167 protein-coding genes and 1 pseudogene (1 of these 168 cut by a window edge) are annotated in these 200,994 nt (G+C 66.9%); 91 read left to right on the forward strand and 77 right to left on the reverse strand.

All coding sequences use genetic code 11. The annotated features are described in order from the left end of the window. From tyrS to FHS74_RS06840, 8 genes are all read left to right on the forward strand, one after another. A protein-coding gene (tyrS, locus tag FHS74_RS06805) for a tyrosine--tRNA ligase (RefSeq protein WP_184798787.1) crosses the window boundary here: on the forward strand, positions 1-1,156 show its 3' portion. It extends 89 nt beyond the left edge of the window; the window shows 1,156 of its 1,245 coding nt (coding positions 90-1,245); the start codon falls outside the window, past its left edge; the stop codon is at positions 1,154-1,156. Positions 1,157-1,240: 84 nt separating this feature from the next. Beyond that, a complete protein-coding gene (locus FHS74_RS06810) occupies positions 1,241-2,056 on the forward strand; it encodes a hypothetical protein (RefSeq protein ID WP_184798789.1) in 816 nt (271 codons plus the stop codon). Positions 2,057-2,178: 122 nt separating this feature from the next. Next, positions 2,179-3,675 (forward strand): S10 family peptidase, encoded by a 1,497-nt coding sequence (locus tag FHS74_RS06815; RefSeq protein ID WP_246462950.1) that lies wholly within the window; start codon positions 2,179-2,181, stop codon positions 3,673-3,675. Between the two features lie 331 nt (positions 3,676-4,006). Continuing rightward, on the forward strand, positions 4,007-6,208 hold the full coding sequence (locus FHS74_RS06820; protein ID WP_184798791.1) for a TonB-dependent siderophore receptor: 2,202 nt from the start codon (positions 4,007-4,009) through the stop codon (positions 6,206-6,208). A gap of 400 nt (positions 6,209-6,608) precedes the next feature. Next, positions 6,609-8,831, forward strand: a complete 2,223-nt coding sequence (locus tag FHS74_RS06825; protein ID WP_184798793.1) for a TonB-dependent receptor — start codon at positions 6,609-6,611, stop codon at positions 8,829-8,831. Positions 8,832-8,927: 96 nt separating this feature from the next. Further along, positions 8,928-10,652 (forward strand): M61 family metallopeptidase, encoded by a 1,725-nt coding sequence (locus FHS74_RS06830; RefSeq protein WP_184798794.1) that lies wholly within the window; start codon positions 8,928-8,930, stop codon positions 10,650-10,652. A gap of 197 nt (positions 10,653-10,849) precedes the next feature. After that, positions 10,850-12,046 carry a pyridoxal phosphate-dependent aminotransferase gene (locus tag FHS74_RS06835; protein ID WP_184798795.1) on the forward strand — a complete coding sequence of 399 codons (1,197 nt, stop codon included), beginning with the start codon at positions 10,850-10,852 and terminating at the stop codon, positions 12,044-12,046. A gap of 25 nt (positions 12,047-12,071) precedes the next feature. Next, entirely contained in the window at positions 12,072-13,538 is a 1,467-nt protein-coding gene (locus FHS74_RS06840) for a S10 family serine carboxypeptidase-like protein (RefSeq protein WP_184798796.1), read from the forward strand. A 13-nt stretch (positions 13,539-13,551) separates the two neighbouring features. Here FHS74_RS06840 and FHS74_RS06845 read toward each other — a convergent pair whose 3' ends face one another. The 3 genes from FHS74_RS06845 to FHS74_RS30130 all read right to left on the reverse strand — a co-directional run bounded on the left by FHS74_RS06845 (position 13,552) and on the right by FHS74_RS30130 (position 16,614). Further along, positions 13,552-14,037 carry an Lrp/AsnC family transcriptional regulator gene (locus FHS74_RS06845; RefSeq protein ID WP_184798798.1) on the reverse strand — a complete coding sequence of 162 codons (486 nt, stop codon included), beginning with the start codon at positions 14,035-14,037 and terminating at the stop codon, positions 13,552-13,554. Between the two features lie 136 nt (positions 14,038-14,173). After that, positions 14,174-14,659 (reverse strand): Lrp/AsnC family transcriptional regulator, encoded by a 486-nt coding sequence (locus FHS74_RS06850; protein WP_184798800.1) that lies wholly within the window; start codon positions 14,657-14,659, stop codon positions 14,174-14,176. Positions 14,660-14,664: 5 nt separating this feature from the next. Next, positions 14,665-16,614 (reverse strand): ornithine cyclodeaminase family protein, encoded by a 1,950-nt coding sequence (locus tag FHS74_RS30130; protein WP_211106150.1) that lies wholly within the window; start codon positions 16,612-16,614, stop codon positions 14,665-14,667. A gap of 352 nt (positions 16,615-16,966) precedes the next feature. Between FHS74_RS30130 and FHS74_RS06865 the strand changes: the two genes are divergently transcribed. The 10 genes from FHS74_RS06865 to FHS74_RS06910 all read left to right on the forward strand — a co-directional run bounded on the left by FHS74_RS06865 (position 16,967) and on the right by FHS74_RS06910 (position 32,621). Continuing rightward, on the forward strand, positions 16,967-18,220 hold the full coding sequence (locus FHS74_RS06865; RefSeq protein ID WP_211106151.1) for an aminotransferase class V-fold PLP-dependent enzyme: 1,254 nt from the start codon (positions 16,967-16,969) through the stop codon (positions 18,218-18,220). Between the two features lie 129 nt (positions 18,221-18,349). After that, a complete protein-coding gene (locus tag FHS74_RS06870) occupies positions 18,350-18,832 on the forward strand; it encodes a RidA family protein (RefSeq protein ID WP_184798805.1) in 483 nt (160 codons plus the stop codon). A 13-nt stretch (positions 18,833-18,845) separates the two neighbouring features. Continuing rightward, a complete protein-coding gene (locus FHS74_RS06875; protein WP_184798807.1) occupies positions 18,846-20,363 on the forward strand; it encodes a S10 family peptidase in 1,518 nt (505 codons plus the stop codon). After that, entirely contained in the window at positions 20,341-22,281 is a 1,941-nt protein-coding gene (locus tag FHS74_RS06880) for a S9 family peptidase (protein ID WP_184798809.1), read from the forward strand. Before FHS74_RS06875 ends, FHS74_RS06880 begins: the two co-directional genes overlap by 23 nt. A 217-nt stretch (positions 22,282-22,498) precedes the next feature. Then, positions 22,499-24,652 (forward strand): amidohydrolase family protein, encoded by a 2,154-nt coding sequence (locus FHS74_RS06885; protein WP_246462952.1) that lies wholly within the window; start codon positions 22,499-22,501, stop codon positions 24,650-24,652. Positions 24,653-24,676: 24 nt separating this feature from the next. Continuing rightward, on the forward strand, positions 24,677-26,191 hold the full coding sequence (locus tag FHS74_RS06890; RefSeq protein WP_184798810.1) for a S10 family peptidase: 1,515 nt from the start codon (positions 24,677-24,679) through the stop codon (positions 26,189-26,191). A gap of 145 nt (positions 26,192-26,336) precedes the next feature. After that, the gene (locus FHS74_RS06895) at positions 26,337-27,650 is read left to right on the forward strand and encodes an APC family permease (RefSeq protein WP_184798812.1); all 1,314 of its coding nucleotides are present in this window, start codon (positions 26,337-26,339) and stop codon (positions 27,648-27,650) included. A gap of 168 nt (positions 27,651-27,818) precedes the next feature. Further along, on the forward strand, positions 27,819-29,399 hold the full coding sequence (locus FHS74_RS06900; RefSeq protein ID WP_184798814.1) for an efflux transporter outer membrane subunit: 1,581 nt from the start codon (positions 27,819-27,821) through the stop codon (positions 29,397-29,399). Next, entirely contained in the window at positions 29,399-30,646 is a 1,248-nt protein-coding gene (locus FHS74_RS06905) for an efflux RND transporter periplasmic adaptor subunit (RefSeq protein WP_184798816.1), read from the forward strand. The genes FHS74_RS06900 and FHS74_RS06905 overlap by 1 nt, the downstream gene beginning before the upstream one ends. A 4-nt stretch (positions 30,647-30,650) precedes the next feature. Beyond that, the gene (locus FHS74_RS06910) at positions 30,651-32,621 is read left to right on the forward strand and encodes a MacB family efflux pump subunit (protein WP_184798818.1); all 1,971 of its coding nucleotides are present in this window, start codon (positions 30,651-30,653) and stop codon (positions 32,619-32,621) included. 21 nt (positions 32,622-32,642) lie between these two features. Here FHS74_RS06910 and FHS74_RS06915 read toward each other — a convergent pair whose 3' ends face one another. Together FHS74_RS06915 and adh are read right to left on the reverse strand one after the other, a co-directional pair. Beyond that, a complete protein-coding gene (locus FHS74_RS06915) occupies positions 32,643-33,068 on the reverse strand; it encodes a DUF779 domain-containing protein (protein WP_184798819.1) in 426 nt (141 codons plus the stop codon). Beyond that, entirely contained in the window at positions 33,068-34,588 is a 1,521-nt protein-coding gene (gene adh, locus FHS74_RS06920; RefSeq protein ID WP_184798821.1) for an aldehyde dehydrogenase, read from the reverse strand. Before adh ends, FHS74_RS06915 begins: the two co-directional genes overlap by 1 nt. Before the next feature lie 249 nt (positions 34,589-34,837). On the opposite strand from adh, the gene FHS74_RS06925 reads away from it, so the two are divergent. Both FHS74_RS06925 and FHS74_RS06930 read left to right on the forward strand, forming a co-directional pair. After that, complete coding sequence (locus FHS74_RS06925) at positions 34,838-36,808, forward strand: sigma-54-dependent Fis family transcriptional regulator (RefSeq protein WP_184798823.1); 1,971 nt, start codon at positions 34,838-34,840, stop codon at positions 36,806-36,808. Positions 36,809-36,935: 127 nt separating this feature from the next. Beyond that, entirely contained in the window at positions 36,936-37,310 is a 375-nt protein-coding gene (locus FHS74_RS06930) for a hypothetical protein (protein ID WP_184798825.1), read from the forward strand. A gap of 170 nt (positions 37,311-37,480) precedes the next feature. Here the strand turns inward: FHS74_RS06930 and FHS74_RS06935 are convergent, their stop codons facing one another. The 4 genes from FHS74_RS06935 to FHS74_RS06950 all read right to left on the reverse strand — a co-directional run bounded on the left by FHS74_RS06935 (position 37,481) and on the right by FHS74_RS06950 (position 42,740). Next, complete coding sequence (locus FHS74_RS06935) at positions 37,481-38,731, reverse strand: SGNH/GDSL hydrolase family protein (protein WP_184798827.1); 1,251 nt, start codon at positions 38,729-38,731, stop codon at positions 37,481-37,483. Between the two features lie 193 nt (positions 38,732-38,924). Further along, positions 38,925-41,210 (reverse strand): xanthine dehydrogenase family protein molybdopterin-binding subunit, encoded by a 2,286-nt coding sequence (locus FHS74_RS06940; protein WP_184798829.1) that lies wholly within the window; start codon positions 41,208-41,210, stop codon positions 38,925-38,927. Continuing rightward, a complete protein-coding gene (locus FHS74_RS06945; RefSeq protein ID WP_184798831.1) occupies positions 41,207-41,710 on the reverse strand; it encodes a (2Fe-2S)-binding protein in 504 nt (167 codons plus the stop codon). The genes FHS74_RS06940 and FHS74_RS06945 overlap by 4 nt, the downstream gene beginning before the upstream one ends. 124 nt (positions 41,711-41,834) lie before the next feature. After that, entirely contained in the window at positions 41,835-42,740 is a 906-nt protein-coding gene (locus FHS74_RS06950; RefSeq protein WP_184798833.1) for a LysR family transcriptional regulator ArgP, read from the reverse strand. Between the two features lie 100 nt (positions 42,741-42,840). Here FHS74_RS06950 and FHS74_RS06955 point away from each other — a divergent pair, with 100 nt between their 5' ends. Next, a complete protein-coding gene (locus FHS74_RS06955; RefSeq protein WP_184798835.1) occupies positions 42,841-43,452 on the forward strand; it encodes a LysE/ArgO family amino acid transporter in 612 nt (203 codons plus the stop codon). 2 nt (positions 43,453-43,454) lie between these two features. Here FHS74_RS06955 and FHS74_RS06960 read toward each other — a convergent pair whose 3' ends face one another. Together FHS74_RS06960 and FHS74_RS06965 are read right to left on the reverse strand one after the other, a co-directional pair. After that, positions 43,455-44,477, reverse strand: coding sequence for a threonine aldolase family protein (locus FHS74_RS06960; protein ID WP_425491263.1), 1,023 nt, complete (start codon positions 44,475-44,477; stop codon positions 43,455-43,457). Positions 44,478-44,726: 249 nt separating this feature from the next. Further along, positions 44,727-45,146 carry a hypothetical protein gene (locus FHS74_RS06965; protein ID WP_184798839.1) on the reverse strand — a complete coding sequence of 140 codons (420 nt, stop codon included), beginning with the start codon at positions 45,144-45,146 and terminating at the stop codon, positions 44,727-44,729. 128 nt (positions 45,147-45,274) lie between these two features. On the opposite strand from FHS74_RS06965, the gene FHS74_RS06970 reads away from it, so the two are divergent. The 4 genes from FHS74_RS06970 to FHS74_RS06985 all read left to right on the forward strand — a co-directional run bounded on the left by FHS74_RS06970 (position 45,275) and on the right by FHS74_RS06985 (position 49,250). Further along, entirely contained in the window at positions 45,275-46,285 is a 1,011-nt protein-coding gene (locus FHS74_RS06970) for an RluA family pseudouridine synthase (protein ID WP_184799116.1), read from the forward strand. 143 nt (positions 46,286-46,428) lie between these two features. Next, positions 46,429-47,310 (forward strand): RNA polymerase sigma factor RpoH, encoded by an 882-nt coding sequence (rpoH, locus tag FHS74_RS06975; protein WP_184798841.1) that lies wholly within the window; start codon positions 46,429-46,431, stop codon positions 47,308-47,310. Positions 47,311-47,514: 204 nt separating this feature from the next. Beyond that, the gene (locus FHS74_RS06980) at positions 47,515-48,870 is read left to right on the forward strand and encodes a pentapeptide repeat-containing protein (protein ID WP_184798843.1); all 1,356 of its coding nucleotides are present in this window, start codon (positions 47,515-47,517) and stop codon (positions 48,868-48,870) included. Between the two features lie 32 nt (positions 48,871-48,902). After that, the gene (locus FHS74_RS06985; protein ID WP_184798845.1) at positions 48,903-49,250 is read left to right on the forward strand and encodes a hypothetical protein; all 348 of its coding nucleotides are present in this window, start codon (positions 48,903-48,905) and stop codon (positions 49,248-49,250) included. A 19-nt stretch (positions 49,251-49,269) separates the two neighbouring features. Here the strand turns inward: FHS74_RS06985 and hutI are convergent, their stop codons facing one another. After that, the gene (gene hutI, locus FHS74_RS06990) at positions 49,270-50,538 is read right to left on the reverse strand and encodes an imidazolonepropionase (protein ID WP_184798847.1); all 1,269 of its coding nucleotides are present in this window, start codon (positions 50,536-50,538) and stop codon (positions 49,270-49,272) included. A gap of 179 nt (positions 50,539-50,717) precedes the next feature. On the opposite strand from hutI, the gene FHS74_RS06995 reads away from it, so the two are divergent. From FHS74_RS06995 to FHS74_RS07020, 6 genes are all read left to right on the forward strand, one after another. Then, positions 50,718-52,100 (forward strand): formimidoylglutamate deiminase, encoded by a 1,383-nt coding sequence (locus tag FHS74_RS06995; RefSeq protein WP_184798849.1) that lies wholly within the window; start codon positions 50,718-50,720, stop codon positions 52,098-52,100. 27 nt (positions 52,101-52,127) lie between these two features. Beyond that, the gene (gene hutU / locus FHS74_RS07000) at positions 52,128-53,828 is read left to right on the forward strand and encodes a urocanate hydratase (RefSeq protein ID WP_184798851.1); all 1,701 of its coding nucleotides are present in this window, start codon (positions 52,128-52,130) and stop codon (positions 53,826-53,828) included. Beyond that, entirely contained in the window at positions 53,825-54,634 is an 810-nt protein-coding gene (hutG, locus tag FHS74_RS07005) for an N-formylglutamate deformylase (protein WP_184798852.1), read from the forward strand. Before hutU ends, hutG begins: the two co-directional genes overlap by 4 nt. A 45-nt stretch (positions 54,635-54,679) precedes the next feature. Beyond that, positions 54,680-56,194 carry a histidine ammonia-lyase gene (hutH, locus tag FHS74_RS07010; RefSeq protein WP_184798855.1) on the forward strand — a complete coding sequence of 505 codons (1,515 nt, stop codon included), beginning with the start codon at positions 54,680-54,682 and terminating at the stop codon, positions 56,192-56,194. A gap of 46 nt (positions 56,195-56,240) precedes the next feature. After that, the gene (locus FHS74_RS07015; RefSeq protein WP_184798857.1) at positions 56,241-56,921 is read left to right on the forward strand and encodes a GntR family transcriptional regulator; all 681 of its coding nucleotides are present in this window, start codon (positions 56,241-56,243) and stop codon (positions 56,919-56,921) included. Positions 56,922-57,050: 129 nt separating this feature from the next. Further along, positions 57,051-58,511: an APC family permease gene (locus tag FHS74_RS07020; protein WP_184798858.1), complete on the forward strand. Its 1,461-nt coding sequence runs from the start codon at positions 57,051-57,053 to the stop codon at positions 58,509-58,511. Between the two features lie 267 nt (positions 58,512-58,778). Here FHS74_RS07020 and FHS74_RS07025 read toward each other — a convergent pair whose 3' ends face one another. The 3 genes from FHS74_RS07025 to FHS74_RS07035 all read right to left on the reverse strand — a co-directional run bounded on the left by FHS74_RS07025 (position 58,779) and on the right by FHS74_RS07035 (position 63,328). Then, positions 58,779-60,080: a spinster family MFS transporter gene (locus FHS74_RS07025; RefSeq protein ID WP_184798860.1), complete on the reverse strand. Its 1,302-nt coding sequence runs from the start codon at positions 60,078-60,080 to the stop codon at positions 58,779-58,781. 98 nt (positions 60,081-60,178) lie between these two features. Further along, positions 60,179-62,413: a TonB-dependent receptor gene (locus tag FHS74_RS07030; RefSeq protein WP_184798862.1), complete on the reverse strand. Its 2,235-nt coding sequence runs from the start codon at positions 62,411-62,413 to the stop codon at positions 60,179-60,181. An 18-nt stretch (positions 62,414-62,431) separates the two neighbouring features. Further along, the gene (locus FHS74_RS07035; protein WP_184798864.1) at positions 62,432-63,328 is read right to left on the reverse strand and encodes an alpha/beta fold hydrolase; all 897 of its coding nucleotides are present in this window, start codon (positions 63,326-63,328) and stop codon (positions 62,432-62,434) included. A 131-nt stretch (positions 63,329-63,459) separates the two neighbouring features. On the opposite strand from FHS74_RS07035, the gene FHS74_RS07040 reads away from it, so the two are divergent. The 3 genes from FHS74_RS07040 to FHS74_RS30135 are packed head-to-tail and all read left to right on the forward strand — an operon-like array spanning position 63,460 to position 66,493. Beyond that, on the forward strand, positions 63,460-64,170 hold the full coding sequence (locus FHS74_RS07040; protein WP_184798866.1) for a TetR/AcrR family transcriptional regulator: 711 nt from the start codon (positions 63,460-63,462) through the stop codon (positions 64,168-64,170). Between the two features lie 59 nt (positions 64,171-64,229). Continuing rightward, positions 64,230-65,735, forward strand: a complete 1,506-nt coding sequence (locus FHS74_RS07045; RefSeq protein WP_184798868.1) for an acyl-CoA synthetase — start codon at positions 64,230-64,232, stop codon at positions 65,733-65,735. After that, on the forward strand, positions 65,732-66,493 hold the full coding sequence (locus FHS74_RS30135; protein ID WP_211106152.1) for a MaoC/PaaZ C-terminal domain-containing protein: 762 nt from the start codon (positions 65,732-65,734) through the stop codon (positions 66,491-66,493). The genes FHS74_RS07045 and FHS74_RS30135 overlap by 4 nt, the downstream gene beginning before the upstream one ends. A gap of 34 nt (positions 66,494-66,527) precedes the next feature. On the opposite strand, the gene FHS74_RS07060 is transcribed toward FHS74_RS30135, so the two are convergent. The 4 genes from FHS74_RS07060 to FHS74_RS07075 all read right to left on the reverse strand — a co-directional run bounded on the left by FHS74_RS07060 (position 66,528) and on the right by FHS74_RS07075 (position 70,767). Then, positions 66,528-67,826, reverse strand: a complete 1,299-nt coding sequence (locus FHS74_RS07060) for a TetR/AcrR family transcriptional regulator (protein ID WP_184798870.1) — start codon at positions 67,824-67,826, stop codon at positions 66,528-66,530. A 136-nt stretch (positions 67,827-67,962) separates the two neighbouring features. Beyond that, a complete protein-coding gene (locus FHS74_RS07065; protein WP_211106153.1) occupies positions 67,963-68,604 on the reverse strand; it encodes a cytochrome P460 family protein in 642 nt (213 codons plus the stop codon). 30 nt (positions 68,605-68,634) lie between these two features. Then, complete coding sequence (locus FHS74_RS07070; protein ID WP_184798872.1) at positions 68,635-69,648, reverse strand: GlxA family transcriptional regulator; 1,014 nt, start codon at positions 69,646-69,648, stop codon at positions 68,635-68,637. 171 nt (positions 69,649-69,819) lie between these two features. Beyond that, positions 69,820-70,767: an aldo/keto reductase gene (locus tag FHS74_RS07075; RefSeq protein ID WP_184798874.1), complete on the reverse strand. Its 948-nt coding sequence runs from the start codon at positions 70,765-70,767 to the stop codon at positions 69,820-69,822. A gap of 358 nt (positions 70,768-71,125) precedes the next feature. On the opposite strand from FHS74_RS07075, the gene FHS74_RS07080 reads away from it, so the two are divergent. Both FHS74_RS07080 and FHS74_RS07085 read left to right on the forward strand, forming a co-directional pair. Beyond that, a complete protein-coding gene (locus tag FHS74_RS07080) occupies positions 71,126-72,601 on the forward strand; it encodes a phosphotransferase (protein ID WP_184798876.1) in 1,476 nt (491 codons plus the stop codon). A gap of 17 nt (positions 72,602-72,618) precedes the next feature. Further along, positions 72,619-73,380, forward strand: coding sequence for a glycosyltransferase family 2 protein (locus FHS74_RS07085; protein WP_184798878.1), 762 nt, complete (start codon positions 72,619-72,621; stop codon positions 73,378-73,380). Here FHS74_RS07085 and FHS74_RS07090 read toward each other — a convergent pair. The 3 genes from FHS74_RS07090 to FHS74_RS07100 all read right to left on the reverse strand — a co-directional run bounded on the left by FHS74_RS07090 (position 73,367) and on the right by FHS74_RS07100 (position 76,371). Beyond that, positions 73,367-74,302 (reverse strand): LysR substrate-binding domain-containing protein, encoded by a 936-nt coding sequence (locus FHS74_RS07090; protein ID WP_211106154.1) that lies wholly within the window; start codon positions 74,300-74,302, stop codon positions 73,367-73,369. The genes FHS74_RS07085 and FHS74_RS07090 overlap by 14 nt on opposite strands. 117 nt (positions 74,303-74,419) lie before the next feature. Beyond that, positions 74,420-75,436 (reverse strand): MBL fold metallo-hydrolase, encoded by a 1,017-nt coding sequence (locus FHS74_RS07095; RefSeq protein WP_184798882.1) that lies wholly within the window; start codon positions 75,434-75,436, stop codon positions 74,420-74,422. A 344-nt stretch (positions 75,437-75,780) separates the two neighbouring features. Then, the gene (locus FHS74_RS07100) at positions 75,781-76,371 is read right to left on the reverse strand and encodes a TetR/AcrR family transcriptional regulator (RefSeq protein ID WP_184798884.1); all 591 of its coding nucleotides are present in this window, start codon (positions 76,369-76,371) and stop codon (positions 75,781-75,783) included. Between the two features lie 193 nt (positions 76,372-76,564). Here FHS74_RS07100 and FHS74_RS07105 point away from each other — a divergent pair, with 193 nt between their 5' ends. The 10 genes from FHS74_RS07105 to FHS74_RS07150 all read left to right on the forward strand — a co-directional run bounded on the left by FHS74_RS07105 (position 76,565) and on the right by FHS74_RS07150 (position 90,461). Then, entirely contained in the window at positions 76,565-77,743 is a 1,179-nt protein-coding gene (locus tag FHS74_RS07105) for an isovaleryl-CoA dehydrogenase (protein WP_184798886.1), read from the forward strand. A gap of 48 nt (positions 77,744-77,791) precedes the next feature. Further along, the gene (locus FHS74_RS07110; protein ID WP_184798888.1) at positions 77,792-79,414 is read left to right on the forward strand and encodes a carboxyl transferase domain-containing protein; all 1,623 of its coding nucleotides are present in this window, start codon (positions 77,792-77,794) and stop codon (positions 79,412-79,414) included. A 10-nt stretch (positions 79,415-79,424) separates the two neighbouring features. Next, positions 79,425-80,225 (forward strand): enoyl-CoA hydratase/isomerase family protein, encoded by an 801-nt coding sequence (locus tag FHS74_RS07115; RefSeq protein WP_184798890.1) that lies wholly within the window; start codon positions 79,425-79,427, stop codon positions 80,223-80,225. Positions 80,226-80,227: 2 nt separating this feature from the next. Further along, entirely contained in the window at positions 80,228-82,261 is a 2,034-nt protein-coding gene (locus FHS74_RS07120; RefSeq protein ID WP_184799121.1) for an acetyl/propionyl/methylcrotonyl-CoA carboxylase subunit alpha, read from the forward strand. After that, a complete protein-coding gene (locus FHS74_RS07125; RefSeq protein WP_184798892.1) occupies positions 82,258-83,160 on the forward strand; it encodes a hydroxymethylglutaryl-CoA lyase in 903 nt (300 codons plus the stop codon). The genes FHS74_RS07120 and FHS74_RS07125 overlap by 4 nt, the downstream gene beginning before the upstream one ends. Positions 83,161-83,268: 108 nt before the next feature. Further along, complete coding sequence (locus FHS74_RS07130) at positions 83,269-83,538, forward strand: type II toxin-antitoxin system ParD family antitoxin (RefSeq protein WP_184798895.1); 270 nt, start codon at positions 83,269-83,271, stop codon at positions 83,536-83,538. Next, a complete protein-coding gene (locus FHS74_RS07135; protein ID WP_281384623.1) occupies positions 83,538-83,873 on the forward strand; it encodes a type II toxin-antitoxin system RelE/ParE family toxin in 336 nt (111 codons plus the stop codon). Before FHS74_RS07130 ends, FHS74_RS07135 begins: the two co-directional genes overlap by 1 nt. Before the next feature lie 522 nt (positions 83,874-84,395). Further along, on the forward strand, positions 84,396-86,237 hold the full coding sequence (locus FHS74_RS07140) for a phosphoenolpyruvate carboxykinase (GTP) (protein WP_184798899.1): 1,842 nt from the start codon (positions 84,396-84,398) through the stop codon (positions 86,235-86,237). Positions 86,238-86,553: 316 nt separating this feature from the next. Further along, positions 86,554-87,978: a sensor histidine kinase gene (locus tag FHS74_RS07145; protein WP_184798901.1), complete on the forward strand. Its 1,425-nt coding sequence runs from the start codon at positions 86,554-86,556 to the stop codon at positions 87,976-87,978. Then, the gene (locus tag FHS74_RS07150; protein WP_184798903.1) at positions 87,975-90,461 is read left to right on the forward strand and encodes a two-component system response regulator; all 2,487 of its coding nucleotides are present in this window, start codon (positions 87,975-87,977) and stop codon (positions 90,459-90,461) included. The genes FHS74_RS07145 and FHS74_RS07150 overlap by 4 nt, the downstream gene beginning before the upstream one ends. A 72-nt stretch (positions 90,462-90,533) precedes the next feature. Here the strand turns inward: FHS74_RS07150 and FHS74_RS07155 are convergent, their stop codons facing one another. Then, a complete protein-coding gene (locus tag FHS74_RS07155) occupies positions 90,534-90,959 on the reverse strand; it encodes a hypothetical protein (RefSeq protein ID WP_184798905.1) in 426 nt (141 codons plus the stop codon). A gap of 193 nt (positions 90,960-91,152) precedes the next feature. Here FHS74_RS07155 and rraA point away from each other — a divergent pair, with 193 nt between their 5' ends. Then, positions 91,153-91,629, forward strand: a complete 477-nt coding sequence (gene rraA / locus FHS74_RS07160; RefSeq protein ID WP_184798907.1) for a ribonuclease E activity regulator RraA — start codon at positions 91,153-91,155, stop codon at positions 91,627-91,629. 82 nt (positions 91,630-91,711) lie between these two features. Here rraA and FHS74_RS07165 read toward each other — a convergent pair whose 3' ends face one another. Beyond that, positions 91,712-92,575: a pirin family protein gene (locus tag FHS74_RS07165; RefSeq protein ID WP_184798909.1), complete on the reverse strand. Its 864-nt coding sequence runs from the start codon at positions 92,573-92,575 to the stop codon at positions 91,712-91,714. Positions 92,576-92,806: 231 nt separating this feature from the next. Here FHS74_RS07165 and FHS74_RS07170 point away from each other — a divergent pair, with 231 nt between their 5' ends. From FHS74_RS07170 to FHS74_RS07180, 3 genes are all read left to right on the forward strand, one after another. Next, positions 92,807-93,253, forward strand: coding sequence for a MaoC family dehydratase (locus FHS74_RS07170; protein ID WP_184798912.1), 447 nt, complete (start codon positions 92,807-92,809; stop codon positions 93,251-93,253). Between the two features lie 223 nt (positions 93,254-93,476). After that, positions 93,477-94,088: a hypothetical protein gene (locus FHS74_RS07175; RefSeq protein WP_184798914.1), complete on the forward strand. Its 612-nt coding sequence runs from the start codon at positions 93,477-93,479 to the stop codon at positions 94,086-94,088. Positions 94,089-94,461: 373 nt separating this feature from the next. Further along, complete coding sequence (locus FHS74_RS07180) at positions 94,462-94,674, forward strand: hypothetical protein (RefSeq protein WP_184798916.1); 213 nt, start codon at positions 94,462-94,464, stop codon at positions 94,672-94,674. 64 nt (positions 94,675-94,738) lie between these two features. On the opposite strand, the gene purU is transcribed toward FHS74_RS07180, so the two are convergent. Together purU and FHS74_RS07190 are read right to left on the reverse strand one after the other, a co-directional pair. After that, positions 94,739-95,617 (reverse strand): formyltetrahydrofolate deformylase, encoded by an 879-nt coding sequence (gene purU / locus FHS74_RS07185; protein WP_343066869.1) that lies wholly within the window; start codon positions 95,615-95,617, stop codon positions 94,739-94,741. 114 nt (positions 95,618-95,731) lie between these two features. Beyond that, the gene (locus tag FHS74_RS07190) at positions 95,732-96,580 is read right to left on the reverse strand and encodes an IclR family transcriptional regulator (protein ID WP_184798918.1); all 849 of its coding nucleotides are present in this window, start codon (positions 96,578-96,580) and stop codon (positions 95,732-95,734) included. Positions 96,581-96,777: 197 nt separating this feature from the next. Between FHS74_RS07190 and FHS74_RS07195 the strand changes: the two genes are divergently transcribed. The 5 genes from FHS74_RS07195 (at position 96,778) to FHS74_RS07215 (ending at position 101,559) form a co-directional block, all read left to right on the forward strand. Then, positions 96,778-97,839, forward strand: coding sequence for an aldo/keto reductase (locus tag FHS74_RS07195; protein WP_184798920.1), 1,062 nt, complete (start codon positions 96,778-96,780; stop codon positions 97,837-97,839). Beyond that, on the forward strand, positions 97,836-98,153 hold the full coding sequence (locus FHS74_RS07200) for a UxaA family hydrolase (protein ID WP_184798922.1): 318 nt from the start codon (positions 97,836-97,838) through the stop codon (positions 98,151-98,153). Before FHS74_RS07195 ends, FHS74_RS07200 begins: the two co-directional genes overlap by 4 nt. Position 98,154: 1 nt before the next feature. Next, positions 98,155-99,387 (forward strand): UxaA family hydrolase, encoded by a 1,233-nt coding sequence (locus tag FHS74_RS07205; protein ID WP_211106155.1) that lies wholly within the window; start codon positions 98,155-98,157, stop codon positions 99,385-99,387. A gap of 19 nt (positions 99,388-99,406) precedes the next feature. Beyond that, positions 99,407-100,135, forward strand: coding sequence for an SDR family oxidoreductase (locus FHS74_RS07210; protein ID WP_184798924.1), 729 nt, complete (start codon positions 99,407-99,409; stop codon positions 100,133-100,135). Between the two features lie 92 nt (positions 100,136-100,227). Beyond that, positions 100,228-101,559 (forward strand): phospholipase D-like domain-containing protein, encoded by a 1,332-nt coding sequence (locus tag FHS74_RS07215; protein ID WP_184798926.1) that lies wholly within the window; start codon positions 100,228-100,230, stop codon positions 101,557-101,559. On the opposite strand, the gene FHS74_RS07220 is transcribed toward FHS74_RS07215, so the two are convergent. Together FHS74_RS07220 and fucP are read right to left on the reverse strand one after the other, a co-directional pair. Beyond that, on the reverse strand, positions 101,556-102,365 hold the full coding sequence (locus FHS74_RS07220) for an amidohydrolase family protein (protein ID WP_343066870.1): 810 nt from the start codon (positions 102,363-102,365) through the stop codon (positions 101,556-101,558). The genes FHS74_RS07215 and FHS74_RS07220 overlap by 4 nt on opposite strands. 10 nt (positions 102,366-102,375) lie before the next feature. Next, complete coding sequence (fucP, locus tag FHS74_RS07225) at positions 102,376-103,713, reverse strand: L-fucose:H+ symporter permease (protein ID WP_184798928.1); 1,338 nt, start codon at positions 103,711-103,713, stop codon at positions 102,376-102,378. A 251-nt stretch (positions 103,714-103,964) separates the two neighbouring features. Between fucP and folD the strand changes: the two genes are divergently transcribed. Then, positions 103,965-104,873 carry a bifunctional methylenetetrahydrofolate dehydrogenase/methenyltetrahydrofolate cyclohydrolase FolD gene (gene folD / locus FHS74_RS07230; RefSeq protein WP_184798930.1) on the forward strand — a complete coding sequence of 303 codons (909 nt, stop codon included), beginning with the start codon at positions 103,965-103,967 and terminating at the stop codon, positions 104,871-104,873. 276 nt (positions 104,874-105,149) lie between these two features. Here folD and FHS74_RS30900 read toward each other — a convergent pair whose 3' ends face one another. The 8 genes from FHS74_RS30900 to FHS74_RS07270 all read right to left on the reverse strand — a co-directional run bounded on the left by FHS74_RS30900 (position 105,150) and on the right by FHS74_RS07270 (position 114,315). Continuing rightward, positions 105,150-107,375 (reverse strand): tetratricopeptide repeat protein, encoded by a 2,226-nt coding sequence (locus FHS74_RS30900; RefSeq protein ID WP_184798932.1) that lies wholly within the window; start codon positions 107,373-107,375, stop codon positions 105,150-105,152. Next, positions 107,372-108,877 carry a tetratricopeptide repeat protein gene (locus FHS74_RS07240; protein ID WP_184798934.1) on the reverse strand — a complete coding sequence of 502 codons (1,506 nt, stop codon included), beginning with the start codon at positions 108,875-108,877 and terminating at the stop codon, positions 107,372-107,374. Before FHS74_RS07240 ends, FHS74_RS30900 begins: the two co-directional genes overlap by 4 nt. 148 nt (positions 108,878-109,025) lie before the next feature. Further along, entirely contained in the window at positions 109,026-109,997 is a 972-nt protein-coding gene (locus FHS74_RS07245; RefSeq protein WP_184798936.1) for an efflux RND transporter periplasmic adaptor subunit, read from the reverse strand. A 21-nt stretch (positions 109,998-110,018) separates the two neighbouring features. After that, the gene (locus tag FHS74_RS07250) at positions 110,019-110,234 is read right to left on the reverse strand and encodes a DUF1656 domain-containing protein (RefSeq protein ID WP_184798938.1); all 216 of its coding nucleotides are present in this window, start codon (positions 110,232-110,234) and stop codon (positions 110,019-110,021) included. Further along, on the reverse strand, positions 110,231-112,324 hold the full coding sequence (locus FHS74_RS07255; RefSeq protein WP_184798940.1) for an FUSC family protein: 2,094 nt from the start codon (positions 112,322-112,324) through the stop codon (positions 110,231-110,233). Before FHS74_RS07255 ends, FHS74_RS07250 begins: the two co-directional genes overlap by 4 nt. Beyond that, positions 112,321-112,707 carry a MarR family winged helix-turn-helix transcriptional regulator gene (locus FHS74_RS07260; RefSeq protein ID WP_343066871.1) on the reverse strand — a complete coding sequence of 129 codons (387 nt, stop codon included), beginning with the start codon at positions 112,705-112,707 and terminating at the stop codon, positions 112,321-112,323. Before FHS74_RS07260 ends, FHS74_RS07255 begins: the two co-directional genes overlap by 4 nt. 451 nt (positions 112,708-113,158) lie before the next feature. Continuing rightward, on the reverse strand, positions 113,159-113,455 hold the full coding sequence (locus FHS74_RS07265) for a hypothetical protein (protein ID WP_184798944.1): 297 nt from the start codon (positions 113,453-113,455) through the stop codon (positions 113,159-113,161). 179 nt (positions 113,456-113,634) lie between these two features. After that, positions 113,635-114,315 (reverse strand): LexA family transcriptional regulator, encoded by a 681-nt coding sequence (locus FHS74_RS07270; RefSeq protein WP_184798946.1) that lies wholly within the window; start codon positions 114,313-114,315, stop codon positions 113,635-113,637. A gap of 90 nt (positions 114,316-114,405) precedes the next feature. On the opposite strand from FHS74_RS07270, the gene FHS74_RS07275 reads away from it, so the two are divergent. After that, positions 114,406-114,612, forward strand: a complete 207-nt coding sequence (locus tag FHS74_RS07275) for a helix-turn-helix domain-containing protein (RefSeq protein WP_184798948.1) — start codon at positions 114,406-114,408, stop codon at positions 114,610-114,612. 95 nt (positions 114,613-114,707) lie between these two features. Then, positions 114,708-115,406 carry a hypothetical protein gene (locus tag FHS74_RS07280; protein WP_184798950.1) on the forward strand — a complete coding sequence of 233 codons (699 nt, stop codon included), beginning with the start codon at positions 114,708-114,710 and terminating at the stop codon, positions 115,404-115,406. A 20-nt stretch (positions 115,407-115,426) separates the two neighbouring features. Here the strand turns inward: FHS74_RS07280 and FHS74_RS07285 are convergent, their stop codons facing one another. The 6 genes from FHS74_RS07285 to FHS74_RS07310 all read right to left on the reverse strand — a co-directional run bounded on the left by FHS74_RS07285 (position 115,427) and on the right by FHS74_RS07310 (position 122,097). Continuing rightward, positions 115,427-116,266 (reverse strand): beta-keto acid cleavage family enzyme, encoded by an 840-nt coding sequence (locus tag FHS74_RS07285; RefSeq protein ID WP_184798952.1) that lies wholly within the window; start codon positions 116,264-116,266, stop codon positions 115,427-115,429. After that, on the reverse strand, positions 116,263-117,612 hold the full coding sequence (locus FHS74_RS07290) for a sigma-54-dependent transcriptional regulator (RefSeq protein WP_184798954.1): 1,350 nt from the start codon (positions 117,610-117,612) through the stop codon (positions 116,263-116,265). Before FHS74_RS07290 ends, FHS74_RS07285 begins: the two co-directional genes overlap by 4 nt. Continuing rightward, complete coding sequence (locus FHS74_RS07295; protein WP_184798956.1) at positions 117,596-119,383, reverse strand: sensor histidine kinase; 1,788 nt, start codon at positions 119,381-119,383, stop codon at positions 117,596-117,598. The genes FHS74_RS07290 and FHS74_RS07295 overlap by 17 nt, the downstream gene beginning before the upstream one ends. 9 nt (positions 119,384-119,392) lie before the next feature. Then, on the reverse strand, positions 119,393-120,184 hold the full coding sequence (locus tag FHS74_RS07300) for an ABC transporter ATP-binding protein (protein WP_184798958.1): 792 nt from the start codon (positions 120,182-120,184) through the stop codon (positions 119,393-119,395). Between the two features lie 3 nt (positions 120,185-120,187). Next, the gene (locus tag FHS74_RS07305) at positions 120,188-121,009 is read right to left on the reverse strand and encodes an ABC transporter permease (RefSeq protein ID WP_184798960.1); all 822 of its coding nucleotides are present in this window, start codon (positions 121,007-121,009) and stop codon (positions 120,188-120,190) included. Positions 121,010-121,116: 107 nt separating this feature from the next. Beyond that, positions 121,117-122,097 carry an ABC transporter substrate-binding protein gene (locus FHS74_RS07310; protein ID WP_184798962.1) on the reverse strand — a complete coding sequence of 327 codons (981 nt, stop codon included), beginning with the start codon at positions 122,095-122,097 and terminating at the stop codon, positions 121,117-121,119. A gap of 352 nt (positions 122,098-122,449) precedes the next feature. On the opposite strand from FHS74_RS07310, the gene FHS74_RS07315 reads away from it, so the two are divergent. Then, complete coding sequence (locus FHS74_RS07315; protein WP_184798964.1) at positions 122,450-122,797, forward strand: hypothetical protein; 348 nt, start codon at positions 122,450-122,452, stop codon at positions 122,795-122,797. Positions 122,798-122,912: 115 nt separating this feature from the next. Further along, a complete protein-coding gene (locus tag FHS74_RS07320; RefSeq protein WP_184798966.1) occupies positions 122,913-125,012 on the forward strand; it encodes a S9 family peptidase in 2,100 nt (699 codons plus the stop codon). Positions 125,013-125,093: 81 nt separating this feature from the next. Here the strand turns inward: FHS74_RS07320 and FHS74_RS07325 are convergent, their stop codons facing one another. Further along, positions 125,094-125,564 (reverse strand): hypothetical protein, encoded by a 471-nt coding sequence (locus FHS74_RS07325; protein WP_184798967.1) that lies wholly within the window; start codon positions 125,562-125,564, stop codon positions 125,094-125,096. 137 nt (positions 125,565-125,701) lie between these two features. Beyond that, a complete protein-coding gene (locus FHS74_RS07330; protein ID WP_343066872.1) occupies positions 125,702-126,967 on the reverse strand; it encodes an MFS transporter in 1,266 nt (421 codons plus the stop codon). 183 nt (positions 126,968-127,150) lie between these two features. Between FHS74_RS07330 and FHS74_RS07335 the strand changes: the two genes are divergently transcribed. Beyond that, positions 127,151-127,939, forward strand: coding sequence for an AraC family transcriptional regulator (locus FHS74_RS07335; protein WP_343066873.1), 789 nt, complete (start codon positions 127,151-127,153; stop codon positions 127,937-127,939). A 59-nt stretch (positions 127,940-127,998) separates the two neighbouring features. On the opposite strand, the gene FHS74_RS07340 is transcribed toward FHS74_RS07335, so the two are convergent. After that, a complete protein-coding gene (locus FHS74_RS07340; RefSeq protein ID WP_184798971.1) occupies positions 127,999-128,262 on the reverse strand; it encodes a hypothetical protein in 264 nt (87 codons plus the stop codon). Positions 128,263-128,863: 601 nt separating this feature from the next. Next, complete coding sequence (locus FHS74_RS07345) at positions 128,864-129,640, reverse strand: cyclase family protein (protein WP_184798973.1); 777 nt, start codon at positions 129,638-129,640, stop codon at positions 128,864-128,866. A 282-nt stretch (positions 129,641-129,922) separates the two neighbouring features. On the opposite strand from FHS74_RS07345, the gene FHS74_RS07350 reads away from it, so the two are divergent. Continuing rightward, entirely contained in the window at positions 129,923-130,543 is a 621-nt protein-coding gene (locus FHS74_RS07350) for a TetR/AcrR family transcriptional regulator (protein WP_184798975.1), read from the forward strand. Between the two features lie 9 nt (positions 130,544-130,552). Here the strand turns inward: FHS74_RS07350 and FHS74_RS07355 are convergent, their stop codons facing one another. The 3 genes from FHS74_RS07355 to FHS74_RS07365 are packed head-to-tail and all read right to left on the reverse strand — an operon-like array spanning position 130,553 to position 133,580. Beyond that, entirely contained in the window at positions 130,553-131,443 is an 891-nt protein-coding gene (locus FHS74_RS07355) for a dienelactone hydrolase family protein (RefSeq protein WP_184798977.1), read from the reverse strand. A 2-nt stretch (positions 131,444-131,445) separates the two neighbouring features. Further along, a complete protein-coding gene (gene eutC, locus FHS74_RS07360) occupies positions 131,446-132,267 on the reverse strand; it encodes an ethanolamine ammonia-lyase subunit EutC (RefSeq protein WP_184798979.1) in 822 nt (273 codons plus the stop codon). Beyond that, positions 132,264-133,580 carry an ethanolamine ammonia-lyase subunit EutB gene (locus FHS74_RS07365; protein ID WP_246462983.1) on the reverse strand — a complete coding sequence of 439 codons (1,317 nt, stop codon included), beginning with the start codon at positions 133,578-133,580 and terminating at the stop codon, positions 132,264-132,266. The genes eutC and FHS74_RS07365 overlap by 4 nt, the downstream gene beginning before the upstream one ends. A 224-nt stretch (positions 133,581-133,804) precedes the next feature. On the opposite strand from FHS74_RS07365, the gene FHS74_RS07370 reads away from it, so the two are divergent. Together FHS74_RS07370 and FHS74_RS07375 are read left to right on the forward strand one after the other, a co-directional pair. After that, complete coding sequence (locus FHS74_RS07370) at positions 133,805-134,290, forward strand: TspO/MBR family protein (protein ID WP_184798984.1); 486 nt, start codon at positions 133,805-133,807, stop codon at positions 134,288-134,290. Positions 134,291-134,587: 297 nt separating this feature from the next. After that, positions 134,588-135,646: a DUF5700 domain-containing putative Zn-dependent protease gene (locus FHS74_RS07375; RefSeq protein WP_184798986.1), complete on the forward strand. Its 1,059-nt coding sequence runs from the start codon at positions 134,588-134,590 to the stop codon at positions 135,644-135,646. A 146-nt stretch (positions 135,647-135,792) separates the two neighbouring features. On the opposite strand, the gene FHS74_RS07380 is transcribed toward FHS74_RS07375, so the two are convergent. The 3 genes and pseudogenes from FHS74_RS07380 to FHS74_RS07390 all read right to left on the reverse strand — a co-directional run. Continuing rightward, positions 135,793-137,217: a tail fiber protein gene (locus FHS74_RS07380; RefSeq protein ID WP_184798988.1), complete on the reverse strand. Its 1,425-nt coding sequence runs from the start codon at positions 137,215-137,217 to the stop codon at positions 135,793-135,795. A 12-nt stretch (positions 137,218-137,229) separates the two neighbouring features. Continuing rightward, positions 137,230-137,631 carry a phage tail protein gene (locus tag FHS74_RS07385; protein ID WP_343066879.1) on the reverse strand — a complete coding sequence of 134 codons (402 nt, stop codon included), beginning with the start codon at positions 137,629-137,631 and terminating at the stop codon, positions 137,230-137,232. A 102-nt stretch (positions 137,632-137,733) separates the two neighbouring features. Further along, a pseudogene (locus FHS74_RS07390) lies at positions 137,734-137,907 on the reverse strand (phage tail protein); the annotation flags it as partial. 225 nt (positions 137,908-138,132) lie between these two features. Between FHS74_RS07390 and FHS74_RS07395 the strand changes: the two are divergent. From FHS74_RS07395 to FHS74_RS30355, 3 genes are read left to right on the forward strand one after another with little or no spacing between them, the layout of a single operon-like run. Continuing rightward, positions 138,133-138,627 carry a DUF2231 domain-containing protein gene (locus tag FHS74_RS07395; protein WP_184798990.1) on the forward strand — a complete coding sequence of 165 codons (495 nt, stop codon included), beginning with the start codon at positions 138,133-138,135 and terminating at the stop codon, positions 138,625-138,627. Beyond that, entirely contained in the window at positions 138,624-139,856 is a 1,233-nt protein-coding gene (locus FHS74_RS07400; protein WP_246462953.1) for a PQQ-dependent sugar dehydrogenase, read from the forward strand. The genes FHS74_RS07395 and FHS74_RS07400 overlap by 4 nt, the downstream gene beginning before the upstream one ends. Next, a complete protein-coding gene (locus FHS74_RS30355) occupies positions 139,799-139,981 on the forward strand; it encodes a hypothetical protein (RefSeq protein WP_246462954.1) in 183 nt (60 codons plus the stop codon). The genes FHS74_RS07400 and FHS74_RS30355 overlap by 58 nt, the downstream gene beginning before the upstream one ends. 111 nt (positions 139,982-140,092) lie before the next feature. Here FHS74_RS30355 and FHS74_RS07405 read toward each other — a convergent pair whose 3' ends face one another. Further along, the gene (locus tag FHS74_RS07405) at positions 140,093-142,507 is read right to left on the reverse strand and encodes a TonB-dependent receptor (protein ID WP_184798992.1); all 2,415 of its coding nucleotides are present in this window, start codon (positions 142,505-142,507) and stop codon (positions 140,093-140,095) included. Between the two features lie 216 nt (positions 142,508-142,723). On the opposite strand from FHS74_RS07405, the gene FHS74_RS30905 reads away from it, so the two are divergent. The 3 genes from FHS74_RS30905 to FHS74_RS07420 all read left to right on the forward strand — a co-directional run bounded on the left by FHS74_RS30905 (position 142,724) and on the right by FHS74_RS07420 (position 145,269). Beyond that, positions 142,724-144,103: a histidine kinase gene (locus FHS74_RS30905; protein ID WP_184798994.1), complete on the forward strand. Its 1,380-nt coding sequence runs from the start codon at positions 142,724-142,726 to the stop codon at positions 144,101-144,103. A 17-nt stretch (positions 144,104-144,120) separates the two neighbouring features. Continuing rightward, positions 144,121-144,738 carry a response regulator gene (locus FHS74_RS07415; RefSeq protein ID WP_184798996.1) on the forward strand — a complete coding sequence of 206 codons (618 nt, stop codon included), beginning with the start codon at positions 144,121-144,123 and terminating at the stop codon, positions 144,736-144,738. Between the two features lie 102 nt (positions 144,739-144,840). After that, complete coding sequence (locus FHS74_RS07420; RefSeq protein ID WP_184798998.1) at positions 144,841-145,269, forward strand: hypothetical protein; 429 nt, start codon at positions 144,841-144,843, stop codon at positions 145,267-145,269. On the opposite strand, the gene FHS74_RS31125 is transcribed toward FHS74_RS07420, so the two are convergent. Beyond that, on the reverse strand, positions 145,256-147,328 hold the full coding sequence (locus FHS74_RS31125; protein ID WP_184799000.1) for a methyl-accepting chemotaxis protein: 2,073 nt from the start codon (positions 147,326-147,328) through the stop codon (positions 145,256-145,258). The two genes, FHS74_RS07420 and FHS74_RS31125, sit on opposite strands and share 14 nt — an antisense overlap. Positions 147,329-147,752: 424 nt before the next feature. Between FHS74_RS31125 and FHS74_RS07430 the strand changes: the two genes are divergently transcribed. Continuing rightward, positions 147,753-148,187 (forward strand): VOC family protein, encoded by a 435-nt coding sequence (locus tag FHS74_RS07430; protein WP_184799002.1) that lies wholly within the window; start codon positions 147,753-147,755, stop codon positions 148,185-148,187. Between the two features lie 126 nt (positions 148,188-148,313). Here the strand turns inward: FHS74_RS07430 and FHS74_RS07435 are convergent, their stop codons facing one another. From FHS74_RS07435 to FHS74_RS07445, 3 genes are read right to left on the reverse strand one after another with little or no spacing between them, the layout of a single operon-like run. Next, a complete protein-coding gene (locus tag FHS74_RS07435; RefSeq protein ID WP_184799004.1) occupies positions 148,314-148,541 on the reverse strand; it encodes a hypothetical protein in 228 nt (75 codons plus the stop codon). Positions 148,542-148,544: 3 nt separating this feature from the next. Next, a complete protein-coding gene (locus tag FHS74_RS07440) occupies positions 148,545-150,134 on the reverse strand; it encodes a phytoene desaturase family protein (RefSeq protein ID WP_184799006.1) in 1,590 nt (529 codons plus the stop codon). Positions 150,135-150,168: 34 nt separating this feature from the next. Further along, positions 150,169-150,975 (reverse strand): SDR family NAD(P)-dependent oxidoreductase, encoded by an 807-nt coding sequence (locus FHS74_RS07445; RefSeq protein ID WP_211106156.1) that lies wholly within the window; start codon positions 150,973-150,975, stop codon positions 150,169-150,171. Positions 150,976-151,157: 182 nt separating this feature from the next. Between FHS74_RS07445 and FHS74_RS30910 the strand changes: the two genes are divergently transcribed. Beyond that, entirely contained in the window at positions 151,158-151,682 is a 525-nt protein-coding gene (locus FHS74_RS30910) for a winged helix-turn-helix transcriptional regulator (RefSeq protein ID WP_281384617.1), read from the forward strand. An 18-nt stretch (positions 151,683-151,700) separates the two neighbouring features. Here the strand turns inward: FHS74_RS30910 and FHS74_RS07455 are convergent, their stop codons facing one another. Next, positions 151,701-152,633, reverse strand: a complete 933-nt coding sequence (locus FHS74_RS07455; protein ID WP_184799009.1) for a LysR family transcriptional regulator — start codon at positions 152,631-152,633, stop codon at positions 151,701-151,703. Positions 152,634-153,084: 451 nt separating this feature from the next. Between FHS74_RS07455 and FHS74_RS07460 the strand changes: the two genes are divergently transcribed. Then, on the forward strand, positions 153,085-155,211 hold the full coding sequence (locus tag FHS74_RS07460) for a TonB-dependent receptor domain-containing protein (protein WP_184799011.1): 2,127 nt from the start codon (positions 153,085-153,087) through the stop codon (positions 155,209-155,211). Positions 155,212-155,279: 68 nt separating this feature from the next. Here the strand turns inward: FHS74_RS07460 and FHS74_RS07465 are convergent, their stop codons facing one another. Then, positions 155,280-156,236, reverse strand: coding sequence for a helix-turn-helix domain-containing protein (locus FHS74_RS07465; protein ID WP_211106157.1), 957 nt, complete (start codon positions 156,234-156,236; stop codon positions 155,280-155,282). Positions 156,237-156,512: 276 nt separating this feature from the next. Between FHS74_RS07465 and FHS74_RS07470 the strand changes: the two genes are divergently transcribed. The 5 genes from FHS74_RS07470 (at position 156,513) to FHS74_RS07490 (ending at position 164,000) form a co-directional block, all read left to right on the forward strand. Beyond that, positions 156,513-157,703: a 4-hydroxybenzoate 3-monooxygenase gene (locus FHS74_RS07470; RefSeq protein ID WP_184799013.1), complete on the forward strand. Its 1,191-nt coding sequence runs from the start codon at positions 156,513-156,515 to the stop codon at positions 157,701-157,703. Positions 157,704-157,808: 105 nt separating this feature from the next. Further along, the gene (locus FHS74_RS07475; protein WP_184799015.1) at positions 157,809-158,588 is read left to right on the forward strand and encodes a pentapeptide repeat-containing protein; all 780 of its coding nucleotides are present in this window, start codon (positions 157,809-157,811) and stop codon (positions 158,586-158,588) included. Positions 158,589-158,769: 181 nt separating this feature from the next. Then, a complete protein-coding gene (locus tag FHS74_RS07480) occupies positions 158,770-160,065 on the forward strand; it encodes a hypothetical protein (protein ID WP_184799017.1) in 1,296 nt (431 codons plus the stop codon). A 233-nt stretch (positions 160,066-160,298) separates the two neighbouring features. After that, positions 160,299-163,580, forward strand: coding sequence for an nSTAND1 domain-containing NTPase (locus tag FHS74_RS07485; RefSeq protein WP_184799019.1), 3,282 nt, complete (start codon positions 160,299-160,301; stop codon positions 163,578-163,580). 9 nt (positions 163,581-163,589) lie between these two features. Beyond that, positions 163,590-164,000 (forward strand): DP-EP family protein, encoded by a 411-nt coding sequence (locus FHS74_RS07490; RefSeq protein ID WP_184799021.1) that lies wholly within the window; start codon positions 163,590-163,592, stop codon positions 163,998-164,000. A 383-nt stretch (positions 164,001-164,383) separates the two neighbouring features. Here the strand turns inward: FHS74_RS07490 and FHS74_RS07495 are convergent, their stop codons facing one another. From FHS74_RS07495 to pcaH, 5 genes are all read right to left on the reverse strand, one after another. Next, positions 164,384-165,751 carry a hypothetical protein gene (locus tag FHS74_RS07495; protein ID WP_184799023.1) on the reverse strand — a complete coding sequence of 456 codons (1,368 nt, stop codon included), beginning with the start codon at positions 165,749-165,751 and terminating at the stop codon, positions 164,384-164,386. Positions 165,752-165,983: 232 nt separating this feature from the next. Further along, positions 165,984-166,313: a hypothetical protein gene (locus FHS74_RS07500; protein ID WP_184799025.1), complete on the reverse strand. Its 330-nt coding sequence runs from the start codon at positions 166,311-166,313 to the stop codon at positions 165,984-165,986. Between the two features lie 141 nt (positions 166,314-166,454). Beyond that, positions 166,455-168,497: a Kelch repeat-containing protein gene (locus FHS74_RS07505; RefSeq protein ID WP_184799027.1), complete on the reverse strand. Its 2,043-nt coding sequence runs from the start codon at positions 168,495-168,497 to the stop codon at positions 166,455-166,457. A gap of 224 nt (positions 168,498-168,721) precedes the next feature. Continuing rightward, positions 168,722-169,324 carry a protocatechuate 3,4-dioxygenase subunit alpha gene (pcaG, locus tag FHS74_RS07510; RefSeq protein WP_184799029.1) on the reverse strand — a complete coding sequence of 201 codons (603 nt, stop codon included), beginning with the start codon at positions 169,322-169,324 and terminating at the stop codon, positions 168,722-168,724. A 3-nt stretch (positions 169,325-169,327) separates the two neighbouring features. Next, positions 169,328-170,071, reverse strand: coding sequence for a protocatechuate 3,4-dioxygenase subunit beta (pcaH, locus tag FHS74_RS07515; RefSeq protein ID WP_184799031.1), 744 nt, complete (start codon positions 170,069-170,071; stop codon positions 169,328-169,330). A gap of 156 nt (positions 170,072-170,227) precedes the next feature. Here pcaH and FHS74_RS07520 point away from each other — a divergent pair, with 156 nt between their 5' ends. Continuing rightward, positions 170,228-171,160: a LysR family transcriptional regulator gene (locus tag FHS74_RS07520; RefSeq protein ID WP_184799033.1), complete on the forward strand. Its 933-nt coding sequence runs from the start codon at positions 170,228-170,230 to the stop codon at positions 171,158-171,160. Here FHS74_RS07520 and pcaC read toward each other — a convergent pair. From pcaC to FHS74_RS07555, 7 genes are all read right to left on the reverse strand, one after another. Further along, positions 171,157-171,546, reverse strand: a complete 390-nt coding sequence (gene pcaC, locus FHS74_RS07525) for a 4-carboxymuconolactone decarboxylase (RefSeq protein ID WP_184799035.1) — start codon at positions 171,544-171,546, stop codon at positions 171,157-171,159. The genes FHS74_RS07520 and pcaC overlap by 4 nt on opposite strands. A 153-nt stretch (positions 171,547-171,699) precedes the next feature. Then, a complete protein-coding gene (pcaD, locus tag FHS74_RS07530) occupies positions 171,700-172,479 on the reverse strand; it encodes a 3-oxoadipate enol-lactonase (protein ID WP_184799037.1) in 780 nt (259 codons plus the stop codon). Between the two features lie 12 nt (positions 172,480-172,491). After that, positions 172,492-173,844, reverse strand: coding sequence for a 3-carboxy-cis,cis-muconate cycloisomerase (locus FHS74_RS07535; protein ID WP_184799039.1), 1,353 nt, complete (start codon positions 173,842-173,844; stop codon positions 172,492-172,494). A 126-nt stretch (positions 173,845-173,970) separates the two neighbouring features. Then, positions 173,971-174,276: an antibiotic biosynthesis monooxygenase family protein gene (locus FHS74_RS07540; RefSeq protein WP_184799042.1), complete on the reverse strand. Its 306-nt coding sequence runs from the start codon at positions 174,274-174,276 to the stop codon at positions 173,971-173,973. 270 nt (positions 174,277-174,546) lie between these two features. Then, positions 174,547-174,903 (reverse strand): DUF1428 domain-containing protein, encoded by a 357-nt coding sequence (locus FHS74_RS07545; RefSeq protein ID WP_184799044.1) that lies wholly within the window; start codon positions 174,901-174,903, stop codon positions 174,547-174,549. Between the two features lie 44 nt (positions 174,904-174,947). Beyond that, positions 174,948-175,889 carry a LysR family transcriptional regulator gene (locus FHS74_RS07550; protein WP_184799045.1) on the reverse strand — a complete coding sequence of 314 codons (942 nt, stop codon included), beginning with the start codon at positions 175,887-175,889 and terminating at the stop codon, positions 174,948-174,950. Positions 175,890-175,906: 17 nt separating this feature from the next. Continuing rightward, positions 175,907-176,263 carry a hypothetical protein gene (locus FHS74_RS07555; protein ID WP_184799047.1) on the reverse strand — a complete coding sequence of 119 codons (357 nt, stop codon included), beginning with the start codon at positions 176,261-176,263 and terminating at the stop codon, positions 175,907-175,909. On the opposite strand from FHS74_RS07555, the gene FHS74_RS07560 reads away from it, so the two are divergent. The 5 genes from FHS74_RS07560 to FHS74_RS07580 all read left to right on the forward strand — a co-directional run bounded on the left by FHS74_RS07560 (position 176,238) and on the right by FHS74_RS07580 (position 182,991). Next, entirely contained in the window at positions 176,238-177,260 is a 1,023-nt protein-coding gene (locus FHS74_RS07560; RefSeq protein WP_184799049.1) for a rhamnan synthesis F family protein, read from the forward strand. The two genes, FHS74_RS07555 and FHS74_RS07560, sit on opposite strands and share 26 nt — an antisense overlap. Positions 177,261-177,396: 136 nt before the next feature. After that, a complete protein-coding gene (locus FHS74_RS07565) occupies positions 177,397-178,422 on the forward strand; it encodes a rhamnan synthesis F family protein (RefSeq protein WP_184799051.1) in 1,026 nt (341 codons plus the stop codon). Between the two features lie 114 nt (positions 178,423-178,536). After that, a complete protein-coding gene (locus tag FHS74_RS07570; RefSeq protein ID WP_184799053.1) occupies positions 178,537-178,992 on the forward strand; it encodes a DUF2946 family protein in 456 nt (151 codons plus the stop codon). Positions 178,993-179,098: 106 nt separating this feature from the next. Further along, entirely contained in the window at positions 179,099-181,519 is a 2,421-nt protein-coding gene (locus FHS74_RS07575) for a TonB-dependent receptor domain-containing protein (RefSeq protein WP_211106158.1), read from the forward strand. Positions 181,520-181,569: 50 nt separating this feature from the next. Beyond that, on the forward strand, positions 181,570-182,991 hold the full coding sequence (locus FHS74_RS07580) for a PepSY-associated TM helix domain-containing protein (protein ID WP_211106159.1): 1,422 nt from the start codon (positions 181,570-181,572) through the stop codon (positions 182,989-182,991). Positions 182,992-183,101: 110 nt separating this feature from the next. On the opposite strand, the gene FHS74_RS07585 is transcribed toward FHS74_RS07580, so the two are convergent. Both FHS74_RS07585 and FHS74_RS07590 read right to left on the reverse strand, forming a co-directional pair. Further along, complete coding sequence (locus tag FHS74_RS07585; RefSeq protein WP_184799055.1) at positions 183,102-184,424, reverse strand: MFS transporter; 1,323 nt, start codon at positions 184,422-184,424, stop codon at positions 183,102-183,104. Between the two features lie 82 nt (positions 184,425-184,506). Then, complete coding sequence (locus tag FHS74_RS07590) at positions 184,507-185,658, reverse strand: ROK family transcriptional regulator (protein WP_184799057.1); 1,152 nt, start codon at positions 185,656-185,658, stop codon at positions 184,507-184,509. A 206-nt stretch (positions 185,659-185,864) separates the two neighbouring features. Between FHS74_RS07590 and FHS74_RS07595 the strand changes: the two genes are divergently transcribed. The 5 genes from FHS74_RS07595 (at position 185,865) to FHS74_RS07615 (ending at position 195,633) form a co-directional block, all read left to right on the forward strand. Continuing rightward, entirely contained in the window at positions 185,865-188,612 is a 2,748-nt protein-coding gene (locus FHS74_RS07595; RefSeq protein WP_246462956.1) for a TonB-dependent receptor, read from the forward strand. A gap of 68 nt (positions 188,613-188,680) precedes the next feature. Next, positions 188,681-190,762 carry a phosphocholine-specific phospholipase C gene (locus FHS74_RS07600; RefSeq protein WP_184799061.1) on the forward strand — a complete coding sequence of 694 codons (2,082 nt, stop codon included), beginning with the start codon at positions 188,681-188,683 and terminating at the stop codon, positions 190,760-190,762. Between the two features lie 74 nt (positions 190,763-190,836). Continuing rightward, a complete protein-coding gene (locus FHS74_RS07605; RefSeq protein WP_184799063.1) occupies positions 190,837-191,982 on the forward strand; it encodes an ROK family protein in 1,146 nt (381 codons plus the stop codon). Between the two features lie 121 nt (positions 191,983-192,103). Beyond that, on the forward strand, positions 192,104-194,764 hold the full coding sequence (locus FHS74_RS07610; protein ID WP_184799065.1) for a TonB-dependent receptor: 2,661 nt from the start codon (positions 192,104-192,106) through the stop codon (positions 194,762-194,764). A gap of 44 nt (positions 194,765-194,808) precedes the next feature. After that, the gene (locus tag FHS74_RS07615) at positions 194,809-195,633 is read left to right on the forward strand and encodes a DUF1868 domain-containing protein (protein WP_211106160.1); all 825 of its coding nucleotides are present in this window, start codon (positions 194,809-194,811) and stop codon (positions 195,631-195,633) included. A 78-nt stretch (positions 195,634-195,711) separates the two neighbouring features. Here the strand turns inward: FHS74_RS07615 and FHS74_RS07620 are convergent, their stop codons facing one another. Continuing rightward, complete coding sequence (locus tag FHS74_RS07620) at positions 195,712-196,653, reverse strand: LysR family transcriptional regulator (protein ID WP_184799067.1); 942 nt, start codon at positions 196,651-196,653, stop codon at positions 195,712-195,714. A gap of 138 nt (positions 196,654-196,791) precedes the next feature. Here FHS74_RS07620 and FHS74_RS07625 point away from each other — a divergent pair, with 138 nt between their 5' ends. Further along, positions 196,792-197,337 carry a hypothetical protein gene (locus tag FHS74_RS07625; RefSeq protein WP_184799069.1) on the forward strand — a complete coding sequence of 182 codons (546 nt, stop codon included), beginning with the start codon at positions 196,792-196,794 and terminating at the stop codon, positions 197,335-197,337. A 94-nt stretch (positions 197,338-197,431) separates the two neighbouring features. Here FHS74_RS07625 and FHS74_RS31280 read toward each other — a convergent pair whose 3' ends face one another. Both FHS74_RS31280 and FHS74_RS07635 read right to left on the reverse strand, forming a co-directional pair. Beyond that, the gene (locus FHS74_RS31280; RefSeq protein ID WP_425491267.1) at positions 197,432-197,518 is read right to left on the reverse strand and encodes a hypothetical protein; all 87 of its coding nucleotides are present in this window, start codon (positions 197,516-197,518) and stop codon (positions 197,432-197,434) included. Between the two features lie 51 nt (positions 197,519-197,569). Beyond that, positions 197,570-198,685: an anhydro-N-acetylmuramic acid kinase gene (locus FHS74_RS07635; protein ID WP_211106175.1), complete on the reverse strand. Its 1,116-nt coding sequence runs from the start codon at positions 198,683-198,685 to the stop codon at positions 197,570-197,572. A gap of 389 nt (positions 198,686-199,074) precedes the next feature. On the opposite strand from FHS74_RS07635, the gene FHS74_RS07640 reads away from it, so the two are divergent. Continuing rightward, entirely contained in the window at positions 199,075-199,536 is a 462-nt protein-coding gene (locus FHS74_RS07640; RefSeq protein WP_184799073.1) for a hypothetical protein, read from the forward strand. Positions 199,537-199,665: 129 nt separating this feature from the next. Here FHS74_RS07640 and FHS74_RS07645 read toward each other — a convergent pair. Further along, positions 199,666-200,994 (reverse strand): autotransporter outer membrane beta-barrel domain-containing protein (locus tag FHS74_RS07645; protein WP_281384618.1); only part of this gene is annotated, 1,329 nt, incomplete at its 5' end.

The following is a 200,994-nucleotide window of genomic DNA, read 5'->3' on the forward strand; positions in this document are numbered from 1 at the left end:
TGGCCTCGACGCTGCTTTCGTGGCGGGGGTGGTGCCGGTCTACATCGGGTTCGACGCCACGGCCGACAGCCTGCATGTCGGCCACCTGCTGCCCATCATGACCCTGCGCCGTCTGCAGCGCTTGGGGCACAAGCCCATCGTGCTGATCGGTGGCGGCACCACGCGGGTGGGCGATCCCAGTTTTCGCGCCACCGAGCGGCCGTTGCTGAGCGACGATCAGATCGCCGCCAACATCCAGGGCATCCGCCGGGTGTTCGAACGCTTCCTGACCTTCGGGTCCGGACCCATCGACGCGCTCCTGGTCAACAATGCCGATTGGCTGGACCGCCTGGGCTATATCGACCTGCTGCGCGACATCGGCCGCCACTTCTCCGTCAACCGCATGCTGTCCTTCGACAGCGTGAAGGCGCGGCTGGAGCGGCAGGACCCGATGAGCTTCCTGGAATTCAACTACATGATCCTCCAGGCTTTCGACTTCCTGGAACTGCACCGTCGCGCCGGCTGCCTGGCGCAGATGGGCGGGTCGGACCAGTGGGGCAATATCGTCAACGGCATCGACCTGGTGCGCCGGATCGAGGGGCGGGAAGTGTTCGGCCTGACCACGCCGCTGCTGACCACCGCGTCCGGCACCAAGATGGGCAAGACCGCCGGTGGCGCGGTCTGGCTGAACGCCGACCGGCTGTCGCCCTACGACTACTGGCAGTTCTGGCGCAATACCGAGGATGCGGACGTCGGCCGCTTCCTGCGCCTGTTCACCGACCTGCCCCTGGAGCGCATCGCCGCGCTGGAAGCCTTGGCGGGCGCGGAGATCAACCAGGCCAAGCAGGCGCTGGCCGACGCCGCCACCACACTGGCCCATGGATCCGATGCGGCGCAGGCCGCCGGCGCCACCGCCCGCCAGGCCTTCGCCGGCACGGTGGCCGAGGGACTGCCCGAGGTGGCGCTGACGGATGATGAGACGCGGGACGGCGCCGCGATCGTCGACCTGCTGGTGCGCGGCGGGCTGGCGACCTCGAAAGGGAAGGCAAGGCGGCTCATCGCCGGTGGCGGCGTGCGGGTGGACGGCGAGGTGGTGACGTCCCCGGACGCCCGGCTGTCCGGACCGGTCCGCCTGTCCGTGGGCCGCAAGCGCCACCTGCAGGTGCATAGCACCTGAGAGGGCGGTGGGCGTCAAGGCGATCCCTTGCGCCCACCGTTGCCCTTGGGCACAGTTCAGGCGGGGAATGCAGGCGGGGGCATCATGGGCAAGCGGGCGATCATCATCATCCTGGCGACGTTGATCGGGGCGACGTCCGCCTATGCGGCCGAGACGTCGCCAGTACCCGGTCTTACCGCGGGCGACTGCCAGGATCCGTCCTCGGCGTCGGTGCAGGCGCTATGCGTCGATCCGGGCTTGCACAGCCTGCTGGAGGGGGTGCGTGACGTGCCCTATGTCCGCCTCGGGCGTGATTGGACGATGGACCGGGCCCTGTTCCAGCAATGCGATGCCACCTTGGACGCCCGTGCGTGCCTGGAGCGGGAATACCGGGTCAAGATCAAGGCGGTACATGCGGAATCGGCCAAGCGGGCATCGGCTTACGCGCCTGATGGCAACACGGCCGACGCCAAGGCTCTGCTGGCCCGCATGACCGGCGTCTATAAGCGTAGCGCCAAAGGCCAAGACGCCGACGACGTGTTCGAATTGGTGGCCGTGGCGGATGCGGCAGCCTATCTGCGCATGAGCTTGCCGTCTTCCCATGGACGCAGCTGCGCCATCGCCGGCATCGCGGAATACAAGAAGATCGGTAGTTTCGTCTTTCAGGACCCCGACCATCGGAACCAGTGCCTGCTGACCGTGTCGCTGGTTGGGGACGAGGTGGGGTTCAGCGACCCCAACGGCAATTGCCAGAAGTTCTGTGATGCCGGCGGCAGCCTGACGGAGGAGACCTTCACCCTGAAGCAGAAAAAGAAAATCCGCTATCTGCCCGCCCTGCGGAAATCCACGGAATATCAGCAAGCCATGCAGGACTATGCCGCGCGCCACGGCGGGGTGGCCACGGCGAAGCCCACCCCCTGATCCGCTGTTGCCGCATAAAATTTGCCGACGCGGGAGGTTCTGGCGGTACAACGCAAAAACATTCCGGCCACGCGCGATATCATTATCCCCGATAACAGAGGGCCTGCGGCAGGGGGACTAAAATGACCGGGATTCGAGTTGGGCGGAAACTGGGGGGCCTGGTGGCCGCGCTGATGCTGGCCACGGCGACGCCGGCTCTTACCAATGCGGCGGCGGCCAATGCGGCGGCGGCCGAGGCGCCGGTGGTCACGCGCCATACCACCATTCTGAACGGTCACAAACTAGCCTACACCGCGACGGTCGAGGGCATCGACGTTGCCGACGCCGCCGGCAAGCCGGGCGCCCACCTCGTCAGCTTCGCCTACACCGCCGATGGCATGAAGGACCCGGCCAAGCGGCCGGTGATGTTCGTCTTCAACGGCGGGCCCATCACCGCTTCCCTCTGGCTGCACCTGGGCGTCATGGGGCCGAAGCGCGTCGCCGTGCCGGACGACCTGAAGGCCGACCCCGCGACCTACACGCTGGCCGACAATCCCTATTCGCCGCTGGACGCCACCGACCTGGTGTTCATCGATCCGGCCTCCACCGGCTTCAGCCACGCGCTGCCCGGCGTCGATCCCAAGAGCTATTTCTCCGTGAAGGCGGACGGCCAACAGGTCACCGCCTTCATCGCCGCCTGGCTGGCGCAGCATCACCGCCTGGGTTCCCCCGTCTATTTGCTGGGTGAAAGCTACGGCACCATGCGCGCGGCGGAGGTGGCGGGCCAACTGGCCGAACTGCCCAAGCCCATCCCGCTGGACGGCGTGGCTCTGATGGGGCAGGCGGTCAACATCATCGAATATGTCCAGCGGCCGCAGAACATCATGAGCTACGTGGTGTCGCTGCCCACCCTGGCGGCGTTGGGCTGGTATCACCAGAAGGTGGACCGCCACGGCCTGTCGCTGGAGGCCTTCGTGGAGGAGGCGCGACGCTATGCCCAGAGCGACTACATGCCCGCCCTGTACCAGGGCAGCGAGTTGCCGGCGGCCGATCGTGACCGCGTGGCCCAGCGCCTGGCGGACCTGACGGGCATCCCCGCCGCCTACTACCGCGAACACGGCCTGCGCATATCCAAGGAGCAGTACCGGGGCGAATTGCTGAAGGACCAGGGTTTGCTGCTGGGGCGCGCCGACGGCCGCTACACGGCCCCCATGACCGACAAGGGCATCGCCCCCGACCCGTTCAGCGTCGTCATGGGGCCGTTCTCCCGCCTGTTCAGGGACTATCTCCGCCAGGATCTGAAGGTCGAGTGGACGGAGCCCTATGTGGAAATGGCGGAGGTGGACGGCCTGGACGATTGGGGATGGGGCTTCGCGTCGCCCTTTTCCAACTGGGCGTACAGTGACCGCTTGCTGAAGGCGATGAAGGCCAGTCCCAAGCTTCAGCTGCTGATCGGCAACGGCTATTACGATACCCAGACCACGGTGGGGGCGGCGGAGTTGTTGGCCCGCCAGGGAGGGTGGCCGGAAGGGCGCGTGCATTTGGCCTTCTATGAGGGCGGGCACATGGCCTATTCGGTGGAGAGCGCCGCCCGGAAGTTCGGCGACGATATTCGCGCCTTCGTCCAGCACGTGCCCTGATATCCCCGCCTGACGGTATTCGCGATAACGCCCGCAAGCGCCGTGCTTGCGGGCGTTATCGATTCAGCGCGACGGCCCACACGAGTGGGGCAGGTGGTTGATCCGGCCCCTATCGCGGACCGGATATGCGAATGATTATCATTGACTGAACTAACGCTTTTCGCGAACTCTGGCGCCCTTACCCACATGGGGGAGCAATCCCCCCACACCGGCTATGCCAGGTGTGGGCGGGAGGGGACACTGGGGTCCCGGCATGCCTATAAAACGCGAGTGATACTCATTTGCGTTTGTGGGCCTGCCGGAGGGCTTGCGCATATTGGGGGAAGAAGCAGTGAAGAAGATTGGAAGTCCGGCGCGGTGGTGCGGCGCCTATCTCATGGGAACGGCCGCGTTCTGGGGCGTGTTGCCCGCCCTGGCCGTTCCGGCGGCGGCGTCCGACAGGGCGGCACCTGACGGGATCGGGTCGGACAGCGACGATGCCACCACTACGGTGATCGTGACGGCGGACCGGGAGAAGGACAGGACCGTCACCGCCAAGCTGCCCATGACGCCGCACGAACTGCCGCAGTCGCTGTCCGTCCTGGGGGCGGAGCAGTTGCAGGAGCAGAAGCTGGTCACCCTGGATGACGCGCTGCGCCAGACCCCGGGCGTGATCGTGGAGCCTATCGACGGCAACCGCGTGAATTTCTATTCGCGCGGGTTCGAGATCACCAACCTGCAGTTCGACGGCATCCCCACCACCATGGATGACCGCATCTTCGCGCCGCCCGACCTGGTGGTCTTCGACAAGGTCGAGGTGCTGAAGGGCCCCGCCGGCCTGCTGTCCGGCTTCGGCGGCCCGGGCGGCGCCATCAACCTGGTGCGCAAGGTGCCGCTCAGCACCACGGCGGGCTACGCCAACCTGACCGTCGGGTCGTGGGACGACTATCGCCTGGAAGGGGATTTCACCGGTCCCCTGAATGACAGCGGCACGGTCCGCGGTCGCCTGGTCGGCACCTTCCAGGAACGGGACACCTTCCAGGACTGGACGCACCAGAAGCGCCTGCTGGGCTATGGCACGGTGGGCGCCGACCTGACGCCCGACACCACCGCCACCGTGGGCGTCTACCGGCAGGAGAACGACTACACGGGCGCCTGGAACCTGCCCGGCCGGGTCAATGTCGTGGGCGGCAAGTATGTGCTGAGCCTGCTTGACGTGCCGCGCTCCACCTCTTTGGGGGAGAAGTGGAACGAGGATCAGTTCACCACCACCGGCGCCTTCGCCAATGTGGAGCATCGCTTCGGTAACGGCTGGCACGTCAATCTGGGCACGCAGTACCTGGACAACGTGATGGACCGGGTCATGGCCTATGCCTACGCGCCGGTATACGCGGGCCAGAACACTACCACCCTGTACGCCCAGAAGGTGCGCTACGACCAGTCGCAGGCCGGGACCGACATTTCCGCCTCCGGCCCCTTCACCCTGTTCGGCCAGGTGCATGAGGCGGTGGTTGGCGCCAGCTATGAGCGGACGGAGTTCCGCGCCCGGTCGGCCAACGGCTATGACGCCAACGGCGACATCTGGTCCGCCACCGTCAATGTCAACGCCCCCTTGGCGACGGCGGCGGAGCCGGTGTGGGCCGCCTGGCAGCGCGACAACACCACCCTGACCCAGACCTACAGCACCTATGGGGCGGTGCGGTTGCGTCTGCTGGACCCGTTGCGCCTGATCGCCGGCGCGCGCGCCACCTGGTGGGACACGGCGGTCAGCACCGCGATCCCCGCCAACACGGCGCGCAGCACGGCCTCCATCAATGGCAAGGTCACGCCCAACGCCGGCCTCGTCTACGAGCTTGATCCGGCGGTGGCGCTGTACACCAGCGTCACCCAGGTGTTTCAGCCCCAAGACTACACCGACGCCAGCGGCAAGGTGCTGAAGCCCTTGCAGGGATTGCAGTACGAGGTCGGTACCAAGGTGGATTTCCTCAATGGCCGACTGCATGGCGGCCTGGCCTTGTTCCATGTGGACGAGGAAAACCGCGCCCAGGCCGACGCGCGCTATCCCAACGAGTCCTTCTACCTGGCCCAGGGCAAGGCGCGGAGCCAGGGCCTGGAACTGGACCTGGCCGGCGAGGTGCTGCCCGGCTGGACCGTTTCCGCCGGCTACGCCTACACCTTCGCGGAAAACCTGGACAACAGCGAGACCGACAGCAGCGCCTTCAGCGCCATCGCGCCCAAGCATTCCTTGAAGCTGTGGACCAACTACCGCCTGCCGGAAAGCCTGGACAAGCGCTGGACCATCGGCGGCGGCGCCACGGTGCAGTCGGCCATGTCCAACACCTTCCCCACGCTGGGCAATGCGGTGCTGACCCAGGGCGGTTACGCCGTGTTCGACGCCCGCGTCGGCTTCGACGTGACCGAGAAGGTCAGTGTCGCCGCCAATGTGAAGAACCTGTTCGACCGCACCTACTATCAGCGCATCGGCACGCCGCAGTCCGGCAACATCTATGGTGAGCCCCGATCCGTGCTGGTGACCCTGCAGGCCAAGCTGTGACGGGGCGGCGCGGCGGCGACCGCCGCCGTGCCCCTCATCAAGCCGTGCCCCTGTTCCCGGGAACGGCGACGCGGGCAGGGCGGGGAATATCTTAACCGCGATTGGTCCAATGGCCGCATAGGAATACCGGCTTTCAGCCGTCCCCCCGCACCAGAGTTGCGCGCCGCCCCCTGTGAACGCCCATCGCTACCCCCGTGGCCGACGCCGTATGGCAGAAAATTTCCGCAGCGCACCCAGGGGGGATAAAATTTTCTCCCAAGCCGTTCCCCGGGGCGCAATTTGCAAAGAAAAGCCTGCCACTGAAGATATCATAAATTATCTTTTTTGGTCTCGCCGAATAACAAAACCCTACAAGGGTTGGTGGTGGCGGTGGGCGCTCATAAGAACAGGGGGTCGTAATATGAAGGGCACGATTGGTATCCGGGCGTTGCTCGCCTCGACTATTCTTGCAACTTTCTCTTTCTGGTCGCAGCCGGGCCTGGCTGATGGCGCCGCCGCCGACGATGGCCTGGACGATCTGCAGGAAATCGTCGTCACGGCGCAAAAGAAGTCCGAGCGTCTGATGGACGTGCCGGCATCCATCGCCGTGGTCAACACCCAGTCGCTGCTGCAGACCAACAGCACCCAGCTGCGTGACTTCTATGCCCAGGTCCCGGGCCTGAACGTGACGTCCAGCGGCAACGGCCGCACCACCATCGCCATCCGCGGCATCACCACCGGCGGCGGTAACAACCCCACCGTGGGCCTGACCATCGATGACGTTCCCATCGGTTCGGCCACCAGCTCCGGCTTGGGTGACGCGGTCGTGCCGGAAATCGACCCCTCCAGCCTGCAGCAGATCGAAGTGCTGCGCGGCCCTCAGGGCAGCCTGTACGGCGCCAGCTCCATGGGCGGCCTGATCCGCTATGTGACGGCGGCGCCCAGCCTGACGGAGACCTTCGGCCAGGTGGCCGTCAGCGGTTCCACCGTCGCGCATGGCGGCGAGGGCGGCGGCGGCCGGGCCTACATCAACGTGCCCCTGGTCGAGGACAAGCTGGGGCTGCGGGTCAGCGCCTTCGCCCGCATGGACCCAGGCTACATGACCAACGTCAACAGCGGCCAGACGGAAATCAACGTCAACCGCACCGAGGGCGGTCGCGCCACCCTGCTGTGGCAGATCACGCCCAGCGTCAGCTATCAGGCGTCGGCGACCTACCAGCACATGACGGCCGGTGGTTCCTCCAATGAATATGTGACGGTCAACCGCCAGACCCTGTACGGCGACTACACCCAGGCGCCCATCGCCGGTCTCAACACCGGCTATCTTGACATGGGCATCTACAACGGCAACCTGAAGGCGGACCTGGGCTTCGCCAATCTGGTGGCCGTGACCTCCTACAGCCACACGGTCTTCAACGGCCCGCAGGACACCACCGGTACCTTCGGCCGCTACCTGGGGTTTTTCTTCCCGTCCTCGGCGTTGCCGAGCCTGGGGACCGGCATCTACAACTACTACCAGACGAACAAGATCAGCCAGGAAGTCCGCCTGGAATCCCAGCCGGGTGGCATGATCGACTGGATGGTCGGCGGCTTCGCCACCAATGAAGACAATCTGAATCGCCAGAACGTCTACGTAGCCGATAAGTCCAATGGCCAGAACGTCGGCTTTCCCGACCTTTACACCGTGTTCGGCCCGTCGCATTACCGCGAATATGCCGGCTTCGGTTCTGCCACCTATCACTTCGACGATAAGCTGGACTTCACCTTTGGTGGCCGCTACAGCCGCCAGTTCCAGGAGAACGCCAGCGAGGTTGGCGGCGTGTTGCAGGGCGATACCAGCTACAGCGACCTGCATTCCAACACCAGCGTGTTCACCTACTCGCTCGGGCCGCAGTATCACATCAGCCCGAACATGATGGTCTACGGCCGCGTCTCCACGGGATATCGTCCCGGCGGCCCGAACGACGCGCCGGGTGAGCCCGCCGCCTACAACTCCGATACCACCACCAATTATGAGGTGGGCTTCAAGGGGGTTCTGGTCGACCGCCTGCTGACGGTGGACGCCGCCCTGTTCGACATCGAATGGGACGATATCCAGCTGCAGGCGGCGTCACCCACCGGCTTCTCCTACATCCAGAACGGCGGTACCGCCCGGTCGCGGGGCGCGGAGCTGACCCTGACCCTGACGCCGTCCGAAGGCCTGAGCGTGGTGGCCAACCTGGGGTACACCGACGCGACGCTGACCGAGAACATCAAGACCTCCGGCCTCTATGGCCTGAAGGGCCAGCGCTTGCCGTACTCCGCCAAATTCAGCGGCAGCCTGTCGGCCGACCAGAAGTTCCGCATCATGGACGGCTTCACCGGCTTCGTCGGCGGCACCGTGTCCTATATGGGCGACCGCTACAGCGTGTTCCCCACCAAGTCCACGGGCCAGCGCTTCTTCATGCCGTCCTATGCCACGGTGGACGTGCGGGCTGGCGTGACCCACGACGATTGGAACCTGTCGGTCTATGGCAAGAACCTGGGCAGCGAGATCGCCTTCATCTCGGGTGGCCCGCTGGATACCATCACCCGCACGGGCACGTATTCCGCGGCCATCATCCAGCCGCGGACCTTCGGCGTCACGATCAGCAAGGACTTCTAAGGTCCACGCTGAGGGCAGCGCTTAAAGGGCCGGTCCGGGAGTACCGGGCCGGCCCTCCTTATTCCAGGTGGGCGAAGAACAAACGGGGCGTGGGCGATGCGGCATCTGAAAACACTCGGCCTGGCGGCGATGTTGGCCCTATCGGCCGCGCCGGTGGCCCTGGCAGCCCCGGTGGCGGCCCCGGAATTGACTGTCACCCTGAAACCGGCGGCCAGTGACGCCGACGGCACGGTGCCCTTCGTCGATGTGACGGTGGACATTCCCGCCGTCTCGGCTGGCGCCGGCGCCCCCTTGCTGCGCCTGCCGCTGGTCGCCGACAACGTCAGGACTGTGGCCGAGACGCTGTCCAATCTTTCAGCAAGCGACGACGCCGGTCCGCTTGACCTGGTGGTCCAGGATGATGCCGACAAGCCGACCCGGGCCTATCGCCATTGGACGGCGGCACGCGCTGTCCGGGGTACGCTGACCGTCCGCTACCGGGCGCCCGTCACCACATTGGCCAACCCGCGCGGTGCCGCGCCGCCCCTGGAATTGCGTACCGATGGCGGCGGCTTCTCCGGTGCCGCGGAAACCTTCCTCATTGTGCCGGAGGCCGACACGGCCTACCGCCTGGCGATCCGGTGGGACCTATCGGCGTCCGGGGGTGGGGCCGCCGGCGTGTCCAGCCTGGGCACGGGCGATGTCACCTCGCCCGACGCGCTGACGCCCGAGGAACTGGGCGCCACCTACGTCATGGGCGGGGCCGTCCACCGCTATCCCGAGGTGCCACCGCGCCAGGGCTTCTTCTCCGTCTGGCAAGGCAGCCCGCCCTTCGACGGCACGGCCCTGATGCGGTGGACGGAGACGCTGTACCACCACTATCTGGGCTATTTCAAAGCGGAGGGCACGCCCCCCTATGGCGTCTTCTTGCGGCCCAACCTGGTGAATGCCGGCGGTGGGGTGGAACTGAACGGATCCTTTATCGGCACCTTCGACCAGAAGACCGATGAACGGCAGTTCAAGTTCACCTTGGCGCACGAGATGGTGCACACCTTCATAGAGTCCTTGGACAGCCCCCAGGGTCTGCAGTCCTCCTGGTTCAGCGAGGGCATCGCCGTCTACTACCAGAACCGCCTGCCGTTGCGTGCCGGCATGATCACGGGCGACGAGTTCCTGAAGGACCTCAACACGACGGCGGCGCGCTACTACACCAACGTACTCAACACCACGCCCAACAGCGTCATTCCCGAACGCTTCTGGGCCGACACCCGGGTGCGGGTGTTGCCCTACGACCGGGGCGCCCTCTATTTCGCCCTGGTCGATGGCGAGGTGCGGAAGGCCAGCCACGGCCGGCGCTCACTGGATGATCTGGTTCTGGCCATGCTGGACCGCCGCCGCCACGGCCAGCCCATGGATCATGCGGCCTGGGTGGCGACGGTGACCAAGGAACTGGGCCCGCGCGGCAAGGTGGAGTTGGAGGCCATGCTGGGTGGCGCCCTGGTGCTGCCGGACGATGACGCTTTCGGCCCCTGCTTCACCCGTGTCACGGCGCCGTTGCGCCGCTACCAGCTGGGTTTCGATCCGGAGGTGTTGATTGAACCGAAGCGCATCGTCCATGGCCTTATTCCGGGATCGGCCGCGGCGGTGGCGGGGCTGCGCGATGGCGACGAAATCGTCAGGCCGGTGCCGCAGGACGGGATACAGGCGGACCAGAAGGCGACACTGACCCTGCAAGTGAGGCGGGATGGCCAGGTCTTCCCCATCACCTACCTGCCGCGGGGGGAGATGGTGGACGCCTATCAGTGGGCGCGGCGGCCTGGCGCGCCGGCCAGCTGCAGGTAGGGCCGGCGGCGGTCCGGTCAGCTTATGCGCCGGGATAGCGAGTCAACGCATAAACCAACCGACTCTCTGGCGCCACCCCGGGGCATTCGCAAAAAAACGCCCGGCGACTTGAATAGAATTTAGGCATCGCGGGATCGCGCCCCATGTGAGACGCGGTTGACCGCCCGGATAGGAAGTGCGCCTTGAAATCTGCTGGTATGTCCCTTGGCGTCGCGTCCCCCGCCAGCCATGGTGGCGACTTTTTCGCCACCACCCATTACTCCGATTGGGTGCGGGGCTCCCTGCGCGCGATGGCCAGCCGGCCCAACGCCATCGCCCTGTACGACAGCACCATCAGCGAACCGTCGGAACTGCTGGCCGGCCTCGTGGCGACATCCCTGGTGACACGCGCGGACGACGGGGGGCCGCGCCTGAGTTCCCGCTATGTCAGTGTCTTCGCCAATGGCAACCGCTTCCTGGTCGACGCTCTATGCGCCCGGTATGGCGAGACGCCGGACCGCCTGCAGACCACCACCGGGGTCACCGGCGGCCTGCAACTGATCCTGCGTGCCCTGGTCAAGCCCGGGGAACGGGTGCTGGTCGAGAACCCGGGTTTCACGCTGCTGTCCAACCTGGCGCTTGAGGCCGGCGCCGTCGTGGATGGGCTGGATCGGCCGGCGCCCGATTTCAGCATTGATCCCGCGCACCTGGCCGCCCGCCTGACGCCGGACACCCGCCTGGTCATTCTGACCAATCCACATAACCCCACCGGCGTTTTCCTGGATCACGCCACGCTTAAGGCCGTGGCCAAGGCGGCCGATGCCGCGGGCGCCCTGGTGGTGGTGGATGAGGTCTATGGCGATTTCGCCCGCCGGCCGTCCGCCGGCATGGCGGCCAAGCTGGCCCCCAACATCATCAGCCTGGCCAGCCTGACCAAGGTGTTCGGGCTGTTCGCGCTGAAATGCGGCTGGATGGTCGCGGACCCCCAGGTGCTGGCCCGTATCCGCGCCGGTCAGACGGAAGGGGACGCGGGCGTGTCCAAACTGACCCACGCCGTGGCCGCGCACGTGATGGAGAACGCCGACACCTTTGACCGGCATTGGCAGGCGATCATGACCGCCACCACGCCTGTCCTGCATCGCCATGCCAGCGCCATGCAGGCCGAAGGCCTGATCGACGGCGCGGTGCCGGCCGCCGGCTGCCTCTACTTTCCTCGCGTCATCGGGGTGACGGACACCCGGGCCCTGGCCCGGCACCTGTGGAACCAGGTCGACCTGCTGGTGGCGCCGGGTGAGTATTTCGGCCTGGCCGGCCATGTCCGCGTCGGCTACGCCGGCGATGCCGACACGCTGGACCGGGGGCTGACGCGGCTGCACGCTGGCTTGCGGGCCTGGCGGGCGGTGCAGGGACGCTGACAGGGAAACGGGGGAGATGGGGGACATGCGGGCAGGCATACGATACGGCGTCAGCGTCCTGGTCCTGGCCTTGGCCGGCTGCGCCAGCCGGGATAACGCCCCCGCTGCCGATGCCGGCATCGCCCAGCGGATTGAGGTGGCGGGCAAGGCCCTGGTTTACACGGCCGAGGCCGCGACCTTGGACCTGACGGACGCGCAAGGCCAGGTGCGCGGCCATGTCTTCTACATGGCTTACCGCGTGCCGGGGCGGGGCAAGCGCCCTGTCACCTTCCTATGGAACGGGGGACCCGGCGCCAATTCCACCCTGCTGCATTTCGAGGCCTTCGGGCCCAAGCGGCTGGAGGCCGGCGGCCTGGTCGACAACGCCCAGACCCTGCTGGCTGACAGTGACCTGGTGTTCGTCGATCCCGTGGGCACGGGCTTCAGCCGTCCGGCGACGCCGGCCGACGGCGCCCGCTTTTACAGCACCTTGGGGGACATCGCCGCCGTCGCCGATTTCGTCCAGGCCTGGACCCGGCGGCATGGCGATGCCGGCGCCCTGTACCTGGCCGGCGAAAGCTATGGTGTCTGGCGGGCGGGCGGCGTGGCGGAGACGCTGGAGAGGCGGGGGCAGCCGGTCGCGGGCGTCATCCTCATCTCCGGCGGCATTCCTGTCGGCCCCGTGCTGTCCAAGGAACTGACCACCGCCCTGAAGCTGCCCGGCCGCGCGGCGGCGGCCCAGGTGCACGGTCGCCTGCCGGCCAGCCTGGGGGCCGGTGGCCCGCAAGCGGCGGCCGATGCCACGCGCATTTGGGCGGAACAGATCTATGCGCCGGCATTGGCCCGTCTGGGCGAGCTTGACGCCCCGCGAAAGGTGGAACTGGCCCAGGACGTGGCGCGGCACCTGGGGTTGCCTGTGGACCAGGTGGATGGCGCCAGCCTCACCGTCTCCTCCCGCCAATTCCTGAACGGCCTGCTGCCGGGCCGCCGGCTGGACACCTTCGACATGCGCATCAGCACCCCGGCGGGACAAGCGGGCGGGGAGGAGCAGGCCGGTGGCCCAATCATGGTGCACTATCTGCGCGAGACCCTGGGCTATCGCACCGACCTGCCCTATCTCGGCCTGGAAAAGGATACGGATGCGGCGGCCACGCCGGTGGGTGAACAGTGGGACTACAATTCCGGCGACACCTCTCCGGCCGCCTTCGCCGCCGCCATTGCCGCCGCCCGCGCGGGTGAGGGGCCGCCGGGTGCCGAGCCCTGGATCCGCCGCGCCATGGAACTGGACCCGCACCTTCGCGTTTTCGTCGCCGCCGGCCTGTACGACAGCCTGAACAGCTGTTCCGCGAACGAAATGATCAAGGCCAGGCTGGAACCGGGCTTGTCCGCCCGGTTGTCGGTCAATTGCTATGGCGGGGGCCACATGATGTACCGCGACGCTGAGGCACGGGTGCGGCTGAGTGCCGATCTCGGACGCTTCATCGCCCATCAGGCCGACGGCAATCAGCCCTAAGCGGCAATTTTATTCATTGGAACTGGCGGGGCTTCAGCGGCACGGCGGTGGTGTGCTTGGCTTCCGACAGGGTGACGATGGAGCGGATGTCCTGCACGCCCGGCAGCTTCATCAGGCTGCTGAAGATGAACTCCTGATACCATTTGACGTCCGGCGCCACGACCTTCAGCAGGATGTCCATCTCCCCGAATACGGTATAGCACTCAAGGATTTCCGGGATGTTCTCAACACCCCGGAAGAAGGTTTGCCGTTCCTCGTCGGACAGTCGCGCCATCTTCACCTGGGCGAAGATCTGCATGTGGAAGCCCAGCTTCTCACGGTCGACGATGACGACCTGGCCCTTGATATAGCCATCGTCATGCAGGCGCTGGATGCGACGCCAACACGGCGATTGGGAAATTCCAACCTTTTCAGCCAGTTCCGCCGTGGTCAGCGACGCGTCCCGCTGCATCAGCGTCAGGATTTTCATGTCTATGGCGTCTAGTTCGGCAGCCGGCATATCCTATGTCGTCCCCTGTTCAATTCCGCATCGCCCATGGGGGCTTCGGCCCCAGACCGGCATAAATCTACCCAGTTTGACGCCGCGCCGATAGGGCCGCTTTGCATACGGCTTGTGGTGCCCGCGCCGGCCCCGATCACTGGAACTTGCGGGGCTTGAGCGGGATGGCCGTGGTGTTCTTGGCCTCCGATAGGGTGACGATGGAGCGGATATCCTCCACCCCCGGCAGCTTCATCAAGGTCTGGAAGATGAACTCCTGGTACCACTTCACGTCTGGCGCTACGATCTTCAGCAAGGCGTCCATTTCCCCGAAAACGGTATAGCACTCAAGCACTTCCGGGATATTTTGGATTCCCCGGAAGAAGATTTCGCGCTCTTCCTCCGACAGCCGGGCGATCTTCACCTGGGCGAAGATGTGCATGTCGAAACCCAGCTTTTGGCGGTCGACCAGCACCACCTGGGCTTTGATGTAGCCCTCGTCATGCAGGCGCTGAACCCGCCGCCAGCAGGGCGATTGTGAGATCCCGACCCGTTCCGCCAGTTGCGCCGTCGTCAGCGAGGCGTCGCGCTGCATGTGCGTCAGGATCTTGGCGTCGATGGCGTCCAGTTCCACGGTCGCCATGGTCCTTAACCCTTCACCAGCAGGGGCCAGGCGCTGGCCAGGTCCTGGACCACATGGCCCAACGACTTGTACAGCGTCACCTGTTCTGCCGACTGGCGGCCCTGGGCCCGGCCTGCCAGCACCTCACCGATTTCCGCCACGACATGGGAATCCTCCACCAGGCCGGCAGCCTTGGCCCGCAGGAACTCCGCCCCCTGGCGCAGCACATGCTCGCGGCAGTCGGCGATGAAGCGCGACCGGATGACCAGGTCGTGGTCCACCTCCGCCGGGCCGGCGATGCTGGAACCCACGACGTTCACATGGGTGCCCGGCGCCACCCAGGCCCCGTTCAGGATGGGCTCTCGCGCCGCCGTGACGGTGCAGACGATGTCGGCGTCGACCACGGCTTCCTGCACGCTGGTGGCGACACGCACCGTCAGGCCCAATTCATCCGCCAATCGTTTGGCGAAGGCGGCGGCGCGCTCGGCCGAGCGCCCCCAGACGGTGACGCGCGTGAGCTTGCGGACCTTGGCGATCGCCCGCGCATGGGTCAGTGCCTGCTCGCCATAGCCCAGCAGCGCCAGGGTCTTGGCGTCGGGGCGGGCCAGGGCGTCGGTGGCGACGGCGCTGGCCGCCGCCGTGCGGATAGCGGTGACCTCCCCGCCATCCACCACGCCCAGGGGCCTGCCGCTATCGCGATCGAACAGGACGATGACGCCCTGGTGCGAGGGCAGCCCCTTGTCGAAATTGTCCGGGAACACGGCGACCAGCTTGGCGCCGAACGGTCCGGCATTCAGGCCGCCGGGCATGACACCGAACATATGGCCGCCGTCCAGCGGCAGCACGCCCCGGGGCAATTGCCGCGTCTCGCCATCGGACAGGGCCGTCATGGCCTGACGTACGATGGGGATGCAACTGTCGTAATCCAGGCGCGCCGCCACCGCGTGCCCATCGACGACGGGCAGGGTTGGGGCGGTGGGGCGGGGGGCGTTCTCATACAGCCACGCGGCGGCGGCCAGGTCCTGCACGGCGTGGCCCAGCGACTTGTAAACGGTGATCTGCGACGCCGACTGCCGGCCCGGCGCGTCCCCGGCCAGCACCGCGCCGATCTCCGCCGCGATATGGTCGTCACTGATGGCGCCGGCGGCCTTGGCGCGCAGAAACTCCCCGCCATGGGCCAGCACATGCTCGCGATGGTCGACGATGAAACGGCTGCCTGCCACTAGGTCGGTGTCGATCTCCGCCTGGCCCGGCCCGCTGGAGCCCACCACGTTCACGTGGGTCCCCGGGGCGATCCAGGCGCCGCGCAGGATGGGATCGGCGGCGGCGGTGACGGTGCAGACGATGGCGGCACCAGCCACTGTTTCCATCACGCTGCCATAGGCCCGCGTATCGATGCCGGTGGCCGCCTGGATGTCCTGGGCGAAGGCTTGCGCCTTGGCCGCGTCGCGGCCCCAGAGGCGGATGTGCCGCAATCGCCGGACCTTGAGGATGGCGGCGACATGCGCCAGGGCCTGGCGGCCGATGCCAACCAGGGCCAAGGTGTCGGCCTCGGGGTGGGCCAGTACCTCGGTGGCGACGGCGCTGGCGGCCGCTGTGCGGATGGCCGTCACTTCGGCCGCGTCAGCCAAGCAGACGGGGCGGCCGCTGGCGCCATCGAACAGCACCACCAGGCCTTCGTGCGCCTTGCGTCCGTGGCCATCGTTATAGACGCTGACCAGCTTGGCGCCGAAATAGCCGGGGGCGGCGCCACCGACAAAGGTCGCCGGCATGATGGCGAAGGTGCGGCCGGTGCCCAGGCTGATGAAACTGCGCAACTGCTGGCGCACCCGGCCGGTGCTGAGCGCGATCATGGCCTGGCGCACGGCCGGGATCGCGGCCTCATACCCCAGGCTGGCGCCCACGGCGGCGGCATCGAAGATGGCAAGGTCGGACAGCGCGGTGCCCATGTTCTTTTCCCCGAGATCCTGTTCCATGATCACCTTAGGGCGGGCGGCAGGGTTTTTCTTTCCGGAGTGTCGATCCTAGCCGCCAAAGGGGCGGTGGATTTTCCGGAAAAAGATCATCCTGCTGCATCTTTTATGCGCGCGGCATGACAATGGCGGTGGGAAACTTCGCCGGGCGCGCTGATCGGGATCGCCGCGTCCGTCCCCAACCTCCGGAATATCCATGCGTGACGTCTGCAAGGCGCGACTAAAATTTTCCGCGGTCGGTCCAAACGGGCCCAACTTAGCGAAAAATGCCCCCGGCGTTTTCGCTAAGGTTTCATCAGGTCGCCGGCCGACCGACATGACGGGCGCCTTTTCCAAAGAGTGACACGGGATGAGAATGACGCGCAGGGATGTGATGCTGGCCGCCGGCACCGTCACTATGGCTGAAATCATCCCGGCGGCGGTTGGCGCGCAGTCAGCGGCTGCCCCGGCGCAGAAACCCGGCCTGCCGACGCGTTTCCCCGACAAGTCCTCCTTCCTGCCCAGCGACCTGGTGTATCTGGATTCGGGGTCGCAGCACCCTGTGAGCCTGGGCGCCAAGGCCGCCGTCGACACCTATCTGTCCAAGCGCATGCTGGACCCGGCGGCATCCCACTACGATCTGCCGGACGATGGTGTGCGTGAGAAGTTCGCCCGCCTGGTCAATGCCGACGCCGACGACATCGCCTATGTCCAGAGCACCACGGCGGGGGAGCAGATGGTGCTGCGCGGCTTGGGCCTGCCCCAGTCCGCCGGCCATGTCGTCACCGACACGCTGCACTTCTTCGGCTCCCTGCCGCTGTATGAGGAGATGCAGCGCCACGGGGTGGAGGTCAGCTGGGTGCGGCCCAAGGATGGGCGCATCCTGCTGGCGGACATGAAGCAGGCCATTCGCAAGGATACCAAGCTGGTGGCCCTGTCCCTGGTCTCCACCATCAATGGTTTTGAGCATGACCTGAAGGCGGTCTGCGACCTGGCGCACGCCAACGGCGCGCTGGTCTATGCCGACATCATCCACGCCGCCGGCTGCGTGCCGGTGGACCTGAAGGGCTGCGGCGTCGATTTCGCCGCCTGCGCCAGCTACAAATGGCTGATGGGCGATTTCGGCCTGGGCTTCATCTACGCCAGCAAGGCCGCCCGTGCCCATCTGGCCCGCACCGAATACGGCTATTACGGCATCAGCGCCTTCAAGCCCCATATCTATCCTTTCGACCCGCCGGGCGAGATGATCGCCGACTATGCCTACGCCGACACGGCGGAGGGCACGTTCGCCCATGGGACCCACGCCCACACGGTCATCGCGCAACTGGATCATTCCCTGGACTACATCCTGGGCGTGGGCGTACCCGCCATCCAGGCGCACGCCCAGACGCTGGTCGGCCGGCTGAAGCGGGAACTGCCCCAACTGGGCTATACGCTGATGACCCCGCCGGAGGCCACGACGCCCCTGGTGACATGCGCGTACGAGAACGCGCGGGACAAGCTGGGCCCCAAGCTGGCTGCGGCCAAGATCAAGATGACGGTCAGCGGCAACCGCTTCCGCGTCACCCCTTCGGTGTTCAACGACCACACCGATATCGACCGGCTGCTCGCCGCGCTCGGTCATGCCTAAGGTCGTCAGTTGGTTCAGGTGGCCTGGTTTAAAAAAGAGAGTTTTGGCAGTTGGGTCCATTCATAAAAATGCCGGGCAGGGTGGGGCGGTGACATGCCGTTCCACCCGCCGGAACAGGGGACCATTCCCATGCGCATCGCGTCCTTGAGCCTGGTGATCTGTCTGCTGACCGGGCCGGCGTTGGCCCTGACGGCCGCCCCGCCGGGCGGGCCCGCGGAAGGTGGCGACACCGCGCCGCCGACAGTCCAATTCTATCGTCCCGAAACCACCAAGGTGCCTTATTCCCAGGTGGTGCGCGTGGGCGACATCCTCTACGTTTCCGGCCAACTGGGCGTGAACCAGGATGGCAAGGTGGTGGGCGACATCGCCGCCCAGGCCAAGGCGGCGCTGGACAATGTCGACGCCGCCCTGACCCGGGTGGGCAGCGGTATCGGCGCCGTCTTCAAATGTACCGTCATGCTGACCGACATGGCGCAGTGGGCCGCCTTCAATCAGGTCTATGTCAGCTATTTCAAGCCCGACCGCCTGCCGGCCCGCAGCGCCATGGGCGTCAGCGCCCTGCCGCTGGGCTCGGGTATTGAGATCGAGTGCTGGGCCTACGCGCCCAAGTAAGCTCAGCGGTGGTATGAAAAACGCAGCGGACAGCGGGGTTGGCATGGTGGGGGCATGGGTGCGTGGCCTGGTTCTGGGCCTGATGGCGACAGCGGCGCCGATGGCGGCGCTGGCCCAGGGCATGCCGGTGCCGGAGATCGCGGGGCACCTCCTGGGGCCGGTGGCCACCCCGCACAGCATCACCCTGAACGGCAGGGCCGTCCGCTACACCGCCACCTTCGCGGAGACGGTGCTGAAGGACGACGGCGGCAAGCCGCTGGCGACGCTGTCATCCACCGCCTATGTGGCCAGCCCGGTGCTGAAGGCCCGGCCGGTGCTGTTCGTCTTCAACGGCGGGCCCGGCGCCTCCTCCTCCCCCTTGCATTTCGGCGCCTTCGGCCCGCGCAGCATCGTGAAGGGGGCGGACGGAAACCGTAGCTTGGCCGACAATCCGCACAGCCTGCTGGCCGACGCCGATCTGGTGTTCATCGACCCGGTGGGCACGGGCTTCAGCCGCGTGCTGCCGGGCGGCGACGGCCATCCCTATTGGACCCCCGAAGGCGACGCCCAGGCGGTGCTGGGCCTGATCCGCGATTGGCTGCGCGACAATGGCCGGACGGCGTCGCCCGTCTATCTGGCCGGTGAAAGCTATGGCGGCTTTCGCCTGGCCACCATGATGAAGTTCGCCAGCGACACCCCCATCGCCGGGTTGGTCCTCATCTCCCCCGCGTTGGACTTCTCCGCTACCGCGGACGATCCGGGCAACGACCTGCCCCATATCTTCGAACTGCCGGCCATGGCGGTGACGGCGTGGAAGCACGGCCGCGCCAAGATCGACGCCCAGACGCCGGAACAGGTGTTCCAGGTGGCGGCCGACTACGCCCAGGGCCCCTATGCGCTGGCCTTGCTGAAGGGCGGCCGTCTGCCGGTGGCGGAGCGGGAGGCCGTGGCCGCCCGTCTGGCCGACCTGATCGGCCTGCCGGCCAAGACCATCGCGGATGCCAATTTGCGGGTCGACACCCAAGTCTTCCTGGACACACTGCTGGTTGACCAGGGCCTGGTGGTCGGGCGCCTGGATGGCCGCGTCACCGGCCCGGCGCCCAAGGACGCCCCGGCCGATCGTCCCGCCGCCGCCAAGGACCCGGCGCTGGGGCTGGGCCGCAGCAATGTCATCACCTCCACCGTGGCCACCGACTATTTCAGGCATGAGCTGAACCTGCCGGTGGACCGCGATTATGTGTCCCTGACGCTGGACGTCAATTTCAGCTGGAACTACATGCCCACCCGGCGGGACCAGACCTTCTATGTCAACGCCGCGCCCAACATCGCCACGGTGATGAAGGCCCAGCCCAAGACCCGCCTGCTGCTGGTCGGCGGCTATTATGACATGGCGGTACCGCTGCTTTCAGCCCGCTATGCCATTGACCGAGCCGGCATTCCCCTTGACCGCGTGACCGTTGCCGCCTTCGATGCGGGCCACAGCCCCTTTGAGGGGGAGGCTGGGTTGGCACGGATGCAGGAGATGATGCATGGCTTCTTGGTGGGGCGTTAAACAGGCCGCGACGGCCATCAGCCTGGTGTTGCTGACGGCGACGGGAGCGCGGGCGGCCAGCCTGCACCAGTACACCGGCCTTACCCTGTCGGGCGACGCCAGGCGCCTGGCGGCGGTGGAGGCCGACAAGGCCGAGGGGGCGGGCAGCGCCGGCCATGGCGCCGTGGTGGTGCGTGACACCAACGGAACGGTCACGGCGAGGCTGGATCCCTGCGGCAGCTGTCGCTATGCCGGCCCCGCCTGGTCGCCGGATGACCGCGCCCTGGCCTTTGTCGCCACCGCCGGCGGGCAGGCCAGCCTCTATGTGGCGGAAGGGGCGGCGGTGCGCGTCGTGGCCGTCATCCAGGGCCTGGCCAGCACGCCGCGCTGGTCGCCGGACGGTCGCGAGGTCGCCCTGCTGGTGACCGAGAACGCCCAGAAGGAGGCTGGCGCCACCCATGCCGGCGCCCGCCAGGTGGGGGAGCAGGGGGAGGGCGACGACGTCCAGCGCATCGCCATCGTCACCATCGCCACCGGTGGGGTGCGGCTGGTCAGCCCCGACAAGACCTACGTCTACGAATATGACTGGCTGCCGGACGGCACCGGTTTCGTCGGCACCGCCGCCGAGGGCAACGGTGACAACAACTGGTGGATCGCCAGCCTGCGCGCCTTTGGCCGTGACGGCTCGGCCCGAATCATCGCCGCCCCGCAGACCCAGATCGCCTTTCCGCGCGTTTCGCCGGACGGACGGTCGGTCGCCTATATCGGTGGCCTGATGAGCGACTTCGGCTCCTTCGGCGGCGATGTCTTCACCGTGCCGCTGAAGGGCGGGGAACCCACGGACGTCACCGCCAATTTCACCGGCAGCGTCACCTCCATCGCCTGGCGGGGCAGCCGGCTGATGGCCGGCGTCACCGTGGGCGGGGGCACCGGCAGCGCCGTCATCGACCCGGTCAGGGGCGGCGTCAGTGAGGTCAGGACGGCGGCCGTCACCCGCGCCGCCGGTGACGGCCGGATGGCGCTGGACCGGTCCGGCACCCACGCCGCCTGGGTGGCGGAGGGCTTCGATTTCGGCGCCCGCGTCGAATATGGCCGGCTGGGCAGCTTGGCCGCCATCACCCACGACAACGACGCCCTGACCCCGCTGGTCACCGCCACCAGCCTCAGCTGGAAGAACGAGGGGATGACCGTCCAGGGCTGGCTGATCAGCCCCACGGCGGCGCTGGCGCCGGGGGCCAAGCGACCCATGGTGGTCCACGTCCACGGCGGGCCATCGGCGGCCTTCACCCCGCATTTCGTCTGGGGTGACATCATGGCCGCCTTCGCCAAGGCGGGCTATGCCGTGTTCCAGCCCAACCCGCGTGGCAGCTTCGGCCAGGGGCTGGCCTTCACCCGCGCCAACATCCGCGACTTCGGCGGTGGCGATTTGCGCGACATCCTCACCGGCATCGATGCGGTGGAGTCCCAGGCCGCCGTCGATGACGCCCGGCTGATGATCTACGGTCGCAGCTATGGCGGCTTCATGAGCATGTGGGCCATCACCCAGACCCAGCGGTTCAAGGCGGCCGCGATCGGCGCCGGGCTGTCGGACTGGTATTCCTACTACGGCCAGAACGGCATCGACCGCTGGATGATCCCCTTCTTCGGCAAGTCCGCCTACGAGGACCCGGAGATCTATGATCGGCTCTCCCCCATCCGCTACATCCGCAATGTGAAGACGCCGACCCTGCTGCATGTCGGGGAGCGGGATATCGAGACGCCGGTGATGCAGACGCGCGAATTCTGGCATGGCCTGCGGGCCATGGGCGTGGACACCAGCTTCGTCATCTACGCCGATGAGGGGCACGCCCTGCAAAATGCTGAGAACATTGAAGATTTGAACCGGCGCATCATCGACTGGTTCGATCGCCACATCGGCGGTGGCCAGCCGGTGAACTGAGGCGGGGTGGCGCCGGCACCCTTATGCCGGGATCAGCATCAGGGGGGCATAGTTTATGCGGCGCCGGAGTGTTTTTTCCCGCATCGGCATAATCTATTCCCCCGGCCCGCGATAGGCTTTCCCCAATACAGGGATCCCCTGGCCCGGCGGCCCGAGACAGGCGCCGGCCAGGCCGGGCCGTTCATCGGCCCGTTGGGAAAAAGCAGGAGCATCGGGCATGAAGAAGCGCGTTTCCCCCCGCCATCCGGCATCCAAAGCCCCGCTGTGGGCGGGCGCCCTGCTGGCGCTGGCCGTTGGGATGCAGGGAGAGGCGCTGGCCGCCGCCGTCACCGAGAAGCTGGTCATCGTCCAGAACGGGGAGACTATCGGCACCGTCACCGGCACCACGGACGGCAAATCGGTCACCGTGGACTATTACGTCGATGACAACGGCCGGGGCCCGAAGCACAAGGAAACCCTGACCATCGGGGCGGGCGACATTCCCACCAGCTGGACCGTGGCCGGCACCTCCCTCATGGGGGGCGGCGTCAATGAGAGCTTCAAATGGGAAGCGGGTCAGGCCAGTTGGACCAGCCAGGCGGACAAGGGCGCGGCGCAATCGGCCAAGACGCCGCTATACGTCGTCAACGACGATAGCCCCTGGGCGCTGGGCGTGTATGCCCGCGCCCTGCTGAAGGCGCCGGGCAATACCCTGCCGCTGCTGCCGTCCGGTTCCATGCGGCTGGTCAAGCTCAGCACCCCCACATTGGGCACGGGCAAGGACGCCGTGCCGCTGACCCTCTACCGGATCGAGGGTGTGCAACTGTCCCCCGACTATGTGTTGCTGGATAAAGCCGGCCGCCTGTTCGCCACCTTCGGGGGCCACGACCTAGCCATCCGCCAGGGCTATGAGAAGGAGGTGCCGGTCCTCCAGGCGATGGGGGCTGAGGCGGCGCGCACCCTGGCCCGCGAGCGGCAGAAGGCCCTGGCCCACCGCTACAGCCAGCCGGTGCGCATCCGCAACGTCCATGTCTTCGACCCACGCACGGGTACCGTCGGCGGCCTTTCCACCGTCATCGTCCTGCGTGACCGTGTCACCGCCGTGTTGCCGGCGGACCAGGATCCCGTCAACGGGACCGCGCCGGATGACCAGGTGATCGTGGACGGGCAGGGCGGCACCCTGGTGCCGGGCCTGCACGACATGCATTCGCACACCACCCTGGACAGCGGCCTGTTCTATCTGGCGGCCGGCGTCACCGACGTGCGCGACATGGGCAACGACAACGCCTTCCTGCAGGATCTGATGCCCCGCATCGAGGCCGGCGAATTGGCGGGGCCGCGCATCACCCCCAACGGCTTCCTGGAAGGGCGCAGCCCTTATTCCGCGCGCCTTGGCATCATTCCGGAAACGGTGGCGGACGCGGTCAAGGCGGTGGACTGGTATGCCGACCGCGGCTATTTCCAGATCAAGATCTACAATTCCATGACTCCGGATTGGGTGCGCCCCATTGCGGATGAGGCGCACAAGCGCGGCATGACCGTCACCGGCCACGTGCCGGCCTTCGACACGCCCGATCGCGTCATCAAGGACGGCTATAGCGAGGTCACGCACATCAACCAGCTGATGCTGGGCTGGCTGCTGAAGCCGGGGGAGGACACGCGCACGCCCCTGCGCCTCACGGCGATGGCGCGGGCCGCCGACCTGGACCTGAACTCGGCCCCGGTACAGGCGACGATGAAGCTGATGGTGGACGGTCACATCGCCCACGACCCCACCGCCGTGATCCTGGAGCGCCTGATGCTGAGCCGTGCGGGTGTGACCCCACCGGGCGATGTCGATTATCTCGACAACATGCCCATCGGCTATCAGCGCTACCGCAAGCGTACCTTCGTGCCGCTGAAGTCGGCGGCCGACGACCAGGCCTACGTCCAGGCCTTCGCCAAGGTGCTGGCGACGCTGAAGCTGCTGCACGACAAGGGCATCCGCCTGCTGCCCGGCACCGATGACGTCACCGGTTTCACCGTCCATCGCGAGCTGGAGCTGTACACCCTGGCCGGCATCAGCACCGCCGAAGCCCTGCGTCTGGGCACCCTGTCGCCGGAGGAATATATGGGCCATCCCGACCTGGGCACCATCGGACGCGGCAAGCTGGCCGATCTGTTCCTGATCGCCGGCAACCCCGTGGATGACATCCGCGCCATCAAGAGGCCGCGTCTGGTGATGAAGGGGGGCGCTGTCTACTACCCCAGCGAAATCTACCAGTCGTTGAGCATCAAGCCCTTCGCCGATGCGCCGCCGGTGACGGTGCCGGCCCCGTCCGCGGGTCCGGGCGCCAGCCTGGGCGTGCCCGGCATGTTCGGCGGCGGCCATGATGATGACCTGGGCGACTGATACGGCGGAGATGGGGGAGCGATCATGGGCACGATGAAAACGGCGTTGATGGCAGGGGTGGTGCTGGCGGGCCTGGCGTTGACGGGCGGGGCCCCGGCGGCGGAGGCGGGCGGGGGGCCCATCTCCGCCGCGGCACCGCGCGTGTTCAGCAGCGAGCACACCGGCACCTTCAACGGGCGGACGCTGCGCTACCGGGCGACGGTGGCGGAAACCATCCTGACCGACGCCGCCGGGCAGAAGACGGCCAGCGTCTTCACCACCAGCTATGTCCGCACCGACCTGCCCAAGGGCACGGTGCGGCCGGTGGTCTTCGTCTTCAACGGTGGCCCCGGCTCCGCCAGCCTGTGGCTGCACATGGGCTTCGTCGGTCCCCGGCGGGTGGATTTCGCCGATCCCGTGCATCCGCCCACCACGCCGCCCTTCCACACGGTGGACAACCCGGATAGCCCGCTGGATGTGGCCGACATCGTCCTGATCGACCCGCCCGGCACCGGCTACAGCCGCATCCTGCCCGACGGCAAGCCGGAGCAGTTCTACGGCACGGCCCAGGACGCGCAGATGACGGTGGGGATCATCGAGCGGTGGACGCGGGAGAACGACCGGGGCAACGCGCCCAAGTTCCTGATGTCGGAGAGCTACGGCACCATTCGCGCCGCCGTGGTCGCCCGCCTGCTGGCCGGCGGTCCCATGGCCACCGGCACCATGGATGGCCTGACGCTCAACGGCATCATCCTGCTGGGCCAGGCCATGGACATGTCGGGTTCGGGCGGGGAGGATGCGCGCGCCCTCACGGCCCTGCCCACCCTGGCCGCCACCGCCTGCTATCACCACAAGGGTCCGGCTGGCTGCACGCCGCAGGGCCAGGTGGCCGCCGCCCAGGCGTTCGCGTCCGACCGCTACCTCAAGGCGCTTTACGCCGGCAATACCCTGCCGGAGGCGGAGCGTGAGGCGGTGACCACCCAGTTGGCCACGCTGACCGGCCTGTCGTCGGCCGTCATCCGTGCCAACGATCTGCGCATCACCTCCACCACCTTCGCCCATGAACTGCTGGCGGAAGGTGGGCAGGAGGTCGGCGCCTATGATGGCCGCTACACCCTGCCGCTGGCCGGCAGCGGCAAGGACCCGGTGGCCGACGACCCGGCCATGGGTCAGTACGTGCCGGGCTTCGTCGGCGCTTTCAACGACTACATCCGCCACGATCTGGGCGTCAGTCTGCCCGAGGCGTATGAGCCCATCGCCTTCCGCGCGGTCAACGGCCCCTGGGACTACGGCCAGGGGCCAGGCGTGCCCATCTACGCCAACCATGCGAAGGACCTGGCCACGGCCATGCGCCGCAACCCGCGCCTGCGGGTCATGATCGGCGCCGGCTACTATGATCTGGTGACCACCTTGGGCTCCGCCGCCTATACGGTCGCCCATTCCGGCATTCCCCAGGACCGTACGGAAACGCACCTCTACCCCTCGGGCCACATGCCCTATCTGGGGAACGAGGCGCGGGCGGCCCTGGCGCGCGATGTCCGCGCCTTCCTGAGCAAGTAGTGTTCCCTCAAGCGCCGGGCGCGGCCATTCGGCCGCTTGGCTTCCTCGCTGCGCCCTGCGGTGCTCGCTCCGGCGGACGCGGTCGCATCCTGCAACGGCATGGTTATGCCGTTGGTCGAGCAAATTTAGGATTGGTTTATTGCCCATGAGCGACACCAAAGCCGGCCTGAAGCAGGGCGTCACCCTGATCGACCTGGTGATGCTGGGGGCGGGCACCGCCATTGGCGCCGCCATCTTCTCCGTCCTGGGGCCCGCCACCCAGCTGGGCGGCGCCGGCATCCTGGTGGCGGCGGGCCTGGCCGCCTTGCCCATGGTGCTGTTCGCCCTGGTGTATGCCTACATGGCCTCCGCCGTGCCGCGCACCGCCGCCTCCTACGAATGGCAGCGGCAGTTCAGCCATCCCCTCATCGCCTTCGCCATCGTCTGGCTGCGGGTGCTCAGCAACGCCGTGGTCATGATCGTGCTGGGCCGGGTGCTGATGAACTATCTGGGCATGGTGCTGCCCCTGCCGGCGGCGCCGGTTATCTTGGGCCTGTTCACCCTGATCTTCGCCCTGAACTACCGGGGCGTGGCGGTGGCGGCGCGCGCGCAGACGGTGCTGATGATCATGCTGCTGGCCCTGTTCGCCGTGCTGGTGGTCAGCGGTGTTCCCTATATGAAGCCCCAGCTGTTCGTGGAGGCGGTGACCGGCGGCTGGACGCCCATCCTGGCCGCCCTACCGCTGATGATCCAACTGTTCCTGGGCATAGAGACCGCCACCGAGGTGGGGGAAGAGGTCAAAAACGCCAAGACGGTGGTGCCCTGGGGCATCGCGCTGGGCCTGTTGCTGACCGTGGTGGTCTATGTCGCCGTCAGCTTCACGGCGCTCAGCGTCGTGGGACCGGCGGAACTGGGGGCCGCCAAGGCCCCATTGCTGCTGGTGGCGCAAACCACGCTGGGCCGCTGGGCCACGCCGCTGATCGTCACGGCGGCGGTGGCGGCGCTGATCAAGTCGATGAACGCCATCTTCCTGGTCTATGCCCGCTTCCTCTACGCCATGGGCGCGAGTGGCGTGCTGCCGGCTCCCCTGGGCCGCATCCACCCGCGCTTCGGCACGCCGCACGTGGCGACCTGCGTCGCTTTCCTGGCTTCCTGCGCCGGCCTGCTCCTGCCCGACAGCCTCCTGTTCCTGCTGCTGTCCATCAACGTGCCGACGATGTTGAAGTATTTCGGCTCGTGCCTGGCCGCCTACAACGTCGCCGACCGGCATCCGGAGGTGCGGGCCCAGGCCCGGTTGCGCTTCAGTCCGGCCCTGGTGAAGGCGCTGGCGGCCCTGGGCATGCTGGCCGCCTTGATTATCGCCGGCTTGGGCTTCGGCACGGACTGGCGGCCCTATGCCCTGCTGCTGGTCTGGCTGGCGTTGGGCCTGGCCTACTATTTCCAGACCCAGCGCCGGCCCGTCGCCACCAACGCCGGGTAACCCGCACCGTCCCGACAGCCGGCCCCCTTCGCCCGCGTGCCAACAGCGGGCGGAGCCTTGGCCCCGCGCGGCGGATCGCTGCAGCGACAAATTTTCCACTTGCGGCAACGGAATCCGGACGAGCCGCCGTGTAGCTCCACGGTCTAGTTCACTTCTCCCGATGCCCATATGACATCACGACACCTGGTGCCCGGCTTGGGGCGGGCACGCGCTTACGCCGTCCGCCTTTCGCGCGCGGTGGCGCCCTTCGTTTTCCTCAGCCCTTTGCTTGCGGCCGGCTGCGCCGTCGGGCCGGACTATCGTCCGCCCCAGCAGCCGGTACCGGCCGAATGGGCCAACGGATCGCCCGCCACCACGGGCGCGTTGGCGCTGTCGCGCTGGTGGCAGCGGCTGGATGACCCGCTGCTGGACACCCTGGTGGAGAAGGCGGTGCAGGGCAATCTGGACGTCGCCTCGGCCAAGGCCAAGATCCGTGAGGCGCGGGCCAGCTATCGCCAGGCGGGTGGCGCTCTGCTGCCCACCCTCAGCGGCTCCGGCAGCTATACCCGCAGCAAGAGCGCCAGTGGCACCACGTCCAGCCTGGTCGGGCAGAGCGATGTCGCGAACCAGTTCCAGCTGGGCTTCGACGCCAGTTGGGAACTGGACCTGTTCGGCGCCAACCGCCGCGCGGTGGAGGCGGCGGGCTATGGCCTGGCCGCGACCGAGGAGGATCTGCGCGACACCTTGTTGACCCTGGTGGGCGATGTCGCCGCCTATTACGTGGAGGCACGGGGCTATCAGGCGCGGCTGGACCTGGCCCGGCGGACGGCCGCCGCCCAGCGCGAGACGGCGGATCTGACGCGCGTGAAGTTCGACACCGGCGCGCTCGCCGCCACCGACGCCGCCAGCGCCGAAGGCCAGGCCGCCAGCACCGAGGCGCAGATCCAGGCGTTGGAAAGTTCCTACGCCGAGGCGGTGCACCGCCTGGGAATCCTGCTGGGCCGGGAGCCAGGGGCGCTGACCCAGGTTTTGGCCGGGGCTGGGACGATCCCCAAGGCGCCCACGGCCTTGCCGGCCGGCATACCGGCGGACATCCTGTCCGCCCGTCCCGACGTGCGCGCGGCGGAGCGGCGCCTGGCCCAATATACCGCCAAGATCGGCGAGGCGGAGGCCGCGCGCTATCCCAGTGTCAGCCTGACGGGCAGCGTCACCACCACCGCCGCCCAGGCGGGCAACCTGGCCAAGGGATCAGCCATCGGTTGGTCCTTCGGCCCCACCCTCAACGTGCCCCTGTTCCAGGGCGGCCAACTGGAGGCGGCGGTGGATGTGGCGGTCGCGCAACGCGACCAGTACGCCATCACCCTCCGCAGCACGGTGCTCACCGCCCTGGAGGATGTGGAGAACGCGCTGGTGGCCCTGGCCAAGGAACGGGCGCGCAACGAGCGCCTGGCCGTCTCCGCCACCGCCTATCGCCGGGCGGCCGACTTGGCGCTGGCCTTGTACAAGGTCGGCAACACCAGCTTCCTGGAGGTGCTGGAGGCCCAGCGCTCCCAGTACTCCGCTGAAGACTCCCTGGTCCAGAGCGATGCCGCCATCGCCAGCGACTATATCGCCCTCAACAAGGCGCTGGGCGGCGGCTGGGATGGCGCCATTGACGCCGATCCGCCCGCCGCAACCCCGTCGAACATCGCGCTTGCCTCTGGATCCGCCATGCCCACCACCCCCGTATCCGCCACCGCCCCCGCCACCAAGACGGAAGGGGGGCGGTGATGAAGAAAAGCATCCTGATCGCCGGTGGTGTCCTGGCTTTGGCCGGTGCCGGCTTCGCCGCCAAGTCCTTCCTGTTCCGGCCATCGCCGCCCGCCTTCATGACGGCACCCGTCATGGTGGGGGATGTCGAGGAAAGCATCCTGGCCAATGGCAAGCTGAAGCCCGCGCGCCTGGTGGCCGTGGGGTCCCAGGCCACGGGCCGCGTCACCGCGCTGAAGGTGGCGCTGGGCCAGCGGGTGGCCAAGGGCGATCTTGTCGCGACCATCGACAGCACCACCCAGGAAAACAACCTGAAGACGGAGCAGGCGGCGCTGGCCAGCGTTCGCGCCCAGCGTGATGAGAAGGTGGCCGCGCTGACGTTGGCGCAGCAGACGCTAGCCCGGCAGCAGGCCATGACACCGCTGCGTGCCGTGTCCCAGGCCGACCTGCAATCCGCCGAGTCCGATGTGGCGCAGTACAAGGCCCAGATCAAGTCGCTGGACGCCCAGATCGTGGAGGCCGAGGTGGCGGTCAGCACGGCGGCCATCAACCTGGGCTATACCCAGATCACCGCACCCATCGACGGCACGGTGCTGTCCATCGTGACCCAGGAAGGCCAGACGGTGAACGCCGCCCAATCGGCCCCCACCATCGTCATCCTGGGCCAGCTGGACACCATGACGGTGCGCACGGAGATCTCGGAGGCCGACGTGGTGCGGGTGGCGCCGGGGCGGCCCGTGTACTTCACCATCCTGGGTGACCGGGATCACCGCTACGACACGACGCTGACCTCCATCGAGCCGGCGCCGGAAAGCATCACCAGCGACAGCAGCATCACCTCCAGCTCGTCGACCAGCTCATCCTCCTCATCATCCTCCAGTTCGACGGCCATCTATTACAACGGCCTGTTCAACATCCCCAATCCGGAGGGGCGCCTGCGCACGTACATGACAGCGGAGGTGCACATCGTCCTGGGCCAGGCCAAGGGCGTGCTGACCGTGCCATCCTCCGCCCTGGCCAAGGGACCGGACGGCGCCCACATGGTGCGCGTCATGGACAGCCAAGGCCAGATCACCCCCCGGCGGGTGGAGATCGGCCTGAACAACAAGGTCACGGCCGAGGTGAAGTCCGGCCTGAAACAGGGGGAGCGCGTGGTGACGGGCGAGCTTAGCGGCGACGCCAAGACCAACACCTCCATGATGATGGGGCCGCCTCCGGGCGGTGGGGGCGGTCCGCCCCCCGGTGGCGGCGGCGGGCCGGGGTTCTGATGCCATGACGGTTCCCCTCATCGTCCTGACCGACCTTTGCCGTCAGTTTCCCTCGGGCGACGGCATGATCACGGTGCTGAAGAACGTCAATCTGACGATTGATGCCGGCGAGATGGTGGCCATCGTCGGCGCTTCCGGTTCCGGCAAGTCCACGCTGATGAACATCCTGGGCTGCCTCGACCGGCCCAGCAGCGGCAGCTACCGCTATGCCGGCCGGGAGACGGGCGCGCTGGCGCCCGACGAACTCGCCGCGCTACGCCGCGAGGGCTTCGGCTTCATCTTCCAGCGCTATCAGCTGATGAAGGAACTGACGGCGGTGGGCAACGTGGAGATCCCGGCGATCTACGCCGGGGCGGCCTCGGAACACCGCCAACGCCGGGCCATGGACCTGTTGGATCGGCTGGGCATGCGCGACCGCGCCAGTCATCGGCCGGGCCAGCTGTCGGGTGGACAGCAGCAGCGCGTCTCCATCGCCCGCGCGCTGATGAACGGCGGCAACGTCATCCTGGCGGACGAACCCACCGGCGCCTTGGACAGCCGAAGCGGCGACGAGGTGCTGCGCATCCTGGATGAGCTGCATGCCGAGGGGAAGACGATCATCATCGTCACCCACGACATGGCCATCGCCAACCGCGCCGAACGCATCATCGAGATCCGGGACGGCGCCATCGTCGCCGACCGGCGCACGCCCCGGCCGGCGCCCGTCGCCGCCATGGGGCCGGGCGGCATGACGGCGGAACCGGCGGCCCGTCTCGCCACCCCCTGGCGGGCCTATGTGGATCGTTTCAACGAGGCGTTCCTGATGGCGCTGCACGCCATGCGGGTCCATGGTCTGCGGACCTTCCTGACCATGCTGGGCATCATCATCGGCATCGCCTCGGTCGTGTGCGTCGTGGCCCTGGGCACGGGCACGCAGAAGAAGGTGCTGGAGAACATCGCCAGCCTGGGCACCAACACGCTGGAAATCTTTCCCGGCAAAAGCCTGGGCGACCCCCGCTCCGGCCGGGTGACCACCCTGGTGGTGGCCGACGCGGATGAACTGGCCAAACAGCCCTACGTCGCCGCCGTCACCCCCACCGTTTCCACCAGCCGCACCGTGCGGTATGGGGCGGACGAGGCCACCGCCCAGGTGAATGGCGTGGGTGAGGGCTATTTCGCCACCAAGGGCCTGAAGCTGTCGCAGGGCCGCTTTTTCGACGCTGATAGCCGCCACGCCATGGCGCTGGAGGTCGTGATCGATGACAACACCCGCAAGACCTTCTTCGGCGATGGCGCCGTCAGCCCCCTGGGGCAGGTCGTGTTCATCGGCACGGTGCCCTGCCGCATCGTCGGCGTGACCAAGGCGCAGCAGAACGGTTTCGGTTCCAGCCAGAATCTGTCCGTCTATCTGCCGTACACCACGGTCCAGACGCGCTTCCTGGGGGATCGCACGCTGCGCAGCATCACCGTGCTGGTCGCCGACGAGGTGTCCACCAGCCTGGCGGAACAGGCCGCCACCAGCTTCCTGACGCAGCGCCATGGCAGCAAGGATTTCACGGTGCTCAATACCGACGACATCCGTCAGACCATCACCAGCACGACACAGACCTTGACCTTGCTGGTGGCGTCCATCGCCGTGATTTCGCTGATCGTCGGCGGCATCGGCGTCATGAACATCATGCTGGTGTCGGTGTCGGAGCGGGTGAACGAGATCGGCGTGCGCATGGCCGTTGGCGCCCGCCGGCACGACATCCTGCAGCAGTTCCTGATCGAGGCGGTACTGGTCTGCCTGATCGGCGGCCTGTTGGGGGTGGGCGTGGCCCTGGGCTTCGGTGCCCTGTTCGCCGTGCTGGACACCGGCTTCACCATGGTCTACTCGCCGGCGTCCATGGTCGCGGCTTTCCTCTGCTCCACCCTCATCGGCGTGGTCTTCGGCTATCTGCCCGCGCGCAACGCCTCGCGGCTGGACCCCGTGGTGGCGCTGGCCCGCGACTGAACCGGTGGCGGCGGGTTCCCTTCAGCCCGCCGCTTCCAGCGCCCTGTTCTCCTCATCCGTGAACAGGCGCGACCGGGTGAGGAAGCGCAGGCCCTCCGGCCCTTCCAGGGAGAACATGCCGCCCCGGCCGGGCACCACGTCTATGGTCAGGCGGGTATGCCGCCAATACTCGAACTGCGCCTTGCCCATGTAGAAGGGCTGCCCGCCGATCTCCCCCAGCCGCACGTCGCTGTCGCCCACCATGAACTCGCCGCGGGGGTAGCACATGGGCGCGCTGCCGTCGCAGCAGCCGCCGGACTGGTGAAACAGCAGGGGGCCGTGGCGGGCCTCCAGCCTTTTGATCAGATCCAGCGCCGCCGGGGTCGCGTCGACGCGTACCACGGTGGGCCGGACCACCTTTTCAGATGGTCCGGGGTCCGTGACGGCCTGGCTCTCCAGGCCGGTCATCAGAAGAAGCCCAGGGCGTTGGGGCTGTAGCTGATCAGCTGGTTCTTGGTCTGCTGATAATGCTCCAGCATCATGGCGTGGTTCTCCCGCCCGATGCCGGACTGCTTGTAGCCACCGAAGGCCGCGTGCGCCGGGTACAGGTGGTAGCAGTTGGTCCACACCCGGCCCGCCTGGATTTCCCGCCCGAAGCGGTAGGCGCGGTTGATGTCCCGCGTCCATACCCCGGCGCCCAGGCCATAGAGCGTGTCGTTGGCGACGTGCAGCGCCTCTTCCTCATCCTTGAAGGTGGTGACGGCCACGACGGGGCCGAAAATCTCCTCCTGGAAGATGCGCATGCGGTTGTTGCCCTCGAACACCGTGGGCTGGACGTAGAAGCCGCCGGCCAGATCGCCCGACAGTTCCGTCCGGCCGCCGCCGGCCAGCACCTTGGCCCCTTCCTTTTTGCCGATGTCCAGGTAGGAGAGGATCTTCTCCAATTGTTCGCTGCTGGCCTGGGCGCCGATCATGGTGTCGGGATCCAACGGGTTTCCCTGCTTGATGGCCCGGACGCGGGCCAGCGCCCTATCCATGAAACGGCCGTACAGGCTTTCCTGGATCAGGGCGCGCGAGGGGCAGGTGCAGACCTCCCCCTGGTTCAGCGCGAACATGACGAAGCCCTCGATCGCCTTATCCAGGAAGGCGTCGTCCTGCGCCGCGACGTCATCGAAGAAGATGTTGGGCGACTTGCCACCCAGTTCCAGCGTCACCGGGATCAGGTTCTGCGAGGCGTACTGCATGATCAGGCGGCCGGTGGTGGTCTCACCGGTGAACGCGATCTTGGCGATGCGCGCGCTGCTGGCCAGGGGCTTGCCGGCCTCCACGCCGAAGCCGTTGACCACGTTCAGCACCCCCTTGGGCAACAGGTCCTGGATCAGTTCGACCAGCACCAGGATGCTGAGGGGGGTCTGTTCGGCGGGCTTCAGCACCACGCAGTTGCCGGCGGCCAGCGCTGGGGCGAGCTTCCACACCGCCATCAGGATGGGGAAGTTCCAGGGGATGATCTGGCCCACCACGCCCAGGGGCTCATGATAGTGATAGGCCACGGTGTCGTGGTCGATCTCCGAAATCCCGCCTTCCTGGGCGCGGATGGCGGCGGCGAAATAGCGGAAATGATCGGCGGCCAGGGGGATGTCGGCGGCGCGCGTCTCGCGGATGGGCTTGCCGTTGTCCCAGGTTTCCGCCGTCGCCAGGGTTTCCAGGTTGTCGTCGATGCGTTGGGCGATCCGTTCCAGGACGCGGGCCCGATCGGCGGCGGAGGTGCGGCCCCAGGCGCGCTTGGCGGCGTGCGCCGCGTCCAGCGCGCGCTCGATATCCTCCGCGTTCGACCGGGGCACCTCGCAGAGGGGCTGGCCGGTGATGGGGGTGGTGTTCACAAAATACTGTCCGGACGCCGGCGGTACCCATTCGCCCCCGATGAAGTTGCCGTAGCGGGGTTTGAACGACACCGGGCTGCCGTACTGTCCGGGCGCGATCTTGGCCATGTAACGTGTCCTCCAGCTATTTTGCGCCTCATGCGGGCGGTTTTCGCGAAGGTGGTATTGGCAAGGGGCGTGCCACGGCGGGAACCGTCCCGCCAAATCCAGCATGATCAACCGCTTACGGCATGCCACCAAGGTCCTGTTGCGGGCAGGGGCCATCTGTCCCATGCTTCATCGCGAAGACGGGTGCCGGACCTGTCGCACCATGCGACAGTCGCCGCGACACCTGTCGCGACAAACGGGAGGACCGCGATGGTGAACGCTCCGGTTCCGGCGGCGGTTTTGGCCAGCGCACGCGAACGGCTGATGGACCCCGGTGGCCTGTCGCCGACCTTGGACCCCGGCGGCCTGTGGCCGACCTTGGATGACGCGCCCATTCCGCCAGTGATCGTGCGCTCCTGGCGGCGTTGCGCCGATCGTGGCCTGCGCGCCGACCGCCCCGCCCACCAGGATCCGCTGTCGCGGGCCGACTTGGCGGCGCTGCGCGAGCGGCACAATACCCTGATGCGTCTTGCGACACCTGAGCTGGACACCCTGCACCAGGCCATGCGCGACCTGGGGGGCATGGTGCTGCTGACCAACGACCGGGGCCTGATCCTGGACGCGCGCGGAGAGGGTGGTTTCGTGCGTCGCGCCCGCCGCGTATCCCTGCAACCGGGGGCCGGTTGGGGGGAGGATGACGAGGGTACCAACGCCGTGGGAACGGCGCTGGCGGAGCGTACCCTGATCCAGGTGCGCGGGCCGGAGCATTACCTGACCGACAACGCCTTCCTTATCTGCACCGCCATGCCGGTGATGGACCCTTATGGCACGCTGGCCGGCGTGATCGACCTGTCGGGCGACATGCGCCAGTGGCCGTCAACCACCCAGGGACCCGACGCCCGCGCGCTGGCCAGCCTGGCCGTGGCCCATCTGGAGCATCGCTGGGCGGTCCAGGCGGCGGCTGGGCATGAATTGCTGGTGCGCCTGCATGCCCATCCCGGCTGGCTGGGCACACCTCAGGAAGGGTTGCTGGCGGTGGACGGCGGCGTCATTCGGGCCGCCAGTCCGGCGGCCCTGGCCATGCTGGGCCTGGGGGCGGAGGCCATCGGCGATACCCGGCTGGATGAAGTGCTGGATGGCGCGTTGGCGCCGGGGGAGGGGGTCTTGCGCCCCCGGGACGGTGGGCGGCCCTTGCACGCCCGCGTCACCGCGCCCGCGCGCGGGCGGCCCCTGAAACGGCCACCGGTCCGCCGTCCGGCCCGCACCCCGACGCCGGCCGCCGCCCCTCAGACCATGGGCAGGGATGGCATCCTGTGGGACGCGACCACCCGGCCGCTGCTGGACCGCGCCATCCTGGCGCTGAACGCCGGCATTCCCATCCTGCTGCAGGGGGAAACCGGCACGGGGAAGGAGGTGTTCGTGCGCGCGGCCCACGCGGCCGGTGCCCGCGCGCAGGCGCCTCTGGTGGCGGTCAATTGCGCCGCCATTCCGGAAGGCCTGCTGGAATCGGAACTGTTCGGCTATGAGGACGGCGCCTTCACCGGCGCCCGGCGCGGCGGTCATCGCGGCCAGATCCGCCAGGCCGACGGCGGCCTTCTGTTCCTGGATGAGATCGGCGACATGCCGCCGGCGCTGCAGGCCCGCCTGCTGCGCGTGCTGCAGGATGGCGAGGTGACGCCGGTGGGGGGGCGGCCGGTGAAGGTGGACTTCCGTCTGGTCGCCGCCACCCATCGCGACCTGGCCGCCGCCGTGGCCGCCGGCACCTTCCGCGCCGACCTCTATTACCGGCTGAAGCACCTGGTGGTGACGCTGCCCCCCCTGCGCCAGCGCCCACTGGACAGCATCATCGATGCGCTGATGACGACCTTCGGCGCCGGCGACCGGGGCATCCGCCTGGCCCCAGCCGCCCGCGACCGGCTGCGCCGCCACGACTGGCCGGGCAACCTGCGCGAACTGGCCAACCTGCTGCGGACCTTGGTGGCGTTGTCACCCACAGGCACCTTGATCGCCCCGGCCGACCTGCCGGCGGAGTTGGAGGAGCCTCTTGCGGGAACGGCCGTCTTGGGGGGCGGCGAGGGGCAGGCGGTGCACCCCACCTCCAGCCTCAAGGCGCGGGAGGAAGATGCCATCCGCCAGGCCTTGGCCCGCCACCGGGGTAATGTCAGCGCAGCTGCCCGGGAACTGGGCGTGCACCGCTGCACCCTGCACCGCCGGTTGGCAGAACAGGCGCGAAGCCTTTGATCCACGATTAAATCTGTCGGCAGGGAACTACCGCGCTAGGTGGCAGTCTGAATGTTGGTGGTTTTAGGCCGCGAACAGTGCTGATTGGCTCGAGAATTATTGCGTTTTTCTGTCAAGGGGCAGGAACATGTTCGGAAACATTTTTGTAAAGTCAAAATCAAAAAAAGATCTCCATTTTTTTTCTAAGGAAGTTTTTATCATTCTTGGTGTAATTTCTTACAAATGTAGAGACAGTGAAAGCTATCAAGGGGGAAGATATGTGAGTGGGGAAGCGCTTGGTCTAACTATAAAAATATCTGAGGCTGATGATCCGGATTTTCCGGATTATGACTTTCATATTAATTTTAGACCAATATTTGATTGGGGAAAAACAGATCGGAATTGTCTTGATGGCTTCGCGGATATCGTTGCGAAGCATCTCGCGCGGCACGACATGAAAATAGTTAGGCCCTTGGAGTTCTGGAAATCTGGTGGTGGCTGGGTCGAATATGGAGATTTATAGTTTTATAAAAAATATAAAAACGGTCATAATTCCGTCATCACCATAGAGATGGCGCTGGCTGACCCAGCATCACGGTAACGTCAGCGCCGCCGCCTGGGAACTGGCGTGCACCGCTGCACCCTGCACCGCCGGTTCCAGCCAGACTGTCCTATCCACCAAGGGCGCCGCGCTCAGGGGGCGAGGATGGCCAGCGCCGCCTCCGCCATGGCGCGGTAACCCGCGTCGGATGGATGCAGATGGTCGCCGCAATCGTACTCCGGCCGGATATGATCGGGATGGCCGGGGTCCCGGACGGCGGCATCGAAATCGATCACGTCGTCGAACGCGCCGCTGGTGCGGATCCAGTGGTTGATCTTCTGTCGGATCACCTCCTTCTCCGGTGTCGCATAGCCGGGCAGGGTGGCGCCGAGGGCCGGCGTGAGGGTGGCGCCATGCACAGCCACGTGCCGCGCCCGGGCCCGGGCGATGAGTTGGCTGTATCCGTCGATGATGTCCTCCGCCGTCACGGTGGGATGCGTGGCGCTGGTGCGCAAGGTCGGCAGGCCGCTCAGTCCCAGGTCGTTGATGCCTTCCAGCAGGACGACATCGGTCACGCCGGGCGTCGCCAGCACGTCCCGGTCGAACCGGGCCAGCGCCGACGGCCCCACCTCCCCGCGCAGGATGCGGTTGCCGCCGATGCCGGAGTTGGCGATGCCGATGTTCCGGATACCCCGGGCGCGAAGCAGCGCCGCCAACTGGTCCGGCCAGCCGCGCATCAGCCTATCCTTGGCGCCGAAGCCGTCGGTGATGGAATCGCCGAACGCCACGATGGTCCGGGCCTGTGCGTCGGAGCGGACCAGGATGGCCGAAACGATTTCCCGCGCATCTTCCGCGCGTGCGCCGGGCAGGGTGGGGGCCTCCGTCTGGTCGTCGCCGGGCAGCACGTCGGTGTGGTGGTTGTTGTCCGCTTGCGGCATGGTGACCGGCTGGGGCAGGTGCAGGCTCACCACCAGCACGCCGCCGGCACTGACCGGCATGTCTATCGCTTCGCTCAACAGCGGGGCGCCGGCCAGCACGCGCGCGCTGGCCTGGCCGGCGAAGGTGATGTGGCGGAGGGTCTTTGGCAGCATCTGCCCTTGGTCATCCGCCAGGGCGACGGTCGCATGATCGATGATCAGATCCTGCGGCAGTGTTTCGGCCGACAGCCGGATGCGGATCTGATCGCCGCCGGCGCTGACACGCACCGTGTAGCGCACGGTGCCCTGAAGGTCCGGCGCGGGCTTCCAGAACGGCAGCGGCAATTTCTCAATGGGAAGGGAGGGGCTGGACGCCCAGGTCGTTACCCAGGTGCCAGGGGCATCGGCCCGGGCACCGGCCGATGGGGACAGCGTCATGAAGAAGCCGGCCGTGAGCAGCACGGTGCAGGTCAGGCATCGCCGCATGGATTTTTCCTCCCCGTTGTCTTTCGTTCTTATCGGCGGTCACAGGGCACCGAAGTGCGCGGATAGCCGAAAAATTATCTTCAATAACCTTTATATAAAGAAATCAATATCGGCAAGGGGATTTTGCAATCGATTGTAAAGTCCAGGCCGACAGTATTCGCGCTGTCATCCTGAACTGGCCCCCCGTCATCCCTCACGTCCGCAGCTGGTCCCGGATGGGCAGGCTGCGGATGCGCTTGCCCGTGGCGGCGAACACGGCGTTCAGCAGGGCGGGGGCGATGGGCGGCACGCCGGGTTCGCCCACGCCGCCCAGGGGCGCGTCGTACGTGGCCGCCGGCATCAGGTGGATGCGGATATCCCGGGGTGCGGCGTCGATGCGCGTGACCTCATAGCTGTCGAAGTTGTTCTGCTGCACCTGGCCGGCCTTGAAGCTGATCTCGCCCAGCGTGGCCAGGCTGATGCCCTGGGTCACCGCCCCCTCCAGCTGCGCCCGCACCCGGTCGGGGTTGATGACGGGGCCGCAGTCGAAGGCGATGTCGACGCGGGGGATGGTCAGCTTGCCCTGAGCGCCGACAGTCACCTGGACCACGGCGGCGGCGTAGCTGGCGAAGCTGCGGTGGGCGGCGATGCCCCGGCCCTGGCCCTTGGGCAGGGGCTTGCCCCAGCCCGCCTCCTTGGCCGCCCGTTCCACCACGCCACGCAGGCGGCCGGTGTCATAGGCGTAGGCCACAGGATCCTCATTGTAGTTCCAGCTGTCCGACATGTCGGCCGGGTTGATCTGGCGCGGCGGGCCGATCAGGTCCAGCAGGAAGTCCTTGGGGTCACGGCCGGCGGCGGCGGCCAACTCGGCCACGAAGCTTTGCACCGCGAAGGCGTGCGGGATGTTGGAGACGGAGCGGAACCAGCCGATGCGGGTATGGCTGACGGCCTCCGGATTCTCCACCCGCAGGTTGGGCACCACCCAGGGGGTGTTGACGGCGCCCATGCCCAATTCGGACGCGCCCTCGTGCGTCACCCCGGCGCTGAAGGTGGCGCTGATGGCCGGCGCCACGGTGCGGTGCAGCCAGGCGACCGGTTTGCCCTTGGCGTCCAGCCCGCCCTCCAGCCGCTCCACCGACACGGTGTGCAGGAAGCCGTGATGCAGATCGTCTTGCCGTGTGAAGGTCAGCTTGACCGGCCGGCCGTCCATGGCGCGGGACAGCAGCGCCGCCTCGGCGATGTAATCCGGCTTGGACTTGCGGCCGAAGCCGCCGCCCACCAGGGTCTGGTGGACGGTCACATTCTCCGTTGGCATGCTCAGGACCTTGGCCACCGTCTCCCGCGTGGCCTGGGGCGCCTGGGTGCTGCCCCAAATCTCGCATTTGTTGCCCGTCACCTGGGCGACGGCCGCTGGCGGCTCCATCGGCGCCTGGGCCAGATGGGGGATGTAGTATTCCGCCGTGACGCGCTTGGCCGCCGTCTTCAGCGCGCCGTTCACGTCGCCGGTGTCGCGCACCACCTGGCCCGGCGCCCGCGCCGCCGCCTCCAGTTCCGCCCGATAGGCGGCGCTGTCATAGCTGGCGTTGGGCCCGTCCTCCCAGGTGATCTTGAGCTTCTCGCGCCCTTGCAGGGCGGCCCAGGTGTTTTCCGCCACCACGGCCAAACCGCCCTTGGGCAGGAAGCCCGAGGGCGGCGGCGCGGCGTTCAGCACCACCACCTTCAGCACGCCCGGCACCTTTAAAGCCTCGTCAACATCGTAATGCACCACCCTGCCGCCATAGACCGGCGGGCGGGCGACCACGGCATAGACCATGCCGTCCCGCCGTACATCGATGCCATAGGTGGCGCGGCCGGTGGTGATGTCGAAGCCGTCGACCAGGCCGACATCGCCCCGGCCGATATAGCGGAACCTGGCCGGGTCCTTGAACACCAGGGTCTCCCGCGCCGGCACGGGTAGCGCGGCCGCCGCGGCCGCGACCTCGCCATAGCCCAGGCGCCGGCCGCTGGGGCCGTGCATCAGGGTGTGATGCTCCGCCGTCACCTCGGCCACCGGCACGCCCCATTGGGTGGCCGCGGCCTGGACCAGCATCTGGCGGGCGGCGGCGCCGATGCGGCGCAGGGCCTGGAAGTGGTGGCGCATGCTGCGCGAGCCGTCGGTGTTCTGGTTGCCGTAGCGTCCCTCGTCGCCCAGCGCCTGGTCCACCGTCACCTTCGCCCAATCGGCGTCCATCTCGTCGGCGATGACCATGGCCCAGCTGGTGCGCACGCCCTGGCCCATCTCCGCCCGGTGGCAGAGGATGGTCACGGCGCCGTCGGCGGCCACCGCCACGAACAGGCGCGGGTCGTCCTTCACGCCGCCGGGCATGGCGTCGCCGCCGTACTTCTTGGATGGCTCCTCAGCCCGGGCTCGCGGCGCCAGACCGCCCGCCAGGATGAAGGTGCCGGCGCCCAGGCCCATCAGGACGGCGCGGCGGCTGAGGTTGGCGATGCCGTCGCTCATTTGGTGGCGCTCCCGGCCTTGACCGGCGCCGTGCCGGCGGTTTTGCGCTGAACGGCGCCGGCGGCCTTCTTGATCGCGGCGCGGATGCGGGGGTAGGTGGCGCAGCGGCAGATGTTGCCGCCCATGGCGCTGTCGATGTCCTCATCCGTGGGATGGGGGGTGTCCTTCAGCAGGGCGGCAGCGGACATGATCTGGCCCGCCTGGCAATAGCCGCATTGGGCCACGTTCAGTTCCCGCCAAGCCACCTGCACCGGGTGCATGCCGTCGGGCGACAGGCCCTCGATGGTGGTGACGGCCATGCCGGCCAGGTCACCCAGGGTCGTCTGGCAGGACCGGATGGGCGCGCCGTCGGCGTGCACGGTGCAGGCGCCGCACAGCGCCTCGCCACAGCCGAATTTGGTGCCTGTCAGGCCCTGGATATCGCGCAGGTACCACAACAGGGGCATATCGGGATCGCCCTCGAAACGCTGCTCCCGCCCGTTCACGCTGAACGTGATCATCTCAACCGCCCGTCTGTTCGCATGCGTCCCGGATGCCCGGGCGGGCATCGGGACGCCGGGGCCATTCTGCCACCGGTGCCATGGCGGGTGAACCGTTAAGCGGCGCGCCCTTGGCGGAGTTTCGTTAGCCCTGCTGCAACAATGCGCGCCGGGCGGTTCTCACCACCCCCCGGGTCAGGCCGGGAATCCGGTCGGCGGCCAACCGGCTCACCTGCCAGAACAGGGGGACGTCCAGGTACGCGCCGGGAACCAGGTCGACCAGACGCCGCGCCTCCAGATGCGCGCGCACCAGATGAACCGGGTTCAGGCCCCATCCCATGCCGGCTAGGCACGCGTCGACAAAGCCCTGTGTCGAGGGCAGCCAGTGGGTGGGATGGACGACGCTTCGGCCCAGCGCCCGCCGTATCCATTCCCGCTGCAGGCCATCCTTCTGATTGAAGGTGAGCGCTGGCGCCTGGGCGATCGCCTCTGGCGTCACCCCGGCCGCGAAGTGGCGCTGGACGAAATCCGGACTGGCCGTGGCCTGATAGCGCAGGGCGCCCAGGGCGGTGACCCTGCACCCCGGCACCGGCTTCTCCAGCGAGGTGACCGCCGCCACGACCCGGCCGCGCTGCAGCCAGTCGGCCGTGTGGTCCTGGTCATCGATGACGATGCTCAGCAGATAGCCGGATTCCCGCGTGAAGGGGGCGATCGCGCCCAAGAACCAGGTTCCCAGGCTGTCGGCGTTGGTGGCGATGTTGAGTGTCACCCGATGCTGCGGCCCCGCCGTGTCGACCAATCCCGGCAAGTGCTCCGTCAGTTCCCGTTCCAACATGCCCACATTTTCCATGTGGCGGCAGAGCCACTCGCCCTTTTCCGTCGCGGTGCAGGGCGTGCCCCGCTCTATCAGCACCGCGCCCAGCCGTTCCTCCAGCTGTTTGACCCGTTGGGAGACAGCCGAGGGGGTGACGTTCAAGGCGGTGGCGGCTTTCTCGAAACTGCCGGTCTGAACCACCAGGGCGACGGCGCGCGCGGCGGGATAGTCCATCATGGATTAGAATTTCTAACTTATGATTAGATTGTTTAACTATCCTAAATACGGTGGCGCGGATACCACAAGGCCCGTCAACGTCTGGGGTGATCCTGCGGCCATGAGTTTTCCGGTTTTCATCGCGGGCTTGAGCATGGGCCTCAGCCTCATCGTCGCCATCGGCGCGCAGAACGCCTTCCTGCTGCGCCAGGGCCTGCGCGGACGGCACGTGTTCGCCGTCTGCCTGGCCTGCGCGCTTTCCGATGCGGTCCTGATCGGGGCGGGGGTGGCCGGCTTCGGCACCATGGCGACGCTGTTGCCCTGGCTGGATCCGGTCATGCGGTACGCTGGTGCCGCTTTCCTGGCCTGGTATGGGGCGAAAAGTCTGTGGTCGGCCTGGCGATCCACCGGGGCGCTGACCGTGGGCAACGGGGCGGAGAAGGGGGCCCTGGGGGCGACGCTGCTGGCCTGCCTGGCCATCACCTGGCTGAACCCGCACGTCTACCTGGACACCGTCGTCCTGCTGGGGGCGGTCTCGACCCAGTTCGGCGGCGACAAGCCATCCTTCGCCGCCGGCGCCATCACCGGGTCGTTCCTGTTCTTCTTCTCCCTGGGCTACGGCGCCACCCGCCTGCGGCCGCTGTTCGCCAGGCCCGCCGCCTGGCGGGTGCTGGAGGGCGCCATCGCGCTCATCATGTGGGCGATCGCCTTCAAGCTCGCCTCAGGCGTCTGAGCTCACACGATCCCGGCGAGGCCCCGCGCGGTGGCGATGAAGGCGTCGACGTGGGTGGCGTCGGTGTTCCATGAAGTCACCAGGCGGATGCAGGCGCCGTCCCAGCGATAGAACCGGAAGCCCGCGACCTCCAGGCCCGCGATCATGGGCTCCGGCATGATGGCGAAGACCTCGTTGGCCTGGACGGGGCTGCGCAGGCCCACCCCGGGCAGCGCATCCAGGCCGGCGGCCAGGCGGGCGGCCATGGCGTTGGCGTGGGTGGCCAGACGCAGCCACAGGCCGTCGGTCAGGTAGGCGTCCAACTGCGCCGACAGGAAGCGCATCTTGGAGAACAGGTGGCCGGCCCGCTTGCGGCGATAGGCGAAGCTTTCCGCCAGCGCCTTGTCGAAGAAGATCACCGCCTCCGCCGCCAGGGCGCCGTTCTTGGTGGCACCGAAAGACAGCACGTCCACACCCGCCCGCCAGGTGATGTCGGCCGGGGCGCAGGCCAGGTGGGCGACGGCGTTGGCGAACCGGGCGCCGTCCATGTGGACGCGCAGCTTGTGCGCCCGCGCGACATCGGTCAGGGCCGCCACTTCATCGGGCGTATAGACGGTGCCGGATTCGGTCGCCTGGGTCAGGGTCAGCGCGGCGGGCTGCACATGGTGGACGAAGCCGGCGCCGCCCCTGTCCAGGGCGCCGGCCAGGGTGACCGGGTCCAGCTTGCCATGGAGTCCGGCCAGGGGCAGGAGCTTGGCGCCGCCGGACATCAACTCCGGCGCGCCGCACTCATCGACCTGCACGTGGGCCTCCTCATGGCAATAGACGGCGCCATAGGGCGGCGTCAGCACCGACAGGGCCAGGGCGTTGGCGGCGGTTCCGGTCGCGACGGGGAACACCGTCACGTCACACTCGAACAACTCCGCCAGGTCCAGGCTTACCCGCTCGGTCAGGGGGTCGGCGCCATAGGACGGTTGCGCCCCCTCACTGGCCGCCGCCAGGGCGGCCAGGACCTCGGGGGCGGCACCCACCACGTTGTCGCTCATGAAGTTCATCGAGGACCGTCTGCCCTAGTTGCTGGATGTGGGGGGGTGATCGGGGCTGGCGCGGGCGATGCGGGCGCCAAAAAAAGCCAAGGAAACCGCAGTGCTGCCGCGGGATGTTGAAATATTGGAGCGTCCTTGCCCACCGCGTATTCGACAGCCGTTTCCACGAGGTCTTTTGTGACAGCGGCCATTAAATCTCTGTCATGTGGGGCATTTACGCTGGCCGGCCGGCCGGCGGTGTGACCGTAATCACGGCGTCCGGGGAACCTGCGGGCGCATCGTCTGGTTGGGTTCAGGCGCCCCACCTGTGGAAGATGGGGTGCCTGATGGAGTGGTTCCAGTAACGACCGCGATTTGGACCTTTCCGGTGCCGGGTTCCAGCAGGAGGATTTGCTGGGCGCCGCCGGGAAGGGCGACCTGGACGGCCAGCCGGCTGCCGACGCTGGTCATTGCCTCGATGTGGCTGCCCTCGGGCAGCGAGAGCAACGGGGCCAAGGCTTGGGCTGGCGCGGTTGAGGTGATGGTCGCTTCCGCGGCGCGGCCGAAGGCACGGGGATGATGGGGGTCGGTGGCGCGCCGCCATATCTCCACCCCGATGAAAGTGAAACCGGCGACGATCAGTACGCCCATGATGACGAGGAATGTCTTTATTGTCCGCACTTGCTTCAACCATCTGTGCCGCCTCGGGCCAGCCTGCCGACCCCGCCTTCGCGCGCTTGAGCGCCACGGCGGGTGAGGGCGGGGCTGACCGCCTGGACCTGCGCGCGCCGGTGGTGGACGCAGCGGATGATGAGGACATGGACGGCGAGGAGGCGGGTTCCGCCCTGTTCGCCGTCACCATCCCCGACACCGCGGCCCGCGACCGGCTGGACAAGGCCCTGGCCCAACTGGTGCCTGAGGCCGCGGGCCTGACCCGCTCGCGCCTGCAGGCGCTGATCGGGGAAGGTCGCGTGGCCTTGGGTCAGCCGGGCGGCCAGACCATAGACGACACCTCATACCGGGTCAAACCCGGCCAGGTGTTCCAGATTTCCGTGCCGGCGCCGGAGCCGGCGGTGCCGGTGGCCCAGGACATCCCGTTGACCATCGTGTACGAGGATGACGACCTGCTGGTGATCGACAAGGCCGCCGGCATGGTGGTGCACCCGGCGGCGGGCAATCCGGACGGCACGCTGGTGAACGCGCTGCTGCATCATTGCGGCGACCGCCTGTCCGGCATCGGTGGCGTGCGCCGGCCGGGCATCGTCCACCGTCTGGATAAGGATACCAGCGGGCTGATGGTGGTGGCCAAGAGCGACCGGGCCCATTCAGGACTGTCCGCCCAGTTCGCCGACCGTACCCTGTCGCGCACCTATCAGGCCGTCGTCTGGGGCTCGCCGGCGGTAGGGCAGGGCGAGGTTGAAGGCAACGTCGGGCGTCACCCGACGGATCGCAAGCGCATGGCCGTGGTAGGCAAGGGGGGCAAGCCGGCGCTGACCCGCTGGCGCGTGCTGTCCCGTTACGGCCTGCTGGCGGCCCACGTTGAATGCAAGCTGGCCACCGGCCGCACCCACCAGATCCGGGTGCACATGGCGGAGATCGGCCACCCCCTGGTGGGCGATCCGCTGTACGGCAAGGCCCGTCCCACCGGTGCGCTGGGCGCCCGGCTGAAGGAAGCGACACCCGCCGCGCAGGCCGGACTTCTCGGTTTCCGGCGTCAAGCGTTGCATGCGAAGGACATCGCCTTCCGCCACCCGGTCAGTGGTGAGATGCTGGGCTTCTCCAGCGCGTTACCCGCTGATCTTGCAGGACTGATCTTTAGTTTAGAATGATTTTAAAATGTGGTCAGGCGCGCGTCAGAGGCGTATACTGATCAATGTCACCACAACCCCGTCCGGGGGGCTCCGATAGAGCATCCGGTACGGGGGGACTGCCCGATACACCGGGGGTCCTTAACCGTGAAAGGTTGCTGACCATGGCCACCGTGCCCGCCATCCCCGCCATCAGCTCGGAATCGAGCCTGTCGCGCTATCTCCAGGAAATCCGCCGCTTCCCCATGCTGGAGCCGGAAAAGGAATTCATGCTGGCCAAGCGCTGGCAGGAACATGAGGACGGTGAAGCCGCCCATCAGCTGGTGACCAGCCATCTGCGCCTGGTGGCGAAGATCGCCATGGGTTACCGCGGCTACGGCCTGCCCCTGTCGGAGCTGATTTCCGAGGGCAACGTCGGCATGATGCAGGCGGTGAAGCGCTTCGATCCCGATCGCGGCTTCCGCCTGGCGACGTACGCCATGTGGTGGATCCGCGCCGCCATCCAGGAATACATCCTCCACAGCTGGAGCCTGGTGAAGATGGGCACCACGGCCGCGCAGAAGAAGCTGTTCTTCAACCTGCGCAAGCTGAAGGGCCAGATGCAGGCGATCGAGGACGGTGACATGTCGCCCGAGACGGTGACCGCCATCGCCACCAAGCTGGACGTGCCGGAACAGGACGTGGTGTCCATGAACCGTCGCCTGGGCAGCCCCGACCACAGCCTGAACGCGCCCTTGCGCGTGGATGGCGAGGGGGAGTGGCAGGACTGGCTGGTCGATGAGACCGAAAGCCAGGAGATCCGGTTGGCCGACCGGGAGGAGTTGGGCAAGCGCAAGGCCCTGCTGGCCGGTGCCATGAAAGGTCTGAACGACCGTGAGCGCCGCATCCTGGCGGAGCGTCGCCTGCGTGACAACCCCACCACGTTGGAGGATTTGTCGCAGGAATTCGGCATCAGCCGCGAGCGGGTGCGCCAGATCGAGGTGCGGGCGTTCGAAAAGCTTCAGAAAGCCGTGCGCAACGCGGCGCTGGAGACCCATTTGGCCTAATTCCGGCGATCAATCGCCGCAGGGCAAGTGGCAGTTGGATGGAACGGCGGGACCTTCGGGTTCCGCCGTTTGCCGTTCATGGTGTCTGCTGGGGTTATTTTTCAGCGCCGCGCCGCCACATACCTTGGATCAATGACCTTTTATTAACGAACAATCGATACTACGGACACCAAGCAGACCCGAACCGAAAAGCCTGAGATCCAGATGAGCCGCAGGGCCGACGTTGACAGCCTCGATATCGGATACCGGCGTTTGTCGGCGGCGGAGATTGAGCAAGCCTTGACCCTGCACCAGCGCTATCTGCAGGGACAGATGGGCGGCGCCCGGGCCAACCTGAAGTTCTGCGACCTGTCGAACGCCGTGCTGCGCCGCCGGGTGCTGGCGGGCGCTGACCTGACGGGCGCCAAGCTCAGTGAGGCTGACCTGTCCGATGCCGATTTGCGGTCCGCCTGCCTGTTCGGGGCGGATTTGCGCCGCGCCAACCTGGAACGGGCCAACCTGACCCGGGGCGATTTGCGCGGCGCCGCGTTTCGCGGTGCCCGCATGCAGCGCGTGGTGATGGTGGAGGCCGATTTGCGCGATGGCCATCTCATGCGCAGCAAGAACGGCGAACTGACCCCCAATGTGCAGGGCAACCCCTCGGTCGAATTGAACGAGGCGTCGATGACCAAGGCTGACCTCAGCCATGCCAAGCTGTCCAACGCCTTCGTCATGCAGACAGACTTGCGTGACACCGACCTGCGTGGCGCCGTCTTCATCCGGGCCGATCTCAGCAGCTCAGACCTTACCGGCTGCAACCTGGAGGGGGCTGACCTGTCGGAAGCCAACCTCAGCGGCGCCAAGCTGGACGGGGCGGTGATGACCCGCGCCCTGCTGCGCGGCACCAACCTGTCCAACGCCAGCCTGCTGGGCGCCTTGCTGGACGACGTGGATCTGTCCATGGCCAACCTGACGGGGGCCGACCTGGTCCGGCGGCTGGACGATATCGCCGGCGTCATCGGCGAGACCCTGCGCCAGCATCGGCTGTGGATCCTCAGCAACGGCGCGAAGGGAAGGCGGGCGGACCTGTCGGCCACGGACCTCAGCGGCCAGGACCTCTCGAACCTGAACCTGTCCGCCGCCATTTTGCGGCAAACCAACCTGAAGGGCGCCAACCTGAACGGCACGGTGCTGGCGATGGCGGATCTGTCGATGGCCGATTTGCGCAACAGCGACATGATCGGCGTCGACCTGCGGGGCGCCTGCCTGGAACGGGCGACCTTGAATGAGGCCAACCTGTCCAACGCCGTGGCCTGCACCATGGACCTGCAGAATGGCCACGTATGGCCCACCAATTTCAGCAAAGCCCGCATGGTGCGGGTGAACCTGGCCGGCGCCGACCTGACCGCCGCCCGGATGGAGGATGGCGACCTGACCCAGGCCAACATGCGCAACGCCAGCCTCGCCGGCGCCAGCCTGACGGATGCGACGCTGACCATGGCCGATCTGCGCTACGCCGATATCCGCAACACCGACTTCCGTGGCGCCAAGAACTTTTCCGCCGAAGGCCTTGCGGTGTAAGCTGGGTCGTCTGATTCCGGTAGAGCAGCGCCATGACTGACGACACCGCCCCATCATCCGCCGCCGATCGCCGCCGCGCCGCACGCCTGTCCGGTGGCGCCTATCCCCTACGTCTGGGGCGTCTGCCGGCGCGTCTGGTCGACTGGTCACCCAGGGGCCTCGGCCTGCAATCGCAGGGCCCGGTGGACGGTATCCTGCCAGGCCAGGCGCTGACCGTCAGCATCCATAGCGACATCACCAACGGCGTCGCCTTGTTCCCCGTGATCGTACGGCGGGTGGACCATGCCCGGCAGGTCATCGGTGCCGACTTCCTGGCGGATGGGGAGGATGCGTCGGATTTCCTGGCGCGGGTGCTGGCGGTGTCGGCCGTCGATTCATAAGCCGCCTGAACCGGGGGGGTCAGTCCAGTCGGCCCCCGGCCACCCGGCCGACGCAGGCGTTGCCGCCCAGCCAGTAGGCCAGTTCCGCCGGGCGGGTGATGTCCCATAGGGCGAGGTCGGCGTCGAATCCCACGGCCAACTGGCCCTTGCTGGCACCCAGTCCCAGGGCCTGCGCCGCGTGGCGGGTGCAGCCGGCCAGTGCCTCCTCCGGCGTCAGGCGGAAGTGGGTGCAGGCCAAGGACATCATCAGCGGCAGGGACAGGGCGGGGGACGTGCCGGGGTTGCAGTCGGTGGCGATGGCCATGGGGATGCCGCGCGCGCGCATGCCGGCAATGGGCGGCAGCTTGGTCTCCCGCAGCATGTGGAAGGCGCCGGGCAACAGCACGGCCACCGTGCCGGCCGCCGCCATGGCGTCCAGTCCATCGTCGGAGGTGTATTCCAAATGGTCGGCGGACAAGGCCTGATAGCGGGCGGCCAGGGCAGCGCCACCGGTATCGCTCAGTTGGTCCGCGTGCAGCTTGACGGCCAGGCCTTGGGCTTGGGCGGCGTCGAACACCCGCGCCGTCTCTTCCGGGGTGAAGGCGATGCCCTCGCAGAAGACATCCACGGCATCGGCCAAATCCTCGGCGGCGGCCAGGGGGATCATGGCGTCGCACACCAGGTCCAGGTAGCGGGCGCGGCCGGGGGCGTCGTTGACGCCCGGCGGCAGGGCATGCGCGCCCAGCAAGGTCGTGTGCACGGTGATGGGGAAGTTGGCGCCCAGGCGGCGGGCGACGCGCAGCAGGCGCAATTCATGTTCCAGATCCAGGCCGTAGCCGGACTTGATCTCCACCGTCGTGACGCCCCCCGCCATCAACGCCGTCAGGCGGCGGGCGGCCAGGGTGTACAGTGTGTCGTCACTGGCCGCCCGTGTCGCCCGCACCGTATGGGCGATGCCGCCGCCGGCACGTGAAATTTCAGAATAACTGGCGCCAGTCAGGCGCAATTCGAATTCCGTCACCCGCTCCCCACCAAACACCAAGTGGGTGTGGCAGTCGATCAGGCCGGGTGTGATCCAGGCGCCGCCCGCGTCCTGTACGCTAGCGGCCAGGTCCTCCGCCCTTCCCGGCAGGTCGGCAAGCGGGCCAACCCAAGCGATTCTGCCGTCCTTGGCCGCCACGGCGCCGTTTTCGATGGCGCCGTAAGGGCTTGCCGCCCCGGCCGTCATGGTGGCCAGGTGGGCGTTCACCCAGAGGGTGTCCCAGGGGTGCCGCGCGGGGAGGAAATCAGCGGGCGGGGCGGGGGGCATGGCCGTGCTCCGGAAGGATTACTGACAGGTCAGATGGTGCGACAGGTCTTTACGACCCGTCAATCCGCCGCTAGGATGGGCTCATATCGCCGCCGGGGCCACTGAAAAGAGGGACCGCGCCGGCTTGGCAGGCTGGCTCGGACGCGTGCCCGCCGCTAAATCGGGAAAGAGGCATGTCAATGGGCGCCCCTCATACGCTGTTCGCCGAAAAGGCCCTGCTGCCCGGCGGCTGGGCCCGCGACGTCCGCATCTCGGTGGGCGCCGACGGCCTGATCCAGGGGGTCGCGGCCGACAGCGCCGCAGCGCCTGGGGATCAACGCGTGGCCGGCACGGTGGTTCCCGGCATGCCCAACGTCCATTCCCACAGTTTCCAGCGGGCCATGGCCGGGCTGGCGGAGCGCTGCAACGCCAAGGGCGACAGCTTCTGGACCTGGCGGGAGATCATGTACGCCTTCCTGGGCCGTCTGACGCCGGATCAGGTGCGGGCGATTTCCGCCCAGCTGTATGTGGAGATGCTGGCCGCCGGCTACACCGCCGTGGCGGAATTCCACTATCTGCACAACGACGCGGACGGCACGCTGTACGCCGATCCCGCCACCCTGTCCTGGTCCATCCTGCAGGCGGCGGATGAGGTGGGCATCGCCCTGACCCATATCCCCGTTCTCTACATGCGCGGGGGCTTCGATGACCGGCCCCTGACGGGCGGGCAGCGGCGCTTCGCCGGCACGCCGGACAGCATGCTGACCCTCATCGATCAACTGACACCCCAGTTGACGGCCGATCAGCGGCTGGGCCTGGCGCTGCATTCCCTGCGCGCCGTGGGGCCGGGGGCCTTGGCCGAGGCCGTGGCCGGCTGGACCGCGCGCGACGCCGCCGGCCCCATCCACATCCACGCCGCCGAACAGCCGCTGGAAGTGGCGGACAGCCTGGCCGCCACCGGCAGCCGCCCGGTGGAATGGCTGCTGGAGCATGCCGCCATCGACCGCCGCTGGTGCTTCATCCATGCCACCCACATGACCGAGGACGAGGCCCGGGGACTGGCGCGCAGCGGCGCCGTCGCCGGCCTGTGCCCCAGCACCGAGGGCAATCTGGGGGACGGCTTCTTCCGTCTGGAGACCTTCCTGAATGCCGGCGGCGCCTTCGGCATCGGCACCGACAGCCATGTCAGCATCGACCCGCGCGAGGAACTGCGCTGGCTGGACTATGGCCAGCGGCTTCTGACAGGTCACCGCTCGTTCGAGGCCGGCAACCCCCACGTCGGCGCCCGGCTGTGGCAGGCGGCACTGGCTGGCGGGGCCCAAGCCCTGGGGCGTCCTTGTGGCGCGGTTGCCGTGGGCGCCAAGGCCGACCTGTTGGTGCTGGACAATGATCATCCCAGCCTGTGGCGGCGCGAAGGCGACCACCTGCTGGACGCCTTGGTCTTCGCCCGGCAGGGCGGCAATCCCATCCGCCACGTCATGGTCGGCGGCCGCTGGGTGGTGCGCGATGGCTCGCATCCCCAGGCCGAGGCCATCGCCCACCGCTACCGGGCGGCCGTCGCCGACCTGCAAGCCGATCTTTGAGATTTTCCGCCCGAGAGGAACGATCCCATGTCCACCCGTCCCCATTCCACCCGCCTGGACAATTCCCGTGTCATCCGCAGCCCCCGCGGCGCCCAGCTGAACGCCAAGACCTGGGCCACCGAGGCCCCCTTGCGCATGCTGATGAACAACCTGGACCCCGAGGTGGCGGAGCGGCCGGAGGAATTGACTGTCTATGGCGGCATCGGCCGGGCGGCGCGCGACTGGGAAAGTTTCGACCGCATCGTCGAGACACTGAAGCGGCTGGAGGGTGACGAGACCCTGTTGGTGCAGTCGGGCAAGCCGGTGGGCGTGTTCCGCACCCATGCCGACGCGCCGCGCGTGCTGATCGCCAATTCCAACCTGGTGCCGCGCTGGGCCACCTGGGACCATTTCAATGAATTGGACCGGCTGGGACTGATGATGTACGGCCAGATGACGGCGGGCTCCTGGATCTACATCGGCAGCCAGGGCATCGTCCAAGGCACCTATGAGACTTTTGTCGAGATGGGCCGCCGCCATTTCGGTGGCAGCCTGAAGGGCAAGTGGATCCTGACGGCCGGCCTGGGCGGCATGGGCGGGGCCCAGCCCTTGGCAGCCACCATGGCGGGCGCCAGCATGCTGGCCGTGGAATGTCAGCCCAGCCGCATCGAGAAGCGGCTGGAAACCCGCTACCTCGACCGCCGTACCGACAGCCTGGATGAGGCCATCGCCTGGATCCATGAGGCCAATGCCGCCGGCGCGCCCATCTCCGTGGGCCTGCTGGGCAATGCCGCCGATGTGTTCCCGGAATTGGTGCGCCGCTCCCAGCACGACGCCCGCTATCGCCCCGACGCGGTGACGGACCAGACCTCCGCCCATGACCCCGCCAACGGCTATCTGCCCCAGGGCTGGACCCTGGCGCAGTGGGAAGATGGCCGGGCCAGGGACGGCAAGGCCGTGGCCGCCGCCGCCCGCCAGTCCATGGTGACGCATGTGCGGGCGATGTTGGATTTCCACCGCATGGGCGTGCCCACCGTGGACTATGGCAACAATATCCGTCAGGTGGCGAAGGATGAGGGACTGGACGACGCCTTCGCCTTCCCGGGATTCGTGCCGGCCTACATCCGCCCGCTGTTCTGTGAGGGCAAGGGCCCCTTCCGTTGGGCGGCCCTGTCGGGCGATCCGGAAGACATCTGGAAGACGGACGCCAAGGTCAAGGAGCTGATGCCCCATGACGCCCACCTGCACAACTGGCTGGACATGGCGCGGGAGCGCATCGCCTTCCAGGGCCTGCCGGCGCGCATCTGCTGGCTGGGCCTGGGTGACCGGCACCGCGTCGGCCTTGCCTTCAATGAGATGGTGGCCAAGGGTGAGCTGAAGGCCCCCGTGGTCATCGGCCGCGACCATCTGGACAGCGGCAGCGTCGCCAGCCCCAATCGGGAGACGGAGGCTATGAAGGATGGCAGCGACGCCGTGTCCGACTGGCCGCTGCTGAACGCCCTGCTGAACTGCGCGTCGGGCGCCACCTGGGTGTCGCTGCATCATGGCGGCGGCGTGGGCATGGGCTATTCCCAGCATTCCGGCATGGTGCTGCTGTGCGACGGCACGGCGGAGGCGGCCAAGCGCATCGAGCGTGTGCTGTGGAACGACCCGGCCACCGGCGTCATGCGCCATGCCGACGCGGGCTACGACATCGCCATCGACTGCGCCCAGCGCCACGGCCTCGACCTGCCCATGGTTGCCAAATGACGGCGCCGGTCTTCACTTTCCGCCAGGGGACGGCGCCGCTGCTGATCTCCTTCCCCCATGTGGGCATCGGCGTGCCGGAGGACATCGCCTCCCGCCTGGCGCCGGAGGCCCATGGCCTGGTCGACACCGACTGGCACGTCGACGCCCTGTACGACTTCGCCGACAGTGTGGGCGCCTCCACCCTGGTGGCGGGCCACAGCCGCTATGTCGTGGATCTGAACCGCCCGGCGGACGACGCCAACCTCTATCCCGGCCAGGCCGGCACCGGCCTGATTCCGGATAGGTTGTTCGACGGGGCGCCCCTGTATCTGGCCGGCCAGGAGCCGACCGACGCGGAGAAGGCGGACCGGGTGGCGGCTTACTGGGTGCCCTATCATGCCCGGCTGGCGGCGGAACTGGAGAGGCTGAAGGCCAGGCACGGCTATGCCCTGCTGTGGGACGCCCATTCGATCGCGGCGGAAGTGCCCCGCCTGTTCGACGGCCGCCTGCCGGACCTGAACCTGGGCAGCAACGCCGGCGCTTCCTGCGACGCGGGCGTCACCGAGGCCGTCTTCCAGGTGGCGGCGGCCTCCGGCTATAGCGCCGTGCTGAACGGCCGGTTCAAGGGCGGGCACATCACCCGCCACTACGGCCGGCCGGCGGAGCATGTCCACGCCCTGCAACTGGAGCTGTCGCAGGACACCCACCTGGCGCCCGGCCTGGTGCCGGCGCTGGACCCGGTCCGCTGCGGCCGCCTTCGTCCGGTGCTGCGCGCCATGATCGAAACCTTCCTGTCCACCGCAGGCCGGCATTACGCCGCCGCTTGAAGACAGGCCGACATCCATCTGATTTTTCTACGGAGTTTCCGTGTCATGCCCACCCTTGATCTCGTCCCCGGCCGCCTGACCCTGGCTGACCTGCACGCCGCCCTGGCCGGTCCCGTCACCCTGGCGGTGGACGACGCCACCCTGGCCGATGCGGAAAAGTCCGCCGCCACGGTGGCCGCCGTCATGGCGGCCGGCCGTACCGTCTATGGCATCAACACCGGCTTTGGCCTGCTGGCCAAGACGCGCATCGGCAACGACCAGCTGTCCCAGCTTCAGCGCAACTTGGTGCTGAGCCACGCGGTGGGCACCGGCCCGCTGCTGGACGACGCCATCGTCCGCCTGGTGCTGGTGCTAAAGATATCGTCCCTGGCGCGGGGCTATTCCGGCGTGCGCGGCAGCGTCATCCGGGCGCTGGTGGCGCTGGCCAACCACGGCGTCTATCCCTGCATCCCGTCCAAGGGCTCCGTCGGCGCCTCGGGTGACTTGGCGCCGCTGGCCCATCTGGTGGCGCCGCTGCTGGGCGTAGGGGAGGTGCGGGTGGACGGCCAAATCCTGCCCGCCACCGAAGGCATCAAGCGGGCGGGGCTGGAGCCCATGGATCTGGGTCCCAAGGAGGGCCTGGCCCTGCTGAACGGTACCCAGGTGTCCACCGCCCTGGCGCTGAACGGCCTGTTCGCGGCCGAGCGCGTGTTCCAGGCGGCGCTGACCGCCGGCGCCCTGTCGGTGGACGCCGCCCGCGGTTCCGACACCCCGTTCGACGCCCGCATCCATGAGTTGCGCGGCCAGAAGGGCCAGATCGACACGGCGGCGACCTATCGCCACCTGCTGGACGGCAGCGCCGTCCGCGCCTCCCACGTGGATTGTGAGCGGGTGCAGGACCCCTATTGCCTGCGCTGCCAGCCGCAGGTCATGGGCGCCTGCCTGGACCAGTTGCGCATGGCGGCCGTTACCCTGCTGATCGAGGCCAACGCCGTCACCGACAACCCGCTGGTCTTCCCCGACACCGGCGACATCCTGTCCGGCGGCAACTTCCATGCCGAGCCGGTGGCCTTCGCCGCCGACCAGATCGCGCTCGCCCTGGCGGAGATCGGCAACCTGTCGGAACGCCGCATCGCCATGCTGGTGGACCCCCACCACAATGGCGGCCTGCCGGCCTTCCTGGTGAAGGACGGCGGCATCAATTCCGGCTTCATGATCGCCCACGTCACGGCGGCGGCACTGGCCAGCGAGAACAAGGGCCTGGCCCATCCCGCCTCGGTCGACAGCATCCCCACCTCGGCCAACCAGGAGGACCACGTCTCCATGGCCACCTGGGCGGCCCGCCGCCTGATCGACATGGCCGACAACGCCGCCGGCATCGTCGGCATCGAGGCGCTGGCCGCCATACAGGGCCTGGAATTCCACCTGCCGCTGAGGACGTCGGAACCGCTGGAGGCGGCCCGCGCCAAGCTGCGCGCCGTGGTGCCGGCCTACGACCAGGACCGCTACTTCGCCCCCGACATCGCCGCCGCCAAGGCCCTGGTGGTCAACGGCGATCTGGGCGCCGGGCTGGCGTTCTAGTAAGAGGGGGGCTGGACCGGCGGCAGGGGCAGGAGGGAAGCGGGCCTTGATCACCACGGAGGAACGCCTGAGCGAACGGGCCTATCAGGCCCTGCGCGCCGACATCATGCTCTGCCGCCTGACACCGGGGCAGCGGGTCAGCGAGGCCTTGCTGGCGGAGCGGTTGGGTTTCGGCAAGGCGCCCGTGCGCACCGCCCTGGCGCGGCTGTGTCAGGAGGGGTTGATGGCGGCGCGGGCGCGCAGCGGTTTCACCGTGGCGCCCATCACCCCCGAAGACATCATGCACTGCTTCCAGATCCGCCTGGTGCTGGAACCCATGGCCGGGCGGCTGGCGGCGGGGCGGCTGACCCCGGCCCAGGTGCGCCGGCTGGTACGGGCGACCACCATCACGGTGGAAGCGGACGATCCCGATCAGCACCGCAAGATCCTGCAGGCCGACCAGGATTTCCACGAGACCATCGCCGAGGCGTCGGGCAACCCGCGCCTGCAACAGGTTCTGCTGATGCTGTTCGAGCGGGGGCAGCGCGCCCTGTACATGGGCATTCCGCAGTCGGAGGGGGCCGCCGCCTTCCAGGCCGGCAGCCAGGCGGTGCTGGCGGCGCTGATCGCCGGCGACGGCGAGAAGGCGGCCCACTTGCTGTACGAGCATGTCTACACCGGCCAGAACTTCATCATCGAGGCCGTGCTGCGGCAATACCCCTCACCGGAAGACGATGGTGTCGACTGAAAAATTTGATGTGTTCCCGGGCCCGCAATGGGGACGGGGGCGCCGGAACGTGTTAGGACGGGGATAACGGATATGGCAGGGCCCCTGACGCGTGGTCCGCCCTGGCCATGAATGGGGAAAGGATCGGGCATGGGGTTGTTTACGGTCAAGCCGGTCGATGCGCTCATCGCGGCCGGTGAGGGGAGCCATGGGGCCAAGCTGAAACGCAGCCTGGGCACGCTGGACCTGATCCTGGCGGGCGTCGGGTGCACCGTTGGCGCCGGCATCTTCGTCATGACCGGATCCGCCGCCGCCACCCATGCCGGCCCCGCCGTCGCCATCTCCTTCGCGGTCGCGGCACTCGCCTGCCTGTTCGCCGGCCTGTGCTTCGCCGAATTGGCCACCGTCATCCCCGTGGCGGGCAGCGCCTACAGCTACACCTACGCCACCCTGGGCGAACTGGTGGCCTGGCTGGTGGGCTGGAACCTGGTGCTGGAATACATGATCAGCGGGTCCACCGTGGCGGTGGGCTTTTCCGGGTATCTCAACGCCTTCCTTGGCCAATGGGGCATCCATCTGCCTTCCTGGCTGGCATCCGCCCCTTTGAGCTATTCCGAGGACAAGGGCTTTGAGTGGACCGGCGCGCTGGTCAACGGCCCGGCCGTCTTCATCATCGTGCTCTGTGGCGTGGTGTTGAGCCTGGGTGTGCGTGAAACGGCGCGGTTCAACAACATCTCGGTCGCCATCAAGGTGGGGGCCATGATCCTGTTCGCCGCCGTCGGCATCTTCTATGTCGACACGGCCAACTGGCACCCCTTCATCCCGGCGAACACCGGCAGTGGCGCCTTCGGCTGGGACGGCATCTTCCGCGCCGCCGGCACCCTGTTCTTCGCCTATATCGGCTTCGACGCCGTCTCCACGGCGGCGCAGGAGGCCGACCACCCGCAGCGCACCGTGCCCCGGGGCATCCTGGGCGGCCTGGCCGTCTGCGTGTCGCTGTACGTGGTGGTGGGGCTGGTCATGACCGGCTTGGCGCCCTATTCCCTGCTGGACGCGCCCGAGGCCATCTTCATCGCCATCAACCATGCCGGCCCGTCGCTGGCCTGGCTGGGCATGGTGGTGAACCTGGCGGCCATCCTGGGTCTGGGCTCCGCCATCCTCATCTGCAATTACGGCCAGATCCGCATTTTCTACGCCATGGCGCGCGACGGCCTGATGCCGCCGTCCTTCGCGGCGGTGAACCCGGAACACCACATCCCCTGGCAGGCCACCCTGTGGGTCACGGTGGTGGCGGCCATCATCGGCGGCATCGCCCCCCTGGATGTGCTGGGCGATCTGGTGTCCATCGGCACGCTGCTGGCCTTCGCCCTGGTCTGTGTCGCCACCCTGGTGCTGCGCATCCGCGACCCGCACCGCCCGCGTCCTTTCCGCGTGCCCTACCTGCCGGCCGTCGCCGTCATCGGCACCGTGGTCTGCGTCGCCCTGATGGTCACCCTGGGGCCCAGCACCTGGATCCGCTTCGGCCTGTGGAGCCTGCTGGGCCTGGCGATCTATTTCGCCTACGGCATGCGCAACTCCGCCCGGCAGCGCCAGGCGCAGTTGGCGGAGTGATCAGGTCTCGGCAAGGATGTGGGCGGGTTCCAGGTCGCTTCAGGGCGCCGGACAGGTCCGTGATGGCCAAGCCCGGTTTCGCATGGACTTGCACCCGGGCATCCGGCAAGAGATCCACCACGACCTTGTCCCCAGGTGCGCCAGGACCTCGCGCCGCAAGGTGAGTTGCCCTTTGGCGGTGACGGTCAGTTCAATGGCCACGGTCCGCGTCTCCACAGGGATGGGGACTTCAATGTAAGGCTTTCCACCCTTACCCCCAACCTCGCCTCACCCCTCCCAATCCCGTTCCAGCTTGCGGCTGGCCAGGAAGAAGAACAGGGCGCTCAGCAGGTAGAAGCTGAGGCCGATCACCATGGAGTAGCGCAGGGCCTCCGCGCCGAAGCGGGGGGCCAGGAAGTCGGACAGGCGGCCGAAGAAGAAGATGCCGAAGCCGATGCCCACCAGGTTGTTGATGAACAGGAAAATGGCCGAGGCGGTGGCCCGCATGGACGGCGGCACCACATGCTGCACGGCGGCGATGATGGGGCCCAGCCAGGCGAGGCCCAAGGCCAGGGGCAGGGTGCAGAGCGCCGCCACCAGCCACAAGTCCCGGGCGATGAAGCCCAGGGCGTAGAGCGGCACGGCGATCAGAAACGCGATCGCCGGAACCAAGGGATAGGCCGCCTTGGCACGGCCTCCCAACCGGTCCGCCAGCACCCCACCGGCCCAGATGCCCAGGGTGCCGGCCACCAGGGTGCCGCCCCCCAGCAACAGGGAGACGTCGGCCAGTTTCATGCCGTGCATGCGGGCCAGGAAGGACGGCATCCAGAACGCCAGGCCGTAGCCCAGGACGGAGCAGGAGGCGGCGCCGGCCGACAGCAGCCAGAACGATGGCTTGGCGCCCAGGATGACCAGCACGGCTTTCAGGGGAACGGGCCTCGCGGCACCCTTCACGGCGTCGAGGGCGCCGCGCGCCGGCTCACGCACGCAGATGAGGAAAATGGGCACCATCACCAGGCCCGCGATGCCACAGACGGTGAAGGCCAGGCGCCAGTTGACGGCGGTGGCGATATAGCCGCCCAGCAGGATGCCCAGCGCGCTGCCGAAGGGAATGCCGAAGGAATAGACGGCCAGGGCCCGCGCCCGCTGGTGCTTGGGGAAATAGTCGCTGATCAGGGAATAGGCCGGCGCCACGCCGCCGGCCTCACCCACGCCCACGCCCATGCGGCACAGGAACAGTTGCCAGAACACGCCGACCTGGCCGGTCAGGGCGGTGAAGCCGCTCCACAGCGCCAGCGACACCGCCATGATGCGCACCCGGCTCAGCCGGTCGGCCAGGCGGGCGATGGGGATGGCGAGGAAAGTGTAGAACAGGGCGAAGGCCGGCCCCCCCAGCCAGCCCAGCTGGGTGTCGGTCAGGCCCAATTCCGTCTTGATGGGCACGGCCAGGATGCTGAGGATCTGCCGGTCCACGAAATTGAGCGTGTAGACCACGAACAGCGCCGCCATCACCAGGACGCGGTATCCCGGCCTGACCAGGGGGGCGGGCTGGGCGGGAAGGACGGGCTGTTCCAAGGTGGTCTCGCTCATGACGGTCGTATCCTGCCTTCTCTATCATGGAAATCCGGCGGCGTTCAGGTGGATGCCTCCCAAGTGGATGCCTCCACGCACCGCCGCCGGGGCCAGGCCTAAAAGTGCAGGCCGACCGTGCCGGTGATGGTGCGCGGCGCGCCGTAGTAAGCGGTGTAGGAGTTGACGTAGGTGGCGCTACCGAAGGGGTAGCCGCCGATGCGGTAGCGCTCATCCGTCAGGTTCTTGGCGCGCAGTCCCACCTGCCAATGGTCGTCGGCCGAGGTCCAGACGAAGTTCAGGTCGACCAAGGTATAGCCCGGCTGGTCCAGGATGCTGGCGGTGTCGTACAGCTGGGTGAAGCTGCGGTAGGACACGGTGGCGGCCGAGTTCAGCGTGCTCTTGTCATCGAAGGGCAGCAGGTAGGACAGGGTGAAGCCGGTGGTCCATTTGGGCGTGTTCTGGAAGCCGCGCAGGCCGGCCACGTCCACATACTTCTTGGACGTGAGGTCATAGGACAGGAACTTGTCGAACTGCGCCATGGTGTAGCCGACATTGGCCTGCGCGGTCAGCTGGCGGGTCAGCTTGGCGATGGCCTCCAGTTCCAGGCCGTAGATGTGGCTGGAGCCGACATTGTCGACGAAACTGGCGATGCCCGTGGCGGTCGGCACCTGGGTCGTCACCTGCTGACCGGTGTAGTTGGAGTAGAAGCCCGCCATGTTCAGCGTCAGGCGGCGGTCCAGATAGTCGCCCTTCACGCCGACCTCATAGCTGTCGACCGTCTCGGGATTATAGCCCTTGACCGTGTCCGGGGTCAGCACGGCGTCGCCGCGCATGTCGAAGCCGCCGGACTTGAAGCCCTTGGAGTAGGAGGCGTAGGTGGTCACGTCGGGGGTCAGCTTGTAGCTGACGCTGGCGCGCGGGGTGAATTCGCCGAAGCTGCGCTGGTTGGTGTAGTTGGTGCGGACGGAGAAGGGCGCCTGCGCTTTGCCGCCGAAGCTCGGGCTACGGATACCCAGGTAATAAGCGCGGTAGACGCTGCCCGTCTTGTCGTCGTTGGTGTAGCGGCCGCCCAGCGAAATCTTGAGCGCGTCGGTGATGTCGTAGCTGAGGTCGGTGAAGCCGGCGACGCTCTTGGTCTTGACCGAGCCGGACGTCAGGATGCTCAGGCCCAAATTCTGCACGTCGGTGTCGAAGGCGCCAGCGGAGGTGGCATCCATGTAGTAGATACCGGCCACGCCCTGCAGACGCTCACCGGTATAAATGGTCTGCAGTTCCTGGCTGAACTGGTGGTCCTTGTACAAGGCGGGCACGTCCAGATAGGGCTGGGGCAGGTTGTCGAAATCGATGTTGGTCTGGGTGTAGCCGTCGCGATAGGCGCTGATGGCCTTCACGGTCCATTCGTCCGTCACCGCCCATTCCGCTGTCAGCGACAGGCCCCGGTTGGTCACGAAGTTGTGGTCGCCCACGCCGGCCATGGTGTCGTAGTCGTTGGCCAGCGGCGCGGCGCCGCTGGGCGTCGCCGTCTCACGATGGCCGCTCTTGGCGTTGGACATGTCGTTGGTCTGGTCGGCCGCCACCTTGACGGTGACCTTCTCGGTGGGCTTGAATTCCGCGCTGATGCGCCCGGCCACAACGTCCTTATTGTACTGATCGGCGCCGGTGTAGAGGTTGTGACCGTAGCCGTCGTGGCGGTAGATGGCGACGGCGCCACCGATGGCGAACTTCTCGCTCAGGGGCGTGCTGCCGGACAGGATGATGTTGTGCTCGTTATAGCTGCCGATCTCCACCCGCGCGTTGGCGGTGGGCTGGTCGCCCAGGTCGCGGGTCACGTACTTGATGGCGCCGCCGATGGTGTTGCGGCCGTAAAGCGTGCCCTGGGGCCCGCGCAGCACCTCGATGCGGTTGACGTCGTAGATGTCCAGCACCGCGCCCTGTGGCCGGGCGATGTAGACGTCATCGACATACAGGCCCACGCCGGGCTCGAACCCCCACAGCGGGTCCTGCTGGCCCACACCACGGATGAAGGCGATCAGCGTGCTGTTGGACCCGCGTGCCACCTGCACCGTGGTGTTGGGCGACTTGTATTCCAGGTCCGTCAGGTTGACGGCGCCCTGGGCCTGCAACTGTTCGGCGGAAAAGGCGCTGACCGCCACCGGCACGTCCTTCAGGTTTTCCGCCCGGCGGCGGGCCGTCACCACCACCTCCTGCAGGACGTCGTCACCGGACGTGGCCGCCGGTGCCGCCTCCTGCGCCAGGGCCGTGTGCCCGACAACCAGCCCCGCTCCCAGAAACACCACCGGGGCGCCCAGCAACCAGGCGACCTGTAGACCCTTGCGCGCAGCCTTGCTCATGCCCTGTCCCTCCCGTTCTTAGGTTCGTTGATCGCCGTTCCCCGCCTGGCCCCTGGGGGCCGGCAGGCCGGCGGCGAAGCCGGTGATGATCTCGTTGAAACGCCGCGGCTCCTCCAAATGCGGGGCATGGCCGGAGTCCGCGAAGATGACCTGCCGGGCCTGGGGCAGGGTCGCCGTCAGCCAGTCGGCGGTGCCGGCGGGGTAGAGCTGGCTCAAAGCCCCGCGCAGGACCAATGTGGGCAAGCGCAGGGTGGCCAGGTCGGATCGGAAATCCTGGGTCAGCAGGTCCAGCCACAGGGACGCCATGGCCTCGGCATCGCAGGCCGCGACTTGTTCCTCCGCCCAGCGGCGCAAACCGGCATGGGGGTTGCCGGCGGCGAAGATGCGCCGGGCGATGCGGGGGGCGAAGGTCGCCCAGTCGGTGGCCAGCATCCGGGCCGCCTGCGGTGCGCGCGCCTGCACGGCCCCGCGCAGCCCCCAGGGCCAATCCGCGTCGTTACACAGGCGCGGGCTCATATCCACCACCACCAGACCGGCCACACGATCCGCCGCGCCATCCAGCAGCGCGCGCCAGGCGACCATGGCGCCCATGGACCAGCCGACCAATACCGCGTCCCGCCTATCCAGCCGGGCCAGCAGGGCGCGGACGGCATCCGCCTGGGCCTGCACCGTCGGTCGTGCGGCAGGGGACCCGCCATGGCCCGGCAGGTCAGGGGCCAGGATGCGGAACGCCGTCGTCAGCCCCACCAACTGCGGTTCAAAGAAACCCCCATGGGTGGCCCAGCCGTGCAACAGCACCAGGGGACGGCCGGCGCCGGCCAAGCGGCAGGCGAGGGTATCGCCGGCGCCCCCTGTCATCGGGCGCGCATCGACCCCGCCCGGCCGCTCTCCAGCCTGTCGCCCCAGTTCGTGCATCGGTGTTTTCCGCGCTTCGTGGTATCCACCGACAGTAGTGCCGGCGGAACGTCCTCCCGACGTCATGCTTGCCGTAAGATGAAAGTTGAGTCAACGTTCAAGTTGTAGAAAATGGGAAGGGAGGTGGGGGCATGGCGCGAACGAACGAGGCGGTGCGGCAGGCCGCCGGCGATGCCGGGGCCGATGCCAGGGGTGCCGATGGCGCGCCTGAGGAGAGGGCCGGGACCGAGGTGAAGCCCACGGAAGCGGCGGCCGGTGCCGACAAGACCCCACGGACGGAGCGGGGCAAGCGCACCTTGCGCAAGCTGCTGGACGCGGCCGCGCTGGAATTCGGCGAGCGCGGCTTTCACGAGGCGTCGGTCAGCGGCATCACCCAGCGGGCGGCGGTGGCGCTGGGCACCTTCTATACCTATTTCGACAGCAAGGAGTCGCTGTTCCGGGCCCTGGTGGAGGATATGGGCGCGCTGACCCGCCGGTGGATCGCGGAGCGGGTGGCCGGTGCGCCCGATCGCCTGACCGCCGAACGCCTGGGCCTGGAGGCCTTCATCGAGTTCGTGCGGGGCCACCGTAACCTCTACCGCATCGTGATGGAGGCGCAGTTCGTTGCCGAGGATGCCTACCGGCGCTACTATCAGGTGTTCGCCGACGGCTATATCAACAATCTGGAGTCGGCCCGGAAGCGGGGGGAGATCCGCGAGGGCGACGTGGAGGTGCGGGCCTGGGCCTTGATCGGCATCAGCGTCTTCATCGGCCAGCGCTATGCCGTCTGGGGCGATGACCGCCCGGCGGCGGATATCGCGGCGGAGGCGGCCGACTTTATCGGCCGGGGTTTGAAGCCTTGACGTGACAGGACCATTCCGAAACCGGAACAACATCGGGAGGGGGCGACCGGCGCCTGATCATGTGGGATCTGTTCGATCTGACGGCACAGCGCGCCCGGCTGACGCCGACACGCACCGCCCTGGTGGATCTAGCCACCGGCGGGACACTGACCTATGCCGATCTGGACGACCGCGCCGCCCGCACCGCGAGCCTGTTGGCGGCATCGGGTGTCGAACCGGGTGACCGGGTGGCGGTGCTGTGCCGCAACCGGCCGGCGTTCTTCGAGCTGTTGTTCGCCTGCGCCAAGCGTGGCTGCATCGCCGTGCCGCTGAACTGGCGCATGCCGGCGGCGGAGTTGGTCCGCGTGCTGGCCGACTGCCAGGCCAGGCTGTTGTTCCATGGCGCTGAGGACGCGGACACGGCAGGGGCCTTGGCCGGTCCGGCGCTGGCCCTGTCGAACCTGGATGATGGCCACGATGCCCGCGTGGCGGCGCAGCCGCCGCTACCGCCCCGCGAGACTTGGCCGGCGGATGACATCTGGTATCTGCTCTACACCTCCGGCACGACGGGGGAGCCCAAGGGCGTGCTCTACACCTACGGCATGGCCATGGCGAATTACGTCAATCTGCGCCAGGGCGTCGATCTTTCGGAAGACGACCGGACGCTGAATTACCTGCCGTTGTTCCACACCGCCGGCATCAACCTGCACACCCTGCCCCTGCTGATCGCCGGGGGTGAGGTGCTGGTCCAGCCTGCCTTCGACGCCGGCGCCGTGCTGGACCTGATGGCGGCCGGACGCATCACCACCTTTTTTGGCGTGCCCGCCGTCTATCGGCAACTGGCCCTGCATCCCCGGTTCAAGGATACGGATCTGGCCGCCGTGCGGCGCTGGGCCTGCGGCGGGGCGCCGCTGGACGATGCGTTGGCCCGACGCTTTGTCGAGCGCGGCGCCCGGGTCTGCAACGGCATGGGCATGACGGAAACGGGGCCAACCCTGTTCCTGAACGACCCCGAGGGGGCGACCGCCAAGGTGGGCGCCATCGGCAAGCCGCAGATGCTGTGCCGCGTGCGGGTGGTGGATGATTCGGGGCGGGACGTTCCGGTCGGCCACGTCGGCGAGGTTTGGGTGAAGGGGGCGGCGGTGACGCCGGGGTACTGGCGCCAGCCCGTGGCGACGGCGGCGGCCTTTTCACCCGACGGGTGGCTGCGCACCGGTGACCTGGTGCGCCAGGATTCCGATGGCTATTACTATCCCGCCGGCCGCCTGAAGGAGATGTTCATTTCCGGTGGGGAGAACGTCTATCCCGTGGAGGTGGAGAACGCCTTGCTGCGCCACCCGGCGGTGCTGGAGGTGGCGGTGGTCGGGGTTCCCGACCCGGCGTGGGGGGAGGTGGGCCAGGCGCATGTGCGCGTCCATCCCGGCACCGACATCGACAGTCTGGCGCGACACTGCCGAAGCCTGCTGGCCGGTTACAAGGTGCCCCGCCATTTCGTGCTGGTGGATGATTTCCCCCGTACCGCGGCGGGCAAGATCCAGAAGCATCGGTTGGCCGCGCCGCCACCGGGCCTGGATCTGGCGTCGTGAGTGGCGCGGGGATCGGGCGCACGCTGAGCCAAGGCGATTTCCAGGCCTTCGCCCGGTTGTCGGGCGACGACAACCCCATTCACCTGGACCCGGACCACGCCGCCCGTACCCGCTTTGGCCGCACCGTGGCCCATGGCGCCCTGTTGTGCGCCATCCTGCGCGGGCTGGCCGCCGAGGTGTCGCCCGGCCAGCCCCTGGCACGGCTGGCCGTGACCTTTCCGGCGCCGGCCTACGCGGACGAGGCGCTGACCTTCCACGCGACAACCGCTGATGGCGCGCGCGTCGGGGTGATGGCGCGGCGGGAGGCGGATGGTCAGGCGGTTTGTGACGGCGTGGCGACCTTGGCCGCATTGGCGCCTGACCCCGGCTGGCGCGATCCGCCCCCCGGCGCCACCGCCGCCGTCACCCGTCTTTACACGGCTGCCGATCTGGAGGCCTACGAACACCTGACCGGTCATCGCCTGCGCGAACCGCTGGTGCTGAGCCTTTTCTCCTTCCTGTTGGGCGTCCAATTGCCGGGGCCGGGCACCAACTATCTGAAACAGGAAACAGTGTTCTGGCGTCACGCGCCCATGGGTGCGGCGCTGTCCGCCACCGTGTCCATTACCCGCCTGCGGCCGGATAAGCGGCTGGTCGACCTGGCCACCATCTGCCGCGTTCATGATGGCGATGGACCAGACGCCATCGTCGCCACCGGCCGGGCCCTGGTGCTGGCGCCGCACTGGACTGCCCAGGATTGGGCGTTCCATGCCGAATAGGGGGTGCTTGCAACGCGCCGGTGGATAGGGCCACTCAGCCCTTGGGGATTCCCGGCTGCAGATAGCGCAGCAGCCCCCTCATCTCCGCCGCATACCCGGCGACGTCAGGGGGAGCGTCCAAGGCGTGCAGAATCTGCGCCCGCCCCTGCATCCAGGTCGAGATGATCTGCGCCTGGAAGGGGGAGAGGGGGGGCTGATCGTGCAACACCCTGTTCAGCGCCACCCCTATGCGGGCGCCGCGGTTCTGGCGGAAGGTCAGGTATAGGGGGGCCAGGGTGGCGTCGCGGCAGGATTCCAGGGCGAAGTCACCCAGGGCGTGGGTGGTGTTGCGGCCGGCGATACGGCCGCCTTCCACCGGGGTCAGCATATGGTCGGCCACCGCCCGCAGAAAGATGCCCAGTGGCGGCAGTTCGCGGCGCTCCGCCGGAATCTCCCGCCGCAGTTCACCGTGAATGAACTGGAAGGCGCGGCGGATGATGTCCCCCCGGGACCGGAAATAGTAGGTGGTGGAGGAGAGGGAGACACCGGCCCGGTGTGCCACGGCGCGATGGGTCACGGCGGCCACGCCCTGGTCGATGATGGTGGCGACGGCGGCGGCGACGATGCGCCGCTCCGTCTCGCCGGCTGGCTCCGTGCCCTGGTCGGTCGCGTCGGCCGGGCGGCGCAGGCGGTCGTGCCACAGGGCACTGCGGTCATCCTCCGGATCGCAAAGATGGCGGATGTTTTCCACCACCGACAGGGCGAAGCCGGTGGCGCCGCCAGCGACCAGCAGGGTCGAGCGATCCCCCACCATGTAGTGCAACATCATGTCGGCGACATGCAGGGGCAGGCCGGCCAGCGCGAACAGGTCGCGGTATTGGCCGCGCCGTTCTTCATACCACTGGGCCAGGATGGGGCGCAGGGGGGCGGTGTGGCGGGCCTGGTGGATCAGCTCATACCACACCAGTTCCAAGGTGGCCTGCCGGGCCGACAGATCCAGCGTCTGCGCCACCAAGGCGTCGGCCAGGGCGAAAAGCGGCAAGCCACCGTCGCCCAGCGACACGCGGAAGTGCTGCCAAGATTCACGGTCCCGCTCCGCCGCCGCCTGGAACACCGCCTGGGTCAGGCTGTCCTTGTCGCCCAGATGATAGGGGACGGCGCTGGTGGAAAGGCCGGCGGCGGCGGCCAGGTTCCGGACGCTCAGCGCCTTCAGGCCGCCCTGGCCCAGAAGCGTGTGCGCCTGGTCGATCAGTCGCTCGCGGGTACCATCCTGGGCGGCCCGGGCCGTGAGGAGGGGTGGCGCCGGGGCATCGGGGATGGGCGGGGCGAGGGGTGGGATCAGGCCGGGCTTCATGACCGCGCTTTTTTCTGTCGAAGCGCACTGATAATCCATCCCCGACGCGACGGCAATGATCGTTTGTCACAGCATGTCACAATTGCCGGCGAGGCCGGCTTCAAGGGGCGTGGACCGGGTTGGCAGTAGGCTCCGCCTAAGGTTTTTCGGCCAGGTAGGCGGCGCTGAAGGTCTTCCGGGCGGCGGCGATGGGGCTGAGCGTCGGGTAGAATTGTACGAAAGTGGTGTCCACCGCCCCATGGGCCTGATGGCAGCTGTAACAGCTCTGCTCCACCGGCAATTGCTCTGCCGGTTTGGGGTGCGCCTCATCGGCGTCGAAGGCGTAGAAGGCCCAGCCATCATCATGGAAGCGCGCCACATCCTTCACATGCACCTCCAGCCCCATCACCTCCGGCGTCTGGAAATGACCGTTCTTGTTGATGGAGCCCTTGTCCGCCGCACCACGCACCTCCAGGACGAAGACGGTCTTGTCGGGCCAGGTGCCGGTTTCCTTGAAGGCCAGGTAGGCCCCCCGGTTAACGAAGACATTGTCGAACATGGAATGGCCCATGCGGGCGGCGGGGCCATAGGCCATGTCCAGGCCGGACGTGAGATAAACCCAGTCCCGATAGTCGGCCGGGAAGGTCATCCGGTCATCCTTGTCGAACTGGGGCGCCCCTTGCGGCGGCGGGGCGTCGGTCGCGGCCGACGGACGGGCCGACACCAGGAGCAGCGAGAGCGGCAGAAAAAGCGGGAGCATCGCCGCCGCGACGCGGCGGGCAGCGGGGAACCTGGCCATGGGGCCTCCGATGGTTGAAGGGAAAGGGACTCAGGCGGTGCCGGGGGCGGCCGTTGAGGTAAAGTGCGCCTGGTACTGGCTGGGTGAAACGCCGTAGCGCTGGCGGAAGGCGCGGCGGAAAGCGTCGGCGCTGCGGAAGCCGATGGCGGGCGCCAGGCCGTCGACGCTCACGCCCGGCTGCACCAGGCGGCGACAGGCCTCGCCCAACCGCAGGTCGGTGACATAGTCCGCTGGCGGGCGGCCCAGGGCGGCGGTGAAGCGGCGGCGGAATTGCCGGGGGCTCAAATTGACCCGTTGCGCCAGTTCGTCCACCGAGAGATCACGATGCAGATTGCCCAGCATCCAGGCCGACAGGTCGGCGAAGCGATCCGATGTGCGGCTTTGGAAGCGCAGGGGTTCGGAAAACTGCGCCTGGCCGCCCGGGCGTTTCATGAACACCACCAGTTCGCGTGCCACCGCCAGGGCCAGGGCCGGCCCATGGTCCTCCTCAACCAGCGACAGCGCCAAATCAATGCCGGCGGTGACACCCGCCGCCGTGTAGAAACGTCCATCCTTCAGGAACAAGGCGTCGTCGCAGACGCGCAGGGCGGGAAAGCGGCGGGCCAGATCGGCGGCGTGGCGCCAATGGGTGGTGACGCGGCGGCCATCCATCAGGCCGCTGGCCGCCAGGCCGTAGATGCCGGTGCAGACACTGGCCACCCGCCGGATGCCGTCCGACCGCGCCGCCAGCCATCGGGCCACGGCGGCGTTGGTGCCAGGATCGCGCAGGCCTTTGCCGCCGGCGATGACCAGCGTGTCCAGGGCCGGGATATCGCCAGCCGCCAGACTATGCGTCGGCGCGAAGGTCAAGCCGGATTCACTGGTGAAGGGGCCCGCTTCCACCCCCAGCATAACGACGTGGTAGGGGCGGGGGCGCGGTGGGCCACCACCTTCCCCCCATTCCGCCAAATCGCCGGCATTGGCAAAAACCTCCGCCGGCCCTGTCACGTCCAGGGCATTGACGCCGTCATAACCCAAAACGCCAATGATCGCCGGTTCCCGCATGGCCTCTGTCCCCTTCGCGCCCGGCTGACGGGGGGCGCGTCTCACGGGGGCAGTATCAGGCGCGGTGGCGCCGGGTGGAAGGACGTCCACCCGACACTTCCGGCCATCCCCGATGGCACCCCGCGGAATGGCACCATGACCTGATCAAGGGGGGGTGGGCGGGCGCCCAGGTCAGGGCACCTCGTGGCCCTGGCTGGCCTGCAGGATTTGGAACCAGTGCTGGCGCTGCATCTTCAGGCTGGCGGCCTGCATATAGGTTCGCACCCGGGCCAGGCGGCTGGTGCCCAGCACCGGCACCGGCCGGGAGGGGTGGCGCATCAGCCACGCCAGCGCCACCGTCCCCGGATCGGCCACACCCATCTCCGCGCCCACGGCCTCCAGCGCCGCCAGGGTGCGGCGCGCCTGGTCCGTGGCGCCGGTGAACAGGCCGCCACCACCCAGGGGCGACCAGGCCATGGGCCGCATGCGCAGTTCCAGCGCCTGGTCCAGGGTGCCATCGAACAGGGGCGCCAGGGTGGTGACCGAGAATTCGATCTGATTGGTGACCAGTGGCCGGCCCAGACGCGACTGCAGCAGGCGCACCTGTGACGGATTGTGGTTGGAGACGCCGACATGGCGCACCATGCCACCGCGCAACAGCCGGTCCAGGGCGTCGGCGGTGTTGTCGGGGTTCATCAGCGGATCCGGCCGATGCAGCAACAGCAGGTCCACGTAGTCCGTGCCCAGGTTGCGCAGCGACTGTTCCACCGAGGCGAGGATGTGGTCGCCACAGCTGTTGTAGTGCTTCACCACATGGCTGGGCCGCTGCGGCGACAGCAGGGCGATGTCGCACTTGGTGACCAGTTGCAGGGCGGAGCGGCGACCGCCCCATTCCTTAAGCGCCTGGCCGAACAGCGTCTCCGCCCCGTAATCGCCGTAAATGTCGGCATGATCGAAGCTGCTGATCCCCAGCTCCAGGCAACCGTCGAGAAAGCGGGCAAGCTTTGCCGGGGTGTCGGTTTCTTCCCCCTCGCGTGAGCGCCAGGCACCCCAGACCAGCGGCGACAGCCGGGGGCCTTCGGCGTGCAGGCAGCTCTGGGCGTCGGGAACGGGGGGGCTATGGGTCGCGGTGCCAGGCATGGACAGGATCCGGTTTCTGGGGATGGGGAATGAAGAGCGTGCGAAAACCGTCTGAACTGCAGGGGCGCCATCGCCCCGTTTGTCCTGCGCCGATCTTCAGCCTCTCCAGGGACCGCCGTCGAGTGGAAAACATCAAAGTCGCGCCTTATCTCGCCCCCACCCATGCCGGCCTCGACCAGGGGTGGGGTGGGGCCATCCAGTCCTCCTCCATCGCGGGTGGTGGCGTCCGCTTGCCCGCTCGCCATGCTCGCTGGCACAATACCTGCATATTTGTCGGGACGTGCATGTTTGTCGGGGCGAGCATCCGCTTAGAGGTAAGGGGCCGTGCCGCCGGTACCGGTCCTGAGGAGAGGTCGCGATGAGCCTGACGATACTGTTCGATGATAGCCGGCGGGTTCCCGACGACGTCCTCAGCATGACCGGGGTGGTCTGTTTCGGTGGCCTGATCCATGGGCGGCGCACGCTGCTTCGCCATCTGCAAGAAGCGGCCCAGGAGGCGGGTCTGTCGCCGCCCGTGGTGCTCACCACCCGGGCCGCTCTGGATGAGGCGGCCGAGCGGGCGGGGGCGGCCCCCGCTTCGGCCCAGTTCCTGCTGTTCCCCGCCAACCTGGCGGCCCCCTCGCCTCGGGGGCATCTGACCCGGATGTTGAAGTCCCTGGCCCAGGCCGGTGGCAACCACGCCTGGCCGGTGCGTACCGCCGCCGACTGGACCGGTCTGGTCCTGGTGGAACAGCGTCTGGCCGAGGGGGCGCTGGGGGCCCTGGCGCAAGGGCGTTTGCGGGAATTCGTGACCCGGCGGCGCAAGGATTTCGCGGCGCCGGAGCGGGCGGAGCTGGGCCTGATCGATTTGCGCGACCCGGCCCAGTTCGTGGGCTTCCTCGCCAATAATTTCGATGCGCGCCACTTCAATTCCATCAGTGATGGGCCGGACTACACCCTGGTGAAACGCTCGCGCGACCGGGCCAAGCTGCGCCGGGAATTCGAGTATTACGGTCTGCTGCCGGCGCAGCAGCGCATCTACTTCGTCCAGCCCTTCGATTTCCAGGATGATGGCGAGACCGCCAGCTATCGCATGGAACGCCTGCTGATCGCCGACATGGGCATCCAGTGGGTGCACGGCGTCATGACGCCGGCGGAATTCGGCCTGTTCCTGGACCGGATGTTCAGCTATGTGGCCCAGCGGCCGACGCGCCCCGTGGCCCGGCCACAGGGCAGGGCCGTCATGGACCGGCTCTACCGTGACAAGGTGGTGGAGCGGGTGGCCCTGCTCAAGAGCTTGCCGGCCTACCGCGACCTGGCGCCGCTGCTGTCCCGGGCCGTGGGCGGCATCGACGCGTTGGCGGAGCGCTATCTGGCGGCGTACGAGGCCTCGCGTGACCGGTTCGCCGCCGACCAACTGGTGGTGGGCCACGGCGACCTGTGCTTCTCCAACATCCTCTATTCAAAGACGACCCAGCTGTTGCGCTTCATCGATCCGCGGGGGGTTGAGTCGGCCGACGCGCTGTACACCGACCCCTATTATGATCTCGCCAAGCTGTCCCATTCCATCCTGGGGGGCTATGACTTCATCAACAGCGGGCAATATGACGTGGCCTTGGACGCCGATCTTGGGCTGACCCTGGCCAACAACGCCGGCGATCGCGACTGGGCGCAGGGCCTGTTCCGCGATCGCCTGGCCCCGGCGGGCTTTGATCCCCGTCTGGTCCGGCTGTGTGAGGCCTCGCTGTTCATCAGCATGGCGCCCTTGCACATCGACGTGCCGAAGAAGATCCTGGGCTTCGCCCTGACCGCCCAGTCCATCCTGGATGAGATCGAGCGGCCCCCCGCCGCCTGACGGAAAGCCCGCCGCCAATGTCTTCCCTTATTCCGCCCACGGTCATCATCACCATGGCGGGCATGGGCCAGCGCTTCCGCGACGCGGGCTACACCGTGCCCAAATACCGGATCGAGGCGCACGGCCGCACCCTGTTCGCCTGGTCCATGCTCAGCCTGCGCTCTTTCATCGACGCCGGGTCCCCGTTCATCTTCGTGGCCCTGCGCCAGGACGGGGCGGAGGGCTTTATCCGCGACCAGGCGGTGGAACTGGGTATCCGCGACGTGGCGGTGGTGGAACTGGACGCCCTGACCGATGGCCAGGCGACCAGCGCGCTGGCGGCTCGGGATGCGGTCGCCCATCCTGACCGGCCCATGCTGGTCTACAATATCGACACCCACGTCGATCCCGCCCATCTGCCGGCCGGCGCCGTGCGCGGCGACGGCTGGGTTCCCTGCTTTCCGGGACCGGGGGCGGCCTGGAGCTTCGCCCGCGCCGATGGGACCGGCCGCATCGAGGAGTTGCGGGAGAAGGAGCGCATCTCCGACGACGCCACCGTCGGGCTCTACTGGTTCTCCTCCTTTACCCTCTATGCGCGATCCTATGCCGAGTTCTTCGCCGATCCCGCCAACATGGCGAAGGGGGAGAAATACATCGCCCCGCTCTACAACCACCTGATCCGGGCCGGACGCCCTGTCTACCTGCACCGCATACCGTTCGAGGCGGTGGTGCCCCTGGGCACCCCGGCGGAGGTGACGCGTTTCGTGGCAGGTCCCGATCCGGCCCTCAGCGTTGATTGATCGAGGCGCCGGCGCGGAAGATCTGGTCCCGCAGCCAGCGATGGCCCGGGTCATCCTGGTGGCGGGGGTGCCAGAAGGCCGCGACCTGGGTCGGCGGCATCGTCAGCGGCGGCTCGAACAGGTCCAACGACGCGGCGTAGCGGTTCAGAAAGCGGCGGGGCAGGGTGCACAGCAGGTCGCTGGTGGCGATGATGGTGGGCGCCACGCCGTAGCTTTGGACGGAAAAGGCGACGCGGCGCTCCTTGCCGGCGGCGGCCAGCGCCGTGTCGACGAAACCGTGGAACGTCGGCCCTTCGGATGACACCAGCAGGTGGTCGCAAGCGCAGTACGCATCCAGCGACAGGGCGCCGCCGCCACGGGGATGGCCCTTGCGCTGGCCGACGACGAAGTCGTCCTCGAACAGCATCCGGCTGAGCCAGGCGTCGTGCGCCTGGGTGCCCACGCCGACATAGAGGTCGACCGTGCCGTTCTCCAATAGCTCCGGCATCCGGCGCTTGTCTGGCATCTGCAGCACCAACCGCACACCGGGCGCCAGGGCCTGCACGCGGGGGACCAGGTCGGGCGCCAGCATCACTGCCGGATTTTCATGCAGCGCCAGCGTGAAGATGCGGGAACTGGACGTCGGGTCGAAATCGCCAGTGGACTGGACCATGGCGGTGAGGTTGGCCAGCACGGCCGACAGCAGGGGTTGTAAGGCCAGGGCGCGGGGCGTCGGCAGGACGCCGCGGCCCGTGGGCGCCGGAATGAACAGCCGGTCGCCAAAGAAGTCGCGCAGGCGGGCCAGGCGCGCGGACAGGGCGGGCTGGCGGATATTGAGCCGCGCCGCCGCCTTGGTGACGTTGCTGTCGATCAGCAGCGCGTCGAACGCCAGCAACAGGTCGACGTCCAGCTTGTTGATGTCTGATGCAGGTGCTGCGTTCACGGGGAGAGGGGGCCTTGTCCGTTGAGCGGCGCCCGGGGGGCGTTGTCGCGGAGGATAGCATGCCCCGCCAGCGATGGTGTCTTCACGCCGGCGGCGGCGCATCGATACCGGCTGGGCTCAGTTGCCGGCGCGGTTGACATAGTCGACCGGCACCCAGGCATAGCCGGCGCCGTCCGCGCGGACATGGCCGATCCCGGGGAAGGGCATATGCGGTACGGCGATCAAGGTCCCGCCTTCCGTGAACCGGCGGAAGGCCTGCGCCCGCACGGCGGCCGCGCGATCCTCATCCTGATCGAAGGCGATGGTGGTGGCGGGCTCGGGAAACTGGACCGCCGCCGAATGCACGATGTCCCCCACGAAGACCAGGGCCTGGCCCCGGCTGGTCAGGGTGAAAAAGGCGCTGCCCGGCGTGTGGCCGGCATGCAGGGTGGCGGTGATGCCGGGCAGGACTTCGCCATCCGCCGCGATGGGCTTCACCTTGCCCGCATCCAGGTAGGGCTTCAGCGCCGTGGCCGCGACGTCGAAATAATGGATGTCGTAGTGGGTGCGCGCCGCATTGCCGCGGTCGAAGAAGAAGTCCAGGTCGGCCTTGCCGACATGGACGGTGGCGTTGGGGAACACCCGCTGTCCCTGGTGGACCAGGCCGCCGGCATGGTCGGAGTGGGCATGGGTGATCAGGATGTCGGTGATCTGGTCCGGGGTGAAGCCGGCCCGGCTCAGGCTTTCCGGCAGTTTGCCGCCCAGCCCGGGGCCGAACATTTCACCCACGCCGGTGTCGACAAGGACCAGGTGGCCCGGCAGCTCGATCAGGAAGGCGTTGATCGACGCCTCGGTCGGCGTGGTCTGGAAGGCACGCGCCAGCAGGGCGTCGATCTTGGCCGGCGTCGTGCGTTTCAGTAGGCTATGCAGGTCGATGGGCACGCTGCCGTCCGACAGGGCGGTGACCGGCACGTCGCCGATTTTCAGGCGGTGGATGTCGGCCCCTTGGGAAACGGGCTGGACGACCGTCGCCTGAAGCGGTGCCTGCTGGGTTGCGACCGGTGACGCGGCGGCGGTCAATGGCGGGATGATGGCAACGGTCAGCAGCAGGCCGGCCGTGCGGATGATGGGGCGGATGATGGAAAGGTGAGACATGAGAGTGTCCTCCGGTTCGGGGACCTTTCATGTATGGGCGGCCGACCTATGCGTGGAGACGCAAACTGTCAATGGGTGTGATCGATTATGTCGATGTGTCGCCGCTAATTCCGCCACCTGCGCATGCCGCCTGAGTCATGCTTCCAATATAGGTTGATAGGGTCGCAGTCGCCATCAACGATGGACAAACCCTTCACATCTTGACCTGCCTTGCAGCCAGGCAACGCCGTCACCGTTGAAATCGGCGCATACCACGGCGCCGCCGTTGCCGGGTTGGGAAGCGAAAGGAACATGGCGGCAAGGAGCACCGCCAGGGCCACAATGGCGTAGAAGCGCCGCCGCCCTCACGCCAGCACCCCGCCCAGGATCAAATCCTGGTGCAGGCCGATCAGTTCTTCCTCGCCCATGCGGCCGGCGGGGTTGTACCAGGTGCACACGCCGGTCAGCATGGCCAGGATGGCGTAGGCGGTGACGGGCGGATCCGTGCGCTTGAACTGGCCCGCGTTCATGCCTTCCTCCAGGATGGCGACCAGCAGGCGCTCATAGTCCCGGCGCATGGCCAGGATGGTGTCGCGGTTCTCGCCTTCCAGGCTGCGCAGTTCCGACCCGCCGATGAACACCTCATCGGTGCGGCGGATGTGGTATGAGACGTGGAAACGGATGAAGCGCCGCAGCCGGTCCAAGGGATCGGCCGCCCCCTCCAGCGCCACCGCCACCTCCGCCGACAATGCCACCATGTGGTCGCGGATGAGGATAAACAGCAGTTCCTGCTTCGACTGGATGTAGTTGTACATCGAGCCGGGCTGGATCCCCACTTCCTGCCCCAGCTGCCGGAGGGTGAAGGCCTCATAGCCATGCCGACGGATCAGCCGCAGACCGGCCGCGCGTATCGCCTCCATCGTCTTGGGCCCCCGGGAGCCCACCGTGCGCACCATGCTGAAAAATCCGATCCCAATTGTTTCCGGGGCTTAGCGCCGCCGGCCCCCGCGACTTTTCGGCCTGCCGCTGGCGGCCGTCAAGATCGCGCCCCATTTGCCCATTAATTCGCTCTTGCGAGCGGCATGAAAGAAACGTATGACCGTTTGTAAATAAGCAATCCCACATTCCCCGAGGGAGGACAAGACCGTCATGTCGATCTCCGCCGCGTTCCCCACCATGGATTTTGGCCTCGGTGAAACCGCCGACATGCTGCGCGACGCCGTCACCGCCTTCGCCAACGCCGAGATCGCGCCGCGCGCGGCGGAGATCGACCGCACCGACCAGTTCCCCATGGAGCTGTGGCGCAAGCTGGGTGACCTGGGCGTGCTGGGTGTGACGGCGGAGGAGGAGTATGGCGGTGCCGCCATGGGCTATGTCGAGCACATGGTGGCGATGGAGGAGATCAGCCGCGCATCGGCCTCCGTGGGCCTCAGCTACGGCGCCCATTCCAACCTGTGCGTCAACCAGATCCGCCTGAACGGCAGCGCTGAACAGAAAGCCCGCTACCTGCCCAAACTGATCTCGGGCAAGCATGTCGGCGCCCTGGCCATGAGCGAGCCGGGTGCGGGGTCCGACGTCGTCTCCATGAAGCTGAAGGCGGAGCGCAAGGGCGACCGCTATGTGCTGAACGGCACCAAGATGTGGATCACCAACGGCCCCGATGCCGACACGCTGGTGGTCTACGCCAAGACCGATCCGTCGGCCGGCCCCAAGGGCATCACCGCCTTCCTGATCGAGAAGGGCTTCGCCGGCTTTTCGTGCGCGCAAAAGCTGGACAAGCTGGGCATGCGCGGCAGCCATACCGGCGAACTGGTGTTCCAGGATTGCGAGGTGCCGGAGGAGAACATCCTGGGCCATCTCGGCGGTGGTGTGCGCGTGCTGATGAGCGGCCTGGACTATGAGCGCGCCGTGCTGGCGGCCGGCCCGCTGGGCATCATGCAGGCCTGCCTGGACGTGGTGGTGCCCTATGTCCATGACCGCGAGCAGTTCGGCCAGCCCATCGGCGAGTTCCAGTTGATCCAGGGCAAGGTGGCCGACATGTATGTCGCCCTCAACTCCGCCCGCGCCTACGTCTATGCCGTCGGCCGGGCGGCGGACGCCAAGAAGATCACCCGCAAGGACGCGGCAGGAGCCATCCTGCTGGCGGCGGAAAGCGCCACCAAGTGCGCGCTGGACGCCATCCAGATCCTGGGCGGCAACGGCTACATCAACGAATACGCCACCGGCCGCCTGCTGCGCGATGCCAAGCTGTATGAGATCGGCGCCGGCACGTCGGAGATCCGCCGCATGCTGATCGGCCGGGAACTGTTCCGCGAAAGCGGCCATTGATCGCCGTCCAGCCGCGTCCGCCCGAATAAGGAAGGGGGAGAACCCGACATGCCCCAGCTGATTTCCCAGATCGACACCCGCACCGCCGCCTTCGCCGACAACGCGGCGGCCATGCGGACCCTGGTCGACCACCTGCACACCACCGTCACCGGCATCAAGCTGGGCGGGGGCGAGAAGGCGCGGGCCAAGCATCTGGCGCGCGGCAAGCTGCTGCCCCGTGACCGGGTGCGCCACCTGCTGGACCCGGGCAGCCCCTGGCTGGAGCTGTCGCAGTTGGCGGCCCATGGCGTCTATAGCGACGATGTGCCCGCCGCCGGCATCCTGACCGGCATTGGCCGCGTCTCAGGGACTGAGTGCGTGGTGGTGGCCAATGACGCCACGGTCAAGGGCGGCACCTACTACCCCCTGACGGTGAAGAAGCACCTGCGGGCGCAGGAGATCGCGCGGGAAAACAACCTGCCTTGCGTCTATCTGGTGGACAGCGGCGGCGCCAACCTGCCCAACCAGGACGAGGTGTTTCCCGACCGCGACCATTTCGGCCGCATCTTCTATAACCAGGCCACCATGTCGGCGGCCGGCATCCCCCAGATCGCCGTGGTCATGGGCAGCTGCACAGCCGGCGGCGCCTACGTTCCCGCCATGGCGGACGAGTCCATCATCGTCCGTAACCAGGGCACCATCTTCCTGGGCGGCCCGCCCCTGGTGAAGGCCGCGACGGGGGAGGTGGTGAGTGCTGAGGATCTGGGGGGCGCCGATGTGCACAGCCGCACCAGCGGCGTCACCGACCATCTGGCCCAGAACGACGCCCATGCGCTCGCCATCGCCCGGCGCATCGTCGCCAATCTGAACCGGGTGAAGACGCCGGCCCTGGCCATCCGCGAGCCGGTGGCGCCCAAATACGCCGCCGAGGAAATCTACGGCATCATCCCCACCGACAGCCGCAAGCCCTTCGACATCCGCGAGATCATCGCCCGCCTGGTCGACGGCTCCGAATTCGATGAGTTCAAGCAGCTATACGGCACTACCCTGGTCTGCGGCTTCGCCCATCTGTGGGGCTATCCGGTGGGCATCATCGCCAACAACGGCATCCTGTTCGCGGAGAGCGCGCTAAAGGGCGCGCATTTCATCGAGCTGTGCAATCAGCGCGGCATCCCCCTGATTTTCCTGCAAAACATCACCGGCTTCATGGTCGGCCAGAAGTATGAGAACGCCGGTATCGCCAAGGACGGCGCCAAGCTGGTGACGGCGGTGGCCTGCGCCAAGGTGCCGAAGTTCACCGTCATCATCGGTGGCAGCTTCGGTGCAGGGAATTACGGCATGTGCGGCCGGGGCTATTCCCCGCGCTTCCTCTACATGTGGCCCAATGCCCGCATCAGTGTCATGGGCGGGGAGCAGGCGGCCGGCGTGCTGGCCACCGTGAAGCGCGACGGCCTGGAATCCCAAGGCAAGAGCTGGAGTGCCGAGGAGGAGGAGGCGTTCAAGGCCCCCATCCGCGCCCAGTACGAGCACCAGGGCCATCCCTATTACGCCAGCGCCCGCCTGTGGGACGATGGCATCATCGACCCCGCCGAGACGCGCATGGTGCTGGCGCTGTCCCTGTCCGCCGCCTTGAACGCCGCCCCTGACGCCAATAGGGTGGAGAAGACCACCTACGGCGTCTTCCGGATGTGAGGTCAAGACGATGAATGACGTTCTTGCCATGGTGGATGAGGCGGGGATCGCCACCGTCACCCTGAACCGGCCCGCCCTGCACAACGCCTTCAACGAGGATGTGATCGCGGAGCTGACCGCGCTGTTCGAACGGCTGGGCGCCGACCCGCTGGTGCGGGTGGTCCTGCTGCGCGGCACCGGCCCCAGCTTCTCCGCCGGTGCCGATCTTGACTGGATGCGGCGCATGGCGGGGTACAGCCGGGACCAGAACCATGCCGACGCGCTGGGTCTGGCCACCCTGCTGCGCACCCTGAACAACTGCCCCAAGCCCACCATCGCCGTGGTGCACGGGGCGGCTTATGGCGGCGGCGTGGGCCTGGTCGCCTGCTGTGATATGGCGGTGGCCGCCGAGGGGGCCACCTTCTGCCTGTCGGAGGTCAAGCTGGGCTTGATCCCCGCCACCATCGGACCCTATGTCGTCGCCGCGATGGGGGAACGCGCCTGCCGCCGCTATTTCCTGACGGCGGAGCGCTTCAGCGCCACGGAGGCACAAGCCCTGGGCCTGGTGCACCAGGTGGTGCCGGCCGACCAGCTGGATACCGCCGTCGCCGCGCTGGTGAAGCGGCTGGGCGAGGGGGGGCCGGCGGCGCAGCGGGCGGCCAAGGATCTGATCTTCGCCTGCGCCAACCGGCCGGTGGACGACGATCTGGCCAGCGACACGGCCGAGCGCATCGCCCGCATCCGGGCCAGTGACGAGGGGCGGGAGGGCGTGGCCGCCTTCCTGGAAAAGCGCAAGGCCAGCTGGGTTCGCCCGCCTGCAGGGGACAAGTGATGATGATCGACACGCTGCTGATCGCCAACCGCGGCGAAATCGCCTGCCGCATCATCCGCACGGCCCGCCGCCTGGGCATCCGCACGGTGGCGGTCTACTCCGACGCTGACGCCGGCGCCCTGCACGTGGCGCTGGCGGATGAGGCCGTGCGCATCGGCGCAGCACCAGCGCGCGACAGCTATTTGCGCATGGACGCCGTGCTGGACGCGGCCGCCCGCACCGGCGCGCAGGCCATCCACCCCGGCTATGGTTTCCTGTCGGAAAACGCTGGTTTCGCCGAAGCGTGCGCCGCGTCCGGCCTGATCTTTGTCGGCCCGCCGGCCAGCGCCATCCGGGCCATGGGTGGCAAGTCGGAGGCCAAGGCCCTGATGGAAACCGCCGGCGTACCCCTGGTACCCGGATATCACGGGGAGGAGCAGAACAGCGGCGTGCTGGCGTCCGAGGCGGCGCGCATCGGCTATCCCGTGCTGATCAAGGCGTCGGCGGGCGGCGGTGGCAAGGGCATGAAGGTCGCCACCTCGGCGGAAGAGTTCCATGAGCAGCTGGCCTCCGCCAAGCGCGAGGCCCAGGCGGCCTTTGGCGACGACCGGGTGCTGATCGAAAAGTACCTGGCCCGGCCCCGCCACGTGGAAATCCAGGTGTTCGCCGACGGCCACGGCAATTGCGTCTATCTGTTCGAGCGCGACTGCTCCATCCAGCGCCGCCACCAGAAGGTGGTGGAGGAGGCGCCGGCGCCCAACCTGCCCAAGGGATTGCGGGAGGAGATGGGGGCGGCGGCGGTCGCCGCCGCCAAGGCCATCGGCTATGTCGGCGCCGGCACGGTGGAATTCCTGCTGGACCCGGTGGAGACCGGCGGCGACGGCCGCTTCTACTTCATGGAGATGAACACCCGGCTGCAGGTGGAGCATCCGGTGACGGAATACATCACCGGCCAGGATTTGGTGGAGTGGCAGCTTCGGGTCGCGGCCGGCGGCGTCCTGCCGCTGACCCAGGACCAGCTGGCGGTGCACGGCCACGCCATCGAGGTGCGGCTGTATGCCGAGGATCCGGACAAGGGCTTCCTGCCCCAGACCGGCACCCTGTCGCATCTGCGCTTCCCCGAGGCGGGGCCTCATGTGCGGGTGGACACCGGCGTGCGCCAGGGCGACGCCATCTCCATCCATTACGACCCCATGATCGCCAAGCTGATCGTCTGGGATGTGGACCGGCCCGCCGCGGTGCGGCGCCTGCGCCAGGCGTTGGCGGCGACGGAGGTTGGCGGCCTGGCGGCCAACGTCCCCTTCCTGGCGGCCATCGCCGCCCATCCGGCTTTCCTGGAGGCCGACCTCGACACCCGCTTCATCGAACGTCACCAGGCCGACCTGCTGCCCCCACCCGCCGTTCCCTCGGGAGACACGCTGGCCTTGGCGGCCCTGGGCGTGCTGCTGGAGCGTCAAGCGGAAACGATGGCCGGGGCCGCCCGCACCAATGACCCATGGAGCCCATGGGCCAGCGGCGCGAGTTGGCGGCTGAATGACGCCGTGCCGGAGATCCTGACCTTCCGGGACGGGCGCGAGGGCGGTGAGCCCCAGGAGGTGCGGGCCGCCCACCGGCGCGACGGCGACTTTGACGTCACGCTGCCGGACGGGAGCGAGGTGCGGGCCCAGGCCCGCTTCGACGCCGAGGGCCGGCTGGTGGCGGAAATTGGCGGTCGGCGTCTGGCTGTCGGCTGGTCGCGCCGTGGAATGGAATTGGACCTTTTCCGGCCGGGCCACCACGACCGTCTGATCCTGATCGATCCGCTGGACGTGGGGGAGGTCGACGCCGCTGGTGCGGGCCACCTGGTGGCGCCCATGCCGGGCAAGATCATCGCCGTGCTGGTGGCCGCCGGTAACAGGGTCGAGAAGGGGCAGGGCCTGATCGTGCTGGAGGCCATGAAGATGGAACACACCATCAAGGCGCAGGGCCCCGGCACGGTCCAGACCGTGCGCTATGCCGTGGGCGACCAGGTGCCCGATGGCGCCGAATTGATCATCGTGGCGGGGGACGAGGCATGACCGGCACTACCGTGCGTATCGTCGAGGTCGGGCCCCGCGACGGGCTGCAGAATGAGGCCGCATTGGTGCCCACCGACACCAAGGTGGCCCTGATCGACCGCTTGGCGGCCACCGGCCTGGCGGTGGTGGAGGCCGGCGCCTTCGTGTCGCCCAAATGGGTGCCGCAGATGGCCGATACCGCCGCCGTGCTGGCCCAAATCCGGCGGCCGACCGGTGTCAGCTTCCCCGTGCTGGTGCCCAATGAACGGGGGCTGGCCCAGGCCCTGGCCGCCGGGGTGACGGAGATCGCCGTCTTCGCCGCCGCGTCGGAGGCGTTTTCCCAGCGCAACATCAACTGTTCCATCGCCGAAAGCCTGGACCGCTTCGCCCCCGTGGCCCGCCAAGCGCGGGACGCGGGCGTCACGGTGCGCGGCTATGTCTCCTGCGTGCTGGGCTGCCCCTATGAGGGCGCCATCGATCCCGCCAAGGTGGCGGAGGTGTCGGCCCACCTGCTGGAGCTGGGCTGCGCGGAGATTTCCCTGGGCGACACCATCGGTGTGGGCACGCCCGCCAAGGCCCAGGCGCTTATCCGTCGCGTGGCCCGGGATGTCCCCGTGGCCCAGTTGGCCGCCCATTTCCACGACACCTACGGCCAGGCGCTGGCCAACCTGCTGGCCTGCCTGGATGAGGGCATCCGCATCATCGACAGTTCGGTGGCGGGCCTGGGCGGCTGCCCCTACGCCAAGGGCGCCACCGGCAATGTGGCGACGGAGGACGTGGTCTACATGCTGGAAGGGCAGGGCCTGTCGACGGGTGTGGACCTGGATGCCCTGGCCGCCATCGGTGGCTGGATCTCGACCTCCATCAACCGTCCCAACGCCAGCCGCGCCGGCCGCGCCTTGCTGGCCAAGGCGGGGTGAGGTCGGGAGAGGCGCCTGGGAGATGTGCCCAGGAGATGTGCCCGGGACAGGTGATTGACAAAATTTGCCAATCTCCTAGCATGAGGTCTCCGCTATGGAGTTGTGCTCATGCCGACTATGAACGTCAGCCTTTCCAATGAATTCATTGAATTCGTTGAAGGGGAAATCGCCACGGGTGAATATGGCACGGCGTCTGAAGTCGTGCGTGACGCCCTGCGACTTCTCCGTCGGCAGCGTGCCGCACATGAGGAAAAGCTGGCCATTCTTCGTCGAGAGATCACCATCGGGTGGGATGAGGCTGACGCTGGTCAATTTTCCGACAAATCGGTCCTGGATATTGACGCGGAGTTGGATCGCGAAGGCCAGATACCTGGATGATGCGATATCGGCTGACCTCCAAGGCGGCTGTGGATATCGCTGAAGTCTTGCGGCATAGCGAGCGCATGTTTGGCCCTACGCAGCGACATCGGTATGCCGCGCTTATCCACAAGGCGATAACCATGGTCGCTGCGGAGCCTGATAGGCCCGGCTCACGGTCGCGGCCTGAAATACGGCCTGGGCTGCGCTCACTTCACATTGAATATGCGGCAGGTAGGCGCGGCGCGGCATCCCACCTGCTCTACTATCGTGTGGGATCTGAAGAAATCATCGTGCTTCGTCTTCTGCACGAAGCGATGGACGCCAGTCGGCACTTCCCCGCCATGATGGAATAGAAACGAATTAACCGAACTCCCTGCAATAAACCATGGATCGGCCTCCGTCTAACGGTCAGGCTCCGTCTTGCCACAGCCAAGCTACTGGACATCCGGTGGTGGGGCGGTAGAAGATGGACGCGGCACGAGCCCGATGACAGGGCCGGCCGCATTTTTCGGGCAGAGCTGGCGGCAAAGACCGGCCTGCCCATACTCAACTTCGGGGAGTAGCGCACAATGTCTTTCACCCACGGAATCCGTCGACGATCCCGTCCGCGGGGATATGTCCCTGCCGCTCCCGGCCCGTCCGGCACCAGGGAAGCGCGCGTTTGTAGTTGATCTATCCACGGTCATCCTCCGCCGCTGAACATCCCATACCCCTATGACCGCTCGGGCGCCCGAAGGACGCGCGCGCGGAATTGTCCGTTACCGGCTGTGCCCATGGTTCCAGTCGCCGGTCACGATCGATTCCGCCCGATGGACGCTTTCTTCACCGGCTTGGGCCCGCCAGCGGTTTCGCGGATCGAAAGGTAGAAGAATTCCATGAGCAGCACCGTCACCAAACCCTCCTCCCTCACCGGCGCCCCGACCACCAACAAAGCCCTACTGAATTGGGTTGAGGAGGTCGCCGCCCATTGCCAGCCGGCCGCCATCCATTGGTGCGACGGCAGCCAGGAGGAATACGACAGGCTGTGCGAGGAGATGGTGGCCCAGGGCACCTTCATCCGGCTGAACCCGTCCAAGCGCCCCAACTCCTTCCTCTGCCGGTCCGACGCCGGCGACGTGGCCCGGGTGGAGGACCGCACTTTCATCTGCACGCCCACCCCGGAAGAGGCCGGCCCCACCAACAACTGGACCGACCCGGATGAGATGCGCCAGACGCTGCAGGGCCTGTTCAAGGGCAGCATGCGCGGCCGCACCCTGTATGTCGTGCCCTTCAGCATGGGCCCCCTGGGCTCCCCCATCTCGCACATCGGGGTGCAGTTGTCCGACAGTCCCTATGTCGCCGTGAACATGCGCGTCATGACCCGCATGGGCGACGCCGTGCTGCGTCAGCTGGGCGATGGCGACTTCGTGAAGTGCCTGCATTCCGTGGGCGCGCCGCTGGCCCCGGGCAAGAAGGACGTGGCCTGGCCTTGCAACGCCAAGCACAAGTACATCGTCCACTTCCCCGAAACGCATGAGATCGTCAGCTATGGCTCCGGCTACGGCGGCAACGCGCTGCTGGGCAAGAAGTGCTTCGCCCTACGCATCGCCTCCGTCCTGGGGCGTGAGGAGGGCTGGCTGGCCGAACATATGCTGATCCTGGGTGTGGAAAGCCCGGAAGGGGAGAAGACCTACGTCGCCGCCGCCTTCCCCTCCGCCTGTGGCAAGACCAATTTCGCCATGATGGTGCCGCCGGCGGCCTTCGACGGCTGGAAGGTGCGCACCATCGGCGACGATATCGCCTGGATCAAGCCGTCGCCTGACGGCACGCTGCGCGCCATCAATCCGGAGGCGGGGTTCTTCGGCGTGGCGCCGGGCACCAGCCTGAAGTCCAACCCCAACGCCCTGATGACGCTGCACGCCAACGTCATTTTCACCAACTGCGCCCTGACCGATGATGGCGACGTCTGGTGGGAAGGCCTGACCGACACCCCGCCGGACCACCTGATCGATTGGGAGGGCAAGGACTGGACGCCGGCCAGCGGCCGCAAGGCGGCCCACCCCAACGCGCGCTTCACCGCGCCGGCCAGCCAGTGCCCCAGCATCGACCCGGCCTGGGAGGATCCGGCCGGCGTGCCTATCAGCGCCTTCATCTTCGGCGGACGCCTGTCGCGCACCTTCCCCCTGGTGTTCGAGACCCGCGGCTGGAATGAGGGTGTCTATTGGGCGGCCACCTTGGGTTCGGAGGCCACCGCCGCCGCCGTGGGCCAGGCCGCCATCCGCCGCGACCCCTTCGCCATGCTGCCCTTCTGCGGCTACAACATGGCGGAGTATTGGCGGCACTGGCTGGACATGGCTGGCAAGCTGGCGGATCTGCCGCGCATCTATCGTGTCAACTGGTTCCGCAAGACCCCGGACGGCAAGTTCGCTTGGCCGGGCTTCGGCGACAACATGCGGGTGCTGAAGTGGATCGTGGACCGCGTGCGCGGCCGAGCCGTGGATAGCGGCGAAAGCCTGTTCGGCCTGACGCCGCGCTATGAGGATCTGACATGGACGGGCCTGGACTTTGGTCCGGAGCAGTTCGACGCCGTCATGGCCGTGGACCCGGTGGAGGCCGAGACCGAACTGCGCGACCAGTCGGAACTGTTCGGGCGCTTCGGCGGTGACACGCCGCAGGAGCTGATCGATCAGCAGGACGCCCTGCTGGATCGCCTGACGCAGGACCGTGCAGCGGCCTGAGGGCACTTTCCGACTTGTCTTGCGCAACGCCCGGATGGTTCGCCATCCGGGCTTTTTTATTTTTGATATATTTGATCGAATTCTGAAAAATCTCTTGATCAACCGTCGGCATCGACGATATCCCGCCGGGACGGGCAATATAAAGAATTATAGTTTGGTAAATTTGCCGCATTGAGATTCGGTTTTTATTGTGCCACCAAAGATAGATTTGGATGGAAAAGTCCGCCAGTATGGTGAGAATGCGCTGGACGGTTGTGAAACGTCTACGCGCTTCGCCGTGCGGCAGGATGTCTGCCAGCCAGGAGAAGGCACGCCCATGGACAAGCTTTCCCAGACCCCGTCAGACCCCGCCCCCCCACCCCAGCGCGATGGGCAACAATGGGCTTGGCAGATTGTGGAGTCGGCACCGACAGCCCTGGTCATGATCAACGGCCAGGGCCGTATTGATATGGTCAACGCGCAGGCGGAACGGGTTTTTGGGTATTCACGCGGCGAGATGCTGGGGCAAGCCATAGAAATGCTGGTGCCGGAGCGGTTCCGGGCGACGCATCCCGGTCTGCGCGCGTCGTTCTTCGCCATGCCGACCTCCCGCCCCATGGGCGCGGACCGGGACCTTTTCGGGCTGCGCCGGGACGGCACCGAATTTCCCATCGAAATCGGGCTTAACCCGATACAGACGGAGGCCGGGGTGATGGTGCTTTCCACCATCGTGGACATCACATCGCGCAAACGTCTGGAAGAACGCTTCCGCCGCGTGATCGAGTTCGCCCCCAACGCCATGGTCATGACCAACAGCCAGGGCCGCATCGAAATGGTCAATGCCCAGACCGAGGTGCTGTTTGGCTATTCGCGGGAGGAGTTGCTGGGCCAGCTTATCGAAGTTCTGGTTCCCCACCGTTTCCGAGGGGATCATCCCGGCAGGCGCGCCGATTTCTTCGCCACGCCGTCTTCCCGGCCCATGGGCGCCGGCAGGGATCTGTTCGGGTTGCGCCGTGATGGTGGCGAATTCCCCGTGGAGATCGGCTTGAACCCGATCGAAACCGATGAGGGGACGATGGTGCTGTCGGCCATCGTGGATATTTCGGATCGCAAACAGCGGGAGGAGCGTGTCCGCGCCTCGCTGAAAGAGAAAGAGACGCTGCTCGCGGAAATCCATCATCGCGTGAAAAACAACCTGCAAATTATTGACAGCCTTCTCAACTTGCAGCGCCTTCGGATTTCCGATGAGGGCGTGAGGGCGATGCTGTCCGATGCCCAGAACCGGGTCAGTTCCATGGCCCTCATCCACCAAACCCTGTACCAGTCCAAGAACTTCCAGGCGGTCGATTTCGGGAAATTCATCAACGCCCTGGTGCCGATCCTGATCGGCGCCTATGCCAAAACCCCCGAAGCCTGCCGCATTTCGGTGAACGCGCAGGAGGTGGCGATCCCGCTCAACGCCGCCATACCCTGCGGCCTGATCGTGAACGAACTGATCTCCAACGCCCTGAAGCATGCCTACGTGGATGGCCGCCAGGGCGAAATAAGCATCGAATTGCGGGATGAGGGAACAGGCCTGGCCCGCCTGTCGGTGACGGATGACGGCGTCGGTCTTCCCCCGGACCTGGACCTGGCGCAAACGGGAACGCTGGGCTTGCAACTGGTCACGCTGTTGGCCGACCAATTGGATGCCGAACTGGACGTGCACCGCGCCGCGCCTACGCGTTTCGTCCTGCGGTTCCCCAAGGAGCCCATAAAATGAGTGGGGCGCAAGAGCAGGCCACCAGCGTATTGATCGTCGAGGATGAGCGGATCATTGGCTTCAACTTGCGTCTGCAACTCGTTGCGCTCGGTTATCGTGTCACCGCCGTCGCGGCGTCGGGCGATCAGGCGCTGAAACGCATCCACGAACAACGCCCCGACGTCGTGCTGATGGACATTCACATCGATGGCGACATGGATGGCATCGATACCGCCGCGCGCATTCCCGATGATTGGCGCATTCCCGTCATTTACCTGACCGCCTATGCCGAGCAGAGCACCTTGGACCGGGCCAAGACGACGCGGCCATTCGGCTATCTTCTGAAACCCTTTTCAGAGCGGGAACTGCACGCCACCATACAGATGGCCCTGGAACGGCGCCGGGTGGAGGAGGCGCTCCGGGAAAGCGAGAAGCGCCTCAGCTTGGCCCTGGATGCCGCGGACATGGGGTGCTGGGAATTGGAACTGCCCACCCGGCGCATGGTGCGGAACATCCGCGCCAACAGCATCTTGGGCCTTCCCCCGGAAGAGGTGGCCGGATCGTGGGATGCTTTCCTCAACCGGATCCATGAGGAAGACCGCCATGCGGTCGACCGGGCGTTCAGCCAGGCCGGCTTCACCGACCAGGCGCAGGTGTTGGCTTTCCGCAGCGTCCTGACCAATGGAACCGTCCGCTGGCTCAAGACCCGGGCCAAGCGCTTCCCGTCCCCCACCAACGGGGCCGCCTTTGGGGATGTGCTGGCAGCGGGCGATGAGGCCAAGGTCGTCGGCGTCGTGCAGGACATCACCGAACAACGCGCCGTGGAGGACGAACTTCGCAAAGCGGCGACGGTGTTTGAAACCACCCACGATGGCATCCTCATCCTTGACGTGGACATGACCGTGCTTGCGGTCAACCCGGGCTATTGCGCGATGACCGGATATACCCTGGCCCAATCGCGGGGCCGCCCCGTGCCCATGGTGTCGGCCCAGTCGGCGGATTTTTCCGCGTCCGTGGAACGGGCGCTACGCCGGGAAGGCCATTGGCGGGGAGAAATCGCCGCCAACCATCGTGATGGTCACCCGTTGGCGCTGACGGTTGAGATCGCGGCCGTCAAGGATGCCAATGGCCTGTTCGCCCATCACGTCATGGTGATCACGGACATAACCGCCATCCGGCAAACCCAGCGCAAGCTCCAGCATCTGGCGCACTACGATCACCTGACCAATCTGCCCAATCGCCTGCTTGCCGCCGAGCGCTTGGAACAGGCCATCCATGGCGCCATGGCGCGGCAGCAGCGCATCGGCCTGCTGTTTGTCGACATCGACCACTTCAAGACGGTGAATGACACGCTGGGCCATGGCGTTGGTGATCAACTGCTGTGCGCGGTGGCCCAGCGCCTGCGCGACACCCTGCGGCCGGACGATACGGTGGCCCGCCTGGGGGGTGACGAATTCATGGTCATCCTGGAAGGCATCGACCGGCCGGAAACCGCTGCCGGTATGGCGGAGAAAATCCTCGCCGCGCTGGCGGTTCCCATCACGCTGGAACCGCATGAATTGGCCATGTCGGCCAGCATCGGGATCAGCCTGTTTCCGGAAAACGGGCGGACGCGCGATGACCTGATCCGCGCCGCGGACACCGCCATGTATGCCGCCAAGGATCTGGGCCGGCAGGGGTACGCGTTCTACACGCCGCAGATGACGATAGACGCCGTGGCCTTCATGACCAGCCTCAGCGACCTGCGTCGTGGCCTGGAGCGGGGGGAACTGGTGCTGCACTATCAGCCTCAGGTCACCCTGGACACGGGGGCCGTCGTCGGTGTCGAGGCGCTGATCCGCTGGCAACATCCCGACCGGGGCCTTCTTGGCGCTTACGACGTCATCCCCATCGCCGAGCAGAGCGGGCTGATCATCGAGATCGGCACCTGGGTCCTGCGCCAGGCATGCCGGCAGGCGCAAGCGTGGCGGGACGCCGGGCTGCCGGCCTTGCGCATTGCCGTCAATGTGTCAGCGCGACAATTCTCCTCCGGCAATCTGCCGTTGCTGGTATCCAGCATCCTGCAAGACACCGGCCTGCCGGCCGAGGCGCTGGAGATTGAGATCACGGAAAGCACCCTGCAAAGCGGGTACCGCACGATCAAGGTCGCCGAAGAGCTTCAGCAGATGGGGATCGTTCTGGCGATAGATGATTTTGGCACGGGATATTCCAGCCTGGGGTCGCTCAAGGCGCTGCCGATAACCCGCCTGAAAATCGACGCGTGCTTCATCCGGGAACTTCCCGACAATGACGATGACAAGGCCATCTGCGACGCGATCATCGCCATGGCGCAGCGCCTGCGGCTGGAAGTCATCGCCGAAGGGGTGGAAACGCCGGCGCAGCGTGCCTTCCTCCGCGAACGCGGCTGTAGTGAAGCGCAAGGCTACTTGTTCCATCGGCCCATGCCGGCTGACGCCATCGCGGCCTTGTTCATTGATGGTGACCACCGTCGCGCTACTGAATAGGAATGCCGTCGAAAAGTCCCCGGATGCTTTGCCATCCGGGGCTTTCCAGGGGTGGGGCTACCGATCAATAACTCAGTAGTGCGGGGCCCAATAAACGAAGGCGACGGTGTTCCATGAGGCCGGGCCATTGGGGCGGCCGCCGGCATCCTGGCCACCGATGACGAAGCCCGACAGGCTGGGATCGTCGAAGGGGATTTTCACCACGGTGGAGGGGGCGTAGCCGCCGCCGGGATCGTAGGACATGGTGATGTTCACGGTCCGGCCTTTACCGGGCGGCAGGATCAACTGGCCAACCAGCTTGTTGTCCTGGGCGCCCGTTCCGGTCCAGGTGACCGGCGCCTGGCCAGTGGCCTCGATCACGATGCGCTGGGCCCAATAGGCTGAATTGGTGAAGCCATTGATCTTGATCGTCGTGCCATCGGGCACTGGGAAGGTGGCGGTATTGTACATGCGTTCCTCCGGGGCTTGAGGTTGCCGCTCGACAACCTTCGCGCGCATAAACGAGGAACCACCCATACATCGTTTAGCGGGTATTTCATACAAAATTAGGTTATGAGGGTTGTGTTCTGTCCCCCTACGCGGTGCCGCTGTCGCGCGCGGTTCCCATGCTACCCGCCGTTGCCGCTGCCACGCCGCCGTGAAACGCGCTAAGATCGGCACGGGAAAACCCTGGCAGGAGAAGGAAAGCGGCATGACCCATCGCACCGCCGATCTTGTCGACGCCTATGAGGACAGCCTGCAAAGCTGTGAGATCCAGTTCCGTTCCTTCGGGGGCCGTACGGCCTTTCACGGCCCCATCCGCACCGTGCGTTGCCATGAGGACAACGCCCTGCTGAAGCACACGCTGTCGGAGGCGGGGGAGGGCGCGGTGCTGGTGGTGGACGGCCACGGGTCCCTGCGCACCGCCCTTGTGGGCGATATCATCGCCGGCTTGGCCTACAAGCACGGCTGGGCTGGGCTGGTGCTATGGGGGGCCGTGCGCGACAGCGCGGCGTTGGCCAACATCGACATCGGAATCAAGGCCCTGGGCACCAATCCGAAGAAAAGCACCAAGACGGGGGCTGGCCAACTGGATGTGCCGCTGTCCTTCGGTGGCACCCATTTCACCCCCGGCGCTTGGCTCTACGCCGACGAGGACGGTATCGTCGTCAGCGCCACGCGCTTGTGATGTCCTCCAACGCCCGGCCGCCACATCCTTGGGCCTGGTTTCCACGGCCCGCGCCCCGCGGTGCCCGGCACCGGCGGACCTGTCAGCCGGGCAGCGGAATGAACTCCTTGTCGTCCAGGTCCGGCAACTTCATGCGGCCGGCGCGCCAGTCGGCCTTGGCCTGCTCGATCCGCTCCTTGCGGGAGGAGACGAAGTTCCAGTCGATGTAGCGGTCGCCCAGCGGCTCCCCACCCAGCAGCATGACCACGGCCGGCGTCGTCGCGGTGAACAGCACCGGCTGGCCGGGGGTGAACACCAGCATGTGGCCGGCCTCGACCGTGCGGCCCTCCACCTCCACCGAGCCGACGGCGACATAGGCCGCCCGCTCCGGATATTCCGCCGGCAACTGCGCCTTGGTGCCGGGCTGCAGCACCCAGTGCACGTAGAACAGGGGGGAGTGGGTCTTGACCTTGGCCTCGGCGCCGAAGGCCTTGCCCGCCACCAGGCGGGCCCACAGGCCGCCATGTTCATAGGTCGGCAGGTCGTCCGGGCCATGGTGATGGAAACTGGGGGCCGTCTCCTCGTCCGCCTCGGGTAGGGCGACCCAGGCCTGGATGCCATGCAGGGCGCCGCCCTCGGCCCGCGCCTTCTCGAAGCGTTCGGAATGGGTGATGCCGCTGCCGGCCGTCATCCAGTTGACCTCGCCGGGACGGATGGCCTGTTCGGAGCCCACGCTGTCGCGGTGCATGATTTCGCCATCGAACAGGTAGGTGACGGTGGAAAGACCGATATGGGGGTGCGGGCGCACGTCGCGCTCCAGCGGGATGCCCTGGGGGAAATCAACCGGCCCCATATGATCGAAGAAGACGAAGGGGCCGACATGGCGGCGCTGGGCCACGGGCAGGATGCGCCCGACCTCGAATCCGCCCAAGTCGCGCCGCCTCTGGTCGATGACGAGTTCGATCATGATTGCCCGCTCCCTTTTTCAATGGCGCGAAAGCATGCCAAGGACCCGCCGCCGGATCAACCGACCGGGCGTGTGGCGCCACGCTTCATTCCAGGTGACGCAACAGGGCGGTGGCGGTGCTGCCCGCCAATTTGGCATCCTGGGACACCGGTGGCCCGCGGTCATTCCCGCTGGGGGCGATCGCGACCGGGTCTCCGTCATAAGAACCATCCCTGGGGAGGACGTACCTGAATGCTGACTGTCGACATGGCCGACCTGCCCGCGCTGGCGGGGCGTGACCTTGGGTGCTCCGACTGGATGGTGGTGGACCAGGGGCGCATCGACCGTTTCGCCGACGCCACGGACGATCACCAGTGGATCCACGTGGACGTGCCGCGCGCCACGCAGGAATTGGGCGGCACCATCGCCCATGGCTTCCTTACCCTCTCCCTGCTGGCGGCCATGAGTTATCAGACCCTGGAGGTGCGCGACGCGAGGCGGGGGGTGAATTATGGCTTCAACAAGATCCGCTTCCTGGCGCCCGTGCCGGCCGGTGCCCGCGTCCGTTCCCGCCAGACCCTGGACACGGTTGAGGAAAAGGCCGGGGGCCTGATCCTGACCCGCACCGTTACCATCGACATCGAGGGCCAGGAAAAGCCGGCACTCGTGGCCGAATGGCTGACCGCCGTCTATCGCTGAAGTCCAGTGAAGCATCCGGCCAAAGGCCTATATGAGGAAAAACAGGCTTCTTAGTTTCATGCAATCATTTGATAAAATAATGATCTGTTAAGATGGGCATACGCAAATGAAGGATGAGATGATGCCCAATTATGGCCATATTGATGAGGTCAACTCCGCCTGGTAGCGGCAGGCGCATCGTTTTCATGAGATGCCCGCCGTACACGAATACGGAGGAAGAACCATGAATACCCGTCTTCTCCTGAGTGGTGCCGCCCTGGCGGCTCTGATCGCCGGCACGGCCAACGCCCAGATCATTGGTGGTCATGCCGCCGGCGCCGTCACCGGTACCTTGAACGGCACAATGAGCGCGCCCACTGTGGGTTCGGTGGGCGGCGGTTCGCTGATCACGCGGCAGGCTGGCGGCACCGCCGCCGCCGTCGCGGCGGATGGCGTGACGGACAAGGCTGCGACCGCGACGCGGGCCACCGTCGATGCCGCCAAGGCCAATGCCGATGAGGCCGGCAACACGGTGACGAACACGGCCGCGACCACCCAGGATGTCGAGAATGGCACCGTCGCCGGCGCCATGGGGGTGACCAACGGCACCGCCACGGGGGCCACCCAAACCACCGGCAGCACCAATGCCACCGTTGGCGCCACCCAGGGGCCCACCGTCCTCAACGGTAATGTTGGCGCCTCGGCCAGCACCAGCGGTTCCCAGCGCCACAGTGACGTCTCCGGCACCGGCACCACCGCCGTGCAGGCTCAGACCGACGTCTCGGCCGCCGGCACCTCAGCCAATGTCACCGGTTCCGCCGGCGCCGTGACCCGCACCAGCGTCACTCCCCGCTAGAGCGGATCGCCCGAAGGCGGAATCGCCTTTGGGCGTGAAGCCGCTCGCGGACAGACTGAGCTATAGCCGGCTGTGGTTCCGATTAAACGCAGCCGGCTATAGAGTGCGATCGGTTCAGCTGGAAACAACTGAACCGTGAATCGCACGACGTGACAAAGTTTAGAGTCTTTCCGGCGATTCAACGAAAGCCGGAAAGACTCTAAATCCCAGGGGCCTGTTGAGAGGAGGGGCGGGGGTGGTCGACGGGCCGACCCGCCCATTTCCCATGACCAATCCCCATGACCACAATGTCGCGTTCCGGCGATCGCCTGTCCATGCTAGATCGGATCAAGGGCGCCCGTCGGGGGCGTTGGGTGGGAAAGAGAGGCGCGCCATGACGTGGAAGGGCGTGGGCAAGGTGATCAACATCGTGCTGTTGATCGCCATTGTGATCCTGATGCCGCTCTTGATTCGTCTGGCGATTGAGAAACCGTCCCTGCGGAACGTCTCTCCAATCCTGATCCTGCTTGTGGTCGGCGCCAAAACCATCCTGCGTATGACGGGATGGCGGGGTCGCATAAGCCAGGCGCGCTCCGCTGGGATGTAGGGCGGACCGCGTGGTCGCGTTCCGCCATCAGGCGCACCGTCAGGCCGCTCCCGCTTCCCCTATTTCAGTTGAAGACGATGGTCTTCTGTCCCGTCACCAGGATGCGGCGTTCGATGTGCCAGCGCACGGCGCGGGCCAGGACGGCGCATTCGATGTCGCGGCCGATATCCACCAAATCCTCCGGGGTCTGGGTGTGGTCCACCCGCTCGATACCCTGCTCGATGATGGGCCCTTCGTCCAGGTCGGTGGTCACGTAGTGGGCGGTGGCGCCGATGAGCTTCACGCCGCGGGAGTGGGCCTGGTGATAGGGCTTGGCCCCCTTGAAGCTGGGCAGGAAGGAATGGTGGATGTTGATGCAGCGCCCCGCCAGCTGGCCGCACAGATCAGCTGACAGAATCTGCATGTAGCGGGCCAGCACCACCAGGTCGGCCCCCGACTTGCTCACGATGTCCATGAAGGCCGCCTCCTGCGCCGCCTTGTCCCCCTTCAGGGGCAGGTGGTGATAGGGGATGCCGCTCCATTCCACGAAGGACCGCATGTCGTCATGGTTCGAGATGACCGCCGGGATGTCGATGGGCAGGGAACCGGACCTGGCCCGGTGCAGCAGGTCATACAGGCAGTGGCCGAACCTGGACACGGCGATGACCACCTTGGGCTTCACCGTCATGTCCACCAGTTGCCAGTCCATGTGGAAGCGACGGGCGATCAGCTTGAAACCCTGGCGGAGGCTATCCAGGTCGGGGAAGCCCGGCCCATCCGGCCGGAAGGCAGTGCGCATGGAAAAGCTGTTGGTCAGCTGATCATTGAAGTGGTTGGACTCGGTGATCGAGGCGTCGTTGTCCGCCAGATAGCTGGAGACGGCGGCCACCACGCCCTTCACGTCGGGGCAGGTCAGGACCAGGACGTAGGGGCTGTGCAGGGCGGGGGTCTTCTGCGACGTCACGGCGAACTATTCCTTAAGGCGGGCAGGCTGTATTTGGAAGGAAGTTGCCCGGGTCTAGCATAAACCACGGCCGGAACACAGCCCCGCGCGGACGCATAACGGTCATCCCCGCCCTCAACTCCTTTCCGTCAGATCATGGGCTATCTGGCGGGCGGTTGCCTGCAACAGGCCTATGGTTTCAGGCAAGGTCCGGGTGAGGGGCGTGTGCTGGACGAAGGGGACGGTCAGGGCCGCCACCGCGGCACCGGTGCCGCCGCCCGTGGTGCCAATGACGGGCGCGGACAGGTCCATGACCCCCATGACATAGTCGCTGGCCGCCTGTTCATAGCCTTGGGCCCGCACAGTGGCGGCCCGCTCGGCGAAGGATGCCACGCGATCGGGGCCCACCGCCCGCTCCAGCATGGCGCGCCAGGCGGCCTGCACGGGCGGAGGCTGGAAGGCGTACAGCACCATGCCGGACGTGGCCTCCACCAGGCTGCGGTGATATCCCGGCCGGACGGAGAAACCCAGGTGCCCCGGGTTTTCGATGCGCGCCACCACCACCATCTGGTCGTCGGACGCCACCGCCAGATGGCACGACTGACCGATGGCCAGGGTCAGGTCCCGCATCAGGGGCAGTGCGGCCTCCAGCAGGGTCCGCACCGGGGCCCGCGCCATGCCCAGGGTGAACAGCTTGTTGGTCAGCTCATACCCGTCCGCCGTCGCCGCCGGGGCGATGTAGCCCCGGAATTCCAGAACCTGGATCATCCGGAACAGTTCGCTGACCGAGCGTTTCAGATGCAGGGAGATCTGGGAAGGCGTCATGGGGGCGCCATGGCTGGCCAGCAGCTCCAGGATGTCCAAGCCCTTTTCCAAGGCGGGCGCGCGGTATTTGCGCACGGTCTCGCCATCCCCCGCCGGATCATCAGCCGGGTCCAGATCGGGAAGGGAAACGCCGGGAGCGATGGGGGGGGCGGCGGTCATGGGGCATCCAGCCAGGGCGTGGGGCTTTCCCGGCTATGCCATCTGAGCGGCCGGGGGGCAAGGGACGGCGTGCGGAACGGAGGTTGGTGGCCGTGGCTTGACTTCCCTGGCGTTCGCGACGATTTTATATGCGGAAGGTGATTTCGTATATAAATGAGAGTCACCCCCTTCTGGGAGTATCAGCGGTGGCCCCCCCCATGGACGCATCGTCCGACTCAGTCTCATCCTTCATCACCCGCTGTCCGGCCTTGCCCCCGCTGGGATTCGGCGCGGCGGCCATCGGCAACCTGTACCAGCCGGTGGACGATACGGTCGCCCATGCCGCCGTGACCGCCGCCGTAGCCGCCGGCATCCGCTATATCGACACCGCACCGCATTACGGCTTCGGCCTCAGCGAAAGCCGCCTGGGCGCGGTGCTTGCCGACCTGGACCCGGCCGAGGATCTGCTGCTGTCCACCAAGGTGGGCCGCGTCCTGGTTCCGATCAGCGGCGACGGGCAAGGGGGGCGCCATGGCTTCGCCGCTGCCGCCCCCTATGAGCCGGTGTTCGACTACAGCTATGACGGCGTCATGCGCTCCTACACCGAAAGCCGCCGACGGTTGGGCCGTGATCGCATAGACCTGTTGCTGGCCCATGACCTCGGGACGGCCACGCACGGTGACGCCCACGGCCATCACTTCCGTCAGTTCCTGGACGGTGGCTACCGGGCCATGCGCGATTTGCGGGACGAGGGGGCGGTCGGTGCCATCGGTCTCGGCGTGAACGAGTGGCAGGTGTGCCTGGAAGCGCTGGGCCATGCCGAGTTTGATGTCGTGCTGCTGGCCGGCCGCTACACCCTGCTGGAACAGACCGCGCTGGACACCTTCTTTCCGGCCTGCGAGGCGCGCGGGATCAAGGTCATCATCGGCGGCCCCTATAATTCCGGCATCCTGGTGAACGGCACCCGCGGCGCGACACCCCTGCATTACAATTACGAACCGGCGCCCCCGGCCATCGTTGACCACGTGCGCCGTCTGGAAGCGCTATGCGACCGGTTCGGCGTGCCTCTGGCCGCAGCGGCGCTGCAATTTCCCCTGGCTCATCCGGCGGTGGTCAGTGTCATCCCCGGCATGGCCGATGGGGGGCAGGTGGCCCAGACCCAGGCCCTGATGAATGTCGCCATACCGCCGGGGCTATGGCAGGCCCTGCGCGCCGATGGCCTGCTGCACCCCGCCGCCCCGACACCGTCCTCCCCCTCCAGCGCTGGGAAAGTCGCATGAGCACCCCCATCTCCCCCCTCATCCTGCTGCATCCGGATGACACCGTGCTGGTTGTCCGCGCCGCCATCCGCGCCGGCGACGCCCTGGACATCGACGGCAACCCCGTCATCGCCGCCCAGGACGTGACCGTGGGCCACAAGCTGGCCCGACGGTCCCTGGCCGCCGGCGACAAGGTGCTGAAATACGGGGCGCCCATCGGGTCCATGACCGCCGACGTGGCGATGGGCGGCCATGTCCACATGCACAACATGAAAAGCGACTATATCGCCAGCCATACCCGACAAGTGGTCGGCGGCGGCGAAGGGGGCCATTGACATGGGAAGCGATGAAATGGGGACCGGTGAGATGCGCGGATTTCTGAGGAGCGACGGGCGCAAGGGCATCCGTAACGTCGTCGTCGTCGCCTATCTGGTGGAATGCGCCCACCACGTGGCCCGCCGCATCGTGACGCTCAGCGACGATATGGACGTCCACCTGATCGGCTTTCCCGGTTGCTACCCCAACACCTACGCCTTCGACATCATGACCAAGCTGTGCACCCACCCCAATGTGGGGGGCGTGCTGCTGTTGTCGCTGGGTTGTGAGAGCTTCAACCGCGAAGCCCTGCGCCAGGCGGTGGCCGCCAGCGGCCGGCCGGTGGAAACCTTGGTCATCCAGCAGGCCGGCGGCACCAGGGCCACCATCGAGGCCGGACGCGACGCGGTCACCCGCCTGAAGGCCATCGCCGACCAGACGCCGGTGGTGCCCATGGCGCGGCACGAACTGGTGGTGGGCACCATCTGCGGCGGGTCCGACGGCACCAGCGGCATCAGTGCCAATCCGGCCGTGGGCCGCTGCTTCGACTGGCTGGTGGAAGCGGGCGCCACCTGCATCTTCGAGGAGACGGGCGAACTGGTGGGCTGCGAGCGCATCATGTCCGACCGCGCCGTCACGCCCGAACTGGGGGCGGAGATCGAAGCCTGTGTGCAGAAGGCGGAGCGCTACTACACCATCATGGGCTTCGGCAGCTTCGCCCCCGGCAATGCCGAGGGGGGCCTGACCACCCAGGAGGAGAAGTCCATGGGCGCCTACTCCAAATCCGGCTCCTCCCCCATCAGCGGCCTGATCAAGCCTGGCGACATCCCGCCCAGCGGCGGCCTTTACCTCATGGACGTGGTGCCGGATGGCGAACCGCGCTTCGGCTTCCCCAACATCTCCGACAACGCCGAGATCGTGGAACTGATCGCGTCGGGCAGCCATGTCATCCTGTTCACCACCGGCCGTGGCTCCGTCGTCGGCTCCGCCATCTCCCCCGTCATCAAGGTCTGCGCCAATCCCGAGACCTATGCCCGGCTGTCCGATGACATGGATGTGAACGCCGGCCGCATCCTGGAGGGCAAGGCCACCCTGGACGAGGTGGGTGCGGAAATCCTGACCCGCGTCGAGGCCGCCGCATCGGGGGAGCGCACGGTCTCGGAAGCCCTGGGCCACCAGGAGTTCATCCTGACTTACAAATCATTCGAGCCGGTGGGCCCCGCCTGCCTGCCGACGCGCGGCCGCGCGGCCTGACAATAGAGGACACAGCATCATGGGACGCTTAGAGGGGAAAACGGCGCTGGTGACGGCGGCGGCGCAGGGCATTGGTCGCGCGGCGGCGGAGCTGTTCGCGCGGGAGGGGGCCACGGTCTACGCCACCGACATCAACACCGACCGCTTGGCCGAGGTGGCGAACTGCGTCCACCGCCGACTGGATGTCCGCGATGACGCGCAGGTCCAGGCCCTCGCGGCGGAGATCGGCACCCTGGACGTGCTGTTCAACTGCGCTGGCTATGTCCACGCGGGCACCATCCTGGAGTGCGACCCCGCCGCCTGGGACTTCTCCTGGGACCTGAACGTCAGCGCCATGTATCGCACCATCCGCGCCTTCCTGCCCGGCATGCTGGCGGCGGGGCAGGGCAGCATCGTCAACATGTCTTCCGTCGCCAGCTCCATCAAGGGCGTGCCGAACCGCTTCGCCTATGGCGCCACCAAGGCGGCCGTCATCGGCCTGACCAAGGCGGTGGCGGCGGATTTCGTCGGCAAGGGCGTGCGCTGCAACGCCATCTGCCCAGGCACGGTGCATACCCCGTCGCTGGATGAGCGTCTGGCCGCCACTGGCGACTATGCCGCGGCCCAGGCCGCCTTCGTCGCCCGCCAGCCCATGGGGCGCCTGGGCCGGGCGGAGGAGATCGCTGAATTGGCGCTCTATCTGGCCGGCGACGCGTCGGCCTTCACCACCGGCGCCATCCACGTCATCGATGGCGGGTGGACGGCCTAGGCCCATCCGCCGGCCCGCCTAGTCCGGAAATCGGTCCCACCCCGCCGCTGGTCGCAATGGCCGGCCGGCGGCGGCGGTGGCACAGTCCGGCCATGCCGCCCAGCCTCAGTTTCCTCAGAACAACCTTCATCGGCCTCGCCCTGGTGGGGGCGCTGGGGGGATGCGCCACGCTGCCATCGGCCGATCCGGACATCGCCCGCGCCCTGGCCACGGCCGAGGACGGCAGCCGGCTGGACCTGCTGCGCCGCCAGGGGGAGTTGATCGCGGGCGTGCCCTTCGTCGGCGGCAACAGCGTCACCCTGCTGCAAAGCGGCACCGCCACCTATGCCGCCATGGATGCCGCCATCGACGGCGCCCGCATCCGCATCGACATGGAAAGTTATGAGTTCGATGGGGTTGAGGGATCCCGCTTCGCCGAGAAGCTAGTGGCCAAGCGGGCGGCGGGGGTGGAGGTCAACCTGATCTACGACGCCTGGGGCTCGCAGGATACGCCGGCCGGCGTCATCGACCGGCTGCGCCAGGGCGGCGTCAACCTGCTGGTGTTCAACCCGGTCGACCCGGGCAGCCTGCTGACCCTGGACATCAACCACCGCGACCATCGCAAGCTGCTGATCGTGGACAACGCCGTGGCCATTGTCGGCGGCGTGAACATCAGCGAGGTCTACGACCGGCGCCATCATCTGGGGCCGGGGGCGGAGAACCAGGATCCCGAACAGCGCCCCTGGCGCGACACCGATGTGCGTATCGCCGGACCCGGTGTGGCGGAGTTCCAGCGCCTCTACGCCCAAACCTGGGAGCAACAGCGTCAGGGGCGGGGAGGCGATGCCGCCCCAGCCCTGGCCCCGCCGCCGCCAGCACCACGGACCCGGCCGGGCAACGTCGTCCTGCAGGCGCTCAGCGGCGCGCCGAGCCAGGGGCGCCCGCTGATCTACCGCAGCCTGCTGGTGGCGGTGACCCTGGCGCGTGCCTCCGTTCATCTGACCACGGGCTACTTCGTCCCGACGCCGGATCTGGCACGCGCCCTGCGCCAGGCGGCCCGGCGGGGCGTGGACGTCACGGTGCTGGTTCCCGGGCCCAGCGACAGCCCCCTGTCGGTCATGGCGGGCCGCGCCTACTACGAAGACCTGTTGGAAGATGGCGTGCACATCTACGAGTATGCCGACGCCATCCTGCATGCCAAAACGGCCGTCATTGACGGCGACTGGTCCACCGTGGGCTCCTCCAACCTCGACTGGCGCAGCGTGGCCTTCAACAATGAGATCAATGCCGTCGTGCTGGGCGCTGGATTCGGCCAGGAGATGGAGACCATGTTCCAGCGCGACCTGAGACATGCCAAGGCCATAGACCCGCAAGCCTGGTCCCGTCGCGGGCTGGGTGAACGCCTGGGGGAATGGGGCGCCCGCCTGGTGGAACAGGTGCTCTAAAGCCGGTAGAAATGCCGGGCCGTGCCCCCGAAGACCGCGGCATGCGCGGCCGCCGGCACCAGGTCTTGGGCCATCGCCAGCCAGCCGGCATAGTCCCCGGCCAGGTTGACCACCGGCCAGTCGCTGCCCCACATCAGCCGGTCGGGACCGAATGCGTCCAGCAGCACGTCGACGTAGGGCCTAAGGTGCGCCGCGCCCCGGCACTCCCCCGCTTCCGTCAGCAGGCCGGACAGCTTGCAATGCACGCCCGGCAGGGCGGCCAAGTCCCGCATCCGCGCCGCCCAGTCGTGGATCTCACCCCGCGCGATGAATGGCTTGGCGCCATGGTCGATGACGAGGGCTAGATCAGGGTGCCGCCGCGCGAAATCCAACAACGACGGCAGATGCGGCGGCAGGACCAGGGCGTCGAAGGTCAGGCCGTGAGCGACCATGGCGCGGATGCCGGGATCGACGCCTGGGTCTGCGATCCAGTCCACGGGCAGGGACTGCAACATGGGGCGCAGGCCCCGCATCTTGGGCGCGGCCGCCAGGGCGGCGATGCGGGTGGGGGCGTCGGGCGCCTTCAGGTCGGCCCAGCCGACAACGCCCAGGATGAAGGGATGACGGGCGGCCTCCGCCAGCAGGAAGTCGGTATCCTCAGCGCAGGGCTGGGACTGGACCAGCACGCCACCGGTGACGCCCAGCGGGCGTGCCAGGGCCGCCACCTCCGCCACCGCGTGGTCGCGATGGATGACGGGCAGGTCCGGCGTTGGCCAAACCTGCCCATGACGGCCCAGGCGCCAGACATGCTGGTGCGCGTCGATCACGATCGGTCCCTCAATGTGTGGCCACGGCCTTCAGGCGGGTGCCGTTTTCCCCCGCCGGGGCATGGCGGCCCACCAGGCTGAAGGCGCCGACCACGGCGAAGCAGGCGGCCGGCACCACCATGGCGACGGCGATGGACGCCATGTCCGACACCCGGCCCATGGCAACGGGGACGGCGGCGCCGCCAATGATGGCCATGACCTGCCAGGAGGAGCCCAGCTTGGTCAGCGGTCCCAGGCCCCGCAGCGACAGGGCGAAGATGGTGGGGAACATGATGGACATGAAAAAGCTGGTGGCGATCATGGCGCCCAGGCCCAGCCAGCCCCCGCCGAACGCCCCCACCAGGCACAGCAGGACGTTGGCGGCGGCGAACAGGCCCATCAGACGCTCCGCCGCCACGCGGCCCATCAGGGCGGTGCCGGCGAACCGCCCGACCATGAAAGCCACCAGGGACAGGGTGAGATAGGCGGCCGCCGTCTTTTCCCCCGTGCCCGGCACCGCGTGCTGGGCATAGCGGATCAGGAAGCTCCAAACCCCCACCTGGGCGCCGACATAGAAGAACTGCGCGCCCACGCCGAACAGGAAATGCCGGTAGCGCAGCAGGCGGCGAAAGCCGCCCTCGACGGGCGGGGCGTCGCCCGTATCCTCCTCCGGTCCATCCACCAGCTTGGGGAAGCGCACGGCGAACACCACCGCCGCCCACAGCAGCACCAGCAATCCCAGCACGAGGTAGGAGGACTGCGCCGCCATTGCCTCGGTATCGCGGAACCGGGCCAGCGCCGCCGGGTCCAGGGCGGCCAGCTGCTCGGGCGTGTATTCCACGCCGGACAGGATGAATTCGCGGCCCACCAGCACGCCGGTGATGGCGCCCAGCGGGTTGAAGGCCTGGGCCAGATTCAGGCGCCGCTCCGCCCCGGCCGGGTCGCCCAGCACGGTCATCAGCGGGTTGGCGGAGGTCTCCAGGAAGGCGAGGCCGCTGGCGATGACGAACAGCGCGCCGAGGAAGGCGCTATAGGCCCGCAGTTCGGCGGCCGGGTAGAACAGCAGGGCACCAACGCCATAGAGCGCCAGGCCCAGGACGATGGCGGCCTTGTACCCATAGCGCCGGGCGAACAGGGCGGCCGGCATGGCGCAGAAGAAATAGCCCAGATAAAAGGCGGACTGCACCAGGCCCGACTGCCAATCCTGGAGGTCGAAGGCCTTGCGGAACTGCGCGATCAACACGTCGTTCAGGTTGTTGGCGACGCCCCAGAGAAAAAACAGGCTGACGATCAGGGCGATGGGAATGCGCCATCGCGCGTCTTTACGTGAGTGGGTCGCTTGGTGCTGCTGCGGGCTGCCGTCCGTCATGTCCCCTCCCAGGGTATTTTTATCGCCGGCCTGCGGACCGGCGGCGGCTCTCACCACATCAAATATGAATTTATACGTCAAATATAAAAATTGCCGGGACGTGCCTGTCAGCGCCGTCGGGGGCGTCGTCGGACAGGCCGCCGATGTCCGCATGGCAGGGTTCGGGCGGCGACCGGCCCCAGGGGATTGGCGGCGCGGGGCCCTGCCGCTAATGTCCGCGCAACTTGGGGACTATCGGTGGAGGACAGGTCATGGCGCATATCATCGACGGCAAGGCGTTCGCGGGCGGCTTGCGGGAACGCATCGGCGCCAAGGTCGCCGACCTCACCGCCCGTCACGGCCTGAAGCCCGGCTTGGCCGTGGTGCTGGTGGGCGAGGATCCGGCCAGCCAGGTCTATGTCCGCAACAAGGGGGAGCAGACGCACGCCGCCGGCATGCACTCCGTCACCCATAGGCTGGAGGCGTCGACCACCCAGGCCGACCTGCTGGCCCTGGTGCACAGCCTGAACGCCGATCCGCAGATCCACGGCATCCTGGTGCAACTGCCCCTGCCGGCCCACATCGACAGCAACGCCGTCCTGGCCGCCATCGATCCCAACAAGGACGTGGACGGCTTCCATGTGGTCAATGCCGGCCGCCTGGCTGTAGGGCTGCCGGGCATGGTGCCCTGCACGCCCTTGGGCTGCCTGATGCTGCTGAAAGACCATCTGGGCAGCCTGAAGGGCCGCCATGCCGTCGTCGTCGGGCGGTCCAACATTGTGGGCAAGCCCATGGCCCAACTGCTGCTGCAGGCCGACTGCACCGTCACCATCGCCCACAGCCGCACGGCCGACCTGCCGGCCCTGTGCCGCACCGCCGACATCCTGGTCGCCGCCGTCGGCCGGCCGGAGATGGTGAAGGGCGACTGGGTGAAGCCCGGCGCCGTCGTCATTGACGTGGGCATCAACCGCGTGCCGGCCCGCGATCCGGAAGCCGCGGCCGCCGGCAAGACCCGCCTGGTGGGCGATGTCGCCTATGAGGAAGCCGCCGCCGTCGCCGGCGCCATCACCCCCGTGCCGGGTGGCGTGGGCCCCATGACCATCGCCGTGCTGCTCCTGAACACCCTGACCGCCGCCTGCCGCAGCCACGGGCTGGAGGATGAGTTGGCGGAATTCGCCTGAAAACGCTTGTCTGATTAGGTCCTCAGCCGGATCTTATGCATACAGAGTTCAACCAGGGGCTTTTCGTGGATAAGGAATGGCGAAAAGGCTGGTTTGGACCGGGGCGCGGGGTATTCAGAGTCAAGGACCTGAATGTCAGCCCTTCTGGTTGGAAAGGCTGGGTGCTCTACTTCGGCTTCATGCCCACACACCTCGCTCTCATGGCGGCTGCGATAGTCTTTCGAGCCCCTTGGATTCTATTGGGCAATGCGCTGCTCATCGGTGGATTTATCGCAGCTACCCGCCTGTTGTATGAGGAGTAAAATCCACCAGCGCCTCGCACACCCGCGCCACCACGTCCTCCCAGTCACCGGGGATCGCCTGGTTGAACAGGCGCACCGTGGGGTACCAGGGGCTGTCGTTTCGGCCCCGGAACCATCGCCAGCAACTGTCGTGGCGGTTCAGCACCCACACTGGCTTGCCCAAGGCGCCGGCCAGATGGACGACGGAGGTGTCGACGCTGATCACCAGATCCAGATTGGCGATCAGGCCGGCGGTGTCGCCGAAATCCTCCACCTCGGCCATCAGGTCGACCACGGGGAAGCCGTCGGGTGGCGTCCCGTCCTTCTGCAAGCTGTAGAAGCGGACCCCGGGCACATGGGCCAGGGGGGCCAGCCGGTCGACCGCCACGGAACGGCGGCGGTCGACCGCCGCCAATTCCGGCCGGTCGCGGCGGGGATTGCCAGCCCAGACCAGGCCGACGCGCAAGGCCCCATCGGACGGTCCCAGCCGGCTTCGCCAGAGCGCCACGTCCACGGGATCCGCCTGCAGGTAGGGCGCCTGGGCGGGAATGGTCTCGACGGTGGTGCCGAAGGCCAGCGGCAGGCTCATCATCGGGCATTGCAGGTCGAAGGCGGGCAGGGGCTCGCCCTCGGTCACGATATGGAAGACGCCGGGCAGGGGGCGCAGCAGGCGGGCCAACTGGGGCTGGACGGCCAGCGTGATCTTCAGGCCCCGCGCCGCGATCATGGGCAGATAGCGGCTGAATTGCAGGGTATCGCCCAGGCCCTGCTCGGCATGGACCAGGATGGTCTTGCCCGCGGCATCCTCCCCCCGCCACTGCGGCTGGGGAAACTGGCGGGCGTAGGGTGTCATCTGGCGGGTGCGCCAACGCCACTCATATTCCCGCCAGCCTTCCGCGTACTGGCCGGCGGCCAGCAGCGACATGCCCAGATTGTTGTGGCTGGCGCCGTAGTCCGGCTTCAGGGCGACGGCCCGGCGGAAGCTGGCTATCGCCCGATCCAGCTGACCCTTCGCCTGAAAGACGGCGCCTAAGTTGTTGTGCGCCTCTGGATAATCCGGGTTGAGGGCTAGGGCCGCCTGGATATGGGCCTGGGCCAAATCCATCTGGCCCTCGGCGTGCAACGCCATGCCCAGGTTGTTGTGCGGCTCGGCATAGTCCGGCTGGGCGTCGATGGCCTGATCGAAGGCCCGTGCGGCTTCCGCGCCCTTACCCTGCGCCAGAAGGGCGAGGCCTAAATTGTTGTGGGTCTTGGGGTTATCGGGCAACAGCGCGATGGCGCGTGAAAAGCAGGACTCCGCTTCCGCGTACCGGCCGTGGACATGCAGGAGGATGCCCATGTTGTTGTGGGCGTCCGGGAAATCGGGGTTCAGTTCCAGCGCCCGGCGATAGCTCAACAGCGCCTCCGGCGCCTTGCCCAGGGCCTGCAGGCTGGTGCCCAGGCTGCTATGCGGCACCGGGTCGTCCGGCCGCAGGCTGGCCGCCCGGCTCAGATGGGGCACCGCGTCGTCATGCCGTTCCAGGTCCTGCAGGACGAGGCCCAGGTTGAAGCAGGCCTCGGCATGGTCCGGCGCCCGGTCCACCGCCTGCTCCAGCCAAGGCAAGGCCTCAACCAGCCGGCCGGTCAGGCGCAGGACCAGGCCCAAATTATAGAGGGCGTTGACATAGCCGGGCTTGGCCGCCAACGCCTGGCGAAAGGCGTTCTCGGCCTCCGCCCAGCGCGATTGCAGGCGATAGACCACGCCACGGTTGTTGTGCGCTTCGGCATAGGCTGGCCTCAACACCAGGGCGCGGTCCAGCGCCACCAGCGCCGGTTCCAACATACCGCGCGATTTCAAGGCGTTGCCCAAGTTGTTCAAGGCCTCGGCGAAGTGGGGCCTCAGCGCCACCGCCCGACCGAAGCAGTCGGCGGCGGCGGCGATATCGCCTTGCGCCTCGCGCACCGTGCCGAGGTTGTTCAGCGCCTCCGGAAAGTCGGGCTTTAGCGCCAGCGCCTGGCCGATCAGGTCCAGCGCCTCCTCATGGCGCTTTTGCTGAAAGGCGACGACGCCCAGCAGGTGCAAGCTGTCGGTATGCCGGGGCGCCAGTGACAGGGCCTTGCGGTACAGCACCGCCGCGGCTTCCAGCCTGCCGGCCTTGTGCTGCACCAACGCGGCGGCGAAGGCCTTTTGCGCCGGCGTCTGGGCGACGACCTTTGCGGGACTGGGACGGGCGGCGGTCATGGGCGGGATCCAGGAGTGAAGACGGTGGCAAGGGCGGTGCGCACGGAGTGAACGACACCGTCCCAGTCGCCCAGGCGGGGTTGGCGGAACTGGTTCAGGCTGGGGTACCAGGGGCTGTCATCCCGTTCCCGCAGCCAGCGCCAGCAACTGTCGAAACGGTTCAGCAGCCACACATTGACACCCATGGCGGCCGCCAGATGGGCGACGGCGGTGTCGACGCTGATGACCAGATCCAGGTTGCTGATCAGCGCGGCGGTATCGGCGAAATCCACGACGCTGTCGATCAGACCACCCAGGCTGGCTGGCACATCCATCTCCGCCGCGTCCTTCTGCAAGCTGACGAAGCGCACGTTGTCCTGTTCCAACAGGGGAAGCAGCGCTGGCAAACCCATGGAGCGGCGGCGATCGGCCACGGCCACGTCGGGCGTTTCGGCCCGGGCGGCGCCGGCCCAGACCAAGCCGACCTTGGGTCGGTTGTCGCCGGGCGCCTCCGCCACCAGACGCTGGCGCCAAATCTCGGCCTCGACAGGGTCGGCCACCAGATAGCGACGCGGCGCCGGGATGGTGGAGAGCGTGGTGCCGAAGGCCAGCGGCAGGCTCATCATCGGGCAATGCAGGTCGAAGGGCGGCAGCGGCTGGCCGTGGGCCACCACCATTTCCACCCCCGGCAACCGGCGCATCAGCCGCACCAGGGGCAGCGGCACTTCCACCACCACGCGCAACCCCCGTTCCGCCATCAGGGGGATGTAGCGGCAGAATTGCAGACTGTCGCCAAATCCCTGCTCGCCATGGACCAGGAGGATGCGGCCCGGCGCCCGCTCACCCCGCCATTGCGGGCAGGTGAAGGGGCGACGCGCGTCCGCCAGCTGCGCATCCTGCCAGCGCCATTCGAATTCGTTCCAGCCTTCCTCATACCGGCCGGCGGCCAGCAGGGTCATGCCCAGGTTTTTGTGCGCGGCGGCGTAATCGGGGCGCAGGGCCACCGCCCGGCGATACAGCGCGATGGCCTGATCCAGCCGCCCTTGCATCTGCAAGACCACGCCGCTGTTGTTCAGCGCCTCGGGGTAATCCGGCCGCAGGGCCAGGGCCCAATCGAAAAAGGCCAGGGCGTCGTCCAGCCGGTTTTCGATCTGCATCACGTGTCCCATGTTGTTATGGGCCTGGGGATCGTCCGGATCGCTGGCCAGCGCGTCCTCGAAGCAGCTCATGGCCTGGGCCAGATCGCCGGAATCATGGTGGGCGATCCCCAGGGCGTTATGCGCCCGGGCCTCGAACGGGTTCAGCACCAGGGCCTGGCGATACTGGGCCATGGCCTCGTCCCGGCGGCCATCCGCCTGCAACAGGACCCCCAGGTTGAAGCGGATGTCGATGTCCGTCGGCGCCTCGGCCACCGCCCGTTCCAGGCGGGCGATGGCACGCCTGATGGCCTCGGGCCCCGGCATGGCCTCCGGCCGTGGGCCGGATGCCGCCCAATCCGGCGCTGCTCCCATGATGTCGCTCAACCCCACCCCCCAATACACCCGGGCAAAAATCCGGGGTCACGAGGATTAAACGTGGCAATGGCTAGCACCTGTCGGGCTTTGCGGGGACTGCGACGTCCTGACCCAAATAAAAGCGCGGCGCCCCGACGTGACGCCGCACTGCCAGCTTTCAGCGGGTCTTGGGTTTGCCGGGGGCTGGGGCCGCCGGCTGAGCGGCCCCTTGCGGATCGGTGGGGTGGGGTAGCGTGGTCAGCGGCGTCTTCAGCACGGCGTCCGATCCCACCACCGCCACGGTGGCGGTACGGCCGGGGATGAGGCGCAGGTCGGCGGGCGGGTTGTCCAGCACCACCCGCACCGGGATGCGCTGGGCCAGGCGCACCCAGCTGAAGGTGGGGTTGACATTGGCCAGCAGGTTGCTGCCGTCGGACCGCTCCCGATCCTCGATGGCGGCGGCGATGCTTTCGACGTGGCCATCGAAGGCGCGCGGGTCGCCCATCAGGCGCACGGTCACCCTGTCGCCCACATGGATGCGGCCCAGCTTGGTTTCCTCGAAATAGCCCTGCACATGCAGGCTGTCGCTGTCCACCAGGGCGGTCACCGCCTTGCCGGCGGTGACATAGTCGCCCGGGCGCAGATCGAAGTTGGTGATTTGGCCGTTGACCGTGGCCACCACCTCCGTCCGGTCCAGGTTCAGCTTGGCGACGTTACGGTCGGCCACGGCCTGCAGGTAGACGGCATCCGCCTCTTTGGCGGCGGCCACCGTCTGTTCCTGCTTTTCCCGCGAAACGGCGGACGCGCTCAAGGACTGGTAACGATCCCGTTCCAGCACCGCCTCATCAAAGCTGGCCTTCTTGGCGGCGACGGCGGCGTCGGCCTGCTGCAGGGCCAGGGCGAAGCGTGCGCGGTCGATGCGGAACAGCACCTGGCCCTTGGTGACGATCTGGTTGTCGTGCACCAGCACCTCGTCCACCAAGCCCGAAACGTCGGGCGTGACGCCCACGATATCGGCCCGCACCCGGCCATCGCGGGTCCAGGGCTCTTCCATATAGTAAATCCAGAAGCGCCAGCCCACCAGGGCGGCGACGGCGACAACCACCAGGGTGACGGCCAGGCGGGTCAGGGCGGTGATGAAGCTGCGCATAGCGGCGACGTCCAGTGCGGATCAGGGAAGCGAGGTGTGGTGGGTGAACAGGGCGGCGACACCGCCCAGCACGATGACGTAGACGGCCAGGTCGAACAGCGGCCGATGCCAGACCAGACGATAGGCGCCAACCAGCCGCAGGCCCCAGCGCACGGCCATGGAGATGAGGAAGGCGATGGCGCCCCACACCAGCAAGGGCGGGACGAAGACGCCGTGGATGTCCATTTCGCCGATCATGCGGCCAGACTTTCCGGGTTGACGGTGGGTGACGAGGGGGAGGGCAGATCGGGCGCCCCATTGGACAAAGCCCGCCGGATGCCGGCCAACGCCAGCAGGGCCTGGCGCGGCTTGCGGTCGGGCAGGGGCATCAGCGCGGCCAGCGCCGCGTCGATGCGGGCCAGCAGCGCCGGCTCCGCCGCCTGTGGGGCGCCGGCGCGGGAGACCGCACGGTAATGCTCGGCCACGGCCGCCAAGGCGCCATCCACCGCGGCCCGCGCCGGCACGGGCAGGACACTTTCCACGCCGCGCAGTTCCATGACGTTCATGCCGACGCGGATGTCGGCCAGGGCGTCGGCGGCCGCCACCTCCGACCCCGGGGGCAGGACCGCCAAGCGGGGCACCAGCAACCCCATGCGATCCAGCAGTTTTCCAGCGAGCACGGCCCTAAGCCCGCCCTCCGGCCCAGGTTGACGGATGTCAGCCACGGCGCGGATGTCGGCCCAGCAGGCGCGCAGGATGCGCCGCGCGCCCCATTCGGCACCCACCGCCCTCACCAGCGCCGTCATCAGACCGGCGAAGCCCATGCCCAGCACCAGCGCCAGGGCGCTGTTGAGGTAGGCGGTGAAATCCGCGCTGTAGGTGTTGCTCAGGCCCGCCAGGGTGGGCAGGGTGGCGCCCACGGCAAGGGCGCGCCCCGCCAGACGCGGGTTGGCGATGAGGCGCCCCAGCAGCAGGAACATCGGCCCCAGCGCGAAGGCCAGCATCACAAAGCCGTCGAGGTGCGGCATGATCGCGAATATGTAAATCCCGGCCAGCACGGCGGCGATGCCACTGTACAGGGCGAAATCCAGGATGGCCGGCACCGGGTTGTCCTGGCCCGCGAAGAAGCAGCAGGCCACGGCCGCCATTTCCAGGGCGGTGGCGCCGTCGGCCCATTCCGTGCCGATCCAGAAGGCGCCGCCCAGCAGGATGGTGACGGCGGCGCCGGCACCCGACCACAGGGCCATGCCCACGTCGCGGTGCATGGCGACGGTCGCCCCCGCCCGGCCGCCGCGCAGGCGCCGTACCCGGGGGCCATGGCCGCCGCCGTGGATATAGGCGCGCAGGTCGCGGCAATCCTGGATGGCGTCCATCAGGTCCTTCAGGCGCGTCAGCAGGTTCAGGACCAGCAGGTCGTGCCAGTCGGCCGGAGCCGCGCGCAGGGCGGCGATGCGGGTGCGCAGATCGGCCGTCCGCGCCGCCGTGGCGTCCATGTCGTCAACCCAGTCGGCGACGTCGGCCGACAGGGCTTCAAGGTCTTTGGATAAGCCCCGCCCGTTGGCCTTCAGGGCCCGCACGCGGTCGCCCAGGCCGGACAGGATGGGCAATAGCATGACCAGGCGCTGGCGCAGTTGCCGCACCTCCTGGCTCAGGCCGTGCAGGTGGCTGGTGTCATAGTCCAGGTGCGTGGCCATCATCTGCAGTTCGACGGCGTCGGCCGCCAGACGGCGCCGGTCGGCGCGTGTGGCGGTCGTCTCCTCCGTCCCGGCCAGGGCCTCCCGCGCCCAACGGCCGGCGTCGGCCAGGAAGGTGTCGATGCGGCCGGTGACCACGGGGCCGATGCCGCGCGGGAAGATGACGCTGCCAATGACGGTGGCGCACAGGATGCCGACAGTGATCTCCTCCACCCGGGCCAGGGCCGCGTCGAACACGGTGCCGGGATCGGTCACGGTGGGGAAGCCGATCAGCGCCGTGCTATAGGCCGCCAGCATGAAGACGTAGCTGCGCGGCGTGCGGTCCAGCAGGGCCAGCGTCAGGCAAGCCATGGTCCACAGCGCCATGGCGACGCACAGCAAGGGCGGCGCGTCCACCAGGTTGGGGATGATGGCGACCGTGGCCACGGCACCGATGAGGGTGCCCAGAACGCGGAACACGCTCTTGGACCGCATGGCGCCGGCCAGCGGCTGGGAAACGATGAAGACCGTGCCGGCCGCCCAGTAGGGGCGCGGCAGGTCCAGGCTGAAGCCGATATACAGGGCGGCCAGCGCGGCGGCTGCCGTCTTGGCGCCGAACACCCAGTCCCCGGCCCCTTGCCAGAAGCCTTTGAACCACGCGGTCGCGGTGATCACGGCATGCCCCCCCCGTCGCCGGCGCCCAGGGACCGCCCCATCGCCCGTTCCACGGCGGCGAAAACGGTCAGCGCCGTCTCCAACTGTTCCAGGCTGACCCCGGCCAACAGGCGCTGACGCATGCCATCCAGCGCGCCGTCCAGCCGCCCAACCAGGGCCCGGCCCGCCGGCGTCAGGTGCAGGGTCTTCACCCGCCGGTCGCGGGGATCGTTGCGCCGCTCTAGCAGGCCGTCCTGTTCCAGCATGTCCACCAGCCGCACCAGCGATGGCCCCTCCACCCCCACATGGTCGGCCAGCACGCCCTGGCGGACGCCATCGCCCAGGCGGGCGAGCACAATCAGGGGCAGGGCGGTCGCCTCCGACTGGTCATAAGCTTTCAGCACGGCATCCGCCTCCCGCCGCCAGCAGCGCGCGAGATAGCAAAGCGTCAGCCCGAAGGCCCGATGCCCCGGCGTGATAGGGAGGGGGGAGGTGTTCTGTTCCATGTGAAGAAAGATATGATTCTAACGATTAGCCTTCAAATGTTTGTCGGGGAGGCCAGCAATGCGCTACGGCGATAGGGCCACGTGGAAGCGTGTCTATGCATGGCGGAGGTTGGTCCTCCGTATAGGGCCACAGCCTGCCATCCGCCGGGTGGCGTGGCCGTTGATGGAGGTGGGGTCAGAGTACCACTTATGATTGCTGCCGGGCCAGCCGCTGGGCCGGCCTCCAGGGCGTATGGGCACGGGGCAAATCTGGGAGCACCCGGCCCTTTTGGGATCGCTGGCAGCCGGCACGCCGGTGAACTTCCGGGAGAGCGTGAGGCCGGGCGACGGTAGACCACGATCAAGAGTGTCAGGGAGGCGTAGGGCTGGCGAACGGGGATGTTTTGCGATCGCTGGCATGGCTTCTGCCATGCGTCGTCATGGCCATCGCCGCCTTTTCCAACGTCTCGGCGTTCAGGAAGCGGTGGGCACGGGCGGCGACACCGACATGGGCGGCGGCGGCCAGGCGCAGGCGATAGCTGGGCGCCGTGCGCGCCACCATCGCCAGACCATCCAGGCCGCGCACCACCAGGCTGAGAAAGGTGTCGTGTCTCGCCAGCCGGGCCAACTGCCAGTATAAGTGTGTCGTGCGCTCAAGACGGGTCATCGGCCTCTCCACGGGGAAAGGGCTCCCTAACAGCAACAGGGGAGGAGGGGATCAGCCGGCCAGGAAACGAACAACGCGACAGGGGGATACCGGCACCGCCAAAGGTGCCTGACGGGCAACCTTTCGTCAATGCAGAAAGTTGCCTTTATAGCAACGATCACATCAAATGCGCGAATATGTCACAGCCGACGGCCGACCCAGACGATACGGCCGATGATGTCGATATCGGCCGCCGACCGTTCATAGACCCGGTGGTGGGGATTGTCCGAGCGGATTTCAATCACGGGCGGGTAACTGCCCATGATGACCTCCAACCGCTTGATGACCACCCCTTGGCCATCCCACAACGCGAAGATGCCGGAGGGGGAGGGCGATTGGTCCGCCAGGTTGACCATCACCCGGTCCCCGGGCAGCAGCGTCGGTTCCATGCCATCGCCCCGAACTTCTACAATGCGGACCGCCGCGGCCTGCACCTGCAATTCGGCCGACAGATAGGCGGCGGGGAAGCGCCACTGGGCCGTCGCCTCATCCTCCCGGAAACCTTGGGGCCCGCCGTCGTGGCTGGCGAGGAAGCCGGACCGCCGGTCGCCATGGATATCGATCTCCGCCACATCGACGGAGGGATCCTGGCCCCACCCGGGAACCGGCGGTGCGGCCACCACGGGTTCCAGCAATTCGGCCAGGCTGCATCCCAGGCTGGCGGCGATCAGCACCATGCGCGGTTGCGACAGACGGGTGCGCCCGGACTCCAGCTTGGAGATGACGGTCTTGTCGGTGCCGATCAGGGTGCCCAGCTGCTCCTGAGTCAGGCCGCGGGCTTCACGGAGTTCACGGATGCGGTTCGGTGGCGATGTGGTCATGGCCAGACGTTGCCATAGCGGCTACCTTGCGTCAGTTGCCATAGAGGCAACAAATTGACAGGAGGTTGCCATTTTGGCACTATTTGGTGCATGAAGCTTACCGACTACCTCCTTGCCGAGAACATCACCGCAGCCGAGTTCGCACGGCGCTTGGGTCGCAGCCGTTCCACCATTGGCCGCTGGTGCACCGGTCAGCGCCACCCCGATGCCGGCGCCATGCGGGCGATCATGGAAGAGACGAAGGGGGCGGTGATGCCGAATGACTTTTTTGAGTCACGGGAGTCGGGGCAGTGCTAGTGGCGTCCTTATTCAGGGGCCGAAAATCGATTGGATAACGGGCCGCCCTGCGTTAATTTTCTTAAATCTTGTGTTTAAAATAATTTGGGAACTCCATGAACATGCCCCTTACCGTCGTAGGGTACGTAAAAAAAGCTATTTTCGTAGCCATAAGCCTGACTTTATTCGGCTGCGTAACGAATGACCCGACAAAACTCTCTTTCAAGCAAAACAACACTCAATCCCTTCTTCTGATGGAAATGGACCCTGTTGCCGGCGAATACGGCATGGGAATAGCGTCATTCGATGAATCTAGTAACTTCGTGACTCTGTCGCTTACAGGGGGGACCGGGGCGTATTTTAAAAAGTCCGACAAGTCAAACTACGCCTATGCGGTCATAAGTCCAGGATCCTACACTTTTACTGAATTCGTCCAACAAGATTCTTGGGCGCTTTGCTTCCATGCCCATACCGTCTCATTTACTGTGGAACCTGGACAAAGCCTCTTCCTGGGCCATTTGCAGACACGCACGCATTTGGCGCAGCTACAACAGATGGTCTCCCTGTTCGGGCCTTCGTCAGTTCGTCAAGGTGACCATGTCTACTATAGGGATGGAATTCTGCCGCCGCGAATCGCCACGCCGTCGGCGGCGGATGTTGGCCGTGCCCAGCAGTACATCCTTGAATCTATGCCTAAAGTCCAAGCCACGCTGGCACCCGTCTTATATAGGTCTGCCAAATTCGACGTTGGGCACGACATTTTTGGCAACATGCTTTGCCTTGGCTATGGTCGGAAGCCTTTGCCGAATAGCTGAGACCGGTAGCGGCGTTGAATCTATGCGCCGAACCGCGCCCGGACCCCGTCCGCCGTCGCCAAGCTGCGCCCCATGAGACGGGCGCCTTGGGCGGCGGCGGTCACCAGACCGGCGTTGTCGGGCGCCAGCGTGCCATCCGGCAGGTGCAGGTTGTTCTCGAAGCCCACGCGGATATGGCCCCCCAAGCCGGTGGCGGTGAGCACGCAGGCGTTCTCCCGACGGCCGAAGGCGCAGACGGCCCAGGGGATGTCGCCGGTGTTGTCGGCGGCCGGGTCGGACACAGGCTCCAGGAAGGGCAACAGGTCACGCGGATCGCTGACTTGGCCGGCGGTGTAGCGGCCCAGGACGTACAGCAGGAAATGCGGCGCCTCCGGCACGACCCCCCGGCGGCGCAGATCATGCCAGCGCAGCAAATCGTCACGGGAATAGAGGATGGTTTGGACCATCACCCGTTCCCGCGCCAGCCAGGCGAAGAAGTCGGCCGCATCCTGTTCATGCGCCGCGTCTGGCGCCAGTTCGCGGATGGCCAGCGACACCGCCTCCGGCTTCAGGGCGCGGATGACAGCCATCTGGTGGGGCGGATGATAGAGGCCGGCGGCCTCCGTCGTCACCTGGATGACCAGGCGGTCGCCCACGGCCTGGCGCACGGCGGCCGTGGCGGCGGCATAGGCGTCGGCGTCCAGCAGATGGCGACCCTGACTGTCCCGCACGTGCAGGTGGATCATGGCCGCCCCCGCCTCCAGGCAGGCGGCGGCATCTTGGCCGATCTCGGCCGGGGTCAGCGGAATGGCGGGATGGTCGGTCTTCAGCCGGCGGGCGCCGTTGGGCGCCACGGTCAGGATCACGGGATCGGCGTTCATTCGGTGCCCCCGATATTCAGGCGTTTCATCTTGTCGTAAAGCGTCTTGCGCGGCACGCCCAGGGTTTCCGCCGCCCGGGTCACCTGGCCGCCGCTGGCGCGCAACGCCTCGGTGATCAAATGGCGCTCCACCCCGTCCAGGATGTCGGCCAACGGGGCGTTTGCGGTTGTGCCGCCATCGCCCCCCGCCGCCTCATCCTCCCCCAGGCCCAGCACATGGCGGTCGGCGGCGTTGCGCAGCTCGCGCACATTGCCGGGCCAGTCCCTCAGCATCAAGCCGCGCAGCAGGCCCGGCGCCAGCTCGGCATGGGGCCGGCGGAAGCGGGCGGCCGCCTGCAAGGCGAAATGCCGGAACAGCAGGGGGATGTCTTCCCGCCGGTCGCGCAAAGGTGGCAGGGTCAGGGTGACGACGCTCAGCCGGTAATAGAGGTCGGCGCGGAACCTGCCGGCATTGGCCAGGTCCAACAGGTTTTCCTTGGTGGCGGCCACCACCCGCAGATCCACCGCCACCCGGTCGTTGCCGCCCAGCCGTTCCAGCGCCCGGTCCTGCAGCACGCGCAGCAGCTTGACCTGCAAGGCCAGCGGCATGCTCTCCACCTCATCCAGGAACAGGGTGCCGCGATGGGCGTATTCGATCTTGCCCACCCGCCGCTTGCCCGCCCCGGTGAAGGCGCCGGCCTCATGCCCGAACATCTCGCTTTCGAACATGCTGTCCGGGATGGCGCCGCAGTTCACGGCGACGAAAGGATGGGCCGCGCGCGGACCGCCGTCGTGCAGGGCGCGGGCCACCTGTTCCTTGCCCGTACCCGTCTCCCCCAAAACCAGGACGTCGACATCGGTGCCGGCCAGGTCGGCCACCAGGCGGCGGGTGCGCACCAGGGCCGGGCTTTGGCCCAGCAGGTGGTTTTCCACCGCCGCGTTCTGGTCCAGGGCCAGGCGCAGGCGCCGGTTCTCCCGCACCAGGGCCCGCTTTTCCAGCGCGCGGCGGATCACTTCCACGAAATGCTCGGTGACAAAGGGCTTTTCGATGAAGTCGTAGGCGCCGTCCTGCATGGCGCGCACGGCCATGGAGATATCGCCCTGGCCCGTCACCAGCACCACCGGCAATTCCGGATCCAGCACCCGCACCCGCGACAGCAGGTCAAGCCCACTCATCCCCGGCAGGCGCACGTCCGTCACCAGGATGCCCGGCGTGTCGGCCGACAGGTCGGCCAGCGCCGCCTCCGCCGTTGGATATGTCGCCACGGCCAGGCCCGCCAGCTCCAGCGTCTGGCGCACGGTCAGGCGGATGATCTCCTCATCGTCCACGAACAGGATGGTTGGAGTAATATCAGGTGCTTGCGTCATCATGCTCAACGGCGGCCAAAGGCAGGGTCAGCAGGAAGACGGCGCCACCGTCCGCGCCGTCGCGGGCCTCCAGCTGACCACCATATTCCTGGGTGATGGCCAGCGAGATGGCAAGGCCCAGACCCAAGCCCTGGCCGCCCGGCTTGGTGGTGACGAAGGGGTCGAACAGGCGGTCGCGCACCGCCGGATCCAGGCCGGGGCCGTTGTCCGCCACCGCCACCCTCACGGCGGGGCGCTCATCCAGGGTCGCCGACGTGGCGGTGATGGCGATGCGGGGATGGGCCAATCCGGCCGTCGCGTCTTCCGCGTTGCGGATCAGATTCACCAGCACTTGCTGCAGACGCACGGGATCGAAGGCCACCGTCACCTCCGGCACCTCCACCGCCACCTCCACGCGGGCTTCCTTCAGCCGGCGGTCCAGCAGGGCCAACGCCTCCTGCACGGCGGCGGCCAGGGCGACGGGCTGGGCCGGCCCCTCGCTGCGGCGGGAGAAGTTGCGCAGCTGGCTGGAGATCTTGGCCATGCGGTCGACCAGCCCGGCGATATGGCTCAAATTCTGGCTGACCTCCGCCTGGCGCCCCTGGTCCAGCAACAGGCGGGCATTGTCGGCCAGGGCCCGCAACGCCGTCAGCGGCTGGTTCAGCTCATGCGTCACGCCCGCCGCCACCTGGCCGATCATGGCCAGCTTGGCGGCCTGCACCAGCTCGGCCTGGGCGTCCCTCAGGTCGGCGGTGCGCGCCTCCACCTGGCGTTCCAAATCCTGGTAGGCCCGGTCCAGCGCCGCTTGCGCCAGGCGCTGTTCCCCCTGGCGCTTCACCCGCTGGCGAACATAGAGCCCGCTGGCCAGCGCCAGCAGCAGCAGCAACGCCAGGCCGATGCGGGTGGTGGCCGCCGCCTGGGCCACGGGATGGGCGTCGGCCGCCAGCGCGATGGTCCAGCCATAGCGGCCAAGCGCCCGCTCCACCAACAGCGCCGGGTGGGCTTGAAGGGAGCGGGGCAGCACCAGGGGCGGATGCGCCAGCCCCACATACTCCCGGCTCTCCTCCAGATATTTCAAGGTGTCGGCCGCCAGCGGTCGGCGGGCGCGGAATTTCCAATCCGGGTTGGATGACAGGAAAACGATACCAAAGCGGTCGGATACCAATACCGCGTCATGCGATGTGCGCCACCCGTCCTCCAGCGCGTCCAGCACGATCTTGACGGCCAGCACGCCCACGCGCCGGCCGTCATGCTCCACCGGGGCGGCGATGAAATAGCCTGGCAGGCGGGTGAGGGTGCCGACGCCGTAAAAGCGGCCCACGCCCTGGTCGCGCGCATCCTTGAAATAGGGCCGGTAGGAGAAGTCGATCCCGACATAGCTGTCGGGACGGTTCCAGTTGCTGGCGGCGACCGTGCGGCCTTCGGCGTCCATCAGGTAAAGGACGGCGGAGCCGGCGCTGGCGTTCACCGCCTCCAGATAACGGTTGACCCGGTCCACCGCCGCGGGGTCGGCATGGCCGGACCCCGCGGCGGCCAGGGCCGACACCGCCGGATCCCGGGCGGCGACCGAGGGCAGGTAGTCGAAGCGTTCGACCGCGCCGTCCAGGTTGTTGGCGTAGATTTCCAACCGGTGGCGGGCGTCGGCGGCCACCGCATCCACCGCCCGCCGTTCGGCATGGCCAACGGCCAGCACCCACAGCCCCAGTGCCCCCGCCGCCGCCAGCAGCAGCGCCAGGATACCGCCAGGGCCGACGGCGCGCAGGCGCGCCGCGAGGGGGTGGGGAACGGCCAAGGGGGACACTCAGTCGGTGGTGAGGCCGGCCCGTTCCGCCGCCTCATGCCGCTGCTGTTCCTCCGTCACCAGACGGGACAACTCGCGTTTCAGGGCGTTGAACTCGGGCGAGGCGGCATCGCGCGGCCGCGCCATCTCCACCCGCACGTCGCTTTTCACCGTGCCCGGCCGGTAGGTCAGCACGATGATGCGGTCGGCCAGGTAGATCGCCTCCTCGATGGAATGGGTGACGAAGACGATGGTCTTGCCCAGGCGCGACCATATCTTCAACAGCTCATCCTGCAGGGAGCGGCGCGTGAGGGCGTCCAGGGCGCCGAAGGGCTCATCCATCAGCAGCACGGGGCTGTCCAGCGCCAGGACGCGGGCGATGGCCACGCGCTGGCGCATGCCACCCGACAGATCCTTGGGGAAGCGGTTGGCGAACTCCCTCATGCCCAGCATGTCCAGCAGTTCGGTCACCCGGGCATCGGCGGCATCGTTCGCCATGCCCTTGATCTCAAGGCCGAAGCGGATGTTCTTGGCCACCGTCATCCACGGGAACAGGGCGTATTCCTGGAACACCATGCCCCGGTCGGGGCCGGGGCCGGTCACCGCCTTGCCCCCCACGGTGATGGTGCCGTCGGTGGGATTGGAGAAGCCGGCGATGGCGTTCAGCAGGGTGGACTTGCCACAGCCGGACGGGCCCAGCAGGCAGACGAACTCGCCTTGGGCGATGTCCAGGTTGATGTCCTTCAGCGCCACCACTTCGCCTTCCGGGATAGGGAAGCGCTTGTGGACGTGATCGATCAGGATGTCGGCCATGTGTCAGTGCTCCAGACCGCGATGCCAACGCAGCAGGTGGGTGTTGATGCGGGTGACGCCGCTGTCGATGGCCAGGCCCAGCAGGCCGATGGTGAACATGCCGGCGATGATCTTGTCGGACCAGAAGTACTCCCGCGCTTCCAGGATGCGGAAGCCCAGGCCGTTGTTGACGGCGATCATCTCCGACACGATCACCACGATGAAGGCGGTGCCGATACCGATGCGCACGCCCGACAGGATGTAGGGGGTGGCCGCCGGCAGCATGACGCGGCGGAAGATGGTCAAGGGCCCAGCACCCAGGTTGCGGGCGGCGCGCAGATAGATGCCGTCCACCTGGCGCACGCCGGCGATGGTGTTGACCAGCACCGGGAAGAAGGCGCCCAGCGAAATCAGGAAGATGGCGGGCGGGTTGCCCAGGCCGAACCACAGGATGGACAGCGGGATGTAGGCGATGGGCGGAATGGGGCGCAGCACCTCCACCAACGGGTTCAGCCAGCGGAAGGCCTTGGTGCTGGCGCCCATCAGTAGGCCCAGCGGCAGGGCCAGGACCGCGCCGACCAGGAAGCCCATGACCACGCGATACAGGCTGCCGATGGCGTCATGGATCAGCTCCCCGGAGAAAATCCAGGTGAGGTAGCTGCCCACCGCCGGGTCGTAGGGATCGGCGGGGGCGAGATAGGCCCACCAGCGCACAGCCACCGCCACGGGGGACGGCATGATCTTGGCATTGGCCAGGCCGGCGCTGGACGCCGCCTGCCATAAGGCGAGCAGCAGCAGGGGCACGACGGCCCCCTGCAGGGCCGTCAACCAGGGTTTACGCCGCATTCGGGAACTCCCCCAAGAAAGCGCGCCCACTAAGGCGCGAAAGACTGCAAAGCGCGAATGACCGGATCGGGAAAGGGCCCGCCGCGGAGGACGGCGGGCCCGAACGCTTATTGGATGCCCAGATCCTTCTTAGCATCGGCCAGCAGGTCCAGCTTCACAAAGTCGGTGGCGGTCGGCACCTTGGCCATCTTGGACACGCCGTACTTGGCCATGGTCTCGGCCGTCACCTGGATCTGGGCGGGATCGATGTCATAGCTGTACTGGGCGTTGCCCATGGCGCTGTCGAAGTCGGTCTCGCTCAGCTGCTTCTTGAACAGCGTCTCGCGCACATATTTGGACGCCACCGCCGGCTGGTCGATGAAGGTCTTGGTGGCTTTCACGAAGCAGCGCATGAATTTCTCGGCCAGCGCCTTGTGCTTGTCGTGGAACTCCTCCGACATCACCAGGGTGCGCACCGGCGTGCCGATGGCGGTGTCGTAGGGCTTCATCACCTCAATGCCGAAGCCGCCGTTGACGGCCTGTGAGCCCTGCGGCTCCGTCTGCATGATGGCGTCCAACTGCTTCAGCATCAGCGCCTGGTTCAGGTCGGGATAGTTCAGGTAGACGATCTGGACGTCCTTGCCCGGCTGGTCGGACCAGGTGAGGCCGTTCTGCGCCAGTTCGGCCGCCAGCAGCACCTCCTGGATGCCGCCGCGGGTGACGCCGACCTTCTTGCCCTTCAGGTCGGTGACCTTGGCCACCTTGGCCTCGGGTGCTGCCACCAGGCGGGCGCCGCCCTTGGCGAAACCGGCGACGATGTAGATGGGGGCGCCGGCGGCGCGGCCGGAGATGGCTGCCTCGGACGCGGTGGCGCCCACGTCCAGCTCACCGGCCACCATGGCCTGCATGATGTCGGGGCCCTTGGCGAAAATGCGCTCCTCCACCTTGATGCCGCAGTCGGTCAGTACTTGCGTGTAGGAGACGGCGCCGAAATGGGCCAGCTTCAGATTGCCCAGGCGCACCGTGTCCTCGGCCGCGGCCGGCAAGGCCGACAGGGACAGGGCGGATGCGGCGATCAGGGCGGACAGCAGAGTCTTCTTGGACTTCATGGACAGGGGCCTCCCGGGCTTTGGTATCCAACGGCCGCCGATCGACGCCGGCGGTTCCGTACAGGCTTTGGAACTGCACCCCCTTAGCAGGAGCCATGCCAACAAGCGACCGGTTGCCCGGCGGTGGGGGACGGCACTGGAAAACGCCAGCATCGCGGCGCGCTTGGGCACCAAGGGGCGCAGGAAGGGCGGGGACGGGCACGCCGGCGGTCCGGCGGATTTCCCGGCAGGGCCGGGCGGGGATTGTAACCTTTTCCGCCGTTGAGGATGACGCGGGGCCGGCGGATAGTCCATGGAGAACCCTGCCTCGGCGCAGCCCGGGGCCAATAATGGCGAAGGGGAGGGACGGCCCATGTTCGGCAACACGCTGGCGCGCGCGACGCTGATCGGCCTGGTTCTGCAATTGATCATGGCGGCCGCCGGCCATTTCAGCCCCACCGTCGCCCAGTTCTTCGCCATCGGCGGCATGCTGATCTCGCTACTTGCCGGTTTGGTCCAGGGCGGGTCGCGGCCAACCTGGCGGGCGGCCGCCGTTGGTGGGGCCATCGCGGGCGGGGTTTGCGCCCTGCTTGGCATCCTCGCCTCCTGGATCCTGGGTGATGTGCCGGCGATGATCCTGGCGATGGGCACCGCCATGTCGGCGTTCACCGGCGCCATCGGCGGTCTGATCGGCTGGCGCCTACCCCGGGTCTTGGCGTGAGGGCGCGGTCGGTCTTGAGCCGTCAAGCGTCGTAGGCGGCGGCGGCGATTTGCGCTATGACGGCCCCCAAGCGGCCATAAGGCCGATAAGGTTCCCGCCTTTCGGAGAGCATTGGATGAACCGTTCCCTGTACGCCCTGGGCGCGCCGCTGGCGCTGGCCCTGGCCGTCACCACCGCATCCCCGACCCGGGCGGCCGACGCGGCCGGTCATGGCCTGACGGCGCTGGAGTTGGCCACCCTGGACCGCGCCAGCGACGCGCGGGTTTCGCCCGACGGCCGCCAGCTGGTCTACGACGTCCGCACGGTGGACTATGACAACAACAAGTCGGCGCACGCGCTGTGGCTGAAGGACCTGGACGGCAAGGGCGAGGGCCGGCGCCTGACCATTTCCGACGGCGGCGCCACCAACCCGCGTTGGTCGGCCGATGGCAAGAGCCTCTATTTCCTGTCCGGCCGTTCTGGCAGCCAGCAGGTGTGGAAGACCGACGCCGCCAACGGCGCCCTGGGCGCCCAGGCGACCCAGGTGACGACCCTGCCCCTGGATGTCGGCAGCTTCAACCTCGCGCCGGACGGCAAGCACATCGTCATCTCCATGGCCGTGTTCCCCGGCGCGGAGACGGGCGACAAGCCGGCCAAGCCGGCGGCGACGCCCAAGGCCAGCGGCGTGGTGTTTGACAAGGTCTTCGTCCGCCATTGGGACGAATGGGCCGACGGCACCCGCAACCATCTGTTCGCCCTGGCGTTGAATGGTGAGGGTGTCGCCACCGGTGCCGCCGTGCCGCTGATGAAGGGGTTCGACGGCGACGCGCCGGGCAAGCCCTTCGGCGACGACAGCGAAATCACCATCAGCCCCGATGGCAAGAGCGTCGTCTTCACCGCCCGCCTGGCGGGCCGCACCGAACCGTGGAGCACCAACCTGGACCTGTGGCAGGTCCCCATGGATGGCAGCGCCGCACCGGTCAACCTGACCGCCAGCAACCCGGCCACGGACACCGGCCCTGTCTTCTCCCCGGACGGTGGCAAGCTGGCCTGGCGCGCCATGAAGCGCGCCACCTTCGAGGCCGACCGCTTCGGCATCATGGTCCGCGACCTTAAGAGCGGCGAGACGCGCGAGATCGACCCCAGCTGGGATCGGTCCGCCGACACACTGGCCTGGACGGCCGACGGCCGCACCTTGCTGACCACCGCCTATGATGTGGGCCAGTCCAAGCTGTTCTCCGTCGACGTGAAATCGGGGGCGGTGAAGGCGCTGACGGGCGAGGGCCACGTGACGGCCATCGACCTGGTGAAGGGCAGCGACAAGGGCGTGGTCTACATGTCCGACAGCCTGTCCGGCCCCTCCCAGGCCTACCAGGTGTCGCTGAAGGGTGGGGAAGCGAAGCAGCTGACCCATGTCGGCGCCGACACGCTGGCCGGCATCACCCTGGGCGCCTATGAGCAGTTCAGCTTCCCCGGCTGGAACAACGAGACGGTGCATGGCTATGTCGTGAAGCCGGCCAATTACCAGGCGGGCCACAAGTACCCGGTGGCCTTCATCATCCATGGCGGCCCCCAGGGCTCCTTCGGCAACGCCTGGAGTTTCCGCTGGAACCCTCAGGCCTATACCGGCGCCGGCTATGCCGTGGTCATGATCGACTTCCACGGCTCCACCGGTTACGGCCAAGCCTTCACCGACGCCATCAGCCAGCATTGGGGCGACCGCCCGCTGGAGGATCTGCAGAAGGGCTGGGCCGCGGCGCTGGCCAAGTATCCCTTCCTGAACGGCGACCGCGCCTGCGCCCTGGGCGCCAGCTATGGCGGCTTCATGATCAACTGGATCGCCGGCAACTGGAACGGTCCGTGGAAGTGCCTGGTCAACCACGACGGCGTCTTCGACAACCGCATGATGGGCTATTCCACCGAGGAACTGTGGTTCAGCGAGTGGGAGAACGGCGGCACCGTATGGGAGAACCCCGCCGGCTATGAACGCTTCAACCCGTCCAGCCACGTGGACAAGTGGGTGAAGCCGCAGCTGATCATCCACGGCGGCCGCGACTTCCGCATTCCCTTCGAGCAAGGCCTGGGCGCCTACACCGCCCTGCAACGCAAGGGCGTGCCCAGCAAGCTGGTCTACTTCGCCGACGAGAACCACTGGGTGCTGAAGCCCCAGAATTCCGTCCAGTGGCACCAGGAGGTGCTGGGCTGGCTGAACCAGTGGACGGCCGAGGCCAAGTAAGGCCGAAGCTCGCGCTCGCCGGAAATGGGAAGGGGCCGTCCGCAGGGGTGGCCCCTTTTCTTTTCTGCCAAAGATGGGGGCTCACGTCGCTGGTTGTGTTTCCACCTTGCGCACCTCACCGCCAAACCGTTGCTGAACGACGGTGATTAAGCTCGGTTGGTCCGTGTAGACCTCGACGAAGCTTGTGCCGAAGGCCTTGATTTCCACCAACGCATTATGGATCAGCGGTTCCATTGGTCCATCGGCGCTGAAGCAGTTCCCCGTCAGGCGGGGGATTTCATGGCGCGGGACCAAGGCGAAAACGCCGTCCAGCAGCTGTGGGATGTTCCGAATGCGATGAAGCAGATCGGCCAGTGCAGGCACCAGGATCGGCTCCAGATCTTCATACTCCGTTAATTGAGCGCCGAGGCCATCTACAGCACCCGCATACCAGTCGCCGCCGGTCAACGCGGGAACGGCGGCAATGAAATCCAGGACGGTAGCCACTTGCGCGCCCGTGCAGGTCACGCGGTCGTCATCGATGTCCTTGCCGCGAATTTGAAGGACCAGCATGAGTACCCTGTTTCAGGGATTAGGAAGCAGGGCACTATTCCACCATTCCGGCATGGAAGGCAGGGCTATTTGAAGCGGTCGCGTCATAGCTTGATAACCCAACCCCGGTTTCCTACGACAGTCATGCTGGGCCACCTTTAACCCATCCTTTTCGCCCGGCTCATCGCCGTCTCGATGTCCGGCAGGAACACCGTCAGGATGCCCAGGGCCGGCAAGTAGGCGCAGACCTTGTAGACGGTGGTGATGCTGGTGGCGTCCGCCAGCCAACCCAGGGCGGCGGCGGCCACGCCGGCCACGCCGAAAGCCAGGCCGAAGAACAGGCCGGCCACGGTGCCGACCTTGCCCGGCATCAGTTCCTGGGCATAGACGACGATGGCCGGGAAGGCGGAGGCTAGGCACACGCCGATGACGCCGCTGAGCACACCGGTCCAGAACAGGTTGGCGTAGGGCAGGATCAGCGTGAAGGGCAGCACGCCCAGGATGGACCACCAGATGACGTGTTTGCGCCCGATACGATCGCCGATGGGCCCGCCAGCGATGGTGCCGACGGCCGCGGCGCCCAGGAAGATGAACAGGTGCAACTGCGCCGACGTCACCGACAGCCCGAAGGTCTGGATCAGGTAGAAGGTGAAGTAGCTGGTGATGCTGGCCAGGTAAACGTATTTGGAGAAGATCAGCGCCAGCAGGATGGCGAAGGCCAGGCTGACCTGGCGCGGGGTGAGGCCGGTCAGCTCCTCTTTCGCCACCTTGGCGGCCTTGGGCTTGGCGTTCCGCTGGTACCACAGGCCGATCCTGGCCAGGACCAGCATGCCCAGGAAGGCGGTGGCCGAGAACCAGGCGATGCTGCCCCGGCCGTGCGGCACGATGATGAACGCCGCCAGCAGCGGCCCCAGGGCCGACCCGGCGTTGCCGCCCACCTGGAACAGCGATTGGGCCAAGCCATGGCGCCCGCCGGATGCCATGCGGGCCACGCGGGAGGATTCCGGATGGAAGACGGACGACCCCGTGCCGACCAGGGCGGCGGCCACCAGCACCAGCGGGAAGTTGGGCGCCGTCGCCAGCAACAACAGGCCGACCAGGGTGAAGCCCATGCCGATGGACAGCGAATAGGGTTTGGGCTTGGCGTCGGTATAGAGGCCGATCAGCGGTTGCAGCAGCGAGGCGGTGATCTGGTAGACCAGGGTCACCAGGCCCACCTGGCTGAAGCTCAGATCGAAGCTGCCCTTGAGGATGGGGTATATCGCCGGCAGCATGGACTGCATCATGTCGTTCAACAGATGGCAGAAACTGATGGCGCCCAGCACCGTGAACACGGTGCCCCCGGCCCTTGCCGGGCTGGGGGCGGCGGGGGATGGGCCGGCAGGGGATGGCGCCATGGCGCCCATGCTATCGACCTCGCTCACTGGTGACACTCCCGCATCTGGGCCGCGTGCCGCCGCGGCCTCCTGTTTTGCCAACCGGCCGCTTGCGTTTCGGCGGCCGATCGACAAGCTAACGCGTACGCCTGCGGCCTGCTTTCGTCTTTAGGCCAAACTATTGCGGGATTGGGCCAACACGGATTTTGGGGGGCGGGCATGGTCCGCAATGTGCGTTCACACACGTTCGAGACGGCGCCGCAGCCGATCATCGCCATCGGCAACGATTATCCCCCGGGGCACGTGCTGCCGCCGCACCAGCATCGCCGCTGCCAACTGCTCTACGGCATCCGGGGCGTGATGACGGTGGCGACGGCGCAAGGGTCGTGGTTGGTGCCGGCCGAGCGCGCCGTTTGGATCCCGGCCGGCGTGGTGCATGAGGTGGAGGTGGTGGTGGGCCCCGCCGCCATGCGCAGCCTGTATATCGACCCAACCGTCCTGCCAGCGGCGCGAGGCCGGGAAACCCTGGATCCCCGCGCGGGCCACTGCCAAGTGGTCAGTGTCACACCCCTGGTGCACGCCTTGCTGACGGAGGCGGCGGAACTGCCGCTTGAGGTGTCGCCGGAAAGCCGGGGTGGCATGATCATGGCCCTGCTGGTGCACGAACTGCCATCGTTGCGCGTCCTGCCGTTGGCCATGCCCTGGCCAGCCGACGCCCGGCTGGCGGCCCGGTGCCGGGTTTTCGTGACCGCCCCCGACCCGCACGCCACCATCGACGTCTGGGCGGACGCCTTGGGGATGAGCAGGCGGGCCTTCACCCGCCAGTTCCGCCGCGAAACCGGCCTCAGCTTCGCCGCTTGGCGGCAACAGGCCTGCCTGTTCGCGGCCTTGCCCCGCCTGGCGGCGGGTGACCCGGTGACCACCGTGGCGCTGGACCTGGGCTATGACAGCCCCGCCGCGTTCACCAGCATGTTCAAGCGCCTGCTGGGCGTGCCCCCCAGCCGCTATCTGGGGTCTTGAAGCGCACGAATACAGGGCGGCGGCACGTCAGCCGCCGCCCCGCTGGAAACACCGTTCCGTCAGATGGCTTCGAAGGTGGCGATCGCCGGCGCCCCGGCCAATTGGCCCACATACTTGACAGTGAAGGGGCTGGGCAACTGCGGTCCCAGGATGACGGTGGCGGTGATCACGTAGGTTTCCCCCTTCGACAACCCGTTGCCACTGACGGCGAAGACAGTGACATTGGGGGACGGGCCGCCCCAGGTGTAGGTGCCCAGGCCGCCGGCAATCGGAGTGCCATGGCCCGAGATCCGGGTGTTGGTGAATTCTGTCACGCCTGACATTTAAATCTCCATCCTTGAGGGTTGACGCCAAGGCGGCGCACGTCGCAGTTTTCTGGATCACAGATTGTTCATGTTTCATGCGAAACACGTATAAGCTGTGCCGCATCGCACAATGCGTCAATTCAAAAAGTATCAAATTCTTAAAAAGTTCTTTTTAAGGTTGCTGTGGAGGACGTCCCCGGGGCTCCGCTGGACGTGGCCCTGAGCCGGTGGTGCCATGGACGACCAACGTCGGCAGAAAGATCGCCGGGCCATGTTGGCCGCCGCTCTGGCTCCGCATCGTCCTGGGGGAGGGCCAGCACCAGATGAAGGCCTTGGATGCCGCAGCGCTGGGCGCTGAACAGGTCATTCTAGAGGTCGGGGCGGGGATAACCCGGCCCCCCCCAGCCGGCCGCAGGCGCCCCGCATCATCTCCGCCCCGGCATTGCCCAAACATAGCCCAGGGCCAGGGCCGGCGGCTGGGGGCGAGGGCCAGGGGCCACGCGCGGGGGCGGCTTGCGCGGCATGAAGACGGGAACCTCGGTGAATTGCATCAACCGCAATCCACCCGCTTGGAATCCACCCGCTGGGCCCCCCGCGCAACGTCCCACCACCGACGACGTCACGCGTCGAGGATGGCCACCGCCCGGGTCCACCCGGCTGACGCCCCCTTGATCTTGGCCGGGAAGCAGGAAACGGTGAAACCCGTGGCCGGCAGCGCCTCCAAATTGTGGAGCTTCTCAAGGTGGCAATAGCCGATATCGCGGCCCGCCTTGTGCCCTTCCCAGATCAGTCCCACGTCCTTGGTCTCGGCGAACTTCTTGGCGGTGTGAGGGAAGGGGGCGTCCCAGCTCCACGCGTCGGTGCCGGTGACACGCACGCCCCGCTCCGTCAGATACAGCGTGGCTTCGCGGCCCATGCCGCAACCGGCCCCCAGGAAGTCCGGCTGGCCATAGCGTGATCCGGCCCGGGTATTGACCAGCACGATGTCCAGCGGCCGCAGGGTGTGGCCGATGCGGGCCAGTTCGGCCTCCACCTCCGCCGCCGTCACCACGTGACCGTCGGGCAGGTGGCGGAAATCCAGCTTGACCCCCGGATTGAAGCACCAGTCCAGCGGCACCTCATCGATGGTGATCGCCCGTTCGCCCTGGTTCATGGTGGAGGCGTAGTGCCAGGGCGCGTCCAGGTGGGTGCCGTTGTGGGTGGACAGGCGCACCGTCTCGGCGGCGGCGAATTCCGCGTCCGGCATGTCGTTGGGATCCAGCTCGGGGAAGAACATCGTCAGCTCGCCCAGCGTATCCTTGTGCGTCTGGTACTCGATATGGGGCCGCATGAAGGGCGGGTCCGCCACCGTGTCGTTATCCAGCGTGACGGAGATGTCGATGAAGGTGCGGGCCATGGATGCGGGGTCCTGTCAGTGCCGTTCGAAAGGGGACGGGGACCACCCGGGAATCCCAGGCCAAGCGACTATCCCTGTGTTCCTCCCGTCTTGGCCCGCATTAGAGCGGCGGCGCGCGGAAACGCAAAATCGATAAACCCCATGCGTCGCCATCGGCAAACGGGATAGCTGCCGCCTGTCCCGTGGCACCCGCCCTGTTGAAAGGGATGTCGCTGCCCCTTAACCCCGACCCCCAGCCCCGCTATAAGGCGGTGTACGGCTGGATATGGGGACCCATCGGCCATGGCTGTGGAAGAGTACCGGGAACGGGTGAAGTCCGAGAAGCGCGCCGCGGCGCTGGCCGCCGCCGGCGAGGCGTTCCTGCGTCAGGGCTATGACCGCACCACGCTGGCGCAGGTGGCCAAGGCCGCCGGCATCTCCACCGGCACCCTGTTCAAGCATTTCCCCACCAAAGCGGCCCTGTTCGGCGGCATCATGGAACAGCTGTGGGAGGCGGATCCGGAACTGCAGCGCCCCCTGCCACCCGCTGGCAACCCCGCCGCCGGCCTGACCGCCATCGGCCACGACTATGCCGGCAAGCTGCGCCAGCCCCGGACCGCGCCTTTGTTCCGCGTCATCATCGCCGAGGCGCCGCGCTTTCCCGAACTGGGCCAGGCCCTGTTCCAGCGGGGCAAGGCGCCCTACCTGGACCGGCTGCACGCCTATCTGCGGTCGGAGATCGCGGCCGGCACCATGGCCGTCGGTGACGTTCCCCTGGCCGCGCGCCAGTTCCTGGGCATGATCAACGACCTGATCTTCTGGCCGACCTTCTTCGCCGCCGATCAGGGACTGGGCGATGCGGAGGTGGCGCGGGTGATCGATGAGGCCGTGCTGACCCTGCTGGGCCGCTACGGACGGTCTTAAGGGCGGTCTTCAAGGATTGGGAAAGGGCGCCGCTGATTTGAGGCGTTGGGCGAACAGCCACTCCCGCCAGCCGGGCGCCAGGATCATGTCGGGCGGCACGCGATGCTCCATCCCCTGATAGCGCACAAATATGGGGGCGCCGCCCGCCGCGGCCACGGCCTCGGCCCAGGCGTGGTCGGGATCGAAGGGGTTCTCCGTATCCTGGTCACCGTGCACCTGCATCGTCGGCGTCCCCGCCACCGCCACCGCCCGGTCCCGGTCCGGCGGCACGGCGGAAAAGGCGACGGCGGCGGCGAAGCGGCCCGGCTGGGCCACCAGGGCGTCCAGGGCGGCCGACGCGCCCATGGAAAAGCCGACGACATAGACCCGCGCCGGGTCGACGGGCAGACGCCCCAGCAGGTCATCCACCAGGGCCAGTATGGCGGGCAGGGAGGCGCCGGGGTGGCTGGCCAGCAGCCCGTCGCCCCCCGGCGCATAGTCGGCGCTGCGCACGTCCACCTGTGGCGCCACGACATAGGCGGGGAAGCGCTGGCGCAGCGCCGGCAGGGCCCAGGCCTTGGCGAAGGCCGTCATCTGGCTGACATTGTTCTGCCCGATACTGCCGGAGCCGTGCAGGACAATAACCAGGGGCAGCCTGGCCTGTGCCAGCTGGACCGTGGCCGTCGCCGGCGTCAGCAGGCGGTAAGGCACGATGCGGCCGTCCGGCGCCGTGAAACTCTTAGCCACGAAATCGTCGGTCAGCGGTGCCTTGATGACTTCGTCCAATGCCTGGATGTCGGCCGGCAGCGGGGTGTAGGGCAGGGCGCGCTCCTCGATCCGGCCACCCTGAGCCCGGGCCGACGCCATTGTTCCCGCCATCGCCGCCACAACCAGCAAGGCCACTGTCACGCCGTGTTTCACCCTTAAGTCTCCTGTCGTTCCGTCATCGGGGCTGCCGGCAGGGCCGGTGCCCGGCCATCCACCAGCAGCAGATCGCTTTCGTCCTTCAGCGCCACGCCCGTCATCTGGCGGCGCAGGGCCTCCCGCAGCAGCCAGGCCAGCTTGAACGCCGCCAAATCATGAGCCAGGCCGCCCTCGCGGATGTTGGACAGGCAGTTGCGCTCGGCATCCAGGCGGCCGGGCCTTGGATTCAGGGTCAGGTAGACGCCCAGGCTGTCCGGGGCGGACAGGCCCGGCCGTTCCCCGATCAGCACCGCCACGGCGCGGGCGCCCAACGCCTGCCCCACCCTGTCGCCCAGCGCCACGCGCGCCTGGCTGGCCACCGCCACTGGCCCCAGCCGCCACCCCGCCTGTCGCACCCAGGGCAGGAAAGCCGTCAGCAGCGGCAAGGCCTGGCGGTGCACCGCCGTGGCCGACAAGCCGTCGGCCACCACCAGGGCCAGGTCGGGATCCGACGCTGGCAGGGCAGCCAGCGCCTGCTGGCTGGCCGGCGCCAGTTGGCGGCCCAGGTCTGGCCGCGCGAGATACGTCGCGCGGTCCGGGGCCGCGCTGTGCACCAGGACCGGTACCAGGCCCAATCCGCCCAGCCGTGCCGCCAGGGCGCCGGCGTCGAAACGGGTGTGCACAGCGTCCCGCGCCTGGGCGTGGGCGAGGGCGAAGCGCAAGACCTCCACGGTCGGGAGGCTGTCGCCCGCCCGCCCCAGGGCGATGCGCGCCGGTGTCGCGCGGCTCAGGTGCACCCAGGCATCCGGGGTCACCCCGGCTTTACGCGGCTCATCCGTCATCGCCAACCTTGCAGCAAGGGTTGGGTCGGGGATTGGGGCAGGGGCCGACCGTCCGCGCCGGCGATGCCCATGGCCTCCAGCCACACCTCGAACTCCGGCGCACGCTTCAACCCCAGCAATCGGCGGATGTAGAGGGCGTCATGGAAGGAGGTGGACTGATAGTTCAGCATGACGTCATCGGCCCCCGGCACCCCCATGACATAGGTCACGCCGGCGGTGGCCAGCAGAGTCAGCAGCGTGTCCATGTCGTCCTGGTCGGCCTCGGCATGGTTGGTGTAGCAGACGTCGCAGCCCAGCGGCAGGCCCAGCAGCTTGCCGCAGAAATGATCCTCCAGCCCGGCGCGGATGATCTGCTTGCCGTCATAGAGGTATTCCGGCCCGATGAAGCCAACCACGGTGTTGACCAGCAGGGGCCGGAACTCCCGCGCCACGGCGTAGGCCCGCGCCTCCAGCGTCTGCTGATCGACGCCGTGGTGGGCGCCGGCGGAGAGCGCGCTGCCCTGGCCCGTCTCGAAATACATGACGTTGTCGCCCACCGTGCCGCGCTTCAGCGCCTGCGCCGCCTCCATCCCTTCACGCAGCAGGGCCAGGGTGACGCCGAACCCTTCGTTGGCGGCCTGCGTGCCCGCCACCGACTGGAACACCAGGTCCAGCGGCGCTCCCCGGTTCATCATCTCTATGCTGGTGGTGATATGGGTCAGGATGCAGGCTTGGGTCGGGATGGCGAAACGCTGGATGACGCCGTCGATCAGTCGCGCCAGATCCGTCAGGGTGGCCAGGCTGTCCGACACCGGGTTCAGGCCGATCACGGCATCGCCGCAGCCATACAGCAGCCCGTCCAGGATGCTGGCCGCCACCCCGCCGGGATCGTCCGCCGGGTGGTTGGGCTGCAGCCGCACCGCCAGGGTGCCAGGCAGGCCGATGGTGTTGCGGAAGCGGGTGACGACCACGCACTTGCGTGCTGCCAGGATCAGGTCCTGGTTGCGCATGATCTTGGACACGGCCGCCACCATCTCCGGCGTCAGGCCGGGGGCAAGTGCGGCCAGCCCGTCGCTGGTGGCCTGGTCTGACAACAGATAGTCGCGGAATCCGCCCACCGTCAGGTGCGAAACGCGCGCGAAGGCGGCGGCGTCATGCCGATCCAGGATGAGGCGCGTGACCTCGTCCTCCTCATAGGGCACCAGCGCTTCGCTCAGGAAGGTCTTCAGCGGCAGGTCGGCCAGGCATAGCTTGGCCGCCACGTTCTCCTCCGCCGACAAGGCCGCGATGCCGGCCAGGCGGTCGCCGGATCGGGGCGGCGTCGCCTTGGCCATCAGGTCCTTCAGGTCCACGAAGGTCCAGGTGCGGTACCCCAGGGTGATGCGGTAGGGCGCATGCGCGGCCAAACTCAGCCTCCATCCAGCCGACGGTGGGAGGGGGATCATGACATCGATCCGGCGCCAGGGCAGCAACGGAACTGGCGCGACAGCGGGGAATTTATTCTGTACCAATGGTTTGCCCCGATATTCTCGGGGGCCATTTGGGGGAGACCGCCCGCATGACGACACCCGGGGATGAACCGCTGGCGCCGCCGCCGCGCTCCCGCCACCTCGTCCTTTTCATCGCGCTGGTGCTGGGCGTTGGCCTGGCCATCGGTTACCTGACGGCTCCCGGCCCCTGGTATCTCAACCTGGCCAAGCCCAGCTTCACCCCCCCCGGCTGGGTGTTCGCGCCAGCCTGGACGGCGATCTACATCCTGATCGCCATCGCCGGTTGGCGGGTTTGGCGCCAGGACAGCGACGGCCGGCCCATGCGCCTATGGTGGATCCAGATGGTCCTCAATTTCTTCTGGTCCCCCATCTTCTTTGCCGCCCACCTGCCGGGCTTGGCGCTGGCGGACATACTGCTGCTGCTGGGCACCATCCTGGCCTTCATCGCCACCGCCTGGCGCGAGGATCGGCTGGCGGCCTTGCTGTTCCTGCCCTATGCCGCCTGGGTCACCTTCGCGACCGCGCTCAACACCGGGATATGCGTGTTGAATTGAGGCGATATCGCGCCGGTGCGACAAAATCACCGGTGCGGGCGCAGGGGGTGACGATCCATGGTGAATCAAGACGATCCACGGTGAATCAATATGATGGGCCTCGCGTCCCTCATGCTGGATCGCCGGATGCACCTGCGACGCGCCCTTTCGTTTTCGATCTTTGCCGGCCTGATGGTGTGCATGCACTCACAGCCTCCGGCATGGTGAGTGGTACCAACGGGACGCCGGCAGATGGCCTGCCTGTCGTGGCGGCGGCGAGGTATCATTGGCCGTCTTTGGATATCCGGAGGGCGGAAGATGGGCCGTTTGCTGCTTGCCACCATCGTGGTGGCGCCACTCCTCCTGGCCGGCACGCCCCGTGCCGAGCCGGTGGTGTCCCTGGCGTTGGACACGTCGGAAGCCGACCAGGCGCTGCGCATCCTGGATAAGCAGGCCGCCCACCAGCCGGTGACGGCGGAGGACTGGAACCGGTTGTTCGCGACGACGCCCTACCGGTGGCTGAAGGCGAGGGAAGCCGCCATGGGGCATCCCCTGGCGGATGAAGACTTCCAACGCTTCCTGCTGTCGCCGGAAGCGGCCAGCCAACGGGCCGAGTGGGCAAGCACCTTGGCGGCGATGAAACAGGCGGATATGACGCGCCTGGGCATCGGTGTCCTCGCCTGGCTTCCGCCTGGCGCCAGCATCCGGGCGCGCGTGTTCGCGGAGATCAAGCCGCAGCGCAACAGCTTCGTCTGGAAGCAGCCGGCGGCGGCTGGGGAGATGGAAAGCGGGGAGCCAGCCATTTTCCTGGCGGTTGCCCATCAGAGCCGTGACCAGTTTGAAAACACCGTGGCCCATGAATGCCACCATATCGGCCTGGAAAGCCTGGAGGCGCGCCAGGATGAAGCGCAGGCCAGCCTGCCGGCCAATGTGAAACTGGCCATGCGCTGGCTGAGCGCCTTCGGCGAGGGCGAGGCCATGCTGGCCGCCGCCGGCACCGACCGGCACCCCCACTGGGAGGATGACGCCCTGGTCCGCGCCCGTTGGGATGGCGACATGCAACAGTTTGCTCCGGACTTGGCCATTGTGCAGCAGCTGCTGCTGGACATCCTGGACGGCAAGCTGGCCACGGATGAGGACATCATGAAACGCGCCCGTCCGCTATGGGGCGACGCCCAGGGCGCGTGGTACACGGTGGGTTATCAAATGGCGGTTCTGGTCGAAAAGCGCTTCGGCCGCGCCGCCTTCAACGACGGCCTGCTCGACCCGCGCAAGCTGCTGGCGCTGTATAACCAGGTGGCCGGGGAAGCCAACGCCCACGGCGCCAAACTCGCCACTTGGTCACCGGAACTGCTCAAACGGCTGGAGGCGGGATGAGGCACGCGATGGCCCAGCCGGGAGACTGACAGTTCTGCTTTGCCAGGCCCTGACATTCTAACTTTGCGCCCACAGAGATGGGACCGATAATCTGTCTTATGGAAATTATCCTCGCCTGAGGAATTGAGAAATTGTCGCGCGTGTTCTCATGTCTTTATTGGTGAGGTCCAGGACTTGTCGCCAGCAGGCGCGGACACGGTGATGGTGCCGTTGTCGTTCACCTTCAGGCTGTGGCACGGGGCATGGGCTGATTTATCGTCGGTTCCGGCGGCCCAGACGACGCGGCGATCCTCCTCTTCCAACACCAGGTTGCCGTCCCGCTGCATGACCAGGCTGTGGCTGCGGGGCGAAGATCGGTCGGGCGTCCACAAGGTCTTGCCCGCGCCATCGGTCAGTACCAAGGTGCCATCCCGGCGCAAGGTCAGGGCGATAGCACCATTGGGTGAGCGCAGACTTTCCCCCTTGGCCAGACGACCGCCGGGAACGAGGCGCCCGGGTCGAGACGCGTTGCCCGACGACCAGACCAGCCTGTCGCCCCGCTTAAGCAGCATCTCGCCCTCATCGCTGAGGACCAGATGGTCGGCCTTGTCCATCGGGGACGCCAGCGTCGCCCAGACAGGCTTTCCGTCACTGGTATGCAGAACCAGGTTGCCATCCGTCTGCATCGCCAAATGACCCACCTGATTGACCGTCTTATTCAGGTTCCAGATTTCCGCCCCGCTATCGACGGACTTTACGACCAAGCCTCCCTCTATCGCGAGTTCCAGGGTGAAGCGCCCGTTGGGCGAGCGCAGAACCTCCCAGCGCAGGACCTGGCCTGGCAACAAGGCCTGGCGGGCATTCTGTCGCCCTTGCTCCGTGCGCTCCCGTTCCCAGTCCTTGGCCTGCCCCCTCTTCCGTTCCTCCGCTGTCAAATCGGGATTCCGCCAGATCTCCTTGCCAGTGGAATCGACGATGGCCAAACGTCCGTCGGGATGGAACAGCAGGACGGGATCTTGTCCTGCCGCCACCTGGGTATGGGTTCGCCACACGGCTTGGCCGTCGGCGTCGGTGACGACCAACTCACCCGTGCGGGTCAAGGACAGGGCGGTGCCCTTATCGCCGCCGCTTTCCCAAACCAGGGAGCCGGCCGTGTCAAAGATGACGGCCCGCCCGTGTCGCACCGTCAAGGTGTGACCTCCCGTGATCGTCGGCCGCGCATCGCCCCCCTGAAGCGTGAATGGGAACCGGAAGGCCACCGGGGCGGCGGCACCCATGACACAGATGAAATGGCGAATCGTAACGATGGACAGGCTGCCCGCCGTCCCGTCTGGAACGCCATGGTCCCAGGCGGCATCGCCGCTGGCATCCACCGGCGTGCGTGGATCCATGCCCACCGGAACGCCGCGCCTGAAGTCGGGAAGCTTGAAGGTGTCCGTCGCAAGGTCCCCCCCGAACCGACGGCCGATGACGCTGAACAGTGCCTGGTAGGAACCCGAGCACGCCAGGCTGCGGCCATCGCAGGGCAGCCAGCCTTCTGGCATCCTTTGAATGTAAGGGAAGGCCCGAATTTCGCCGATGAAATGGTCCATGGTCTCCCCCTGTCAGTCCGCGACCATCGGGAATTCGCCTTCCATGCAGATGATGTGGTTCACGCCGATCCCGACCATCGGCGCGCCCCCGCCCCGTCCCACATCCACCGCGGCTGTGGCGCCGACGGGACCGTCGGCGCCGATCGCCACGCGCCCACGCAGGTCTGGAAGCGCGAAGGTGGTGCCGTCACCGCCAAACCGTGTGGAGAGCAGGAAGAACAAAGCCTGGTGCTCTTGCACGTTCAACCGTTGGCCATGGCAAAAGCGCCAGCCCCGCGGCGGGAAATCACCCGCGAACATGCGGATTTCCCCAAGGAAGGCTTCGGGCTCAAAAAAGGCCACGCCGCCCTGGGAACTATCGTCGATGGCCATGGGAAAGTTGCCCTCCGCCGCGATGGCGTAGGTCAGCGCCACCGTTGGCTGCTTGTCCCCGCCCGCCCCCTTTTCCTTCCCCGGCGAAGCGGCCCCCAGGACGGCGGTTCGCCCATGGTCTGTTCCTCCCCCCGGCACCCGCCCGCGCAGGTCCGGCAGCGCGAACGTGCGCCATCCATCCCCACCGAACATGTTCCCAATCAGGGAATACAGTGCCGGGCTACGGGAAATTTGCAGCATCCGGCCATCGCACGGAAGCCACTGGTGATGAAGGCGGTCATGGGGCAGGAGGTGGATCGCCCCTAGGTAATATTCCATTGTCCCCCCCCCGCGCACGGGCGCAGCACACCAAATGCCACTTAAGGCAGTAACTCTTTGGGATTAGTATATCTTATCGGGCCAATGAACAAGCCTGGAAAGGCCGCGCCACCCTCGACGACCCGCCACAAGAGGGGAACCGCCACCGTCCCTGAACCGTTCAAGACATGGGTACCCTCCGTGCCAGGGAGTGATTGTGCCAGGGATTGTGAATGAGGAGCGGCCATGCCCAGTGACATCATCAGGTCGACCGTACAGGGCACACCTGTGCAATTGACCGAGGTCGAAGAGAAGGTGGCCATCGTCCGCCACCCGCTCTATCCCATGTTCGTGCCTTTTCCGAACGCCTGCTTCGTTGGTGCTTTCCTGACCGACCTGGCCTATTGGGGCACGGCGGAGATGATGTGGGCTGACTTCTCCGCCTGGCTGCTGCTCGTGGGCGTGGTGCTGGGCGCGGTTGCCCTGGTCGCCGGGCTGGTCGATCTGGGCCAACGCCGCCACGTCGTGACCCAGGCGCCCATTTGGCCGCATGTGTTGGGCAATCTCGTGGCCCTGGGCCTGTCGGTGCTGAACTGCTTCGTCCATAGTCGCGACGCCTGGACGTCCGTGGTGCCGCAAGGCCTGATCCTGTCGGCCCTGGTGGTGATCGTCGTGCTGACCAGCAACTGGATCGGCTGGTCGGTACTGACCTATCGCCGCCGGCTGGAGGTGCGGTCATGAACCGGCGTTTCCTCCAGGTGGCCCCCCTGCCGGCCCCATGCCGCCGCCGCCTGCTCGTCCTGGCCGGCGTCGCGGCCCTCGGCCTGGCCGCCTGTGACGATGGCAGCAAAAGCAGCGATCCCAACACCGAGGTCGGCCCCAACCCTACCCTGCCGGCGCAGAAGCAATACCTGATGCCGCCGATGACCGTGGCCAAAGTGGTCGGCTGGCGGGATGGCGAGACACCAGCCGTGGCCCAGGGCTTGAAAATCCGGGCGCTGGCTGGTGGGCTACAACACCCCCGGTCCCTCTACGTCCTGCCCAACGGCGACATCCTGGTGGTGGAGTCCGTGGCGCCCAAGGCCCCCGCAGCCAAGCGGCCCAAGGACCTGATCATGCAGTGGGTGGAATCGCTGGCCACCTCTGGCGGGAAGATCAAGGGCAGCAACCGCATCACCCTGCTGCGTGACGCGGACGGCGACGGCGTGCCGGAAACGCGGACGGTCTTCCTGGATCATTTGAACTCCCCCTTCGGCGTGGCACTGGTGGGCAATGATCTGTACGTCGCCGACACCGACGCCATCGTTCGTTATCCCTATACCCAGGGCGACACGCAGATCACAGCCCCCGGCACCATCCTGACACCCCTGCCCGGCGGCCCCATCGACCATCATTGGACCAAGAGCCTGCTGGCCAGCCCGGACGGGTCGCTGCTGTATGTCGGCGTCGGGTCCAACAGCAACATCACCGAGAATGGCATCGAGGCGGAAAAGAACCGCGCCGCCATCCTGGAGGTGGAGCGCGCCACGGGCCGCTGGCGCGTCTACGCCGATGGCCTGCGCAACCCCAACGGGCTGAGTTGGGAGCCGCAGACCGGCGCCCTGTGGACCGTGGTGAATGAGCGGGACGAGCTGGGCCCCAACCTGGTGCCCGATTACATGACCTCCGTCCAGGACGGCGGGTTCTATGGCTGGCCCTACAGCTATTATGGCCGGAACCTGGACCCACGGGTCAAGCCGCAGCGCCCGGACCTCGTGGACCGCGCCCTGGTGCCCGACTATGCGCTGGGCCCCCACGTCGCCCCCTGGGCATGGCCTTCTATACCGGCACCGCCCTGCCCGACGGCTATCGCGGTGGTGCCTTCGTCGGGGAACATGGCAGCTGGAACCGAAATATTCCAAATGGATATAAAGTGGTCTTCATCCCCTTCAGCAACGGTAAGCCCAACGGCCAGCCCACGGATGTGGTGACCGGCTTCCTGGATCAGGAGGGGCAGGCCCGTGGCCGGCCGGTAGGCCTGGCGGTGGATAAGGGCGGCGCGCTTCTGATCGCCGACGATGTCGGGAACACCGTGTGGCGGGTGACGGCACAGTGAGCCGCGCTGCCGAGAATAAAAAGAGGGGGACCGGCAGCGGATGAGACCGGTCCCCCTTCCCTCAGGGAGGATAATCGCGTCGCCCGAAGGGAACTGAATTACATCAGATGATTAGAATGTGACCTTCACCCCGCCATAGAAGGTGCGCGGCGCCCCCAGGGTCAGGGTGCGCGCATCGCTCAGGGTCCGTCCCAGGATGTCGCTGGCCCCGGACACCTCGAAATAGGTGCCGTAGCTGGCGTAGCGGCGATCGAACAGATTGTTGATGCCGCCGATGAACTGGATGTTGGGCAGCACCTGATAGGAGGTGCGCAGGTTCATGGTCCAGTAGGGCGTCAGCGGTGAATTCTGGTTGGCGTCATCACCCACCAGGTACTGGCTGCCGTAATATTGAACGGCCCCGCCCACGCTCCAGGCGTCGGTCACCACCAGGTCGCCGCCCAGCTTAACCTGGTGGCGCGGGATGCCCGGCATCCGCGCGCCGCTGTGCACGGTGATGGTGCCGTCGTCGGCGGCCGACGGATTGTTGGGCGACGCCAGCACGCCATCGAATTGGTAGGTGGCGTCCACGAAGCTGTAGTTGAGATAGACCTGCCAGCTTTCCCTGGCATAGGTCAGGCCGGCGTCCACGCCCTGGCGGCGGGTGGACGGCACGTTGGTGTAGTAGCCGCGGCCCTGGATGGTGCTGGCCAGCGCCAGGATGTCATGGTCGCTGTCGGTGCGGAACAGGCCCACGGTCCAGTCCAGTCGGCCGGACGCCACCCCCTGGACGCCGCGGATGCCGGCTTCATAGGTCTCGGCCACCACCTGGCGCAGCGGCGGGTCGGCCACCAGGGAATTCTCCAGCAGGCAGGGACGCAGGGGATCGGCGCAGTCCAGTTCCAACGGCGTGGGCGCCCGGTTGGACTGGGAATACCCACCGTAGACGCTGACCCCGTCGCCCAGGCGATAGGTCAGGCCGGCCTGCGGGTTCAGGTGGGTGTAGCGATTGTCGCTGTTCAGTTCCGGCGCCGACCCGCCCCGGTCGCGCATGCTGATGTCGGCCACGTTCAGGCGCAAGCCGGCGGTCAGGGACAGGGCCGGCGTCAGATCCAGCGTGTCGGTGACGTAGGCGCCGTAGAAGTCGGTGGTGCCCGACAGCCAGACGGGGGCGTAGCCCAGATTGCCCAGGGTCCGGATGATGAGGCCGGCCCCGGCCACCTCATCGGCGTCGCCGCCCTGGGTGGTCACCGAGAGGTCGGGGTTGATGACGCCCAGGGTGCTGGTGGCGGTGAAACGGATATCGCTGTGGTCGATACTGCCGCCGGCGACGAAGCGGTTGCCCAGTCTCAGCAGCGGCCGGTCGCCGGTCAGTTGCAGTGACCCGCCCACGCCCGTGGTGTCGGTGGCGGTGCGGTCCAGCGTGCCATAGGTCGCGTCGTTGTTGTAGGCGAAGGTATGGCCCGCCAGATCGGTGATGACGAACTGGTTGCGGAAGGCCGTGGTCTTGCCGCCCGCCGGCGTGCCGAAGGCGTCGTCCTCCAGGCACAGCTTGCCGCCGTAGGAGGAACGGGCGCTGCACCTCTCGAAATTGCTGTCGTTGCCGTCCACGTGCTTCTGGCCGAAATGGCGGCCATAGACGTTGCCTTGCACGGCCCAGCCGGCGGCGATGTCCACTTTGCCGTTCAGCGCCAGCATGCCGCTGTCATTCTTGGTGGTCTGCGGCCAGGTGTAGACGGCGGTCTCGTCCGCCTGGATCATTTCCAGCGGCGTGGGGCCGACGACGCCCAGGCTGGACCGGGCGGCGGCGGCGATCAGGTGCAGCTCCGCGCCCTCGCCGCGCCAGCCGGCATCGGCGTAGAAGCGCTCCACGTCCGAGGCCGATTGCTTGCGCCAGCCGTCATCGCGCGCCGCCTCGCCCGCCAGGTATAGGCTGAAATTGCCGGACTGGTAGCCGAACTCAGCAGAACCCTGGACACGGCCGTTGCTGCCACCCAGCAACTCGGCGCTGGTGCCCTGGAAGGTGAAGCCGTTCTTCATCTCCAGGGTCACGGCACCACCCAGGGCGTTCAGGCCATAGGCCGGGTTGTTGGTCGCCAGCGTCAGGCGGTTGATCGCCACCTCCGGCGCCAGGTCCCAGTTGACGGTGTCACCGAAGGCCTCGTTCAGGCGCACGCCATTCTGGTAGACGGCGATACCCTGCGACGTTCCCTGCAAGGGGGAGACGGTGAAGCCGTGGAAGTGCAGGTCCTGGAACAGGGCGTTGCCCTGGCTGTCGGACAGGGAAAGTCCCGGCACCCGCTGCGCCATGGCATCCAGGATGGAGATGGAATGGCTGTGGGCGAAATCGTCGGCCGACAGCGTGGTGGCCGATGCCGGCAGCTTGTCCAGCGGCACGTTGGCCCCGGGCAGTGGCGTCGTCCCTATGACGATGATGTCGCTGAGGGCGGTGGGCGTACCATCGGGTGCGGGCAGATCAGCCGCCAGCGCCAAGGATGAACAGGTGGTGCAGAGCAGGAGCAGCAGGCCGGCCGGGATTTTTTTCATTATAGGGCGCACCAATGGGGTGAGGCTGACGCTACGGTAGCCTTGATGGCCGCGTCCGATCCATGGGCCCCCTTCCCGATTTTCCCGGGAAAAATTCCCGATATCACGGCGGTTGTTGCACGGCGGGGCCAAGCACCTGTTAGATGGGGCTCGGGAGGCGCCGGCCGCGGACAAGCGGCGGCATTTCAAGGCAGCGGGAAACGGGGGCTCAACCTCATGTCGCTTCGGATCCGTCTGGTCCTGTCCATCGCCCTGTTGCTGCTGGTCAGCCTGGCCACCGGCGGTGCCGCCGCCTGGCTGCGGGCGGAGCATTCGGTGCGCACGGAAATGGAGGCGGCCCTGTCCGTGGGCCAGCACACCATCAGCAGCGCCCTGGCCCATTTGGCCGTCCGCCCCGCCGACCAACCGGGCGACGAGGACATGGCCACCATCCTGACCCGGCTGGTGCGGGCCTTCAACGGCGACCGCCACCTGAAGGTCAGCCTGCGCCGGCCGGGGGGAAGCGCCATCGCCACCTCCACCCTGGCTTCACCCGACCATGCCGCCCCGGCTTGGTTCGTCCGCTCCCTGGACGTGCCGCAATTGAGCGCCGAGATGCCCCTGCCCGGTGTCTCCGGCGATGGACTATGGCTGCGCCTGGAAACCGACCCGGCGGGCGAGGCGTCGGAGGTCTGGGGCGAACTGGGCGACGACGCCGTCATGATGCTGCTGTTCAGCGCGCTGGCCCTGCCCATGGTTTACTGGACGCTGGGCCGGGCCTTGCGCGCCGTCGACCGGCTGTCCAAGGCCTTCGCTGAGGTGGGCCAGGGGGCGGAGATGGCCCGCCCGGTGACGGAGGCGGGCCCGCCGGAGCTGCGGCGCCTGGCTGTGGGGTTCAACCGCATGATCGCGCGCCTGGCGGCGGCGGAGGCGCGCAACCGCCGCCTGCACGAGCAGTTGCAAACCATCCAGGAGGAGGAACGGGCCGACCTCGCCCGCGACCTGCATGACGAGGTCGGGCCTTATCTGTTCGCCATCAATGTCGACGTCACCGCCTTGCTGGCGGCGGCGGAGCGATCGGGCGACGCGGTGGCCCTGGAACAGGCGCGCGCCGCGCGTGAGGCCGTGGCCCACGTGCAGCAGGAGGTGAAGGCCATCCTGGGCCGCCTGCGCCCCCCGGGTTTGAGCGATCTGGGCCTGGATGCCGCCCTGAACAACCTGGCCGCCTTCTGGCGCGCCCGCCGGCCGGACGTCGACATCGCTGTCACGGTGGCGCCCGACCTGCGGCTGGGCGAGGCGGGGGACACGGCAATCTACCGGGTGGTGCAGGAAAGCCTGAGCAACGCCGTCCGCCACGGCCGCCCCCACACCGTCGCGGTCACGGTACTCCCCACCCCCGCCGACGGGGTGGCGGTCGAGGTCGTCGATGATGGGGAGGGCCTGCCCCCGGAGGGCGCGCCCGACACCGGTTATGGCCTGCGCGGCATGGCTGAACGGGTGGCCGCCCTGGGCGGCAGCCTGGAGGTGGGCAATCGGCCGGAGGGAGGCGTCCGCGTACGCGCCCTGCTGCCCCTGACGGGAAGCGTCGACGCCCTGACAGCGCGGGAGGCGGCGTGAACGCCGGAGGGAGCGACATGAAACTTCTGCTTGTCGATGACCACGCCATCGTGCGCGCCGGCCTCCGGCGCCTGCTGGCGCCCCTGCCCGGCGTCAGCATCGCCGAGGCCGCGACCGGCCGTGACGCCCTGGTCCGCTATCGCGAGGACCGGCCGGATATCGTACTGCTGGATTTGAACCTGCCGGGGGTTGGCGGACTGGAACTGCTGCAGCGCCTGCTGATCGAGGACCCCACGGCCTGCGTCCTGATCTTCAGCATGCATGCCGAGGCGCTCTACGCCTCGCGCGCCCTGGCGGCCGGCGCCAAGGGCTATATGAGCAAGAACGCCGACCCGGACGAACTACTGGCCGCCATCCGCCGGCTGGCCGATGGCGGCCGCTATGTCGAGAACGAGATCGCCCAGGAACTGGCCGTGCACGGCATGCCGGCCGGCCACCCGGCCCAGCGCCTGACGGAACGTGACCTGGAAATCCTGCGCCTGCTGGGCGAGGGCCGGGCCCTGGCGGACATCGCCAGCGAGCTGGGCGTGGGATACAAGACCATCGCCAACACCTGCACCGCCATCAAGGCGAAGCTGGGCGTGGCCCGCACCGCCGACCTGATCCGCCTGTCCATCGAGATGGGGGTGAGCTGACCAGCCCCGCGAATGGCATCGGGGCGGTGATCCGACGGCCTGGCGGGGGCGTATCGGTCACCGTGTCCGGTCGACTGCCGGGACCGTTGGGATGGAGGGGGCATGTTGCGATACGGCCAAGGGGTGATCCTTGCGGGTCTTGGCATCGTGTTCTGGGCGGCGGCGCTGGCCTGGGTGCGGGCGATTCCCATGGCATTGACCGATCCGGCCTGGAACATCCTCAATTTCGCCGGCGCCGTATCGGTCGCCTGGACCTGTGTGTTGCTCATTCGCCGCGTGGCCGGCTTGGCGCCGGACCAGCTGATGGCGGGCATGGGCTTGGTCGGCGCCGTGGCCATGACCCTCGACGGCGCCGTGCTGAACTGGGCCCCGCGGATGTACGGGCCGGACGACACCGTGACGCGGCTGGCGGCCGGCTGGTTGCTGTGGGGATATGGGTTGAGCCTGGCCATCGCCCTGGCGATGGCCAGGGCCGGAAGACGCCGCCCAAGCGCGGCGACGCCCTCCGGCGATGGCGTCACGCCGCCTTGATGGTGGTGACGAAGCCGTTGACCACGGTGCGCAAGGTATCGGCCTCACGCCCCAGCACGTCGGAGGAGCTGAGGACGCTGCGCGCGGCCGTGCCCGTCTCGTCCGCCGCGGCGCGCACGCCGGTGATGTTGGCGGAAACCTCGCGCGTGCCGACGGAAGCCTCCTGCACATTGCGGGCGATCTCCCGCGTGGCGGCACCCTGTTCCTCCACCGCGGAGGCCACCCCGGTGGTGATCTGGCTCATCGCCACGATGGTGGCGGTGATGCCGTCGATCGCGGACGCGGCGCGCGCCGTCTCATCCTGAATGGCACTGACCTGGGCCTGGATTTCCTCCGTCGCTTTGGCGGTCTGATTAGCCAGCGCCTTAACCTCGGAGGCCACGACAGCGAATCCCTTGCCGGCCTCTCCGGCGCGGGCGGCCTCGATGGTGGCGTTCAGGGCCAGCAGGTTGGTCTGGCTGGCGATATCGGTGATCAGCTTGACCACGTCGCCGATGCGTTGCGCCGCCATCACCAGGCCGTCTATGGATTGCTTGGTGCTGGACGCCTCGCGCACCGCCGCGTCGGACGTGGTTGTGGCGGTGGACATCTGGCGGGCGATTTCGGCGATGGACTGGTGAAGCTCCTCAGCCGCGGCCGCGACCGTCTGGACATTGGCCGAAGTTTCTTCCGCCGCCCCGGCGACGGTGTTGGACAGGGCGATGGTGTCGCCGGCCGACAAGGTCAGGCTGTCCGCCGCCCCGCGCAGCGACCGTTCCGCACCGGTGAAACCGGCCACCACCTGGTCAATGGAGATGGCGAAATCGTGGGTCGCGGCCTCCATCCGAACACGGCGTTGCTCCTTGGCCGCGTCCTCGGTGCGCTGGCGCTCGGCCAAGATGTCCGCCTCCTTGGCATTGGCGCGCAAGGTGGAGATGGCGCCAGCCATCTCACCAATCTCATCCGTCCGTGCTGTCATCGGCACCGCCAGGTCATGGTCGCCGCCCGCGATGTTCATCACCACCTGTGTCAGCACCGATAGCGGCCCCGTGACCCGATGGCCTACCAGCCAGACGATGCCGACCAGGACACCGCCGGCGATCAGCAACAGCAGGGTCACCAGCATCAGTGCCGTACGGGCGCTGGCATATTGCGCGTCGGCCAGGCGCATCGCCTCGGCGATGGCAGCGTCACGGATGCCCAGGATGGACGCCAGTTGCGGCACGCTGGTGCGCCGGTATTCGACCACGTCAACCGGATACGGTACACCGGCGGCGCTCGCCTCCAGCACTTTGGCGCGAAGGGCGCCGAATGTGCCCTTATAGCCCTGTCGTGCCGCCTCGGCCGCCTTCAGCAGGCTCTCGGGCGTGCCAGCCAGGGCCAGTTGGCCCTCCACCCGCCCTTCCAGATCGTCAAGATGCCCCTGGAAGACCTGAATGTCCCGGGCGGCCTGCGGCCCTATGGGCTTGCCGCTGTTCAGCGCCTGCAACAGCAATGAGGACTGTCGGCCCGCATAGTCACGGTAGGACCAGGCCAGGATGGCGATATTGGCGTAGTGCCCCGCTTCTGGCGCGCGCTGCAATAATGACCGGCCTGTGGCGTTCAGTTCAGCGTTGATATCGGCCATGATGGCAAACATCCCCCTGACATAGGCATCGACCTCGCCCGCCGGGCGGTCCGCCAGGGGGCGGGCCAGCAGTCCGTCGACAGCGCTCCGCTGGGCCGACAGCCGGCCGTCCAGGGAGGACAAGAGCGACTTCAGATTGTCTTTGACGCCGACATCCTCCTTGGCCATCAGGTCAACCAGCGCCTTGCGCGCGGCGTCGGACTTGGCGCGTTGTTCCTTCACGAGCGCCAGGGTCGCGGGATCCGCGCTGCCCAGCGCCACCAGGGTGGGACCGCGCTCCACCGCCAAATTTTCCGTCATGCTGCCCAGCGCCGCCATGAAGCGGGCCAGGCCCTGCGCGTCCGAGGCCGCGACCGCTACGCGCCACTGCTCCAACGCCACCACGGCGCCCAACACCAGCATCAGCACGGCCACGCCCGCCAGGCACGATGCGATCAATCTACGGATGGTCACCGGACGTCTCCCCGTTACGTTCCTGGCGGCGTTCTTCGACCGCCGACATCACCCACGGCCGCTGTCCCGCAACAGCCAACCGAAGTGGTTAATCCCGAGTTCACAGGGTGGGGGCAAAGCGCTGAACAAACCGTTAAGGCCAGGCCGGGCTTCAGCCATCGTCCGTTGGGTCTCGGCCGTCACATTCAGGCCAGCAATAGGACATGTTCGAACTATCGATTTGATGGTCTGCAGCGGCGGATGATATCCCCGGTTAAGGAGGAGGCCGCCTAATAATCGTCCTGGAAGACGCCTGAGAACCGCCGGGAACCCTTGTGAATTCCTCGGGCATCAAGCGGCCAACCCGCCGCCCCACCTTTCGGCGTCACCCATCAGTCGACGCCTTTCCACCAACGAGTTCTACTGGGATATGGTGACTCGGACTATGCCGACGTATCAATACTGGCACCATCACGGGGCCATCAGCGTTCCGGATTTGGAAGCCGCCATCGCCTGGTATGATTCCGTGCTGGGCTTCAAGTTGGAACGGCGCATCCGTATCGATGCCATTCCGGCCGACGTGGCCTTCGTGCGCAACGGGCCGTTGCGCATGGAGATCTTCCAGGTGCCGGAAGCGCATCCCCTGCCCGACGAACGCCGCATTCCCAACCAGGACCTGAAGACGCATGGCAATAAGCACGTGTCCTTCGCCACGGACGACGTGCACGCGCTTGCCGATGAGCTGCGGCGGCGGGGCGCCGACATCGTCTTCGTTGCCGATTTCGAATGGGGTTCCAACGTCTTCCTGCGCGACAACGCCGGCAACCTGATCGAGTTCGTGCAGGAAAAGCCGGAAACGGAAACGCGGGCTCATCTTTAGGCCCGGGTGCGATCATGGATGATCGCGCCCCGGTCGTGACTTGTTCACGAGAGAGAGGGCGAGGCCAGGCGTCTCAGGAACAACCCCGCGCAATCCCGTGCGCGGGGTTGTTCTTTTTAAATCAGCTCATTTGGCAGCTTTCTTCGCTGCTGGTTTGAATAGGAAGCGCAGCAGGAACAGGACCAGCTTGAAGTTCAGCATCCTCAGCAGCGCCCGCGCCTCCTCCGGTCGCAGCTTGGCGGTCATGGGCATCGCGCCGAAGATCTTGCCTTTGATGACCAGGGTATCGCCCTCACCACTGATGCTGGCGACTGTCATCAGTTCCTTATTGTCGGCTCCATAGATCTTGACCATGGCTCAGGCCCCCACGGCGCGATCGAAATCGATGCCCAGATCGTCGAACATCTTGATGGCAGTGGCGCGGCCGGCGCCATAAACACCGCCGCCCGGGTGCATGAAAGGCCCCACCAGATAAAGCCCCTCCACGCCTGGCACCGTGAAGTTTCCAAGGTCCGGCGTCGGGCGGTGGGCCATGGTCTGGTACATGAAGGGGGCGGCGCCGTGCATGTCGCCGTTCACGAAGCTGTTGGGGGAACTGCGTTCCATGTCCAGCGGCGACCAGGTGGTGCGGGCGATGATGTTGTCGTCCGTCAGGCTGGGTGTGAACCTGCGGTAGAAGCTGAGATTGTAGTCCGCGACCTCTTCCTTGATTTCGTCCCAGCGGGCGGCCCCGCCATCCTCAAGGCGATAAGGCGCCATGGTGATGGAATGCCAGATGCCGGCACCGGGCGGGGCGCGGGTGGGGTCGGCGTGGGTCTCATCGCTGCCGCCGGTCAGCGGGCGCTTGGGCAGACGCCCACGGCGCAGGCAATCGAAATCGTCCAGCATCTCGGGCAGGCTGTCGAAGGTGTAGTACTCCAGCATCGTGGCGGTGGCGACCTCCGGGCCGGCGTAGAAGGTCGCCTGTTTCTTCAAATCATAATGGCTGACGAACAGGCTGAAGGTCGAGGTGTTCACCCGCTCCGCCCGCTTCACCACCTTCTCCTCCACGGCGTCGCCGAGGAAATGGCGGATGCGGTGGGGATGGATGGCGGCGATGACGCCGTCCTTGCCCGACACGACCTCGCCATCCGCCAGTTGCAGCCCGGTGGCCTTGCCGCCGGAAACGATGACCCTGCTCACCTCCGCGTTCAGGCGGATTTCGCCACCGTAGTGCTCCACGCAGCGCACCAAGGCGTCGGTCAGACCGCCGCTGCCGCCGACGGGCTGGGAGACACCATAGGTATGGATGATGCCGGGCATCAGATAGATGCCCATGCCGGTGCCCAGTTCATCCGGCATCTGCAGATTCTCGGTCACCAGCTTCAGCAGGTGCATCTTGACGCGCGGATGTTCGAAGGTGCTGTCGATGATGTCGACGGAACTGCGGCTCATGGCGTCCAGCATTTCCCGCCCCTCATCGCTCTGGTCCAGCATGGCGATGAAGGCGCCCATCGGCAGCGGGGGGGCGTATAGGCCGGAGACGAACATGGGCAGCATTTCCATGCTGCGCCGGGCGAAGGCCCGGTAGGTCTCCGCATCCTTGGCGGAGAACTTGGCGATCTCGGCGCAGGCCCGGTCCAGGTCCTTGTAGGTGATGAGGAAGCTCTGGTCGGCGAAGATGCTGGCGTAGGGCACGTCGGAGTAGTTGTACTTCAGCCCGAACTTGGCGAAGAGGCCCAGTTCGTCCTGCGTGATCATGGGATTTCCCTGGATCATGATGTGGACGCTGGAATGTAGGTCATGGCGGTAGCCGGGGGTGTTCAGTTCCCGGGTCACCACGCCGCCACCCGGCCAGGCCTGGCGCTCCACCACCAACACCTTCTTGCCCGCCTTGGCCAGATAGGCGGCGGCCACCAGCCCGTTATGGCCGGCACCCATGACGACAACGTCGTATTTGCCCGACATCTTGGAATCTCCCTATAGATATTTGATTTTATTACTATATTTCCGCAACCATAGCGCGGAAGGGGGCGATGCCCGGGACATGGCTGCTGGTGCCGCCGTCCACCACCAGGCATTGGCCGGTGACGTAGCGCGCCTCATCCGACGCTAGGTAGGCGACGGCATGGGCCAAATCTTCCGGCCGGCCCAGATAGGGGGTCAGCGTCTCCGCCTCCACGATCTCGCGCAGGCGGGGGGGCAGTTTCTCCAGCGCCGTGGGCGACAGGGTCAGGCCCGGCAGCACGGCGTTGCAGCGCACGCCGCGTTTGCCATGACTGGCGGCGATGCAGCGGGTCAGCTGGATGACGGCGGCCTTGCTGGCGCTGTAGGCGGCCTGGATGATGTGGCCTTGCAGGGCCAGGTTGGAGGCGGTGTTGATGATGGCCCCGCCGAACTCCCGCCCCTCCCCGGCCTTCACCAGATGCGGCAGGGCGTGCTTGCAGGCCAGCATGGTGCCGCGCACGTTCACGGCGAAGCTGCGGTCCCAAACCTCCAGATCCATGGTTTCAACATCGGTGTCGCGCAGGCCCATGGACAGGTCGGCGGCGTTGTTGTCCAGGATGTCCAGACGGCCGAAGGCCGATAGGGTGGCGTCGATCATCGCGCGGATGGAGAGTTCGTCGGCCAGATCCAGGTGCACGGCCAGGGCCTCCCCCCCACCGGCGTTGATGCGCGCCGCCACCGCCTCGGCCGGGGCCTGCGCGATATCGGCCAGCACGACACGGGCGCCACGCTCGGCCAGGAGAAGCGCGGTGGCGGCGCCGATACCGCCGCCGGCACCGGTGATGATGGCCACCTTGCCCATCAAGGAACCCTGAATTCTCTGATTTTCCATCTAAGGCACCGCTCCCGCCGGCCATTCTTGACTGTTGGGCCGCAGGCTAAGAGCAGCGGGGAATGGGCGGAAGACGGCACCTTTTTGTGCCCTACCCATTCCCCGGCGATGCCCTATAAAGGCGGGGCGAACAGCGACGGCATGGGGATGGAATGGTCACGGACGCGCCGCCCGGAAAGGTGCGCAGACAGGTGAATGTCGAGGCTGAATTGGCCCGGGTGGCACGGGTGCTGAACGTGGCCGACCTCGACCAGCATCCGGGTGGCCGCCGGCTGGCCGCCATGGTGCGCAGCATGGCCACGGACGGCCGGGGCCGGGAAGATCCCATCCGCGAGATCTTTGGCCGACTGGGCGACAAATGGAGCACGCTGCTGCTGCTGCTGCTGAGCGCCGGCCCCTTCCGCCACGCCACCCTGCGCCGCCTGGTGGGGGCCGTCACCGACGAGGCCCGCATCTCCCAGCGCATGCTGACCCTGCGCCTGCGCTCCCTGGAGCGGGATGGCCTGGTGGATCGGCGGGTCACCCCCAGCGTGCCGCCCCAGGTGGAATACGCCCTGACCGATCTAGGGCACGACCTGCTGGCCCAGGTGGAAAGCCTGATGGGCTGGGTGCGCCGGCACCATGCGGCCATCCTGGCCGCCCGCGCCCGCTTCCAGGACAGCGGGCCCGAGGACTGACCCCATACGCGCGTGGCGTTATTCCGCTGCGGTCCGCAGGCCCGCCGCCGCGTCACCGGCAGCGGCGCACATCTGGTCCACCACCCAGGCCAATGCCTGGTCCTGGTTTTGGATACGGTGCCACTGCGCCGACATGCGCACCTTGGGCATGTCGAAGGGCACCGGCGCGATCTTCAGCGGCAAGGTGGTGGCCAGCAGCGTCGCCAGGCGGCGATGCATGGTGCCGAGGCGCCGGGTGCCCAACAGGAAATGGGCGACATCGGTGAATGACGGCGCCACCACCTCCACCCGGCGGGTGACGTGGGTGGTACGGGCGAACCAATCCTCGAACGTCGGCGTGCGGGTGCGACCGTGGGACACGGTGACGTGGCCCAGACGGGAATAGGTTTCAGGATCAATCACGCGATCGAACTGGTCATTGCCCGCCCAGGCGACGACGACATAGTCATCCTCGAACAGCAACCGGGTGGGATGATCGGCGGAGGTGTACTGTTCCGCCGTGATCAGCAGGTCGACCTCCGCCTTCTCCAGCCGCTCCACCGGGGCATCCTCCAACGCCGCCACGTCGAAGACCATGCCCGGTGCCAGATCCGCGATGCGGCGCAGGGTATCGGCCAGCAACACGCGGATCATGTAGTCAGACGCCAGGACGGTGACCTGCCGGGCCGATTCCGCCGGCACGAACACCGACTTGGCGGTGATGGTCATGCGGATCTGCAATAGCGCGTTGCGCACCGGCTCAACCAGCGCTTCGGCGCGCGGGGTCAGCACCATGCGGCGCCCCACGGGCACCAGCAGATCATCCCCGAAGAACTCACGCAGGCGGTTCAGCGCGCCGCTCATGGCGGGCTGGCTCAGATGCACGCGCTCCGCCGCCACCGACACGTTCTGTTCGGCCAGCAGCGCGTTCAGCGCCACCAACAGGTTGAGGTCCAGTCCATCAAAGCGCATGGCCACCGCCCGGTCATCGTTCTTGTCGTCGCCGATGCATGCGCTGTCACCCGCATGCCGGACGCCCCCATTTGCCAAACCCTGTGGCCGGGCGCCCGCCTCCCGCCCCACTATAGGCCGGCACGCTCCGGGCATTTCAAGAAAAACCATTCCCCGCGATATCGATTGAATGACTAGATCATCCCTATTTGCCGCAGCGCAACAATGGTTGCACAGATGGCGCCAAAGCCGAATTCATCGAATTGTGCGGGAGGCCGCCCCCGCCCCATTTATATTCGGGTCGCTGATAGAACCTATCGTATCGTTCATTTTGACGGATGCGGCGCGCCTTCCCCATTGTTGCCCCACAAAAAAGTGGGGAGCGGTGACGGTCACAGATGCCGGCCGCCCTTCCCATGCCGTGAGGGAGGTTACCATGCAGGGACGCGCCGCGACCCCGGGAGTCGTATCCGTGAACAATCAAAGCCTGAACCGCCACCGGTGGCTCACCGGCACCGCATTGCTGGGCCTGGCCGTGGCGGGCACCCTGCCCGCCCGTGCGCAGACGACGGCCCCGGCGGACACGGGCGCGCTGACGGAAATCGTCGTGACGGCGGAACGGCGCAGCACCGACGTGCAGAAGACACCCATCGCCATCACCACCGTGACCGGCGAGGCCTTGGCCCAACAGGGCACCGTGAACCTGCAGAACGCCATCGCGCTGATCCCCAGCGTCCAGGTGCAGCAGACCAACTTCGGCGCCACCTTCTATATCCGCGGCATCGGCACACGGGGCACGGACGGTCCCTCACCCGTGGCGGTGAACATCGACGGTGTCTACCAGGAACGGGCGGAGGTGACGAATTCCGCCTTCGCCGACGTCAACCGGGTGGAGGTGCTGCGCGGCCCCCAGGGCACCCTGTATGGCCGCAACGCCAACGGCGGCAGCGTCAACGTCATCACCAACGGTCCCGTCCTCGGCCGGGTCGAGGGGGCGGGCACCCTGCAATACGGCAACTACAACACCTTGAAGACGGAGGGCGTGATCAACGTGCCGCTGGGCGACAAGGTGGCGGTGCGCGGCGTCTTCTCCTCTTACTCCCACGACGGCTACCTGTCGAACGGACTGGACGACGCCGACGAGAAGTATGGCCGCGTCAAGGTGCTGGCGCAGCCGACGGATGACGTCCGTGTTCTGCTGGAGGCCGACCTGCAGAAGGACGGCGGCAAGGGGGCCGGCAACGTGCGGCTGCCGGTCGACAGCCGCAGCAACCCCTGGGAAGGCGACGATTATTCAAGCATGTACGCCATTCCCACCGGCGACGCGCTGTATTGCAACCCGCACTGCACCGCCAGCTACGACATGCAGAACGTCGATGTCCATGGACAGGTGGACTGGGACGCGAAATTCGCCAACCTGACCTTGCTGGCCGCCCACCAGGATTTTGAAAAAACCTACGTCCAACCCTTTTCCGGCACCTACGAGCGCTATCACCTGCCGCTGATCCAGAATTCGGTGGAGTTCCGCCTGGCGTCGGAGGATGACAGCCGGCTCAAATGGGTGGCGGGCTTCTACTACCTGAACCAGGATGACAGCGGCGCGAAGAAGACCAACTACACCTTCGACAGCGTGGAGAACGTCGTCCACGGCACGGTGGACAGCAAGGCGGTGTTCGGTCAGGCGACCTACCCCGTGACCGATCGCCTGCGCGTCACCGCCGGCCTGCGCTACACCAACGACACGCTGGAAGAGACGGACGAGTCCGGCACCCAAACCGCCACCACCGTGGCCAGCCCGATGAAGGCCACCTTCGCCAAGACCACCTACAAGGTCGGGGTGGAATATGATCTGGCGGCGGCCAACATGCTCTATGCCCAGGTGTCCACCGGCTACAAGGCCGGCGGCCTGTCCACCTTCACCGGCAATTACGGGCCGGAGGAGATCACCGCTTATGAGGTGGGATCAAAGAACCGCTTCCTGAACGACCGGCTGCAAATCAATCTGGCCGCCTATTACTATGAATACACCGGCTATCAGCTGAGCTATTACCACTACGTCAATGATACGCCGGAGTTTTTCACCTCCAACGTTCCCGGCACCACCAAGGTCTATGGCTGGGAAGCGGAGGGCAGCTACATGCTGACCCCGGACGACCGCGTCGACTTCTCCGTCAACAACGGCTACAGCAGCTTCGGCAACGCCACCGTCCTGCTCAGCTGCGGCGCGGACATCTGCGCCACAGCGTTGGGCGGGCGCGAATTGCCCCGCAACCCGCGCTGGACCGGCACGGCCGCGTATGAGCACACGTTCAATCTCAATGACGGCGCGCGCGTGACCGCCGGCGTGAACATGCAGGCGAAGTCCAGCTACTACATCGACCTGCTGCGGTTCAGCTATTCCGAGGCCGACCCCTATTCCATCTGGAACGGCAAGATCACTTATGAGGCGCCGAACGGTCAGTGGTCGATCAGCGCCTATGTCAACAACATCGGCAACACGCCGGTGGTGCAGCAGGCCAACACGGCGGGTTCCGTCAACGTTTACAGTGTCATCGGCGACCCCCGCACCTATGGCGTCGTGTTGCACGCCAAATTCTGAGGTGTCTTTGCGACGCCGTCTCCTGGGGGCACCTCCCCCAGGAGACGGCCCCAGGAGACAGCGTCGCTTCACCTATCATCGACCACGGCGGCCAGGGGGTCCGGCGGCTCCAGCGACGCGGTGTCCGCCACCGGCCAGTCCGCCATCAGCCGCCGGCGCCAGACCCGCGGCGCCTCCCCGCTCTGCTTATGGAAAAAGCGCGAGAAGTAGGCGGGGTCCTCGAAGCCCAAATCATAGGCGATGGCGGCGATGGTCTGGCCGCTGTAGAGGATCAGGCGCTTGGCCTCGGTCATCAGGCGGTCCTGGATCAGGCCGATGGCCGGGCGGCCCGTCACCGCCAGGCAAGCGGCGCGCAGGGTGGACGACGACGTCCGCAACTCCGACAGGTAGGCGTCCAGCGGGCGGTGACTGCGATAGTGCCGCTCCACCAGGGAACGGAAGGCAGCCACCAGGGCGACCTGGCCGGAACGGCCGCCGGTGCCGGCATTGGAGGCCGCGGCCGGCAGCACCACCCGCAGCATCGCCGCCATCAGCACCAGCATGTGGCCCTCCGCCGCCGCGCGATAGCCCGGCTCCTGGCCGCGCAACTCCCGCAGCACGCCATCGGCGGCCGCCAGAACGGCGGCGAAGGCCATCCCCTGGCCCGCCATGTCCAGGCAGGCGGCGTCCGCGCCCAAGGCGGCGAAGGCGGGGTCCCGTCGCGCCAAGCCGCGCAATATGCGGTCGGACAGGGTGACGACCCAGCCGATGGTGCCACGGACGAAGGCGAAGCCATGCACCACGCCGGCCGGCACCACGATCAAGGTGGGCCCGTCGAAGGTCCAGCTCCGCTGGTCGGCCTGCACCCGTCCCGCCCCCTCGCGAATGGCCAGGAACTGCACAAGGTCGCCGTGCTGATGCGGCCTGATGCGCCAGTCCACCAGGCTGCTGCGATCCTCGATCAGTTCTACATGCAGGAAGCGATCCTCCGCCGTCGCCGGCGCCTCGCCATACAGGGAGAAGACGGGGATGTCCGGGCGGCTCATGAGCGCGTCCCCGCCCAGGACCGCATGGTGGAAAAACACCAAGTCATGATCGATATGACGGATAACATGTATCGCTGGGTTCGATTGTTTTAAGCGCAGGTTGCATGGGCCACCAGATCGCTATCTTGGGCAATTGTTGCGAAAAAATCCAATTTTTGTGGAGCTGCGTCCATTCCGGGGAAGCCCCCTCCGCCCCTATCGTTCCGGGGTCGACCGGTCCCTCAGGTGGCGGCGGCGCAGGATAAAAACACGTCAGGCTCGGGAGGGCCGGTCCCCATGTCCACACACAAAATCCGTACAAAAGTTGGCATCATCGGCGCGGGGCCGGCGGGATTGTTCCTATCGGAACTGTTGTCCCGCCAGGGCATCGACAGCGTCATCATTGAATCCCGCAGCCGGGAGGATATCGAAGGCACCATCCGCGCCGGCGTGCTGGAACAATGGACCGTCGACCTGATGAACCAGCTGGGCGTGGGGGAGCGCATGATGCGCGAGGGCCATTTCCACACCGGCATCACCTTGCGCTTCAAGGGACAGAGCCATCACCTGGACATGGAGGACCTGACCGGCGGCAAGAAGGTCACGGTCTATGCCCAGCATGAGGTCATCAAGGATCTGGTGGGCCACCGTCTGGCCCACGGCGCCGTCATCCATTTCGGGGTCAAGGACGTGGCGCTGGCCGGCATCGACACCGACCGCCCCTCCATCCGCTTCGCCCAGGCCGACGGCACGCCGGCCCTTCTCGACTGCGATTTCATCGCGGGCTGCGACGGCTTCCACGGGCCCAGCCGCCAGGCCATCCCGCTGGCGCAGCGCAAGGAATTCCAGAAGATCTATCCCTATGGCTGGCTGGGCATCCTGACGGAGGCGCCGCCGTCGCATCATGAGCTGATCTACGCCCGCCACGACCGGGGATTCGCGCTGCTCAGCATGCGATCCCCGGAAATCCAGCGTCTGTACATCCAGTGCGATCCCAAGGATGACATCGCCCTGTGGTCGGACGCGCGCATCTGGTCGGAACTGCACCAGCGGCTGGAGACGGTGGATGGCTGGAAACTGACCGAGGGGCCCATCATCCAGAAGGGCATCATCGCCATGCGCAGCTTCGTCTGCGAGACCATGCGCCACGGTCGCCTGTTCCTGGCGGGCGACGCCGCCCACATCGTGCCGCCCACCGGCGCCAAGGGACTGAACCTGGCCGTGGCCGACGTGTTGGTGCTGTCCCGCGCGTTGGAGAAGTTCTACGCCAAGGGCGACACCAGCGACCTGGACGGTTATGCCGCCACCGCCCTGGCCCGCATCTGGAAGGGCGAGCGCTTCTCCTGGTACATGACCACCATGCTGCACACCGACGACGCGGCCAGCCCGTTCGAGCACCGCATCCGCGAGGCCGACCTGGATTATGTCGTCAGCTCCCGCGCCGCCGCCACCGCCCTGGCGGAGAATTATGTCGGCCTGCCCATCTGACCGGCCACAGGGCGGCCGGGGGCCTGAAGCGCAAGGACGGCAAGGCGGACGGGCACGACATATCCTATGATCGGCCCGCCCGCCCCTTGCCTTGAGCCCCGCCCGATGACCCTTGATACCCTGGAAGACGCCCTCGCCGCGGGCCTGGTCCAATCCGCCCGCTTCACCGATATGGACTGGCGCGACCTGGACGCGGCGGGTGTCCAGGTCCTGGACTGCGTCTTCCAGGATGTGCGCTTCACGGGCGTTGATTTCAGCGACGCCCATTTCCGGAATTGCCAGTTCGTCCGCTGCCGGTTGTCGCATGTCAACCTACGCGACGCCGTGCTGGAGGATTGCCGCTTCGTCGATCCCGCGGACAAGACCGCCGGCTGCACCCTGGCCTTCAGCGCGCTCCGCGCCGCCCGCCTCACCCGCTGCGACCTGTCGTTCTGCGCCTTCGATCGCTGCACGCTGTTCGATGTGGTGGCGGAAACGTGCAGCTTCATGGGGGCCCGCTTCCACCTGGTGGACTTCCACCACGCGCTCAGCCGTACCAAGGCCATCCACCGCGCCGCGTTCCGCGACTGCACCTTCGAATTGGCCGATCTATCGCGCCTGACCTTGCGGGAGGCCCAGTTCATCCGCTGCCGCCTGCGGGAAGCCGATTTGCACGGCGCCGACCTGACCGACGTGGACCTGCGTGGCAGCGACCTGTTCCAGGCCGTCACCACCGAGGCCAGGCTGGACGGCGCCGACCTGCGCGGCGCGGAGATCAGCGGCCTGGATATCCGCCAGCTGGCCAGCTACGACGGGCTGAAGATCGCCGCCGACCAGCAACACATCCTGCTGGCGGCGGCCGGTATTGAGGTGTGTGCGGACGCGGAGCCTGAGCCGGTCCGGTGACAAACCTCCGGGCTGCGCTTGGCGAGCATGGAGCGGCTATGGCATGGTGCCAAAATCGCCGACGCGCCAGAAAGTCGCGGCCTTCCACCGCGACCACTGAAAATCGCGCAGATCATCCCAATCAAGCAAATAATTTTAATACAATATCAGCGCCTAATTGAATTTATTGGGTCAAATAAAAATGAATGAACATCTTCCGTCAATAAAAAACCACACTGATCGCTCACCCCAATTTCACCTCTTCCGATATGCCCTGGCAATCCTGGCATTATTAAGTTGGCCGCTTGGGATGCTGTGCGGTGAGCGGCTGGCGGGAGCCCGATATGACGCCCTGGTCTTTCATTGGCCGACTACCAAGGCGTTCGCCGATCATTTGAATTGGCATGCGCTGGCTGAGTACGATTCAGCAACGATGCCCCTGTTCCATATCCTACTGGCCCAGGTTCCAGGCGTGGGGGACTTCACCGTCTATCGGACCATCGGCTTCATCATTGGCTGCATGGCCTTGGCGGCCGTGGGCTGCGCCATCCATCGGCGCTTCCGCCCGTTTCTGAGGGACAGAAGCCTCATCGCCCTGTTGATTGGTGCCGTCGCCCTGTCGCCCGGTCTGCGGGACGCGACATTCTGGGGCAGCACCGATGCCTTGCCACTCCTGTTCCTAGGCTTGAGCGTCCTTTTGCTGACGGATCCGGTGACGGGTGACTGGCTGGACCGGGTCTCTGGCGCGCGCACGGTGGCCATCGCCATGATCAGCGCCGCCGCCTTTTACACGCGCCAACAGTACATCGTTGTGCCGGTGCTGGCATGGTGGCTGCTGTTACGGCGCAGCCGCTTTGGGGCGTTGGGCGTGACCGGCCTGTTCGTCGCCGCAGCCGCGCCGGCCGCCGCCCTGTTGGTCACCTGGCATGGCCTTACCACCCCGTCCCATCAGGGGCAGCAGAGCCTCAATCCGTTCAACCTCATCATCGTGGGTGCGGCCCTGTTCCCCACAGCCCTGCCCTTCGTCTTGAGCCTGCGCCGACCGGCCACCAAGCGGATCCTGGTGGTTGCCGGTACGGGCGCGGCCCTGGGACTGGTCCTGTCCTTCCTTCCTCTTGGCATAAGCGGCGTGGGCGGCGGCATCGTCATAAAATTGGCCATGCTGCTGGGCCCCAGGGGCGGAATCATCGTTGTGTCCGCTATCGCGGCGCTGGGGTGGTGGACGCTGATCAGCGCCGCGCGCACCCATCGGGACAACGCATTGGTCGCGCTGCTGGTTGTTACGCCCCTGGCGATCGCAAGCCCGCTGTATGAACGCTACATAGACCCTATCGCGCCCATCTCCATCATCCTGCTCGCTACGCCCGGGGTATCCCGAACCCTGGTGCAGCGGCATTCCATTCCCATGCTGTTCTGTCTGATGCTCACCCTTGAAGTGGTGACACTGACCTGGTTCCAGATTTGGGGTCACGCGGTGCCGGTGCCGCCCGGCTATTGAACCCTGGGAGCGTCCCCCGGGGGCGTCAATGGCGGCCGGGAGCAGGAAGGCGCCCCTATCGGAATCCCTATTCCGACTAGGGGAAGTATTTATATAAAATAACAATCCACCGTCGTTTAATTTGGACGTCCTTCCTGCTTTTTTGAAATATAAACAGGGCATTAATGTGCTAGAAGCGTGCTGTCGACGGCGCGCCTGCGCCCGCAAGAGGATGTTCCGAAAAGGGGATTGCTGTGCAGGCCAAGGTCTTTCATTTCGGTGATTGGCTGGTGGACGCGCAAGCGCGCACGCTGCGGCGCACCGACGGCAGCCAGGAGATCAAGGCCGAACCGCGGGCCATGGACGTCCTTGTCACCCTGTGCGACCGGGCGGGTGAAATCCTGAGCGCGGATGAGCTTCTGCGCCTGTGCTGGGACGGCGTTTCCGTCGGGGAAAACCAGGTCCACAAGGCGATCACGCAACTGCGCAAGCTGCTCGGGGACACCGCCGCCGGCGCCCGCTACATCGAGAACATCCGCAGCCGGGGCTATCGCACCGTCGCGCCGGTCGCGGAAATCATGGGCGGGGCGCAGCCGACCGAGGTGGGAAGTTGGCTTGACACATCGCCCTTCGTCGGCCTGGACGCCTTTGATGAGGCGCACGCGGCCGTGTTCTTCGGCCGCGCTGCCGCCATCGCCCGGTTGCGCGCCACCGTGGCGGCGCAGACCGGTGCCGGCCATGGCCTGGTGCTGGTGCTGGGCCCCAGCGGCAGCGGCAAGACATCGCTGATCCAGGCCGGCCTGCTGCCGGCGTTGCGGTCGTCCGACCACCCCTTCCGCCTGCTTGCCACCACCACCCTGGACATGGGCGATGTCCAGGGCGACGCCCTGCACACCGCCCTTGGCAGCGCGTTGCTGGATTTGGAGGTGGAGGGGGCGCCCCTGCTGGATGGTGCCAGCGCCGAGGGCCTCGGCACCCAGTTGACGGCGGCGGCGGACGCGCCCCTGCTGGCATTGGACGCGATGGCGGCACGGTATCCGGACGGCAGGGCCGTGCTGGTCATCGATAGGCTGGAAGCCGTCTTCGGCAACGCCGCGATCGATGAGACGCGGCGGCGCGGCTTTTTCACCGCGCTCAGCCGGCTGGAATGCAGCGGCGCCATCCTGGTCATCGCCGCCTGCCGCAACGACTTCTACCCCGATGTGGTGCGGGAGCCCCTGCTGCTGGCCAGCAAGGCGCGCGGCGGCCATTTCGACCTGGAGCCGCCGACCCGCGCCGAAATCATCCAGATGATCCGCCAGCCCGCCCGGGTGGCGGGCCTGCGGTTCGGCGTCGATCCCGACAGCCAGGCGCAGCTGGATGACACGCTGTGCGAGGCGGCAGCGGACACCCCCGACGCCCTGCCCCTGTTGCAGTACACGCTGCAGGAACTGTACTTGCAGCGCAGCAACACCCGGGAACTGACGGTCGCGGCCTATCGCGCCCTGGGCGGCATCGGCGGCGCCATCGGCAAACGGGCGGAGGCCACGCTGGACGCGCTGCCGCCCCATTGCCGCGCCGCCCTGCCCCGCGTCCTGTCGCTGGTCGTCACCGTCGGCGCGGGGGAGGAGGCGGCGCGCAGCCGGCGCATCGCCTGGTCCGCCCTGACCACGGCGGACGAACGGGCGCTGGTCCAGACCTTCGTGCAGCACCGCCTGTTCGTCAGCCATATGTTCGACGGGGTGCCGGTGTTCGGCGTGACGCACGAGGCCATGCTGCGCCTCTGGCCCCGCGCCGCCGCCTGGATCGCCGACCACCGCCGCCTGCTGAAGGTGCGCGGCCGGATGGAGGATGCGGCCCGCCGCTGGCTGGCGGAGGGGCGGCGCGCCGACCTGCTGCTACCGCGCGGCCAACCCCTGGCGGAGGCGCGCGACCTGGCCGGCTTCGCGCCCCTGCCGCTGACCGCCGACGTGCGCGCCTTCATCGACGCCTCGGTGACGCGGGAGCGGCAGGCCGAACGCCGCCGCCGGGGCGCCATCGCCGGCTTCGCCGCCATCGCCGTGGTCGCCGCGGGCCTGGGCCTGCTGGCCCGGCAGGCGGAGAAGACAGCGCAACAGCGCAAGCACCAGGCCGAGGATCTGATGAACTTCATGGTCGGCAACTTCGCCGACAAGCTGCGCCCCCTGGGCCGGCTGGAACTGTTGTCGGACATCAGCGAAAAAGCCCTGAGCTACTTTAGTCAAGAACCCTTGTCCAACCTGACGCCGGAGGACCGTGCACAACAGGCGAAGGCCTTGCAGACCTTGGCGGAGGTGGCCCGCTCGCGCGCCGATCCCAAGTCCGCGCAAGCCGCCCTCGCCAAGGCGAAAAGCCTGCTTGACGCCAATCTGGCTCAGGGCCTGGAGAGCCCGGATCTGCTGAAGGATTTGGGGGCGGTGGCGTTCTGGATGGGGCAGATCAGCCTGGATGCGAACGATCTAGACGGCGCGGAAGCGGCCTTCCGGGAGTATGAACGCTACGCCAAGCGCATGATGGCCATCTCACCGGAGAACGTTGATGCCTGGACCGAACTGTCCTACGCCCTCGGCAACCTTGGGTCGACGGCGGTGAAACGAGCGGACTATGAGAAAGCTGCCGCATTTTTCGAGAGTTCCTTAGCCCTGAAGCGCCAAGCCCTGGCCCAGCGCCCCAAAGACCATGAGTTACGCGTGGCTGTGGCGACTACCCTGTCCTGGCTTGGCACGGCCTATGCCGAGCAGGGCGAGCTTCGCAAAGCGGTATCATTTTTTGATAAAGAGGCAGATGAATTACACTCATTGAGTGCTGACGCTCCCTCAGAATTTGGTTGGATATATCGTCTGGGAACTTGCCAGTACCGCCGCCTTAACCTGCTGGACGCACTGGGGGAAGAACAGCGGGCCGACGAGCAAATGGTGGAGACAAGGAAACTTTTCCAGGAATTGGTCGCCCATGACCCCAGCAATCAGGTCTGGCAACGCCTGCGCCTGAATGTGGAGGTCGTGGCGGGGGAATTCCTGGTTGAACGGCATCAATACGCCAAGGCCTTGGCGCTTCAGCGCGCCCTTGCCGCCGAATTGACCACCTTCCGCGAGCAAGACCCTGCGAATCCCGATTGGGCGCTCACCGATTTGAACAACCAGGCCAACATCGGTGCCAGCCTTCTGGGGCTCAACCGGGTTCAGGAGGCTGCGGCCCAACTGATCACCACTGTTGCCCGGCTGCGCAGCCAAAACGGAAAAGAAAAAATGGCAACAGAATATGACGAAAGATTGTCGTACACCCTGCTACGTCTCGCAGACGCCCATGAGAAAATGGGGGACTTTGACAATGCCCGGCTAAATCGCCATGAAGTTATTGAAATAGATAGAAAATATATTGATTCTGTAATAAAAGATCGGTATATTTTTGACACATGGTCTTCAGCGAATTTAAAACTCGGGAACTATGATTTTGCGAAGCCGCAAATGGAGTGGCTTGAAAAAATTGGTTATCAAAAACCAGCCTACGTCGAATCTTTGTCTCAATCATCCAGATAGGGGATTACAATGCCTGACCCTCTTAACGAAATTAATGTGACCGTCACGATCGCGGTCCAGGATGGCGACTATGTATGGAGCTACGCAGGCGATGTCACTAATCCCAGTACGGGCCTGATCACCCTGCCGAACAACAATCCCGCTAAGATCACCTATGCCCTCTGCCCCGAGACCGCGGCCCAATACAGCTTCTGCTTTGTGAACCTCAGCGAGGCGCACGCCACAACTCGGCAGATCACATTCATTAAAATCGACCGCACCTCCATCACCATTCATGACGAGAACCTTCCCGGATATACCGGTGTCACGCCATTCGGTTTTCGCTTGATCGCGCGCTCCCGGGGCAACATCAACGCCCCCATCGTCAGCCCCGATCCTGAGGTCATTAATGAGCCTGGCCCTAGACCCCCTTGCGAGTAATCGTTCCTACCAGGTCCCTGCCCCCTGGCGCCATCGCCGGGGGGCTTTTTTGTTGAATCCTGGTGCCAGCCGAAACCGCTGCCGTTTCCGGTGGCCCGGAAGTCGAAAACTCTCCGAACGGCCATAACTGACCATTACTTGACGCCCCGCCCCCGGCGCCATCGCTCCGGTGGCGGGGGTTTTACTTGCGGCCCAGCGGCGAGTGAAAAAGGAAAGGGCGTGCCGGAGGATCAATCCGGTACGCCCTTTCATCTGGGGCGGCCACCCCCGCGCCCCGGGGATATCCGCCAACGCCGCCTGGGCCGAGGCAACCTCGCCTCTCTCTCCGGCGGCGGTGGTGATCACGGACGGGGGGCCCGCCGCGTCACCGTTGACGCCCGGACTTAACGGGCGTTCGGGATGGCGTAGATGAAGATGGGGTCGGCGAAGTCGGTCGGGCTGACATACTTCAGGACGATGCAGGCGGTTCCCTTCGCGCCATCGGTGCCCAGCGACATCACCCAGGGCTGCGCGTCCGGTCCCGTACCGGTCGTGCCGGCCAGGATGTACATCAGTGGTACGTAGACGCCGGCCGTCATGGTCTGCTGGTTGTAGGCCACCGTGTCATCGCCTGTGATCGTCAGGGTCTGGGATCCCGACGCGTTCGTCAGCGGCCGGCCACCGAAGGCGGCCAGCGGCACGGGGTTGAGATAGTTGGCCGCCGTGACCGTCTGGACGATCCCATTGGGGGCGATGGTCCCGGTGATCGTGGACAGCGTCCCGTTTTTCCGGTCGTAGCCGCGTTTAAAGGTGACATCGATCAGGGGCGGATCGCCGGCCACGGCGGACGGGACCTGCAGGGTGCCGCCACTGAAGGTCATCCCGTCGCCGAACTGGAAGGCCTGCGTGGTGCGGCCATCGGTGGACAGGGTGATGGCCACGGAATAGCCGGTGATGTCCCCGGGCTGGAAGTAGTATGACCCCTGAATGGCCAGAAATGCGCCCGGGACCACGGACGGCAAGGGGTAGAAACCGCTGAAACCCGCCAAGGCCTCGGCCTGTCCACCGGGTGGATGGAGCACGGGCGGCACCGCGGCCCCCTCCGGAATGGTGTAGAGTGAGCGGGAATCGACCGCACCCGTGGTTTTATCGGGATACATGTTGTTGCAGGCCAAGCCCTGGGCCCCCGCCGTCCCCATGATCAGGCTGATCCCGTCTTTCGGCGCGCCCAAGGTGAAGTAATACATGTTCAGATTATAGCTGTAGCTGTGAACCGGCCTTAGCTCCCCCCCGGCGTCGGCATAGCGGATCAGCAGCCCCGGGCCGATTTCCGCCACCCGTTGAGGCGCCCCGCCGTTGGATGCCGGCAGATAATAAGCGCCCTGGAACAGGTCGGGCGGCACCGGGTTGTTGTAGGTCACCCCGGAAATGCCGATGAGGAATTCGGCGGGCGGTTGGGAGATGACGCCCTCGCACGCGGCGGTGAACGCCTCCGACGGGCCGGCGCGCGTAAAGCGCAGGTCCAGGGCGAAGGGGCAATCCTCGCTTTTGGGCTGGGTCAAGCGCCCGTCCGCGAAATGGCCGGTGAAGGGAAAGGTGCTGGACGTCTTCCCATCCAGCGACAGGATGAGGGAAATATCCAGCACGCTACTCTCGCCGCCGTCCTTCACATGGAGATTGGCGTCGATGGCGAAAAACGCGCCCTCGGCATGCTTGAGACCGTAATAGCCATTGAATTCCAGCAGGGCCAGGAGATCGGGTTTTTCCGTCAATCCCCGCACATCAATATTTTTGTATTTCTCATAAATACGACGGTGCGTTTCAACGATGTTGTCTTGGATGCCACGCGCGGCGATCAAGGAAGCGGAATTCGTTGTTATTGACATAATATATCTCCAATTCTGATAAGAGGATTTTTCATTGGGAATGAAGCGAAACGCCGCCTGGGGGCTGAATATGCAACCCGCCAGGCGGCACGTCCGACCCGATGGGCCGGCCGTTTCGCTATGCCACCGTAATGCTGGTGGCATACCGAAATTCAGGGGTGACCCAGTTCGCGGCCGGACGGGAGAGATACAGGCTGACGCCGGTCGGCGTCACCTGCCCCACTGAAACCGTCGTTTCCGCAAAACCAGCCCCCGACGTGTTACCGGCTATCCAGACCGCCGATGGGGAAATATCCAATTTCGGATCAAACACTATATTGACCGAATATGTGAGATCGCTGCCGAATGCCAACGCCATATTTTCCGGCAATATGTTCACGTAAGTGATTTGAATTCCGGTGTTTCCGATTTTTGTGAAAGCCACCTTCACAGGGGGAGTCTTCGCCAAAATCCTTCTCCACATCATGTTCCGGTTGAAACGACGAATATATTATTGAACCAATTTTTATATTTCGGGATCGGTGGAGGTAATTTTCACTTTGGCTATCACTACCGCCATTGTGAGGTGGCGCCGCCCCTTCCACCGCCGTCACACCGCTAAGGGCGGGAGCCTCAGGACGCCGCCGTCCGGCATCACGGTATGGAAATCGCCCAGACTGTCGCCGAAGTGGGCGACGTCGGTGTCGCTGGCGAAAACCGTGGTGGCACCGACCGTCAGGTGTGTGTGGGTGGCCGGCAGCACGCTGGTGTCGGTGTGCCAAAGGGCCCCCTGCCCCTGCACGCCGATACGGATCTGGTCGCCGTTGGATAGCTGGGCAAGGAGTGCCGTGCCGACACCAACCGCCACCGGCCCGCCGCCGCCCCGGGCGTCATGGACATACGCGGTGTTGTCGGTGTCGATGATGCCCAGGCTGTCACCGTTGGCGCGTATGGACCGGCAGGTGAACCGCCCCAGCGGGACCCAGCCTTTTCTGTCGGCGTCATAGCGGTACAGACGCTGGCTGTTGTTGGCGACGGCGAAGACGGTGCCGCCCGCCACGGCGATCTGCGCTGCGGCGTCAGGCCCCGGCAGGGCCGGCAAGGGCGTCCAGTCGGTACCACTGCCGGTGTAGCGGTAAACCCGCCGATCCTGGACATCCCGATGAACCGCATAGATCATCCCCCCGCCGACCGCGACGCAGGACGCCGGGAAGGTGGAAATGGTTGTCCAGACCTCCGTCAGCAGGTCGTAGACCCTCACCCGATGGCTGGACGGCACAGGGCCGCCCGCTGGCGCCGACGCGACGGGCGCACCATCGATCACCACCAGGTCATAGCCGTCGCCGACGCAGCTGAGCGCCGTGACGCCCATGTCGGTCCAGGTGCCAGACCGGGCCGCGTAGTGGTACAGCGCGCCTGAATGGGCGATGTGGTAGAGGTCGGCGCCGATGGCGGCCACGGTGGACGGCGCGCTGAGGTGCGCCGGTGACGGCCACAGGTGGATGGACACAGGCTCCGGCGCCGCCGCCGTGATCGCGTTCCACTCCGTCTGCGCGGCCGGCAGATCCCGCGGCTCCATATCCGCCAGGGCGGTGAACACCTCGAACGGCAGCGTCCGGTGCAACCAGGCCAGGGTGGTCAACTCCTCCTGCACCGCCGCGTTCATCGCCGCGACGCCCCGCAATTGAACACCGATCCCCGCCAGCATCAGGGCGACGGCCTGGTCCTGCTTGCGGCGATCGACCTTGATGTCGATCTGGGCCTCAAGGTCGCTCAGCGCCCCCTGAAGCGCCTGGATGTCGGCGACGCCATGGTGGGCGCCGATGGTGCCGCCGGTGATCATTCCCCAGCCCAGGGGATTCCACCCCTGGGTCAGGCCGACGACACCGATCGCGACGGAGGAAACACCTGCCCCCCGATCTCCCAGCCCCAGATTGGCGATCACGACCCCGTCCGCCGCCAGTTGCTGCTGGGCGGCGGTGATGGCCGTCGTCATCGCCCGCACGTCACCACGATAGGCCGCCAGCACTGCCGCCAGGGGCCCCGTCCGTGTGACCGCCACCAGGGCCGCCGCAGCGCTCTCCAGCGCCTGCCCGAGTTGCGAGACGGTGGTGAGCAAGGTGGATATCGCCTCACTCTGCCGCCTGATCAGTTTGTCCTGCGGACGCAGGGACCGGAGGGGGAACGGGGCGCAGGGCATCAGCTCGAAGCCGGCGCTGATCGTGCCGGCGACCTGGCGCAGGGCCTGCGGGATCGATGGGATCTGGGAGAAGACGGTGGCCAGCCCGGCCCCTGCCTCCGCCGTCGTCCGCTCCGGCGTGAACCACGTTTTTGCCCGGGCCTGCAAGGTGGCGAACTGTTCACGGAAGGAGTCGTAGGCCGTCTGCAACGCTTCAAGGTCGGCCCGGGACATGAAGGGCGGCATGTCCTGGAACTGGATCGGGGGCACGGACGTCTCAGTCAGGGCGTACACGAAGGCGCTGGCGGCGGTCAGGCTCGCGGTCGCCGCAGCCGTCTGCTCCACGATCCGCTGGGCGATGAGGCCCAAGCTGGTCGTCGCCAGTGGCCGCACGGGAAGCCGCGCATAAACCCCCGGCGCCACGAGCAGGCGGCGGCCCATCGCGGGTGATGACCTGGTGTCTGCGGCCAGCATCGCTTCCATTTCCCCGATCCTCTTCCTGCCAAACCCACGGTCATCCGGGTGTCATCCGGGACCGTTCAAGCAGGCAAAGGGTAGACGGGGTACGCGGCCTATCCTTCTTCTGATATTCTTCTGATGCCTAATCCATTGTTAATAAACAGGAATATAAAAAGGCCCGACCGGTTTGGGTCGGGCCTTTCCAGGCAATGCCCCTGTCGGGGCCGGGAGGAAAACGCTCAGCAGTCGAAGAACACCGTCTCCTGGGCGCCCTGCAGATGGACGTCGAAGCGGAAGGTGGGGATGCCGTCCCCCGGCTGACGGGTGGCGATCAGGGTCTGGCGGCGGTCCGCCAACTCGATGGACAGCAGCGCCGGATCCACGGCGTTGGCGTCGGCACGGTCATCGAAATAGATGCGGGTGTGCAGGTGGATGTTGATGCCGCGGGCGAACAGCAGCAGCGAGCAGTGCGGCGCCTGAGGGCGACCGTCCACCCACGGCGTGGCCCCCGGGCGGATGGTCTCGAACGCCCACAGGCCCGTTTCCGCGTCCGCCCCCACGCGGCCCCAGCCGCGAAAGCCCGATGTGTCGCCCGGGGCGTTGTAGGCGCCGGTGCTGTCGGCCTGCCACAGTTCCAGCATCACGTCGCGCAAGGGGTGGCCGGAACCGTCCCAGACCACGCCCTCGATGCGGATCTGTTCCCCCGGGACGCCGCCGCCCGCCAGGACGTGCAGCTTTTCCTGGGTGCGCCGGTTGAGGCCGGCAAAGGCCGGCAGGCAACCGATATGGACATAGGGACCCCCGGTCTGCGAGGGGGTTTCCTTCAGATATTGCACAGGCATGGCTCAGTTCCCCTCAGGCCGGTTCTCAAAGAAGGTGGAGCGGCGGCCGCGCAGCACGATGTCGAAGCGGTAGACCAGGCTGTCGAAGGGCACCATCTCCCCCATGTCCAGCTTGGCCACCAGCATGTCCACCGCCGACCTGTCGGGGATGGTGCTGATAATGGGGCACAGCGGGATCAGGGGGTCGCCCTCGAAATACATTTGGGTCACCAGGCGCTGGGCGAAGGCGGTGCCGAACAGCGAGAAATGGATGTGAGACGGGCGCCAATCGCTGTTGTGGTTCATCCAGGGATAGGGGCCCGGCTTGATGGTGCGGAAGAAATACCGCCCATCCTCATCGGTGACACAGCGGCCACAGCCGCCGAAGTTCGGATCCAGCGGGGCAAGGTAGCGGTCGTTGCGGTGACGGTAGCGGCCGCCGGCGTTGGCCTGCCACACCTCCAGCAAGGTGCCCTTCACCGGCCGGCCCATCTCGTCCAGAACGCGGCCGTGGACGATGACGCGCTCACCGATGGCTTCCTCGCCGGTGGTGATGTAGTTGCGGATCAGGTCGTTGTCCAAGGGGTCCAGGTCACCGTGGCCGAACACCGGCCCCGTGCGCTCACCGATAGACTGGCGCAGGGACACCAGCGCCTTGCCTGGGGAGCGCAGCACCGACGTCTTGTATTGCGGGGTGTAGGCCGGCGGGTGCCAGGCCCGGTCACGCCGGGTGAATTCCCCCAAATGGTCTTGGCCTTGGTCGCTCATCTCAGGTTCCGTCCTCCCGGAATGGTTTTTAAGAGGTGGGCCAAAGTGCGGCGCCCACATCTTTCACCCCCAGCCTAGAGCAATCCATGTTTCTGAAAATCCCATAGATCGGCATATAATCCATCAATATAGCTCATGGGTTGATGGGAGAAGGCGGTGACCGGGTTCGACCATTTGGACGTGGATGGCCATCTGTTGCGCCTGTTCGTGACGGTGCATGAGGAGGGCTCCGTCTCCGCCGCCGCCCGGCGGCTGGACATGGCGCAATCGGCCGTCAGCCATGCCCTGAACCGCCTGCGCCGGGTGGTGGGCGATCCCCTGTTCGTGAAGTCCGGCCGGCGCATCGTCGCCACCCAGCATGCCGAGCGACTGGTGCCCCAGGCGCGGGCCGTGATGGACGGGCTGAAGGCGCTGACGGCCGCCGCCGCCTTCGCCCCCGCCCAGGCGCGTCTGTCGTGGACGGTGGCGGCGAACGACTTCCAGCGTGATCTGCTGTTGCCTCGCCTGTACGCGCGGGTGGTGCCCCAGGTGGCGGATTTCCGCCTGCAGGTCATCCCTTCGGGCCGCCCCACCGGCGACCTGCTGCGGGAGGCGCGCTGCGACCTGCTGATCTCCCCCACCCCGCCGGAGGGGACGGACATCATCCAGAAGCGGCTGTTCGACGACCGCTATGTCTGCGTCTTTGATGGTGCGCGCCGCCAGGCCCCGGCCAGCGCCGCCGACTTCCTGGCCGGTCGCCACGTCACCGTCGTCCACCCCTCAGCCGATCCCCTGAACTTCGACAAGGCGCTGGAGACCCTCGGCATCCGGCGCGACGTGGTGGTGTCGGTGCCCAACTTCGCCGGATTGGCCCCCTTCCTGCGGGGCTCAGACCTGATGGCCTGCGTGCCCGGCCGGCTGCACCCGGTGGAACTGCGCGACTTCAGCGCCGCCCCCCTGCCGCCCGACCTGCTGGCCGGATCCCCACCGGGCACGGGGGCCTTGCGCATGTACATGGCCTGGCACCTGCGCGGCCAGCACGACCCCGCCCAGGCCTGGCTGCGGGGGGAGTTGGAAGCGGTGGTGCGGGCGCTGGAGGACGATGCTTAAGGCGCCGCCTCCTCCAGCCCCGCGAACACCTCCGCGGCTTGGTGGAAGGCGGTGTTGGCGGCGGGCACGCCACAATAGATGGCGCTCTGCAGGATCACTTCCTTGATCAGGTCCTTGGACACGCCGTGCTGGACGGCGGCACGCACATGCATCTTGAATTCGTCGCCGCGGTTCAAGGCGATCATCATGGACAGCGTCATCAGGCGGCGGGTGGTATGGTCGATCGCCGGCCGGGTCCAGATCTCACCCCAGGCATAGCGGGTGATCAGGTCCTGGAATTCGGTGTTGAATTCCGTGCGGGTGGCCAGCGCCCGGTCCACATGGGCGTCACCCAGCACGGACTTGCGGGTCTTCAGGCCGAACTCGTAACGCTCCTGCTCATCCATGGATATTTCTCCCTTTAAGGTTCCCTCAAACGCCGGGCGCGGGCATCCGCCGGCTTGGCTTTCTCGCTTTCCAGTCCGCCACGCTCCCCGCAAAGCTCCGGCGGACGCGGTCGCGTCCTATAACGGGATGAGCCATGGCTCATCCCGTTAATATCAAGCCAGAAAGTCCAGCAGCGCGGCGGTGAAGGCCGCCGCCTGCTCGATATTTGAAAGATGGGCGGCTTCCAGCATGACAAGGGTACTGCCTTTGATGCCGGCGTGCAGTTCCTCGGCCTTGGCCGGCGGGGTGGCGGGGTCCTGGGTGCCGCCGATGACCAAGGTCGGCACATCGACGGCCCCCAGGTGCGGCCGCTGGTCCATGTCGCGGATGGCGGCGCAGCAGCCGACATAGCCCTGGGGCTTGGTCGCCAGCAACAGCTGGCGCACACGGTCCGTCGCGTCAGGGTTCGCGGCCACGAAACCGGGGGTGAACCAGCGCTCGATGACCGCCTCGGTCACCGCCGCCATGCCTTGGGCCGTCACCAGATCCATGCGCCCCTGCCAGCTTTCCGGCGGCCCCATGTAGGCGGCGGTGTTGGCCAGCACCAGGCGTTCCAGCCGCTGGCCGGCGTTGATGCCCAGCCACTGGCCGACCATGCCGCCCTTGGACAGGCCACAAAAGCGCACGCGGTAGAGGTCCAACTCATCCAGCAGGCCCAGCACGTCCTGGCCCAAGCGCGCCATGGTGTAGGGGCCGGTCGGCGCGTCACTGGGACCATGGCCCCGGCTGTCGTACCGGATGACGCGGTAGTGTCGGGTCAGGGCCGCCATCTGCGGCTCCCACATCGCGACGGCCGTGCCCAGGGAGTTGGACAGCACCAGGGGCGGCCCGTCGGCGGGGCCGTCGACGCGGTAACTCAGGTGGCAACCATCATCCAAGGTAATCAGTGGCATGATCCACTTTCCTCATGCATCGCGAGAAGAGTTGCGAGCCGCCAGGGCCCGGGCGACGAACTGTGGGGCCATGCCCAGGTAGCCGCTGGGATCAAGCGCCGCCGCCAGTTGCTGCGGCGACAGGTGGGCCGTCACCTCCGGTAGAGTGGCCAGCACCTCGCCCAGGGCGCGACCCTCGGCCACCGCCTGACGGCCGGCCTTTTCCACCAGGCTGTGCGCCGGCCCCCGGCCCAGGGCCTCGCCCAGGGCCATGACCACGGATTCCGACATCAGCAGGCCGCGGGTGATGTCCAGGTTCGCGCGCATGCGGGCGGCGTCGACCTCCAGCCCGGCCATGGTGTCGGTCATGACCCGCAGGCTGCCGCCCACCAGGCGGAAGATTTCGGGCAGTGTCTCCCACTCCGCATGCCAGCCGCCCAAGCCCCGCTCCTGCTCCTGCGGCATGGCCGCGAACAGGGTGGCGACCAGGGGGGGCACGCGGGTGGCGGCCGACAGGGCCACGGCGCAGGCGACGGGATTGCGCTTGTGCGGCATGGCCGACGACCCGCCCTTGCCGGCCTCCGCCGGCTCGAACGCCTCGCCCACTTCGGTCTGCATCAACAGCGACAGGTCGCGGGCCATCTTGCCCAGCACGCCCGCCACCAGGCCCAGGGCGGCCCCCAAGGCCACCAGACGATCACGGTGGCCATGCCAGGGCAGGTCCGGCAGGATGAGGTCCAACCCCCGGGCCAGGGCCTCCGCCACCTCCAGCCCCCGGTCGCCCAGGGCGGCCAGCGTGCCGGCGGCGCCGCCGAACTGCAGCACCAGGCAGTCGCGGCCGGATGCCGCCACCGCCCTGCGGGCGCGGCCCACCGCCGCCATCCATCCGGCCGCCTTCAAACCGAAGGTCGTGGGCAGTGCCTGCTGCATCCAGGTGCGGGCGGCCAGCGGGGTTTCGGCATGGGTCGCGGCCAGACGGGCCAAGTGCCCCTCCAGCGCCGCCAGCCCCTCATCCACCAGCGGCAGGGCCTGGCGGATCTGCAGCACCAAGCCGGTGTCCATGATGTCCTGGCTGGTGGCGCCCCAATGGACGAAGCGGCTGGCGTCACGGTCGGCCGCCGCCACCTTGGCGGTCAGGGCCTTCACCAGGGGAATGGCGGTGTTGCCGGCCTTGGCCGCAGCCAGGGCCAGGGCATCCAGGTCGATCTGCTCCACCCGGCACTGGCAGGCGATGGCGATATCAGCCCCGGCGGGAATGATGGACAGCGCGGCCTCGGCCCGCGCCAGGGCGGCTTCGAAATCCAGCATGCCCTGCACGGTGGCGGCATCGGTGAACACGGCATCCACCGCACTGCCCCGGAACAGCGGGTCCAGCAATCCAGGCATCAATCGTCCTCCCGCCCTCTTAAACGGCGGAAGGAACGATACCACCGCAGGGGCGGGAAAGAGCCATGCCGCGACTTGTGAACAGCCGTGCATTCACGAACAAATGTGCGTCAGACGAACAAATGCTCACGCAACGAAGGAATGGTGCTGAACCTGGGGCGGTACCGCGAAAAAGGGACCGATCAGCGACCGCCATTGGGGGAAGCGTGGGGAGTTGCGGAAGCCTTCCATGTGGTCGGCCACGCTACGCCACTCCACCAGCAGCAAATAGCGGTTGGGGTCTTCCACGCAGCGCCGCACCCGGTGGGTCAAGTACCCCTCGGTCGCGGCCAGGAGCGGCAGGGCCTGGGCGATGGCCGCCTCGAAATCTCCCCCGCGCCCCGGCAGGATGTCGAAGATGGCGGTTTCCAGGATGGTGTCTCGCGTCAGCATGAAGGCTCCTTGGGATCGTCTTTGGGGTTCATGGGAAAATTTCAAAGGGGGGCTAAACCCGCCACCAGGTTGGCCAGTGTTTAGCCGCGGGGCCGGCAGGGTGAGGGGCGGTCGCCGCACCAGACCGCGCGGCATGGACCAAGTTGTCGACACAGGGGCACAGATCAGCCAAATGGTGGCGCCCGGGCGAAATTATTCCCAGGGCGAATGACGATGGCAAATCGGGAGTACCGCATCCACCTATCGGCACCTGCAATAGATGGCGGACGTTCACAGCCCTTTCATGGTGTGGAGCGGTGTGAAGCAGCCATAGATAAGGCGCTTGGGGTCGAACGGCACGTCGCCCGGCATGTCGAAGCGCGTGTCCTCGCGCATCTTGGCCTCAACCGCCTCCAACGTCGCCTTGTCGGGCCATATCTGCCAACTGTAGACGATCTTCTCCCCCGGCTGCGCGGCGACGGCGCGGCGGAAGTCGGTCAGCTTGCCGTCGGGGACGTTGTCTTCCCAGGATTCGACGATTTCAAGACAGCCATATTCCTTGAACAGCGACGCCCCATTCTCCGCCCATCGGCGGTAGGCCTCCTTCTTGTCCTCAGGCACGGGGATCACGATGCCGACGATATACATGGCTTTGGCTCCCTTTCATGGCATGGGGCGGCCACTCGGGCGCGTCATCCCTTCCCCATCGATGCCGCAGGGGCCGGCTGGGACAGGGTGGCGGCGTGATCGCGCAGCGTGCGCTGCAGCCATTGAACCCCCGGGTCGCGGCGCTTGAATTTATGCCATTGCACCATCTCCCGCACCATGGGGATGTCCAGCGGCGACGACAGCAGGCGCAGCGGCAGGAATCGGGCGTAGTGCTCCGCATGGCGGCGGTGCATGGTGGCGATCCGTCGGGTACCCAGCACCAGCTGCGGCACCAAGCTGAAACTGGGGGAGAACACCTCCACCCGGCGGGTACGGCCGAAGCGTTCCAGGAACCACTGCTCGAAGGCCGGGTGGCGGTTGCGCCCATGCTGGACCGCCACGTGCGTCAGCTCGAAGAACTGGTCGAAGCTGACGGCGTCGCCCACCAGGTCGTTCTCCGCCCAGGCCACCAGGACGAAGTCGTCCTCGAATAAGACCTCACGGGGGTGGAAGGGCGCCAGATAGGGCTCCAGGTTGATAAGCAGGTCTATCTCGCCCCGCTCCAGCCGTTCCGTCAGGGTGTCGTCAGGCAACAGCATCTCAATGCTGACGCCCGGCGCCACGGCATGGATATGGCGCAGCGCCCCCGCCAGCAGCACGTCCGCCACGTAGTCCGACGCGATCACCGAGAAACGCCGGTCGGACGTGGTCGGATCGAACTCCGGCGGCGTGGTGATCATCGTCTTGACCTGCAGCAGCATCTCCGCGACTGGCTCGGCCAGAGATTCCGCCCGTGGCGTCAGCACCATGCGGCGGCCGATGTTGATCAGCAGTTCGTCCTTGAAGAACTCCCGCAAGCGATTGAGCGCGCCGCTCATGGCCGATTGGCTGAGGTGGACGCGCTCGGCCGCCACCGACACGTTGCGTTCGGTCAGCAGCGCGTCCAGCGCCACCAACAGATTGAGATCCAGCTTTTCAAACTTCATGATCGCCCGGTACCCGTTCACTCCCCGGCGCCGGATCTGTCGTCCGCGTCGCCCGTCTCGCCGTCGCCCGCCCCCATCATGAGAGCGGGGCGCCACCCATTCAGGCTATATCGGCACACGGACGGACGCCAAGCAAGGCGCATGACGCTCAAGTTCCTGAATATAAAAGCGATGATCGAAACGATAGATGCCAGGAATAGACATTGCTGATGCGGGCCATCGGCAGCCTGTCGCAGCCAGCGGCGCCCCACAAGATTGTTTGCCGGCGGCGGGTCGGGCATAAAGGGCGGGATGAAAATTAACCGGACCAGGATCAGGATGCTTCGGGTGCGTGCGGACAGCTCCTTGGTGGCCAAGGCCTTCGCCTGGGTCATTAAACAGATCACCTATCGCGGCCGTCTCCTCCTGGGACGGGTGGCCGATTACGCCGAGCTCCTGTTCTCTCCACCCAAGCCGGCCGCCGGCACGATCCGGCAGACCTGGACCGGCCACGTTCCCTTGGCGGGCGCCCGACGGGTGGCCGTCTTCATGCACTTCGCCCGCACCGACTGCATCGCGCCCTATGTCCGCTATCATGTCCGCAAACTGCGCGAGGCGGGATTTGCCATCATCTTCGCCAGCAACACTTCCAACCTCAGCGACCAGACGATAGCGCCGCTGCTGCCCGACGTCGCAATGGCCTTCTGCCGGCTGAATGTCGGCTGGGATTTCGCCGCTTACCGCGAAGCCATTGGCCTGATACCGGCCCTGGAAGATCGGGAAATGCTGCTGATCACCAATGACAGTGTCTTTGGCCCGATCCACGATCTTTCGCCCCTTATCGCCCGAGCCAATGCCGATGAGGCCGATGTGTGGGGGAGCACCGACAGTTGGGAGCGGCACTACCACCTGCAGAGTTTCTTCCTGCTGTTCCATCAGCGGGCACTACGGTCGCCGGCATTCCATCAATTCTGGGGCGATGTCCGCTGCTTCCGGCGAAAACACTGGATCATCGAGAAATATGAGATTGGCCTGACACGCGTCTTGCAGGGCCAAGGCCTGCGTTGCAAAGCGCTTTTCGCTTATAACGACGTCACCCAAGCCTTCTTGCTTTCCGGTACACCGCCACGGACACATGTCAAGGTCACGGGAAACGATCAGGCCGTATTTTCGCAAATGCTGGTAGGCCGGATCAACGCCTCGATACCCATAAATCAGACCCACTTCTTTTGGCGTGAACTGGTTGTTGACCTGGGATTTCCATTTATCAAACGCGAACTTCTGCAAAAAAATCCAGCAAATATTCCAAATGTGGGTGACTGGGAAAATGTGCTGTCCCGCGTCTCGACTTACGATACTGGCCTCATCCGTGAACATCTGCCAACACGGTAGCGGGAAAGTAGGCATTTCCCATCGCGCCATCCATTCTCGGCAATCGATCAGTTGGATTTAAGTCGATGGCTTTGCTTTTAGAACTCCACGGCATGGCCTATAATGCCTGTACCAGGAGGGGGGATTTAGCAGATTCATGTCCGGTACATTCATAAAAGTTCTCAAAAAGATTGGCAATGTCCCTGGACGGTTGCTCGACTACGTCGATCTGGCCCGCTGCGCTGTGCGCGCGTTACCGCACCGGGCTACGGTCAAGGCCAGTTTTGCCGGATCGGTACCTTTGGAAGACGCTCGCAAGGTCGCCGTTCTCAATCACTATGACCAGCGGGGCGTCGTCCACGACTATGTCGTTTACTTCGCCGCCAAACTGGCGGAGGCCGGATACGCGGTGATCTTCGCCAGTAACTGTCCCAAGCTGTCTGAAACGGAAACGGCAAAAGTGCTGCCCCATGTCGCTTGGGTTCTGAAGCGGCGCAACATTGGCTGGGATTTCGGCGCGTTCAAGGACGCCATCGCCCTTATCCCGAACCCCGGTTCTCTTGATCATCTGCTGATCACCAATGACAGCATTTATGGCCCGCTGCACGACATCGACCAAGTGGTGGGGGAGGCCGATCCGAAGCTCGCGGGAGTATGGGGCCTGACCGACAGCTGGGACCGGCATTTCCACCTGCAAAGCTACTTCTTGATTTTCCATCAAGCTGTTCTGCAGCATCCCAGCTTCGGTAAATTCTGGAATGCCGTCCGGTATTATCGCCGCAAGCATTGGGTCATCCGCGACTATGAAATCGGTCTGACACGCTTCTTCCTGCGGGCCGGCATACACTGCCGGGCCCTGCTCCCTTATCGCAGCATGGTGTCCGAGATCAGCGGCCCCATTGATGCCGCAGCCACCAACGCGACGGGACATGTCAGTAAATATCTGCGTCACATGCAGATGGCGATAACCAATGGATGGCCGTTGAACCAAACCCATTACTTCTGGGACTATCTAATCACCTACAAGCACTGTCCTTTCATCAAGCGAGATTTGCTGCAACGGAACCCGGTGTCGATTCCCCAACTCCAGCGGTGGGAGGAGGTCGTTCACGCCTCGTCCGATTATGACACCAACCTCATCCTGCGCCATCTTCAGCTGTCGATGCGCAATCGGGTGCATTGACCCCTGCGAATCCCGTCTGTCAGTCGTCAGAATTCGGGCTGCCCCTCCTCTCACGCCTACTGTCGGACGGGCTGTCCGGTTGACAGCCCGTCATTGTGTTCTTATCACCGCCTTATGAGATCGTGCCGCCCCCACGCCTGGAAACGCGCGCCGCAGAACCGCTGGTTCCTGCGGTGGGCGTGGCTGCTGGCGGCGGCGGTGCTGCTGCGTGGGCTTATCCCGGTTGGCTACATGCTCAATCCGGATGCCGGCCCCCCTGGCACCAGCGCCATCATCTTGTGCGACAGCGTTCACGATGCCCTCTCGGCCGTGACCACCCCGATGATCGCCGGCCCGATGGCGCATCATCACCACCATGAGGATGGCACCGGCCACGCCGGCCATTCCGCCGACGCGCCTTGCGTCTTCGCGGCTGTCGCCGCCCTGGCCGTCGGCCTCCTCGCCGTCATCCTGGTCCTGTCCCCCCTGGTGCCCGCGGGCACGTGGGCCCCTACCCTTTCCACGCCGTGGCCCCACCCCCGGCCCCCCGGTACACGGCTGGCCCGGGGCCCACCCGCCCTCTTCTCCTGATCCGATCCGCCCCCGGCCGCATTGAGGCCGGGTACATCGCTCGCGCCCGCTGCCGCCTGGCAGGCGGGTGTTCTGGTGGCCCGTCGGGCCCCTCCAGGAGAAATCCGTGCACCGTTTCACCATCACGGGCCGCGGCGCCATCGCGCTGACGGCCGTCATTGCCCTATCCGCGGCCTGGGCCGTTCCGGCCACCGCGCAAAACACCCAAAGCGCCGAAGCCATTCCCACGCCGAAAGCCGAGCGCAAGGCCGCGCTGCAACACCAGTTGGAACAAGTCCAGGCCGCATTGGCGGCGTTGGATGCGGAGGACGATCCCGCGCCCGGTGCGACGGCGGCACCCCGCAATGGCGCTACGGCATCCAACGAGGTGGTGGTGACCGCGGACCGCGCGGGGTCGCATGTCCGCGACGCCCCCACCGGGCAAACCAAGGGGACCGTCGACCGCGACCAGTTCAAGAACAGCCCGGCGTTTTCCGTGGCCGATCTGCTGTCGCTGACGCCGGGCGTCACCATGCTGCAGGGCAATGGCCCGCGCGATGTCTCCGTCTCCGTACGCGGGTCGAACGCCCGGCAGACCTTCGGCGTGCGCAACATCCAGGTATTTGAGGACGGATTCCCCGTCACCCAACCTGACGGGTTGGCCCGCACCGACCTGACCGACCCGCACGCTTATGCCGGCATTGATGTCTTCCAGGGCCCCGCGTCGGCCCTCTACGGCAACTATGCCACCGGCGGCGCCGTCAACTTCCGTACCCGCACCGGGGCCGACATTGACGGGGCGGAGGTAGGCACCGACGTGGGTGACTACGGTTATGTCAACGCCTATGCCACCGTGGGTGCCCGCGCCGGCGGCTTCGACTACAGCCTGTTCGGCAGCCACGTGCGCGGCAACGGGTCGACCGCCCACAGCTCCTTCAACACCACCACGGAAAACCTGCTGGCGACCTATGAGGCGGGGCCCAATGACCGCATCACGGTAAAGCTGGTCAATAATGACCTGGACACCAACCTGTCGCTGCGCCTTTCCCTGAACCAGTTCAACCAGAACCCTTATCAGGCGGGATGTGCCGCCTTGGCCGCCGCCGGGTGCGCCACCGTCAGCGTCTATGCCAATGGCGTGAACGGAACCAAGCTCTCCCTCAGTCCCGACCAGACCGGCCTGGGGCGACATGACCGCCGCACCATCGTCGGCGCGCGGTGGGAGCATGACATCGACATCGACACGGTCTGGCGGACGCAGTTCGTCTTTGACAATCGCGACTACAACCAGCCGACCAGCGCCACCAGCGCCCGGGGCACCATCCCCTCCTTCAACCTGATGAGCGACGTGACCAACCATGGTCAGGTGCTGGGGCTGGCGGCCACGCAGTTCGCCGGCCTGTCCTTCAATTACGAGGATATCAATTCCTACAGCTACAACCTGGCGCCGGCCACCGCCGCCGGCGGCGGCGCCACCCTGGGGGCCCTGACCCAGAGCATTTTCGGCCACCACTACAATCTGGGCGTCCGTCTGCGGGAGGAGGTCGCCCTGGCGCCGCGATGGAAGGCGGTGGTGGGTGTCGGCGCCGACTACACCGACATCGACGCCCTGCAGACCGCTTATGCCTATCCCACCAGTGGCGGCGCCGCGACCACGCTGATCCGGGCGCAGCGCACCTTCTTCAATGTCGCGCCGGAGGCCGCGCTGGTCTACCAGCCGGATGCGGACTGGCAACTGCATGCCCGCGTCGCCACCGGTTATGGCACCCCACAGTCCGGCAACCTGTTCGTCACCCAACAGGGTACTTTCGGCAACAACACCCAACTGAAGCCGCAATCCAACGTCGGCATCGACCTGGGCGCCGACTGGACCGTGGGCCGGGGCCTGAAGGCGGCGGTCACCGGCTTCTATGAGTTCTTCTCCAACGAACTGGTGTCACAGTCCGCCGGCGCCAATCTCCAGACCTTCACTTTCAACGCGCCGTCGTCGGTGCACCGGGGGATCGAGGTCTCGGCCGACTGGCAGCCGCTGCCGGACAGCCTGCCGGGTGCCCGGTTGTCCGCCGCCTACCTGCTGGACGACCAGTATTACGATGAATATGTCGAGGTGCTGAGCGCCGGTTCCCGCTCCACCACCTTCAACCGGTCGGGCAACAAGATTCCCGGGGTCATGCCCTCCTATCTGAACGCGCGGGTGGCCTACGACCAGCCCACCGGCGGGCTGAAGGGCTTGGGCGGCTTCATCGAGGTCAACCATCGGGACGCCTTCTTCCTGGACAACGCCAACCTGCTGAAGGCACCGGGCTATGACCTGGTGAACGTCAACTTGCATTATGAGCCGGCGGCGCCGGGCCTGATGGGCCTGCGGCTCTATGTCGAGGTGCGCAATGTCTTCGATGAAACCTACGTGGCTTCCGCCTCCAACATCGCCGACACGCTGAACGCCGCCGGCGGGCAGAACGGCGCCAGCACCTTGGCCGCCAGCACGGGATCGATCTGGGCGGGATCGCCCCGAACGGTCATCGGTGGCGTGCGCATGAAGTTCTGATCAACCCCGGATCCAGAGGCCCCGTGGGCGTCAAGCCCCCGGGGGACACCATGATGAGCCTTGAGACGCTTTCCGCCCCGGCGGCATCACCGGCCGAGCGCCGACCTTGGCTGGACCTGCGGGCGGTCTGGCGCTGGCATTTCTATGCCGGCCTGTTCTGCATCCCCTTCATCGTCTGGCTGTCACTGACCGGCGGCCTTTACCTGTTCAAGCCGCAGGTGGAGGCGCTGATCGACCGGCCCTATGACGCCCTGGCCCTCACCGGCCACCCGGCCAGCGCCGCCGATCAGGCGCTGGCGGCGCTGGCCGCTGTGCCGGGAGGCGTGCTTAACGCCTATGAATTACCCAAAAGCCCGTCTGCCGCCGTCCGCATCATCGTCGGCCGGGGAAAGGAACAGTTCCGGGTGTATATCCACCCGGAGACGCTGGCCGTTCTCAAGGTGGTCAGCGAGGATGACCGCCTGATGCGCATCATCTTCCGCCTGCATGGCGAATTGATGATGGGCGACCGTGGCTCCTTCATGGTGGAACTGGCCGCCTCCTGGGCCATCGTCATGATCCTCACTGGCCTTTATTTATGGTGGCCGCGCGACGCCCGGGGCTTGGGTGGGATCGTCTATCCCCGGCTGGGCCGGGGCGGCCGCACCTTCTGGCGCGACCTGCATGCGGTGGTCGGCCTCTGGGTCTCGTTCTTCGCCCTGTTCCTGCTGTTGAGCGGCCTGCCCTGGGCAAAGAACTGGGGCGCCTATTTCAAGGAAATCCGCCAGATCACGGGCACGGCGGTGGCCAAGCAGGACTGGACCACCGGCCGGTCGTCGGAACTGGCGGAGCGCCTGGCCATGAACGGCGGGGCCGCCGCCGGCGACGAACATGCCGGCCACCATGGCCACACCGCCGGCATGGCCGCCATGGCCGCCATGACCATCGACTATACGCCGCTGGATGCGGTCGTCGCGACGGTGGCGCCGCTGAACCTGGCGGCCCCGGTCCTGGTCTCCCCTCCCCGCAAGCCCGGCGGTTCCTGGACGGCCAAGTCGGACGCACAGAACCGGCCGCTACGCGCGGACCTCACGCTCAGCCCTGAGGGCCAGGTGTTGAAACGGGTGGACTTCGACCAGCGGCACTGGGTGGACCGCATGGTGGGCATCGGCGTCGCGGCGCATGAGGGCCATCTGTTCGGCTGGCTGAACCAGGCGCTGGGCGTGTTCACCGCCCTCAGCCTGATCACCTTGGCCGTCAGCTCCGTGATCCTGTGGCTGCGCCGCCGTCCCACCCGGGTGCTCGGCGCGCCGCCGGCCACCCGGGGGGCGCAGCAGCCAGCCCGCTCGCCGATCGGGTTCGGCCTGCTGTTGGTGATGCTGGGTGTGTTCCTGCCATTGCTGGGCGGGTCCATGGTCGCGGTGCTGGCGGTGGAACGCCTGGTGCTGCGCCGGATCCCTGCCGCGCGGATTTGGCTGGGCCTGGCCACATGATCAGCGTTCGCTGTCCAGGCCCCCAGAACGCGAAGCCGCCTTGGCTCTTTTTTACGCCGGACCGGCATTCGAGCCAAGGCGCGCAGGACCGCCGGGGGCCGAAGCGGCCATCAGGACAGGCGCAGGCGGGACGCCAGCGCCAGGCAAACCGTCGCCCCCAGCGCGGGCAGGAGCGTCATCGGCGCGATAAGGGCGACGGGCGGCACGACCATCCCCCCGGGGGCACCCTCCCGCCATGCCAAGACTTCGCCGACCACCAGGACGGCCACCGCGCAGGCGACCTTGATGCAGAAGGTGAGCAGCCCGAAAACCTGGGTGGGCGCCCAACGATGGCCGGAAACGCCGGTGGTTCCGACACAGGCCCCCGCCGCTGCCCAAAGCAGCATGCTGACCCCGCCCAGCCCCGCTCCCAGGAAGCCGCCTGCCATGGCAATCCAAGCCGCGCCACGGTCACCGAGGAGGAGGAAAGCCAAGCCCCCGGCCATGGCCACCGCCGCCGCGCCGCGAAACGCCACCGCCGGCCCCCGGCGCTCGGCCACCACGGCCCAAACCGCCTGGCCGGCCAGGCCCCCGATGGCAACGGTCACCATGACGGTTCCCCGCGCCATGGGGGACTGAAGGACAGACGCGGCGAAATAGGGCTCCAACCGGGTGAACACCGAGGCTGAGCCCGACAGGACGAATTCAGCCACCAGCACGGTGGCGAGGCCGACGGGAAAGCGCATAGGCCAAACCGGCGCGGCCCCCTTCTCAAAAGCGGAGGGAATACCGGCCACGGCGCCATTCCCACCGGCCCGCGCGACCCGCCGGAAACCAGCCGCACTGATCACCCCCAGCCCCCAAAGGACCAGGGCGAAGACCCAGAAGGCCACCGCCTGGTCCGCCATGTCACCGCCCAGGAACACGGGGGCCATCCCCGCGATCGTCAGCGTCGCCAAGCCCGCACCGACGAAGCGAAGCGCGGACAGGCGGGTACGCAACCCATCCCCCGCGACCATGCCCAGCACGGCGTTCTGGGGCACATCATAAAGCGCGTAGGCAAGGCGGAAGAGCAATCCCGTCCCCAGCGCATAAGCGAGGCGCCAGCCGGGCGGAATCAGCCCCGTCGACAGGAAAAGCAGCAGGGCGGCCCCCGCCAGGACGCTGCCCCGGAAATGAAGGGATGCGGCCGCCGGCACCGTCGCCGCGCGTATCCGCAGCGCATGCCCGATCACCAAATCGGTGGCGCCATTCACCACCAGGGAGAATGCCAGCACGCCACCCATGGCGCGCGGCGCCAGGCCGCAAGCCTCCGTCAGGAAGTAGGCGAACAGCAGTTCGCTGCTGTACCAGATCAGGCTTTTGCAATAATGGCCGAGGGCATAGGCCCGCCAGAGTGGCACCCGCAACACCGCGACCCACCCCGGGCCGCCATTCCCATCCATACGGGCCATCAGGCTGTTCCTGGCGCAGTTCGGCCCGCACACTATCCCGCCGGCATTGCGATCGTGTGACACCGTGCCGGACGCGGCCGCTTCAGGCGAAGAAGGCCTCCCGCAGGGGCATGACCGCAGCACCGAGGGCCACCGGATCGCCGGGCGCTTCCGCCACCACCACCGACGGCAAAGGGGGCGGATAGCCCCGTCGATTGGTCGCCTGGGGAATGGTGATGCGCCGCGCCAACGCCTGGGCGATGGAGGGCGGCAGGCGCCCGCCGATGACGATCAGCCCGGGATCGATGCCGTAGGCCAGCAGGGCGCACAGCAGGCTGAAGGACTTCTCCGCCTGGTCCAGCCAATCGGAAACCCCCGCCCAGGCGACGTCGATGGTCCGCACCATGTCCTCCACCGTGGCGAAGGGGTGTCCACGATCCCGCAGGCAGGTCTGCAACAGGTCAAGGTTGGTGTAGGTGACGCCGGCCATGGTCCAGATGCCGCCAAACTCCCCGGCGTTGCCATGATGGCCGCGGAAGGGCCGGCCATCGGCGATGATGCCGCCGCCGAAACCATTGGTCAGATGCAGATAGGCGAAGTCGCGGCATCGCCGGCCCACGCCGAACAGGCTTTCACCAATGGCGGCGACGGTGCCGTCATTGTCGACCATCACGGGCAGGCGCAGCGCATCGGCCAGGATGGGCTCGATCTCCACCAAGGCCCAGTCATCCAGATAGGCCGGCGGATTGAACAGCCGCCCCTGGCCGACATAAAAGGCGGAGATGCCGACACCGACCCCGATGAGCCGACGCTCCTCAATCGCCGCCTCATCAATCAGTTCGCGTTTGAAGACCCGCAGATGATCCAGTACCGCCTGGCGGCCCATGGTGGGCATGGCCGCGCGCCGTTGCCCCCGTACCCGGCCGGCGAAATCCATCAGGGTCATGGAAACCACGTCCCCCAGCATGGACACCCCCAAGGCGTAGGCGAAGTCGGGGTTCAGGGTGACGTGCACGCTGGGATGCCCCGGTCGATCCGCCTGCCGGGCGGCGACGCGCACCAAGCCGTCTTGCTGGAACCCCTGCAACAGCCGGGTGACGGTGGGCTGGGCCAGATCCAGGGATCGCGTGACTTCCGCCTGGCTCAAGCCATCGCTCTTCAACAGCAGATCAAGAACCCGCCGCCCCCCCTCGCTGACCGGGCGGGCCACCGAGATGACGGGTAAGGCGGGGCTGTGGTCAGGCAGGGCGCGCATCGGATCGGCAGGTTCCCAGGGTGGCATAAGCCCATAGAGACACACTCCTCCGCCGTCATCAAGAGTTCATACATGTTGCATACTATGCATGCTACATACATTTAATGGAATGCGCCGGGGTGCATCCGTGCAGAATTGCTAAGGCCATTCAAGGCCAGGGGGAAGTCATGGGGTTTTTGGGGATTTTTGGCCGCAAAGCGGCATTGTTGTGTACCGCCCTATCGCTGGGCGTGTTGCAGGCGGCCATCGGCCAAGCCTGGGCGGCGGAGGCGGCGCCAACCGCATCGGACGCGACCGACGGCGGTACGGAAGAGATCATCGTCACCGGCGTGCGCCGGTCGAACGCCAAGGCGATCGACAGCAAACTGAACACGCCGGGCGTGACCGACGTCATCAGCGCGGACGACGCCCAGTCCCTGCCCGACCGCACCATCGTGGAGGCGTTGCGGCGCGTGCCCGGCCTGTCCGTCCTGCCGGCCACCGATAACGAGCATCCGCGCGATGAGGCCGCCAGCCCGGTCATCCGGGGGCTGGGTCCGGCCTACAACAACGTCACCATCGACGGCGTGCCCATCGCCTCACCCGGAACGCCCAACGGCAACCTGGGCTCCATGGGCCGGGGCGTGCGGCTGGACATCCTGCCCACTTCGATGATCAGCGAGTTGCAGGTGACCAAAACCTTCACCGCCGACCTGGACCCCAACGCCGTGGGCGGCGCCATCAACCTGAAGACCCGCAGCGCCTTCGACAATGGCGGCCGGCCCTTCTTCACGGCGGAAGGCGCCCTGGGCATGGCCAACGACCACGGCCAGCCGCGCAGCCAGGATCCTTTGGGCCGCCGCATCAGCGGCACCGGCAGCATGACCTTTGGCCCTGACCACATGTTCGGTGTGGTGGTGTCGGCGAATTACCAGAAGCTGGACAGCTTCACCGACACCCACATGACGACGGACACCATCCATTACAACTTCTACAACAGCGCCGGCGTCCTGCAGAAGACCACCAACCTGGGCAACGGCATCGCCGTACCGCAGCAGGACAAGTATTGGTACGTGGAGGACAGCCGCCAGCGTGTCGGCGCCACCACCAAGCTGGAGATCCAGCCCACCGACGCCCTCTATGGCTTTCTGACGCTGGGTCATTACCGCTTCGTCGACACCATGGAGCGGAACGAGGTCATCCTGGATCCGCGCAGCACCGCCACCGTCTACAACCAGACCGCCACCTCGGGCAGCTATCCCGGCGGCGATGTGGAGGTGGGGTTCGAGCATTCCAACATCATCACCACCACCAATCTGGCACAGGCGGGGCTGGATTGGCGCCCCGCCGACAACCAGCTGCTGTCGGTGCGCGGTAACATGTCGCGGTCTACCTACCGTGAGCCGTTCGACATGGTGAAGTACATGACCGGGCTGAGTTACCCGGCCCCCGGCAACGCCGGCGCCATCTCCGCCAACGCGGCCAAACCCGCCTACGCCTTCAACTATGACACCAGCCAGTTGAACCAGCAGTTCAACATGAACCCCAGCGCCTACTACAACCTGTCCAATTACAGCGGGCTGTACTGGCGCCAGGCCAAGCGGTCGGCCGACGACGACATCAAGAACACCCGCGCCGACTACAAGTACAATATGGGCGCCAAGGACCAGGGCCTGGGCTTCGCCGTGGGCGCCAGCTTCACCGATGACCGGCCTGACTACAACGTCTGGCGCAACGATTGGGAGCCGAACAACACCGCCGGCCGGGTGCTGCTGGTGGATGCCGCCGGGCCGGCCGGCGCGCCGATGAAATACTCCAACGGCCTGAACCTGCTGACCATCGACCCCACCAAGGCCTGGGCCGTGTTCAACGCCAACCCGTCCTGGTTCAACCTGACGGACCAGTCGTCTTTCAACAACCAGGATAACTTCAAGCATGTGGAACAGACGGTGGGCGCCTATGCCACCGTCGCCTATGCGCTGGACGATTTCCACGCCCAGGTGGGCCTGCATAACGACAGCACCGACCAGGACACGACAAGCCGCGCCAAGGTGGCCGGCGCCTGGACCGATCTGAAGACCAGCTCCAGCTACGATTATCTGCTGCCCTCGGCGCTGGCCAGCTACGACATCACGCCCGACCTGGACGTGCGCGCCGGTGCCAGCCAGACCATCGGCCGCCCCAGCTACGACAGCTATGCCGCGCGCACGTCCATCAGCTTCACCAACGCCTCGGACCTGGGCAACGCCAACGCCACGGGCGTGTCCGTCACCGTCGGCAATCCCAACATCAAGCCGCGCCTGTCCACCAACGTCGACCTGGCCATTGATTACCGGCTGCCCAACGAGGGCGGCGGTCTCTTGTCGCTGGCCCTGTTCAACAAGGACATCAAGGACGAGATCTTCACGTCCAGTTCCCTCGGCTACACCTACCAGGGCGTGACCTACGCCAACGCCGTGGTTTCCACCCCGCAGAACGCCAGCACGGCGTCGATCCGGGGCGCGGAATTGAGCGCGGTGGTCAACTCGCTGGAATGGATCCATCCCTGGCTGCGCGACTTCGGCGTCAGCGGCAACTGGTCCTTCCTGGACGGCGAAATGTCGGTGCTGCAATCCAACGGCGCCAGCCGGACCCTGAGCCGGCTGGTGGGACAGCCCAACCAGGTGCGCAACCTTCAGGCCTTCTACAGCGCCGACGGTTTCGAGATCCGCGCCGCCTACAGCCGCCAGGGCAAGGCCTTGCGCTCCATCGTGCCGGATATCGCCTGGCAGGATCTGTATTGGGCGCCGCGGGAACAGGTGGACCTGCAGGCCAGCTACAAGGTCCGTGAGAGCGTGACCCTGCTGGGGGAGGTCAGCAACCTGACCCACACCCGCCTGACCAGCCTGGTCGGCCCCAACCAGAACCTGCTGAAGGACAGCTATTCCGTCCCGACGGTGTTCTGGGTGGGCGTGCGCTTCACCCCGGACCTCTGACCTCTCCAACCCACCCCGGGGACCCACCGTCCCCGGGGCTTCCATCCCCCATCGATGCGAGACCGCCCGTGCGGCTGACCCGACGCCACCTTCTATCCGCCGCCGGCCTGACCGGCACCGCCGCCCTGCTGGCCCCCATCAGCCGCGCCCTGGCGCTGTCGCCACCGTCAGGCGGCGGCCTAGCCGATATCCGCCATGTCGTCATCCTGATGCAGGAGAACCGGTCGTTCGACCATTACTTCGGCACCTTGCGCGGAGTTCGCGGCTTCCACGACCGGGTGACCGCGCCGGGCGGCAAAGGCGGCATCTGGCGCCAGGCGGACGGCCAGGGCGGATATGTGCGGCCCTTCCCCCTGGACGGCGCCGCGACCTCAGCCCAGAACATCGCCTCCTTGCCCCACTCCTGGGTGGATGGGCACGCCGCCTGGAACGGTGGCCGCAACGACAATTGGGTGCCGGCCAAGGGGGGGCTGACCATGGCGCACTACGCCCGCGCCGACCTGCCCTTCCACTTCGCGCTGGCCGACGCCTTCACCGTCTGCGACGCCTTCTTCTGTTCCACCCCCAGCGCCACCAACCCCAACCGCGCCCACCTCATGACCGGCACGGTGGACCCGCTGGGCCTGGCGGGCGGACCCATGCTGAAACAGCCGGCGGAAGGTCCGGACTACCAGCCGCTGAACGGTCCGCCCTTTTCCTGGACCACCTATCCCGAGCGGCTGGAGCGGGCCGGCGTTTCCTGGCGCATCTACCAGGGGGTGGACGCCGACGGCCCCTTCACCATCGATCCGCAGGATATGATCAGGCCCCGGCATCGCCCGGCGGTGGACGAGGATGATGGCGTCAGCTGCTTCAACGTCCTGCGCTTTTTCAAGCAGTACGCGGCAGCACCCGTGGGATCACCCCTTCATGCCAAGGCCATGACCCGCCGCCCGCCCAGCGTCTTCGCCGCCGATGCCAAGGCGGGCCGGTTACCCGCCGTATCCTGGCTGATGCCACCGCACAACCATTCCGAACACCCGCGCTACGCACCCTTGGATGGGGCCGCCTACATCGCCACGGTGCTGGAGGCGCTGACCGCCAATCCGGAGACTTGGCGGCACACGGCCTTGTTCGTCCTTTATGACGAGAACGACGGCTTTTTCGACCACGTCCTGCCGCCGGCGCCGCCGGCCGCGCCAGGTGGCGGCCTGTCCAATATCGACCTGGGCGGAGAGATCAACGCCAGCGACGGCCAGCCCTTCGGCCTGGGCGCCCGCGTGCCCATGATCGTCGTCTCCCCCTGGTCCACCGGCGGTGCCGTCTGTTCGGAGGTGTTCGACCACACCTCGGTCCTGCGCTTCCTGGAAACCCGCTTCGGCGTGGCGGAGCCGAACATCAGCCCCTGGCGCCGCGCTGTCTGCGGTGACCTGACCAGCGCCTTCGACTTCGCCCAGGCCAAAGGGCCGCCGGCCTCAATGCCGGACACCCGGGGATATCGTGCCCAGGTGCAGGCCCAGGCCCACCTGCCGGACCCCACCCCACGGCGTCATGAGGACGACCTGAGCCAGGAAGCCGGGCAGCGCCCGGCGCGCCCGGCGCCCTATGACTTGGCGGTCGACCTGGGCGCGGCGCCGCGAACCCGGGAACCGATCCTGACCTTCCGCAACGACGGGCGGGCCGCCGCCGTCTTCCACGTCTTCGACCGGCTGACGCCGGACGCCGCCCCCGCCCGCCACACGCTGGCCGCGGGAACCAGCATGTCCGCCCCCGCCCCCTGCAACGAGGCGGAGGGGTGCGATGTCCTGGTGCTGGGCCCCAACGGCTTCTTGCGCCAGTTCACGGCCGCGCCCCCTGCCGCCCGAACCGCGGCACTGTCCGCCAGGGCCGATGGACGACATCAGACGCTGGAACTGGCCATGACAGGGACGGACGGGGCGGCTTCGCGCCTGACCCTGCGTGACAACGCCTACGGCGTCATGCCCGTCGAGGTGACACTGGGGCCCGGCGAGCGGCGGACCATCGCCTGGCAGACCGACGGCAGCCACGGCTGGTATGACATCACGCTGACCTTGTCGGGCGCCGAGGGGGAACTTGGCTGGCGTTTGGCCGGTCATGTCGAAACCGGCATGCCCAGCCGATCCGACCCCGCGTGGGGGGCGGATATCTGAAATCACAAGGATGGTGCGTCACGCGCGCCATCCTGAGATAAGAGCGCGATGTGAACGCGCGGATGGGTTGCCTGATGGATCCTGTGTCGATGCCGCCCTCCTCCGGGTTGGCCGCCCCCGAGGCCTATTGCTCCGCCAACGAGCGGCGGCTACTTCGGCTTATCCGGGAGCGGGGCTCCATTTCACGGGCCGACCTGGCGCGGGAAACGGGCTTGACCCTGCAATCCATCGTGCGGTTGGTCGCGGGCTTGATGGAACGGGATCTGGTGGTGGGCGGGCCGAAAGTGCCCTCCGGCCCGGGCCAGCCCAGCCTGCCCATCGAAATCGCCCGCGACGCCGCCTTTTCCATGGGCGTGTCGATCATGGACGATGCCCTTTCAATCGTGGTGATCGACCTTTCCGGGCGCGTGTGGGCGACCCATGAGGAACTGTTCGACACATCCGACCGGCACCGGGTGGCCACCCATTTGAGCGTCCTGCTCAAGGACCTGGCGGGCAAGGCCGGTTTCACCCCCTCCCGCCTGGCCGGCGTGGGCGTCGCGGTTCCCGGCTTCTTCGTGGCCGACAAGGGGGTGGTGAATGCCCCCCTGGTGATGAACGACTGGGCGCTGACCGACCTGGAATCCCATCTGGGCGACGCTCTGGGACTTCCGGTATGGATAGAGAACGATGGCAGCGCCGCCGCCGCCGGCGAAAGCGTCTATGGCGCCGGCCTGCACCACCGCAGTTTCGCCTATATCTATATCGCCTCCGGCCTGGGCGGCGGCATCGTGCTGGAGGGCAAGCCCTGGCGTGGCCGCCATGGCAACGCCGGGGAGTTCACGGGCAGCCTGCCGCCGGACGCCCGGGCCAACCGCCCCACCCTGCGCCTGCTGCTGGACTTGGTGAACGCGGCCGGCGGCACCTATCCCTCCGTGGGTCGGCTGCTTCAAGGCTTCGATCCCGCCTCACCAGCCGTCGATGAGTGGCTGGCCCGCACCCGGGAGAGCCTGTCCGCCATCATCTCGGCTGCCGCCGCCATCCTCGACCCCGACGCCATTGTCATCGGCGGCCGCATTCCGCCGATCCTGGCACAGCGTCTCATCGACGGCAGCCAGTTCTATTCCGTACCGGTGCGCCAGCAAGACCGTCGCTTCCCAAGCCTGATCGTCTCCCGCGCTGGCAGCAATTGCGCCGCCCTGGGGGCCGCCACCCTGCCCTTCCTGCATCACTTTTTTTGAGGGCGCGCCGCCCGCTGATGACCGGACCCACAGGGCTGTCATCGAAATATCATAAAATCCGCCACGATTTAATAACTCACAGTGAGTTATTAAACCCCCGTACGCAATCGGGGGAGCCACCATGACCACACCGCGCCCATTGATCACCTGTAGCCTTCTTCTGCTGGCCGGCTGCGCCCTGGTGGCGCTGCGCCCCGCCTTCGCGGAGACGCAACACTCCGCGCCAACCGATCCGGAAACGGAGCTGCAGGAAATCACCGTCACCGGGCAGCGCGCCGCCAACCTGCGCGCCACGGCGGTCAAGCGCGACGCCGTCCAGGTGCTGGACGCCGTCTCGGCCGATGAGACCGGCACCCTGCCCGATTTCAACGTGGCCGACGCGCTGAAGCGCGTGGCCGGCGTCAATGTGCTGCTGTACCAGGGTGAACCGCGCTTCGTGACCATCCGCGGCTTCGACGCCAATTACGACACCGTCACCATCGACGGCTTCGCCTTCGCCACCCCGGACAGCGGCGGCCGGCAGGTCTACATGGAAACCCTACCGTCCAACCTGGCGCAACGGATGGAGGTGTACAAGTCAGGCTCTCCCGATCTAGATGGCCATGCCGTGGGTGGTGTGATCAACCTGGCCACGCCCAGCGCCTTCGACTTCCCCGACGGCACCACCCTGGTCTCAGCCAAGGGCGGCTACAACCTGCAGCGCGGTGACGCCGGCGGCAGAACCCCGGCGGGCGAAGGTCAGGTGCGGTCGTCCTGGCAATTCGGGCGGGATGACCAGTTCGGCCTGCTGGTGTCCGCCAGCTATTGGGAGCGGGACATCTTCGTCCCCCAGGAGGAAACGGCGTCGGCCACCAACTGGTATCAGGCCAACGGCAAGCCGGCGACCACGGCCTATGGCGGCAACGGCATCGCCGTGCCGGCCGGTCGCCTCTGGTATAATTACCAGGATGATCGGCGCCGCCTGGGCACCAGCGCCCGGCTGGACTGGAAGCCCAGCCCGCAACTGAGCGCGCATCTGTCGTCCTACTATTATTACCAGCATGAATCGGCGGAGCGGAACGACTTGAACGCCGCGGTCAACAGCGGCGCCACCGACAGCGGCCAGACGGACACCACGGGCACCCTGTCATTGGTCAACCAGTACGCCCAGCTGGCCAACCTGAATTTCACGCGCAAGCTCTGGGGCGTGAACGGCGGCGGCGCCTACACTTTCGCCAATGACCTGATCGCGGATGTGGGCGGCAGCTGGTCGCGGGCTGTGCTGGACAATCCGCAGATCTTCGACAAGTTCACGCAGAACAATCTGGCCTTCACCTACGATACCAGCGGCGGGGCGCCGTTGTTCACCGCCGTGGACGGCGCGAAGGCCCACAACTGGGCGCTCTACACCCAGAATTACCGACAGTTCCAGGACTACCAGCTGGGGGAGAACGTCTTTGATGTCCAGGTCAGCTTGTCACGCCATGTCGGGCCGGACGACCGTGGCCTGGGCTTCAAGGTTGGCGCCAAGTGGGTGGGGACACGGCAGAACAACAGCCTGACGCAGACCACCTACAACAACGGCGGCTACACCCTGGCCGACGCCTTCTCCGGCCAATACACGTGCGGCTACACCTGCAATGACGGCGGCATCCCGCTGATCAGCCAATCCCTGGCCGACCAGGCCTTTTGGCGCAATTACGCCAAGCTGGCCGCCGCCTATGCCGGGTCCGCCGCCCAGACCAGCGACACCGCGTCGGCCCTGGGCGGCGACTATCAGGTGAGCGAGGACATCTACGCCGGCTATGGCCTGCTGGCCTACACCGGCGATGGATGGCGGGTGCAGGGCGGTGTGCGGGTGGAAACCACGCGCTTCAGCTCCGACGGCTATGTGCGGACCAATGGCGTCATCGGCCCCGCCACCTCGGACAAGACCTATACGACGCCCCTGCCCTCGGTGACCGGGACCCTCCACACATCCGACGACAGCCAGTTGCGTCTCGCTTATAGCCGGACCCTGGGCCGGCCTCGCTACTCCGATCTGGCCACCCATGGCGGATCACTGTCCACCACCGGCGCCATATACACGCTGTCCCAAGGCAATCCGGACCTGAAGCCGCGCCTGTCTGACAATATCGACATCGCGGAAGAGCTGTATCTGGACCACGGCCGGGGACTGATCTCCATGGGCGGCTACTACAAGACCATCCAGCATGAGATTTTCAATTTCACCCAGACGGAGAGCCTTACGGTGAACGGCGCCAGCGCGCCCGTGAACGTGTCGGAAGCCCGCAACTCGCCCTATGACGCCATCGTGAAGGGCCTGGAGTTCAACTTTGTCCATGACTTCGATTTTCTGCCGGAGCCCTATTACGGCTTCGGCATCGCCGCCAATGGCATGATCTCCTGGACCAGCTTCCCCATCATCCTGGGCGATGGCACGGTGGTGGACCGCCATGAACTGCCGCAGCAGGCGAACCGCGTCTTCAACGTCTCGCTCTATTATGAGAGCGAGAGGCTGCACGGCCGTATCGCCTGGAACCACACCGGCCGCATGTGGGATGACCGCTATTCCAACCTGACGGGGGCGGCGGTCTACTACCAGAATCGCGACTACATGCCGTCCGACCGCCTGGACCTGCAACTGTCCTACGACGTCAGCCGCATGCTGTCCGTCAGCGTCACCGTGCAAAATCTGACGGAGGAGGATGTGCGGGAAAATGACGGCCGCGATCTGGAGCTGGGGCGGCAATATATCAACTTCGCCCCCACCGTCATGCTGGGCGCAGCCCTGCACTTCTGACACCAGCCCCACCCGCAGGCCCGATACTGAAAATGGACGCTACAATGCCAAACGGCGACCGCGACGGCGGCCCCGACAACACCCGGCGGACCCTGCTGGGCTTGATGGGAAGCTCGCTGCTGATGCTGCCCTCCACCACGCAAGCCTCACCGGAAGGCGGGGCGCCGGCCCTGCCACCCCGCCGGCCGCGCGATGTGGGCCGGAAATTCTGGCCCGACGGCCGGGTCAAGCCCTTTCCCGGCAACACCATCATCTGCCACCTGCCCCAGCAGGGGGAGCATGCCGAGGCCTTCAACGCCCTGCTGGACATCTATCGGGAAGCGCCGGCGCACGCCTTCAGCCGCAAGATCACCTTGCTGCCGCCGTCCAGCTATCACGCCACCATTTTCGGCGGCGCCAACGACGCGGAGCGCAAGCCCGGGCTATGGCCCGGCACCATCCCCCTGGACACGCCCATGGAGGAGTGTAATCGACTGTTGGGGGAACGGCTGCGAGCCTTCAAGCTGGAGTGCGCCCTACCTCTGCGCATGACGGTGGACCTGGCGGAGCCCGCCGCGGGCGAAGGGCCCCTCACCATCCGTCTGCTGCCCGTCAACAATGCGGAGGAGCGCAAGCTGCGCGACCTGCGCGACCGTCTGTCCACCTGCCTGGACATCCGGGCGCCGGACCATGACCGCTACCGCTTCCACATCACCATCGCCTACCAGATGGACTGGTTGACGGCGGAGGAGGATGGGGTGTTCCGCGACCTGCTGCGCCAGTGGAAGCTCGGCCTACGGCAAGCCAGTCCTGAGATCCTGCTCGGGGCGCCGGAATACTGCACCCTGAAGGACATGTTCGCGTTCAACCGACAGTTCTTTCTTGGTTGAGCTGGCAGTGCCTGGCCGGACGCGCACCTCCGTCCCCCTTCCTGGCTGGAGGGGTCCCAGGATGTGATCAGCCTTGCGCTACCTATCGCCCGGCACCGCCGGAGCCTGCCACACTGGCGGACTGCCGACCAGTTCACGCAGCGCATGCGTGACGACCCGCAGCCGTGCGGAGGGCTGAGCCAGCGCGCGCAGCAACCAGATGCCCACGGGCGCGGCATTCCAGTGCTCACCGTCAAGCGACAGGCGCGTCAGGGCGCCCGCGCGCACATCCTCGCCCACCACCCAGTCGGGCAGAAGGGCCACGCCCATTCCTGATCGTGTGGCCCGGCGCATGGCGTCGAAATCGTCGCAACGGAACACCGCGCCCTCGCTTGCCATGTCCGCCACGGGCCCGCCCAGCACGTCAGCCCAGCCCAACAAATCGGCGCCATGCAGCTTGTCGATCAGACGGTGCGCGACCAAGCCGGCGCGGGTGACCGGCGTGCCGGCGCGTGCGAGATAGTTGGGGCTGGCCACCAGCAGGCGGCGCTGCTCGGCCAGCTTGGTGGCGATCAGTGTGCTGTCGGCCAAGGTGCCGATACGGATCACCGCGTCGAGGCGCTCCAACACCGGATCCGCCAGCCGCTCGGTCAGATCCAGTTCCACCCTTATCTTGGGGTGCTCGTCCATCAGCCGCTCCATCGCTGGAATGACATAGAACTTGCCGAAGGTGGGAAAGCACGCGATCCGCACCACGCCCGCCACCGCGCCATCGAACGCGGCCACTTCGGCATGGGTGTCGGCCAATTGGTCGAGCAAAGGCTGGGCCCGTTCGAACAGCCGCTCACCGGCGTCGGTCATGGCAAGCGCGCGGGTGGACCGCACGAGCAGCGGCACGCCCAGCGAATGCTCCAAGGCGTCGATCTGGCGCACGATGGCCGAGGGTGTCTGCCCGCGCCGCCGCGCCACGCCCGAAAAGCTGCCGTGCCGCACCACGTCGACAAACACGGCCAGATGCTCGGCAAAGCGGGGGTCTTTCATACGCCGTGGGCTCCATCTTTGCGAAACGAGCAAAGCCGTTTGCGGATCACCATGCGTTATCATCCGCCCCAGGTCGAGGCATCTGGAAGGCGTCGGCGCGGATCACGGTGATCGGCCCCAACACCCCGGAGAAACACCATGAAGATACTCGACCAAATCCTCTCGCAGTCGGCCTATTCGCACGAAATCGCCGTGCCGCTGGCCCAGATCGATATTGCCGACTGGCTGTTCAACCTGCCCGAGGCCGAATATCAGCGCTGCTGCGCGCCCGACCACATCGCCGCCGGCACCACCGTCACCGATGACGGCCGCCGCATGTCGATCAATGTCGAGATGATCGGCACGGGGCTGGTCGTGCAGCACTATGTGGCCGAGGAGGCCCGGCCGGACTATGTGCGGATGAACTCGATCAGCGACGTGTTCACCGCCAACGGCCGCACGCAGGTCAATGTGCTGTGGGAACTGATCGCGGAAGACGCCGGCAACGGGCGCACCCGCTACACCAACCGGGTGACGGCGCGTCCCACGGACGCCTTCATGGACTTCATCGCCGCGCACGGCATCCGCTTCGAAGACGCCGCTGCGGCCCGGCAGGCCGCCGGCGGCGATCATAACCGCCGCGAGACGCCCTTCTTCGCCGAAAGCATCGCCCGGCGCGCGCTGGCCAGAGGGGCCGCCCTGTGATGGCTTCCACGCCGGCCAGCACCAGCGCCTTGCGGGGGCTGGTACGGGCCGGTGTGCGGACCACCGTCATTCACAGTGCAGATCGCTCACGAATTCATACCGGCCGTCGCCGGTAGGCGGAGCGGGTGAATTCCACCGGCGTGCCAGCCCCCAGGTGGGTGACACGCTCAATGCGCAGCACCTCCGCGTTCTCCTTGACGGAGAAGGTGCCGGCCTCCGTCGGCTCAATCCGTCAGGGGGTGTGCCGCGCCACGGTACCGCCAGTCATAGGCTCACGCACCCCCGTGGTCTTGGGGAAGCTGATGGGCAAGCCGGCCAGCACGCGGGCGGCGAGGTAGGCGAAGCACTCCGCCTCCACCGCGTCGCCCCGCCAGCCCACGGCCTCGGCCGGCATGGCCTCGACCTTGGCGCGCTCGACCAGGGCATCCATGATGGCCGGATTTTTGCGCCCGCCGCCACAGACGATCAGCTTTGTCGGACGGGTGGGCAGAATATCCAGGGAGCGGCCGACAGCGCCGGCGATGAAGGCGGTCAGGGTGGCGGCACCATCCTCCAGCGACAGGCCGTTGGCCATGTCGGCGGTGAAGTCGTGGCGGTCCAAGGACTTCGGGTAGGGCGCGGACAGGTAGGCGTGATCCAGCAGCCTGGACAGACGGGCCTCATCCACCCGGCCGCGCCGGGCGATGGCGCCATCCACATCCATCTCGCCGCCGCCGTGGCGCATGATCCAGTCGTTGATGGGGCCGTTGGCGGGACCGGTGTCGAACGCCTCGAAATGGTCCTCGCCATCCCACCAGGTGATGTTGCCGACGCCACCGAGGTTAAGGGCCGCCACCTCGGGACCGGCGTGGATGCGCTTCAACAGGGCGGCGTGGTAGGAGGCGGACAGCGGCGCGCCCTGGCCGCCGGCGCGCATGTCGGCCGTGCGGAAGTCATAGACGACGTCGATGCCCAGGATGTCGGCCATGAGTTGACCGTCGCCCAGCTGGCGGGTGTCACCGAAGCGGCCGGGCACAGGCGCGCGATGCAGCACCGTCTGACCGTGGAAGCCCACGGCCGCCACTTCCTCCGGCCGAATGGCGTTCTCGCCCAGGAACTGGGCGACCGCCTCTGCCTGGGCGCGGGACAGCGCCCGTTCAGCCTCGGCGAAAATCGGCGGCTCCGCCCCCTCGAAGCGCCATGTGAGCGCCTGGGCCACAGTCTCCGCCAAAAGGCCACGCAGGTCCGTCGGGTAGGGGGTGAGCTTCCAAGGGCCAAAGTCGAACACATGGACACCATCCGTGCGGATGCACGCGATATCGATCATTCCGTCCAGCACGGTGCCTGTCATCAGGCCGATGGCCCACATCGGTTGCATTCGTCGATCTCCCTCGTTTCCCAATCGTGGCTCACCTGGTTGCCACCATTGACCAGAACCATCGATAACGGTCAATGGGTGGCCTCGCCCATCCCAGGAGTGAGGGAAACCGGAAGGGCGGTTGTCCTCCCCCAGCCTTGCCGGTTCCGTTTTCTCAATGAAGGCGCCATTCGCCCGGATGGCGATCAGCGCGTCGAGGTCACAGCATCGAAAGCGACCGGGCACCGGCGTGCCCAGGGAACGGGCTGGGTAATTTCCGACCCTGGCGCCCCGCGCCCGTTCGGGTTCATCTTGCCTCACCCACGCATCATCATGCAGCGGCCCGCGCCAAGTTCCCGATGCCTGCCGTAAGCCGGGCGGTCCGATGTGAGGAGCCCCCTTTGGCAGAGCACGCAGTCTTCGCGCTGGCGCAGTCCGACCTGAGCGGCTTTCTGTTTGCCGACATCGGCGTCGAAGATAGCGGCATGCCACTCAGGGTCATCTCGGCACTGGCGCGGTTGGGTCTGGACCCATGGCAAGAAGCCGGACGGCTCGCTGGGCTGCCACAGCCCGATGCCCTGAACGAGCTGGCGGGATTGATCGCGACAATGCCCCTGAGCCGATGGTCCCTGGCCGACGCCCGGTCGATCGCCGCCAGGTTGGTGCTCCTGCTACCGAAGCGCAACTCGGGGCCTTCCCTCGTCGTGATGCGAACACGGCTGAATCGGCGGCAAATGATTTTCGCCGTCGTGGCGGCCGCCATGATAATCGCCGGCGCCGTCTTCCTCATCGCCGCGCCGGACAACGCGACGGGGCCACCACCAACCTCCCCGGCGCAGGATCACCCAGACACTGGAAACTGATACGCGGTGTGTGGCCGATACCGCTTTCGTTGGCGGTCACCGGTGGCACCTTGATCGCCACATGGGGGCCCCCTCGATAGAGGCCCCGCCGGGGTATTCCGGCGGGGCTGGGATGGCTCTTGTAGCGGGTTAGAAGCTCCAGCTGGCGCGCAGGACACCGCCGTGGCTCTGGTAGTCGTGGCGGTATTCGCCATTGTACTCCAGGCGCAGGCTGAAGGCGTCGCTGTGCTGCAGGGTGGCGCCAAGGTTGACGGCCAGGCCGTCGGTGTTCACCCGGCCGGTGGTGCTGGCGAAGCTGACGCCCGCCAGCACGCCCGTCGTCGGGATGGGCGCGTCGCGGAAGTCGTGCACCCACGCCACCCGCAGGTCCGGCGAGAGCTTGCCAAACAGGGTGTCCATCTCCGTGTCCACCTTCAGCCCCAGTTCCTGGGTCACGGCGTTGGTCGCCAGCGTGTCCACCTTCAGGTTGGCCGCCCCGGCGTCCCGTTCCTGGTAGCCATGGTTGACCAGGCGCACGAAGCGCAGGCTGTACTGCGGCGTGAAGGTGAACGCCCCCTGCTGCGGCAGATCGTAGCCCACCGTCACCTTGCCCAGGTACTGCTCTCCGCCATAGTTGGCGTTGGCCCGGGCACCCAGGAAGGCGATGGTCCGCCGCTGGTCGAAGTGGTTGTAGCCGAAGCCCAGCTGGCCCTCCACCGACAGCTTCTGATCCGCCCAATCCGGACGCCAGACGCTGTAGGCCGTCAGCTGGTAGCTCCCCACCCGCGTCGTACTTCCCGCCATCACCCCCTGGCCCACCGACGCGCTGTTGATCCAGCTGAACGCCAGGCCCGCCATGACCTCGTCGCTGGCGAACCAGTCCGCACCCAGCACCACCCCGGCGCTGCTGGCGCGGTAGCCCGCCGCCTCCGTCGTCGTGCCCCGCAGCACGCCCGCCCCCACGACCTCGCCCCAGATCGCGCCCTCGCGCCCCTGGGAGCCGGCCGCCGCACCCTTGCCGCTGCCGTCCATCAGACCGGCCACCGTCTCCTGGTGCTGGCTGATGGCCGTCGTCGTCGGTGTGACCGAGGTCGCCGTCAGCTGCGGCGTCAGCTGGCTGGGCGACAGCTGCGCCACCGCCACCTGCTTGGCCTCCGCCGACAGGGTGGCCAGGGGGGCCAGCACCTGCTGGGTGAACGCCGCCACCGCCGCGTTGGTGGTGATGCTGCTCGACGCCAGCGCCGCGATCTGGTCCAGCGCCGAGCCCGTGCCCACCGCCGCACCGCCCTGGGCGTTGCCCACCGCCGTGTAGTTCGTGGCCGTCCCCGCCACCGTCACCACCAGGTCGGTATTGCTCCCCACCGTCACCACGTTGCCCGTCACCGTGTAGCCCGTGGCGCTGAAGCTCACCCCGCTCAGGCTCAGCCCGTTGCCCGCCGCCGCGATGGTGTAGGTGCCGGCCTGCAGGGCGTTGCCATT

It is taken from the genome of Nitrospirillum iridis, from assembly GCF_014205765.1.
Classification (GTDB): Bacteria; Pseudomonadota; Alphaproteobacteria; order Azospirillales; family Azospirillaceae; genus Nitrospirillum; species Nitrospirillum iridis.

Coding starts and splice junctions, on each gene's coding strand:
- FHS74_RS07210 (WP_184798924.1), top strand. CDS start 99,407: ATGGGACGCTTAGAGGGGAAAACGGCGCTGGTGACGGCGGCGGCGCAG.
- FHS74_RS07580 (WP_211106159.1), top strand. CDS start 181,570: ATGATGAGCCTTGAGACGCTTTCCGCCCCGGCGGCATCACCGGCCGAG.
- FHS74_RS07365 (WP_246462983.1), bottom strand. CDS start 133,580: ATGGCCAAGGCGACGCCGCCCCGATCCGGCGACCGCCTGGCCGGCATC.
- pcaD (WP_184799037.1), bottom strand. CDS start 172,479: ATGCCACTGATTACCTTGGATGATGGTTGCCACCTGAGTTACCGCGTC.
- rraA (WP_184798907.1), top strand. CDS start 91,153: ATGACCCATCGCACCGCCGATCTTGTCGACGCCTATGAGGACAGCCTG.
- FHS74_RS07070 (WP_184798872.1), bottom strand. CDS start 69,648: ATGCGGGAACCGGCGATCATTGGCGTTTTGGGTTATGACGGCGTCAAT.
- FHS74_RS07100 (WP_184798884.1), bottom strand. CDS start 76,371: ATGGTGCGCACGGTGGGCTCCCGGGGGCCCAAGACGATGGAGGCGATA.
- FHS74_RS07085 (WP_184798878.1), top strand. CDS start 72,619: ATGTCTTCCCTTATTCCGCCCACGGTCATCATCACCATGGCGGGCATG.
- FHS74_RS07380 (WP_184798988.1), bottom strand. CDS start 137,217: ATGGACCATTTCATCGGCGAAATTCGGGCCTTCCCTTACATTCAAAGG.
- FHS74_RS07115 (WP_184798890.1), top strand. CDS start 79,425: ATGAATGACGTTCTTGCCATGGTGGATGAGGCGGGGATCGCCACCGTC.
- FHS74_RS07280 (WP_184798950.1), top strand. CDS start 114,708: ATGAACATGCCCCTTACCGTCGTAGGGTACGTAAAAAAAGCTATTTTC.
- FHS74_RS07150 (WP_184798903.1), top strand. CDS start 87,975: ATGAGTGGGGCGCAAGAGCAGGCCACCAGCGTATTGATCGTCGAGGAT.
- FHS74_RS07405 (WP_184798992.1), bottom strand. CDS start 142,507: ATGAAAAAAATCCCGGCCGGCCTGCTGCTCCTGCTCTGCACCACCTGT.
- FHS74_RS07570 (WP_184799053.1), top strand. CDS start 178,537: ATGAGATCGTGCCGCCCCCACGCCTGGAAACGCGCGCCGCAGAACCGC.
- FHS74_RS07540 (WP_184799042.1), bottom strand. CDS start 174,276: ATGCTGACGCGAGACACCATCCTGGAAACCGCCATCTTCGACATCCTG.
- FHS74_RS07340 (WP_184798971.1), bottom strand. CDS start 128,262: ATGTCAGGCGTGACAGAATTCACCAACACCCGGATCTCGGGCCATGGC.
- pcaG (WP_184799029.1), bottom strand. CDS start 169,324: ATGCCTGTGCAATATCTGAAGGAAACCCCCTCGCAGACCGGGGGTCCC.
- FHS74_RS07025 (WP_184798860.1), bottom strand. CDS start 60,080: ATGAGCGAGACCACCTTGGAACAGCCCGTCCTTCCCGCCCAGCCCGCC.
- FHS74_RS06885 (WP_246462952.1), top strand. CDS start 22,499: ATGAAGAAGCGCGTTTCCCCCCGCCATCCGGCATCCAAAGCCCCGCTG.
- FHS74_RS07615 (WP_211106160.1), top strand. CDS start 194,809: ATGCCAAACGGCGACCGCGACGGCGGCCCCGACAACACCCGGCGGACC.
- FHS74_RS06960 (WP_425491263.1), bottom strand. CDS start 44,477: ATGAGCGACAACGTGGTGGGTGCCGCCCCCGAGGTCCTGGCCGCCCTG.
- FHS74_RS06840 (WP_184798796.1), top strand. CDS start 12,072: ATGCGGGCAGGCATACGATACGGCGTCAGCGTCCTGGTCCTGGCCTTG.
- FHS74_RS07455 (WP_184799009.1), bottom strand. CDS start 152,633: ATGCGCTTTGATGGACTGGACCTCAACCTGTTGGTGGCGCTGAACGCG.
- FHS74_RS06940 (WP_184798829.1), bottom strand. CDS start 41,210: ATGAGCGACGGCATCGCCAACCTCAGCCGCCGCGCCGTCCTGATGGGC.
- FHS74_RS07620 (WP_184799067.1), bottom strand. CDS start 196,653: ATGAAAGACCCCCGCTTTGCCGAGCATCTGGCCGTGTTTGTCGACGTG.
- FHS74_RS06865 (WP_211106151.1), top strand. CDS start 16,967: ATGACGCGCAGGGATGTGATGCTGGCCGCCGGCACCGTCACTATGGCT.
- FHS74_RS07175 (WP_184798914.1), top strand. CDS start 93,477: ATGAATACCCGTCTTCTCCTGAGTGGTGCCGCCCTGGCGGCTCTGATC.
- rpoH (WP_184798841.1), top strand. CDS start 46,429: ATGGCCACCGTGCCCGCCATCCCCGCCATCAGCTCGGAATCGAGCCTG.
- FHS74_RS07035 (WP_184798864.1), bottom strand. CDS start 63,328: ATGCACGAACTGGGGCGACAGGCTGGAGAGCGGCCGGGCGGGGTCGAT.
- FHS74_RS07195 (WP_184798920.1), top strand. CDS start 96,778: ATGGACGCATCGTCCGACTCAGTCTCATCCTTCATCACCCGCTGTCCG.
- FHS74_RS07625 (WP_184799069.1), top strand. CDS start 196,792: ATGAAGATACTCGACCAAATCCTCTCGCAGTCGGCCTATTCGCACGAA.
- FHS74_RS07300 (WP_184798958.1), bottom strand. CDS start 120,184: ATGGCCGACATCCTGATCGATCACGTCCACAAGCGCTTCCCTATCCCG.
- FHS74_RS07375 (WP_184798986.1), top strand. CDS start 134,588: ATGGGCCGTTTGCTGCTTGCCACCATCGTGGTGGCGCCACTCCTCCTG.
- FHS74_RS06810 (WP_184798789.1), top strand. CDS start 1,241: ATGGGCAAGCGGGCGATCATCATCATCCTGGCGACGTTGATCGGGGCG.
- FHS74_RS07550 (WP_184799045.1), bottom strand. CDS start 175,889: ATGAAGTTTGAAAAGCTGGATCTCAATCTGTTGGTGGCGCTGGACGCG.
- FHS74_RS06935 (WP_184798827.1), bottom strand. CDS start 38,731: ATGCGGCGATGCCTGACCTGCACCGTGCTGCTCACGGCCGGCTTCTTC.
- FHS74_RS07020 (WP_184798858.1), top strand. CDS start 57,051: ATGGGGTTGTTTACGGTCAAGCCGGTCGATGCGCTCATCGCGGCCGGT.
- FHS74_RS07180 (WP_184798916.1), top strand. CDS start 94,462: ATGACGTGGAAGGGCGTGGGCAAGGTGATCAACATCGTGCTGTTGATC.
- hutI (WP_184798847.1), bottom strand. CDS start 50,538: ATGCCCCCCGCCCCGCCCGCTGATTTCCTCCCCGCGCGGCACCCCTGG.
- FHS74_RS07440 (WP_184799006.1), bottom strand. CDS start 150,134: ATGTCGGGCAAATACGACGTTGTCGTCATGGGTGCCGGCCATAACGGG.
- FHS74_RS07170 (WP_184798912.1), top strand. CDS start 92,807: ATGCTGACTGTCGACATGGCCGACCTGCCCGCGCTGGCGGGGCGTGAC.
- FHS74_RS07080 (WP_184798876.1), top strand. CDS start 71,126: ATGAGCCTGACGATACTGTTCGATGATAGCCGGCGGGTTCCCGACGAC.
- FHS74_RS06835 (WP_184798795.1), top strand. CDS start 10,850: ATGTCCCTTGGCGTCGCGTCCCCCGCCAGCCATGGTGGCGACTTTTTC.
- FHS74_RS07130 (WP_184798895.1), top strand. CDS start 83,269: ATGCCGACTATGAACGTCAGCCTTTCCAATGAATTCATTGAATTCGTT.
- folD (WP_184798930.1), top strand. CDS start 103,965: ATGGCGCATATCATCGACGGCAAGGCGTTCGCGGGCGGCTTGCGGGAA.
- FHS74_RS07435 (WP_184799004.1), bottom strand. CDS start 148,541: ATGGTCAAGATCTATGGAGCCGACAATAAGGAACTGATGACAGTCGCC.
- FHS74_RS07205 (WP_211106155.1), top strand. CDS start 98,155: ATGGGAAGCGATGAAATGGGGACCGGTGAGATGCGCGGATTTCTGAGG.
- FHS74_RS07555 (WP_184799047.1), bottom strand. CDS start 176,263: ATGACCCAGGCGAAGGCCTTGGCCACCAAGGAGCTGTCCGCACGCACC.
- FHS74_RS07065 (WP_211106153.1), bottom strand. CDS start 68,604: ATGGCCAGGTTCCCCGCTGCCCGCCGCGTCGCGGCGGCGATGCTCCCG.
- FHS74_RS06995 (WP_184798849.1), top strand. CDS start 50,718: ATGGGCGCCCCTCATACGCTGTTCGCCGAAAAGGCCCTGCTGCCCGGC.
- FHS74_RS07110 (WP_184798888.1), top strand. CDS start 77,792: ATGCCCCAGCTGATTTCCCAGATCGACACCCGCACCGCCGCCTTCGCC.
- FHS74_RS06900 (WP_184798814.1), top strand. CDS start 27,819: ATGACATCACGACACCTGGTGCCCGGCTTGGGGCGGGCACGCGCTTAC.
- FHS74_RS07565 (WP_184799051.1), top strand. CDS start 177,397: ATGTCCGGTACATTCATAAAAGTTCTCAAAAAGATTGGCAATGTCCCT.
- FHS74_RS30130 (WP_211106150.1), bottom strand. CDS start 16,614: ATGGAACAGGATCTCGGGGAAAAGAACATGGGCACCGCGCTGTCCGAC.
- FHS74_RS07250 (WP_184798938.1), bottom strand. CDS start 110,234: ATGATCGGCGAAATGGACATCCACGGCGTCTTCGTCCCGCCCTTGCTG.
- FHS74_RS07275 (WP_184798948.1), top strand. CDS start 114,406: ATGAAGCTTACCGACTACCTCCTTGCCGAGAACATCACCGCAGCCGAG.
- FHS74_RS07040 (WP_184798866.1), top strand. CDS start 63,460: ATGGCGCGAACGAACGAGGCGGTGCGGCAGGCCGCCGGCGATGCCGGG.
- FHS74_RS07045 (WP_184798868.1), top strand. CDS start 64,230: ATGTGGGATCTGTTCGATCTGACGGCACAGCGCGCCCGGCTGACGCCG.
- eutC (WP_184798979.1), bottom strand. CDS start 132,267: ATGACGGATGAGCCGCGTAAAGCCGGGGTGACCCCGGATGCCTGGGTG.
- FHS74_RS30905 (WP_184798994.1), top strand. CDS start 142,724: ATGTCGCTTCGGATCCGTCTGGTCCTGTCCATCGCCCTGTTGCTGCTG.
- FHS74_RS07370 (WP_184798984.1), top strand. CDS start 133,805: ATGACGACACCCGGGGATGAACCGCTGGCGCCGCCGCCGCGCTCCCGC.
- FHS74_RS07590 (WP_184799057.1), bottom strand. CDS start 185,658: ATGCGCGCCCTGCCTGACCACAGCCCCGCCTTACCCGTCATCTCGGTG.
- FHS74_RS07475 (WP_184799015.1), top strand. CDS start 157,809: ATGACCCTTGATACCCTGGAAGACGCCCTCGCCGCGGGCCTGGTCCAA.
- FHS74_RS07245 (WP_184798936.1), bottom strand. CDS start 109,997: ATGCGCAGCTTCATCACCGCCCTGACCCGCCTGGCCGTCACCCTGGTG.
- FHS74_RS07145 (WP_184798901.1), top strand. CDS start 86,554: ATGGACAAGCTTTCCCAGACCCCGTCAGACCCCGCCCCCCCACCCCAG.
- FHS74_RS07345 (WP_184798973.1), bottom strand. CDS start 129,640: ATGGCCCGCACCTTCATCGACATCTCCGTCACGCTGGATAACGACACG.
- FHS74_RS07505 (WP_184799027.1), bottom strand. CDS start 168,497: ATGCTGGCCGCAGACACCAGGTCATCACCCGCGATGGGCCGCCGCCTG.
- FHS74_RS07610 (WP_184799065.1), top strand. CDS start 192,104: ATGACCACACCGCGCCCATTGATCACCTGTAGCCTTCTTCTGCTGGCC.
- FHS74_RS07105 (WP_184798886.1), top strand. CDS start 76,565: ATGTCGATCTCCGCCGCGTTCCCCACCATGGATTTTGGCCTCGGTGAA.
- FHS74_RS07060 (WP_184798870.1), bottom strand. CDS start 67,826: ATGAAGCCCGGCCTGATCCCACCCCTCGCCCCGCCCATCCCCGATGCC.
- FHS74_RS06850 (WP_184798800.1), bottom strand. CDS start 14,659: ATGGCGACCGTGGAACTGGACGCCATCGACGCCAAGATCCTGACGCAC.
- FHS74_RS07400 (WP_246462953.1), top strand. CDS start 138,624: ATGAACCGGCGTTTCCTCCAGGTGGCCCCCCTGCCGGCCCCATGCCGC.
- FHS74_RS06845 (WP_184798798.1), bottom strand. CDS start 14,037: ATGCCGGCTGCCGAACTAGACGCCATAGACATGAAAATCCTGACGCTG.
- FHS74_RS07320 (WP_184798966.1), top strand. CDS start 122,913: ATGAACCGTTCCCTGTACGCCCTGGGCGCGCCGCTGGCGCTGGCCCTG.
- FHS74_RS07635 (WP_211106175.1), bottom strand. CDS start 198,685: ATGTGGGCCATCGGCCTGATGACAGGCACCGTGCTGGACGGAATGATC.
- FHS74_RS07415 (WP_184798996.1), top strand. CDS start 144,121: ATGAAACTTCTGCTTGTCGATGACCACGCCATCGTGCGCGCCGGCCTC.
- FHS74_RS06985 (WP_184798845.1), top strand. CDS start 48,903: ATGACTGACGACACCGCCCCATCATCCGCCGCCGATCGCCGCCGCGCC.
- FHS74_RS07140 (WP_184798899.1), top strand. CDS start 84,396: ATGAGCAGCACCGTCACCAAACCCTCCTCCCTCACCGGCGCCCCGACC.
- FHS74_RS07605 (WP_184799063.1), top strand. CDS start 190,837: ATGGATCCTGTGTCGATGCCGCCCTCCTCCGGGTTGGCCGCCCCCGAG.
- FHS74_RS06875 (WP_184798807.1), top strand. CDS start 18,846: ATGAAAAACGCAGCGGACAGCGGGGTTGGCATGGTGGGGGCATGGGTG.
- FHS74_RS07215 (WP_184798926.1), top strand. CDS start 100,228: ATGCCGCCCAGCCTCAGTTTCCTCAGAACAACCTTCATCGGCCTCGCC.
- FHS74_RS07420 (WP_184798998.1), top strand. CDS start 144,841: ATGTTGCGATACGGCCAAGGGGTGATCCTTGCGGGTCTTGGCATCGTG.
- FHS74_RS06895 (WP_184798812.1), top strand. CDS start 26,337: ATGAGCGACACCAAAGCCGGCCTGAAGCAGGGCGTCACCCTGATCGAC.
- FHS74_RS07470 (WP_184799013.1), top strand. CDS start 156,513: ATGTCCACACACAAAATCCGTACAAAAGTTGGCATCATCGGCGCGGGG.
- FHS74_RS06915 (WP_184798819.1), bottom strand. CDS start 33,068: ATGACCGGCCTGGAGAGCCAGGCCGTCACGGACCCCGGACCATCTGAA.
- FHS74_RS07585 (WP_184799055.1), bottom strand. CDS start 184,424: ATGGCCCGTATGGATGGGAATGGCGGCCCGGGGTGGGTCGCGGTGTTG.
- FHS74_RS06880 (WP_184798809.1), top strand. CDS start 20,341: ATGGCTTCTTGGTGGGGCGTTAAACAGGCCGCGACGGCCATCAGCCTG.
- FHS74_RS06945 (WP_184798831.1), bottom strand. CDS start 41,710: ATGATCACGTTCAGCGTGAACGGGCGGGAGCAGCGTTTCGAGGGCGAT.
- FHS74_RS07480 (WP_184799017.1), top strand. CDS start 158,770: ATGAATGAACATCTTCCGTCAATAAAAAACCACACTGATCGCTCACCC.
- FHS74_RS07490 (WP_184799021.1), top strand. CDS start 163,590: ATGCCTGACCCTCTTAACGAAATTAATGTGACCGTCACGATCGCGGTC.
- FHS74_RS07030 (WP_184798862.1), bottom strand. CDS start 62,413: ATGAGCAAGGCTGCGCGCAAGGGTCTACAGGTCGCCTGGTTGCTGGGC.
- FHS74_RS07465 (WP_211106157.1), bottom strand. CDS start 156,236: ATGAGCCGCCCGGACATCCCCGTCTTCTCCCTGTATGGCGAGGCGCCG.
- FHS74_RS06825 (WP_184798793.1), top strand. CDS start 6,609: ATGAAGGGCACGATTGGTATCCGGGCGTTGCTCGCCTCGACTATTCTT.
- FHS74_RS07290 (WP_184798954.1), bottom strand. CDS start 117,612: ATGACGCAAGCACCTGATATTACTCCAACCATCCTGTTCGTGGACGAT.
- FHS74_RS06830 (WP_184798794.1), top strand. CDS start 8,928: ATGCGGCATCTGAAAACACTCGGCCTGGCGGCGATGTTGGCCCTATCG.
- FHS74_RS06925 (WP_184798823.1), top strand. CDS start 34,838: ATGGTGAACGCTCCGGTTCCGGCGGCGGTTTTGGCCAGCGCACGCGAA.
- FHS74_RS07270 (WP_184798946.1), bottom strand. CDS start 114,315: ATGACCACATCGCCACCGAACCGCATCCGTGAACTCCGTGAAGCCCGC.
- FHS74_RS06905 (WP_184798816.1), top strand. CDS start 29,399: ATGAAGAAAAGCATCCTGATCGCCGGTGGTGTCCTGGCTTTGGCCGGT.
- FHS74_RS07190 (WP_184798918.1), bottom strand. CDS start 96,580: ATGACCGCCGCCCCCCCCATCGCTCCCGGCGTTTCCCTTCCCGATCTG.
- FHS74_RS06890 (WP_184798810.1), top strand. CDS start 24,677: ATGGGCACGATGAAAACGGCGTTGATGGCAGGGGTGGTGCTGGCGGGC.
- FHS74_RS06980 (WP_184798843.1), top strand. CDS start 47,515: ATGAGCCGCAGGGCCGACGTTGACAGCCTCGATATCGGATACCGGCGT.
- FHS74_RS06815 (WP_246462950.1), top strand. CDS start 2,179: ATGACCGGGATTCGAGTTGGGCGGAAACTGGGGGGCCTGGTGGCCGCG.
- FHS74_RS07200 (WP_184798922.1), top strand. CDS start 97,836: ATGAGCACCCCCATCTCCCCCCTCATCCTGCTGCATCCGGATGACACC.
- FHS74_RS07075 (WP_184798874.1), bottom strand. CDS start 70,767: ATGCCTGGCACCGCGACCCATAGCCCCCCCGTTCCCGACGCCCAGAGC.
- fucP (WP_184798928.1), bottom strand. CDS start 103,713: ATGACGGACGGCAGCCCGCAGCAGCACCAAGCGACCCACTCACGTAAA.
- FHS74_RS07430 (WP_184799002.1), top strand. CDS start 147,753: ATGCCGACGTATCAATACTGGCACCATCACGGGGCCATCAGCGTTCCG.
- hutH (WP_184798855.1), top strand. CDS start 54,680: ATGCCCACCCTTGATCTCGTCCCCGGCCGCCTGACCCTGGCTGACCTG.
- FHS74_RS07325 (WP_184798967.1), bottom strand. CDS start 125,564: ATGCTGGTCCTTCAAATTCGCGGCAAGGACATCGATGACGACCGCGTG.
- FHS74_RS07395 (WP_184798990.1), top strand. CDS start 138,133: ATGCCCAGTGACATCATCAGGTCGACCGTACAGGGCACACCTGTGCAA.
- FHS74_RS07285 (WP_184798952.1), bottom strand. CDS start 116,266: ATGAACGCCGATCCCGTGATCCTGACCGTGGCGCCCAACGGCGCCCGC.
- FHS74_RS06930 (WP_184798825.1), top strand. CDS start 36,936: ATGTTCGGAAACATTTTTGTAAAGTCAAAATCAAAAAAAGATCTCCAT.
- FHS74_RS07120 (WP_184799121.1), top strand. CDS start 80,228: ATGATCGACACGCTGCTGATCGCCAACCGCGGCGAAATCGCCTGCCGC.
- FHS74_RS06955 (WP_184798835.1), top strand. CDS start 42,841: ATGAGTTTTCCGGTTTTCATCGCGGGCTTGAGCATGGGCCTCAGCCTC.
- FHS74_RS07350 (WP_184798975.1), top strand. CDS start 129,923: ATGGCTGTGGAAGAGTACCGGGAACGGGTGAAGTCCGAGAAGCGCGCC.
- FHS74_RS07445 (WP_211106156.1), bottom strand. CDS start 150,975: ATGGGCAAGGTGGCCATCATCACCGGTGCCGGCGGCGGTATCGGCGCC.
- hutU (WP_184798851.1), top strand. CDS start 52,128: ATGTCCACCCGTCCCCATTCCACCCGCCTGGACAATTCCCGTGTCATC.
- FHS74_RS07165 (WP_184798909.1), bottom strand. CDS start 92,575: ATGATCGAACTCGTCATCGACCAGAGGCGGCGCGACTTGGGCGGATTC.
- FHS74_RS06870 (WP_184798805.1), top strand. CDS start 18,350: ATGCGCATCGCGTCCTTGAGCCTGGTGATCTGTCTGCTGACCGGGCCG.
- hutG (WP_184798852.1), top strand. CDS start 53,825: ATGACGGCGCCGGTCTTCACTTTCCGCCAGGGGACGGCGCCGCTGCTG.
- FHS74_RS07135 (WP_281384623.1), top strand. CDS start 83,538: ATGCGATATCGGCTGACCTCCAAGGCGGCTGTGGATATCGCTGAAGTC.
- FHS74_RS07305 (WP_184798960.1), bottom strand. CDS start 121,009: ATGCGGCGTAAACCCTGGTTGACGGCCCTGCAGGGGGCCGTCGTGCCC.
- FHS74_RS07095 (WP_184798882.1), bottom strand. CDS start 75,436: ATGTCTCACCTTTCCATCATCCGCCCCATCATCCGCACGGCCGGCCTG.
- FHS74_RS07125 (WP_184798892.1), top strand. CDS start 82,258: ATGACCGGCACTACCGTGCGTATCGTCGAGGTCGGGCCCCGCGACGGG.
- FHS74_RS06910 (WP_184798818.1), top strand. CDS start 30,651: ATGACGGTTCCCCTCATCGTCCTGACCGACCTTTGCCGTCAGTTTCCC.
- FHS74_RS07535 (WP_184799039.1), bottom strand. CDS start 173,844: ATGCCTGGATTGCTGGACCCGCTGTTCCGGGGCAGTGCGGTGGATGCC.
- FHS74_RS07545 (WP_184799044.1), bottom strand. CDS start 174,903: ATGTATATCGTCGGCATCGTGATCCCCGTGCCTGAGGACAAGAAGGAG.
- pcaC (WP_184799035.1), bottom strand. CDS start 171,546: ATGGATGAGCAGGAGCGTTACGAGTTCGGCCTGAAGACCCGCAAGTCC.
- FHS74_RS06950 (WP_184798833.1), bottom strand. CDS start 42,740: ATGATGGACTATCCCGCCGCGCGCGCCGTCGCCCTGGTGGTTCAGACC.
- pcaH (WP_184799031.1), bottom strand. CDS start 170,071: ATGAGCGACCAAGGCCAAGACCATTTGGGGGAATTCACCCGGCGTGAC.
- FHS74_RS07265 (WP_184798944.1), bottom strand. CDS start 113,455: ATGACCCGTCTTGAGCGCACGACACACTTATACTGGCAGTTGGCCCGG.
- FHS74_RS06970 (WP_184799116.1), top strand. CDS start 45,275: ATGGACGGCGAGGAGGCGGGTTCCGCCCTGTTCGCCGTCACCATCCCC.
- FHS74_RS07155 (WP_184798905.1), bottom strand. CDS start 90,959: ATGCGCGCGAAGGTTGTCGAGCGGCAACCTCAAGCCCCGGAGGAACGC.
- FHS74_RS07315 (WP_184798964.1), top strand. CDS start 122,450: ATGTTCGGCAACACGCTGGCGCGCGCGACGCTGATCGGCCTGGTTCTG.
- FHS74_RS30910 (WP_281384617.1), top strand. CDS start 151,158: ATGGTCACGGACGCGCCGCCCGGAAAGGTGCGCAGACAGGTGAATGTC.
- FHS74_RS07310 (WP_184798962.1), bottom strand. CDS start 122,097: ATGAAGTCCAAGAAGACTCTGCTGTCCGCCCTGATCGCCGCATCCGCC.
- adh (WP_184798821.1), bottom strand. CDS start 34,588: ATGGCCAAGATCGCGCCCGGACAGTACGGCAGCCCGGTGTCGTTCAAA.
- FHS74_RS30900 (WP_184798932.1), bottom strand. CDS start 107,375: ATGACCGCCGCCCGTCCCAGTCCCGCAAAGGTCGTCGCCCAGACGCCG.